At 45.5% G+C, this 175,164-nt stretch carries 143 protein-coding genes, 1 tRNA gene and 2 CRISPR repeat arrays (1 of these 146 cut by a window edge); of the genes, 78 read left to right on the plus strand and 66 right to left on the minus strand.

Features of this window, described 5'->3' with window-relative positions; translation table 11 throughout:
- From Q0R57_RS02195 to Q0R57_RS02225, 7 genes are all read right to left on the minus strand, one after another.
- Positions 1-729 carry the 5' portion of a M48 family metallopeptidase gene (locus Q0R57_RS02195; protein WP_294743477.1) on the minus strand. It extends 156 nt beyond the left edge of the window, so 729 of the gene's 885 nt are visible here — the first part of the coding sequence; the start codon lies at positions 727-729; its stop codon lies off the left edge, out of view.
- Between the two features lie 99 nt (positions 730-828).
- Complete coding sequence (locus Q0R57_RS02200) at positions 829-4,692, minus strand: WG repeat-containing protein (RefSeq protein ID WP_366516823.1); 3,864 nt, start codon at positions 4,690-4,692, stop codon at positions 829-831.
- A gap of 8 nt (positions 4,693-4,700) precedes the next feature.
- A complete protein-coding gene (locus Q0R57_RS02205) occupies positions 4,701-6,053 on the minus strand; it encodes a toll/interleukin-1 receptor domain-containing protein (protein WP_294743481.1) in 1,353 nt (450 codons plus the stop codon).
- Between the two features lie 391 nt (positions 6,054-6,444).
- Positions 6,445-8,040 carry a tetratricopeptide repeat protein gene (locus Q0R57_RS02210; protein WP_294743482.1) on the minus strand — a complete coding sequence of 532 codons (1,596 nt, stop codon included), beginning with the start codon at positions 8,038-8,040 and terminating at the stop codon, positions 6,445-6,447.
- Between the two features lie 77 nt (positions 8,041-8,117).
- On the minus strand, positions 8,118-8,663 hold the full coding sequence (locus tag Q0R57_RS02215; protein WP_294743483.1) for a hypothetical protein: 546 nt from the start codon (positions 8,661-8,663) through the stop codon (positions 8,118-8,120).
- Positions 8,664-8,707: 44 nt separating this feature from the next.
- The gene (locus Q0R57_RS02220; RefSeq protein ID WP_294743484.1) at positions 8,708-9,577 is read right to left on the minus strand and encodes a hypothetical protein; all 870 of its coding nucleotides are present in this window, start codon (positions 9,575-9,577) and stop codon (positions 8,708-8,710) included.
- Between the two features lie 281 nt (positions 9,578-9,858).
- On the minus strand, positions 9,859-9,990 hold the full coding sequence (locus Q0R57_RS02225; RefSeq protein ID WP_294743486.1) for a hypothetical protein: 132 nt from the start codon (positions 9,988-9,990) through the stop codon (positions 9,859-9,861).
- 174 nt (positions 9,991-10,164) lie between these two features.
- Between Q0R57_RS02225 and Q0R57_RS02230 the strand changes: the two genes are divergently transcribed.
- The 3 genes from Q0R57_RS02230 to Q0R57_RS02240 all read left to right on the plus strand — a co-directional run bounded on the left by Q0R57_RS02230 (position 10,165) and on the right by Q0R57_RS02240 (position 13,634).
- A complete protein-coding gene (locus tag Q0R57_RS02230; protein WP_294743488.1) occupies positions 10,165-11,385 on the plus strand; it encodes an AAA family ATPase in 1,221 nt (406 codons plus the stop codon).
- Positions 11,386-11,511: 126 nt separating this feature from the next.
- The gene (locus Q0R57_RS02235) at positions 11,512-12,417 is read left to right on the plus strand and encodes a DUF6371 domain-containing protein (RefSeq protein WP_294743490.1); all 906 of its coding nucleotides are present in this window, start codon (positions 11,512-11,514) and stop codon (positions 12,415-12,417) included.
- 581 nt (positions 12,418-12,998) lie between these two features.
- A complete protein-coding gene (locus tag Q0R57_RS02240) occupies positions 12,999-13,634 on the plus strand; it encodes a DNA-binding protein (protein ID WP_294743492.1) in 636 nt (211 codons plus the stop codon).
- Positions 13,635-13,832: 198 nt separating this feature from the next.
- On the opposite strand, the gene Q0R57_RS02245 is transcribed toward Q0R57_RS02240, so the two are convergent.
- Positions 13,833-14,204, minus strand: coding sequence for a GxxExxY protein (locus Q0R57_RS02245; RefSeq protein WP_294743494.1), 372 nt, complete (start codon positions 14,202-14,204; stop codon positions 13,833-13,835).
- A 251-nt stretch (positions 14,205-14,455) separates the two neighbouring features.
- Here Q0R57_RS02245 and Q0R57_RS02250 point away from each other — a divergent pair, with 251 nt between their 5' ends.
- Positions 14,456-14,890 (plus strand): N-acetylmuramoyl-L-alanine amidase, encoded by a 435-nt coding sequence (locus tag Q0R57_RS02250; RefSeq protein ID WP_294743495.1) that lies wholly within the window; start codon positions 14,456-14,458, stop codon positions 14,888-14,890.
- A gap of 72 nt (positions 14,891-14,962) precedes the next feature.
- On the opposite strand, the gene Q0R57_RS02255 is transcribed toward Q0R57_RS02250, so the two are convergent.
- The 5 genes from Q0R57_RS02255 to Q0R57_RS02275 form a co-directional block, all read right to left on the minus strand.
- Complete coding sequence (locus Q0R57_RS02255; RefSeq protein WP_294743497.1) at positions 14,963-15,964, minus strand: type II toxin-antitoxin system HipA family toxin; 1,002 nt, start codon at positions 15,962-15,964, stop codon at positions 14,963-14,965.
- Complete coding sequence (locus Q0R57_RS02260; protein ID WP_294743499.1) at positions 15,961-16,275, minus strand: HipA N-terminal domain-containing protein; 315 nt, start codon at positions 16,273-16,275, stop codon at positions 15,961-15,963. Before Q0R57_RS02260 ends, Q0R57_RS02255 begins: the two co-directional genes overlap by 4 nt.
- Positions 16,262-16,483: a helix-turn-helix domain-containing protein gene (locus Q0R57_RS02265; RefSeq protein WP_294743502.1), complete on the minus strand. Its 222-nt coding sequence runs from the start codon at positions 16,481-16,483 to the stop codon at positions 16,262-16,264. The genes Q0R57_RS02260 and Q0R57_RS02265 overlap by 14 nt, the downstream gene beginning before the upstream one ends.
- Before the next feature lie 115 nt (positions 16,484-16,598).
- Positions 16,599-17,759, minus strand: coding sequence for an energy transducer TonB (locus tag Q0R57_RS02270; protein ID WP_294743504.1), 1,161 nt, complete (start codon positions 17,757-17,759; stop codon positions 16,599-16,601).
- A gap of 43 nt (positions 17,760-17,802) precedes the next feature.
- The gene (locus tag Q0R57_RS02275) at positions 17,803-18,441 is read right to left on the minus strand and encodes a hypothetical protein (protein ID WP_294743505.1); all 639 of its coding nucleotides are present in this window, start codon (positions 18,439-18,441) and stop codon (positions 17,803-17,805) included.
- 219 nt (positions 18,442-18,660) lie between these two features.
- Between Q0R57_RS02275 and Q0R57_RS02280 the strand changes: the two genes are divergently transcribed.
- Both Q0R57_RS02280 and Q0R57_RS02285 read left to right on the plus strand, forming a co-directional pair.
- A complete protein-coding gene (locus tag Q0R57_RS02280) occupies positions 18,661-19,023 on the plus strand; it encodes a type II toxin-antitoxin system RelE/ParE family toxin (protein ID WP_294743507.1) in 363 nt (120 codons plus the stop codon).
- A 1-nt stretch (position 19,024) separates the two neighbouring features.
- Positions 19,025-19,333: a helix-turn-helix transcriptional regulator gene (locus tag Q0R57_RS02285; protein WP_294743509.1), complete on the plus strand. Its 309-nt coding sequence runs from the start codon at positions 19,025-19,027 to the stop codon at positions 19,331-19,333.
- Between the two features lie 51 nt (positions 19,334-19,384).
- Here Q0R57_RS02285 and Q0R57_RS02290 read toward each other — a convergent pair whose 3' ends face one another.
- From Q0R57_RS02290 to Q0R57_RS02355, 14 genes are all read right to left on the minus strand, one after another.
- The gene (locus Q0R57_RS02290) at positions 19,385-19,750 is read right to left on the minus strand and encodes a hypothetical protein (RefSeq protein WP_294743511.1); all 366 of its coding nucleotides are present in this window, start codon (positions 19,748-19,750) and stop codon (positions 19,385-19,387) included.
- A 17-nt stretch (positions 19,751-19,767) separates the two neighbouring features.
- A complete protein-coding gene (locus tag Q0R57_RS02295; RefSeq protein WP_294743513.1) occupies positions 19,768-20,730 on the minus strand; it encodes a S41 family peptidase in 963 nt (320 codons plus the stop codon).
- Positions 20,731-20,827: 97 nt separating this feature from the next.
- Entirely contained in the window at positions 20,828-21,874 is a 1,047-nt protein-coding gene (locus tag Q0R57_RS02300; protein ID WP_294743516.1) for a hypothetical protein, read from the minus strand.
- 15 nt (positions 21,875-21,889) lie between these two features.
- A complete protein-coding gene (locus Q0R57_RS02305) occupies positions 21,890-22,549 on the minus strand; it encodes an outer membrane beta-barrel protein (protein WP_294743518.1) in 660 nt (219 codons plus the stop codon).
- A 43-nt stretch (positions 22,550-22,592) separates the two neighbouring features.
- On the minus strand, positions 22,593-24,191 hold the full coding sequence (locus Q0R57_RS02310; RefSeq protein ID WP_294743521.1) for a WG repeat-containing protein: 1,599 nt from the start codon (positions 24,189-24,191) through the stop codon (positions 22,593-22,595).
- Position 24,192: 1 nt separating this feature from the next.
- A complete protein-coding gene (locus Q0R57_RS02315) occupies positions 24,193-25,728 on the minus strand; it encodes a serine/threonine-protein kinase (RefSeq protein ID WP_294743522.1) in 1,536 nt (511 codons plus the stop codon).
- A gap of 9 nt (positions 25,729-25,737) precedes the next feature.
- Positions 25,738-27,180: a protein phosphatase 2C domain-containing protein gene (locus tag Q0R57_RS02320; protein ID WP_294743524.1), complete on the minus strand. Its 1,443-nt coding sequence runs from the start codon at positions 27,178-27,180 to the stop codon at positions 25,738-25,740.
- Between the two features lie 9 nt (positions 27,181-27,189).
- The gene (locus Q0R57_RS02325) at positions 27,190-27,843 is read right to left on the minus strand and encodes an FHA domain-containing protein (RefSeq protein ID WP_294743526.1); all 654 of its coding nucleotides are present in this window, start codon (positions 27,841-27,843) and stop codon (positions 27,190-27,192) included.
- 22 nt (positions 27,844-27,865) lie between these two features.
- Positions 27,866-29,113: a hypothetical protein gene (locus tag Q0R57_RS02330; RefSeq protein WP_294743528.1), complete on the minus strand. Its 1,248-nt coding sequence runs from the start codon at positions 29,111-29,113 to the stop codon at positions 27,866-27,868.
- A gap of 12 nt (positions 29,114-29,125) precedes the next feature.
- A complete protein-coding gene (locus Q0R57_RS02335; protein WP_294743531.1) occupies positions 29,126-30,694 on the minus strand; it encodes an FHA domain-containing protein in 1,569 nt (522 codons plus the stop codon).
- Positions 30,695-30,729: 35 nt separating this feature from the next.
- Positions 30,730-31,341 carry an FHA domain-containing protein gene (locus tag Q0R57_RS02340; RefSeq protein ID WP_294743533.1) on the minus strand — a complete coding sequence of 204 codons (612 nt, stop codon included), beginning with the start codon at positions 31,339-31,341 and terminating at the stop codon, positions 30,730-30,732.
- 27 nt (positions 31,342-31,368) lie between these two features.
- Complete coding sequence (locus Q0R57_RS02345; RefSeq protein ID WP_294743535.1) at positions 31,369-32,415, minus strand: protein phosphatase 2C domain-containing protein; 1,047 nt, start codon at positions 32,413-32,415, stop codon at positions 31,369-31,371.
- 1 nt (position 32,416) lies between these two features.
- Positions 32,417-33,355, minus strand: a complete 939-nt coding sequence (locus Q0R57_RS02350) for a serine/threonine-protein kinase (RefSeq protein WP_294743537.1) — start codon at positions 33,353-33,355, stop codon at positions 32,417-32,419.
- Positions 33,356-33,445: 90 nt separating this feature from the next.
- On the minus strand, positions 33,446-34,195 hold the full coding sequence (locus Q0R57_RS02355; protein ID WP_294743540.1) for an FHA domain-containing protein: 750 nt from the start codon (positions 34,193-34,195) through the stop codon (positions 33,446-33,448).
- 290 nt (positions 34,196-34,485) lie between these two features.
- On the opposite strand from Q0R57_RS02355, the gene Q0R57_RS02360 reads away from it, so the two are divergent.
- Together Q0R57_RS02360 and Q0R57_RS02365 are read left to right on the plus strand one after the other, a co-directional pair.
- Complete coding sequence (locus Q0R57_RS02360; protein WP_294743542.1) at positions 34,486-36,405, plus strand: histidine kinase; 1,920 nt, start codon at positions 34,486-34,488, stop codon at positions 36,403-36,405.
- Positions 36,406-36,434: 29 nt separating this feature from the next.
- Positions 36,435-37,193: a response regulator gene (locus tag Q0R57_RS02365; protein WP_294743543.1), complete on the plus strand. Its 759-nt coding sequence runs from the start codon at positions 36,435-36,437 to the stop codon at positions 37,191-37,193.
- Positions 37,194-37,210: 17 nt separating this feature from the next.
- Here Q0R57_RS02365 and Q0R57_RS02370 read toward each other — a convergent pair whose 3' ends face one another.
- The 9 genes from Q0R57_RS02370 to Q0R57_RS02410 all read right to left on the minus strand — a co-directional run bounded on the left by Q0R57_RS02370 (position 37,211) and on the right by Q0R57_RS02410 (position 61,782).
- A complete protein-coding gene (locus Q0R57_RS02370) occupies positions 37,211-38,794 on the minus strand; it encodes an SH3 domain-containing protein (protein ID WP_294743545.1) in 1,584 nt (527 codons plus the stop codon).
- A 74-nt stretch (positions 38,795-38,868) separates the two neighbouring features.
- Positions 38,869-42,378 carry a hypothetical protein gene (locus Q0R57_RS02375; protein ID WP_294743547.1) on the minus strand — a complete coding sequence of 1,170 codons (3,510 nt, stop codon included), beginning with the start codon at positions 42,376-42,378 and terminating at the stop codon, positions 38,869-38,871.
- 195 nt (positions 42,379-42,573) lie between these two features.
- Positions 42,574-44,733 carry a hypothetical protein gene (locus Q0R57_RS02380; RefSeq protein WP_294743548.1) on the minus strand — a complete coding sequence of 720 codons (2,160 nt, stop codon included), beginning with the start codon at positions 44,731-44,733 and terminating at the stop codon, positions 42,574-42,576.
- A 3-nt stretch (positions 44,734-44,736) separates the two neighbouring features.
- Positions 44,737-48,267 carry a tubulin-like doman-containing protein gene (locus tag Q0R57_RS02385; RefSeq protein ID WP_294743550.1) on the minus strand — a complete coding sequence of 1,177 codons (3,531 nt, stop codon included), beginning with the start codon at positions 48,265-48,267 and terminating at the stop codon, positions 44,737-44,739.
- Positions 48,268-48,296: 29 nt separating this feature from the next.
- Positions 48,297-50,519 (minus strand): hypothetical protein, encoded by a 2,223-nt coding sequence (locus tag Q0R57_RS02390; RefSeq protein WP_294743552.1) that lies wholly within the window; start codon positions 50,517-50,519, stop codon positions 48,297-48,299.
- Positions 50,520-50,636: 117 nt separating this feature from the next.
- Positions 50,637-51,305 carry a histidine phosphatase family protein gene (locus Q0R57_RS02395; protein WP_294743553.1) on the minus strand — a complete coding sequence of 223 codons (669 nt, stop codon included), beginning with the start codon at positions 51,303-51,305 and terminating at the stop codon, positions 50,637-50,639.
- A 190-nt stretch (positions 51,306-51,495) separates the two neighbouring features.
- Positions 51,496-52,602: a CRISPR direct-repeat array (repeat unit 36 nt; unit sequence GTTGTCATACCTATCCAAACGATAGGCTTCTACAAC).
- Positions 52,603-53,325: 723 nt separating this feature from the next.
- Positions 53,326-54,454: direct repeats of the CRISPR family, unit length 36 nt; unit sequence GTTGTCATACCTATCCAAACGATAAGCTTCTACAAC.
- 378 nt (positions 54,455-54,832) lie between these two features.
- Complete coding sequence (gene cas13b / locus Q0R57_RS02400) at positions 54,833-58,789, minus strand: type VI-B CRISPR-associated RNA-guided ribonuclease Cas13b (protein WP_294743555.1); 3,957 nt, start codon at positions 58,787-58,789, stop codon at positions 54,833-54,835.
- Positions 58,790-58,810: 21 nt separating this feature from the next.
- Positions 58,811-60,538 (minus strand): hypothetical protein, encoded by a 1,728-nt coding sequence (locus tag Q0R57_RS02405; protein ID WP_294743556.1) that lies wholly within the window; start codon positions 60,536-60,538, stop codon positions 58,811-58,813.
- A gap of 149 nt (positions 60,539-60,687) precedes the next feature.
- Positions 60,688-61,782 (minus strand): hypothetical protein, encoded by a 1,095-nt coding sequence (locus Q0R57_RS02410; protein ID WP_294743558.1) that lies wholly within the window; start codon positions 61,780-61,782, stop codon positions 60,688-60,690.
- A gap of 299 nt (positions 61,783-62,081) precedes the next feature.
- Here Q0R57_RS02410 and Q0R57_RS02415 point away from each other — a divergent pair, with 299 nt between their 5' ends.
- Together Q0R57_RS02415 and Q0R57_RS02420 are read left to right on the plus strand one after the other, a co-directional pair.
- Positions 62,082-65,930, plus strand: a complete 3,849-nt coding sequence (locus tag Q0R57_RS02415) for a hypothetical protein (RefSeq protein WP_294743560.1) — start codon at positions 62,082-62,084, stop codon at positions 65,928-65,930.
- Between the two features lie 42 nt (positions 65,931-65,972).
- Entirely contained in the window at positions 65,973-67,499 is a 1,527-nt protein-coding gene (locus Q0R57_RS02420; RefSeq protein ID WP_294743562.1) for a hypothetical protein, read from the plus strand.
- A 56-nt stretch (positions 67,500-67,555) separates the two neighbouring features.
- On the opposite strand, the gene Q0R57_RS02425 is transcribed toward Q0R57_RS02420, so the two are convergent.
- From Q0R57_RS02425 to Q0R57_RS02435, 3 genes are read right to left on the minus strand one after another with little or no spacing between them, the layout of a single operon-like run.
- Positions 67,556-67,936 (minus strand): hypothetical protein, encoded by a 381-nt coding sequence (locus Q0R57_RS02425; protein WP_294743564.1) that lies wholly within the window; start codon positions 67,934-67,936, stop codon positions 67,556-67,558.
- A 33-nt stretch (positions 67,937-67,969) separates the two neighbouring features.
- Positions 67,970-69,775 carry an AAA family ATPase gene (locus Q0R57_RS02430; protein WP_294743566.1) on the minus strand — a complete coding sequence of 602 codons (1,806 nt, stop codon included), beginning with the start codon at positions 69,773-69,775 and terminating at the stop codon, positions 67,970-67,972.
- A gap of 38 nt (positions 69,776-69,813) precedes the next feature.
- A complete protein-coding gene (locus tag Q0R57_RS02435; RefSeq protein WP_294743568.1) occupies positions 69,814-71,862 on the minus strand; it encodes a HAMP domain-containing sensor histidine kinase in 2,049 nt (682 codons plus the stop codon).
- Between the two features lie 88 nt (positions 71,863-71,950).
- Between Q0R57_RS02435 and Q0R57_RS02440 the strand changes: the two genes are divergently transcribed.
- From Q0R57_RS02440 to aat, 3 genes are all read left to right on the plus strand, one after another.
- Positions 71,951-72,253, plus strand: coding sequence for an ATP-dependent Clp protease adaptor ClpS (locus Q0R57_RS02440; RefSeq protein ID WP_294743570.1), 303 nt, complete (start codon positions 71,951-71,953; stop codon positions 72,251-72,253).
- 142 nt (positions 72,254-72,395) lie between these two features.
- Complete coding sequence (gene clpA, locus Q0R57_RS02445; RefSeq protein ID WP_294743572.1) at positions 72,396-74,681, plus strand: ATP-dependent Clp protease ATP-binding subunit ClpA; 2,286 nt, start codon at positions 72,396-72,398, stop codon at positions 74,679-74,681.
- Between the two features lie 26 nt (positions 74,682-74,707).
- Entirely contained in the window at positions 74,708-75,364 is a 657-nt protein-coding gene (aat, locus tag Q0R57_RS02450) for a leucyl/phenylalanyl-tRNA--protein transferase (protein WP_294743574.1), read from the plus strand.
- A gap of 32 nt (positions 75,365-75,396) precedes the next feature.
- Here the strand turns inward: aat and Q0R57_RS02455 are convergent, their stop codons facing one another.
- The 5 genes from Q0R57_RS02455 to Q0R57_RS02475 form a co-directional block, all read right to left on the minus strand.
- On the minus strand, positions 75,397-76,116 hold the full coding sequence (locus Q0R57_RS02455) for a LytTR family DNA-binding domain-containing protein (RefSeq protein WP_294743576.1): 720 nt from the start codon (positions 76,114-76,116) through the stop codon (positions 75,397-75,399).
- Positions 76,113-77,324 (minus strand): histidine kinase, encoded by a 1,212-nt coding sequence (locus tag Q0R57_RS02460; RefSeq protein ID WP_294743578.1) that lies wholly within the window; start codon positions 77,322-77,324, stop codon positions 76,113-76,115. Before Q0R57_RS02460 ends, Q0R57_RS02455 begins: the two co-directional genes overlap by 4 nt.
- A 43-nt stretch (positions 77,325-77,367) precedes the next feature.
- Positions 77,368-78,855 carry a carbohydrate-binding domain-containing protein gene (locus tag Q0R57_RS02465; protein ID WP_294743579.1) on the minus strand — a complete coding sequence of 496 codons (1,488 nt, stop codon included), beginning with the start codon at positions 78,853-78,855 and terminating at the stop codon, positions 77,368-77,370.
- Entirely contained in the window at positions 78,852-79,223 is a 372-nt protein-coding gene (locus Q0R57_RS02470) for a hypothetical protein (protein ID WP_294743581.1), read from the minus strand. The genes Q0R57_RS02465 and Q0R57_RS02470 overlap by 4 nt, the downstream gene beginning before the upstream one ends.
- A 297-nt stretch (positions 79,224-79,520) precedes the next feature.
- Positions 79,521-81,512, minus strand: coding sequence for a hypothetical protein (locus Q0R57_RS02475; protein WP_294743582.1), 1,992 nt, complete (start codon positions 81,510-81,512; stop codon positions 79,521-79,523).
- Between the two features lie 587 nt (positions 81,513-82,099).
- On the opposite strand from Q0R57_RS02475, the gene Q0R57_RS14720 reads away from it, so the two are divergent.
- The gene (locus Q0R57_RS14720; protein ID WP_366516825.1) at positions 82,100-82,162 is read left to right on the plus strand and encodes a rubredoxin; all 63 of its coding nucleotides are present in this window, start codon (positions 82,100-82,102) and stop codon (positions 82,160-82,162) included.
- A gap of 19 nt (positions 82,163-82,181) precedes the next feature.
- Positions 82,182-83,285 (plus strand): cation diffusion facilitator family transporter, encoded by a 1,104-nt coding sequence (locus Q0R57_RS02485; RefSeq protein WP_294743585.1) that lies wholly within the window; start codon positions 82,182-82,184, stop codon positions 83,283-83,285.
- A 223-nt stretch (positions 83,286-83,508) separates the two neighbouring features.
- Here the strand turns inward: Q0R57_RS02485 and dnaK are convergent, their stop codons facing one another.
- Positions 83,509-85,407 (minus strand): molecular chaperone DnaK, encoded by a 1,899-nt coding sequence (gene dnaK, locus Q0R57_RS02490; protein ID WP_294743587.1) that lies wholly within the window; start codon positions 85,405-85,407, stop codon positions 83,509-83,511.
- A 169-nt stretch (positions 85,408-85,576) separates the two neighbouring features.
- Here dnaK and Q0R57_RS02495 point away from each other — a divergent pair, with 169 nt between their 5' ends.
- The 5 genes from Q0R57_RS02495 (at position 85,577) to Q0R57_RS02515 (ending at position 90,695) form a co-directional block, all read left to right on the plus strand.
- Positions 85,577-86,896 (plus strand): hypothetical protein, encoded by a 1,320-nt coding sequence (locus Q0R57_RS02495; RefSeq protein WP_294743589.1) that lies wholly within the window; start codon positions 85,577-85,579, stop codon positions 86,894-86,896.
- A gap of 46 nt (positions 86,897-86,942) precedes the next feature.
- Positions 86,943-88,181 carry a saccharopine dehydrogenase family protein gene (locus Q0R57_RS02500; protein WP_294743591.1) on the plus strand — a complete coding sequence of 413 codons (1,239 nt, stop codon included), beginning with the start codon at positions 86,943-86,945 and terminating at the stop codon, positions 88,179-88,181.
- A 14-nt stretch (positions 88,182-88,195) separates the two neighbouring features.
- The gene (locus tag Q0R57_RS02505) at positions 88,196-89,053 is read left to right on the plus strand and encodes an AraC family transcriptional regulator (protein WP_294743593.1); all 858 of its coding nucleotides are present in this window, start codon (positions 88,196-88,198) and stop codon (positions 89,051-89,053) included.
- A 19-nt stretch (positions 89,054-89,072) separates the two neighbouring features.
- Positions 89,073-89,645, plus strand: coding sequence for a DUF6621 family protein (locus Q0R57_RS02510; RefSeq protein ID WP_294743595.1), 573 nt, complete (start codon positions 89,073-89,075; stop codon positions 89,643-89,645).
- A gap of 186 nt (positions 89,646-89,831) precedes the next feature.
- Positions 89,832-90,695, plus strand: coding sequence for a mechanosensitive ion channel domain-containing protein (locus Q0R57_RS02515; RefSeq protein ID WP_294743597.1), 864 nt, complete (start codon positions 89,832-89,834; stop codon positions 90,693-90,695).
- Positions 90,696-90,714: 19 nt separating this feature from the next.
- On the opposite strand, the gene recA is transcribed toward Q0R57_RS02515, so the two are convergent.
- Complete coding sequence (gene recA, locus Q0R57_RS02520) at positions 90,715-91,740, minus strand: recombinase RecA (protein ID WP_294743599.1); 1,026 nt, start codon at positions 91,738-91,740, stop codon at positions 90,715-90,717.
- 181 nt (positions 91,741-91,921) lie between these two features.
- Between recA and rhaD the strand changes: the two genes are divergently transcribed.
- Positions 91,922-92,731 carry a rhamnulose-1-phosphate aldolase gene (rhaD, locus tag Q0R57_RS02525; protein WP_294743601.1) on the plus strand — a complete coding sequence of 270 codons (810 nt, stop codon included), beginning with the start codon at positions 91,922-91,924 and terminating at the stop codon, positions 92,729-92,731.
- A 568-nt stretch (positions 92,732-93,299) separates the two neighbouring features.
- Here rhaD and Q0R57_RS02530 read toward each other — a convergent pair.
- Both Q0R57_RS02530 and Q0R57_RS02535 read right to left on the minus strand, forming a co-directional pair.
- Positions 93,300-93,839, minus strand: coding sequence for an RloB family protein (locus tag Q0R57_RS02530; protein WP_294743603.1), 540 nt, complete (start codon positions 93,837-93,839; stop codon positions 93,300-93,302).
- Between the two features lies 1 nt (position 93,840).
- Positions 93,841-95,091, minus strand: coding sequence for an ATP-binding protein (locus Q0R57_RS02535; protein WP_294743605.1), 1,251 nt, complete (start codon positions 95,089-95,091; stop codon positions 93,841-93,843).
- A 1,876-nt stretch (positions 95,092-96,967) separates the two neighbouring features.
- On the opposite strand from Q0R57_RS02535, the gene Q0R57_RS02540 reads away from it, so the two are divergent.
- The 34 genes from Q0R57_RS02540 (at position 96,968) to Q0R57_RS02705 (ending at position 130,225) form a co-directional block, all read left to right on the plus strand.
- A complete protein-coding gene (locus Q0R57_RS02540; protein WP_294743607.1) occupies positions 96,968-97,627 on the plus strand; it encodes a UpxY family transcription antiterminator in 660 nt (219 codons plus the stop codon).
- Positions 97,628-97,782: 155 nt separating this feature from the next.
- A complete protein-coding gene (locus Q0R57_RS02545) occupies positions 97,783-98,136 on the plus strand; it encodes a hypothetical protein (RefSeq protein ID WP_294743608.1) in 354 nt (117 codons plus the stop codon).
- Positions 98,137-98,159: 23 nt separating this feature from the next.
- Positions 98,160-99,368: an NAD-dependent epimerase/dehydratase family protein gene (locus tag Q0R57_RS02550; RefSeq protein ID WP_294743610.1), complete on the plus strand. Its 1,209-nt coding sequence runs from the start codon at positions 98,160-98,162 to the stop codon at positions 99,366-99,368.
- Positions 99,369-99,373: 5 nt separating this feature from the next.
- Positions 99,374-100,534: a UDP-N-acetylglucosamine 2-epimerase (non-hydrolyzing) gene (wecB, locus tag Q0R57_RS02555; protein WP_294743612.1), complete on the plus strand. Its 1,161-nt coding sequence runs from the start codon at positions 99,374-99,376 to the stop codon at positions 100,532-100,534.
- 51 nt (positions 100,535-100,585) lie between these two features.
- Entirely contained in the window at positions 100,586-101,647 is a 1,062-nt protein-coding gene (locus Q0R57_RS02560) for a polysaccharide biosynthesis protein (protein WP_294743615.1), read from the plus strand.
- Positions 101,648-101,847: 200 nt separating this feature from the next.
- The gene (locus tag Q0R57_RS02565; protein ID WP_294743617.1) at positions 101,848-102,612 is read left to right on the plus strand and encodes a hypothetical protein; all 765 of its coding nucleotides are present in this window, start codon (positions 101,848-101,850) and stop codon (positions 102,610-102,612) included.
- A 180-nt stretch (positions 102,613-102,792) separates the two neighbouring features.
- Complete coding sequence (locus Q0R57_RS02570) at positions 102,793-103,920, plus strand: polysaccharide pyruvyl transferase family protein (protein WP_294743619.1); 1,128 nt, start codon at positions 102,793-102,795, stop codon at positions 103,918-103,920.
- Positions 103,921-103,931: 11 nt separating this feature from the next.
- Positions 103,932-105,623: a thiamine pyrophosphate-binding protein gene (locus tag Q0R57_RS02575; RefSeq protein ID WP_294743620.1), complete on the plus strand. Its 1,692-nt coding sequence runs from the start codon at positions 103,932-103,934 to the stop codon at positions 105,621-105,623.
- A 3-nt stretch (positions 105,624-105,626) separates the two neighbouring features.
- Positions 105,627-106,544, plus strand: coding sequence for an NAD-dependent epimerase/dehydratase family protein (locus Q0R57_RS02580; protein ID WP_294743622.1), 918 nt, complete (start codon positions 105,627-105,629; stop codon positions 106,542-106,544).
- Positions 106,525-106,752, plus strand: a complete 228-nt coding sequence (locus tag Q0R57_RS02585; protein WP_294743624.1) for a hypothetical protein — start codon at positions 106,525-106,527, stop codon at positions 106,750-106,752. The genes Q0R57_RS02580 and Q0R57_RS02585 overlap by 20 nt, the downstream gene beginning before the upstream one ends.
- Before the next feature lies 1 nt (position 106,753).
- On the plus strand, positions 106,754-107,833 hold the full coding sequence (locus Q0R57_RS02590; protein WP_294743626.1) for an aminotransferase class V-fold PLP-dependent enzyme: 1,080 nt from the start codon (positions 106,754-106,756) through the stop codon (positions 107,831-107,833).
- 2 nt (positions 107,834-107,835) lie between these two features.
- Positions 107,836-109,173, plus strand: coding sequence for an adenylyltransferase/cytidyltransferase family protein (locus Q0R57_RS02595; RefSeq protein WP_294743628.1), 1,338 nt, complete (start codon positions 107,836-107,838; stop codon positions 109,171-109,173).
- Positions 109,174-109,188: 15 nt separating this feature from the next.
- Positions 109,189-110,046, plus strand: coding sequence for a LicD family protein (locus Q0R57_RS02600; protein WP_294743631.1), 858 nt, complete (start codon positions 109,189-109,191; stop codon positions 110,044-110,046).
- Entirely contained in the window at positions 110,036-111,577 is a 1,542-nt protein-coding gene (locus Q0R57_RS02605; RefSeq protein WP_294743633.1) for a hypothetical protein, read from the plus strand. Before Q0R57_RS02600 ends, Q0R57_RS02605 begins: the two co-directional genes overlap by 11 nt.
- Positions 111,578-112,612, plus strand: coding sequence for a glycosyltransferase family 2 protein (locus Q0R57_RS02610; RefSeq protein WP_294743635.1), 1,035 nt, complete (start codon positions 111,578-111,580; stop codon positions 112,610-112,612).
- 38 nt (positions 112,613-112,650) lie between these two features.
- Positions 112,651-113,874 carry a hypothetical protein gene (locus Q0R57_RS02615; protein WP_294743637.1) on the plus strand — a complete coding sequence of 408 codons (1,224 nt, stop codon included), beginning with the start codon at positions 112,651-112,653 and terminating at the stop codon, positions 113,872-113,874.
- Between the two features lie 32 nt (positions 113,875-113,906).
- Positions 113,907-115,121: a glycosyltransferase gene (locus tag Q0R57_RS02620; protein WP_294743639.1), complete on the plus strand. Its 1,215-nt coding sequence runs from the start codon at positions 113,907-113,909 to the stop codon at positions 115,119-115,121.
- A 13-nt stretch (positions 115,122-115,134) separates the two neighbouring features.
- Complete coding sequence (locus Q0R57_RS02625) at positions 115,135-115,965, plus strand: glycosyltransferase family 2 protein (protein WP_294743641.1); 831 nt, start codon at positions 115,135-115,137, stop codon at positions 115,963-115,965.
- 14 nt (positions 115,966-115,979) lie between these two features.
- Positions 115,980-116,714, plus strand: a complete 735-nt coding sequence (locus Q0R57_RS02630) for a WecB/TagA/CpsF family glycosyltransferase (protein ID WP_294743643.1) — start codon at positions 115,980-115,982, stop codon at positions 116,712-116,714.
- A 1-nt stretch (position 116,715) separates the two neighbouring features.
- On the plus strand, positions 116,716-117,846 hold the full coding sequence (locus Q0R57_RS02635; protein WP_294743645.1) for an ATP-grasp domain-containing protein: 1,131 nt from the start codon (positions 116,716-116,718) through the stop codon (positions 117,844-117,846).
- On the plus strand, positions 117,843-118,418 hold the full coding sequence (locus tag Q0R57_RS02640; protein WP_294743647.1) for an HAD family hydrolase: 576 nt from the start codon (positions 117,843-117,845) through the stop codon (positions 118,416-118,418). The genes Q0R57_RS02635 and Q0R57_RS02640 overlap by 4 nt, the downstream gene beginning before the upstream one ends.
- Positions 118,419-118,423: 5 nt before the next feature.
- Positions 118,424-119,278, plus strand: a complete 855-nt coding sequence (locus Q0R57_RS02645; RefSeq protein WP_294743648.1) for an NAD(P)-dependent oxidoreductase — start codon at positions 118,424-118,426, stop codon at positions 119,276-119,278.
- Positions 119,279-119,295: 17 nt separating this feature from the next.
- The gene (locus Q0R57_RS02650; RefSeq protein WP_294743650.1) at positions 119,296-119,967 is read left to right on the plus strand and encodes a sugar transferase; all 672 of its coding nucleotides are present in this window, start codon (positions 119,296-119,298) and stop codon (positions 119,965-119,967) included.
- Between the two features lie 203 nt (positions 119,968-120,170).
- Positions 120,171-121,274 (plus strand): GDP-mannose 4,6-dehydratase, encoded by a 1,104-nt coding sequence (gmd, locus tag Q0R57_RS02655; protein WP_294743652.1) that lies wholly within the window; start codon positions 120,171-120,173, stop codon positions 121,272-121,274.
- Positions 121,275-121,372: 98 nt separating this feature from the next.
- Positions 121,373-122,578, plus strand: a complete 1,206-nt coding sequence (locus Q0R57_RS02660) for a GDP-L-fucose synthase (protein ID WP_294743654.1) — start codon at positions 121,373-121,375, stop codon at positions 122,576-122,578.
- A gap of 28 nt (positions 122,579-122,606) precedes the next feature.
- Positions 122,607-123,716 carry a nucleotidyltransferase family protein gene (locus tag Q0R57_RS02665; protein WP_294743656.1) on the plus strand — a complete coding sequence of 370 codons (1,110 nt, stop codon included), beginning with the start codon at positions 122,607-122,609 and terminating at the stop codon, positions 123,714-123,716.
- 265 nt (positions 123,717-123,981) lie between these two features.
- Positions 123,982-124,782 (plus strand): hypothetical protein, encoded by an 801-nt coding sequence (locus Q0R57_RS02670; RefSeq protein ID WP_294743657.1) that lies wholly within the window; start codon positions 123,982-123,984, stop codon positions 124,780-124,782.
- Between the two features lie 2 nt (positions 124,783-124,784).
- Positions 124,785-125,297 carry a hypothetical protein gene (locus tag Q0R57_RS02675; RefSeq protein ID WP_294743658.1) on the plus strand — a complete coding sequence of 171 codons (513 nt, stop codon included), beginning with the start codon at positions 124,785-124,787 and terminating at the stop codon, positions 125,295-125,297.
- Positions 125,298-125,407: 110 nt separating this feature from the next.
- On the plus strand, positions 125,408-125,833 hold the full coding sequence (locus Q0R57_RS02680; RefSeq protein WP_294743660.1) for a hypothetical protein: 426 nt from the start codon (positions 125,408-125,410) through the stop codon (positions 125,831-125,833).
- Positions 125,830-126,183, plus strand: a complete 354-nt coding sequence (locus Q0R57_RS02685) for a hypothetical protein (RefSeq protein ID WP_294743661.1) — start codon at positions 125,830-125,832, stop codon at positions 126,181-126,183. The genes Q0R57_RS02680 and Q0R57_RS02685 overlap by 4 nt, the downstream gene beginning before the upstream one ends.
- Positions 126,184-126,380: 197 nt before the next feature.
- Complete coding sequence (locus tag Q0R57_RS02690) at positions 126,381-127,820, plus strand: ATP-binding protein (RefSeq protein WP_294743663.1); 1,440 nt, start codon at positions 126,381-126,383, stop codon at positions 127,818-127,820.
- Positions 127,821-127,868: 48 nt separating this feature from the next.
- Positions 127,869-128,948 carry a hypothetical protein gene (locus tag Q0R57_RS02695; protein ID WP_294743665.1) on the plus strand — a complete coding sequence of 360 codons (1,080 nt, stop codon included), beginning with the start codon at positions 127,869-127,871 and terminating at the stop codon, positions 128,946-128,948.
- 257 nt (positions 128,949-129,205) lie between these two features.
- Positions 129,206-129,913 (plus strand): hypothetical protein, encoded by a 708-nt coding sequence (locus tag Q0R57_RS02700; RefSeq protein WP_294743667.1) that lies wholly within the window; start codon positions 129,206-129,208, stop codon positions 129,911-129,913.
- A gap of 27 nt (positions 129,914-129,940) precedes the next feature.
- Positions 129,941-130,225: a hypothetical protein gene (locus Q0R57_RS02705; RefSeq protein ID WP_294743669.1), complete on the plus strand. Its 285-nt coding sequence runs from the start codon at positions 129,941-129,943 to the stop codon at positions 130,223-130,225.
- 164 nt (positions 130,226-130,389) lie between these two features.
- On the opposite strand, the gene Q0R57_RS02710 is transcribed toward Q0R57_RS02705, so the two are convergent.
- From Q0R57_RS02710 to Q0R57_RS02735, 6 genes are all read right to left on the minus strand, one after another.
- On the minus strand, positions 130,390-130,851 hold the full coding sequence (locus Q0R57_RS02710) for an N-acetylmuramoyl-L-alanine amidase (RefSeq protein ID WP_294743671.1): 462 nt from the start codon (positions 130,849-130,851) through the stop codon (positions 130,390-130,392).
- Positions 130,852-130,985: 134 nt separating this feature from the next.
- Positions 130,986-131,099 carry a smalltalk protein gene (locus Q0R57_RS02715; protein ID WP_294743673.1) on the minus strand — a complete coding sequence of 38 codons (114 nt, stop codon included), beginning with the start codon at positions 131,097-131,099 and terminating at the stop codon, positions 130,986-130,988.
- Positions 131,100-131,447: 348 nt separating this feature from the next.
- Entirely contained in the window at positions 131,448-132,050 is a 603-nt protein-coding gene (locus Q0R57_RS02720) for a hypothetical protein (protein ID WP_294743675.1), read from the minus strand.
- A 247-nt stretch (positions 132,051-132,297) separates the two neighbouring features.
- On the minus strand, positions 132,298-132,525 hold the full coding sequence (locus Q0R57_RS02725) for a hypothetical protein (protein ID WP_294743677.1): 228 nt from the start codon (positions 132,523-132,525) through the stop codon (positions 132,298-132,300).
- A gap of 271 nt (positions 132,526-132,796) precedes the next feature.
- Positions 132,797-133,609 (minus strand): DUF6371 domain-containing protein, encoded by an 813-nt coding sequence (locus tag Q0R57_RS02730; RefSeq protein ID WP_294743679.1) that lies wholly within the window; start codon positions 133,607-133,609, stop codon positions 132,797-132,799.
- A gap of 119 nt (positions 133,610-133,728) precedes the next feature.
- Positions 133,729-135,114: an AAA family ATPase gene (locus Q0R57_RS02735; protein ID WP_294743680.1), complete on the minus strand. Its 1,386-nt coding sequence runs from the start codon at positions 135,112-135,114 to the stop codon at positions 133,729-133,731.
- Positions 135,115-135,735: 621 nt separating this feature from the next.
- Here Q0R57_RS02735 and Q0R57_RS02740 point away from each other — a divergent pair.
- From Q0R57_RS02740 to Q0R57_RS02780, 9 genes are all read left to right on the plus strand, one after another.
- Positions 135,736-135,966: a helicase associated domain-containing protein gene (locus Q0R57_RS02740; protein WP_294743682.1), complete on the plus strand. Its 231-nt coding sequence runs from the start codon at positions 135,736-135,738 to the stop codon at positions 135,964-135,966.
- A gap of 99 nt (positions 135,967-136,065) precedes the next feature.
- Complete coding sequence (locus tag Q0R57_RS02745) at positions 136,066-137,274, plus strand: hypothetical protein (protein WP_294743684.1); 1,209 nt, start codon at positions 136,066-136,068, stop codon at positions 137,272-137,274.
- 304 nt (positions 137,275-137,578) lie between these two features.
- Positions 137,579-138,256 carry a PIG-L family deacetylase gene (locus Q0R57_RS02750; protein ID WP_294743686.1) on the plus strand — a complete coding sequence of 226 codons (678 nt, stop codon included), beginning with the start codon at positions 137,579-137,581 and terminating at the stop codon, positions 138,254-138,256.
- Positions 138,257-138,332: 76 nt separating this feature from the next.
- A complete protein-coding gene (locus Q0R57_RS02755; protein WP_294743688.1) occupies positions 138,333-138,728 on the plus strand; it encodes a WbuC family cupin fold metalloprotein in 396 nt (131 codons plus the stop codon).
- Positions 138,729-139,097: 369 nt separating this feature from the next.
- Complete coding sequence (locus tag Q0R57_RS02760) at positions 139,098-139,271, plus strand: hypothetical protein (protein ID WP_294743690.1); 174 nt, start codon at positions 139,098-139,100, stop codon at positions 139,269-139,271.
- A 176-nt stretch (positions 139,272-139,447) separates the two neighbouring features.
- Positions 139,448-140,464, plus strand: a complete 1,017-nt coding sequence (locus Q0R57_RS02765; RefSeq protein WP_294743692.1) for a transposase — start codon at positions 139,448-139,450, stop codon at positions 140,462-140,464.
- Between the two features lie 539 nt (positions 140,465-141,003).
- A complete protein-coding gene (locus tag Q0R57_RS02770; RefSeq protein ID WP_294743693.1) occupies positions 141,004-141,156 on the plus strand; it encodes a hypothetical protein in 153 nt (50 codons plus the stop codon).
- Positions 141,153-141,401: a hypothetical protein gene (locus Q0R57_RS02775; RefSeq protein WP_294743694.1), complete on the plus strand. Its 249-nt coding sequence runs from the start codon at positions 141,153-141,155 to the stop codon at positions 141,399-141,401. Before Q0R57_RS02770 ends, Q0R57_RS02775 begins: the two co-directional genes overlap by 4 nt.
- Positions 141,388-141,849, plus strand: coding sequence for an Lrp/AsnC family transcriptional regulator (locus Q0R57_RS02780; protein ID WP_294743696.1), 462 nt, complete (start codon positions 141,388-141,390; stop codon positions 141,847-141,849). The genes Q0R57_RS02775 and Q0R57_RS02780 overlap by 14 nt, the downstream gene beginning before the upstream one ends.
- Positions 141,850-141,852: 3 nt before the next feature.
- On the opposite strand, the gene Q0R57_RS02785 is transcribed toward Q0R57_RS02780, so the two are convergent.
- From Q0R57_RS02785 to Q0R57_RS02805, 5 genes are all read right to left on the minus strand, one after another.
- Positions 141,853-143,073 carry an ABC transporter permease gene (locus Q0R57_RS02785; protein ID WP_294743697.1) on the minus strand — a complete coding sequence of 407 codons (1,221 nt, stop codon included), beginning with the start codon at positions 143,071-143,073 and terminating at the stop codon, positions 141,853-141,855.
- Between the two features lie 6 nt (positions 143,074-143,079).
- On the minus strand, positions 143,080-143,829 hold the full coding sequence (locus Q0R57_RS02790) for an ABC transporter ATP-binding protein (protein ID WP_294743699.1): 750 nt from the start codon (positions 143,827-143,829) through the stop codon (positions 143,080-143,082).
- Positions 143,829-145,037 (minus strand): efflux RND transporter periplasmic adaptor subunit, encoded by a 1,209-nt coding sequence (locus Q0R57_RS02795; RefSeq protein ID WP_294743701.1) that lies wholly within the window; start codon positions 145,035-145,037, stop codon positions 143,829-143,831. Before Q0R57_RS02795 ends, Q0R57_RS02790 begins: the two co-directional genes overlap by 1 nt.
- A gap of 56 nt (positions 145,038-145,093) precedes the next feature.
- Complete coding sequence (locus Q0R57_RS02800) at positions 145,094-146,446, minus strand: TolC family protein (protein ID WP_294743703.1); 1,353 nt, start codon at positions 146,444-146,446, stop codon at positions 145,094-145,096.
- Positions 146,447-146,615: 169 nt separating this feature from the next.
- Positions 146,616-148,679, minus strand: a complete 2,064-nt coding sequence (locus Q0R57_RS02805; RefSeq protein WP_294743706.1) for a hypothetical protein — start codon at positions 148,677-148,679, stop codon at positions 146,616-146,618.
- A gap of 244 nt (positions 148,680-148,923) precedes the next feature.
- Here Q0R57_RS02805 and Q0R57_RS02810 point away from each other — a divergent pair, with 244 nt between their 5' ends.
- Complete coding sequence (locus Q0R57_RS02810; RefSeq protein WP_294743708.1) at positions 148,924-150,261, plus strand: MATE family efflux transporter; 1,338 nt, start codon at positions 148,924-148,926, stop codon at positions 150,259-150,261.
- Positions 150,262-150,282: 21 nt separating this feature from the next.
- A complete protein-coding gene (locus Q0R57_RS02815; RefSeq protein ID WP_294743710.1) occupies positions 150,283-150,966 on the plus strand; it encodes a peptidylprolyl isomerase in 684 nt (227 codons plus the stop codon).
- Between the two features lie 366 nt (positions 150,967-151,332).
- Here Q0R57_RS02815 and rsmA read toward each other — a convergent pair whose 3' ends face one another.
- On the minus strand, positions 151,333-152,151 hold the full coding sequence (gene rsmA / locus Q0R57_RS02820) for a 16S rRNA (adenine(1518)-N(6)/adenine(1519)-N(6))-dimethyltransferase RsmA (protein WP_294743712.1): 819 nt from the start codon (positions 152,149-152,151) through the stop codon (positions 151,333-151,335).
- A 176-nt stretch (positions 152,152-152,327) separates the two neighbouring features.
- Between rsmA and Q0R57_RS02825 the strand changes: the two genes are divergently transcribed.
- Together Q0R57_RS02825 and Q0R57_RS02830 are read left to right on the plus strand one after the other, a co-directional pair.
- On the plus strand, positions 152,328-153,806 hold the full coding sequence (locus Q0R57_RS02825) for a M6 family metalloprotease domain-containing protein (RefSeq protein WP_294743714.1): 1,479 nt from the start codon (positions 152,328-152,330) through the stop codon (positions 153,804-153,806).
- Between the two features lie 97 nt (positions 153,807-153,903).
- Positions 153,904-154,908, plus strand: a complete 1,005-nt coding sequence (locus Q0R57_RS02830) for a lysylphosphatidylglycerol synthase transmembrane domain-containing protein (protein WP_294743716.1) — start codon at positions 153,904-153,906, stop codon at positions 154,906-154,908.
- Here the strand turns inward: Q0R57_RS02830 and Q0R57_RS02835 are convergent.
- Positions 154,899-157,997: a GH92 family glycosyl hydrolase gene (locus tag Q0R57_RS02835; RefSeq protein WP_294743718.1), complete on the minus strand. Its 3,099-nt coding sequence runs from the start codon at positions 157,995-157,997 to the stop codon at positions 154,899-154,901. The genes Q0R57_RS02830 and Q0R57_RS02835 overlap by 10 nt on opposite strands.
- A gap of 187 nt (positions 157,998-158,184) precedes the next feature.
- On the opposite strand from Q0R57_RS02835, the gene Q0R57_RS02840 reads away from it, so the two are divergent.
- The 5 genes from Q0R57_RS02840 to Q0R57_RS02860 all read left to right on the plus strand — a co-directional run bounded on the left by Q0R57_RS02840 (position 158,185) and on the right by Q0R57_RS02860 (position 167,941).
- Positions 158,185-159,648: an aminoacyl-histidine dipeptidase gene (locus tag Q0R57_RS02840; protein ID WP_294743719.1), complete on the plus strand. Its 1,464-nt coding sequence runs from the start codon at positions 158,185-158,187 to the stop codon at positions 159,646-159,648.
- A 428-nt stretch (positions 159,649-160,076) separates the two neighbouring features.
- Positions 160,077-161,003, plus strand: coding sequence for a magnesium transporter CorA family protein (locus Q0R57_RS02845; protein ID WP_294743720.1), 927 nt, complete (start codon positions 160,077-160,079; stop codon positions 161,001-161,003).
- Positions 161,004-161,172: 169 nt separating this feature from the next.
- Positions 161,173-163,029, plus strand: a complete 1,857-nt coding sequence (locus tag Q0R57_RS02850) for a DUF349 domain-containing protein (protein ID WP_294743722.1) — start codon at positions 161,173-161,175, stop codon at positions 163,027-163,029.
- A complete protein-coding gene (locus tag Q0R57_RS02855; protein ID WP_294743724.1) occupies positions 163,013-166,591 on the plus strand; it encodes a family 43 glycosylhydrolase in 3,579 nt (1,192 codons plus the stop codon). Before Q0R57_RS02850 ends, Q0R57_RS02855 begins: the two co-directional genes overlap by 17 nt.
- Positions 166,592-166,657: 66 nt before the next feature.
- Positions 166,658-167,941, plus strand: coding sequence for an O-acetylhomoserine aminocarboxypropyltransferase/cysteine synthase family protein (locus Q0R57_RS02860; RefSeq protein ID WP_294743726.1), 1,284 nt, complete (start codon positions 166,658-166,660; stop codon positions 167,939-167,941).
- A gap of 228 nt (positions 167,942-168,169) precedes the next feature.
- Here Q0R57_RS02860 and Q0R57_RS02865 read toward each other — a convergent pair whose 3' ends face one another.
- Positions 168,170-168,928: a M15 family metallopeptidase gene (locus Q0R57_RS02865; protein WP_294743728.1), complete on the minus strand. Its 759-nt coding sequence runs from the start codon at positions 168,926-168,928 to the stop codon at positions 168,170-168,172.
- 151 nt (positions 168,929-169,079) lie between these two features.
- On the opposite strand from Q0R57_RS02865, the gene Q0R57_RS02870 reads away from it, so the two are divergent.
- The 4 genes from Q0R57_RS02870 to Q0R57_RS02885 all read left to right on the plus strand — a co-directional run bounded on the left by Q0R57_RS02870 (position 169,080) and on the right by Q0R57_RS02885 (position 172,618).
- On the plus strand, positions 169,080-170,594 hold the full coding sequence (locus Q0R57_RS02870; protein WP_294743729.1) for an SLC13 family permease: 1,515 nt from the start codon (positions 169,080-169,082) through the stop codon (positions 170,592-170,594).
- Positions 170,594-171,247 carry an HAD family hydrolase gene (locus Q0R57_RS02875; RefSeq protein ID WP_294743731.1) on the plus strand — a complete coding sequence of 218 codons (654 nt, stop codon included), beginning with the start codon at positions 170,594-170,596 and terminating at the stop codon, positions 171,245-171,247. The genes Q0R57_RS02870 and Q0R57_RS02875 overlap by 1 nt, the downstream gene beginning before the upstream one ends.
- 92 nt (positions 171,248-171,339) lie before the next feature.
- Positions 171,340-171,413 (plus strand) — tRNA-His (locus tag Q0R57_RS02880).
- 485 nt (positions 171,414-171,898) lie between these two features.
- Positions 171,899-172,618 (plus strand): phosphatase, encoded by a 720-nt coding sequence (locus Q0R57_RS02885; RefSeq protein ID WP_294743734.1) that lies wholly within the window; start codon positions 171,899-171,901, stop codon positions 172,616-172,618.
- Here the strand turns inward: Q0R57_RS02885 and Q0R57_RS02890 are convergent.
- Genes Q0R57_RS02890 through Q0R57_RS02905 form a run of 4 tightly spaced genes read right to left on the minus strand, consistent with a single transcriptional unit; the run spans position 172,609 to position 174,465 of the window.
- Entirely contained in the window at positions 172,609-172,845 is a 237-nt protein-coding gene (locus tag Q0R57_RS02890; RefSeq protein ID WP_294743736.1) for a hypothetical protein, read from the minus strand. The two genes, Q0R57_RS02885 and Q0R57_RS02890, sit on opposite strands and share 10 nt — an antisense overlap.
- A gap of 4 nt (positions 172,846-172,849) precedes the next feature.
- Entirely contained in the window at positions 172,850-173,662 is an 813-nt protein-coding gene (locus tag Q0R57_RS02895) for an SDR family oxidoreductase (RefSeq protein ID WP_294743737.1), read from the minus strand.
- Positions 173,663-173,692: 30 nt separating this feature from the next.
- A complete protein-coding gene (locus tag Q0R57_RS02900; RefSeq protein WP_294743739.1) occupies positions 173,693-174,106 on the minus strand; it encodes a secondary thiamine-phosphate synthase enzyme YjbQ in 414 nt (137 codons plus the stop codon).
- A 14-nt stretch (positions 174,107-174,120) separates the two neighbouring features.
- Positions 174,121-174,465, minus strand: a complete 345-nt coding sequence (locus tag Q0R57_RS02905) for a helix-turn-helix domain-containing protein (protein ID WP_294743741.1) — start codon at positions 174,463-174,465, stop codon at positions 174,121-174,123.
- A 299-nt stretch (positions 174,466-174,764) separates the two neighbouring features.
- Here Q0R57_RS02905 and Q0R57_RS02910 point away from each other — a divergent pair.
- A partial coding sequence (locus Q0R57_RS02910; RefSeq protein WP_294743743.1) for a cupin domain-containing protein occupies positions 174,765-175,164 on the plus strand: 400 nt, incomplete at its 3' end.

Consider the following 175,164-nt stretch of genomic DNA (forward strand, 5'->3'; position numbering starts at 1 on the left):
ACGTACTCGTACTGCAGAGAATGGATGATCCAGACCTGCGATGACAGATAGCTGAAGTGCTTTGTTCCATAGACCATCATTCTGTATCTTATCATATTCGTCTGCTTGCTTGGCCCATTCATTCAAGTCTATATTTGCCGTGATGCTCTTAGGTCCGCCAGATAGGCGTGCCATGGTGCTGGCTACGATCTCTGGTGAGGTGATGATGCTGGCAGCTCGGTCGGCAGACAACTCGCTCTTTCTGCTCCAATAGCAGAGCGCATATTGGACAGGGATGGCCAAGGTGCCCAAAATGCCGAGGTTGGCAAGACCACTACTCAACCATCGTGCTACTGTGTGATAGAGTACATGACGACAGAGAATATGACCGCATTCATGTGCGATGACCGAGTCCAACTCTTTTTCGTTCATCATTTCTACTAAACCGGAAGTCACGGTGATGTAGATACGTGTGTCACCGGATGTCCAGGCATTGGGCACAGGACTCATCTGTAGGTAAAACTCAGGTTCCGGGATTCCCATCTTTTTGCAAATGGGTGGAAGGTGATGATATAACTCTGGCATCTGTTTCTCAGATAATCTGATGGTAGATGCCATGTTCATGCCATATTGAAGAGTCTCAATGCCTATGGATAGAATCTTCTTGACGATGGCCGCAAAGCCTGGTATACCCTCCATTTGTCGGAGAGCGGCCGCATCTTCAGGGTGTATAAAATCTGACGGTTTCATATTTGTTGTTGGTATAATTCGGCTGTAAAGTTACGAAAAAAACATCATATAAGAAAAAAATCTTAAAAAAATATCCGGGCACTAGTGATTGTACTTATTTCATTTTGCTTTTTGTGCAGTTATTAATTGTTGAAACTCTGAATAATACAAAACACAATCTTCTATTTGGATAGTATTGTCCTCTTGGTCTTGATTAATCCATGAAAAATCTATAGGTAATACGAGACGGAGCTGGCTGTCCATAATCCCATATTTCTTGCCTTTACGCACAATCCTATATCCGTTAACAGGATTGTTGATATATGAATAATCTGGTTCGACGACCCATTCTCCTTTTTTATTAATCAGTCCATGTTTACCTGGGGCTGCAACCATGGGACAATATCCATCATGAAAGACGAAGTCTACCACGTCTCCCGCAGAAGCCTCTTCAAGATGATAATCAAATATGGGTTCTATAGCGTATCTTCCTTCTTTGTTAATAAAGCCAAGTTTGCCGTCCTTCTCAACAGCTGCCAGTCTTTCAGAGAATAACCATGCATGGTCGTATTTTGCTTCAATAGTTCTTGACATGGTGCCATTGTGCATGAAGAAACCGCGTTTTTGTGTATCAAGGGTCCTATAGAAATATATGCTATCACCCTCGTCCATATGCCGATTATACCAATCAACAGGTGGGGTTAGCAGTTTCTTGTCTTTATTAGTAAAGAACCAATACTCAATGTCGTCACCAAATCCTTTCTGCATTTTGATTATTGAATTGTCCAAATAATACCCAAAATCATAATCGGGATAATTCCAATACTCTATTAGGCTTTGTTTTAGTTTCAAATATTCCTGCGACGTCGTATCGTTGTATATACCATAGGCTACGTATTTGCGGAAGTCTTCGCAAATGCCATAACCAACGTGTTTTATATAACCATAATCCTCATAGTTGACATCCTTGTACTTCTCTAATAATTTGAATGCTTCATCATATCGCTTCTGGAAATATAGCGCAGAGAATAGATTGGTGTATAAAATCATTCGTGTAGAATCTAATCTTAATGCGGCAAGTGATGCTTTCTCAGACTCAACAAATTCACGTGAAAATAGTTTGAAGAAAGATAAACCAATATAATAACCACATGAATCATCTATGTTCTTGCACTTAGGATATATCGTGTCGAGAAGCAGTTTGCTGGTTGTCCCGTCGGGGTCCATAGACAGTAGTCCTAAGCTGGCAGAGATGGCAGATTTGTAAGTCGAATATGATATGCTGTCTTTCCCGTTTTTTAATAGTTCCAGATATGCAATTCCATTTTCGTCTATGTGATTCCGTAACTTTAGATAATAATCTTCAGTCTTACTTCCTACCTCTGCTTTCATATATTGTGAATGTGTGTCGCTAATCAAATTAGACACGAAACCTTCGAGTATCCTTTCGTGGATTTCCGAATTGACCTCCGAATTATTTTGAGCCAGGAGATAGCGTATGTATTTTATCTGATGATTATAAGTGCTGGATGACTCCATAGTTGGGGTAATCAAGTCTGTGCAGATATTATCCATATCCAGGTGATCAGAACAGTTCCATTCTTCCTTTTTGCCGTTAATTGTGGTATGGAACGTTATTTCACAATCACTGGAATATGTGAAATAGTCGTTTTCGTAGGAACTGAGCCCACTGCTATTTTCGAAATCCACGTTAGCATATACACTTTTGTCTATACTGTCGAACAGGACCGGTATAACCAAATTGTTACGGTCACGTACGCCGCGATGGCCATCCTTGTCCTTTACTATCATGAATCTGACTGTCTGATAGTTATTGATGACACCATTTTGGGTGCGGACGTAGTCGGGTAGTGAAAACACATTGTAACCCATTGAAAGCAAAGGGATGATAAAAAAGGCTATGCTCCAGAGAATCCCCGTTCTTCTGCATTTCTGTAACAACGTGTCATTGTTTTGTCGACTGTTCACAAAGAAATAGACAGTAGTCAACAATAGTATCCAGCAACTTAGCATCCACCATAAATGACCAAACCAGAATTGTGAAAGAACAATAATAATTAAAAGTACGATTTGTATCAGATAAGTGACTGCAGACTGCCAGTTAAACAATCGAGTTAAACCGTTAAGACTACTTATAATCGTGAAACATGTTATACCAAATAAAGGTATGGCAAATATGGAATAGGTGACATTGAGCGTGAGGCCAATGAGGAAAGCTACAAAGGTGATGAAGATTAATATCTCATATTTTAGGATAGTAATAAGACTTGAATAATCGCGATATACCTTTTGAAGAACTATATAATCAAGTGCCTTCCCGATGCTTCTTTTCTTGTTGAAACGAAGCGAGTTGAAAATATGTAGTAACGGATACAGACACCATATAAGTAATAAGGCATTAGTCAAGTATGCGGTGGAATCCAATGCATCTGTTAATATCAAGGTGAAAAATATGAAGATGTTGCCGATAAAAGCCAAAGCAGAGACCCAAGATGCATTGCGGTCTTTTGTGAAACGATAGGGCAAAATGCAGTATCCAATGAGCAACATCGCTAGAAAAGCAATAGCTGTAAAAATGGTTTCTACTTTATAAAAATGGAGCATCTTGGGTAGAATCTGACTAGTGTAACCATTGAAGGAAATCAGCATAATGCATAATAAAGTCAGTGAAGTGTCGAAAATATAGCCAATGTTTCTGTAAATGCTTGACTTCTTACCAGTCTTGGCTTGGCGTTTGTCTCGATGCTCTTTGGCTATAGAGCACAGTACATCGTGAGTAAACTCCATACGCTCAGTACCCTCTGATGTCTCTATACGAATGAGTCGTTTGTTACTCAAATAATTCAGTTCAGTTCGTTTGATGCCGTTTTCTAGCACGTCTTCCAAAGCCACAGTATTTCGGAATCCGCTACGTGTGAGCAGATGTGCTTCAAGATATTCCATGGTACGAGTCGACACCAACTTCATTGTATTTTCATAGAAAGAAGAAAGGATATTGCTGCCGAACTGTTCAATCAGTTCTAAAGTAATACAATCCTTTTTCAGTTCTGCAGCTTTGTAATAGAGCTCAGAGCAGAAAAGTGATAGGATGGAGGTGTCAATAGAGAGATTCTCAAGAAAAGCTTCATTATCTCTTACCAGTCGTCCAGAAACCTTGCTTATGATGCCGAGAGCAACCTCGCGATTCACGATTTCGGGCATGGGCCGCAAAATTACATCGAGTGCCTGCATGCCATTCATCCTCTTGATGCCTATGCGGTTTTTGCGTAGAGCTGGAACGTCGTAGGCATAATCCTCGAGACGTGCCAAGAAATCCTCACGCATGATGAAAACCAGTCGGAAATCTTTGTCTTCGTTTAGGTCAATATAATTGTCTTGTTTCTCAAGCAATTGCGCCATTACAGTTGGCGGTACGTCATATTGCAACGCATTGATGCTATCGAAGAAATCTTGAATAACATCTGTTTTGTTGTTTTGTGTGAATATTTCTTCGAACTGGTCTATAAAGATGACAGGAGATATGTGGTGGTTAGTCTCCGACCAGAAAACTGAGGTGTGGAAAAACAACCAAAGTTTCTCTGACTCTGGTACGACATCCATTTTCTGCCCATTATCATCAGTTGTCTTGGCATTTAGCCCGTCCACCGTTTCTATCTCACCATTTGCCTTGACAACGGCATCGCTTATGGCTTTGATGATCTGTTCGCTATATGTTTTGTCTCCACCATGAACCAAACGGATGCGTACTGGCAGATAGCCATCTGCTTCCAGAAGAGGGCACATGCCGGCATTGATGAGTGATGTCTTGCCAGCTCCAGATATGCCATAGATGGTAGTTGTCAGATTGTTACAGACAGAATCCTTCAGTCCTGCCATGTCCTTTTCACGTCCGAAAAACCTATAGGCATCTTCATACTCATATGATGCCAGTCCCAACCAAGGATTATTATGATTATTCAACATAGTTTGTCTTATCTGAATGAACGTATCAGTTTTTTCAATTGCATCTCGCAGTCTTCTGCATTGATATTGATAGCATGGGCATCTCTGAAAGGTTTGGGAATCTGCTCGCTGTTAATGTTACTGTCATCAATAACCACCGGAGCAAAATAGGGTAGACCATATCTGAAATCCATCTCTCTGATGGCCATTGCCCATTCCTTGCGGAAAAAACGCCGTCCGGGAATCAGTGTGGTGCTTGAAATGATAGGCATGAAACGTTTGGCTTTTGATATCTTCTCTTCTATGATAGTTTCGTATAGATCGGATGATTTCAACTCCCTTTTATCAAACCATGTCTTTGCACCGAGAGCCTCCAGTTTTTCTGCTACATATGCGGCTTTATCCCTATCTTCATCGGCATAAGAGATAAAGACATCTATTTCATCGTTATCCGCTTTTTGCTCGTTAGATTCTATGGTAGTATCAGGTTTTTGGGCCTGTCTCTTTTCCCATCTGTCCATGAACTCATTTATAAAAATACTGCCATTCTCAAAAATTTCTGTCTGAATGCGCGATAAGAAACGCATTAATTCCTTGTCTTCACCAACTTTTGTCCTTGTTACTACACCCTGCATCTCACTGGTGGCAGAGGATAGCGAAAAATTGCGGATAGAATGCCAGAAGAAACGGAATAGCCAATTTGGATAGTTGCATCCCAGCAGCAAAAGAAACTTACCACTCAAATACTTGCTGATTTTTTCTGGACGTGTCTCTATATTATGCCACATGTGGAGATAGTCCAAGAAGTCATCATCGGTTACTTTGTATGATTTGTTGATGCGACTCTCTTTGCCAAACAGATAATATAAGGTTGGGGTATTGGCAGAGAGTGTTCCATCAATGTCATTGCGGCTGGATTTGTCATAGACCTTGACTACTACATTGCCAAATGTGGCATACAGAGAAGACTCTAGTCCTGGTACATATGATGTGGTAAGGATTAGCGGGAATTTCCCTATGGCTAGAAATTCCTCTATGTTGTTTCGGCAGCGTACCCTTGTCGTACGCAGAATAGAGTCAATCTCAAAGTAAAGGTCAGTCTTTTTGCCAGCATTACGACGGTTTTTAAAATTTTCGACATCAATTGTGTCGGTGATTGTTGTGAAGTCTACTGTCTCATCGTTGATATTGAATTTGCGTGATAATTCTCTTATAAGAAATGTATCAATTCGCATATCAGTTCCGCTCTCTTCATCTTTGATATAGAAAAACTCATCACCAATGATAGGTACCACACGCTCACGGTCAATAGCATCAAGCAGAATGTTCCAATTCCTGTCATTGATGGTCTCAACTGTATTATTTTGTTCTTTTGTATCCATATTTATAGTACTATAATCTATAAAATTTGTCTTTTCGTATTAAGAATAATCATGTCATTCAATAACCAGTTGGTCATTGAATATATCTTTAAAGAACTTCTTCATGTTGTATTTCCTGTTCATATAGGAACGTTTTAGGTTGTTGGCAGCAAAAGTACAAAAAAAATATGAAAATACAATCTTTTTGACAGAAAAATGCCAAAAAGATTGTATTTGTTTGTGAAACTAGTATGTTGGGGTAAGGAATCGCTACCTGTTATTCCGGTATTATTAGTTGAGAAATAACATTACTTCGTAATGAAAATGCAACAATCTGTATCACTAGTGTCCGGTTAAAACATCCGGAATATTAATTAAAGATTTAATTAGCATTCAAAAAAACAACCGGACTCTAGTCTAGTCCATTTTCAAACAAAAGACGTAATAGTTCCTGCAAATTGTCTTCTTCCTCTTCCTTTTCATGAAGCCTTTTTGTGCTAGAATGCAGTACACTTCCGATATGGTTTTTTCTATAAAAAAAGTCATTTGAATACAATCCTGTTCTTATTTCATTAGATTTGTACCAATAATCATATGCTATTGATTCATCCTTTTTCTCCTGATAAATATCTCCAATAAGCGAATAAATATCCATTAAAACGAACTTGCTACTTATATTGTCAATCTTACTAATTATTTCTAGCGCTTTAAGTTCATATTCTAGAGCGTTATAATAATCTTCTGTTAAATAAAAGATTTTACCTATGTTGTAAAATGTTCTTGCCACATGCTCATGCTTCTTGCCATATATTTTTGTATACAAATCCAATGCTTTTTTATAATTCAAGATAGCATCTTGATATATTTCCAATTTCGTAAAAAGATCACCTATAGAATTGTATATGACTGGTATTATTGGATTATCTTTTTCTTTCAAGTCAAGAGCCATCTCCAAAGCAAGATTTAAGCTTCTCATAGCCATGGTATATTTATTAACATAAGTCAATACTTTTCCCAAATTGCAGCATACACTGATACTTATTGGAGAACCCTCGACTGAATAATGCAAAGCTCTATTAAAGTATTCCCATGCTAGCATATAATTAGATGAACGGTAATAATCCCAGATGTATTCCCCCGCAGCATTTTGCCATTCTGCGTTTGTGGAATCCAATTTTGCCCGCAATTCAATGTAATATACTGCAGAGTCAGTCAAATTCATAACAGAAAAAGCTTTAAAGAAGCTGTCGCAACGTCGCGCAACCTCTTCGATGTCTGCTTGGTGAACTGTTTTAGCCTGCTGCAATTGGTTTTCCTGCTCTAGGATGGCTTGCCCCTGTTGTAAGATGTTTTGGACTTGAGTATGAATATCTCCACGGGTGCGCAAAAGTGAGTCTGCATGGGTCAATTCGCCATTCTCAATAAACCATGAGACTTTCTGATAGAATTCATCCAATTGGTCATAGTCAAGTGTAGAGTAACGTTTGGCCATTTCCGCAATCAGTTTCTCATTCTCAGTTTGTCGCTGATAGAGGATACAAAACAAACTGTCCTTCTCTGCCTTTGTAGTTTTCAAAGCCTCTATCTCATCTTCCTTTTGCGTTAATTGTTGTTGTAAGTAGTGACGTATCTTACGTTCTGCTGCCAAAATATCCGAGCGTTGCTGTTCTGGTGTTTCCATTACTAGATAAATTGGATTGGCAGATTGCTGATATAACTTTTTCGTTGCATCCACATCTACTAACTCGTAACCTTTTTTCTGTACAGACTCCACCATGTAGTTTTTTTTAGGCACTATGAACGAGAATGATCCATTAGTATTCCTTACTCCTATACTATTGCCACCTTGTATTTTTACGGTAGATCCAGGTAGTCCTTGACCAGGAATATGCTTGCCATTTAGCATTCGTCCCTTTGTCTTGACATATCCTTTCTGAATTTGTCCGTTTGCTGTCAATCCGTACGAGGCAATCAAAAGAATTATAATTAATCTAATTAATCTCATCATTTAGACTTCTTTATAAATGTAATCAGTAGATAAACTAAAACTGATGCCGCCAAGGACGGGTAACGTACCACTTATGGCTATTGCATCGTTGATTCAATAAGGGAATTAACATCTTCGGGGATTATGTTTCTGAACAGATATGACGTTCCCTCAGGAAGATCCAATGTTCCGGTGTCTTCACCACCGCAATGGTACACGTATGCGTCAAAATACATCTCATCACCTTTGTATAATCGGACATATTCTGTCTTGCCGCCTGTACAACCGGAGACTTCTGTCTCCTCATGTTTGGATATTCCTTTTTCAGCAACAGCCTCTCTAAACTTCTGATACTCCTCTGCGGTGTTGTCGTATTGTCGCTGTAAGAGCACGTCACCATAGCTATCAATGGTGATTGTCTTCTTGCTGCTGGAAATTGAAATGGTGTAACTGCGGTGATACTGTGGTGCCACAGAGGCATCTCCAAACCTGTATTCCATTTTTGTGGTCTGTTCCCAGTCTGCACTACTAATTATTCCTTGTTCCGTTTCGGGTTGCTCGTCATTATTACTTTTACAATGTACAAACAATGATAATACAGCTATCAAAGTCAATACGAGTACAAAAGTCCTTCTGATTTTCATAAGCTTACAATTATTACGTTTGTATCGATGGATTATACGATTATTCAATAGGATTCCCCACACATGAGTAGCTCTCCCATTCGGAGGCAACAGTCTTCATAGGTGGCTTGTTTACGGCCCAGCCACGTGAGGCAGTTGTCGATGCTGTCGAAGGAGTGGATGATGATGCGGGTGGTCTTTCGGGTGAAGTCGAACTGCAGGAACCAGATATAACCCACTAAGTCAATCTGCCCCCGCTCGTAGCAGCGCAGCTCCATGGACATACACTCAAATTCGTCTTCTCGGCCTGGGGCTCCCGGGTATTGGACGCGAATCACGGCATTGCTGCGGAACAGATTGTCCCTTTCCTGTTGGTGCTCTGCTCGACATCTCAGACCGCACAACAGCTCGTGTGACTGACGGGAGCTGATGCCGTAAACATCCACATCATGGGCATACCAGTTTTTATCGGGTGGCGCCTTTTGCCATTCGGTCCAATAGTAGAGGAGGCCTTTTTCGGTAGGGTAGGTCTTGATGGCATAGTCGAACCATGCGAGCCAGAGCTTGCACTTCATGAAAAACTGGTTGGAGACGATCTCTTGTTCTATTCTGTTGATGTCGCCCATGGTGATCCAGGCCAGAGCCACATGCTGATGCTCCTTGTCTGCCACGCGCATCACGAGGTCAAAGATGTCGTCAGTACCTCTTACCTTGTGGCATTGGATGGTGACCATAGACAGCTGCAGTATGGGACTCTTCATTTCAAAGCCCTCCTCGCAGCTCTGCTTTTCCGTCAGGTCCTGCCTAATGCGTTTCTGCAACTCAAACTGAGCCCTCGCCAGGTTCACATCCAGTGGCATGACTTCAAAGCGTGGCGTCCCCTTTTCCTTGAAGAACTCCTCGCGTGACAGATAGGTCTTTCCGTCTATTTCCATAAGCCCATTGTGTTAGGTAATAGTTCCGCTGCAAAAATAGTCATTTTTTCGTTATCTTCCAAGAAAAACTCGAAAAATCACTTCGTCACCATCTGATGTAGTGCCTTTTCGAAACCCTCCTCCAGTACTGGCGGGTCATCGGGGTAGACGCTGTGATAGTCTTGCTCCAGCTGGTCCATCAGTTGCATGACCAGTTTTAGCTTTTCCCACCTGGATCGCTTGCTCAGCAGGGCGAACCTGAATACGTTGTAGAACTGCGGAAGTCTGATGACTTCACCATTTTAGACTCTCGCGCGTGTCTTCTCGCTGACATGATGCTGCTTGAGAACACGTACAGAGACGCCTTTCACATCGGAGCCGACAAAGGCCTGAAGGAACTTCAGTGTCAGCGGTGTTGAAAAGAATCTTTTCATAAGTCAAAACTCTTTAATATTAACAGGTTAAGTGTTAATTAATACTTATTTCGTCCCAACAATGTTGGAACGTTTCGTGTGCAAAGTTACAACTTTTTTCCGAACTTTGCAATGTCCGGGCAAAAGTTTAAAAAAATTTAGCATGTAATGACTAAAAAGTAAAATATTATCTTTATGAAAGAAAAGAATCTCATTGAGGAGGAACTCTGCCAAGCTGGCGAGGCTTCTCCCGTATCGCCATTGGTTGTAAAACTGGACAAGTATCGTATCATGTCCGACACGCAAGTACCGCCCGAGGAGTTCCTCCTGCGACTGTTTGGTAAACCATGTTTTCCACGCCGTGACCTGTCCACTATTACTGGTCTGGAGAAGTGTGGAAAGACGTTTTTTACCTCGATGCTCATGGCCTGCTGTGCCGAGAAAAGTGTGCTCGAACTGGAACGTATCCGCGAGGAGCCGCTGAAAGTGATGTGGTACGACACAGAGCAGAGCAAGCAGTCGACAAAGACCATTCTTGCTGACCGTGTCTTCAAACTGGTTGGGCCTCATGTATCTTCGAATCCTGGTGGCCCTTTGGCAAGCGAGCAAAGCTCGAGCGCCGTGGCACAAGACGCCGACATCGAAAGCAATTTCTTTGTTTTCAACGTCAGAGCCTGCACATACCAGGAGCGTATGGAATTGCTGGTGGCCGGCATCGAGGCATACAAGCCCGACATGGTGATTATTGACAATGTGAGCGACTTGCTGCCCAGCGTGAACGACTCTGAGGCGTCTATTCAGGTGATGGACCAACTGATGCAGATGGCTTCGTTGTACGACTGTAACATCACCGTGGTCATCCACCTGAATCGTTCTGGCGAGAAGCGCAACCTGCGCGGCTGGCTCGGCACCGAGATCCTGCACAAGGCCTTTGAGGTGTACTACTGCGAGCAGATAGAGCATACGGATGTCTTCTTGGTAGAGCAGACGCTCACCCGAAAATATCACATCCAGGAGAAGCTCTATTACCGTATCGATGACAATGGCCTGCCCCGAGTCACCGGCAAGCCCAATTATCAGCCTCGCGACAACAATGGTCAGTTTAAGAGCAGCAAGCCGGATGCCTATCAGATTAAGACTGAGAGGGCTGACACGTTCAACCAGAAGTATATCATCCGTCATGAGGACAATGCCCGTCAGCCATGGGAGTGGAATCTCCGTGCGTTGTTCCAAGATGCGATGACCGGTCTGCCGTCGTTGCCACCCGATGCCCTGCAGAAAGAGGTGATGGCCCTGAGCGGCATCCAGCAGCCCAAGTATTACGAGAAAGTCTACGACCTGGCGGTTGACCAGCGTGTGGTGCAGAGCACGATGGCTCGCAATGGTCGTATTGTGGTCGTCCTTCTCCCTTCTTAACCCCCTCTCTATATAGTCCCCATCCTCTCTCTTAAAAGAGAGATGGGGCTATAGTAAGAGGGGTGTAGAAGGAAGGACGGACACAAAGACCTTATCCGTTCAATTCGAAAATAAATCGTGATGAAAATGAAAATCAAAAATCTATTCGTTCATTCGTTTAAATCCATAGGCCAGTCTTTGAGCTTGGTCGTCAGCACAGTCAACGGCCAGCTCCACATCCACGGCCTCGTTCCCCGGCCTACCGATCCTCGCCCTCTGTGGGCGCAGCGTCTCTCGTCAAAGAGCAGCTTCTGTCGTGCCGTTGTCCGGTCGGGCCTACTGACTCATCGGCAGATGGTTCACGCCGCCTGGCGCTATCGTCTCGGTCGTTCAAAGGACGATGCTGTCATCTACTGGCAGATTGACCAGCTGGGGCAGTTGCACGATGGCAAGCTGATGTGGTATGGCCCTGACTGTCACCGCCTGAAGCATCGTAATGCCACGTGGGTCATGTATCTGCTCAAACAGTACTATGGCGTACCCCAAGATACCTTCCAGCCCACTCATGTCTTCTTTGGCACGCATTTATTATGTCACACGGAAATCACGGAAACCACGGAAAGATATTCGTGTAATTCGCGTAATTCGTGTTCAGAAAGCGCATCCGTTTCATCCGTGCAATCCGTGTTCAAGCATAGTCCCGTGGTTTGTGTTGTTGAGGCCGAGAAGTCTGCCGTGATTCTCTCTGAGCTTTATCCCCAGTACATCTGGCTGGCTGCAGGCGGCATGCATGAAGTCCAGGTTAACAAGTTTCTGCCCCTTCGTTATTTCAAGGTCATCCTTTTTCCTGATACAGACCCTGATGGTACTGCCTTCCGTTGCTGGTACGATGCAGCCCAACAAGTCATGCGCTCTTTCTTTTGGCCCAAGCACAATCCTATCCGTGTCTCTCCCATCCTCGAACTCCATGCCAATCCCGACCAAAAGTCCCGCAAAATCGATCTCGTTGATTATATCTTCGAGGGTCACACAGTCACAAATTCCATAGATTAATATGCAAACCCAATACGATCCACTGAGATTCTACTCAAAATCAGAGCTTGCTAAACTCGCAGGAGTATCATATAGTACCTTCTACCGCTTTCTCAAGTCCCGCCGCCTCGTCCTCGAGTCCATGGGGATCACCCTCTACACCAAGAAACTGCCTCCCCACATCGTCAGATACCTCTCAGAAGAGTACTGCATTGACGTTTAGCTTCCCCAAAAACTGTGTGTCCTTAAAAAAATATTATTTTCTGTGTGAGCAACTTGTCAAATCTTGTCAACGCCCTTTCCAAATATTGTATCTTTGCAAATGAAATCAGGACGTCGTTCCCCTGGGACCTTTGGTCCATCGAGACCATTCGAATGAAGTGTTCAGGCTATCTGAACGACCCGTCGAAATAATCCCTTTGGGGGTATAGAGATTATCCGAACACCTCGTTAAGACTATCTCGACAACCCGTTAAGACTATCCGGATCAGTATAACATAAATCTGCGATTAAGCGAATACAGTCGAAGGCTAGCATTCAGAATGTTGAGCGAAAGCAGGTTCAAACGAAGTTTAATTCTTCAATTCTTTAATTTTTTAATTATGTCTCAAAAATTTATTAAGTCTCAAAACAAGAACAGCTTCAGCCAGGCCTATGGCAAGTACTTCGCACAGGCTGTCTACGACAACCACTTCATCGGTACTGAGGAGCTCTCTGACTTCATCCAGCGCCAGGCCTCAGTGAAGAAGAGCGACATCAAGGCCGTGCTCCAGGAACTGGGCGAAGCCTTCAAGCACTTCTTCGAGATGGGCCAGAAGATCAAGCTCGACGGCATTGGCATCTTCAAGGTAGGCTTCTCAAGTATTGGTGTCACCAGGCTCGAGGACTGTGGCGCCCAGACCATCACCACCCGCCGTGTACTGTTCCAGCCCGAGACCACCCGCGTCGTTGTAGGTCAGCAGAAACTGGACAATGGTACCGTGAAGCAGAAGTACGTCAACGCCATCACCATGCTGAAGGATGTTGTCTTCGAGGAAACCCACGACAACGCCATGAACGTAGAGTCTGACGACTCGGGTAATGGATCCACGAATCCCTCGAATGGCACGAATAGTGGCAGTGGCTCAAACACCGGTGGAAACTCCGGAACCTCTGGAACTGGAGGTGACAACACCGGTGGCAACTCCGGCGGCGGCGACAACCCCGGCGGTGGATCAGGAGATGACGGGTACAATTAAAGTGGAAAGAGGAAGGAGGAAAGTGGAAAGAGGATAGATTCCGGGGTGATGCTATGCCCACCCAGTCAGCTGTCACGCTGAAACAAGTTCAATATACGGGCATGAAAGTAGCCTGATCATCCAGCCCCTTCCCTTTCCCTTAGCCTCTCACTGAGCTCTTTATTTTTATGTCACACAGATATCACAGATAACACAGATTTAATTCGCTATGCGAATGATGCCCTCCCTGATGTTATCTGTTGTGAAGTTCACCAAAAGGCCCATATGTTTATCAAGAAGCCTTAGGTATGTAAGCAGTTGTTTTGCAAACACTGGCTTCATCTCTTCGACTGACTTTAGCTCTACGATAATCGTATTCTCGATGAGCAAATCCAGACGAAGAGCAGTTTTGAGAACGTTCCCTTTGTAGTTAATGGGAACCTCCAGTTGCCTGGCTACTTGTAAGCCACGCTGCTGGAGCTCAAAACATAAGGCTTCTTCATAAACGGACTCCAAGAGTCCTGGGCCTAACGTGTTGTACACGTCAAATATAGCCCCACGTATTTGGTATGTTAGTTCGTTCTCTGTCATGATTCCGAAGGAATAAAAAATCTGTGTAATCTGTGTAATCTGTGTGACCTTTAATTAAACGTATTTCTTTTGATATTATTTTGTGTGAAATGAAAATCAATTGGAACAAAGTCATTAAGGTAGCCAAGTACCTTGTCACTATCGCCAGCACCATTCTCGGCACCCTCGCCGTCCAGGACTGTGCCCCTCTTATTCAGTAATAAAATTTCCGTGATTTCTGTGATTTCTGTGTGAGATTATAACTGTGTGAAATGAGAAGAATAGACCTAATTATTATCCATTGCTCCGCCACCAAAGTCACCCAAGACTTTTCCCCCGAGGACCTCGAGGCATGCCACAAGGGTAGGGGCTATAAGACCACGGGCTACCATTACTACATCACCAAGGACGGCCAACTGCACCAGTGCCGCCCCGAGGAGATGATCGGTGCCCATGCCCGTCGTTATAACGCCCATTCCATCGGCATCTGCTATGAGGGTGGCCTCGATGCCAATGGCGGGTCTGCCGACACCCGAACCCCTGCCCAGAAACGAGCCCTCATCGCCCTGCTTCGTGCTCTGAAGGTCGATTACCCCGATGCCCGCATCCTTGGTCATCGCGACCTTCCCTGGGTCAAGAAGGACTGTCCCTGTTTCGACGCCCGTGCTGAGTATTTAACTCTCACGCCCTTGAAGCTCGAACAGTAGTCCTCCTCCCAAAATCAATGAAACCTCAGTCCGCATTCCGCAGACTGAGGTTTTTTGTTGTGACATAAAGAATCAGAATGTCAACGTAACACGGCGGTAGTTATAGGACTGCCAGTAGTAATGCTTGAGCTTTTCTGACAGGAACGAACGGTTGATGAGTTCCTTGGCTAAGGGCTGTTCGGTGGCGAATTGGTTTAGTTCTCGTTTTACAAGACGAGAAGCCAGGCCTATACGACGACCAAACTCCTCGAAATCAGCTCGATTGACTGTCCGTGTATCAGATAGCTGCATTCCTTCACGGAACAAACCTTTATCGAGAGCAAAGATTCGGGGCTCGTAGAGGTGAAGGCTGGTATTGATGAGGTCGTAGGCAGGTGCCAGATGATACTCGCCATCGCCACGATTGATGAGTGAGAAGTTCTTCAGATGGGCATCATCATTGAGAATCAGGTAGTTGAAAACAACGATGCGGAAGAACTTCAACACCTCGACACTTGGAGCAGTCGTATATCTTGCAATAATCTCTGCACACTCCTCGTAGCTCAGATTGCTGTATTTATAGTCGCTGCCACCATTGGCCCTGGTCAGCCCAGCCAAGGAGGCAAGGTCTTCCTGCTGGTATTTGCTGCCATCAGGAGCAACGTCAAAACGACGTGTGACATAGGCCGCTTCTCCATCTTTGAAGAAACATAGGGCATTGGGGGCAGTCTCGATATGATAGACCTGCGAGGCTATCTGCATGCTCAGGTGTTCGTTGGCAGGGCAGTCCTTACGTTCCAGCAAGGCATACGAAGTCGGTGCTGGTTTCAGAATGTAACGACTCCGATCCTGGATAGATGGTCTTACCAATTGCTGGTCTTTAACAACCAGTCCTGCTTTGGGTTGAACACCTGATAGCGACACGCGTCCTACGTGCTTAGCATATTCCCCATCTTCTGCCTCTTCGTTGTTAGGACTATTAAAAGAGAGCACATGTGACACCTGGACACCATCAAACATCAGTTTGAGGGCCGCTGGCGAGTAGGTCTTAAAACCTTCTGCGAGGGTGGAAGGACAAACATTCAGTTCGTTCATGCGCTGATAGGTTTGATGGTTACTGCACCGATGGTGTCGTTCTGGGCCGTAGCTAAGAGTATGCCAAAGTCGTCGTTTTCATCGATATGCAATAATGTGGACTGCAACTGACGATTGGCGCCTTCTGAGAGGATGTTAAAGAAATAAGGAAAAAGGAAATCCGCCTGATAAGGAGCCTTTCGTACAGGCATAGCCAAGCAGACTGGCTCGCCATCATAGTCATCACGGTAGGCGAAAATATAATGGCGGTCATCTGTCTCTTGCAGCACACCGGCTTCTTTGTCGTGTACAAACACTTTACACTGCCTCATACGTCAATCTTTTGATGTGGAGGTCGATTGTCAGACCAAGGGTTTCGAGGATAGTCAGTAGGGTAGAGAGTTGAGGGTTACCCTCGCCACGCTCAATGGCAACAAGGGTGTTGATGCCCACGCCTGCCAAGTCAGCCAATGTCTGCTGGTTGACCCCCAAGTGCTTACGTCGCTCCTTGATAATAGTTCCAATCTCCTTCTGATTCATATAGCTATTTCACATTATATTGTGATTTCGCTGCAAAGATAGGAAAAAGATTTGAAAGTTCCAAGCAAAATCACAATAAATTGCGATTTTTGGTATTTCATTCTATATCTGTGTATCAGAACGGACCGAAGCCGAAGCCCCAGCGAGGAGCGGGCTGGGTGAGGCTGACATTCACCTTTTTGTTGTTCAGATTGATCTCAACGTAGAGGGTGCATTTCACTCGGACAGCCTGGCCCTCGTGCATGCCGGGCGTCCATTTGGGCATCGAGGCGATGGCCTTGGCAATCTCGGGGTCAAGGGCGGGGTTGACGGACTTGTCCACCTTGGCATGGGTGACAGTGCCGTCGGCCTCGACGATGAAGGAACAGGTGGCCATGCCGCGTACGTTGCTATTGTCGGCAATGGCGGTATATAAGGGGTTCTTCTTGTCAGCAAACCATTTCTTCATGGCCTCCTCGCCATCAATGAAAGCGGGGGCTTGCTCCACCTTGGGAGCGTCATAATATGGTCCACCATCCTTGGCGATAGGGTCGTCGGTGTGGTAACCGAGCACAAGGGTCTGATGACGGCGGTCCACCTGCGACCAGTCCACGAGCTCCTTGAACTTGTCCGTAAAGATCTCGGGATTCTCGTGATACACGAGGTTGTTCTCCTTCCACTCACCATTGTCCTTACAGGCGATGAGGATGCTCTGGCCGTTCATGTTGATGTGTATGGGCAGCTTCTTCGTCTCGTTCTTCATGCGCGTGGCCACAGAGGGGATAAACACATCCGAGAGGGTGAGCATCTTGCCGTGCACCACGTCGTAGACCATGCTGCGCTCACGGTTCTTCTGCACACTCTCCTTGTCCTGCATGGTCAACTGCATATAGCTGACGTGGTAGTTCAGGAATCGCTTCTCGTCACCACCCCTGAACGCCACCTTGATCTCCTCAAACTGTGCCACGGGACGGTCAAAACCCGTCGGGCTGACCACCTCGTCGTACTCCGCCATATGACGTTGCATGGCACTGTCCAGCGAGCTACACTCTTTCTCCTTGCCAAAGAGGACGCGCGTTATCATCTTGTGGAGTGGGGGATACTGACTGTGACAGTTGATGTCGGTGGTGACTTTGAACCACTGTTCGCCACTGCGCGCCATCTTCACGTCTTTCAACTGGAACATCTGTCCTTTGTTAGCTGCCTCTGCTGGCATAGCCGACGCAGGACCCTGGGCCCAGCACATACCACTAAACATGGCCAGGACCAGTAAGGTAATCATTTGTTTTGCTTTCATATTCTTGGTTCTAGGTTTTGGAATTAATAAATCTCGTTCAATGCTACACGACCACGACTTTATATGCTACGATACCTTTGATGGCATTGAGGTACTTGAGGACATACGTCTCGCCAGCCATCAGGCCAACCAGCTTGCCGTCCTGTATGGCTACCGTCACGCCATCGGCAAAGGTGAAGGAGTCACCCTCGTCGCATGCCAGCGTGCCTGACACCTGCAGACTCAGCGTCTCTGGCTGAACCCGGTAGTAGGTAAACGGTCCCATGTTGGTCATGACGCTTAGCACGTTGGCCGTCAGCTCCGTGATATACCAGTTGTAGCGTCGCTGGTATCCAAAGCCGTTCGACGACATGGTGAGCATCGCACCTATCTGCGCCCAAAAGCCGTATGTCATCGTGTCGAAGCCATATGTAAAGAAATAATCGTAGCCCGTATAGGTGTGGTCTTCGTTGATGGTCAGCAGCTCATAATAGCCCTGCACCTGACTGCCCCAGAACCAGCTGCTTTCCAGCTTAGGCTCTGCGGGTACGCTGCTCCCCTCCACAAACGTGATGCTGTCTATCTGGGCGAGGGGCACATCGGCTTGCGTTCCATTCTTATAATGGATGCGCAGATGGTCCTGGGCCTGGCAAACAGAGATGAGGCCCAGCAGACAATAAATGACTATTATCGCTTTCTTCATCTTCAACCGTTTTCTCTTTGGCTGCAAAGATAAAAAATATATCTGAACTTTACAAATAATTGGCAGATTATTTGTAAGAAGACTACACTGCTTTTGGTGAACCGCCTATGCAATTCTTCTTGCATTTTAATATTAATTTCAACTACATCATGAATTTTTCTGCGAAAATATTTGGAGAATGTTCACTAATTAGTTATCTTTGCAGAAAAATTGAGCAAAATGCCGAAGAAAGAATATAAAAGGCAGATGGTGGCTTATAAGGACTACTTCAAGGAGTTCAAAAAGACGCTGTCACTGCGAACATTAAAAAAGATATACCAGATATTCCTCTACATCATGACATTAGATGTCATTCCAGTTACCTATTTGAAATCAATAGCGGGAGTAGCAGGACTATATGAAATCAGAGTTGAAGATGATGGCAATATCTATCGTATCTTCTGCTGTTTCGATGAGGGCAATCTGGTGATTCTGTTTAATGGATTCCAGAAGAAAACCCAAAAGACGCCACAAGGTGAAATAGACAAGGCGAAACGGATTATGAACGAATATTTTGAAAGTAAAAACAAGAAAGGAGAATAATATGACAAAAGAAGAAATGAAGGAACTGAATCTTACACCGATTGAAGATTTCATTACCGAAGATTTTGGTGCAGAAGGAACCCCAGCAAGAATGGAGTTTGATGCTGATGCCGATGCTTTCATATTGGGAGAGCGTCTTAAGGAGGAACGCCAAAGGGCTGGCCTTACACAGGAACAGCTAGCTGATAAGATTGGGACAAAGAAAAGCTATATCTCACGTGTCGAGAACGGACATACAGATATACAGGTCTCTACACTCTTAAAGATATTCCAAGGATTAGGCCGCAGGGTAAGCCTTACCATCTTATAATCAGCAGCAATCAACATCCGCACCTGACTGAGATTATCAGATGTGAATACCTTACCTCTTTTTCATCGCGTCTTCGGCCCACTTCATTCTGAGGAGAGCCTTGTCGCGAGCCTCCTTTGCCCAACGGAGACGGAGCTGGGCCTTCGACATGGCATCATTAGCCCAATTGGTATACAAGCGGGACTGGTTATAGTCCTTCTTCTGGGCATACTTCTCAGCTTGACGGGTATAGTTGTTCGCCTTCTCCGTTAACTGCTGTGCCTCCCGTTCATACTTCTCTGCCTCTTCATTATACCGCTGCGCATCGCGCAGATACTGCTGCGCCTTGTCGTTCTGTGCACATGCTGGCACTGTCAATGGTTGCCACAGACCAAGACAAAGAATCAATAATACGATTGTCTTAATAGTTGCATTCATAGTCTTTAGTTCTTTTTTTATTGAGCAATCTGTTGCAGGGCGACACTCAAGAGCGGCTCGTCAATTTTTCCTATGTCGCCAACAAACGTCTTAGAACCTCCTGGCACCAAGAAGTCTGGGGTGAAGCCTTCATCAGGCGTAGTCTCCATGACACCGTTATAATACCTCATGGTAATAGGATGGAGTTCATAAAAATACTGAGACTCTTTGACAGTGAATGAACCCACGCCTTTTCCAACAGTTTGCTCACCAATAACGATAGTTTTAGTGAACGGTCTTAAACACACGATAAAGGCTTCGCTGGCTGATGCCGTGCGATTTGAGGTTAAGACATATACACGCTGCATGTTTAGAGGATAAATAGGGGTGCCCAATAATCCTTCATAAGAAAGAGGTGGATATTCGTAGTTTTCCGACTCTTTGTCCTGTCCGGTCTTTCTCAACAGCTCAGCAGTTACGACATCATTATATACCTTATGCTGAAAGACGTGTCCATAGGCCTCTTGTGCAATCACACAGTTACAAAGATACCGGCAAACAGAGACGTAGCCGCCAGGATTAAAGCGCAAGTCTACAATCAATTCATCAATCTGTTCTTCCCAAAACCTCTTCATAACAGGCACCAGTTCAACAGCATTGGAAAAATTCAAATAGCATAAATAACCTACTTTCTTGTCGGCAACATGGTATATAGAGTCCAGCAATACGGAACGTTCATCGTCACTACGGGTCATAGAAGTATATGGAGCATCGCCCCCATCGTCAAAAACAATAGAAGTAGGACCAGAGTAATTGGTGTTATGAGTGCAATAGGAAAAGCGATCCTTAGGTGATAATAGGGTTTTGAAAAACTCCGAGGGCTCTAGAGAGTAATCGCATTCCAATGAGTCGGGCAATTCAGAACGCCACAAATAGTAATGATTCATCTGCTGATAAATCCAACGACATTCAGCAGCATTCAACTCTGCACTTTTATCCACATAAGGATGTTCCTCTCCTTGAAAATCATCAGGGGAGGAACATCCAAAAAGGAGTATAGCAGTAACTATCGATAATGAATATCGAAACCGCATCTATTTACAGTTTTTCCAATAAGTCCAGCACTCTCATACTCTTAACAGGAGAACTTGGAACTGAGTATTGTGGACTTGGAGTTGAGACGTTTTTCTTTGCAGGAGCGTTTTGTCTAGCGCTTGATGTGCCATTAATCTTGCCATAATAATATGTTACCCCATTATTATAATCCTCGTCGCACAAATCCAGAATGAATACATATTCATCACCAGCTTTCAACGAATAAATTGTAAGATCAGGAGTAATAGCCTCATCAGTTACGCTACTAGTTGAATAAACATACCTATAGCTAACGTTATTCATGGGGAAAGAGAACGAATACCTATAAGTGGAATTAATACTTGCAAAGCTACTTTCCTGCGGATTAATATAGGTGAGTCGCCAGCTGTATTGATTGTTTTTATTCTCAGGGGTCGTTACATATTGTCCATTACTATTGAAAGCGAGGAAATCACATGTTCTATTCGCCTGGAGTTTGTATTCAGTCACATTTGAGAATTGATGGATATTGAGATACTCTATCAAGATTAATGCACCCGCAGCCTGGGGATTCAACGTAAATGCTTCTGAACCAGAACTGACAGATACATTTTTCGAGGCCACACCGAGTATTTTGTTCTTTCCACCAATATATCCCGCATCTGACAGCTTTAAAGTGTTGATATTGTCTTCACCAGTCATTGTCCAGAACTCAAAACTCGTGGCTTCATTTTTACGTTCAACAACATCTGTAATAGCCAGCAGCGTATAATTGCCTTCTGGTAAATACAAGATAGAATTCATGATACTGGCATAATTTGTCAAGTAATCTGTAGCTTCAGCTGCAAGGAGTCCTTGGTCATTATATGCCAAAACTCTTGTACGCAACTTATAAGAAGTACCAAACGACTCCAATTCACCGGCGACTATCTCATACGTAAAAGGAGCAATAACATTAGAGGGATCTACTTTAACTGCGATGCCCTGAGAAATTTCCACTTCGTCATTGGAACAGGAGGTAGCGAAAACCGCTGCAATGGCAATAGCCATCATTGATATATATTTTCTCATAACCATATTTTTTAATTAGAACTTAAAGATGTTGAATTTATAACCAACGGATAAGCTGATGGCACTGACCTTTGTTTTGAAGTTCTTGGACACATCGCTCGTTCCTAAGTTGTAACGAAGGCTGGCAAACATACCGCTCTTTGTTTCGTAGCTGGCACCTATGCACGCTTTGACATCGAATCCCTTGATGTCGCCCGTTGCTATGCGAGCATTCTCAGCATAGATATAATCAGGCTTTGACGAGAGAGTGCCACAGAAGTTGGGACCTACCTCAATATTGAAGTTAGGAGTCAGATAGAACTTCATCAACACAGGAGCCTCGAAATACGAGAGTTTGATGTCGTCACTACTCGTGCCAATGGTGTGCTGAACATAGCTTGGTTCAATCTGGATGCCAAACAGACCTGTTCCCGGGTCACTGCCTTGTGTACGCTTGCCAAAATGGGCCGCAATCACAGCACCGCCTCCAAAGCCAATGCCACTCTTCAGACCGAGATCAACGTCATCGTACTTGCTCATGGACGAGAAATTGCCTTCAGCCTTGATACCAATAGAAACGACATTCTTACGTTTGTCGAGGCCGAAACCATTACCTCCATCATCATCACCAAACCCTTGTGCGTTTGCTGAAATTGCCATCATCATGATGGCTGCTAAAAAAAATACTTTTTTCATACAACAATTTTTAGATTAATACTATATTTATATTTTAAAAATTTTAATAGAACGGGATGATAGGTATCGTCACCTCCTGACTGGACTTGCCGTCGCTAAGCGTAGCACGCACCTTGGCATAGCGCTCCTTCTTGACATTCGTAGCAGCGGCAAAGGTCGTCTTCGAAGTACTGCGTCCCTTGACATTCACACGCTGTGTGCCGACATTCTTTCCATCGACAACCAATGACACACTGGCAACGCCCGTCTTGTCGCCACTGTTGCTGACCGTCACAGTGACATAGAACGTATTGTTGACACCAGCTCGTTTACTGGGAGCCTCAGGACGTGACAAGGCAAAGGAGGCTATCTTCATCTTCGACTCAGCAGCCGACGGACTATTCTTGGTTTGTGCTGCCGTCACCTTCACCGTTTCGCCTACAGCAACAGGCTTGATGACGTTATAGCTCACCTCTCCCTTATCTTTCCAGATGAGCAGGTTACCGCTCCACAACTCCAACTGATAGCTGACGCTCTCACTCTTCTTGGGCACTGCGGCGGGCAGGAACGAGAAGCTACGATGTGCTCCCTGTGTACTATTTGCCACAACGGCCATCTCACGTCCCTGGTTGTCAATCATACGCAAACGCACAGCAGCATCATCGTATGACTCTGGCAGGTTCAGCTGCAGGAAGCCTTTGTCAACCTCGTTGCCCACAACTTCCATCTTGCTGTTTTCCAACTGATGCGAGAAAGATCCTTCCTGGAACTGCAATACACCATTCTGGCCTTTATACTGCACATTGGCATATTCTCCGCGTACGGGTTCGGCCTTGTCCAACTGGGCAGGAAGCACAATGGCACCATTCTTCTTATAGCCATACAAGCCGTTCTCCTGATAGACCTCATAGCTGTTGTCTACGGAAGCCTGTTGCACTTGTTGTCTGTACAACTGAGACTTGTCGCCCACGGAGTGGTCGTCTTTGTTGATTTTCAGGTCTGCCGGCTTCACCTTGTACTGGCGCAGAATACGGCCCTTCCTGTTGATGACATATCCCTTGGGGGTATAGCTGTCACCACTATAGACCACGGCCTCCTGACCAGAGAACGTGGAGGCAAATACCAGATTACCATAACCAGCTTCCACGGGAAGATAGTCCATGAAGCGGTTGATGTAATAGGCCTTGTCGTTGAGCATCACTGAGGCAAAGCCCTCACTGAAGGGGTATGCCAACTGGAACTGACACGGAATGGCCATATTGCCATCGGTACCCAGATAACCCCAACCACCAGTACCCTTTACAGGCATCTTGCCGTCGCTGAACCACATATAGCGGGTGGCATAGACAGTCTCAGTGGGTACCAGCATCTCATAGTCTCCCTCTGACAGCACACCCTCAATGCGCATCTGGTTGCCGTCCTTGTTCATGACGAGGGCATAGCCATCACGGAAGGGGGAAATGCTATCGTATTTTACAGGAACGATTTCCTGCTCGTTCAGGTTCACCAGTCCACACTTACCGCCTTTCTTGACCTTCAGCAGACTGCCATAGTTCTCTATCTGAGCAGAGGTGGGACGAACAGCCCATTGGACCGTTTGTGCAGACAGCATACCTGTCGACAGCGTTCCCAGCAACAATAATATAGTGCTTCTCTTCAACATATTACTTATATTTTTCTATTTGTCTTTCTATTCGGTTCACATAGTCGGCATCACTATTTTTCTGAGCATACTTCAGGGCCTCCTGGAAATACTTGTCAGCTTGGTCAAGATCGCGTTCAACGGCTTCAGTACGCATCTCACCGCCCAGGAAGTCACAACCCAGCTCATACAGGGCACAATAGTTCTCAGGATCGGCCTTGACGGTCTGCAACAACAGCTCATGAGCCTTCTTGTTGTCTATCTGGATACCAAGGGCTTTCTGCATCATCAGCACGGAGTCGGGAGTGACATCACTGGAGCTGTTGCTTCTGAAATACAGACGACTCAGCAGGAAGACTGCATCGGCATCCTGGTCCTCGGCCATCTGCTCCAACTGTTGCAGACCTTCTTGAGCAGTTTCTGGCGTCTTCATCATATCTGCTACTTTGGCGATACCTGTCAGTGTGGGACCATCATGAACAACCACTTTTTCTTTTATTGTAACGACTTTCGTTTCTGGAGCGCTCAAAATGTAATAGATACCGACGCCAGCCAATAACACCACGGCAGCAGCAACGGCAGCGATAATTTTCTTCGTGTTGTCTGCCTGACCAACAGGCTTGCTGTTCATGGTTTCCAAAGCCACTCGCATCTGAGCCGAGGTCTGATAGCGTAAGATCTGTTTCTTCTCGCATGCAGTAGCAATAATATTTCTCAGCGCCTTGTTCTTAATGACTTTCAATGGCAGCTTGTCCTTCAGCTGGTGCTCCAAGATCTCGTGGCGCGCACCGTCAAAGGGCGTATGCCCCACGATGCACTGATACAGCAGTATGCCCATGGCATAGATATCAGTTGTCTGATCCTGGTGCTGAATGTCTCCCAACACCAGTTCAGGAGCTGCATACTCTGGCTTTCCCATGAACTTTCCGGCTACGGTCAGTCCCTTGTCGTTGGTGGTCAGGGTCTTCATCTGCTTGGCAATACCAAAGTCAATCAGCTTGATATGACCATCTGTGGTAACCATGATATTCGATGGGTCAATGTCGCGGTGGATATATCCTGCATCGTGCAAAGCCATCAATCCTGAAAGAACATTGATGACAATAGTACGTGCGAAATGTTCGGAATCGTTCTTGTAATCAGCCAAGAGTTTCTCTGCAAAGGGGACACTATTACCATCGCGATCAGTCGTTTTTCCTTCCATCAGGTCCGACAAGGACACGCCTGTTAGTAACTCACTAACGACATGGTAATGCATCTTGACATCGCCTAATGGTGTCTTTTCAGCTATCTCGATAAAACCTAACATCTCTACCAGATTGTCGTTGCGCAACTGGATAGATGCTTCTCTGCGTGCTCGCTCAATGGCATGTGGTGGCAAGTCATCAAACATGAATTTGATGGCTACAGGGCGTGTGTGACCATTTCTCTCGTTAATACACAATCCCTTGAATACCTGTCCCATTCCACCAACACCTATAGGCTGGTCGTTAGAGTCAAGCTGGTAGAAGATGCCTCTTCTTTTCTCTGATTCTCCTTGTATTCTAATTATTGACATATATCTTGTTTATTGATGATTCTTTATCTTCTCAACTTTTGGCAGAATCTCTTTTCCTATGACGGTTTGCGTAGGTGAAGCCATGACATAGCGTTTGGGATTCTTGCCTTTAGGCCATATATTCTTTGTGCAGTCAAATGCATCTCCATTGACAATCTTTTCTATTGACTCGATGGTCTGCACCTGCTGCTCAGGCACTTTCGTCTTCAGTTTAGAAAGCAACTGTTTGACATTGTCAGTACATGACTTGCTTTTCTTGATGGCCTCACTCTGTTCCTTCTCGTTAATGTCCTTCAGCGTGTTCAACTGACTGACAAGCTGGTCTATCAGTTGTTCGAGTGTTTGTCCGTCCTGATTAGACTTAGAAGAGTCCTTCGTCGAGGCCGAGTCTTGTTTTTTTGTTATGAGGCCAATCTGCTTCTTTTTAGCATCAATCTCCTCACCGATGATAAGGGGCTGGTCATCCTGATTATCCTCTTCTATGATTTCTCTCCGAGAGGAGCTACCAGCGTTTTTGTCAGTAGGCTGTGGGTTGATGTTGACTTCTTCAGCCAAGATACCCGTCTGCGAGTGGTTTCCCATCTTGATGAGGCAGACAATATTAAAGACAATGCTGATAGCGAGCAGTGCTGATAGGACTGCAATGATTATTTTAACTTGTTTGCTCATCTTTTCTTTTAATATGGAGTTTGTATTGGTTTCTAAGATAACAAGCGTGTGGTTGTCGTGACGACCACCAGACGCAAAGCCTATCCGGTCAATCTCGGCAGACATGTTGGCAACCTTTGATGAGGTATCCACCATGGCGGTCAGTCGCACAAGGAGGTCTTCTTGAGGCATGATGCCCCATACACCATCCGTACAAAGCACGAAACGGTCGCCTTTCTGATAGGGCACCTCGTCAATGTCTGCCACATGATTAGAGGTGTTGCCAAGTCCGCGTGTGATGACATTGGACTGTGGCGACACACGGGCCTGTTCTTCGGTAATCGCCTTGCTGCGTACCAGCTCGCCTACCAGAGAATGGTCCTGTGTGCGGAACTTTACTTTTTTGCCTCTCAACTGATAGCAACGGCTATCGCCTAAATGTGCAATCAGTGCCGACTGCCTGTTGATGAGGATGCCTACCAACGTTGAGCCCATGCCTCTGAGCTCTGGCACTTGCATCATCTTTTCTTCCAAGGCGTCGTTGGCTCTGCTCACAGCCATCTTCAGGGCTGTGGCGGGAGGCATCTGCTCACCGCATTTGCTGAGCGTGGTAAGGAATTCGTATTTGGCAATGTAAGATGCCGTCTTACCCCCAGGGCCACCACCCATACCATCGCATACGACGAGGGCAAACCCCAGTGGGGTTTCCAGAAAACCAAAGTCGTCTTGGTTCTCCGGGCGCCCCCCTTGCATGGAGTTTGCAGCGCCATATACCTGATATGTTGGTGATGCTATCTGGGTCATCGTCATTGTTTAAAGTGCTGACAAGAGTGCAGCATAGAAGATAAATACGCCGAGTATAGACAGAATATTGATAGCAAAAACAATGATACCGGCAATACCCCAGCTGTGTTGGGTGCTCATGAAATCAGCAGCACTGCTCCAGGTCTTGTTCTGCCATGCCCATCGGGTGCCATATACACCAAAGATGATGTTGGGTATCGGGGATAGCCAAAATAAGAACATGGCAATTAAGAATGCCCACCAACAGCCGTTGAAGAATCCCCAGATGGGATACAGGGCAAAAGCACCCCAGTTCCATTTTGAGACATCCACCGTGGCGTTGTTAGCCATCGTGTTAGGCTGATAAGGCTGATATGCGTATGGCTCTTGTTGCATGGGCTGTTGAGGTGGCATCTGTCGGGCGTTCATAGGAAAGAACACATCAATCTGGTTCCAGCTTATCTGATATTTTCCTGCAGCCATAATCGAGTCTCCATGACGAATGGGTACGGCACGATGTTTTACACTGACATTGTTGATCAACGTACCATTACTACTATTGTCGCGATACATCAGCTGATTGCCATCATAATAGATGGTGGCATGATGACTGCTCGCATAGATGCATCTCTCGTCGAGATAGATGTCACAGTCTTTGGAGCGTCCTACGGTAACTTCCCTCATTATCATATGGCCTGTTCTTTAATTATTTAATAATAAAAGGTATAGCCTTCTTGTTCTTGGCATCATACAAGGCGAACACGCCCTGACCGCCTACAATATATTCGGCCTTGGTGGTGTGGTTCACACTCGTCTCGATGGAGACAGGACGAATAGTAGAGTTCACGAGGTCGCGATAGCTGACGCCATAAACAGTCTTCTTCTCTTTCTTGTTCTCAATCTTGTTGACTTTCACCACCTGGTAGGCTTCCACGTTAGCACCATTGGCATTGCGGTATTCCACCGTCACCCTTGTGTTGTTCTGAGGATCCTTTTTGATAACGACTTGCTCGCTCAGACTGTCGAGCACGTTGTTTTCTCCCTTTTCAGAGATGCTAGTGATGAAGACCTCCTGACGGTTAATCAATACGTCACCCTCTTTCAGCAGAACGTCGAACTTAGGATCAAACTTGGGATTCTCTTCCTTGCGCGTCTCAACGATGTCGGACAGTTTGATGCTCTGGATGGCACCCGACTGCTGCTGTACCAGGAAGTAGTTCTCGGTATCGTTGTTGCTGGTATAGTTCTGCTCGATGATGATACCTTTGGTCTCGTTGCCGTTCTTGGTCTTGACGATGTTCAACAGCTCACTCTGTGCAAAGATGTCCTGATTGGGGTTGATGGGACGGAAGGTGTATTTTATCACATCGTTGATCTTGAACGACTGACGTATGCCATTATTCAGATACAGCGTCAATAGAGAGTCTGTCTCCTCGGCATATTCACCCTCGAACTCCATGCCCGACTTCAACTGGAAGATACGGTTGATGCCCGACAAGGCCGTCTTTGAGCGCTTTTCACCCTTGATGGCCATCACATCTTTCCATGCAATCAGATAGACGTCGGGTGTCATTTGCAGATACCTTACTAACTCACCGCGCTCGATAATCTTGACTCTTGACACGGTCTTCGACTTAGAGGTGACGTCGGCCAGATAGAGGGTCCGGTTGTTACCGGCACCCTCGAAGGCCTCATTCTCCTCAGCCCAGTCCACCCAGGCCTTGTCTAACTCATTAACAGAATAGTTCTTCTCATTGCTGATGGTCACGTCTTTACTCTTCAGGCATATCTCTGCGATATCAGAATGGAAGGTCAGATTACCATTGTCGTCCTGCTTCTGAATATATCCGCTCAGCACAGAACCATCTTTCATATAGATTTTCTGTACGATGACGGCTTGAGCACTGCTGGCAAATGCCAATGCAAGTATGATAAATGATGCTATCTTTTTCATAAGTCTTGTTTTTTAATTACGTGCTTTGTTTTTATCGTAGAGCTCCTTCAGATGCTTGATGTTGCAGCCATAAGCCACTTCTGTGCCTCTGAAGCTTCCGAAGACCACGCCAACGAGTCTGTGGTCCTTGTCGATGATAGGCGAGCCACTCTGTCCACCTACGACATTGCTCTGCAGTTGGAACATGTTATCATCAGGTGTCTTGCTCACGTATGTTCTGTGAACGGTAGGCAGGTACTCGGTACCTTTCGCAATCATATTCAAGCCTGTGCCAAACTCAGAGGGGTAGCCAATCGTGGTCAGCTCTTCTTCCTGAGGAATAAGTGACGTTTCATCCAGTCTTGCTTTCTCTATGTCGAAGAAACCGCCATTGACGATGTCATCGGGTGTCTTCTTAGAGTTCAGACGTATCAAGGATACATCCTTCAGCGGATCACCGCTTTCTGCTATCACCTGACAAGAATACAGGTCGGCTATGGTGGTGAAGTTAGTACCAGTCAGTGCCACACCAATATATTCCATAGAACCCGAAATAACGATTTCAGACTTCTGCAGGCGTGAATACCATGCCACTGCGTCAGAGCTGGAAACGACACCTGCTTCAATGGCATTGTTCAACAAGCGTACAAGGTCCGTGTTTCTGTTGTTGAGCAGCTTCTCCATGGTCTGCTTGATGGTCTCCACAGCATCGTCGGTCAGATACTCCCATGGCAAGGCGATATGACGGTTTGTTCCCATCTCACCATCTTTGGAGATGAAGAATGCCGTGCCTCTTGCGCCGAGCGGAGAGATGGTTGAGCCAGGCGTGCCTAAGCTGAGATTGCCTTTGCTGTCAATGCCGAAAGTCCATTTCTCGGGCCAGCTGGCAATCTTCCCCACGAAAGGATCATCCTTGTAGGTCACCTGGATATAATACTGCTCAAACACACAAGCGGTAGCTTTCTCCAGTGCTTTCATGCTGGGCTTGCCACTATTGCCTAAGACACTGTATAATCCGAAGCCCACTCCAACGAGCACCAGGAGAGAGGCTGCTACGCCGAGAATCATCTTCCATGACTCGCTGGGCCACTGGATGGCTGATGCCTTCAAGTTAACAGGTACGCCACCGCAAACCACGGCACTGCTTTTCTTGATGCGCGTGGGAACGTTGGATGCAATCTTATGACCATCGACTGTGGTACCGTTCTTACTATGATCTACGATATAGACCTTGCCATCACGTCCCACCTTGATGGTGGCATGGTAACGACTGACGGTGTTGCCAGATATCTGGATGTCGTTGTTGAAGTGAGAACCAATGCCATAGATAGCCTTGTAGGCAGAGTTGTCCTCGGGCATGGGCACCTGACTCCACTGCAGTTCCACATCGGCAAAGCGTACGGCATCACCACGTCTGATATTGACAGGCTTGCCGGGCTTGATAGGCTGGTTCATGACGAATGTGCCGTTACGGCTACCTTTATCTTCCAACTGGATGTCGCCATTGTTGAGCAAGGTAAGCTCAGCATGCAGGGAGCTGACACCTTCGCTATACAGTACGATGTCGCAGGAAGCATCGCGTCCAATCTTTAAAAGTCTCATAATCTTATAGTTTTAGTTGTTATTAGCATGATGAATTAACCGCGCTGGCGATTTGTCTTAGGTTCTTCTTTCTTAGGCTCTTCGGGCTTCTTGACATCTTCCTTCTTCGGCTCTGCGTCCTTCTTCTTGACAGCAGGCTTCACTACTGTGTTCTTGCGCACTTTGTCAATAGAGTCCTGAACCTGCTTCTTGATGGAATCCTCCTTCTGCTTCTCCATTTCTGCCTTCTTCTCTTGTTCAGCCTTGATCTCAGTGGAGTCGACAGTGGCGATGCCTTCATTGCTTTCTTCTGGTGCAGCCTGTCCAGACCATGCCAGATAACCCCATACGCCGCCGCCAACCAATGCCAGGGCAATAACGCCAATGATACCCCAGCGGATGATGGATGCACTGGTGTTAGGAATCTGATTCCAGTCCAGGCGGGCAACATGGGCAAAAGAGATATTGTCCTTACGGGTTACAGGTACAGGGACATTCGATGAGATGCGAATGCCGTTAACATAGGTTCCGTTGTGGCTCTGGTCCACAATAGTCATTTTTCCTGAAGGTGCTACGTTCAGGATGGCGTGCCGCCTACTGATGACATCAGTATTGTCGTCGATGACAATATTACAGGCGGCATCTCTTCCGATTGAATAGACTTTCATATAGTTTATTGTTTCTTGTTATTATTTCTATTTAACAGCTTGTTTTACGATGTTTACCTTGGCTTGAATGGCTTTCAAGTCTTTTTCCTTCTTGGCAATGGTGTCAGTCAGGCTTTTGATGCTGTCAGTTTTGGCTGTCACCTCTTTCTGAAGCTGTTCCACCTGTTGCGTGAGCTCTTCGGTATCGGGCTTTGAGGCACATTGCACAACGTTGAAAACGATGCTGATGGCAGCCAGTGCTCCCAAGAGCATGAGCATAAGTTTAGTTTGTTTAGACATTTTAGGCTTTAGTTTTGAATTAATACGTGTTTCTATAAGCGCTAAGGTCAGATTATCGTGACCACCGCCTTCTCTGCGCCCCAGTTCATCAACAATGGTTGCGATATTGTCTGTGATAGGGCCTAAGGCCTTACCTTTCTCTGTTGCCAAACGAATCAGCTCTTCTTCGGGCATGGTGCCGTGAATGCCATCAGAGCACAGGAGGAAACGGTCGCCTTTCAGATAAGGCACTTCCTGAATGTCGACTTCCACATCTGGCTTGACACCCAAGGCTCGGGTGATGACGTTAGACTGGGCTGACAGTCGTGCCTGCTCTTCTGTGATGACTTTCTGCCTGACGAGGTCGAACACCATGGAGTGGTCGAAGGTGCGGAACACCTTCTTTCTCCCTCGCAGCTGATAGATGCGGCTGTCGCCTACGTGAGCCACATAGGCAGACTCCTCGGTCAGGAGCAGCACCGTGGCAGTAGAGCCCATGCCTTTCAACTGGGGATTCTCATTGCCAGCCTCTATGATGGCCATGTTGGCACGTCGTATGGCCTTGATGATGACGTTGGCACTCTCTTCGTCTTTGTTGGCTTCATCAATACCTGCAATAATCTCATTGACGGCAATGGTAGATGCTGTTTTTCCACCAGGACCGCCTCCCATACCATCACACACGGTGACTACAAAGCCCCGTTCAGTACTCTTTGAAAGATAGGAGTCTTGATTTTCTCCTCTTCCTCCAATACGCGACTCTGCAAAGGCTATGAAGAAGTCTTTCTCGTTTGAATGCAACTGTTTAAGTTCCATTTTATATTAGAATTACGATTATTATAAAAATGATGATGGCCAAGGCCGCAACGATGCCGACGACCAATACCCAGTACACCTTAAACCATTCGGCCAGCTTTTCAGAGAAGGGAGGGTCGGGGAGAAGGGCTGCCTCGATAGCTGCCTTAAATTGCGCTGCCGTCTGATACCTTTTGGCCTGCTCTTTCTCTGTGGCTTTCCAGATGACGTCCATCAGTTTCTTGGGAATCAAGTCGCTGTAAGGCAGTGGTGTCTTCATCTGACGGGTCAGTGTCTCTGCCTCGACATTGCTGGCCATGGGATTCTTGCCTGTCAGCAACTCATAGAACGTGATGCCCAGCGCGTAGATGTCTGTTGTGGCATTGATCTGTACGCAGGTACCATTCTGTTCGCGCGTAATCTGTTCCGGGGCAGAATACTCTGGTGTGCCGATGAATCCGAATGACGAGAACTTATTGCCGCCATTCATGCGGGCAATACCCAAGTCCATCAGTCTGATGTTCGAGTCGTTCTCCACCATGATGTTCGATGGCTTGATGTCACGATGAATCACCCCACGGGAATGCACATAGTCCAAAGCATCCAAGACGGAATAGATGGCTGCACAGATCTTCTCAACGCGGGTAGGGGAGTTCGCCAACTTCTTCACAAAGACATCGATATTCTCGCCCTGGACGAAATTGCTCAGCATAAATATCGGACCGCTCTCAGGGGCATATTCGCAATAGCCCACCATCTCTACCAAATTCGGATGTCGGAAAGCCAGGGAGGCCTCCTGTTTGGCACGCTCACGTATCATCTTGTTGTTGGCATAGGCGTCTTTCACCCTTTTGATAGCCACGGGAGCACCATTCTTGCATCTGAAGCCACGATAGACATCACCCATGGCTCCGCTGCCAACAGGTGGTTCTTGTGGGTTGTAGCAGTACCACTCGTTCATGACCCATAAATAGATATACGGGTCACCTTTCCTTTGTACTACTGTTCTTCTTATCGGATTTGGCATCGTAAAATCAGCTCGATGTGTTTCTTAGAGACCTACAGTGCCACCCTTGTCTGAGTATGGATTTGAGCCATCCAGACCTACGGTGCCACCAGCGGCAGGATTAAAATCATAAGGATCGAAGCCAGTGCCTGCTCTGGTAGGACGCTGACTACCGGGGAAGAAGGGCTCTGGACCATCGTCGAATACCTCCTCCTCGTCTGCGGTCTCAACGGGGATGAAACCTTCCTGGACTTTCAGTCCCAGTGTGGCTGCATCAATCAGGATCAGGAACAGCTCATAGTTGTCGCCGATGGTGATGATATCGCCATTCTTACATTCCTCGGCAGAGAAACCTAAGCTCTGACCATTCAGCATGGTGCCATTGGTAGAACGGGCATCACTGATAGAGGCAATGACCTTCTCGGGGTTCTTCATCTTTCTTACAACCAGTACAGCATGATCTGTTGATACGGTACCTTCCTTCAGACAGATGTCACAAGAAGGAGCCTTACCTATGGTGTTCTGACCAATGTGCAGAGGCCAGAATTCTCCTGCCGGGGTACGAGAAACCGAGTAGAGGAAGCCTACCACCGGCTTACCTGTAGGATTGGCAGACCGTTGTTGTGGACGGTTGTCTGCAGGCTTCTCAGGTGTGTTAGTGCCCATGCCGGGAATGACGGTGCCACGAGAGGCTGGCTGTGAATTACGAGAATAGAAATTTGAAGATGAACCACCTTGACCGTAGTTGGCATCTGATGGCTCTAAACCTGGGATAACAGTTTTGTTTTGTGACATAATACTTATGTTTTAAATTAATTGTTGCGGTAATTATATGTTATTTTTACACCTTGATGTGCGTTTTAGTTATTTGCAAATTTAGGCATTTATAATTCATTAACCAAATTTTTGTATTGCTTTTTGATGCGTCAGAAAGGCCCTAAAAGAAGCAAAAAGTCTTCTTAATTGGCAAAAACGACCTTTTGTCTAATTGAGGGGCTTTTTGTAGTAAAAATACATCGTTCGATAAAACAAAAGGATGTGATATTTGTCATTTTCTTTAAAAAGAACTACCTTTGCATCGCAAAATGGGACGTATGTTAATTCTGTCAACAGTTAAGCATCATATCACGAAGTTACTTGTCATCGCGATAAGTAGTGTTTGCATGTCTTCATGTGATGACATCAGGCAGCCATCGGCTATGCCATATATGCAGCAGACGATGGACTCGCTGAAGATGTGGTATGCACAAATGGAAGGTGACTCCATGGATGCAGCGAGCAGACGGATAGAAGTCTTTTTAGACCAACATCAAGACGACAACAGCGACCCGATGCGCAGGTTACGGGCAGAATGGCTGAAGGCAAGAGGCGTCTATTATACGGCAATCAAAGGAATGCCGGATAGTGGGTTGATATACACAGAACGGGCCTTGGAAGAGATGCAGGACCTAGAGGGCGTAGATATGTTACGTGTGCTGGCCATGGCCAACAGGGCAGACTTCTATCGACAGTTGGGAGAGCTGGATAGGAGCGCTGACGGATACCTGCAGGCCTTGAAGACTGCTGACTCTACTGGCGTAGGCGACTCTCTGAGAATTCCTCTGATGTTGGGCATCAGCACGGCCTATACCTTTATGGGCGATTATCCCAACAGCCACCGCTGGTGGGAACGCTTAGGCACGATGCTGCCAAACATGAATCGGGGCGACCAGTTCATCTATTATAACAACCTTGGCAACGACCATTTCTTTCAGTCGCACTATGTGGAGGCACGTGACTGCTTCTTGAAAGCTGCCAGTCTGGTTGAAGGCGATAGAGACAAGCAATGGGACTATTATACGGCATTAGGTAATCTGGGCGAGATATACATCTGTCTCCATCAGGCTGATTCAGCCCGACAGATGATTAACCTGGCCGATTCGTTCTTCCATCAGGTCAATTTCTCTCCTCTTATATATTATATGGCAACATCACGTATGGAGCTGAAGATGTTGGAGGGAGATATGCAAGGGGCACAAGCCATTGCTTTGGCCAGTCCCAAGGATGATGTAAGCATACCTGCTGCAAAAGTGCTGAGGTTGAAAGCTCTGGAGCAGTTGATGAAGAACACAGGACGCTGGCAAGAGGCTGTGGCCATTCATGAAGAGTATCATCAATTGAACGACTCCATACAAACGGCACAGTCGGCCATGAGAATGAGTGCCCAGTTGTTGCAATACAGGAACGACAAGCAAATTATGGAGCAACAGCAGGAGATATACCACCAGCAGATGACTGCACGACTGGCATGGGCTCTGTTTGCAGTGGCTATCCTGATTGTTATCGTGCTGGTTGTACTCTATCAGTTGCGACTTCGCAGACATCGCTTGCTGGAGATGACAACACAACAGCAAATCATGACACTCCGTATGGAGAACACCCGCAATCGCATCTCACCTCATTTCATCTATAATGCGCTGAGCCATGAGATGCTTGGACAGATGGAAGGTAAGGCTGTGGACCTGAACGCGTTAACACAATTGCTGCGACGAGGTGTCGATCAGGCCGACATGCTCGATACCACCCTGACTGAAGAGCTGCGTTTCGTGGATTACTATGTCGAGATAGAAGGCAGGCAGATGAGCAAAGCGCTGCATTATGAGAAAAAGATTGACAATGACGTGGATCCGGATAAGGTTAGCGTGCCTGCCATGACCATACAGATCTTTGTGGAGAATGCCATCAAACATGGATTGCAGCGTCAGGGTGGGGAACTCACCATTCATGTCAGCCGACAGGATGACGGCACGCTGATAGAGGTCCTGGATAATGGTCAGGGACTCAAGCAGCATGTTCCTATGGAACATACAGGCATGAAAGTGGTACGCCAAACCGTTCAGCTTCTGAACGAGCACAACCACACAAAGATAACGTTTGGCCTAAGCAACCGTCAGCCATCGGGCTGTAGGGCATGGCTGCTTGTCCCCGATGTCTTTAACTATAAAGTCATGAAACGTGACAATTGATTTTTGGATAACAATAAACAACCTAATATATGATTAATAGACAGAAACTAACGAAAGTTTTTATCATTGATGACAACCAGGAAGCCGTAGAACTATTGCAGCGTCTGCTGGAGAAGAACTATTCCGTGGATATCGTAGGCACTGCCACCGATGCAAAGACAGCAGCAGATGTCGTCATCAGAACCGAACCTGATATCATCTTTTTGGATATTGAACTACCTTCTATGTCTGGTCTGGAGTTTTGCTCACTCATCCGTCAGGATATCAAGCCAGAGACCAAGGTGGTCTTCTATACAGGTCATGATAAATACATGTTGGACGCCATACGCCACCAGGCTTTCGACTACTTGCTGAAGCCACCTACTGAGCAGGACTTAGCTCAGATTATGACGCGCTATTATGAGAATAAGCTGGCGGGCATACCATCCGTGGGCATCTCTTCGGAACAGCTCCCCATCATTCTGGTGGTCAACTCCATGAACGAGCATACCACCCTGCGTATTGGTGATATCGCCTACTTCCGTTATAATCAGGATAGAAAGATATGGGAAGTGGTATGCATGAATGGCACCGTCTATCTGCTGCGTCATAGAACCACTGCAGATGTTATCCTTAACTATTCCACCGACTTTATCCAGATACACAAGCGTTTCATCGTGAACATCAACCAGATCAAGATGATTCAAGAGTCCGTCTGTATCCTGATGGAACCCATGGATGCTGTCAACGAACTCCGTATCAGCAAGAACTACCGTGCACAGCTGATGTCTGCCTTCTATTCGCTATAAGGGCTGTCCATTAATATTCAGGAAAAATACGACAACAGGTCATCGAGAATCTCTTTCTCGAAGAGCCAGTGCTGCATGCCACCCTTGATAGGCTGCGCCTGATTGATGCGCAGGTTAAAGGCATAGATGGGACGTATGCGCCAGGGGTGGTTATAGCGGTTCTGCCAGTCGAAGAGGCAATACTCCCAGTAGCCACCACGCCCGTTCCACCACTCACCCGTGGTATAGCCATTGCTTTCACCATATTTGTTCAACTCTGAGTGACGTCCGTACTGTCCCGCCTGCATATAGACATAATGTGGCGCGAGGGCATAGTTGATGATACGTCCCATGGACACACGACAAACAATCATCATCGGGTTCCTGTCGCTCAGACGATAAGGGTCGTGGGCATACGACCTGGCCACAGCCCTGCTCGCTGCGAAATAGACACCTATGCCGCCCCAGCTGCTCTTACTGGCCGAAAACGTACCACTGGTATAGGTGGAGGTGTTGCGAAGATAGGTGTTACGGTCGGTACTCCTCACGATGGCCTCGGCTGCTGTGAGGTCAGTACCGTGATAGAGCGTAACGGCAGGGATAAACGTATCTACAACCGTCCAAATGATGCCCTCGACCAGTGCTATGCCACCATGCCAGATGGGGTATTTCACCAGTCGGACGGGGAACATATAAATCCACGTCCAGAGGTCTTTGGCACCCTCTTCCTTGGCGGTAGGACGAAGCACCTCAAAGAACAGGGTGTAGATGCTGGTCATGGCGTAGATGAAGATGTTGTAGATGATGGCGTTTACCACACGCAGTGGCGTCAGGACGATATAAAGCACCACCTTCAGTACTTCGAGGGTAGGGCGCAGCCACGTCTTCACACCGTCACCCACCCAACTGGTTCGGAAGATATAACGCCACGGCTCTGACAGCACATACTGCGTCTTGTTGAGCAGATAGACAGGGAGCGACACTAACCAGTAGAGGAACCACATCACGTTGGCATAATCCGCATTCAGCGACTCCATGACACGCTTCAGACCAATGAAGGCTGCAAAACCCGCACCCACCAGGCCGCCCAGTTCGGAATTGTCGAATAGCACACCAAACACGATAGCGCCAATACCTGAGCAGATACCCATGAAGATAAGGAATGCCAGGATGTCTTGCCAGAATGCGAGTGCCACTAGGATGATGATGATAATCACTCCCCATTTGATGAGTGTCCATAGTCCCAGGAAGAGCCCCCCAATACTATCAAACAACCCACTAAACCAGCCGCTGTCAGAACTGGAGTACACCGTTGATGACTCCGGCACCTCCTGTTGCACGGGTGCCACATAAGACATATACCGCATCGACACATAGCCTTTTCGGCCATTGCGATACTCCAGGCACCCCCACTGTGCAGAGCCGTTGGATGTCACGAAGTCCACCTGCACCACCTCGCCTCTCCTCAGCGTTCCCATCTTGGAATACCCCGTTCCAGGACCACTCCTCACATTCAGCGTCTGAGCCGTCACCCTACATTGTGCAGGGTAATCACTTGCGAACACCGCCTGGCAGCATCCGATGATAAAGATGATAATAGTTATTAATAGGCGTCTATACATTTTTTTATTCTGACGGGAACTATGTATTCTCGTTTAACTTCCTCCTTGTCGGTTTACACGACAAGGACCTCAGATTATTTAGCTAATTGTCGGATATAACCATAGGGATCATCTGGACAGTTATTCATGATAAACCTTAGGCCTTCACCATATTCATCGTCACGTTCAAGCCACGAGGCTCTCAATTCCTCGATGTCTTTCATGCCGTTCTTCTCGGAGAGATAGAGGTCGGTCCAGACAGCGAGACCTTCAACCAATTGTTCGTGGCTGCTTCTTATCTTGATGAAGTCAGGATCATTATATTGCCAAATATGTGTCATCTCGTGTGCAATGATGCCATATGTGGTATCTGGCTTATAGCCATTTTCTACATAGAATACATCTGTATCCCTGTTACAAGCCAGTCCGATAAACTTCCTGACATCATATCCGTTGGTGATGTGGAATATCTTCCCATCCACTTTGTGTAGTTCTACGGCAGAAACCAGTTTGGCATTGTGTGGGATACTGTTGAAATCGATGCCCAGATGCGTCTTAAACGCAGTCTTTACCTGGTCGCATAGCATACGGAATGCATCTTCGGTGTCTATGGCATCCTTGGAGCAATCGGGACAGCGCATCCTGCCGTCATCAAGACGTTGCATCTCACTGTTCTTCATCTTCTTGCGACAGAAGTCACAGACTCCGAATGTGTCTTGTCTGTTAGTCCGCTCCGTAACCCCTTCCAATAGCTTCCCGCCTTTCTGACAAAAAAAGTCCCTGATAAAGTTAATGAGCACGTCTACGTCAAAATAAGCAGGCAGTTGTTCACGTCCATATTTCAGGAATGAGAACTTATCTCCAGATGGTCTATGCAGGAACTCATCATATCCCCCTGCAGGTACTGGTTCTCCCTCGGTCAGCCACATGAGATAGTCAAAGATATACCGGAAGAGATAGGCGGCCCCCATGATGTTATCTTTCGCCAAGGCCCCGATGAGTCCTAAATCAACATGTGCATCTTCTATGAAATAGAAAGATAATGCATTCTCATCATCCCTGTCATTGCAGGCAAATTTATTGAAAATCCAAGGCAAATCAGGATCACCCTCTCCAATAGATGAGATGATAAGATACTGGGCATGATGTGGGAAGATTGACTGCATGGCCTCATAGAGCAGAATCTGGAGACTCTTGCGGATATCGTTTTTCCGGTCAAGATATTCTTTTTTCTTTAAGAACCTGAAGGTTACTTTGAGTACACGTCCATTCTTGTACTTGCGTTCCTTCATCAAACTCGCATCAAAATAAGGACAATCGGTATGATAGTGACTGAATTCGTACCATTTGTCAACAACCACAGAGACACTCGTCTCAAATCCCTCAATATCAAGCTGGATCTTCTGTTTTGTAATGGGATGAGCCCATCCTCCATTGGGCTTTATGTTCATGTCCTCTATGACTTGTCGTTGACTGCCTATGGTTACTCGCCGTACTGGCTTATAGAACGAAACATTGAGCGCCTTGGTATTAGTAGCTCGAACCTTCAAAACCCTGTTCACGCTGTCGAAGCTAATGACCTCGTAGGGTTTTCCCGAGAAAGAGTGTGTCTGTCCCTTGTCAAAGTTTTGGAACAACAAGTCTTTGATAATAACAAACAACACATTGTCTGACTCATCCTTGATGGCTATGCGGTCCAGATAGGAAAGGTTGACGCTGTCAGAGAAGTCTAGTTGATAGATAGTTTGATAATGGTATTTGCTGCCATCAAACACAATGGTCTGCCGTGTTCTCAACCTGCCTGCCAAATCATTGGCGAAATAGGTTGTGAACAGCTGTTGGACGATGCTCGAAACAGACTTAATCTCATCCTGGTTGTAATACCCTTGCAGGAGACTGCGTAACTGCTCTTCACTCATTTCCGACTTCTGAAGCATTTCCAATAAGATGACAGCGAGTGTAATCCTGCTCTTGGTGAGGAAGGGCTGCAAGGCAAGGAAGGGATTGTTGACGAAGAAGTCGTGATTGGCATTAAAGTAGTCTCGGAAGAGATAGGGTCTGGACAGGACAATAGAGAAATTCTCTTGCTGACCTAGATGAATCCACTTGGAATAGGCTGCCGGAGCATTGTTGCTCTGGTCGAAAATGACGGAAAGAATCTGATCTTCGTTGATCTTATCCAAAGGTAGCAGATGACAATGAATCTGCTTGTTCATGTCTTCTTCCCATATAGGCATCATTTCACTTCGATAGGACTTGCCCAGTTCCTCTACTCCTTCAATGATATTGGTATAGGCTAAGTCAAAGAAATGTATCGGTGTAACCACCTTGTCTGTCTCACCAAGTTTATGACTCAAGGCAATAGGTATCAATTCACTACCTGCGGATAATGGCTCAGAAGGAAGTGCTTTCAGTATCAGTTTAAACCTGTCAAGATAGTCTTCAAGGTTGTATCCAATGAAGAATTGATGATATCCGTGGGGATATTGTATGAGCGTCTTTTCACTTGTTTCGGCTTTCGTGTCCCAAGTGTTCTTCAATGTGGGTTCAACCTCATTTAGATGTGGTGTGATGAACAGAAGTTGATACTGCTCGTTTTCAGTACGAAGAAGGGAAGAAAACTTACGACATTCATATAAGTTGGAAACGCTCTTGTCGAACAGGTTGACAACGATGACCAAGCCTATCCGTTTCATCCATTCCTTATTCAAACGGCGAGACGACAGCTCAGAAAGTGAAGTTACTGTTATGCTGGTGTTAAGGTCTGCATTGGATGAATACTCATCAAAGACTATTAGGTCGTTCTCCTTATTTAGCTGTTTTTTGAGTTCATCGGCAATCTCCTTCAGATAAGACTTTGACTTATCCTTTGAAAAGTGATTGGGAATGTCCATCACTATCAGTACCAACAGTCCGTTTTCCTTTTCCCAGTCGAACAGAGGGGAAATCTTTGTAAAGGCATCCACCAGATTACAGTTCTCAAGGAATCCATCAGCCCCTTTCGTTGAGGAAGTCCCCATAAAGCCTTTCATCAAGATATCAATCATATCCTGATTGTTTTTACCGGACTCCTTATCCCTGAAGAATTTTCTCTTCCAAGCCATGGAAAAAGCAGGGTATGTCTCTATGTATTGTTTCCAAAGCTTCTCCATGTTACTGCTTGGAAGAGAATCATTCCCTTCTTCTTCTGGAGTCTCTTTCTTTTCTTCTTCAGGCACTTCCGCCTTCAGATAATGGAAATATTCAACTAACGGAATGAGTCCAAATAGTCCAAAAGAGGATATGAGATAGAACTTGATACCTAAATACTCTGTCAAGAAGAAAAAGATACTATAGATGAGGGCTATAATGATAATGATACCCCCTAACATCCAATGATAGAAAGGTCTGCCAACTCTTGCGCGAAGCACTCCTGAAGAGTCAAAGAAATATGGGAAAGGAAGAACCTTGTCACGATCTTCCCTTCGAGAAGAGAACCCTTTGCGATACCATACAATCAGTTTCTTGTGAATAGCCTCTCTGTGAAGATACAAACGGATTCCCTGCCAGATGAAAGCACAGAGCAATACGTAAGCAGCCTCTACGTCATAATCTTTTAAAAGCAAACTGAAAACTGGCCAAGCTGCCACACTGACAAAATGAAAGAGTATGTACATGGCCACCACATATAGTAGAGCGAAACAAGGGACATGCCACCATTGATAGGCTCTCTTTTTCGCATCCTTGCTGTTAACAAACAAAGGTGCAATAAAGATTAGCAGAATGAGTAAGGCAATTGTAGAACGTATCATATACAATGGTTATTCGTTATTGATGTTGGTAACATTCAGACTATTCAAGAAACAGGTGATATTCTCGTATTTCTGTCCTGAAGATAAAGAAACAGTCATTGTCTGGAACTTTCTGCATACATCTTCTGGCAGACATGGCATTTCTTCGATTTGTAAACTCTTTATGCTAGAAACGTCATCCTTTCGCGGGTGTTCGTTAGCGCTTAGACCAGAGTAGTTTATCATATCTGACAGTTTCTCTTCCAGGGAGGAATAATGCTTCTCCCACAACTCAACTTGCATATTGTGGAACTTAAACAGATTCAGTTTACTTATAATCTCCTCAAGATTCTTCCTTTTTATATCGGCATCGTTTTGTTCGCTAACGCGCTTGTTGATATTGCCAAAATACCATTTTTTCTGCTCATTCATCTGGTCGAAGCAGTTGATAATCTTGATAAATATGGTTTTAATGGCATACTTGATGCGATACTGACTGATGATGGCCGCTATGGCACAGATAAGGGCAACAGCGCCAAAACAAACACCAATCCATATGGATCCTGAGGAATCGCCAGTAAAGAAATAGTGGAAGGCATAGCAAAGCGTTAAAATGAGGCAGACCACAATGCATATCCGGTAGGTGATGGATGCAAAGCCCAGCTTGACCATTTCCTTTTTTAGTTCTTCTTTATATTCTGCAAAGTTGGCCATAATCTTTTCCCGTCTTTCCAGATACATCTTCAAATCAGTCAAAAGATTCCCTGACTTGTTTGCTTCTGGGGCGGTGGTTCTTCCTGTTAGGCTTGATTCTATTTCTTTCTTGATGATTTCCAAGTCTGCATAGGATTTATTATCATAATCGCATTTCATCTCTTTTTCCGTGATACGGCCAGGCGATGAATAGCGTGGATGATCGTGCTCATTTTCATAGGCATATATTCTATCTAATATGTTAGATACATTAGTATACCAATGCCAGTCGTCAAAGAAGAACGGAACACGACGCAGGTCATGGAACTCGTCATATAGCCTGATTCGATGCTCATCGACTTCTACGTTATGATCGTGATGCACATTCGTTTCTGTAGACTTGGCGTTGCGCTGTGAAAAGACTTTGTATTTTACGATGTCTGCCGGTGTCATTCTTAATTCTCCACCTTCCTTCAGCTTAGTCAGATAGGAAGTGACCTCTCTCTTAAGCTGAGTCATGGCATCAGTATTCAACGAATGTTCGTTCATACTGCCGTCAACTATCGAAAGCTTGGATATCCATTTCCCTTCCATTGTTCCCAAGAGTTGAAGAAGGGAATTGAAAACCATTTCGTCTTTTTTCCTCTCAGTGAGGGTTCCAGTCCTCATTTTGAAGATGAAGCAATGACTATTACTCAACTTAGAAGAACATATACCTATGAGCTCGCCAACAGTAGAACGGAGCATGCTGTCATAGTTGAACTTGCTGAGATCGCCAATCGTCTTTATTTTAGAACATGCATCAGAGACATTATCATTGAACGGCTTGGCAGTGTTGGCCTTTGCCAACAATTCAGAAATCCTTGCTTTCTGCATGTTCAGTTTTTGCTGAAAAACAGAGTATTGATATCGAATGCTGCTGTCATCAAGACTTATGTCTATGGATGGCGACTTCAAGTTAGTGAGCATCTGGTCTCTTGCCACGTTGACAGATAACATTTCTGATGTAATCCATGTTGAGGACTGCCCAAAACAGCCGTCATAGGCAAGCGAGTGATAGAAACGGGCTGTTTGTGGCTCATCACTATCCCATTCCATGAAGATGAAGGTATAGCGAAAACGAGAAAGCAGTTGTGGTTCGTTTTTAAAAAACTCATCCACCTTTTCTTTGAACTGACTTGCTTTCTGGGCTGGGAAACATAAGTCCTGATCGGCCTGGTGGGCAAAACCGCCCACCAGGTCAATTGTTACAATGATACGAATGTCACCTCCTTGATCTTCAGCCGACAGACGTCGGCTTCCCAGGAGGTTCCTAAGGTTGATAAGTAGTTTCTGTACGTGCCCCTCCTGTTCTTCTTGGTCTAAAGGAAATCTTTCCAACGAGAGACGGTCATAATACAGGTATGGACCATGTCCGCTCACCAAGTCCATGAGCGGATTCGTTTTTTCAAAGACAAGTTTCCCTGTCAGATTCAGCAATACAGAAACGTCTTTCATATTTTATTCTTTCGGGTCAAAACGTCCGAGATCTTTGAACTGCTTAAGCCGGGCCATGGCAAGGTCAATATTACTCCTGTCCACATGCTTGAAGGTATATTCACATACCCTATGGGTATTGCCAGAAGGACCAAACACATCAAGAAGATGCTCTAACAGATCGTCAAAGAAGTAACTCTTCAATTGGGCGCCATCCTGATTCAGGAATTTATATAGCAGGGTGTTCTCCTTGGGTGAAAGAACACAGAACCAGTTGCTGGTTTGTTTCTCTTTGGGGAACAGATTGAACTTGAAATCAACGATGGAACGAACAATTTTAGCTTTCTTCATCTCTTCATACTCCGAAGAGTCATCGGTCTCTTTCTGAAGCCATTGGTCTTTGCCCTCTTCCCATAATCTGTCGGCCCTCTTCAATATCTGATTAACAATCTCTGGATTGGTGGTGAGTACGCTAAAGAGACGGTCTATGGCATATTTCAATGAATTACCTGTTAGAACCATCCTACCATCTATGTCCTTGATGAAATAGGATACATCGCCCACATATTTCCAGTAGTTGTCACCACCTCTTGACTCTGACTTGAAGTTACCTAAGAACAAGCCCCAACACAGAGCCTTGAAGACTTTCTTGATTTCTTCGGCCTGTGTAAAACCAATGTTGGGCATATAAGCAGGCAGGTGCCAGTGCTTGTCCAAATGTGGAGAATAGGTCTTGCTATTCATCTGGTTGACTTTGTCAATGACATCTTTATATGCCACATAATAGGTTCCCTGCGACTCGTCGGTCAAATCGGTCTTCTCCTTGGAAAGGAAGTTCTTGAAATACTTTTCAACCGTAAGTAGTGTCACGGCATTGACACGAATAATCTCGAAAGGACTGAATTGGTCTGAGCAAATACGGGTAGCAGCTTCTTTTGGGTTTGTGTCAACACGGATATCACCAAACAACTCATCGGCCATGGTCTTGGTTATCGTTGCTGAATCCAGACATTCCGGATTCAATCCCCAAGCATTGATGAAGCGTGTGTCTTTGTCAAGATTGTTTGGACCCCATATCTCAGCCCTGTTACGGAAGATGTTGAATTTCCTGATAATATAGTCGTGTCGATCTTTTTCCTCGCAATTATATTCAGCTTCCTTCTTGAGTGCCGCAAGTACATTCATTTCAGAATATTCAGGATTCTTCTCCTTGATAAGATTCTTTTGGAAAGAAATGCAGTCATCTATGATTTTCTGGTTTGCTGCTGCTCTAGCTGCCTTCTTGGTTTTCGCATTCATTCGTTTTGATGCCACACTGCCGGAAGTATCCAGTTCAGTAATCATATTGTCAAAGATGCTACGATAAAGTGATGCCGACAATTCTGGTGGGAAGAATGCAGAGGTGTCACGTCTGCTAATCTCATCGTAGAGGTCTTTCTTGTCACGTTCTGAAGCAAGAACGTATGATACACATGGGTCGTTATTGGCATCGTGCATCTTCAATAGCGATTGCATCGTATTATTTGCTTCATAGATTGCATTGGGCAGACTCATGAAGAAACTCTCCTCTTCTTCGATAAGTAGGTTAATCTGCATCAGCAAACCAGCATAAGTCTCCTCCAACAGTTTCTCCGTAGAGTACTTGGTGATATCCTGGGCCTGTTTTCTGGATTTAGTCTCATAGTTCTCCTTAGCTGCCTTATAGGCATCAGTGCCAAACAGTTTGGAGAATGTCTTGCCTAATAAGCCAGAACTCTTGTCGTTGGCTTCTTTCAGATTTTGACGAGCATCTTCTACACGGTCCTTGGTCTCGGGATTGTCAAATGCAGCTTTATATTTCTCATTAATCTGGGTGCCCAGTTTTTTGTTTTCTGTCTTCTTCTTCTCTAATCCCTGTTTCAGTAATGCCTGGATCTCGTAAAGCAGGTAGCGTACAGCCAGCGGATGCATCTCATGATCTTTTTCCAAAATGTAGGTGTTCAGATGGTTGCCGTCGGCCTGTGGATTCTTTGATACATAGTTTTCGAAGTCGTGGTCAATGGTTAGACACTGTTTGATAGCAAACGACTTGGTGCTGTCAATAAAGCTCATCACTTCATTACGATAATCTTCGAGTTCACGCTCTCTTCTTACTACGAATGACAGGTCATTGTCGAAACCAGTATTCTTGGTAAAATTGGGGTTGGCGGTGTTGCAGAATCCCTGAAGATCCTTCAACTTGTTGTTAGATTCAACAAGTTGTTTGACAAAGCTATCCACGCATGATAGATATACTCTGGCTTTCGACATACCGTCTTCCACGCCTTTTGAATGTATTTTGGTACTTTCCAAAATCTTTCTGAACTCTGTTCCTTCCCTTCCGGCTCCGTTCTTGGCAAGTGCCTCAACCTGTTGCATGAAGTGCTGGCCTCTGTTGGGCTCTGTAGTACGGATTCCCTCATCAATATTCTTCTTGTACTCAGCCAGGCGATCCTCAAAGTCTTTGTCAATGCGCAGCCATGTTCCGCTCAAGTTGTCGACAACGCGCTGATGGGCACAATAATTAATATTGTCGTCAACGGGATATACCAATCTTGATATGCCAAAGGATGCAAAACGGCTTTTTCCTTCGTTTTCAATCATCTGACGGATATCATTGATAGCTTTCTGGCGGTAGTTATCGCCGATAGGGTCAAAAGCGTTGGTGTAGATGAAGTCAATAGCCTGCTCCTCGTATCTCTTCTCGTTAATCAGGTTGCCGCCATCTGCACCAAAATAGTCGGTCAGGAAGCAGAAATCGTATGGGGGATCGGTAGGCAGTCCTTTGTCTTTCTGGCCTAACCGATATTCGAACTTCAGTTCCTCAATCTGACGTGATTTATCACTTTCGCAGAAAGCTGCTAGTTCCTTTACGCAGGCATAGGTGTTGGAACGTACGTTCTCCTTCTGGCCTTCAGAGAAGCCCATGATTCTATCATTGCAGAAAACGTCAGCTAGAAGAAAATAACCCGAAATTTTGGGGGCTGTGGCATTATTCTCTTTCATGGCGTTTTTTACATAATAGGCCGTTTGAAGGAAAGAACCGGCACCAGTACCTCCTGCCAAGCTACAAACAATATGTATCTTGATGTTACTACCTTGGTGACGGCCTGGGTCTGTGCTCAGCAGGTTTTGAATACAATTATTGATGGCTTGCATCTTGTCCTCGCTGATACAGGCCATAGAGGCCAGTCGTGAGGCCATTCTCACCTGTCCGGCGCCATCGCCCAGAGACATGGATAGCATATAGGGACTCTTTGTGTCAAACCAGTCTAACACTGTTGTCTTGGCTTTTATTTGGTCAATATAGCTACCCACGCTGCAACTTCTGTCTGAAGATGTCTTAACAACCGAACCTTCAGGCATCACAGCTAAGCGTTTCTTGATATCACTTTCGTCTGTGTCCAGGCATAGGAAACCTACGTTTCTTCTGTCAATCTCTGTAGGATTACTTGCGTCAAACTTTTTGTAAATCTGCTCGACGATGTTTGAGCCTACACCGCCCAATCCAATAATCAATGTGGTTGAAAATGCCATAGTTATTTATTGTTTTAATGTTAATATATTCATAATGATCTTATCATCAGCCAGATGAGCACCAATGACGAAATTATCGACATGATCATGAGCAGGCCAAGGAATATTTTGTAGCCAGCACCATCATTTTCGCTACCAGAGGTGAATATAATATCACCATCTTTCGTGCCATTGGGACGTGTCACTTCTATGCTTCCCATATCGCCCAAAGTGACAGTCTTTGATTTGCTCATGTCTGTTTCAGGGTCATAGCCACTGATATCCATCGTTTCAAAGTCGCAACACGACTTAGGTATCCTCACCACTTCTGTCGAATCAGAAGCAATGAATGTCATGCTGCCTACGTCTGGCCTATCGATAAACACAGTTGTACGTTCATCACCAGGCAGGAACCAGCGGGAGAACCATGCACCAAAGCCTTCCTTGCGGAGCTTGCGACCACCTTGGTCGTCAATAAGGTCACCATAATAGCCGTAGTATCTAGGGGTTACCATCGCACACTTCTTGAAACGTTTCTTCTTCAACAGCAGCTTCAGGTATATCATAAACAGCAGCAGCGCCACCAGCGTAACGATAACCCAGAAGCAGCGTGACAGCCATGGGCGGTCTTTTTCAATGGTCAGATGTACAGGAGTGATGGTCTTGACATAGTTCTTATCGCCAAAAGCACCCTCCTTTGGTGTTGACACAATTGTTAGATTTAAATCAGTGGGGAACAGACACTCGCACCAATCGCCTCTAGGCTTGATATCCATGAGCAATGTATTTCCCTCAATACGCAGACTGGGCTCTTCGTACATAAAATCATCTTCTATCTCAACGTCTATGTCGAACTTGCTGGGATCCAGTTGCTCCAGTGTCTCGGAGTCTTGTATGATACCCCTAATGGGCTCATTGACCAGCTGCTTGAATGTCATAGTGCCAAAGTCAACACCAGGTAGTTCTTTTATTGGCGGTACTGGAGGTTCACAATTTTCCTTAACAATCGTCATGATAGGAGTGACGCGGCTGAAATAGCCAGGACAGTCACACTCTGCATAATATTGCGTCTCATTGTCTTTCAACTCAATGGTACACTCAAATACACCATCTTTATATTGTGCGGTATAATCCTTATTATTTGCCTTGACGGTAACTTGTGTTTTCTTTAGCAGTTCTTCTGGGAGGTTTGCTTTTGTTTTCTCGTTGAGCACAATGCGTACAAGCGCCGTCTCCTCGTCTTCACAAATGCTGTATGTTTTGCTGTCAATCTGTTTCAATCCACCACCTACACGTGTCAAGCCAAAGGAACCGAAAGAAACATCCTCTACTATAGGATAGATGTTGATATTCTTTGTATTGATATCCTTGTCAAAATTGATGACAATTTCTGTCTTGGCGGGAATGGTCTTATTGGCTTTCAATCGCCATACATTTCCACTCAAATCCTTTTCGTTAATCCATCTCTTTACGGGTTGTGTAGTTGGAGTGCCTTTATGCTGAATGTTGAGTTTTGTAGCACTGAACTCTGCATCTACAATGTTTGGCAAATTGTTGGGTTTTACCTCATCCTGATATACCAAAAGGAATTCTTTGATGGGTAGCTCGGAAGTTACCTTGATAGACTGTGCCCCATTCTTCTTGATGACTAATGGCGTCTTGCTGAATCCAAGAATCTTATTGGCAAAATGACTACAACCATCTTGAATGGTCTTCGTGTCTAAACTTGATTTGGCAATATCAACTACACCTAATTTTTCAACAAAATCAGTAAAATCGGAGTGCTCACTAAGTTGCTCACAGGTCTGCAGGTAACAAATATTGAGACTTCCGCCCTTTACAATATCTTGAAATGTTTTTAAGTCAGAAGCATATTCAGAACCGTATGTTCCCCAGTAACCATCACCAATAATAAATAGCCAGTTCTCCTTGCTTTTAGATGGCTTGTAAACCTTATTGAATCCGATGATATCATCAAATTGTGATATACTGGAACTGCGTGGTCCGAAAGACAGGCTCTGCATAGGACACTGAATGGGAGCCATAGGGTCTTTCTCATTGGATAGTATCTTCTCTGTTCCATATACTATCATGTGTACATCGTCGTCAGCATCACATAGTGCCACAATCATCTGTGTGGTATAGTTCGCTAAAACATATTTGTTGCCTCCCATGCTGCCTGATACATCTAAAGTGATGTAAACTTGTTTAGGCTGCTGGGCATAAAGTGTCAAGGCAAACAACGCCGTTATTAGTAGTAAAATCTTTTTCATATTCCTTTTTGAAATACTTATTTATAGGTCTTTTTCTTATTGGTCTTGACAATCGGGTGTAAAATTAAGAAAAAAAAGTGAAATCAAAAAGAAAAAATCAAAAAACTTACTTTTATCTTACAATTTTATTGGTCGGGAGTACCTTGGTGGTTCCATTGAGTATGCCATATCTGTGACTAAATGGTAGTGACCATCCTCTTGTTTTTCCAGAATTACTAGGTCGCAGTTCTTTGGAGCCAGCATACGCTCAAACTCTTCGACTGTCAGGTGGAAGAAACGCATGATGAACAGGCGGATGGTCAATCCATGTGTCACGAGGACGCAGTTCTCTGGGAAGTCAGTTTTTTCAAAATCTCGATATAGACTTCCTAATAGGTCGTTGATACGGTCATACACATCAGAACCAGCCTCACCTCCAGGTATGCGATAATAGAAGGTTCCATAGTCCCGTCTCTCACGGCATATCTCGTCAAACTCTTTGTTACTACGCAAATATCCCCATTCTTGTTCCCTCAACCTTGGCTCCTCACTATATTCGAACTGTTTCCTGGGAAAGGCATAAGCCAGTCCTTCGAATGTAGAACGTGCCCGCCAAAAGGGTGAGACGTAGAAATACACGGACTCATCCCCCACAAGCTCCTTCAGCCGTTTGCCAGCCTCCTTCGCCTGCAGGTGCCCCTTCTCCGTCAGTTCTATGGTATAGTCAGGTACCCTTCCAAACAGATACCTGTCCACGTTAGCCTGTGACTCTCCGTGCCTGATGAGTATGATTCTTTTTGGTTTCATATATATTCTGCTGCAAATATAATACATTTTTTTGAAACAGTCTGCTTTTTGTTCATTTTTGTGTGTGTTCCAATTCTTCTTTGTCCTTGTGTGTCTTGTCAAAAGCTTGTGATTGTTGGCCTGGTTCTGTTGTACTGATTATTGTTTTATTGTCGGGGGTGTAAAGGTAAATGTCGCAGGAATACTTCATGTTGTCATACCTATCCAAACGATAAGCTTCTACATTTGAGCCTCCCCGCCAATCGGGGAAGCTACTTAAGCCCAAGGGGCATTGTCTTGTGTGTTGTCATACCTATCCAAACGATAGGCTTCTACAACTGAGAGAGTCTTATGGAAGACTCGAAATGACATCGTTGTCATACCTATCCAAACGATAGGCTTCTACAACCATCGTGGATGGACTGGATCACCACTCACAGCATGTTGTCATACCTATCCAAACGATAGGCTTCTACAACCAGAGGGAACGTATAGCCTTTATGGCAATACACAAAGTTGTCATACCTATCCAAACGATAGGCTTCTACAACACGACTGTAACTGTCAAGGTAACGGAGAATGAGTTGTCATACCTATCCAAACGATAGGCTTCTACAACGCCATTAAATTTTACAACTATGGCACAGGAAAAAGTTGTCATACCTATCCAAACGATAGGCTTCTACAACTTACCGAAGGTTGGGACACCGAGAACTCTTGGATGTTGTCATACCTATCCAAACGATAGGCTTCTACAACTGAACGCAAGTGCACAGTTCGTAAATCATGATGAGTTGTCATACCTATCCAAACGATAGGCTTCTACAACTCGGTTGCACGATGACGTTTGAAAACGGTTCTAAAGTTGTCATACCTATCCAAACGATAGGCTTCTACAACGTAACAACTATCGTTTCAACGCTATTCAGTTGTGTTGTCATACCTATACAAACGATAGGCTTCTACAACTGAGCGCATGGGATACAATCCTGCCGCTTACGGAAGTTGTCATACCTATCCAAACGATAGGCTTCTACAACTTGGCCTGTTGTTCTCCGCCATGACAACCGACAGGTTGTCATACCTATCCAAACGATAGGCTTCTACAACAAAACAGCGGAAAAAGCTGGATACCGCCGTCAAGTTGTCATACCTATCCAAACGATAGGCTTCTACAACAAAACAGCGGAAAAAGCTGGATACCGCCGTCAAGTTGTCATACCTATCCAAACGATAGGCTTCTACAACTCTAAGAAGTCACATTAATAAAAAGGTACTCTGCGTTGTCATACCTATCCAAACGATAGGCTTCTACAACAGTCCTGTATATAGGAAATTGAAGAAGTCGTTTGGTCATAGGATGACTTTTCTTTAAACCCTAACGCATTGATTTCGCGAGACTTAACAATCTCACGGACTTGATTATCGCAAATGCCATGCTTTTTCATCGTCAAATGCTGGGTTTTATGTCTTTATTAAATACTTAACTTGCTATTTTTTAGCGGGTTATATGCTGATAAAAGGTTCGCAAATGATTCTGTAGAATTCATAGTTTCGGACTCTTGCGAATTATGCTCTCCTAAAACCAGCATGTCTCCGTATGCAAAGATAGTCATTTCTCGCAAGAATTCCAAGGATTTCACCAAATAATAACCTTTTACGAAGAAACACAGGAATCCACGAAATGGAACAAATTAATCAAATTGCTCAGAATGAGCATCTTATATCAAAATTGTTTTTTCGCAAATGATTTGTGCCAATATGTCAAAGACCACCTATACCTTATTATATTATGAACAGAGCCTCAGATAAAGGTTTTGTTTTGCTGATTCTTTCTGCAAAGGTAACTAAAAACCCGAAATAGTCAAACTTTTTACAGAATAATTTCTGTTTGAATCTTTCAGTCATCAATTCCCTGTATACTCAACGATGAAGGGTATACGGGGATTTTTTGTTATGCCTGTCCATATGTGGACTTTCTACATACGAGTCTCTCCACCAATCAAGTAAAGCGGTTTACCCCCAAAGGCATTGATTGTTAGTTGTCATACTTACCCAAACGATAAGCTTCTACATTTGAGCCTCCCCGTCAATCGGGGAAGTGGCTTAAGCCCAAGGGGCATTGTCTTGTGTGTTGTCATACCTATCCAAACGATAAGCTTCTACATTTGAGCCTCCCCGCCAATCGGGGAAGCGGCTTAAGCCCAAGGGGCATTGTCTTGTGTGTTGTCATACCTATCCAAACGATAAGCTTCTACAACAACCAGATCGAAGAGAGATTGAAGGAAGAACTGAGTTGTCATACCTATCCAAACGATAGGCTTCTACAACGGATTTTGGCAACGACGACGAAGAGGTAGAGGGGTTGTCATACCTATCCAAACGATAGGCTTCTACAACTCCGAAAGTACTCTGTGTGGGTGGTAAGGGGATGTTGTCATACCTATCCAAACGATAAGCTTCTACAACAAAGCACCAAAACATGGTGCAGGGTTTACATAAAGTTGTCATACCTATCCAAACGATAAGCTTCTACAACAATTGAAATCATCAAAAAGGGAGAGCAGTATGGAGTTGTCATACCTATCCAAACGATAAGCTTCTACAACCAAATGTTGCTGCTCTAAAGTGGGATGGTTCTGTGTTGTCATACCTATCCAAACGATAAGCTTCTACAACTCCTCAACTGGTTCAATAAGGTGCAGTTTGTGAAAGTTGTCATACCTATCCAAACGATAAGCTTCTACAACTTGAGATAGGCGTGTTATAAACAATTCAAAACAAAGTTGTCATACCTATCCAAACGATAAGCTTCTACAACACATTGGTGCCAAGTGGTCTTTTTAATTCTTTCATGTTGTCATACCTATCCAAACGATAAGCTTCTACAACGAAAAGATTTGTAGAGAGTTAAAGGACTAACTAAGTTGTCATACCTATCCAAACGATAAGCTTCTACAACTGCTGCAGAGGCAAAAGCTAGGGATTATCACTGGGTTGTCATACCTATCCAAACGATAAGCTTCTACAACGATTTGGTGGGTATGCGATGTGATTGCAGTTAGTTGTCATACCTATCCAAACGATAAGCTTCTACAACGTGAGAGTCTATGACGCCATATAAAAAACAAGATGTTGTCATACCTATCCAAACGATAAGCTTCTACAACAGTCCTGTTTATAGGACTTTGAAGAAGTCATTTGACGATAGGATGATGTTTCTTTAAACCCTAATGCATTGATTTCTCAAGACTTAACTGTCTCACGGAGTTGATTTTCGCAAATACCATGCTTTTTCATCGTCAAATGCTGGGTTTTATGTCTTTATTAAATACTTAACTTGCTATTTTTTAGCGGGTTATATGCTGATAAAAGGTTCGCAAATGATTATACTTGAAAGTGTAACAATAAGTCAATGATCGCGCGTACATTATTATTTATATGCCATCAATACACGTCCCCACCAGATCCCTTCGCCTTTACCGTGTTCCAAGCAAGGTAAAGGCGGGGAATCAGACACAGGTTATTGAGTTGGGCGGGTATAGGGATTACTTTATCTTCTTTTTCAATTCTTCTGTTTGTTTTTCAATTTTATCCTTAATACCATTAGCTACTTCAGGAATCTTCATCTTCTCTTCTTTACCTTCAAAGACAGTTGGTAGGTCAACATCGTATGTGTTGTGTCCAAAAGCATTGCGAGTACTCTGAAGATTTCTCTTCTCATCTTCGTCAAGAATGCCGTCTTTGCCTGCTGCAAGTATCTCTAAGAGGCTTAGGAAATTATTGCGCTTTGGATGTTTCTTCCCTTTTTTGTCTACATAACAGAACCATTCTTCGTTGGCATTGGCATCATCTTCAAGTTCGGGCTTGAGTTTGTATGCCTCGCTCTCGATGATATATACCTGACGGAACACCTCGCTACGATTGGTGTCGTAGTAAGACAACTCGTTTTCTATTTCTGCCCTAAGGAAAAGTTCATCAGGCAGGCGAGACAAAAGGGACTCCAGTCGCTGATGATCACTAGCGAACTTATAGAATTGTCCATAGTTCTTCATCTTCATACCCTCTTGTCTAATGGTTTTCCTGATGATTTCTTTTTCTATTTCTCCTTCCTCATTTTTCTTCTTTTTCTCAATAATGACATTCCAATCAAAGTCAATGGGTTTGTCAAGCAGAGAATCAGTCATGACATATTTAAGACAGAAGTCTTTGGTGAAGTCTTCGTTCTGACTTTTAGCTTTGAGTATTTCACGCGCCATGATGAGCATCAGCATATCTTGTGTCTTGAAGCGTCGAATGGTACGCTCATTGTCGTAGACTTTCTTCAGCTGACGCAGCAACTTGGCTGTAGTGGTTGTCCTCATCGTATTGATTTCCTGTTGAACAGCCTTGTTTACTTCCTCAAAAACATTCAGCTGTCGTTCATGGTTCTTATAACGTCTGTCGTTTTCCTTCTTCAGCTTCTTTTTCAGCTTCAGTTCAAATTTGAATTGTTGCCTCTCTCTCCAATTGCTGATGTCTTTTTCTACATATTTTGCAATGTCTATCAAAGCCTGCTTGCGTAAGCCCCTAATTTCTTCAATAGTGAAGGCGGGAGTCGTTGTCTGGTTCGTATGCGGAATTTGTTGACCATAAAGTTTCTTGAAGATGCGATAGACATGGCGATATGGACTCGGCTCTCCGTCAATAGCTGTGGTATTATAGAAAGACTGAGAATGGTCACGCTCAACATTTTGGAAGTAAATTTTCATAAGAAATGATACGTTATTCGCCAGATTCTTATCTGCAACAGGGCTTTGAGCCATTTCCATTTCTTTGCGCAAGTTAGGATTGTCTATCTCCATTAAGAGATTGAAGATGGATTCCGTGAAGATTCCATTTGGTAATTGAAGTGGTTGTTCCAAATAGCGGGTGGCCAACTTCTTCATGGCATCCTCATCTGCATTCTTCCATCTCGATCTATTGGCATGCAAAAATGGGATGTATAAAGCAGTGCCTTTTGCTTTATGCTTTTTGAGGAATGATATCATATAATCGATATGATTAAGTTCCTCCTCCAAATATATCTCATAGAACTCCTCAACAGAGGAAGGTTCTTCGTCAAGGACATTAAGCAAGAAGGGATGATGCAGGTCGGCATCGTAGTCGTCATCGTTTTCGGGAAGAATATTCGCTTTCAAAAAGATCTCCCTTAACTTTGTACAATTAACTTCAGAATCTCTGCTCCCTCCAAAACTTTGACCAAGCAAAGTAAGGGCGGTCTGCATAGCAACAAAGTTCTGACCGGTAAGTTTCATTCTTGTCTTAGTCTCGTCTGTCAGCCATTCCATAATGTCGCGGGCCAATAACTGACCTAAAGAACCAGTCTGAATGGTAGCCCTCATCTTATCAAATTTGTTCTCCTTGCTGCCAATCTTCTTTTTCTTGTCGATGAAGTTGTTGAGCGCCTTTTGTTTTCTTTCTTTTCGTTCCTCAAGACGACAAAGAGCAGACTGTTCCATGCGGTGGCAGTTGTCAACAGAGATTCCTAAAAGATATTTCTTGAGCTTGTCTGGGATGTCAGTGAGTCGTAGACAATAGGGCTCAGCACTTAACATTTTTGCAAGTTTTTCCCAATTGTCTTTTTCGTCTTTGCCAGCTACGGGTTTCAAGGTTCCCGAACTAACGTCTTGGAAGAACCTACACAGACTGTGATAATACTTCTTTATAATATTCTCAGCCTCAATAATGTCCTTACCTTGTTTTGCCAACAAATACTGATAAAATAGCAAACCAGGAAGTTCGTACAGGCTCAATAATGCTTGTGGAGGCAACAAAGGCTCGCTTTGATTCGTTTGTTTCCCCTCCTGTAAAGGCTTCTTTGTTGGCAAATAAGGAATAAACATTTTCTTGTTGTCCAAATCGCCATAATGTTTCTTGGAATCTCCTGTAGCCTTCCATCCTTCCCATCGCAGTCCGATGGAATGACTCTTTTCGTCAATGGCATACTGAGCATACTGTTCGGTGACATAAGGCGCTTGTCCGGCTTCATCAGGTTTCTTCTTGGTGAGTCCTTCCTCTACATATTTCTTGTCATAGAGATCTGCCCATTTCTCATTCTTCTTGGCCTGGACTTCCTGAATGCGTCCAAATCCATGCAATTCTTTCTGAAGAATACGAAGACGTTCTTCGTTATCAACACTGTAAGTTTTGTCGTGTTGATAGAAAGCAAATCGGTATTTACCCAGATTCAGTTGAAAGCGAATGTCATTAAAGAGACCTTGATAATCAATGTATCTTAAAGCCATTTGTGGGAAACGATCCTCCCAGCGAACAAAAGTGCTGCGAGGTGTGTCCTTTTCTGTAGCCATTTCCTCCTCGTTATCGGTATTTTCTTCTGTGTCTATAGCTTCCTTCCTGTGTTCTTTTTCCCATTGTACAGTGGAGTCATCTTTGAATTCATCTCTGGCCTCTTTACAGAATACCTCATATAGAGGCTTGGGACATTTGCGCAATTCGTTAATCATGTCAAGTGCAAGTGCTGTGTCCGTCATTTCGCTATCCAATTTTGTCTTTGTCATACGGATGCGATTCATGCACATGATTTCTTTCAGATAAAGAAGTTGCTGGTCTGCATGTTCGCCCTCGAACTTAATCTTTTTAGTAAATCCAACTTCCTCCATCAAGTCAAAGGAAACCTTTTTCTCAAGAAATAGGCAGAGGAAGTAGATGATAGCAGTATCTGACATCCCCTTTTCATCATCCATCATGTATGCCTGATATTCAGGGTTACGAACAAATCTTACAGCTTTTTTTTCAAAAACCTTGGTGCTTGGATTGTATTTTATACCTCTTTTCTTTTTTTCGCTAATTTTAGGATTGAAATAAAAGTCAGAAGTCTTCTTGTATTCATTATCACCTGGCTTTATTACTTGAGTATAATCTTCTGGTATGCGCATAGCTGATAACACCTCATTGCTTTCATGGTCGAGTGCTTCGTTTGACTTAAACAACTGGCAGGTATTCTCATAGAGATATTGCAATTTCTTTCCTATAGCCGTTCTTAACTCAAATTGCCTCTTTTCCTCTTCAGGAGTGTTATAAGGATGGTAATGTGTATAGTAATTACGAAGCATTGCCATACAACCAGTGAAATCGGCCATCACTTCGAGAAGCTTATTAAGCTGTACGCTCTTCTTTGTTTCATCTTCCAACTTCATCCTTTTAAAGAATGGGAAATGACGATAAAGCCTTTTCTGCAAGTTAACCTTTTGGATATTGTCAAGCTGGGCAATTGCTTTACGATGATTCTTATTAAAAGCATCGTCAATGTCATTCTCATTGAATAGTTGCATACCTATAGCCTGCATAATGACATTAATAGTAACTGTCATGTTGTGACGAGCCAGATTGGCGTAAGCACCAATGACGTGACGTTTGCACTCAGGTTGTTGGTCATAAGGAATGTTGTAATCAACATCCACCAAATGGAAATGTACATTTGTACGGTTTTGTTTGTTTGCCATAGTCGAATAATAGTTATATAGTTAGTTCTTCTCTTTTTGGAACCATAATAAAAAGTCTTTCCGCATGAGCGTGATAAGCAGGATTGTGACAAATAAACCTATTCCAAGAGAAATCCAAATGGATAACATATCTTTGTCTTCTTCTTGTTTTAATAATTCATAAGCAGCCTGCATTACTTGCGCAATGGTAAGAATCGCGACAATCCAGTTTAGTATATGTTGTCTCCGCTCTGCTTCATCTTGTTCTTCTTTGAGATGTTTGGCATCCTCAGCTTCTTTAGCTTTTATTCGTTCAATTTCGTCTTGATGTCTTTTTGCTTCCTCTTCTTGAAGTTTACGTTGCTTTTCCATAAGTTGCTGCATCCGTCTGTCTGTCGTAAGCTTTAGCAATTCCACCTTCTCATCAATTTCATTGAAAGTCTCAGGAATGTGTAGGTTCCTGCAGCAATGCTGGTAGAACTGGCTGTGATGGGTATAGACAGAAACATCGGTATAATAGCAGTTAACTTTAATCTTACGGATAAGATTAATCAAGTCCCAAAGTCCTTTGTCCGTATTATCATTGATTGCATCGTATTCCGTTAGTTTTCGGTCGATGCTCAAGAGGGTATATCGCTGAATAAGTACTAATAAATAGATTAGCAAATATTGGCGATTGAACATATTCTGCAGGCCGCCGACAAACTCCTTGTTGATGTCTTTTGCTATGCAAACCATAGCAGTCCCTTCTATAGCTGATGAAAAATAAATGTTCTGATATGTCTGCAACAACGAGCCGCTTCGCACCATATCGTCGAAGTTTAATAAATACTTGCTGTTAACGACTCTCGATAAACGAAGTGCAATCGGTATAATATCTTCAGTGGTTAACTCCCTGTCTGGAGATATCGTATCGTCAAGAGAGCAGAACGTGTAAACGTGCATTCTTTCCTTGTTAAAGTATTTTACAGGAGAATCCGGCCTGAAAGTATTAAGTAGAAAATTTGTGAAGAAATTCAGATCCCAGTTAATGCTGGCGTCGTTGATGTTCTGTTTTTCATCGATAAGTTGCTTATAGCCATCTATTGACAGATATTGAGTGACGGTATTCATAATCTCCCCATCTGACAACGACTTTTGAGTTTCAGGAGAAGGACAGACAATTCTGTAATTCATGGTTCGCTTGTCTTTCGTTGTCTTTTCCTTTCCATTTGGCAATTTTTCTCTCTTAATGACAACATTTGCAATCTCATTTCTCTTATGCAGACAATAATTAAATTGCTGCAAGTCCTGAACGCTGCAACCATCTCCTAACTCGACACACAGAGTCATCATGCCAATCTTTGCTGATGGCGAGATAAATAGGTGGGGAGCATAATTCTTATCATTGAGAAATCTAAAAGGTATGGCTTTATGAGAATTCATACCAGGATTCTCCTGTTCAATGATAGCAACTTGTCGCTTTCCAAGTATCCTGTCGAAGAAGAATTCACTTTTACTGCCTTCATCTTTTGTATTCAGCTGATAAATCTTTAGTCTGTTTGTTAAAGGTTTTTCAGCATTCTTATTCGCCCCCTCTTCTTTTTTGAAGAGTTCTATAATGTACGGATACAGAATGTCCTCACTGTACAAATCTTCTTGTATGGGTTGCCAACGGGAAATTTTTTCATGTATTTCATCCCATATTCCATCATAGAAGAACGGCACAATAAAAAATGTATAAGCTTTGGACTTAAACAATTGCGTTTTTTTTGTTTGATTATTTTCCATATTATTCGTAGTTTTTGGTTTACAATTCTTTCTTACTGTTTATTCATAGAGACTGTCAGTTCATACAATAAAAAGCAGTAAAGCAACGCAAAGCAATGCTAATGGGATAGTAACTTTTAGTTTCATATATTTTTTTTTGTGATGAGGAATCATTTTGTCAACCTGTTTCTAATGCTTATACACTTCTCCATCCGTTGACCATTCACAGCATAGAGGTAGACGCTGTGATCTGTCATATTGGAGAGTGATTTAGAGAACTCACGAAGGGTGGAGACCGTCTGCTCGATAGCCTTCAGGGGTGGGGTGGAGGTGCCGTTGAGACTGTTCTCCGTGAAGAGAGCTAAGGGAAGAAGTGTCTGGCGGGCTGTGCCTTTGTCTTCATTGAAAGCAGCCAGTTTATGACCTGCCTCTACCAAGTAGTAATTAGAGATGATAAGGCGGTTGTGGAGCTTATTGTAGATGGCACAATCGGGGGTGACACCCAACACTTCCATCATGATTGGATAGTCACGATGCAACTGTGTCTTGATACGATTCAGTTTAGTGGCAATCTCGTCAAAAGTGTAGGAGGCGTGTTTGCTCTTGTCATCGAAAACGACAGTGACATGATAGTCTCCACCAAGGAATGTCTTCGGTAGCAGTTCGTCTAGAATCTCTCGAATGTTTGCCAAACCATCGCCTGCATTGGGATGACGGAAGGCAAAAAGGTATCGGTCGGTCAACAGTAAGGCATTTGAAGGAAGGGTCTCAACACTATCTAACACTGAGTCCCATCCTCTACCTAATTTCTCTCGCTCGTTTGAGATATGGATGTCGTTAACGTCTATCAATGGCGAGATATCCACGTTATCTCCACTTAAACACATGACACCATACGACTTCTGAATACGCTCTGCCCCAGAAACAGGAATGTTGAGAATGAATAGGGAAGATGGCTGCTGGAGAACAGAAGAAGGGTCGTCGGCAATATGATCAATATAAGATGTCATGCTGCCATCAATGGTGATCTTGTTCTCCTTTTGGAAAGCCTGGAGCCTGGAGTATTTGGATGTATGTGCTGTTGTGAAAACCTTCTTTTGCTGTTGGAGTAACTTATAGACCTTGGAATAGGCAGCATCCAGTTTGGCATTCTCCTGTTTCTTTTCTTCTGAAGTAGGAGGATACAAATGTCGTCGATACGGAGCATCTGCTATCCAATCGACAATTTTGGCCAGTATTGATTCTTCAATGAATATCTTGAACATGTTTCTTAAGTTTTAGGCGGGGCAAATATACAAATAAATCTTGAATGTCGCAATTATTTTTAAATAAATATGTTGATAATCCCGCAATAATCCGTACCTCAAAGCAAGCTACGTAAAATTATAGACCATTTATTTGGAGAGTTGAAAAATGTTTCTTACCTTTGCACTATCTATAAATAGAACTAATAACAAATATGGATGTAATCTATTTTTGTATGTTGCATCGAATTGTTTAGGACTCTTGTCTTGAATATGACAGAAATGGATCCACCTATTATTAATAAACAAAAAGCGTTATCATGGAACAGATAGAAAAAGAACTGCTTTTGGAATCTATAAGTAAAGGAGACTGCGTCTCTTTGGTGATGATGGATGGTAAGCATTATGAAGGAGAAATTCTCCTTATAAATACAGATAAAATAGGCTTACGCACCCTTGATGGGCGAACAGTTATACAAAAAACAGATGATATTGATACCTTTGAACAGATGGGGTCGCAACCAAGTGATGATCAAAATGAACAGAATCTTGATGAATCTGTTCTTGTGGAGGAAGACTTGGGCGCAAATACAAAAATAACACCTGAAACTCCAACCATCTTTCATCCGGAAATTCGTCTTCCAAAGATTGTCGGGAAGTTGAATTTTGATGAAGATAAAAAGGACAAAAGTGTGAAATATGGAAAGTTTCCACCTGATAGTTGTCAGATTAATAAGCTCATAAAAGATAAATTGTCTGATGGCAGGATATTAGGTGGCTTCATTAAAGATGTGGAAGGAGGTGAAGATATCTATTTTGAAATGAAAGATGTTATGGATGAAAATCTTGTCCATGAGATTTTACGACATAAAGATCACCAGTCAAAAAACTTTGCAATTAAACTGAATTATTTTATTGTTGCCAATCCCTCCAAGAGAGAGCAGCGAAAAGCCATTTGTGTCCATAGGCTTCCAATAGCTGACTTCATAGCAAGTTTGGAGGTTAATGATGAGAATGATAACTTGCTATTTGAATATATTAAGAAAAAAATTTCTAAACTTGTAGATGACAATCAGACAGAGGATGCTTTGAAGATTGTAGATATTATATTTGATTATTTTGAGGAGAAAGATTTAGCACTAAACCTCATTAATTATTTAAAAAAGGTGCGCTATGAACTAATGGATGATTCTATTGACAAGGAAAAGTATATTAGTGCTTATTCTGACTATGTCGAAAACTGTATGCTTTTGACTGATATGGTAAATTCCCAAAAGTGTAATTTGCTAAAAGGATTGGCAAGATATTTGGAAGAGAATCAGGGGAAGAAAGAAAAAATATTGGCGTATCTTACTCGTGCACAGGTGCTGAATCCGGGCGATTTTATGGTTAAACAGATGATACAACGAGTTATATCTGCTCAAGATCCTGTTTTCCATGACGTAAGAGATATTATACTTAGTACATCAGCTAGTTTTGATTATTCAGAATTAATTGATATTGACATTAAAACTTATCGGAATGATAGTCGACAAAATGGAAAAAAGATAGCTAAGGATACACTTTTGGAGCTTGCTCGTGATAAGCAGTTCGATTCTAGTGAAGAGAGTTGCGAGTATTATTTGAAGGTGCTATCTAAATTTTATCGTAAAGGACTTATAGAAGGCAATGAAAAGGAATATAGAATAATAAAGGTAGAGTATGCAGTTCAAAAAGCTTATGATTCTTTAAACTACATCGTTAGAGAAAAAGAATCGGAAATGCGCACTTATTTTGATGTGGGCAGAAGTTATATGGCAGCAGCATTGTCAATGGGGATTGATAATGTAGAATCCTTGTGTCGTCTTTTGGGTGAATATATTAAAGCTTTGTTTGTTATCTCAAAATGCGATTACCTCGAAGGTCGTTCTTGGAATGAACTTGTCCTTGAATATGCTTTTGGAGATGATGAGAAAAAGAAACGTCTTATTTTGCAATTTCTAATTGATGTGGGGGCAGCCAACGAAATAGTATGGAATCAACTTCTTGAAATGGAAAATGGAATTGCTGATATTTTTAAGTTGTTCCAAAAAGGTCAGGTAGAAACAACCTATCACCTTATTAATCAAGTAGAGGGCGCAAATAGAAATGTTAAATTACTGGCTAAAAGATTTCTCCATGAAACGTTTGATGCAAGAAGGCTGAGTATACGTAAAGTTTGCGACCTTATCTCTAAACTAGAGATGACGAATTTGGATTCTAGGGAGATAGAAGTCGATCTCCTAAATGAGATATTGAAAGAAAACGATTCTGTCGTTTCGAAGAGCAACAAGGATGAAGTGCTCCAAAAGATGCTGAAGATCATGGGCTATTTGGAGAAATATGATTCATTAACAACGACCGATCATATAAACATTCTTGAGAAATGTATCAATGATATAAAAGATATTATTAACTACTTGGAAAATACTGATAACTCTACTTATGTGGGCAAAGTAGTAATTCTTCCGATTGCTATTAATTGGAGAAAAGTATTTGAAAGTGCATTGGATGATAAGAAAAAAGAACTGCTACCCCGACTGTTAGTGGAACTTAATCCTATTTACTTGACACGTTCTGGCGCTGTAGATAGATGCTTTACAATTCAAATAACGAATAAAGGAGAACGTACAGCAAGCCGTTATCGGATAAAATATACGATAACAGATGAAAATCAGAATAATGAACCAGAATCTAAGGAGATTGTTAGCGATAAACCTCTGATTGCCAGGGCTGGAAATAAAGAAACTCATAAAGTGACACTTCCAACTACCATGATGCAGTCACCTGTGGTAAATCTAAATATTGAAGTACAGGCTTTCTGTGACGATATTGCCATAGATGCTGTCAGATATCGTTTTACTGCAACAGATAGTCCTAATATCAATAATATTATTAATGACGAAACCATTATTTTGTGGAACTTTGGGAAACCGGCTATACCAGATATAGGAAGACAAGTAACAGAGTCAAATATATTTTATGGCAGAAATGAAACAGTTGAGAAATTAGTTAGTCATTACTTGTCAGAAAAAAGAAGCTATACTTATGTCCTATATGGACTGTCCAGAACGGGAAAGACTTCAATTTTAAACAAGTTGAAGCGTGAAATGCTTAGCAAAACAATCCAGAAAGACGGAAAGACCATGCAATTGGCACCTTTGCCTATTTGTCTGGATATTGATTTGGATAAAGACGATTCGTATATTTGGCGTTCTATTATTGAGACGCAAATATGTGAAGAATATGAGAAACTACGTGGAGAATGCAAAAAACGACCAGACTTGTTAGCTTATCCGGTTTTTAACTATAAAAAAGATGTTTATTCGTCATTCGATTTAAAAGATGTTGTGGAAGAACTCAACAAAATAGGAGTTTTCCCGTTTATCTTTATCGATGAATTCTCATTTATCTCCAATATGTTAAAGAAGGGAAATGTAGGAGGTACGTTTGTACATATGTTGAGGCAGCTGGCACTTGATGAAAAGGCTTGTTTTATCTTTGCAGGAACCTACGATATAAAAGACCTGATGAATAATCCCAATAGTGAACTACTGTCAACAGGAGCTTTTACCAATATCAACGAGATGCAAATAGCAGAAATAAAGCGTGAGGATGCAGAAATGCTAATGGATGCTATGAACCAGAAGCTTCAGTTCACCAAGGAAGCAAAGGAACTAATTCATTCCCTAAGTGGTGATATTCCGTATTTTATCCAGATTATTTGCTATTCTTGTGCTGAATATGCCAAGAATAGGTATGACTGGATTGGTATTCCGGAATTGAGTCACGTTGTGAATATTCTGGTTGGCAATGAAGAACGTGTTAATGATTGTACTGTCATACCTCACGGAAGATTTGATAGTAATATGCTTGACAATAATCATCCTTTGGAACGAGATGTCTTGAGATATATCGCTTTATATAGGGCTAAAGAAGATAAAATCATCCCCATGCCTTTAGCTGAAATACAATCTAAATGGAATAAGGAAGTTCCAGCAAGAACTCCAGAAGAATTGAGTTCGACGATACAGAGTTTGTTGGATAAGGGCATAATAAAGGCCAACGGCAATAAAGGTTTTACAATTAAGGTTGATCTCTTCCGCTTGTGGTATAAGGTATCTTGTCTTAAGACAAATACTATTGATTAATTCTCAAAGTAAAGATTATTAATATACTAAAGAATAACAATTATGACTCCCATCTTTTCATCAAGACCTGTAGGCAATTTAGAGGAGCTTTTTGGAAGAGCACAGGAAATGTCAAATGCTTGTAAATATTTACGTATTGGCAGAAATATTTCTGTTACAGCACCACGTCGTTTCGGTAAAACCAGCTTCTTGAAAATGCTTTATAAAAAGTTGGAGAACGACCCGCAATTCTGTCCTGTATATTTAGACTTCACACTCTTCGTGGGTGAAACAACACCGCGTGAAAAAATCTATCAATATATTTTGACAAGAATGATTGCGACCTTGACATTACAGAGACGCTTTACAGAAGATATTACTTTCGATACTGATACTATTGCTCCATCCTCATCAGAGGATGTTGTCAAAAAGTGTTTGATGAGGATGTCAGATAATATGGTCGATTTGTTTGAGAAATTTGTCACATACATTAGAGAAGAAAAAGACATAACTGTATTGCTATTAATAGATGAATACGAAATATTACTGAAACAGGGAATTGGCTTTGAGAATGATAAGGCACCTTTTATGCCCATTAGACGACTATTTGAAAAAGAGTGTCTTCAGTATGTCATTTCTGGTGCAGAGCACTGGGGAAAATTTGAAAGCAAAATCGGATCTAATCAGCTAAATTGGACTACCAACGATATTTCCTTGCCTCCCCTTTGCTATGATGACTATCAAGTACTTCTGGCATATGAGTTGAACAAAATTCAAGATTCCGAATTAAGGCAGTATCTAGACTCATACATGGAAAAAATATTTAATTGGTCGGGGGGCGTTCCTTTTTATGTTAAAACTATTGGAACTCATTTGTATGTTGAACATAGCGAACCAGACTATAAACTCTTGCAATCGTTCTTTGATGAAATACTTAATAGGTATATTCAGCCTCAGGAAAGAAAAATATTAAACCAATTGTCTTTTGCTCCTGCAAGATTTGATTACAATCTGCTTAGCGAAATGGTAAAAAATGGTTATGTCAGAAAATCCAAAGATGGGGAGAATTATGAAATTGCCATAGGCTTTCTTAGAGATTATTTAAACGCCCAGTCCAAGGGTACAGAGGATATAATACCAGCCTCTTATCAGTTGACAAAAAACATAGTAGATACCATGAATAAGATAAATTCTTATAAGCAGGTATTCGCTGAAAGTAAACAGGAATTTATTTTGATTGATGACATGCAACGTCCTGCTGATGACAGAGATGGCGTAATACGCTTTAGTGGTGCAATATATAAAAACTATTGGGAACGAACGAATAAAGGACAGACTCTTCCTCCTCCTTTCAAGAAGGAAAGTAGTGAGCTAGTATATGCAATATTGGCCCTTCGGCACTATTACAATCACAAAGATTATATCCCACATAGCACTACGCAGATGTCTGCTCAGCAGATGTTCGAATTCTTTACTCAAAATAGCCATGAGCCGTATTTGCCTGTCGAGTACTACGCATTCCAAACACAGGTGTTAAAGATGTTGAATCAAGAGTTGGATAATCTCCTCAAGTATTTACAAAAGGATTAGGGCTAATTCGAAAGTTATGTTCCCCACGGAATCTCCGTGGGGAACAGGATATATGATTACTTCATGTTCTCGTAGAACTGCTGCTGGGCACCCTGGAGGATGGCCAGGGCACGGGGGATGATGTCCTTAACCTCGGGAGAGCTGTCGAGGAGGTTCTCGAAGAACACCCATACGTCATCGTGGGGGATGCAGCACTTGATCACCTTGATGCTGAAGTTGGTCTTGTTGCATGCCTCGAGAGCCAGTTCACGGTTGTCTTCCGTTACGTCAAAGATGCCAGGCAGTGCTAACTGGAAGAAATCCTCGTCCTCGTCATTATTGATGAAGATAAAAGACCTCATTTGATACTTGAAGAAAATGTTCCCGTTGTTAGGGTCAACCTCCGGACAGAATCCCTGTTGCTTCAGAAATTCCAATACTCTTTCTGATGTTTTCATAAGTTGAATGTTTTAAGTTATTGATAATGTGAATTATGTAAATCCAATCTTAGGACGTCCCATGTTGCGACGTTCGGTGTTCTCCATCTTTCGCTTAATCTCATCATAGATCTGGAGCGTGTCGGCACGAAGTGAGGGATGGGTATTCTTGACGGAAGTCTCCAAGAGCTCCTCCGTGATGCTCTGGTCTGTGAAGGCAGCAACCATAGCGGCATCATTGACGACATAGGCAATGTCGCTGGCGATATAGCCGTCAGACAGTTCGGACAGCTTATCGGCATCAATGTCTCCCTCGTCGTAGGGTCTTCCCTTGAGGTGCAGCAAGAACATCTCCTTACGTGCTTCCTTGTCGGGTAGGGGAACATACACCTGTTTGTCGATACGGCCAGTACGCAATACGGCAGGGTCAATCTTGTCGGGTCTGTTTGTGGTGCCTACCACAAAGATGCCCCTTTGAGAACAGTTGTTTAATTGTGACAGGAACTCATTGACTTCGCCTGCAGAGTATTGTGCGGCAGGATTGGACCTGTCGGGTACTAAGGCATCGAACTCATCAAAACAGATGACGATGGGAGCATGTTTCTCTGCCTGCTTAAACAGTTGGGCAATCTTCTCTTGCGAGCCATGAACAAACGAGCTGGCAAGGTCTGAGGATTTGACGAGGATGAAGTTAAAGCCTGTCTCCTCAGCGAATTTCTCGGCCACAAACGTCTTACCACAGCCCGGAGGACCATAGAGGAGCATGCCATTGGGCGTGGTCAGCTTGTATTTCTCGACCTTCTCCTTGTTCTTGATGACAAAGATAACCCGCTGTGACAGGTAGGTCTTCAGCTCCTCCATGCCTGCGATGTCCTTAAAGCCATTGCCACCACCACGCTTAATCTCAAACTCAACCTTGTTGGGACTTTCCTGTTCTTGGCTTAAACCACCTTGCTGGTTGTCGTCCTGCCCCTTATTCTCTTTCTTAGGTTTGGGGGCCTCTGGCTGCTTGTCAGAGTCCATGTCTGCCAATATCTGGTCGATGCTCTTATAACGATCAGAATAGTCAACAGCCAGTCCCTTGGCGAGTATTACCTTGATACGGTCATCTACCTCCAACTCGTCGAAGGCGATAGGTTCGGCCTTGCGCTTCTCCTTAAGTAGCATCGCTTTCCTGGGGCGTTTCATGGCTTCTGAGAACTCCATATTCCAGGGCGCTTGACCTGTCAGCATGGCAAACAGTACGACTGTTGCCGAGAAGATGTCACTTTGCTCGTCATATAATCCACCAAAGGTCTCGTTGGCACAATAGAGCACTTCCAGGTCGGAGGTGTCGAAGGGTACCTTTCCTGAACAGCGTTCAGACAGGTGACCGAGGTCGATAATCTCGGGTGTGCCATTGGTGGTAGCGGAAAGCATGATGTTGCGTGGGGTGATGTCATTGTGTAAGAGGCCTTCGGCATGCAGATGCTGGAGACCTTCCAAGATACCACGGAAAATAGTCATTGCCTCGTGGGCCTCTATCTTCCCCTCTCGATGGATTTTCTCAGCCAATAGTTCTCCACTGAAGTAGTTGGTGACATAGTATTGGCATTTACACTCCTCACTCTCAATCGTACCACTGCCAATGTAGCTGATGATATCCTTATGTTTGATTTTCTGACAGTACGCTATCTCGAGCACCTGGCCAGTATCAGGATTTATCAGTTTCTCCGGCATTCGTTTGGTGACGAATACTTTCATGAAGAAAGGATTGTTGTTCTCGTCTTCCACACGGTATGTCTCGGTGTAGAGGTTCTCCTTGATGAGGCTCTGCACCGTGTACATGTCTATTTGTTGACCTCTTGTTAGTATTGCCATATCTGTTTTTAGTTTTATTCGGTAATAGGTTGTGATAATTATCCCAGCGTCATGACAAACCGGGCACCGGAGGTGTAGGAGGTGTCGAGGGTGATGTCACCATGCATGTGGCGGGCAAGGGAACGGGCGATGGAGAGGCCGATGCCGGTGCCATCGGAGTATTCGTCGAGCTGAACGAACTCGGTGAAGATATTCTCGGCCTGGTCGGAAGGGATGCCAATGCCGGTGTCTTCGACGACAAAGAAGGCCTTGCCGTCATTGATACCGATGCTCAGCGTGACGCTGGGACTATCGGCCTTGCGACCCTTGTAGGCCAGGGGATGAGTGAACTTGATGGCATTGTCGAGCAGGAGGGTGAGGGCCTTGACGGCAGACTTCTGGTTGGTGACAATGGTCTGTGATTCGGCCTGGGGTGAGGTCTGCAACTGGAACTGCAGGTGGGTGGCATGCTTGATGTCACTGGCTTCGATAGCCTGTCTGGCGATGTCGAGAGGTGTGACGGTATCGTTGCATGCGATATCGGCATCGCTGTTGACCATGCTGAGGTCGAGCATCTTATCGACCAGCTTGGTGATGCGCTCACTGTTCTCTACAATCTTATGACTGATGGTCTGTAGCTCATCGCCACTGATATCGATATCGGGAGTGGCGAGCACCTGACTGAAGCCTGAAAGGACATTGAGGGGTGTGCGCACCTCGTGGGATATCTGTTGGATGAACTTGGTCTTCATGCGGGCTGACTCCTCTGCACGCTGGTTAGCAAGCTTCAGCTGGCGGTTGGTCTCGCTCAACTCGTGGAAGGCCTTGCGGCGCTGGAGGCTATAGACGAGGAGGAAGATGATGATCAGGACCATGATGACGCCTACGGCCAGCAGACGCTGTCGTGACAGCTCTGCCCGCTGCTCTACAATCTGACGTTCCTTGCCCTCGGTATCATAGACGGTGGCCAACAGGTCGGCATCGATGATCTTCTGGCGTATCAGGGCTGTGTCATAGTATTCGGCCACCTTGGTGGCAATGAGCATGGCTGTGTCGATATGACCTGCCAGCAGGTTGGCCTTGTACTTAGGAATCATATAGTGACCGATATTCTCAAGATCGGCCTTGTAGCCACCCTGCTTCAGGAAATGATCGAGCTGGATATAGTTGTTGGCAGCCTCCTCATAACGTTGAGCCTGCAGGAGGTATTCGTTGCTGTTGATGATGTTGCCCAACAGCTGAGCAGTCTGGGTGGACTGATACTCGGCAAAGGCACGCTCAGCATCCTCGGGACGTCCCTGACCAATGGCCAGCAGCGCCTTGCTATAGTTGATGTCGGCCTTCATCTCATCAACATAGACAGAGTCGCGCTGAGGATGACTGTCAGCTACGGCCAACAGTGAGTCCTGACGTGCAATCCAGGGCTCTGCCTCTTCGTAATGTCCCCGATACATAAGGGCCCTGGCGATGGCGTTCATGGTCTTCTGACACTCACGCAGGTCCAAAGGACCGTTGTTGGTGCTCAGACGCTTATAGACGCCCTGCAACGACTTCTCAAAGTTCTTACGGGCCTCTTCTTCCTGATCCAGATAGAGCTGACTCTCACCAATCATCTGGGCGATGTCGTGATGATCCACAAACGTGTCATATCCCGCTGCCTTCAGCTTGCGGTCAGCATTCTGAGCCTCACGCAGGGCCCGGTCATAACGACGCATATCACAAAGCAGGCGCACATAGTCCTTGGAAGCGTAGATATATGACTCGATGTTAGCCTGGCAGTTGAGTGAGTCGGCAGGGATGGCTGCCAACTGATAATACAGGTGCAGCGCCTTGCGATGCTGTCCCAGCATGTTATAGGCGATGGTGGTGTAGAAGATGGCCCTCACCTTCGGAATCTCACCGATGCGTTCGAAGCTGTCGGTGACAGTTATCAGACGTTGGAACTCTCGGTTGTCACCAATATCTGAGATGATGGAGTCAGCCGTGTTATAGCCCGAATCGCCAGAGGCAGACATGGCTTGACGATGGGTGCAACTGACCATTGCAAACAGTATCAGGACGATGGCGGTCAGTAGTATCTTTTTTAGGTTTTTTGTCGAAATATCCATAGCAATTGTAATAAACAATACTAAAATTGTTGCAAATATAGTAATATTCTCGCAAATATCCGTATCTTTGCAAATAAAAAAATGTGAAATGGCAAAAGAACAGACAGGAATAAAGGAAAGACAGCGCACTGACCTGCGTGAACCGAGACGCTATAAGGTGACCATCTACAACGATGATTTCACCACCATGGAGTTTGTGGTGAAGGTGTTGGTAGAGGTGTTTTTCAAGACGGAGGCCGAGGCAGAGACGCTGATGCTGCAGGTGCACCACTCCGACAAGGCGGTGGTGGGCATCTATAGCTATGATGTGGCCACCTCGAAGGTGCGTAAGGCCACGAGAATGGCCCGTGAGGCGAGCTTTCCGCTACGCCTGACTGTGGAGGAGGAGTGAAAGTTGAAAGGTGAAAGGTGAAAGGTGAAGGCTGCGAGTAAGCGAGAACAGAGCCAAACTTGTTTGAGCTATGTCGAGCGTGAGCAGACTAGACCGAAGTTGAAAGTTGAAAGGTGAAAGTTGAAAATTGAAAGTTGGAGAGATGGCAGAGATAATACAGACACAACGTGCTGCGCAGGCGTTGAACGAGGCCCTGAAATGCTGCAAGGAATACCGGCATGAGTTTATCATGCCCGAACACCTGCTGTGGGTGTTGATAGACGAGTTTAACTTCAACAAGGCCCTGAACATCTTTTATCCGATAGAGGAGTTTGCAGAGCGGCTGGAGAAACAGCTGGAGACGATAGAGACAGTACCTGAAGACCGTGACTATGAGCCTGAGGCCTCGGCACAGATGGGTAAGGTGATTGAGATAGCTTGTCAGCAGGTGTATTACAGCAGTGCTGAGGCTTTGGATATTCCCCATCTGACGATGGGCCTGCTGCAGCTGGAGGACTCGTGGGCCTGCTATCTGCTGAAGGATGCCCTGGGCGACAAAGAGAGCAACTTTATGAGTGAGCTTATCGGCTCCTATGAGTTTGATGACAGACTGGAGGAGGAGACAGGTGAACACAAGACTGATGCCGCCTGGCGCAGACTGGTGACCTGTATGAACGAGCTCTATGAGAAGCATAATCCGTTGATTGGACGTGAACAGGAACTGCAGCGTACCATCCAGGTGCTCTGCAGGCGCGATAAAAACAACCCACTGCATGTGGGAGAGCCTGGCGTGGGTAAGACAGCCCTTGTCTGGGGCTTGGCACGTATGATTGAGGAGGGTAGGGTGCCTGAGCGTATGCAGGGCAGCAAAATCTACCAACTCGACATCGGTACGCTGTTGGCTGGTACGCAATATCGTGGTGACTTCGAGAACCGCATCAAGCAGATTATGGAGGGCATCCAGGAGGAGAGCGACAAAAACATCGTCTATATCGATGAGATACACACCCTGGTGGGTGCCGGTGCCACTGGCGAGGGCTCTATGGATGCCTCGAACATGCTGAAGCCTTATCTCGAGGCTGGTGGCATCCGTTTTATCGGTTCTACGACCTACGAGGAGTATAACCGCCATTTCTCACGTTCCAAGGGCTTGGTGCGTCGTTTCCAGCAGATTGACATCCCTGAGCCTACACCCGAGGAGACCAAGCATATCCTCCAACAGTTGCGTGGACAGTACGAGACCTTCCATGGCGTTACGTACGATGACGATGCCCTCGACTTTGCGGTGGATGCCAGCTATAAATATGTGAATGACCGATTCCTGCCAGACAAGGCGATAGACCTAATCGACGAAGCGGGAGCAATTTTTGAGTGTAGAACTGAGAATGTAGAGTTTGCTACCGCCACACAGAACGACTCAACAGCGGTAGCAAACTCTACACTCTACACTCTACATTCTAAACTTGTGACTAAGTCACACATCGCGGAGGTGCTGTCGAAGACGTGTAAGGTGGATGCGATGGCGATGAATGATGATGACGACAACGCAAAACTTTCAACGCTCAACTTTCAACTTTCAACTCAAATCTACGGTCAGGATGAGGCTATCAGACAGGTGGTGGAGTCGGTACAGATGGCGAAGGCTGGTCTGCTGGATGACAATAAACCCCTGGCCTCGTTGCTTTTTGTAGGTCCTACGGGTGTGGGTAAGACAGAGGTGGCACGTGTGTTGGCCAAGGAGCTGGGCATCCAGCTGTTGCGCTTCGACATGAGTGAATATACCGAGAAACATACCGTGGCTAAGCTCATTGGTTCTCCTGCCGGTTATGTGGGTTATGAGGATGGTGGTCTGTTGACTGATGCCATCCGCAAGACGCCTAACTGCGTGCTGCTGCTCGATGAGATAGAGAAGGCCCATCAGGACATCTATAACATCCTGTTGCAGGTGATGGACTATGCCCGACTGACAGACAACAAGGGACGTAAGGCTGACTTCCGTAATGTCATCCTGATTATGACCTCGAATGCCGGGGCACAGTTTGCCGGACAGGCCAACATCGGTTTCACAGGCAATATGTCGCGTGGTGAGGCCATGTTGAAACAGGTGAAGAAGACCTTCAAGCCTGAGTTCATCAACCGCCTGACAGGTACGGTGGTGTTTAATGATATGGACGAGCAGATGGCTACGCTGATACTGAAGAAGAAACTCGGTGAACTGCAGGAGAAACTCAACGCCAAGCAGGTGACGATGACCCTGACTGACGAGGCCTTCGCCCAGCTGTTGAAGGAGGGCTTTACCCGTGAGTATGGTGCCCGAGAGATGGATCGTGTCATCGGTCAGCGTATCAAGCCCCTGCTGACGCGAGAGATTCTCTTTGGCAAGTTGAAGAACGGCGGAGCCGTTCAGGTGAAAGTTGAAAATGGAGAGTTGAAAATTCTTAACTCTTAATTCTTAACTCTTAACTCTTAATTAACTTGGCAGTATATCAATTAGATAAGAATCTGTGGTTTCCAGACCCTCACCTGGGTGAGGATGATGGACTGGTGGCAGTAGGTGGTGACCTGAGTGTGGACCGCCTGTTGCTGGCCTATAGCAATGGCTTCTTCCCCTGGTACTCCTTTCAGCATCAGGATGAGCCCCTCTGGTACTGTCCCCTGCAGCGTTTTGTCATCTTCCCCCATGAGATTCACATCAGTCACTCCATGCGTCAACTTATCAAGAGTCGTAAGTATGACGTTACCATCAATCGTGACTTCGAGGGCGTGATTCATGGCTGTGCCACTGCCCAGAGTCGAAATCAGGAAGATGGTGCCTGGCTGGGACCAGACATCATCAATGCTTACACGGAGCTACACCGACAGGGCTTTGCCGCCAGTGTGGAGGTGTGGGAAGAGAAACAGTTGGTGGGTGGACTCTATGGTGTGACTATCGGCTCCGCCTTCTTCGGTGAGAGTATGTTCTCGTTGGTGCCCAGTGCCTCGAAGCTCGCCCTCATCTTCCTCGCCAAGTTTTTTGAGGTACATGGTGGCAAACTGATTGACTGTCAGTTTGAGACGCCTCACCTGCGTAGCATGGGAGGACGTTATATCTCGTATGAGGAGTATATGAATCTGCTGCGAGCAGCAGATTGAGGAAAGTGGAAAGAGGAAAGTGGAAAGAGTAGTTATTTTATGAAACGACTCTGCAGGTAGTTCTGGAAAGCCTCTTTATATAGCTCACCCACAGGCAGATTGGTCTGGGCGTCGAGGATGATACGATTCTTGTTGACCTCCTGAATCTTATTGAGATTAACGATATAGGAACGATGAATGCGCATGAAATGGGCAGGCAGTCGTTCCTCCAATTTCTTCATGGCCAACAAGGTGATGATGGGCTTCGCCTCGCCCTCAACCCACACCTTCAGGTACTCGCTCATGCCCTCGATATAACGGATATCGTCCACCGTCACCTTCACCACACGATAGTCGGTCTTGAGATAGAGGGTATCATCTTCGATGGGGTGAAGGGTGAAGGGTGAAGGGTGAAGGGAGGATAGTCTTTCTTGCAACCTGCTCGCAGCACGCTGGAAGTCCTGCAGACCAAAAGGCTTCAGCAGATAATCGACAGCGTTGACCTTGAAGCCCTCGACGGCATATTCCGAATAGGCGGTGGTAAAGACGATAAGGGGTGGTGACACCAGTGACTTCACAAAATCCATGCCATTGAGGTCGGGCATATTGATATCGCAGAAGATGGCATCCACGGTATCGCTCTCCAGGAACTGTCGAGCCTCCAAGGCACTCTGACACTGTGCTGCCAGTTCCAAGAACGGCACCTTGTTGATATAGGCAACAAGCTGTTGCAGAGCCAATGGCTCATCATCGATAGCAAGACAGCGAATCATGACAGCGGAATATTTAGTTCAACAGTATAGATGTCGGCACCATCGTTGATGCGAAGGCTGTAGTCGTGGTCATAGAGCAGGTTCAGGCGTTTTCTGACGTTAGCCAGACCCACGCCACCCTTCTTTCCTGATGTCTCGTCACCAATACGTGGTTTCTCCTCATGGGCTTTCTCGACTTTCGAGTTACGACAGGTGAAGAGCAGGTGATGGTTCTCAACAGCAGCTTTTATCTCGATGAACGACTCTTGCTGATAGCTGACACCATGTTTGAAGGCATTCTCTACAAACGAGATGAGTATCAATGGTGGCAGGGTGTGGTCGGGCGTCTCGGCAGGCAGGTCAAGGATAATCCTGACCTTGTCGGTATAGCGCAACTGCATCAGGTTGACATAGGTGCGGATAAACTCCATCTCCCGGGTCAGGGGCACCCCCTTCTTATCGCCCTCATAGAGCACGAAACGCATCATCTTCGACAGCTCTACAATGGTCTCCTGCGCCTTCTGGGGGTCGATATCCACCAGGGCGTGGATATTGTTGAGGGTGTTCATAAAGAAATGGGGGTTGATCTGATAGCGCAGATACTCCAGCTGCTGTTCCAGGTTCTGATGCTCCAGCTCGGCCAGTCGTTTGCGGTCGTGGCGACTGCGGAAATAGCCCTTGATGCCCAGGTTAGCACCAAACATCAACAGTAGCACCACCGTAGACAGGATGTCGCGTTCGCCCACAAAGGGTGGGGGTGTCTGATGACGGAACTCCCCATGAGGAGGTCTTTCGGAGGGATGCTCCGAGAGATGTCCATCAGATGGATGGTCCGAGGGATGTCTATCGGAGGGTGGGTGATGACGGTCTTCCATCTCCATGCGAGGTGGAGGACGATGACCCTTGGGTTCTCTGAAGTTGGGCTTGTTGCTGCACTGATAAACGATAAACGCTGCCAGGATGACTGCCATGATGGAGAAATACGTCACGCGGCGATGACCATGAATCAGTAGTGGAGCCAAAAAGAAATTATGTATGAGAAAGAGCAACAGAAAGACCGCGAGTTTACGCCATACAAGGAAGATCTCGGACCAGTCGAAGACCACGGAGGCATCACTGACGGTACGCACATAAAGACTCAGCATGGGGGCTGCAAAGAGCAAACCCCATACTGCCAAGTATATCAGTATCTCCTGTCGCGATTGCTGCTTCATCCAGTGCCAGTACATAAAACTTCTACTATTATAACGTGCCAGAATCGAGTTTATTGTATCACCATCTCGGACCATGGCCTCCACCACCACCTTGTTCGGAGTATTCTGACAGCGAGACGCTGGAACCTCCAGTGACGGTGGCTCCTGTATAGCCGTTGCCACCGAAGACCACAGTACCATCGCTCACGGTGACGCCCTGCTTCAGTGTGGGTTGTGAGGCACCAGACACCACCAGACCATTACCACCACTCGATGGAGTCTTGAAGGCGATGGTCTCGCTGCCAACAGTCAGCGCATACCACTTGCTCTTGGTCCATGAAGAGGCCTGGTAGCATGTCTGTGTCAGACTGCTGCCACGTTCCAGTCCGCCAATGGCGATGATGGTACCACCAGTGACGTAGAGTTTGAAGTTCTTCTCTGTATTGGCATCGATGGCCACCTCGGGCTCACGGGCACCAATGGCAAAGATGACGCCTCCCTTGATATAGCAGTTGCCGTTGGCATCGATACCATCGTTGTTGGTGGCACAGGCATAGACGGTGCCTCCACTGATGGTGAGATGGCTGGCAGCATTGATAGCATCGTCCTTGGCATTGACGGTGACGTTTCCACCGCTGATAAACAGCTCGCCCTTGCTCTCAATACCCTCACCACTGGTGTTGTTGACCGTCAGCGTGCCTCCCTCGATATAGATGTTGCCAGAGTCCTCATCCTCATGGTCGGTGGTCTGACCTGTCGAGGTGGTGCCGTCGAGTTCGCACTGGATACCCTCATCACCCACACCTTTGATGGTTACAGTGCCGCTCTGCATGAGGAAATACTCGTTACACGAGATACCGTCTTTCTTGGCAGAGGTGATGTTCAGCGTCAGGTTCTTGATGCGGATATAGTCGCCACTCTTGATGGCGTGCTTGGTCTTGCCTGCCACATTCAGCGTGCCATTGCCCTGCAGTTGTATCTGGCCCTTGCTGTAGATACAGCCAGTGTGCGAGCCATTAGCACCATCGGTAAGGGTGTTCTCGGTGTTCTTCTTCGCACTGATCTGAATGCGCTTGCCATTGGTGATGTTCAGACAGGCACCGCTGGGATTGGTCATCGTGAGACCTTCAAGGGCGATGGTGCACTTATAAGAGCCATCCAGAGAGAACGAGCCGTTGGTGGTGGTTCCTGAGAGGACGTAGGTAATCTCATCACCATCAATGTCGGAGGTGTTGGTCTGTTCAATGCTGACGTGGGCTCCGTTGACGGTAGGAGTCACATATTGGGCCACATTGCCTGCCACAGTGACAGTGGCTGAAGTACCACTGTAGGTGATGTTGACGGTATTGTCCTGTACTGTCGTGTCGTCAACAGTCATCGCATCGATGGCACTGAGTGTCAGCGTCTTGCCCATGATGGTCAGTGTCTGGCCATTGGCAAAGTCCATGTCACCTGTCTGACTGGCAGGAAACTGATAGGTGACACTGCCCATGGTTACATGGAGTGTCTGTCCCACGGCAGCGATGGTCAGCAGGAGGGTAGCGAGGATGACAATTATCTTTTTCATTTCACAATCATTTTATAGGTTTTGTTCTTTGTCTTGACCACATAAACGCCACGTTTCATCTGGTCTTTCCTTACCTTGTTGCCTCGCAGGTCGTAGATCTCGGCTGCCTCATCCAAGGTGGCAGTGGTCACCTCTTCGATAGCAGTGCTCTCGTTGGTGTCAGAGAAATACATCTTGCTGAGGTTGGCAAGGACAAAGGTCTGTGAACCTGCCTTCAGCGTGTTACCGCTGATGGTCATCGTGAGTGAAGAGGCAGGCACAGAGGCCTTGGTGCCATCGGTCATCTCAAAGGTAACAAAGGTGTACTCACCAGCTTGCGTGGTCAGTACACCTGAGAAAATCATTAAACCTAAAACAAAAATCTTCATATTGTAAATTCGTAGTTCGTTATGGTGTTGCAAAGATAATATAAAAGATGATACTAAACGAATTTTTTCAACCAACACCCTGTTTTATTCAGCGAAACGGCGTATCACCTAATACAGACTGCCGGCATTGGTGCCTTGGCCCTTATCGTCCCTATCATTGGCGCCATGTTCGCAGACCTGATCAATACAGGCATGATCTCCATATTCTTGAATCTCATTTAGGATAACGATACAGGAATAAAAATAGGGCTCGCTTTTCAGCGGGCCCTATGTGATGATTATCAGGATGTGATGTGATTACTTCCACCAGAAATCATCCTGGAATTCACCTTGTACGTAGATGGTGAATTTCTTATGCTCGTCAGCAATGTTTGTTCTTTCTGGGACAGGTTCGAACGTATCGTCAACCAGAATCTTACATGCAGCTTCGCCTCGTGTGGCTTTAAGCTCCATCCAGATGCCCTCCTTTAATACCTCAATCTTGATGTTCTTAATCTCTTCAGGAGTTGTGTACTCGCCATCAATCTCAAAGGTAACGGGTTCTACCTCGGGACCAGCACCTGTGTTATACATCTGATAGGTGCCCTGTGCGTTAGGTGTTGTCTGTCCAAACAAACCGTGAACCTCAATACCCATGACCTTCAACGGAAGCACGCCACCAGCACAGATCAGCTTCAGGGTGGTCTTGCCACCTTCTGCCTTCACAACATCGAAGACCACATCGTTGAAGTCGAAGTCACCAGCTTCTGCTGCTGACAGGTCCTCAGCAATCACGCGATAGAGTGGGGCACCGCCCTTGAAGCCTGGACAACAGGGTGTCTCGGGAATATTGATGTCGGGCTTGCCTGGGTTGAAGCCTGCTGCGTAGATATTGTTGGCAATGCTGAACCCATCTGTCTCGTAGATAAACGGATTGTTACCATCGTCGCCCTGGGCGAAATGGGTCTCAGCAGACACGTAGAGGTTGCCGCCATAGGTTACTGCACCATGATTGCTATTGTTTTCAAGATTGGGATCTCTGACAATATCCTTGGCCTGGAACACAGCATATTCGCCTGTGGAAGGACCAAAGATTCCGTATCCGTCCTCACCACCACGTCCTGACTCAAGAATAGCTGTTTCCTCAACTACGAAGACAGCTTCCGGTCCCATGGTGATGACAAATGGCCCTGCTACAGCACCAGAACTTGTTCTTCCTCCATCAAGATACTTCGTCAGCACACCGCCACCACCATCAATCTTAAATGCGCCATTTTCTGATGAGATGTTCATGGCAAAATCATACTCCACCTCCAGGAAACAATTGTTGATAACGTTCTCGCTTCCACCTATGTATGAATAGTTAAGAGTGGTCCAATGTCCGTTGTTAACCCAACCAGAGTTGTTGGAGTTGACCTCGGTAGTACCCGTAACAGTCCATTCGGCATTGTTCTGCACACCACCTGCATTGACCACAACAGCGGCAGAAGTGATGGTGCCGTCATTGACGACACGGCTATTATTGCTTTCCGCATTCACGCTGCCTGCCTCAACAGTGCCTACATTATAGAGGAAACTGGTCGAGTTAACTGCAAATTTTGAACATGTAATTGTACCATGGTTATATACACGGGCACCAGAATTAGCTACTAAACCGTCTTCGCCGTTGGCTATCAGCTGGGCTCCTGAAGCAATGTATATATCAAAAATGGCAGTAGAAGTAACAGTGTTGTCGAATGTAACAGTTGCGCCTTCTAATAGATACAAATCTGTATTCTTGTTTAAAACAAACGATACGCCTCTGAAATCATACGTTCCTGCCTTGATGTAAAGTTTTGCATGTGAATCTTCAGTGCCGCCAGTAATTCCAATAGGCTGGACTGCATCAATATAAACCACTCCTCCATCAGTTATTGCCTCAGGGTGCCAATATTGTGTACCTTTGCTTATCAAATATTCGTCATAAGAAGGTATATTCGTAAGATCAGGATTAAAATTGCTGGCATCACAATCTACTGGGAAAGTAATAGTAGGCCTGATGTCGCCTCTGAACGAGGCATAAGTGCCTACAGAACGGGTAAGGGTTTGGGTACGTGCATTGGCATTCCTGCTGCTGAAGCCCCAGTCAACGTTAGAGTCAACCTTGCCAAACGCTTTCTCAAAAGCAACAGCGTACTTCTCGTTAACGACCTGCTCCACTCGCTCCTCACTGTAATAATAGTCATCATGCTTACTACATGATGAGAGTGTCACAGCCCCTAACATAGTGGTTGAAATCACTACAATACTGAAATAACTCTTCTTATTCATAATGGTATATGTTAGTAATTAATTAATGTCAATTTGTCCTGTTAATAGATGATTTGATTGCAAAAATACAAAAAAAATAATAATTTGAAAGTAATCTCAAGTTAATATAAGTTAATTGTGTAAACAAAAAAATCCGTGTAATCTTTCGACCACACGGATTATTGAATGGGGATTGTCACTAAGAACATCAAATGGAAGTCGTTTATTTCAAAAGATATTTCAAATACACATTATATATAACAAGCATGAATATTGTCATGTATTCACCAAAAGATTGGTCTTTTAATCAAATTTTGGCTTGTTTATGGAGTTTTTTGAGCATATCAGCATTTGTTTCGATTAATTTTTGTAACTTTGCCGTCAAGAACTATCAAACAATAGTATTCACATAAAACAAATCAGATCATGACACAAGAAAAGACTATGGACATCAAAGCAGTAAAATTCCGCAAAGACGGATTCTATTCTCAGCCATTCGCATTTGGTGGCGAGGAAGGACAAGAGAAGTTTGACATGAACATCCGCTATCGTGGCAGTCTGCAGAACTATCTGATAGACACCGGCAACGAAGTCATCTTGGTGGATACCTGCCAGATGACTGGCGCTGCCCACGCTGCAAACAGCCGAAGACGAAGTTCAATAAAGCATGAAACGCATTAACAACTTTTTATGGACAGAAGTCAGGAAATCATCCGTACCAGTTGGATTGGTATTATAGCTAATGTGTTGTTGGCGGGCTTCAAGGCCGCAGTCGGTATTCTGGCCAGTAGTGTGGCCATCGTGATGGATGCTGTCAACAACCTGAGCGATGCACTATCGAGTGTCATCACCATCGTAGGTACGAAACTCTCACAGCGCCCTGCCGACAGGAAGCATCCTTTCGGTTTCGGGCGCATCGAGTATTTCAGCGCCATCATCATCGCCGTCATTGTGCTGTCGGCAGGTTTCACCTCACTTATTGAGTCGGTAAAGAAAATCTTCGACCCTACGGAGCCTTCGTATACGACGACCACACTCGTGGTTATCGTGGTGGCCATCGTAGTAAAGCTCATTCTTGGCCAGTATGTCAAGCGCAAGGGTGAACAGCTGAAGAGTGACGCGCTGATAGCTTCCGGCTCGGATGCGCTGTTTGATGCGGTTATCACGCTGGCAACGCTCGTCTCGGCTGGTGTTATGCTTTTGTGGGGCGTGTCGCTCGATGGCATCTTGGGTGCACTGATTTCCATTGTGATCATCAAGGCTGGTATCGAGATGCTGGCTTCGCCTGTCAACGAGCTGCTGGGTACGAGCATTTCGGCTGATTTTGCCAAACAGATTCAGAAGGAGGTTTCCGACTTCGAAGGCGTTCATGGTGTGTTCGACTTGATACTGCATAACTACGGCCCTGATGTGAAGATCGGTTCACTGCACATCAACGTTTATGACACCATGTCGGCTCACGACATTCATGGTCTAACGCGTAAGATTACCATGCAGATGTACGAGCATCACGGTATTATCATGACGGTGGGAGTCTATGCCGTCGCTACAGGCGAGAACCGTCGTACTGAGTTGCAGTCGAAGGTAATGCAGAGTCTCGCTGCCCACAAGGATATTGTTCAGGTGCATGGTTTCTACTATTCAGAGAAAGACAAATATCTCTCTATCGATATCGTACCTGATATTTCCGTTCATGATGACGCTGCCCTCGTCAGCCAACTTACCAATGAGATACAACCTCTGGTGCCTGACACGCAGGTTGCTGTTGTCGTGGACCATAATTATACAGAATAATCCTGTATCGCTCTGTTCTCGCTTCCCTTCTGGGTCGCCACCGCAGATAAGCACATAGCAAACATGAGGGCATAAAAAACAAATAGCGTGTAACTCATTGAGCTACACGCTATTTCGTTGCGTTTTGTTATGTCTTTACCTATGCGTCTCATTTGACTTCGTCGAGTAAAGGCTGCGCCTCGGCTATGCTCATGCAAGCATGGCATTGCTCTCGGCTTGCACTTTATTTGACCTCCTCGAAGTCGGCATCCTGGATGTCGTCCTGAGCATTGTTGGTCTGCTGCTGTTGCTGCTGCTGACCAGCATCAGCACCGGGCTGGGCACCAGCCTGCTGGTACATCTTCTGAGTAGCGGCGTTCATCACTTGATTCAGATTGTTCATTGCTGTGTCGATAGCAGCGACGTCACCAGCCTTGTGAGCTTCCTTCAGCTGATTGACAGCAGCCTCTACGTTAGCCTTGTCGGCGCCCAGTTTGTCACCATTCTCGTTGAGGAAGGTCTCGGTCTGGAAAATCATCGAGTCGGCCTGGTTCATCTTGTCGATGCGCTCGCGCTCCTTCTTATCGTTCTCAGCATTAGCCTCGGCCTCGGCCTTCATGCGGTTGATCTCGTCCTGTGACAGACCAGATGAAGCCTCGATGCGGATGGCCTGCTCCTTGCCGGTAGCCTTATCCTTGGCACTTACCTTTACGATACCGTTGGCATCGATGTCGAAGGTTACCTCGATCTGAGGCACACCACGACGGGCGGGAGCGATGCCGGTGAGGTTGAACTGACCGAGGCTCTTGTTCTGAGAAGCCATAGGACGCTCGCCCTGCAGCACGTGGATGGTCACCTCTGTCTGATTGTCAGCTGCGGTAGAGAATACCTGACTCTGCTTGCAAGGAATAGTGGTGTTGGCATCGATCAGCTTGGTCATCACACCACCCAGGGTCTCGATACCCAGGGTCAGAGGAGTCACGTCGAGCAGCACGATGTCCTGACCAGTCTCCTGGTTGAGGATGGCACCCTGGATAGCAGCACCTACAGCCACCACCTCATCGGGGTTCACACCCTTTGAAGGCTCCTTGCCGAAGTAGTTCTTCACGAGGGTCTGCACAGCGGGGATACGGCTTGAACCACCTACGAGGATCACCTCGTCGATATCTGATGTAGAGATGCCTGCGTCGCGAACAGCGTTCTGACAGGGCACCAGACAAGCCTGAATCAGGTTGTGGGCCAGCTGCTCGAACTTAGCACGTGTGAGGGTCTTCACCAGGTGCTTGGGCACACCAGCTACAGGCATGATGTAGGGCAGGTTAATCTCTGTGGAAGTGGTGCTTGACAGTTCAATCTTAGCCTTCTCGGCAGCCTCCTTCAGACGCTGCATAGCCATAGGATCGCTCTTCAGATCGGCACCCTCGTCGTTCTTGAACTCCTGTACCAGCCAGTCGATGATTACCTGATCGAAGTCGTCACCACCCAGGTGTGTGTCACCATTGGTAGAGAGCACCTCGAACACACCACCACCGAAGTCGAGGATAGAGATATCGAAGGTACCACCACCGAGGTCGAACACGGCGATCTTCATATCCTTGTTGGTCTTATCGATACCGTAGGCCAGGGCAGCTGCCGTAGGCTCGTTGACGATACGACGTACGTTGAGACCTGCAATCTGACCAGCCTCCTTGGTGGCCTGACGCTGAGAGTCAGAGAAGTAAGCAGGTACGGTGATAACAGCTTCTGTCACCTCCTGACCCAGATAGTCCTCTGCGGTCTTCTTCATCTTCTGGAGCACCATAGCAGAGATCTCCTGTGGGGTGTACTTACGACCATCGATGTCAACACGGGGATAGCCACCCTCGTTAACGACATTGAATGGTACGCGAGAGATTTCCTTCTCGGTCTGCTGCCATGTCTCACCCATGAAACGCTTGATAGAGTAAACGGTGTTCTTCGGGTTGGTGATAGCCTGACGCTTGGCGGGATCGCCAATCTTACGCTCGCCACCCTCGACGAAACCTACTACTGAAGGCGTGGTACGCTTGCCTTCACTGTTTGCAATCACAACGGGCTCGTTGCCTTCGAATACGGCAACACAACTGTTAGTTGTACCCAGGTCAATTCCAATAATCTTTCCCATAATTGTATATTTTTTAATTGTTATTTACGAAATTATATCGCTGAATGAATAGCAAAGCGTGTGCCAAAAGTATAAAATTAATCAAAAAACCATTTTTTGTCGCGTCATTTTGTCATAAGTGAAAAAAAAGATATATCTTTGCAGTCGTATTAATACAAAATCATGTGATATGAAACGAATTCTGATGATGACGGTGATGGCTGTCATGGCCATGACGCTACAGGCTCAGGAGAATAATTACATTGTGAAAACCAAGCAGGCCAAGAAAACGGCCAAGGTGTCAACGCCCGAAGCAGAGGCTGCTGAAGAGCAGGAAGAGGAGCCGAAAGACTTTCTGGAGAAGAATTTCCACTACTACAGTATGTGCGACTGGAAGGAAGGCATGCGCTTCATGGTGATACCTGACAAGAAAGACATGGTGATCAAGACCTTTGGTGACTCGATTACCGGACAGATGGTCAGCAGTTTGAAGCTGCGCCATAAAATTATGGTATATAAAGGTCGTGACGAGAACCATAAAGGTCTGCACGAACGCATCAACTTCACTTGTGAGGATGATGGCAAGACCTATTTCTTCGAGGTGCCCACAGCCTCGTTCGACGACTACTGCCTAGGTAAGCTGGGCGTCTCTACACTGGCCTATCTGGGCGATGTGGACATAGCCCGTCAGCTGTTGAAAGACACTACACTGTTCACGGTGGCAAAAGAGTATTATGTTGACACTGAGTTGGATGGCGATGGCTATGACATTATTACTGATGTGCCCGAGGGTACGGAGGTGAAGGTGGTGGCTATTGGTGTTGGCACGCGCAACTTCCCTGTCAAGATAATCGTGGCAGACAAAGACGGACGTGAGTTCTACCAGAATGTGGCTATCAGTCGTACCAACAGTGGACTGCGTGACGATGAGTATGGCATCAGTAACATGATTATTCATACCTTCAAGGGCGCTTTTGAACTGCCTGCTGACAATATGGCAGCAAGCTCGCTTTATAAGAAATATGTAGGTCAGGAGGTCTTCACGCTGTATTCCACGACGATGGAGAGTGCTCAGGGTAAGACCATGAGTGTGGCACGTCTGTCAACCTTCCGCATTAAGGATATCCGTGCCCAGCGTGGCACTAACTATGTCAAGATGACACTCACAGGCACAGGTTCTGGCAGAGAATATGTGAAACAGGTGACCTTCAAGAGTGAGAGTGTGATAGGCGATATTGCCGGACAGCATGAGGATTATTTCTTCAACCTCTTTGCCACGGGTAATCCTTTGAAGTTGGAAGGTGTGAAGAAAGAGCATATTACTGACATCCAGAAGAGCATGGTACGTGTAGGCTATTCGGAAAACGAGGTCAAACTGGCTCTGGGTGAACCTACTGGCAAGGGTCAGGAAGGCAACTACTATACCTGGACGTATAAGCATCCTGGAAAGCCCTATGCCTGTGTGTACTTCGACAAGAAAACCAAACTGGTGACGAGCATTAAAAAATAAGGTGAAAGGTGAAAAGTGAAAGGTGAAAAGAAAAATAAAAAAAGATATGAGCAGAGTATTAATGATTGGCGCTGGAGGCGTGGCTACGGTAGCAGCCTTCAAGATTGCGCAGAACGCTGACGTGTTTACGGAGTTTATGATTGCCAGTCGCCGCAAGGCAAAGTGCGACAAGATAGTTGAGGATATCCATAAGGCTGGCTATAAGCTGGACATCAAGACCGCTCAGGTCGATGCTGACGATGTGGAGCAGCTGAAGGCTTTGTTTAATGACTACAAGCCCGAGTTGGTTGTCAACCTGGCCCTGCCTTATCAGGACCTGACGATTATGGACGCCTGTCTGGCTTTTGGCTGCAGTTATCTCGACACGGCCAACTATGAGCCCAAGGACGAGGCTCACTTTGAGTACTCATGGCAGTGGGCCTATCGTGAGCGCTTCGAGAAGGCTGGTCTGACAGCTATCCTGGGTTGTGGTTTCGACCCAGGTGTAACCTCTATCTACACAGCCTATGCTGCCAAGCATCACTTCAAGGAGATTCAGTATCTGGATATCGTGGACTGTAATGCTGGCGATCATCACAAGGCTTTCGCCACCAACTTCAACCCGGAGATCAACATCCGCGAGATTACGCAGAAGGGTCTCTACTGGGAAGATGGTAAGTGGGTGGAGACAGAGCCTCTGGAGATTCACAAGGATCTTACCTATCCAGAGATCGGTCCTCGCGACAGCTACCTGTTGCACCACGAGGAGATTGAGTCGCTGGTCATCAACTATCCCACCATCAAGCGTGCACGCTTCTGGATGACCTTCGGTCAGCAGTACCTGAAACACCTCGAGGTGATTCAGAACATTGGCATGAGCCGTATCGACGAGGTAGAGTACGAGGCTCCACTGGCTGATGGCTCTGGCGTAGCCAAGGTAAAAATTGTGCCCCTGCAGTTCCTGAAGGCTGTGCTGCCTAACCCCCAGGACCTGGGCGAGAACTACGAGGGTCAGACCTCTATTGGTTGTCGCATCCGTGGTATTGGCAATGATGGCAAGGAGCACACCTATTATGTCTATAACAACTGCAGCCATCGTGCAGCCTATGAGGAGACAGGCATGCAGGGTGTATCATATACCACTGGCGTACCTGCTATGATAGGTGCCATGATGTTCTGTAAGGGCCTGTGGAAGAAACCTGGCGTGCACAACGTTGAGGAGTTCGATCCCGATCCCTTCATGGAGCAGCTGAACAAGCAGGGACTGCCCTGGCATGAGATTCACGACGGCGACCTGGAACTGTAAGGCCCTCTCCTTCGATGCAGATACCCATAGAGTCCTTGAACCTGCTGATGCTCAACGTTGGGTTGGCACGGCATAATGGCGACTGGAATTGGAAAAACGTCAGTTCGCCTTTCACACGTATTTATTATGTGTCAGAGGGCGAGGCACTGTTGCATCTGTCTCACCATACCGTGACGCTGCGCCCTGGACGACTTTATATCATTCCAGCCCATACGATGCATTCCTATGAGTGTACAGGACTCTTCACCCATTATTATCTGCATGTTTACGAAGGCTTCAAGAGCGAGCTCAACCTCATGGAGTTCTATGACTTCCCCACAGAGGTGGAGGGGTGTGAGAATGACGAGCTCATCTTCCAGACCATGTGTCAGCTGTTGCCTGATGCCCGTTTGCCGGAGAGTAATCCCCAAGCCTACGATAATGCCATCTTGTTCTCGGACTATGTGCAGCGTTATCAGAACATGGAGCTCTGGCTGAAGATGGAACTGCGTGGTGCCATCCTGACCCTGTTTTCGAGATTCATGCGTCGTGCCTCGCTGAAGGTGTGGACGCAGGATGAACGCATGAAGCGGGTGCTGGAGCATATCCATAGTCATATCTACCAGAATATCGATGTCGATGAGCTGGCCAATGTGGCCTGCATCACCAAGCCCTATCTCATCCGCCTTTTCAAGCGTGAGTCAGGTGTGTCGCCAGTGCAGTATATCAATAAGAAGAAGGTGGAGCGTGCCCAGCTGCTGCTGTTCACAACCGACAAGCCTGTCAAGGAGATAGCCTACGAGCTGGGCTTCAGCGACCATTCCTACTTCATCCGCCTGTTCCATAAGTTGTCGGGCATCACGCCTCAGGAATACCGCTTACGGATGAGATGACCAAAGAACCAATAATGCAATGAATGAAAATGTGATAATAGCCGATGCCAGCTTCGTTGATGGTGTGGCTTTCGACCTGATAGTGAACTTCGAACGGATGCTGGAGAGGCGTATCCCACAGGCTGACATGGCCCGTTGGGCGGAGTGTATCGCCTTGGATGGTGGACTGCGCCAGGGTGAGCATCAGACTGTAGTGATACTGACCCATGACAAGAACCTGTCAGAGATGAAGAATTTTGCGCCAGGACGGTTTGACGATCTGAATGGCATGGCCTTCAACGGCAATCTGGGTGAGTTCAGTTTCAGCACACCCAATGGTGAGGGCTTCGTTGACAAGGACGAGCTCTTCCTTGACACCCTGCAGACCGTGCTACAGCAGGACAGCGTGAAGCGTGTGATGGTCATTCCCAGCGACGCGATATATAATAAGGTGCGCGATGTCCTCCGTCAGGCTGATGACAATAAGCGCATCACAGTATTCTCCATGTCGCCCCAGGCTGGTGGACATTTCCAGCAGGAAATCCTTGGCTACTCCCTCATGGCTGCCCTTGGCATTAGGGGAGAGGAAATTGAGGTGAAAGGTGAAAAGTGAAAGGTGAAGGCTGCGAGTAAGCGAGAACAATGACAAACTCGTTTGATCATTGTCGAGCGTGAGCAGACTAGACCGAAGGTCAAAGAGAATAGACCGGAGGTCAAAGAGAATAGCCCCTGAAGGGGTTAAATAACCTAGCGTAGGGGCTTGCCCCTATGATGAATAGAGAATTAAATTATTAAAATAATGAGTAGTATTTTAGACAAGCTTTTTGCAGCAGTGCCCTACGAGCAGTTATGGCAGTGGGGACTGTCGTTCTGTAAGAACCTGGTGGTGGCCATCATCGTTTATTTCCTGGGTCGCTACCTCATCAAACTCCTTATCAAGCTGTTTACGAAGATGTTGCAGCGCAGCAAGGTCGACACCACGCTCTACACCTTCCTCAGCAGCATCATCAACGTGGTGCTATGGTTCGTGCTGGTCATCATCATCGTAGGCATCCTGGGCATCGAGACCTCCTCGTTCATCGCCCTGTTTGCATCAGCAGGTATGGCCGTGGGTATGGCCTTGAGCGGTACGTTGCAGAACTTCGCCGGTGGTGTGATGATCCTGTTGTTCCGTCCCTTCAAGGTGGGTGACTTCATCGAGGCACAGGGTTATGCCGGCATTGTGAAGGAGATTCAAATCTTCAACACCATCATCCGTACAGGCGATGCCCAGATCATCCTCATTCCCAATGGTGCGCTGAGCAGTGGCACCATGAAGAACTCTTCCAAGGAGCTCTATCGTCGTGTGGACCTGGAGTTCCAGTTTGAGTATGGTGCTAACTACGACGAGGTCAAGGCAGCCATCATGGATATCCTGCAGCATCATCCCAAGGTGCTTCAGGCCCCTGTCGATGACTCTCCCATCGTGGCAGCCCCGTGGATAGGCCTTATCCGTCTGGGCGACAGTGGCGTGTCTGTCGTCACCCGTTCATGGTGTAAGGGTCCAGACTACTGGGAGGTCTATTTCAACCTCAACGAAACGGTCTATCAGATGTTGAAGGAGCGTGGCTTCATGTTCCCCTTCAACCGTGTTGACGTGAACATACTCAATAATAAAAGTTGAAAGTTGAAACTTTCACCTTTCAACTCTCCTTGAGTTTCTCCATAATCTTAGCCTCAATCTCCTCGCAGAGCTCGGGATTGTCCTTGAGCAGCGCCTTCACGGCATCACGGCCCTGCCCCAGTTTAGAGTCTCCGTACGAGAACCATGAGCCACTCTTTGTGATGATGCCATACTCCGTGCCCAGATCCACAATCTCACCAATCTTCGAGATACCCTCACCGAAGGTGATCTCAAACTCAGCCTTACGGAAAGGAGGAGCAACCTTGTTCTTCACCACCTTCACGCGCACCTGGTTGCCAATAGGCTGTTCGCCATCCTTCAGTGTGGTCACCTTACGGATGTCCAGACGTACAGAGGCGTAGAACTTCAGGGCGTTACCACCAGTGGTGGTCTCAGGATTGCCAAACATCACACCAATCTTCTCACGCAGCTGGTTGATGAAGATACAGGTGGTGTTGGTCTTGGCAATGGTCGAGGTTACCTTACGCAGGGCCTGACTCATCAGACGTGCATGCAGACCCACTGCCGAGTCGCCCATGTCACCCTCAATCTCCTTCTTCGGTGTCAGGGCAGCCACAGAGTCGATGACGATGATGTCGATAGCAGCAGAGCGGATCAGTTGTTCTGCAATCTCCAGTGCCTGTTCACCATTGTCTGGCTGCGAGATATACAGGTTGTCGATATCCACACCCAACTTCTGTGCATAGAAACGGTCGAAGGCATGCTCTGCATCGATAAAGGCTGCAATACCGCCAGCCTTCTGCGCCTCGGCAATGGCGTGGATGGCCAGCGTGGTCTTACCACTCGATTCTGGACCATATATCTCGATGATACGTCCCTTGGGATAGCCTCCCACGCCCAGTGCAGCGTTCAGACTTATAGAGCCGGTGGGTATCACCTCTACATTTTCGATTTTTTCTTCGCCCATACGCATGATAGAGCCCTTGCCGAAGTCTTTCTCAATCTTCGACATGGCGGCCTGCAGGGCCTTTAGTTTCTCCTGTTGCGGTGTAAGAGCTTCGCTCTCAGCAGCTTTCTTTGCCATAATGATTCTTGATATTTTATGTTTCTGGTTATTTGACCGCAAAGTTACAAAAAAACGAGAATAGCACAAAAGAATTTATCTTATTTTTTTTAAAAATCATAAATCGTGGTATAAAAATCAAATACCTGTGGCTAAACCATGAAAATACAACTATCTTTGCAACGTCAAAAAGCATCAAACTATGAAGAGTATCTTAGACGGACGTCCTGCCCTGAAGGCAGAGATCGAGAAAATAGCAGAGGTAGCTGGTTATCTGTGGCAAAACGGATGGGCCGAGCGTAATGGTGGTAATATCACGGTGAACATCACGGAGTATGCCGATGATGAGATCCGCTGTATGCCTGCCATCAGCGACGTGAAGCAGATTGGCGTCACACTGCCTGCCCTCAAGGGCTGTTATTTCTACTGTAAGGGTACTGGCAAGCGTATGCGCGACCTGGCACGCTGGCCTATGGCCAATGGCTCTGTCATCCGCATCCTCGACGATTGCGCCTCTTATGTCATCATTGCCGACCAGGCTGTGATGCCCACCAGCGAACTGCCCAGTCACCTCACCGTTCATGCCCGTCAGATAGAGACCAACTCTGGTTATAAGGCCACTGTCCATACCCATCCCATCGAGCTGGTGGCCATGAGTCACAACCGTGCCTTCCTCGGCAAGGATGTGCTGACGAAGATCCTGTGGTCAATGATTCCCGAGACCAAGGCCTTCTGTCCGCTGGGCCTGGGCATCGTGCCTTACACCCTCCCTGGCTCCAATGCCTTGGCTGATGCCACGCTGAAGGAACTCGAGGACTACGACGTGGTGATGTGGGAGAAGCATGGCGTCTTTGCTAAGGGCACTGATGTCATGGATGCCTTCGACCAGATCGACGTCCTCTCCAAGTCTGCTAAGATCTACATCAACGCCAAGTGCATGGGCTTCGAGCCCGAAGGCATGAGCGATGAGCAGATGAAGGAGATGTCCAAGGCCTTCAACCTCCCCCGATAGAAAACAACTACTTATTTCATATTATATCTTTAGGTTAGCCGGCGATAAGGAATTCTCCTATCGCCGGTTTTTCATTCTATGTCACTATCCCATTAGAAACATGCAGCCATCATTTCCTTGCCCAACTTACTGTAACCGTCAAACCACGTGACTGCAATAACCTGACAAGGTCATGCGCATTGGTATATGATTTCTGAAATGGTACTCTGTTGATCATTGTATAAAAATAAAACGACCCGCACATTTGAGCATCGTAGAGAGGCTTGGCGGGTTCTAGCGATGCAAAGGTACGAATTATTTCCGAATCTCCCAAGCCTTTTGTTAAAAAATGGAGTTGTTCTCAACTTTTTATTGGTTTTCTTATCTCAGATTGGGAAGAAATTAGTACCTTTGCCACTGGTTATTAGATGTTTGCTACAAGGATGCTTTTAAGCATTTTGCAACATTGAAACGCCAAGCTCACGCAAGTAGTTGTAAATCAATGAATGTCTCATTCGAGGAGGTCAAGTAAGGATTTTAAAATCTTAATTAAAATCCGTGTAGTCTTTCGATTACACGGATTTTTTTACTATCCTTTCAATTCCTCCAATAGTTTAAATACCGTTGTAGAAGGATTTTGGAATGCTGCAAGTTTCTTTGCCCTTTCTACAGCCGACTCTCTATTTTTAGTAAACACAGCCTTCTCTTCTTCAGACAAGACACCCTTTTTGTATCCTTTCGATACCTTCTGATATTTCTGAACACACTTAACAGACGAAATCTCAGATTTTTGCTCCTGATAATGTAACAAGAACCATAGTTCTATACACGGGTTAGAGACTATCAGTTCTGCATTAGGTATCTTTTGCAGTTGTTCCAACATCCCATCAACGTCCAAATCATACATCAAAAAGACTTTATCTTGCTCAGTTCTTACATATTCATTTTGGGAGCGCTCAATATAGTCTTCCGAAATATTCGACTTGCCTTTCTTTACTATGACCTGAATGGGAGCACGATACAATGAACGCAGGAATTTGACATATGCGATCTCCGTTTCACCCTCACAGAAAACAAAGAAGTTGGGCTTCATTTGTTTTCCCTTAGATATACGAACTTTTCTTCCCATCTTAGCCAAGTCGTTTTAAGTTAGTCGACGATTCGTCAATATAGGGGATTGCATCAAAACGACCTTGCAAGTATGCCTTCTCTGCATCCATATTCTCACGGAAATCCTTAAAATCAAAGAGAGAATACAAATCTGAAGACCCATCATCACGCTTATTAACGAAATACACCTGGTCTTTCCTCAACTTTCTCATGTTGAGCAGATTAGTATTATGCGTAGAGAATATGAGCTGAGCCGATTCACTTTGATGGAACAGATTAAGAATATACTCCACCAGATTCACATGTAGTCCCATCGATATTTCATCGATCAGAAGAACTTTGTTGCCCTTGATGATATTCAGAATAGTCAACATCATGTGGAAGAACTCTTGAGTACCACTCGACTCCTCTGAATAAAAATCAAATGGGACTTCCGGATTATTCCTATGGAAAGTCGTAATCTTCAACTGAGGCTTTTGTATATCATCCCTTGAAAGTAACTGATTGCTCAGAGGATCAAAGACAGCAGTTGTCAGCGACCTCAGTTCGTGCTGACTACGAATATCTATAATATCACTATCTGCAGCCTTGAGCACCCTCAAAATCAAGTCCTTGTTCTCATTCAAAAGCGACTCTATGGAATAGCTATTATAGCCAAAATAGTTCAAAATAAAACGCTCATTAAAATAGCGGAACACATCCTTAGCTACATCACGATCCATCTGACTGGCACGAGATACAAAGAGCGTTTTTTTCGATGTATTACCAGCCACGTCCATAGGTCTGCGAATAGCAGAACGGAACTCATAGATATCCTTCTTGTCTGGCCCTTTGCGTTCATCTCGTGAGAACACCAACTTTTTTCGACCAACAGGATAATAATACAGTTCCTCTGTTATAATCTCCGTTTTTGTCAAGGAGAAACTATATTCGTATTCAACCCCCTCTATCAAGAAACGGATATAGAATTTACTTGGCTTACCAACGCCACCAAACTTAAATGGAGTAAAGGCAAAGATTGTGTTCTCGTTATAATTATGCGACTCAAAGATCATTTGAACACAAGCCCTTATCGCTTTGATAATGTTACTCTTTCCTGAAGCATTGGCTCCATAGATAGCAACAGTCTTCAACAACCTTTCGTCATTGCAAACGAAAGTATTACCCAACAGGTCCTTGGATTCTTTAGTCTGAAGACTCGCTGCCTGCATATCCAAAATCACTTCTTCGTTAATAGAGAAAAAGTTACTTAATCGAATTTGTAATACCATCTTGATTTCAATTTTGCAAAATTTCTGCAAATATAGTGATTAAAATAGAATAACACAAGTTTTAATCTTATCTTTTAATCATAATTAACATGAAAGATCAATCAAGGTAACTACTCAGTCCCATGGGCATGAATAGTCTACTTACTGTTGTACGACAGCAAGTATAGCATTAAAGGAGAACCAAAGTACCGCTGCCGAGTTCAATGTCAATCTTGTAACAGCATTCAGTGTCATTGTACGTGAACCCAAGGACGATAACAATGCTAATGTCGGAAAAGATGTCGTAAAAGGCGTCGTAAAAGAACTTACTGATAGACAATAAGTTATACTTGAGCTCCTTTCTTTAGACCCTACTATGACCGCGAGAACCATTTCGGAAAAGATTTCGGAAAAGACTTCGGAAAAGACTTCGGAAAAGTTTACTCAATAAATGTACAGAAAGAGTCCTATAAGATGTCCTGGAAGAATTGGATAGTAGCAGATAAGAATAATTTCATCGGTCATGACCGACAAAATATAAAACGACCCGCACATTTGAGCATCGTAGAGAGGCTTGGCGGGTTCTAGTGTTGCAAAAGTACAAATTATTTCCGAATAACCAAAGTATTTGCTTATTTTTTTGGAAATATCACTTTTATACCTTGAGTTTCCAATAAGAATCTATTATTTCCAGCATTTTATTTGATATATCTATCACCTTTCAGGATGCCGAACGCTGCGGGACTTTTGAATTATTCCTAATTATTCCAATTATTCTCATTCGTTTTAAAAATTTAATCTGTGCCATCTGTGCAATCTGTGTGACATTATCATGGTCAATGGTGAAGGGTGCATGGTGAAGGCTGCGAGTAAGCGAGAACAGAGCCCGCTCGGTTATACCGCTTGCTACCGAAGGGACGCAAGAACTTGTTTGAGCTATGTCGAGCGTGAGCAGACTAGACCGAAGGTCAAGGAGAATAGAAAAAATCTGTGTGATCTGTGAGATCTGTGTGCCCTTATCATGGTGAATGGTGCATGGTGACGGGTGAAGGGAGAATAGTTAATGTTAAAAAAATCTGTGTGATCTGTGATATCTGTGTGACCTTATAATAAAACATGCTCTCTGTGTGCCCTTAAATAATATTCGTGTAATTCGTTTAATTCGTGGTTAGTTAAATATTTCTGTGATTTCCGTGATATCTGTGTGCCTTTAAAAAATCTGTGTTATCTGTGCTATCTGTGTGACTTATATAAAAAACATGCTCTCTGTGTGCCCTTAAATAATATTCGTGTAATTCGTTTAATTCGTGGTTAGTTAAATATTTCTGTGATTTCCGTGATATCTGTGTGCCTTTAAAAAATCTGTGTTATCTGTGCTATCTGTGTGACATAAAATAATCTGTGTGACAAAATTTGGAGGTTTCGATATTTCTTTGTACCTTTGCAACCGATTCCCTGTATGCGCTAATACAGAAGTCACCGTGAACGTGTTCACACGACCAACGTTTAGTGATAGCTCACGCCGATGCCAAGGCAGGTTTAGGCCTCCAAGGCGGTTGTGGTGGGTAGCAGGATATCAGACATATTGAAGGCGTTTACTAACGCTTTGTTCGAGACCATCTGGAATCTGGAAAATTCTCAATCGCTGTCTTGGACTAAGCAACGTAGATGTCCCGGGATTTGGTTATTCGCGTACCTTATTATATATTATAGTAAGGTAAATGGTAATCATATCGGCGTGGGCTCTGACGTTGCCTGTTCAACAGCAATGGGCATTCCAGAGCCTCAGATGGTGGAACGGGCAATAACGGTTCCACGCTTTTTTTATGTCTTCCGCCAGTTTTGGGCGAACATAAAAAGTTCAATCCCTAAAAGCTCTGGTCCAGAGTAATAATGATTGACGTTAAGGACAACCACACTGTCTGGCTACTCGTGTTTTGAACGCGAGCACTCGTTCCTATCGTCTTTCCTCACCGGACCCCTAACGATGCCTGGCACCATTCCCAGAGACGAGATCCACTGGTTTCCCATGTATGTCTCCTATCGCCGTGAGCTCACTGTCAAGCAGGCCCTCGACGACAAGCATATCGAGAACTACATCCCCATGAAGCTCGTCCTCGAGCACAAGGACAAGCAGATTGTCAGGAGCATGGAACCTGTCATCCACAACCTCATCTTTGTCTATTCCTGCATCAACACCCTGTCCCATCTCAAGATGTTCTGTCCCGACTGCGCTCCCCTGCAGTATATGACCTTCAAGGCGCGCACCCTCGAGCAGAGCTCTACGATTATCACCGTTGAGGAGGCCCGTATGCGCCAGTTCATGAAGGCCATGGATGTCCTCGACGAGAAGAACCGTCGTACTTTGGTACCTTACGATGATGCCATCTTCGGCAATGAAGGACGCCGCATCAAGTTCATCCGTGGTGATTTCGAGGGCATCGAGGGCACCATCAAGCGCATCAACAAGAACCGCTCCCTCATCATCGCCCTCAAGCATGTCGGTGTTCTTGTCATCACCATCGATCATGCCACCGACATCGAGTTCCTCGATTAACAGGCATCTTTGATGCCCCAAAAATATTTCTGCTATTTCCTTCATTTCTGCGGGACTTTTTAAAATGATCTGTGTTATCTGTGTGAGATAAATACTTCTGCTCTTTCTGCGGGACAAGAAACCTGCGGGACTCAATATTTGGACTCATACAAATTATGTCACTCATAACGCCACCAATTAAGAATATCTCAGAAGTGACGGAGCCGTTGAAGGAGGAAATCCTGAAGGGTGATGTTCATACAATCGATGAGATGAAGGCCTGGCTGAAGGCCCTGGGCTACAGCGATACGATTAACCAGGCAGCAATCAGTTCTATCCTGCGCGAGTTCGTGATGAGCAAAGTCTCTTGTGATGAAATGAGCAATATGGATATGATTGTTGAGCGGCTTCGTCCTCAGTTGGCAGTCACAAAGGAAGATATTGAACCAGTCATTATCATGGGATTATACCATCATCGTGACCTTATTGGTTCGCCAAGTTCATTTATAAAAGGTGAAAGGCCATTTTAGTTAGGAATTAATAAAACAAGATAATGAAAATATTAGTAACTGGTGCCAAGGGGTTCGTTGGAAAGAACCTTTGTTGGGCATTGAAGAACATACAGGCAGGGAAGGATAAGACGCATCCAGGACTGACTGTAGACGCGGTGTTTGAGTATGATTTGGACTCCACACCGGAAGAATTGGATGCATGGTGCAAGGATTGTGACTTTGTGTTCAATCTGGCAGGTGTGAATCGTCCGAAGGAGCAGAGCGAGTTTATGGAAGGGAACTTTGGGTTCGCTTCTACGTTGCTTGATACACTGAAGAAGTACGGGAACACTTGTCCCGTAATGCTGAGTTCCAGCCAGCAGGCCAGCTTGACAGGTCGCTTTGGCAACTCTGAGTATGGCCGCAGTAAAAAGGCTGGTGAAGATTTGTTCCTCGATTATAGCAAGGAAACTGGCGCTAAGGTGCTGGTGTACCGCTTCCCAAATCTGTTTGGTAAGTGGTGCAGACCGAATTATAACAGTGCGGTAGCTACTTTCTGCAATGCATTCGCTAATGACCTGCCGTATACGGTGAATGATCCCAGCGTGGAGCTGGAGTTGCTGTATATTGATGACTTGGTGGACGAGATGATTGCGGGCTTGCAGGGCAAGGAGCATCATTGTGAGTTTGATGGTCTTGACGTGCTGCCACAGGCAGACGGTAAGTATTGCTATTGCCCGATTACACACCATGTTACTTTGGGCGAGATCGTCGAACTGCTAAAGAGTTTCGCAGAGCAGCCCAAGACATTGATGATTCCAGAGATACCTGCTAATAGCTTTGCAAAGAAGCTGTATAGCACCTATCTGAGTTATCTGCCCTACGAGAAGACCGCATTCTCGCTGAAGATGAATGTGGATGAAAGAGGCTCGTTTACGGAATTGGTACATACCCTCAATGCAGGTCAGGTCTCAATCAATATCAGCAAGCCAGGCATTACAAAGGGTCAGCACTGGCACAATACCAAGTTCGAGCAGTTCATTGTAGTGAAAGGGCATGGCCTTATTCAGCAGCGCAACCTCAATGATCCTGATGGTAAGGTCTTGGAATGGGAAGTAAGTGGTGACAAGATTGAAGCTGTTCACATGCTTCCTGGCTATACACATAATATCATAAATTTGAGCGAAACAGAAGACCTCGTAACAGTCATGTACTGCAACGAAATCTTTAATCCAAACAAACCAGATACATTTTTTGATCCTGTAAAGTAAACGATATGGCACAATTTAAAGATAACGGGAAGTTAAAACTTCTTATCATAGTAGGAACAAGACCAGAAATAATACGTTTAGCGGCTGTCATCAACGAGTGCCGCAAGTACTTTGATACGTTGCTGGCACACACGGGTCAGAACTACGACTACAATTTGAATGGTGTCTTTTTCAAAGACCTCAAATTGGCAGATCCCGATGTGTACATGGAGGCTGTAGGCAATGACCTGGGTGAGACCATGGGTAACATTATTGCCAAGAGCTATCAGCTGATGGTGGAAGTGAAGCCAGATGCTGTATTGGTCCTGGGTGATACCAATAGCTGCTTGTCAGTTATTGGCGCGAAGCGCCTGCATATCCCCATTTTCCACATGGAGGCTGGTAACCGCTGTAAAGATGAGTGTCTGCCAGAGGAGACCAACCGCAGAATCGTTGACATCATTTCTGATGTGAACATGGCTTATAGTGAACATGCCCGTCGCTACTTGGCAGATACAGGTCTGCCCAAGGAACGTACCTATGTGACTGGTAGCCCAATGGCAGAGGTGCTGCACAATAATCTGGCAGAGATTGAGGCAAGTGATATTCACAAGCGTTTGGGCTTGGAGAAGGGTAAGTACATTCTCCTGAGCGCCCATCGCGAAGAGAATATCGATACTGAGAAGAACTTCATGAGCCTCTTTACCGCTATTAACAAGATGGCTGAGAAGTATGATATGCCAATCTTGTATAGCTGCCACCCGCGCAGCCGCAAGAGACTGGAGGCAAGCGGTTTCCAGCTTGATAAGCGCGTCATTCAGCATGAGCCCCTTGGCTTCCATGACTACAACTGCCTTCAGATGAATGCCTTTGCAGTGGTGAGCGACAGCGGCACACTACCAGAAGAGAGTTCGTTCTTTACGAGCGTTGGTCATCCTTTCCCTGCTGTGTGCATTCGCACCAGCACCGAGAGGCCGGAGGCCCTCGACAAAGGATGTTTTGTATTGAGTGGAATTGACACCAAGGGCTTGCTCCAGAGCGTTGATGTGGCTGTAAGCCTTATCAAGGATGGTAATCACGGTATACCTGTTCCCGATTACGTAGATGAGAATGTATCAACGAAGGTGGTACGCATCATCCAGTCATATGTTGGCGTAGTCAACAAGATGGTCTGGCGCAAATTCTAATTCGTGTCATTCGTGATATTTGTGTTCGAATAAATAATCAGATAAACAATTATGAGTGTTTTTGAAAATAAGGTATTGCTCATAACCGGTGGAACCGGTTCGTTTGGAAATGCAGTGTTGAACCGTTTTCTCCGTACAGACATCGGAGAGATTCGTATTTTCTCGCGTGACGAGAAGAAACAGGACGATATGCGTCACGATTTTCAGGCACGTATGCCGGAGGTAGCCAACAAGATCAAGTTCTACATTGGTGATGTGCGCAACAAGAGCACACTGAAGTACGCCATGAAGGGCGTGGACTATGTGTTCCACGCAGCCGCCCTGAAACAGGTGCCCAGTTGTGAGTTCTTCCCCATGGAAGCTGTGAAGACCAATGTGATTGGTACAGATAATACGCTGGATGCTGCTATTGATGCAGGTGTAAAGTGCGTGATTTGCCTTTCAACCGATAAGGCAGCTTATCCTATCAATGCGATGGGTATCACCAAGGCCATTGAGGAGAAGATAGCAGTGGCTAAAAGCCGCTTGAGTGGTGACACTAAGATTTGCTGCACCCGTTATGGTAATGTGATGTGCAGCCGTGGTTCGGTGATTCCTCTTTGGATTGACCAGATCCGTAAGGGTAATCCTATTACGTTGACCGAGCCTAAGATGACTCGCTTCATCATGTCTTTGGAAGAGGCTGTAGATCTCGTACTCTTTGCTTTTGAGAATGGTAAGAATGGTGATATCTTGGTACAGAAGGCACCTGCTTGTACCATCCAGACTCAGGCTGAGGCTGTGCGTGACCTGTTCAAGCACCAGGCACCAGAGGGTACTGAACCTGAGATTAAGGTGATTGGCATTCGTCATGGAGAAAAGCTGTATGAAACTCTTTTGACCAATGAGGAGTGCGCTAAGGCTCAGGATATGGGCAACTTCTATCGTGTACCTGCTGATAATCGTGATTTGAATTACGATAAGTATTTCTCTAAGGGAGATACCAAGCGCGAGGTGCTTACAGAGTTCAATAGCAATAATACAAAACTGTTGACTGTTGAGGAAACTAAGGACAAGATTGCTTCGTTGACCTACATTCAGAACGAGTTAAACGGAATTCCTAATCTGGTATAAACTGACATGAAGGCTGCGATTGAGCGAGAGAAACGCGATGCTCGCATCAGCACTTCCAAGCGTGAGCAGGCTCGAGCGAAGCTCAACTTGGCTCTAGTCATATAACCGAAAAGAGGCTTGCAGCCACATTGCGATTCCCCCAAATGGTGTTTATCACTCTTGCAGAGAGATAAGAAAATTTATCGGCTAGCGCATAAAATATGAGACCAATATTAAAAAATATACTTGTTGCTTTGCTTCTGATAACATTTCTAATTCTGTTACCAGTAATATTGGCACCAGTATTACATTTATCTCATGTAGATGCATATTTCGACTATGGTGGAAAAGAGTCTGACTGGATAACGTTTTGGGGTAATTATCTCGGTGCTGTAATAACAGGCTTGATTTCATTTGTTATCTTGTGGTACACAATTAAGTCGAATAAAGACGAGAATCAAGCCATTATCAATTCAAATCAAAAGGAGAATACTCGAATTATTCAGGAAAATCAGGCAGAGAATACAAGAATACTAGAAGCAAATGCCGATTTAGAGGAAACAAAACGTAAGCAAGAGTATTATCTCCGATTTCGCTCTGAGGTATCCGTTCGACTGTCAAAAATGGATCTTGCAAACTTTATAGGTGTATATGTAGATTTCTCAACACCATACAGAGAAGCTAAGGCCCGCCTTGAATCTTTTCATGGACAACTGACAGAGGATCTTAATTCGTTCATAATATTGTATGATGGTGATTGCAATGAATTAATCCAAGAATATAGAAAGACAGTAGATATTATAACAGAGAAGATACGCGATTTCTTGCTATTATTCAAAGACATGAACGATTCAAGCGATCAGCAAGTAAAATTGGATAAACAGATCGAAATAAAAAAAGAGACAGCAAAACTCAAAGATTTGAAACCAGTAATCAATGACCTTTGGAGTAATGCAAAACTAGAGATTGACAAATTGAAAATATAGTTTTTTGCGGCACAGAGCCAACAGGCCTTACGTGCAGCCTTTGGCTCTTATATGCCGCAACCATATAAAGGGCGGGGAACCCGCTGGTCTCTCATAAAACAAAGGTTCAATATCAGCGGGCCTGCCCAACTTTTATGCATCGAAGGCTTTCTATTGAAATTTAATAAGAAATATTAGAAGATGAAAAATTTAGGTATAGTAAGCTATAATATCAATTGCAATTTTACTAATTATGGCTCGGCCTTACAATCGTGGGCCCTTAGCCAGGCAGTTGATAGAATAGGAAAAGATATAGGAGTGCAGTCTAAACTTATAGACTATTGTCCGAAAGTGCTGGAGGATTGTGATGTGCTTAATCCGTTCAAACGGATGTGGGACACTGACGAGGAATCTCGCCGTATGGTAGAGTTAACAATGCCAGCTATAAAGGAGAACTATAAGAAATTTGAAGATTTCTATACCAATAGATTTCGTCGTACAAAGAAAAAGTATCATGATAGTGACTTCAATGAAATTGTAAATGACGAGGGTATAGATGGCTTTGTATGTGGTAGCGATACAATTTTCTGCTTTACTGAGTTTAAAGGCTTTGTAGAAGGCTATTATGCAAACTTTGACTGTATGAGGGGACGCAGTGTGGCTTATGCAGCAAGTTTTGGTGACCCTCACTTTAACGATGAAAAATATAATACGCTTAATGAAAGACTCAAAAACTTTAAGAGTATAGGTTTGCGAGAGAACTTGATGTTAGACTATGTAAAGAGCCATACAAGCATTCCTGTTCAGAGGGTGGTAGATCCTACATTATTGCTGACATCCCAAGACTATGAAACGATTACCGCTGAAAGAATAGTCCCAGAAAAGTATCTCCTTCTATATTCCCGTCGCTATAATAAGAAAATGGAAGCCTTTGCAGAACAAATGGCAAAGGAAAAGGGATTGAAGATAGTTGAGATAAGTCTTAGAGCCACAAATGCGGAAAAAGGACATATGATGATGTATGAAGCTGGTGTTGAGGAATTCCTTTCACTTATTAAGTATGCAGAATGCATTGTTACCAATTCTTTCCATGGAATCATTATGAGTGTTCAGTTCCGCAAGTTGTTCTATGGATTCTCACGTGAGCAATGCGACAACAAGACACAGGAGCTCACTGAATTGATGGGGCTAAATAATAGAATGCTAGTATCAGGCGATGAAGAATGCCCTAATACTATTGATTATGAAAAGGTTCATGCTTTAATAGACGTTGTCAGGAAAGATTCTATAGCATTTCTAAGAAACGAACTTACGGTTTTATCTAAGTAAAAACAACCCAAATGGAAAGACATTATACAAACGAACGAAACCATCAGATACTGATTTCATTGCTGAAAGCGCATAATATCAGTAAAGTAGTAGCATCGCCAGGTACAACAAATTCGGTTTTCATTGGCAGTATTCAACATGATCCGTATTTCACAATATATTCAAGTGTTGACGAACGCTCTGCTGCATATATGGCCTGTGGCCTGTCATATGAATCAGGAGAGCCGGTAATTATCAGTTGTACGGGAGCTACCGCAGCAAGAAATTATATGTCTGGTGCGACCGAAGCATATTATAGCAAAATGCCAATTCTTATCTTGACTTCATCGCAACCGAACAGAGCAATAGGACACTTAACACCGCAGGTGACTGATAGAACATCTCCACCCAATGATGTCTGTAAAATCAGTATAGAGCTTCCTACGTGTAATGATAAGGCTGACGAGTGCTTCTGTGAGATACAGGCTAATAAAGCTCTGACAGAATTAAGGCGTCATGGAGGAGGCCCTGTTCATCTGAATCTGATTACGACCTACTCATATAATGAGAAAACTGCACTAACAGCAACGTCTTTCCCAGACGCACGTGTTATAAGAAGGATTTCCCAAACAGATGTCTTTCCTGTAATAACAGGAACAAAGAATGCTATTTTTGTTGGTTCCCATAAGAAGTGGACACCAGAATTGACAGAAAGTGTAGATAGGTTCTGTGAGACAAATAATGCGGTGGTTCTGTGTGATCATACTAGTAATTATAAAGGGAAGTATGGTATTCCCTTTGCATTAGTCATAAATCAAGCTTCTTTAAATAGAGCGAACACTCCTGCTTATACGGTAGATATTCTTATTCATATAGGGGAGGTTACAGGTGAAGAAGGTGCACCACGAATGATAAAAAGTAAGGAAACTTGGCGCGTATCAGAAGACGGGGAAATTAGAGATTATTTCAAAAATATGAGCCACGTCTTTGAAATGCCAGAAACACTGTTCTTTACACATTATGCTAATAAAGAAAGTAAAGAGACTTTGTATTATGATGAATGTATAAAAGTCTATAATGATTATGCTTGCCTTCGTAATAAAAGACTGGATGAAATGTCATTCTCAAACACGTGGATAGCTCAACGTATAGCCCCCCAGATTCCAGATGGCTCTACTGTGGTTTTGAGTATTCTTAACACTTTGCGTGTATGGAATTATGCAGAATTTAAACCTGCGGTAAACGTATATTGCCCTCTTGGTGGTTTTGGTATTGATGGAGCATCCTCTCTGACAGTAGGTGCTTCATTGGCAAATGCTAATAAATTGTATTTCGGTATTACTGGAGATTTAGCTTTCTTCTATGACTTGAATTCTTTGGGAAACAGGCACATAGGAAGTAACTTGAGAATTTTACTAGTCAACAATGGATTGGGCTTTGAGTTTAAAAAGTGTTACGCAATGGCTTATCGCTTGCTTGAAGATGAAGTTGAACCATATGTTGCTGCGGCAGGTCACTTTGGAAAACAGTCCAGTGCTTTAGTCCGTCACTATGCAGAGGATCTGGGATTTGAATATTTAGCAGCATCAAATAAAGAAGAATTTGAAAAGGCATATCAGCGTTTCGTATCTCCCGAGATAACAGAAATGCCTATAGTGTTCGAGTGCTTTGTTTCTGCAGAAGAAGAATCTACGGCATTGAATGTTGTACAAAACAGAGATTAGCAGATGAAAAAAATATTGGTTTTTGGCGGAACAGGGGCCATGGGAGTTTATTTAGTTGAAATTCTCTCAAAAACAGGGTTATACGAGATTGATGTTACTTCTCGTTCAAATCGTGAATCCACTCTTCCTTACCTAAAATACATCAAGGGAAATGCGCGTGATAATGATTTCATGAGGTCATTATTGTCTGAACATTATGATGTGATTATTGACTTTATGAACTATAATCTTGATGAATTCGCAGATAGATGTAATTTCCTGCTGTCATCATGTGGGCAGTATGTATGGTTTTCCTCAAGCCGTGTTTATGCAAACTCTATAATACCTATAACAGAAAGCTCTCCCAGGTTACTGGAAGTCTCACAAGATAAAGACTTTCTCGCCACTAATAGATATGCTTTACGAAAGGCAAGGCAAGAAGATTTGATAACCAAGTCCGGGTTTAAAAACTATACGATTATAAGACCTTACATTACTTATAGTAATGAACGGTTACAACTTGGTATCTACGAAAAGGAGCAATGGCTATACCGTATATTGAAAGGGCGTGATTTGGTCATCAATAAAAACATTATTGATAAACAAACGACGCTTACATATGGCTATGATGTGTCCTTGGCTATTTCTAAGTTAGTATATAATCAAGATGCCTTTGGAAAGGTTATTCAGATTGCTTCAAGCGAAAATATGACTTGGAGGGAGATTCTCAAGTTGTATTTGGATATTCTAAAAGAGAAAAAGAATCTTACGCCCAGAATCTATTTGAGTGACCACATGCAGGCTATAGACGAACTATATGAGGGGGGATATAATACTATTTACGACAGAGTATTTAATAGACATTTTGATAGTTCTTATTTGAACAAAATGGCAAATCTGGGGGGGGGCATTTTACAAAGAAATGAGGAGAGGCCTAATTGACTGCCTATCAGATTTTTTGGATAACAACCGCAACTTTTTGAAAATTGATTGGCAATTTGAAGCGTATCAAGATATATTAACGGGTGGAATGGCTTCATCTGATGAATTTAGTTCAGAGGAAGAATATGAAACTTACCTCCGTTTTCGCAATACTCCCATTAATGAAATAGATGGATTGAATAATGAATTAGAAGAAATTTACATGTAATATGATAAACTTTACAGTAGGTCCTGTACAGTCTTCAGATGCTGTCCGGGCAATTGGTGCTGAACAAGTGCCTTATTTTAGAACCGCAGAGTTCTCAGAAATAATGTTTGAGAATGAGCGTTTAGTGAAAAAGTTTGCAAATGCTACCGAAGATAGTAAGGTAGTGTTCATGACATGCTCAGGTAGTGGTGGTATGGAAACTGCTATCATCAACTGTCTTAATAAGAACGATAAGGCACTTGTTATTAATGGTGGTAGCTTTGGTGAGCGTTTTGTGGAATTGTTGACTCTTCACGAAATTCCTTTTACTGAAATCAAATTGGAGCATGGTAAGGCATTGAAGCCAGAACATCTTGCAGCATACGAGGGTAAAGGTTATACTGCTTTCCTGATGCAGAAGCATGAGACATCTACTGGTGTTCACTATGACATTGATATGGTCTCAGATTTCTGCAAGCGCAATAATCTTTTCTTGATTGTTGATACTATAAGCACATTCCTCTGTGATCCATTTGACATGACTGCTACGAATACTGGCATCATGATTACTGGTTCGCAGAAAGCATTGGCTTGTGCTCCTGGTATTGCCGTGATGATACTTGCTCCTTCTGCATTGAAGCGTGTAGAAGAGAATAAGTGTTGTTGTCAGTATCTCGACCTGAAGCTGGCTCTAAAGAATATGGAGCGAGGACAAACGCCTTGGACTCCAGCTGTGGGCATTCTTCGCCAGATTAATGTTCGTCTGAAGGAAATCGAAGCAATGGGAGGTGCTGGTGTTGAGATTGCACGTTGTGCCGACTTGGCTAAGTATTTCCGTGACAAGTTGGTTGAGTATAACCTACCATTTGAGATTGTATCAGAGAGTCTTTCTAATGCTGTTACGCCACTGCATCCCACAACACAATCTGCCTACGAAATCTTCCTGAAGATAAAGGATGAGTATGGAATGTGGATTTGTCCTAATGGTGGTGATATGAAGGATACCATCTTCCGTGTTGGTCATATTGGCTATTTGCAAAAAGAGGATTACGATAAGCTGATTTCTGCATTCTTGGATTTAAGAGATAAGAAATTCATCTGATTATGGTTAAGGTTATCACATACGGTACTTACGACCTGCTACATTATGGTCATATCAGGCTCTTGGAGAGAGCTAAAGCTTTAGGCGACTACCTCATTGTAGGCGTAACTGCTGATAGTTTTGACTTGACTCGTGGAAAGATAAACGTGCAACAGCCCCTAATGGAGCGAATAGAGGCAGTTAAGGCAACAGGGCTTGCAGACGAGATAATAGTCGAAGAGTATGAAGGGCAGAAAATAGATGATATTAAGCGCTATGGTGTTGACATTTTCACTGTAGGTTCAGATTGGAAAGGGCATTTTGACTATTTAAGTGAGTATTGCAAGGTCGTCTACTTGGATAGAACGCAGGGAGTTTCCAGTTCAGAGATAAGAGCCGAAAAACGCGAATTGCGGATTGGGTTAGTAGGAGAGTCTATTGTTCTTAATAAATTTGCGTCAGAATGCCATTATGTTAATGGTGTTACTGTAACTGGGGTATGTACGCATGATGATAGTGATTTTTCCAATGAGCTAAAGGGTCTGCCATTAGTGACAGATTCTATAGATAATCTCTTTGATGTTTGTGATGCAGTTTATATTGCGTCACATCCAGCCAGGCATTATGAAGAGGTCAAAGCCGCACTGCTTGCAGGAAAACATGTGTTATGTGAATCGCCTGTAGCTATTTCTGTAAAGAGCTATCAAGAATTGAAAAAGATATCTGAGGAGCGCCACTTGCAACTAGTAGATTCATTGAAAACAGCTTATTCAACTGCATATAATCGCATGATGCTTTTAATAAAAAGTGGAGTGATAGGGGATGTTAAATCTGTAGATAGTATTTGTACAAGCCTTTCGGATCTGGAAAGAAAAGAAGGAAAGCCAACATCGCATACATGGAATAGCATCTGTGCCTGGGGGCCGACTGCCATGCTGCCGATTTTTCAGTTACTTGGTACCAACTATGTAAGTAAACAGATAACGTCTCATCTTATAGGTGAGCATTTTGATACATTTACGAAAGTTGCCTTTGTTTATCCACATGCAGTAGCATCATTAAAGGTTGGTAAAGGAGTTAAATCTGAAGGCGAATTGATTATTTCTGGAACGAAGGGTTATGTCTATGTGCCAGCACCATGGTGGAAGACTGATTACTTTGAGGTTCGGTATGAAAACCCTGTAAATAACAAACGATATTTTTATCAATTGGATGGTGAAGGTATTAGATACGAAATTGTTACATTTTTAAAAGCAGTGGAAGATAGTAGAACTTGCAATTATATTCAACCAGCTACTACTGATACTATTATAAGATTAATAGAGGCATTCTATACAAAAGAAGACTTTATTTCAATATAAAAAATTACGAATAATATGAATTCAGAAGAGTTTAGGAAGGAAGTTCACACATTTATAGATGCAGAACTTGATAAATTTGAAGAATACCAGACAATTGCTGCAGATATACTAAAAGAATTTGATAGGGTTTGTAGAAAGAACAATTTGTCATATTGGGCTGCATTCGGAACACTACTAGGTATTAAAAGAGATGGAGGTCAAATTCCTTGGGATTATGACATTGATTTATTGGCACCTTTCTCAGAATTAGACAAATTGAGAAATGCCTTGAAAAATGACCTAGGTGCCGATTATTATTATGTTTTTACCGATACAATGCCTAATTATCCAACAAATTGTTTACGAGTGTGCAGAAAAGGATATGACTGGAAGGCAATCCATGTGGATGTGTTTTTTCTTATAGGTGTGCCAGAAGATAAAAAAGAAAGAGATCCTTTTATAAAGAAGTGTATTAAATATAAAAAAATAAGGCACGCAAAGTATATGCAAGATCATTTTCCATCTGAAGGTGTTTCTTTCGTGGATCGATTAATAAAATGGTTGCAAAGAAATAGGTATTTTTATTTTACATCAAAAAAATTGAATGCTATTCAAAGAAAATTGTGCTCACAATATTCTTTAGAAGAATGCCCCAATTGGAATGGCTATGGCGGCCCTATCATATTGCCAAGGGGGATTTTTGAAAAAAGCGAGGCGTCATTCCATAACTTTCCTGTAATAATACCTTCTAAATATGATGAATTTCTTTCATTGTTTTACGATGAATGGAGGTCGTATCAGCCTATAAGTATTCGCTTTAACGAGTTTTATAAAATGAAAAATATAGTTGACTCCCGCCAGTTAAAATATCAAAAAGATAAAAATGACAATTAATAAGGAATCGGTATCAAGAAATAACCAACTTATAGCAAAGAACACTATGTTACTTACTATAAGAATGGTAGTCGTTTTAGCAATAGGGCTTTACACATCGCGTGTAATACTCCAAGTATTAGGGGTAGAGGACTATGGAATATATAATGTGGTAGGCGGCTTCGTGACGATGTTTGCTTTTATAAATACCTCTATGAATAATGGTATACAAAGGTATTATAATTTTGAATTAGGTAAGAATGGTGTAGAAGGTGCTCGTAAAGTCTATCACTGTGCATTAGTTACTCAAATTACTATAGCAATAATAGTAACTATAGCTATTGAAACTTTTGGGCTCTGGTATCTTCACAATAAACTAGTAATACCGCCAGATCGTTTTGATGCTGCGCGGTATATATTCCAGTTTTCGGTAGTTTCAATACTTTTCACAGTGATAAACGTCCCATATAGTGCAGCTATCACAGCACATGAAAAGATGGATTATTATGCAATAGTAAGTATTGTTGATGTTTTCTTGAAATTGATTATAGTACTAGTTTTACCCCTTTTTAATGCGGATTCACTAATTGTTTATGGTTTCTTGATAATAATTATAAGCGCGTTAGATTTTCTATTGTATTATATATACGCAAAGAATCATTTCTTGGAACTAAAAGGACGAATTGTAGTTGATAGGGAGTTATTGAAGAATATGCTTTCTTTTTCCGGTTGGAATTTATTTGGATCATTTGGTGGGGTTATGAAAGAGCAGGGATTAAATTTACTTCTTAATGCTTTTTTTGGTCCAGTCGTTAATGCTGCTCGAGGTATTGCATATCAAGTATTAAATGGCGTGCAGAGTTTTATTGGTAACATAACGACCGCATCACGACCTCAATTGACACAATCTTATGCGCAGGGAAATCTGCGTAGGACTTTTAATATAATGTATAGCATGAGCAAAATGTGTTATATATCAGTTTTTATTTTTGCGTTGCCTGTAATGTTGGAAGCAGAATCATTGCTACATCTTTGGCTGGGAGCCAATGTCCCAGAACACACATCGGCATTTGTTGTTTTGATAGTTGGTGCTTCGCTTATTCACGTTTTTACCCCTCCTACATCTTTCGTAGTGCATGCAACAGGAAAAATGAGAAAGTATCAAACTATAACTACATTGTTTAGTCTGTTTCTCTTACCCGTAGCATATGTTTTTTTGAAGCATGGTTCTTCTGCTGAAATAGTATTTGTTCTTTATTTTATTTTTATGTTATTAGGACAAGGTTTGTGCCTTATAATACTACGTTCAATAGTGGAGTTTTCTATAAGAGAATACATTGAACAGGTTATTTGGCCGTGTTTCTTGCTTAGTATTGCGGCCTGCGCCTTACCAATAGGATTGCATATTATAATGGCCCAGTCATATTTGCGTTTATTTGTTGTGTCTGTAGTCGGTGGCATTTGCGTTATTGTTTCTTCATTCTATCTAGGAATGAATGTGTCTGAAAGATCACTTATCACTGATTTTATTAAAAAGAAGATTTTAAAGTAAATGGGAGTTCTTGTAACAGTTGCTATAGCTTCATATAATAATTCGCCTTATATAGAAAGGTGTCTGGAGTCTGTAATAGGACAGACTTATAATAATATAGAGATTCTGATTGTTGATGATGGCTCCAAAGACGACTCTTTAGGCAAGATTGAGAAATATAGATCGAATAAACGTGTTCATATTGTAACAAAAGAGAATGGCGGTTTGAGTAGCGTTAGGCAGTTGTGTCTGGAGTTGGCGAAAGGTGAGTATATCAGTTTTATTGATGCAGATGATTATCTTAGTCCGGGTTACGTTGAGTCGATGATTCTTAAAATGCAAAAAGATGACTCTGATATCTGTGTGTGTGGAACTCGCTTTGAGACTGCTGATGGGGTATATTTAAAGGACGTGTCATCCTTTTGGGAAAGCAAAGAATCTTCTTTGCCTTATGTGACGACTCCATCGTTCTTGTCTGGTTACAATAGTAAGGATTTTCTAAAGTTGCATTTAAGTGACTCTTGGAATAAAATGTATAAAGTCTCTACTATTCGCCGTTGTAGGGTAAAGTTTAATATGCCTAAAGGTTTGAATGGAAGTGATTCTCTATTTAATATGTTATTGGCTTTACATGAGTTAACTTATTCGATTGTCTCAAATGAAGGTTATATTCATGTGATCTACTCCAGTTCTGCAGTACATCGAAAATGTAAAAATTTGAAAGAATCTTATAGGTTTATAATAGACGCGATGGTAAGTGAAGCAAATAAAATTGGAAAATTTGAATCTTTAAAATATATGATTTCCAGAAACTGGTATCTTTTTCAAGAGGATATCTTTTTCGATGAGTATGACACTGTTGACAAATGGTATAATCTATTTAGTAAATATAAACTACTAAAATCACGTTTAGTTGACTTTTCAACAAATAGAAATTTGGAAAAGTGTAGCTTGTCTATGGCAGTTTCTCGTTCTTCTTGGAGTTTCCTATTCCTATTTAAATATTCTCTTTTAATTCTTCCATTTTATATAGCTTTAATGAAACGAATTCGATAATTTGTACTTTTATATAATAAATATATTCTGGAGATATTATGAAGTCAGGCAATACTGTTACTAGTTTTTTCACTATCATTATTCTTTATTTATATATTTATAATCCTATTCCACGTTGGACTGGTATAGGATTTGGGGCTTTGTTTATGGTTATTTCATTAGTATATGTTTTGTTTTATAAAAAAGAGTTTATAAGGTATTTACGTTATTATAAAACTGCGCTGATACTAAGTTTAATAATGATTCCATATGTTTATTTAGTTATTAATATTAATGGGAAGTCCGATTATCAAGTAGTGGTGGATTTAATAATCTGGGTAATTTTTTCTACTTGCACTCCTTTCTGGTTAATCAAGGTGTTCATTACTAAAGAAAAAAAAATAATTTTTTGGGACAAAATATTATTAGTAGGTTTTATTGCTTCTCTTTTCTCATGTATTGCACTTTTTGTTCCTTCTTTTAACTCATTGCTTAGGGAAATTCAAATAGATATAACAGGAGGTCATTCTGAAGAGCAAATTGGTTTTAGGTTTTATGGCTTGGCAATAAATTTGTCTAGTGCTTATGGTTATGTTCAAGGATTATTAGCTTCTTTATGTCTTTTAAAATTAGATAAAAGTCACAAAAAATACGCTTTATATTTTATAACGTTAACATTATCAGTGATAGTAAACGCCCGTACAGGATTATTTCCTATTGTCATAACACTTGTATACCTCACTATAAGATCAATTGTGAAGCTTAGTTTTATTCAATTATCAAAAATAGTAATAGGTGGTCTATTTGCTTTTTATATAGGAGTTGTATTAATTAGATATTTACCAGGAGTTTATGATTTTGTAATGGATTTTTTTGACCAAATATCTGATATGTCAGAGAAAGGTGGTTTAGAAGATTCTGCATATGTTAGAATGATCCAATATCCATCTACTTTAGAAGGACTACTATTCGGTGAAGGGCATTCTTTATATGGTATCGGTGCAAGAGATTCCTCTGATATTGGTTATGTTAATCAGATCTTCCTTGGTGGGCTTGTATTTGCAGGTCTTTTACTAATATATGAGTTCGTTATTTTTAAGAGTATTTTAAAATGGTCGAGGGACAAAGTATTTTCTACAATTTTCTTCGTGTCAATTTTGGTGTTTAACTATAAAGGTGTTAACTTTTATGCAGGTGCGGCTTATATTAAGTTGTATATGCTTTATTATTTTGTCCTATTGTATAATAAATTGCATATGCGGTCAAATATTTTTCAGGTATAGCTTTTGCAGTGTAAACTTTTTATCTTTGAGACATGAAACCATTATTTGTTAGTAGAGAGTTCTTAGTAGACAAATCTCCAACGGGGGAATGCTTGCGCTCCTTTGTTAATGAATTAAGAAAGAATGCATGGAATCCTAAAGTATATTGTTCCGATATACAGCCACAGAAAAATAATAGGGTGTTAATTAATGAAAAAATTGTTCACGAATCGATATTCCCGAAATATCTTGCAGCAGCCATCCGCAGATTATTAATACCAGATCTGACATGGTTGCCTGGATATGAGTGGTGGTCTTGGGGGAAGAGGTGTAAAAATCAAATACTTCAAGATATAAGAAATGGTGAGCGTTTTGATTACCTTCATACTGTCAGTTTCCCATGTGCATGCCATACTGTTGGATTGAAGATTAAGTGTGAAACGAATCTTCCGTGGATTGCTCAGTTCTATGATCCTTGGGCCGACAACCCATATAGGCCATTTAAAACAGCTTTTTTCAAGAAGATAGATTGGGAGTTAGAGCGTGAAGTGGCTGAAAATGCAGACCTTATTATTCATACAAATGAACCAATTGCACAACTCTGGCGTGAAAGATACGGAGATAGTATAGCCAAAAAGATAGTAGTGTTGCCCCTAACAGCATCCTTACCATCAGTTCCAGTTGTAGAACCAAAACATAAAGATGATGAATTGTTGACAATTTCACATATAGGGAATTTTATGTTAAACAGGACAAGTATACCTTTTATTAAGGCAGTTTTGATGTTATTCAAAGAATATCCTTATGTGAAAACAAAATTGAAAATTAATTATATAGGACAAGTAACGGATAAAGAAAAAGAACTAATCCGAAACTACGGCCTAGCAGACAACTTTAACTTAACAGGTCCAATTCCTCCAGAAGAATGTGAGCCTTTTTATCAGCAGACGGATGTATTTCTTGCCATAGATGGTGTGAATAAAAATAATATCTTCTTCCCTTCTAAAATTCTAAAATATTTCTATTACCAAAAACCAATTTTGGGGATAACTCCAACGGGGTCGGTACTTGATGAAGAGTTGAGAACTGCAGGTCATGCAGTGTTTAATAATGAGGATGTTAATTCTATTAAAGAATATTTATACAAGCTCGTTACAGATTATTCTTCAATAGCCTATGATAGAGATTATTGGAAAAGATTCACCCCCATAACCGTGGTTAATGAGTATTACTCTTTAGTGAACAATAAGTTGTTTAAGTCTAAATAATAAGCAATAATATATGAAGGTTTCCGTATTGATGGCATCTTATAATTCTAATGAAGAATTGTTGAAAGATGTAATAAAGTCTGTAATAAATCAGACTTTTAGGGATTTTGAATTTATTATTGTTGACGATGGTTCAAAGAATCCCGTTGAACCTGTTGTTAGGAAGATAAGTGATGATAATCGTATAGTTGTCTATCGAAAGGAAAATACAGGACTTGGATCTTCTCTTACGTATGGTATATCAAAAGCCCAGGGTGAGTATATAGCACGAATCGATGATGATGATTTGATGGCTCATGACCGTCTTGAAAAACAAGTGGCTTTTCTTGATAATCATCCCGAGGTAAGTTGTGTAGGTTCACACATGAACTTCTATTGCAAAGGTCGTTACATACATTATAGGAAATTTCCTCTAGAACATGACGGAATTTTGAAAAGTATGTTAAATAGAAAATGGTCAATGGCTCATTCGTCTTTGATGTATAGAAAGGATAGTGTAGTGAAAGCTGGATGTTATCGTTTGAAAGGAACAGGTGAAGATTTGGATTTGATTTTACAACTTAGTTTGGTGGGGAAACTTGCTAATATTGATGAATATCTTATATACTATCATATCAGTTTTGGTAGTCTTTCGTCAACTAATAGTCAATTACCAGGCCACGAATTCGCATTGCAAGAGTTTAAAAAGAGTATTGAATACCCTCGATATTCTGCAATAGTTGATAGCTCTTTATCTGCGATAGAAAAGGAAATTAAAGAGAATAAAAAACGTATACTATGGAAACGGTGGGGGGTTATCAAATATCTAAGTATGTTTGGTAAAAAGTTACCTGTTTTATTATAAACATTTGCAAAAACATGAATATATTTAATATAAAACTTGAGTTTGATCACGATGCTTTCCGAAATACAATAGAAAAGTGTGTATCGGAAAAGGGGAAAGGATATGTATGTGTTGTTGATGGTAATGTATTGTCAGTAACATGTAAAGACCCAGAGTACCAGAAGGTGGTGAAAAATGCTCTTGTAAATACCTGCGATAGTAGCTATATAGCCAAAATGGCAGGTGATATTTATGGTCAGAAATTTGAAGCGTATAACGGTCCAAGGGTTTTTGAACATTATATAAAGAAACCGTATAAGCAATTGCTTTTAGGGAATACAGAAGAAACATACCAAAAGATAGTCGAGAAGATGAGAGCAGATGGCGGGAATCCTGAAAATTTGAAATATCAGCCTGTACCATTTGCTAAGGTTGAAGATTTCGATTACGCTGGTATAGCTTCTCAAATCAACGAAATAAAACCAGATTTGATTTGGGTTTCTTTGGGTGCTCCTAAGCAGGAACGTTTCATGAGTTTGATGCTCCCACACTTAAAACAAGGTGTAATGTTTGGTATTGGTGCAGCTTTCAACTACTACGTTGGCTCGATTAATGAACCCAAGATGCAAATAGGAGGTCTAAGGTTTATATGGCTACAACGTATCTTTGAAGAGCCCAAGAAACAAATCAGAAGATGCTGGCATTTCCTGACAGTAATACCTAAGGTGAAGCGTGAGGAAAAGCGAAAATTGAAATCAAAGAAGGCTTAAGATGAACCATATACTGATAACAGATGTACAATATAGGAAAGAGTTTGATAATGTGTCAATTATCAAAAAACTATTTCCTAATGAACATCTAATATTAGGAACAATAAAGAGCGCACTGTTCTGTAAGCTTGCTTACGGACGATGTTCCGTTGAGAAGCTAAGGACTGAAGATGGGAAGGATGCTTTCTTCCATGATTTCAAGATTCTGTTAGAGAAATACGGACAGGATAAGATTATCTATGTTCCAGGGGAAGAACAAACAACAGATTATGTTGCGGAATACTTAGGACGGTATGTACAAGGAAATGTTGTATGCCTTTTACCATCTTATTCTATGTACAAGCTGTTCCGCAACAAACGATCATTGAATCATTATTGTTTAGAATATGGTTTCCCTGCTCCCAAAGAATACAAGGTGGAAGATTTACCTGCCGTAGAATATCCTGTTTTACTTAAACCCGAAATAGGTTCAGGCAGTCATGGCCAATACAGGCTGTACAAGAAAGAAGATTATACCGATGAAATTAAGACTGCATTGAGCAAAGAGCCTTATCTTATTCAGGAGTTGTTGCCTAACGGTAAAGAAGTTCAAGGTGGATTCTTCTTGTGCCATAAAGGAAAGGTAATAGGTGCTTACACACACAAACGTATAAGAACTAGCCCGGAAGAGGGAGGGGTTACGGTACTATCGTGTTTGAATGATAATCCACAATTGATAAACCAAGGAATACAACTATTGGAACATGCCGGTTGGGAAGGCTTAATCATGCTGGAGTATATATATGATGATAGAAGTGGCGAGTATAAACTGATAGAAGCTAATCCTCGTATTTGGGGATCGATTATGCTGTCTGAATATAGTGGCGCAAATCTATTGCAAAACTATATACGCATCTGCCTTGGGCTACCGATAGAGAAAATACAGATGAAAAAGGAAGCTTTTATCAGATGGTTCTTTCCTGTAGACTTACTGAATTGGATAAAGAAGAAAGGGAAGATCAAAGACTTCTGGAACTTCAAAAATACCTGTGTTATTAACTGGACGTATGCACGAAAGGATAGAGCTTTGCTATTTATTCTGATGTCGGTATTCAATATGCATAACCTGAAGAATTTGTTTGGAAGAGCATGAGCAAGATTGTAGTTTACGACTTTGATGGGACGCTCTCGTATGGTGATAGTATGGAGGAGTTGTTTAACTCTGAAATGCAGGGGATAAAGTCTCTATATAGATGCTATTATTATTTCCTGAAAGTATTGTCAAAGCTAAAACTGAGTACCGTCAAAAGTGAAAAGGAGAAGATGATCAAGCTACTTTTCCATTCTGATGAAAGAGCGTTTCGTGAAGCATGCATGGAGCAAGCAAATAATTATAAGTTTTCTCCTATTATGGAGAAGCTAAAAAAGGATGTATCAGAAGGCAATCGTGTAATAGTTTTGTCTGCATCTTCGGAATGCTTCTTGCAAACTGTTTTCAGTGGTTTAGATGTGGAAATACTTGGTACCACATTCAATTGTAAAGGAGGAAAGATAAAGGGCATTAAACAGCATCCGTTCTATCATGAAAAGGTTGATACACTTGTCGGTTATGGGATTCCTGTAGTGGATGAGGCATACTTTGATAGCAAGTGGGATGAGTGCTTAAAACCTATATGCCGTAAGTGGTATAAGGTAAAGCAAGGCGTTATTATCGAAGAAAAATAATTGATATGAATATATTGGTAACTGGATCTGCCGGAATGATTGGCAGTTATGTGGTTAAAGGCCTAATTGAGAAAGGTCATACTGTTATTGGTGTAGATCGAATAGCAAGAGATATAACCCTCCAAGGGCTTACTCAAATTATTCTGGATTTATCATCAAAAGAAGGAATCCTGCAGTTATTTGATGATAAGAAGATTGATCGTGTGATTCATCTGGCTGCTTTGGCACATACTAAGGGAGTGAAAGATGTTTCATGGGAAGCATTCAAGTTGGTGAATGTTGATTGTGCAGAAAACCTCTTTGAGGCTTGCGCAAAGCATAATGTACCTGTACTATTCATCAGTACTGTAGATGCCATTGGAATGGTGAAGGGTTTAATCACACCCGAAACGGAGTTGAATCCTATATCCAACTACGGTAAAAGTAAGGCAATGGCAGAAGGACGATTGAAGGATATTTGTAAGGTGTGGAATATCTATCGTTTCTCACCCGTATATACGCCAGAAGTGAAACGTGATATAGAAAAGCGCTATTATCTGAAATACCCTAATTGGGCTTATAAGATTGGCAAGGGTGGCCAGTTTGAGGTGCTGAATGTCACAGGTGCTGTTGCTGCTATGGTGGATTGGGTGGACAAGAAGGTGGATAATACTATCCATGTGATTAAAGACCCAGAACTACTTGACATCAACGACCTAATTAAGGCAGAAAAAGCTCAGGGTAGAGCAAAGCACGTGCTATGGTTCCCGAAGTGGATGGTACAGTGTGGTTATTACGTGATTAAACTCGTATTTGGTAAGAGTAATAAGACATATTTAGTGTTCAAGGCTTTGTGGCCGTTCCGTACAGTGGATAATTAAAGAGTTTAAGAGTAATTATGTATCAGATAATTAAGAGAATTTTCGATTTCATTTGTGCGTTTATTGCACTTGTGGCTCTGTCGCCAGTATTTCTGTTTACAATTATTGGAATTCTGATTAGTGACTGGGGCCCTATATTCTATAAGGCTAATCGTATTGGTAAGGGGAACAAACCATTCAAGATGTATAAGTTCAGGTCGATGAAAGTACTGAAAGCACCTAAGAAGGGTGCTGAGGCAAGCTTGAGACCTGATGAAGATCGTATATTCCCGTTTGGACATTTCATCCGTAAGGCTAAGATAGATGAACTGCCACAATTGATTAACATCCTGAATGGTAGTATGTCAATTATTGGCCCTCGTCCTGTAGCAGAAGACCAATTTGATATGTTCCGTTATGGCAAGTGGAATGAGGCTGCCAAGGTTCCGGTGGGATTGAGCGGTCCAGCAGCATTGTATGACTATATCTATGGTGACCAGTTCACTGACGAAAAAGAATATATGGAAAAGGTATATCCTACACGTAGAGAATTGGAATATACATACGTACAGAAAGCGGGCATCTTCTATGATTTGAAGATGATTATATATACTGTGATTTGTATCATGTATGCGCTTGTAGGTAAGGAGTGTACATGGATATTGAATGAGCTCAAAGCTGATGCTGCAAGCTCAATTCAAGAGGGATAAAATGGAAACGAAAGAAGTATTTCTGACATTAGTTAGGTTAGGGATAGGTCATAAAGGAGGTAAACTTTCTGGCAAAGTAGATTGGATGGCAATACAAGCCCATGCTGAGAGTCTGATGAGCGGATTCTGGAGCGGAGAAAAAACCATTTGTTGAAACCAGCTTCGATATAGATATGATTATAATTTGAAATAAATAATTTATAATGAAAACAGCACTTATTACTGGTATTACTGGCCAAGATGGAAGCTATCTGGCCGAGTTTTTGTTGGAAAAAGGTTATGATGTTCATGGAACGATTCGTAGAAGTTCTGTGGACTTCAGAGAGCGTATTGCTCACTTGGAAGGCACACCGCATTTTCATCTGCACTATGCGGATTTAGGTGACTCCATGAGTGTATTAGGCGTGATTGGAAAGGTACGTCCTGATGAGATATATAACCTGGCTGCACAGAGCCATGTGCAGGTTTCGTTCGACAGCCCTGAGTTTACGGCTGATGTGGACGCTGTGGGTGTATTGCGCATCTTGGAGGCAGTTCGCCAGTTGGGTATGACTGAGACCTGTCGTATCTATCAGGCTTCTACCTCAGAGCTGTATGGTAAGGTAGAGGAGGTACCACAGAACGAAAATACACCATTCCATCCTTACTCTCCGTATGCTGTGGCTAAGCAGTATGGCTTCTGGATTGTGAAGGAGTATCGTGAGGCTTATAACATGTATTGTTGCTCGGGTATTCTGTTCAACCACGAGTCAGAGCGCAGAGGTGAGACTTTTGTAACTCGCAAGATTACGCTGGCAGCTGCTCGTATTTCTCAGGGCTTGCAGGATTGCCTGTACTTAGGTAATATGGATTCGCTTCGCGACTGGGGATATGCCAAGGATTATGTGGAATGTATGTGGTTAATCCTCCAGAATGATACTCCTGAGGATTTCGTGATTGCAACTGGAGTGCAACACTCTGTACGAGAATTCACAGAACTGGCTTTCAAACATGCAGGTATTGAACTGAAGTTTGAAGGCGAAGGTATCAACGAAAAGGGTATCGTTGTTAAAGGCCCAGAGGCTTTGGTAGGCAAGACTGTAGTTGCCGTAAGTGAGGACTTCTATCGTCCTACGGATGTTGTTAACTTGTGGGGTGACCCAACGAAGGCTAAGGCTAAGTTGAAGTGGAATCCGAACAAGACCAGCTTCGAAGAGCTTGTTCGCATTATGGTAGAATCTGATATCGCCAAGGTTGCTGCTGAAGGTGCTGCCGCTAAGGTTAGAACTAATCTGGCTGAGTATCTTGAAAAGGGTATTGTTAAGTAATCAAGAATTGACCTGCGGTCGAGCCTGCTCACGCTCGGCAATGCTTAAGCAAGCTTAGTGTTGCGCTCGCTCAATCGCAGCCTTTGAGAATTATACGAATGTTAAATAAGAATTCAAAAATCTATGTAGCAGGCCACAACGGACTCGTTGGGTCTGCTATATGGAATAACCTGAAAAGTAGAGGTTATAATAACCTTATTGGTCGTTCTCATAAAGAACTGGACTTGACAGACCAAGTGGCTGTGAAGAAGTTCTTTGATGAGGAGCAACCTGATGCAGTGGTATTGGCTGCTGCCTTTGTGGGCGGTATTATGGCCAACATGCTGTATCGTGCCGACTTCATTATGATGAACATGAAGATACAGTGCAACGTAATCTCTGAGGCCTATGCACATGGCGTGAAAAAACTGCTTTTCTTGGGTAGTACGTGTATCTACCCGAAGAACGCGCCACAGCCCATGAAGGAAGATTGCTTGCTGACATCACCCTTGGAATATACCAATGAGGAATATGCCATAGCCAAGATTGCTGGCTTAAAGATGTGTGAAAGCTATAATCTGCAGTATGGTACGAACTATATTGCAGTGATGCCTACCAATCTTTATGGCCCGAATGATAACTTCCATCTGGAGAACAGCCATGTGATGCCTGCAATGATGCGCAAAGTATATTTGGCAAAACTCATTCACGATGGAGCTTGGGATAAGATCCGTCGTGACTTAACCATCCGTCCAGTTGGAGCAAACATCAAGGAAAACGGAGAGCAAGTGCGCTATGTAATAGATGGTGATAGCGATGAAGCACTCATTCGCAAGATTCTTGCTTGGTATGGAATCGAGGATAATAAGGTTACTCTTTGGGGTACAGGAAAGCCACTACGTGAATTCTTGTGGAGTGAGGATATGGCTGATGCTTCAGTGCATGTTCTGCTGAATGTGGACTTTAAAGACATCATAGGAATAGAGAAATATTCAAGTGTACACTATGGAGTAGCTGCTGATGGGATAGTTGACCGCAATCATTCAACAGGCCGTGGTGGATATATCCCTTCATTAGGCGAAATCCGCAATTGCCACATCAACGTAGGTACTGGTAAGGAGTTAACCATCCGCGAACTGTCAGAATTGGTAGTGAAGGCTGTTGGTTTTGAAGGAACAGTAGAGTTTGATGCATCTAAACCTGATGGTACCATGCGTAAACTCATTGATGTAAGCAAGCTTCATTCTCTTGGTTGGACTCACAAGGTTGAGATTGAGGATGGCGTCCAGAAATTGTTTGATTGGTATCGCCAGTCTTTAGCCTAAAGACTAAAGAAAGAAAACTTTTACTCCATTGAATAATAATCAACAAGCATTCCTGGAATTGGTAAGAGCTGGGCTTTGGGAAAAAGAAGCTCGGCTATTACCGTTTGGAGATGTGGACTATGATGAGATCATGCGTTTGTCAGAAACGCAAAGCGTAGATGGGCTTGTAACAGCAGGTATTGAACATATACAAGCTATAAAGGCTCCGCAGGATGTTGTTCTGCAATTTATAGGGCAGTCGCTACAAATAGAGCAGCAAAACAAGGCTATGAATAAGTTTGTAGCCAAGCTGATTGAGAAATTGCGTAAAGAGGATGTATATACGCTTTTGGTCAAGGGGCAAGGAATAGCTCAATGCTACGAGCGACCTTTATGGAGAGCATCTGGTGATGTGGATTTGCTACTGAATGACACCAATTATGAGAAAGCAAAGAAGGTTCTGATTCCTTTGGCTGATGGTGTAGAACAAGAATACAAATCATTCAAACATATAGGAATGACTTTGAATGGAGAGTATGTGGTAGAGCTACATGGAACCATGCATAGTCGACTGTCTAAACGTATTGATAGAGGCGTTGATGAAGCACAGAACGATGTATTCTTCGGAGGCAGTGTTAGGAGTTGGCAGAATGGCAATACACAGGTGTTCTTACCAAGGGCTGACGAAGATGTGATATTTGTGTTTACTCATATACTTCATCATTTCTATATCGAGGGGATTGGACTTAGGCAGATTTGTGATTGGTGCAGACTACTCTATCGTTATCGCTCAGAGTTGGATTTACGGTTACTGGAAACACGGATTCGGAAGATGGGGCTGATAAGTGAGTGGAAAGCGTTCTATAATCTGGCAAACAGATATCTTGGTATGCCAGATTACGGTGAAGGGTTAATGGTTCATGATTCACGGTATGATAAGAAAGCTGATCGAATTATGGAGTTTGTGCTTGAAACTGGGAACTTTGGGCATAATAGAGAAAGGACGGCTTCTAAATCGTATATGGGTGGTAAGTTGGCTTCGACATTTCGAAAACTGAAAGATTTTGGCCATCATATGAGGATATTCCCTATTGATAGTGTGAAGTTCTTCTGCTATTTCGCGATAGATGGGATAGGAGGGGCAATGAGAGGGGAGTGAGGGTGATGGAAGATGTGAGAATGAAGAAATTATTCTTTATGTACTTCTCAATAACTATTGGCGCTTGCAGTAAAGACGACCCCGCAACAGAGGTAATGCTGAGAGCAAGTTAGCTGAGTAGAATGATTCTAATGAAAATGATTCAACACCTGGAGGTGGTTTTTCTATAATCATCAATACCGATAATAAGAGAGAGATACTTTTATTCACTGTTGAATGGTCGGATAGCTTTTAATTGTTTGGAATCTATTAAAATCGAAGAGAGATGAATGATAATCCAAATCCTGAGGTTTCAAATAAGCAGAAATCAAACTATGGAGTTTTGATTTCATTTGTTTGTGTTGTTATCGTATGCTGTGGATTATATGGCTTTGCCATGTATATCCATAATAATCATATTGTGGAGGGACAAAATCGTATTATTAAAACATATACTCAACAGTTAGAAAAGATTGAAAATTCAAGACCAACAAGCTTTTTTAATGACAATCAAAGAGAAATAAGTTCTTTTCATCAGGATGTGAAGGCGTTGTTGGAACTTGAATTTAATAGAATCCAAAATGAATTTGAGGCGATAGAAATATGGGCAGGTATTCTCACTATTATTTTCTTAATATTCAGCTTTTATTCCTTGTTCAAAACAGAACAGTTGGAAAAACAAGCCAAGGATGAACTATTGAGAATAAAGAAGATTAATGAGGATGGTCTGTTGAAATTGGCTAAGTTCGAGACAGATAGTGAGGCTCAATTAACCTCTTTAAAAACAGAAGCAGAAAGGATAAAAAAAGATGCTGATGACAAAATAACTGCCAAATTGGAAATTGAAAAATCAAACGCAGTTACTGACCTGAGTGATAGGGCAAGAGAATTGCTGGCTGCCTATAAGGGACAGTTGGAAGAACTGATGAAGGCAAGCCAAATCTCAATAGAGAAAGGTTATAACGAATACATCCAGAAACTCCAGAGTGCGATAGATAAAGATACTGATTTGGATGATTATGGAGAAGAAGAGCTCGATGAAGAAGAACTGAGTAAGGAACAAGAAAACGAAGTGGAGGAGGGCTAACTATGGGTAATGTCGTAAGGATTTTTAGATATGCCAGGCAGCATGCGGATAAAGCAGAAATACAGCTGGGTGAGTTGGTAACTCTTAAGAAGAAGTTAACTGACAGGTCTGTTAGAACAGATAGTATATACACCGACGCTTTGGCAAACGGTGATACATATGTACCTATTAGTTTTATGAGAGGCTATAAGGAATATAATCGCTGTAGAACACGAGTTGAGGACATGGAGAACCTCATTGTTATGAATTTGTCTTTGTCTCTCTCTTTTTGTGCTGAACTTGTTTGTTCGATGATACATGATCCCGAGAGTGAAGCCCTTGGATATAAGCTAAGGATTAGAATTCTTGTAGATAAAATAATCAAGATTGCCACAAGTGAAGCTTTGGATAGGGCTTCTTTAGCTTCTCTTTCTCCCGCTATTGCTAAAATAGAGAGCGAGATAGCACTTAATGAGTTTAGTGTGCTGAGATTGATGAAGAACCATCTTATGGATTTTAGGGCTAAAATATCATAGAAATATGATAACTGAGAGTCGTTCCTACTGACTAATAAGACTTGTATATAATAATCAGATGTGAGTATTTTTAATAAAGGTAGATTGGATACAAATAATTGTAATGTATTATGGATGATGTAAAAATCATAGAAGTTAGTAAAGACTCTGGTATGGGAAGGGGGCAGGGAACTGTTCCTACATCAATTCCATATGACCCGTATGCAAATGTACAAAGATTGTTGTCTGAAGATGACATGAGTTCACCAGCAGTTCAGAAACTGTTACTCAATGAGAATGATAGAATGAGTAGGGAAATCGAGAAAATTCGTACTATAGAGGAAAAATATCATTCTCGAGACAAAGAAGCTGCAATTTTAGAAGAAAAACTTAAACAATCAACAGGAGCTGACGTCCTGTATACTTTATGTGAGGCAGGTGGTTCTGCTCTTGTTGGAGTGTCCTCTACTTTCTGGAATAATAATGGTTGGATTCTACTCATTATGGGATGCGTGTTTATTTTAGGTGGAATTCTCTTTAAATTTGTACAAAGATGAAGATTAAGTTTATTTCGTTTGGAGATGCTGGAAACATAAATGATGAGCGTATTGGTTTCAGGGTTGTAGAGTCTTGTGATTTGAGCTTCTTTGCTGTTTATCATACAAAGAAAACAGAGAAAGGTTTTTACAATAGACCCGAGAATGTGTTTTGGTTTTATCCAAAGAATGTGCAAGCTGGAGATGAAATAGTCCTATATACTAAAGACGGAACTGATAGTATTGAAGAAAGAGGGGATCATAAGGTTCATTTTATATACTGGAGATTGAAAGAAGCAATTCTTAAAAAAGGAGATTGTATTGTTCTCTCTGAGATAAATAATTGGACAGTTAATCCATGCGGAGAATGAGATGCCTGGGAACTGAATGGCAGGGGGACAGGAAATGAAGTGCAACTGATGGTTCATGAATTACGGTTAATGGTTCACGGTTAAATCGAAAATGCGAAGATAAGTGCACAAAAATGAGGTAAAAGTGCAGAAATCGACGTTTATATTTGGCCAAATCGAATAAAAGTTGTATCTTTGTGGCCAAATAACAACACATTATGATAGGGCGTAAATTAGAGCAAGAGCTTCTGCAAGAGGCAGTTGAGAAGAATAGAGCACAGTTTATTGCGGTGTACGGACGTCGCAGAGTGGGGAAAACGTTTCTGGTGAATGAGTTTTTCCAGAACAAATATGCCTTCAAGCATACGGCTGTGTCGCCTGTGAACGAGCAGCTGAAGCCCAAGCGCAACCTGCTGAAGATTCAGCTGAAGGAGTTTCACTACTCGTTGCGTTCGTACGGACTGCCGGCTGGTGAGCCCGTTCCAGCGGACTGGTTTGAGGCTTTCCACATGCTGCAGCAACTGCTGGACACGAAGAGCAAGGAGGGTGAGGCGAGAGTGGTGTTCCTGGACGAGCTGCCATGGCTTGACACTCCGAGGGCGAACTTTATGCCGGCCTTCGAGCACTTCTGCAACGACTGGGTGCTGGCAAGGAAGGACGTGAAACTGGTGGTGTGCGGAAGTGCCACATCGTGGATTCTCGACAAGCTTGTGGACGGAAAAGGGGGCATGTACGGTCGTGTTACACTGTCGATACCTGTTGAGCCGTTCACGCTGAAGGAGTGCAGGGAGTTCTTCCGTGAGGGTGGTTATGCGATGGATGAGTACGACATCGTGCAGGCGTATATGGCCTTTGGCGGCATTCCTTACTATCTGGACCAATTCAGGCGGGGGATGAGCGTGCCGCAGAATTTCGATGCTCTGCTATACGGCAGGCAGGCTCCACTGCGGGATGAGTTCGACAGACTGTTCTCGTCGCAGTTCACGCATCCGGGTGAGTTGCAGAAGATAGTGACGCTATTGGCCAGTAAACGGTCGGGCTATACGCGTGACGAGATTGCGCAGAAGTGTGGGTTCACCACGGGCGGAGGCTTGACAAGGATGCTGTCGGCACTGGAGAAGAGCACGTTTGTGACGCCTTACGTGCCATTTGGAGAGAGCAAGGCCAGGTATAGGCTGACTGACCCGTTCTGCATGTTCTATCTGAAGCACGTGAAGGACAATCGCGATGCCACCACCTACTGGCAGTCATCATTCAACTCGCCTGCGATGCTGGCTTGGTCGGGCTTTGCGTTTGAGGATGTGTGTCGAGCGCATATCAGGCAGATCAAGAATGCCCTGGGCATTGGTGACGTGACCACGAGAGAATCGTCGTGGGTGGTGCCAGGTACTGAGACAGAGAGGGGCATGCAGATAGATTTGGTGATAGATCGCGACGACAGGAAGATTTGCCTGTGCGAGATGAAATTTACGCAGGGAAAGTTCTCGGTGGGGCGCGACTATGCAGAAAAGGTGCAGGAGCGCATCCGTCGCACGATGGAATATACCGGGAACACGAAGCCAGTAATCTCGGTGCTGGTGACCACCTATGGCGTTGAGCGCAACGAATATTCGGGCCGCTTCCAGAAGGTGGTAACGCTGGAGGAGCTGTTTGGGTAATATACGGTTAATTGCGCTTAAGGGTTCAAAGTAAATGGGTGAAGTCAGATGAAAGCGAAAGATAAATTGTTCAGATTCTATAAGCAAGGAGAGAGACCTGAGAATCCTGACGATATGGCATACATCTTATGGTCAGAAGATTCGGTATTCAATTTCTCTAACTATAGTTATGCTTATAGACGGGCTGCAGAAGCACTTTATGAGCAATTTGTGAGCCATAATGGTGATTATGCCATGAAAGATCCCATGGGCATTACACTAACGTTTATGTATCGCCATTATCTTGAATTGACAACCAAGTTCCTATATCTGAAGTTTAAACCTTATGTTATAGGGCGTCGTTTGAGTGATGATGAAATTGCTAAATTTATTGAACATACTGGCCATAATCTGAATACGATTTGGATAGAATTAAAACCAGTGTTACAGGAGTTGTCTGAAAAGTTGAAAAGTACTTTTGATATTGATGCTTTTGGCCATTACGTTAGTCAGTTTCAACGTTATGATGATTCTTCAATGAAGATGCGTTATCCTGTTGACAAAGATGGTAAGGCTATTGAAACGAAATCACAACGACTTGACATAAAGATTCTCCATGACTACATGGAGGATTGTATGAATGAGGTGGACAATCTGATTGGCCAATGGGATGATCAAATATATTGGGATGATGACGAAGAACTTGGTAACCTTTTCATGGAGCAATATGATGATGCAAAAGCTGATGTCGAACAGTTCCTTGCTTATGAAGCTAAATATGCTGAAAGCTATAAGAAACAACATGAAGGTAATGGATTGAGATTCCTAAGTCTAAAGGATATTGCTTTTGATCAACTGCCTGAAGAAATGGATGTTGTAAAGTTTCTAAGGTCATTATCGGATAATCACCTGCTAGTCATACACAACCTCTATTATATAGGAAGAAATTCCTTGCGAAAGATAAATGTTTGGAAGAAAGCTTCAGATAGAATGCTGCAATTCAAGAGATGTGCAGGGTATGAATGCCGCAATGAGGTAAACAAGTTCAATAAACCGATGGACCGCAGTGAGCTTATTGAAACTATAATGAGCAAAATACCTGAGAATGTTTATAATGAAGTAAAAGGGTGTATTGAATTATGTGCTTGATGACCGCATTTATCAGATGCTTATGACACAGGATGAACGTTGGATGGTTAAGTACAATGAGGTGGTGGAATTCATAAAAGCCAACCATCGTAATCCGTCACGCCATAGAATAGAGGAGCATGATATGCTTAATTGGCTGAAGGCTAACAGGAAAAAGCTGAATGCTGGGGGGCTGAAGAAAGATAGACTTAGTTCGTTTAAGGTTTTGTTGGCGTTGAGTGAACAATATAAAAGGAAGAATCAATACGCTTGAAATTATGAATATTAAAGACGTTCATCTTTCTGGTGGTTGCCATGTTGTTGTTCTAGGGGCTGGTGCAAGTATTGCAGCGACCATGAGGGATGCAGAGATACATGGGCTGAAATTGCCTTCAATGAAGAATCTTCCCGATGTGGTTGGCTTGAATGGTGTATTGAGTCATTTCCCTAAGGAACTTATTCAAGACAACTTTGAGGCAACATATAGCAATATAGCAGAGCACGACCCGAATAATCCATACCTAAATGTTATGAATGATATGATTTATTCGTACTTTAGTAGTATGGAACTCCCTCATAAGCCTACTTTATATGATTATCTTGTCATGTCATTACGTGATAAAGATGTTATCGCCACCTTCAATTGGGATCCTTTCCTTTTTCAAGCATGGTGGCGTAATTATCTTCATGGTAGTAGCCCAAAACTTGTTTTCTTACATGGAAATGTTGCTGTTGGCTATAACATAGAGCATAACATGATGGGGAGGGCTGGGATGTACACGAGAGAAGGTAATATCTATTTCGAACCAACAAAGCTACTATATCCTGTAAAACATAAGGATTATTCATCAGACCCATTTATACATTTATCATGGGATATTTTGCAAGAACGATTGGATAAAGAGAAATGTAATACGCACAACGTCACAATTTTTGGATATAGTGCTCCAGTTTCTGATGTTGAAGCTATGGGATTGATGAAATAAGCATGGGGTAGAGTAGAAAACAGAAATATGGAGCAATTTGAAATAATTGATGTTAGAAGTGAAGAAGATGTAACATATTCCTGGAGGGATTTCATCCATAAACATCATTATGATTATTGCAGAACGTTCTTTGAGAGTTCTCTGGCACTATATCCCCGCAGGACAGATGAGGCTTACTTTTGCCATTATCTCCCAATGACTCCAGAGGAGGCATTTGTTGAAAGCAATCCTGTTCCACAAGATTTCCAAACATTCGAAGAAATGTGGGAATGGTATCAGCCTTTAATTGAAAAGGAAAAGAGTCGGGAATGAAGAGGAAAAACTCCACGTGTCTCACGACAAATGGAGGTGCTATGATACTAAACGATGTTAGATGGAAGATAGCAGAAGGCTGATGATAACCTATCGTCTCTGGGCCGATGGCCAGATGGTTGATGTATGAAGGTAGATGTCTGATACATAAATAATCGAGAAGATTAGAGATTTACAATCATTGTATTGTGTTCCCGATTCTCCGGTTGGAGGTTAGCATACTCGATGCTGGCGGGATAGCAGGGGCATTTCTTGACTACGTGGGGTAGCTCGCAGTGACCGACGATGCGAGCATCGGGGTAGTCACGGGAGAGATCTTTCAGCAACTCATACAATGAGTGCTTCTGGGCCTCAGTGCGAGTGTCGGCGGGTTGGCCTTGCTCATCGAGGCCTCCCTCGTAGACGATGCCAAGGGAACACCAGTTGTAGCCCTTCACATGGATGCCCTGGACACTCTCAGACAAGAGGGGGATGATGTCGCCATTGCGACGCACGTACCAGTGGTAGGATACCTGGCCATACTTCTGCTTGCCGCAGTTGATTAGCGATTCCACGCTGAAGGGCTTGTTGCAGCGGTTAGCCACGCAGTGCACGACGAGATACTTCACGACTTTTAGAGGTTTCATTTCACACAGATTTTAATGTCACACAGATAATAATTTCACACAGAAATCACGGAAATCACAGAAATGATTTTTTGTGTGTCCCGCAGAGAGCAGGTGTTTCTTAGGTTTCGCGGAAAGCGCAGAAAACGCAGAAATTAAAACCAGTGGGGAGTACAGGACTGAACGGCGAGAGTACCGGCGATGGTGGTAATGACTGTGGCGAGGAACTTAAGTACCTTGGCCACGTTGTTCCAATTTACTTTTATCATAAAGTTTAAATTTTAAATTAATATTATAGTTGTTCGTTTCTCTGGCGCAGAGAAAGAACCAAAGAGACATTCCCCTAACCAAGGCCTTCCCCCGAGGGAAGGATGCAAACAGAGAGTCGCAGAAGCCGACGACTCTCTGTGGGTTTTGGTATCGCGGGACACGCGATGAGTCTTTACGGCTGGCGCAAGAGAAAGTCCAAGGCCTGACCAGCAGGCTGCGTTCAGGAGAGATGTTAGATGGATGATGTAAGAGGGAAGACGTGATTGTTGAACCTCTTCAGGAGTCTCCTCGCAACACCCCGGACTAGTCAGGCCTCAGATATTCCTTGGTTATGAATTAGGCATCGCCTAATTCATATTATCATCATCGTCTCCTGAGTCGCCGCCGGGATTGCCTCCGGGGGTGTCACCTCCAGTTCCTGAGGTTCCGGAGTTTCCACCGGTGTTGGAGCCACTGCCACTATTCGTGCCATTCGAGGGATTCGTGTTCGACTCAGAACCACCATTCTCTGGTGTTCCAGAAGTCTTGGCCTTCGACTCAATGAGGTCCTTGATGTTCATGAAGGCGGCTTTCTTCTTCAGCATCTTAGATGAGAGGTTGTTCACATCGGTGCGGCTGGGGGCAAAGCAGAGGTACAGACCCTGGATGTTGGTGCCGAGGCTGAAGTCGGACTCCTTCTGGGAGCCGGTGCTCTTGACAGAGAGGTAGAAGGTGCCGAGTTCGCCGAACTGGACTTTCTTACCTTCGAGAAGCTGCTCGAGCATACAGTTCTGCAGCTTGTTAGCAACGCCGAGGCAGACATCTTCACCATAGACTGAGTTGTGCTCAGACATGTGCTTGCAGAGCTCCTGATAGGTCATGGTCTTGGTAGAAACCACGCGACCATACCACTTGCCGAAGGCTGCCGTCTTCTCGTTGTTGTTTTGAGTTACTTTTACTAGTACAGGCATTTTTTTAAATTGAGAGTTGAGAATTGAGAGTTGAAAGTTTGCTACCGCGCGACTTGCATTTTCAAACACTCATCAATGATTCTCATTGACAATGCAAAGGTACAACATTGGGGGAGGGCATTGACGAAATTTGACGAACTCTGACGAACATTGACGAAATAAGATGAACTTCGCACACAGATTTTTAAAAGTCCCGCAGAAATAGCGGAAATAGGAGAAATGTTTCGTCGAACACGAATGGTACGGATTACACGAATTTGATGTGTTTCTTTGGAGGTACTGGGTCTTCAGGAGGTAGCGTGATGTTGTAATTGCGACAGACGTACTCTAAAGCTTCACCACGAAGGGTATGGGCCTTGGGAGAACTGCCAAGTTGGGCAAGGTCGTCGCGACAGGTACAAAGATAACGGTAGAATGTGGAATACGATACATCGGCCAAAATGGCCAGTTCTGATTTTTTATACGTTCTATTCATAAAGCTATTGAATTAGGATGGTTTGCACGCAGAATTCGAGGTGAATTCACGCTGAATTCGATGGGTTTGCACGCAGAATTCTATAGGTCACACAGATATCACAGATATTTTAAATTTTTGAAACGAATTAGAATAATTCTTCCAGATGATAAGTTTCTATTTGTTTTGAAGAACTTCTGAAAGCGAGCTTTCGAGATTCTTCCAATAAAATCAAACTCAATCATCTTCAAGAATTGAGTTTTCGTCTCTTTCGAGTTAGATGTTTTCGGAATCATAAGATAATTTCTGTGGTTTCTGTGTGAGTTAAAGATTCTAGTAAAAAGTCGAGAAGGTCGATGTTGCGGGACTTTTGAGCGTCGGAGGCATGATCTTCGAGGGTGCGGTCGACGGAGAGGGTGATGTCGTAGTGCTTACGGACGGAGTCGCAGAGTTCTTCGAAGAAGAGGATATTCGACATGCAGGGGTCAGTGTAAGGATAGATGGTGACTGTGCGACCCTCCAGAGGAGCGAATAGGTCGATGTCTAAATGCGAGACAGTGCAATAGGCCATCCAGATAGAGTCTGGGAATAGCTCGGACAGCACCACGGCAGAAGACTCGCACTCAACGATAGCAATTGGTTTATCTGCGATATCTGCGCAATCTTCGAGACCTAAGAGATGCAGGCCGAAGAGGCAGTGATTCACTTGCCAATATTGCAGGAGGGGCTCACGCTTTTTCAGAAGCTGGGAGATCCAGGTGTCCTGACCGATATGGGCATCGAGGGGCTGAAACATATCGTCAATCATCCAGTACATAGGTTGGCCACTTTTGGTTTTGCCGAGGTGATAACGCTGCGCTGCATGGTGCATCTGTTCGACAGTGAGTTTGCCAGCAGCGATGAAGGGCTGGAAGAAGTTGAAGTCGTCGGCACGACAGGCAGAGATCATCTTCATTGAGGGCATGACGAAGTCCATGGAGTAGCGAGGGTCGTTAGGGTCAAGAGGTGTACACACCAGCTGACCTTCGACCATCTGAACGTCGAGGCCGATTTCACGGCCAAGACTCTTCAGAGATGTTCTCGCTAATAACTCCTTCAATGTCATAAAAATCTGTGCTATCTGTGATATCTGTGTGACTTTTCCGACGGGGCTACTTGGAGCCCCTATATATATACAGAGCCCTTTTTATTATTAAATAAAAAAGGGCGATATATAGGGGGCTGCTAGTAGGGTGGTGCATCATCAGTGTCGGTCTCAGGGAATGGGAGCGATGACTGCACGGGCTCTTTGGCCTTGCGACGCTGCTCCTCCTCGTATGCCAGGATGCGCTGGCGCTGCTCAGCGGAGTTGAGAAAGAAACCCTGCTGATTGTAACCATCCTTGCCAGGGACAATGATATGCTGCTCCTTGGCACAGTCAATCAGGAAGTAATAATACTTGCTGTCATCGATGCCGGCTATACGCATGGCAATTGCCATAAGCTGGTTATAACGCTTGAATGCGCAACCCTCCATAGCGTCGGTGAAGAGCTTGACCAAATCCCACGGAATCTCTTCGGGGGGCAATGGCTCCTCGATATCGTTCTGAAGGATATACTCACGGTTGAGATTGCCCCAGTCAATGTCGTACTTGGGCTTAGGCTTCTCCTCGGGCTTCTTCTTTGAAGCAAAGCGGCCGTTAGGCTCGCGAGGCTGTTCATCGGGTTTCTCGCAGGAGATAGGCAGGGCTGCATCGTCGAGCTGGTAATAGAGATTGTCCTGGCATCGCCTCATGCGCGACATGACATGCTCTACCTTGAAGGTCTCGGTGTTAGGCACGATGGAGCACGCCCAAGCCTCGAAGGCTTTGTTGGCGAGCTCGGTACCAATCCATCCACGCATATTACGGTCGGTGTCGCTCTTGTTCTGATGGAGCACATCTACGATGCAACAGTTATACGTCTGGGCAAGGCCCATTTGATCCTCGACCACCATCGTGGCCTGCGTGCCATCGTTGATGTCGGTAATCAGGTCTTTGATGCCGTCGACAATCACGAGGTCGGGTTCTATCTCGCTGATGGCGACAGTCAACAGTTCGCGTCGTTTCTCCCAGCCAATACCACGGACGTTGAACACAAAAAACTGGTCGTTTAGTTCTGAACACGAATTAACCGAATTGCACGAATGATTCGTTGGATTAGTGAGATTCGTGTTCGAATTTATTTCCGTGGTTTCTGTGATTTCTGTGTGACTTAGAGGAATGATGCGGTGGACAAGAATGTTCTGGGTGGACTGAGCGGACTGCTCAGTGTCGTACCACAGCACACGGATAGGCGTTTCGCGGATGCGCTCTAAGCCGAGCACATTCTTCTTCATGCAACACGCCATGACGATAGAGAGAAAGAGCGTTTTACCGCTCTTCGCCTTACCCGTGTTAGCCACGAGTTCGGAGAGCGGAAAACACTCAGTACCGTTCATCTTGAACAGGAATTCCAATGGTGACAGCTTGGTTTCGGGGGTTACCCTGTGCTGCATCAGTTCTTCGTGGGGCGTCAACTTCTTGTTGGCTGCCGCAGTCTGGCTTAATTTGGCCTGACTGCTCCTAACTAAAGAAAAAGCGTCTTTACTCATATAAATTCGATACTATAATTGATGTCGCCAGTCGACGCAATAAAGGTACGGAGATTTGGCGACGCAGCGAAATAACTATCTTAACCAAGATAGATTTAGTATTTTTTTATTTTTAAACACTTTAAGTAACATGAAAAAGGAGTTTTTAGAACTCAAAACATTGAAGACAGCAATGACAACCCTCTCGGAGGGTTTGTCAATATTGGTGTTGGAGAAAGTGGACTCTCTCTACGCCAATAGCCGTCAGGCGATGTGTTCCCGTTATAGCTTAGGCAACGGGGCATTTAGCAGAGTCTAAAAACGCAATCTTTTGCCGGGTGACCACCTGCAATTGTGGCAACTCCTGATGATTAATCAGGACATCCGCGCAAAGTTAAGGAACAACAAAACAGAGTTACAGCGATGGGAACTGGCACTGCAACATGAGCTGCGCCAGGCTCTTAATGCTGATGTGGAGCCTCCTTAGGTGAGGGGGCCAGTACTCAATGGATGACATTGAGAGTGGGCTCAAGGAAGTACGAAATGCTGGATTCTTGAATTTAAGGCAATGAAGTGTTTCTTAAAAGGAGTTTGGCAATTTTGTAGCTATCTATTCTGGCCACAATGGGGGAGGATTAAGCAATGACGCAGGATGAACGTTGGATAGCAAAATACAATGAAGTGGTTGAATTTATCTATACCTACCACCGTAATCCATCTAAGTACAACCTGGAAGAGCATGATATGCTGAACTGGCTGAAGGCTAATAGGAAGAAGATGAACGCCAACGAACTGAAGCCAGAGAGGGTAGAGGCATTCAGGAAGCTTCTGGAGTTATGTGAGCAGTATAAGCGAAAGAACCAGTATCAATGAAGGGATTATATGTTTCGTAACATTTATAGCAGTATCCTTGGGTTTTATTCTCAATCCGCTTTTAGGATTGGAATAGAGACTAACGTTACATTCAAGCATATGAATGAGAAAGATTACTCTATTCTTGCTCATGAATACATGCATTTTTTGCAGGATATTACTACTTCATATGGTGCTTTCTGTGCTTATTCAATTTCTGAATATATAAAATCCGTTGCAGAAAGTATAAGAGATTCGAAAGACGGTACGATAGAAATACCTTATACACCTGAGCCAGGTGATGACAATGTATTCGCGAATTATTATGTACGATCTCTGACATATGGGGATTATAATGAGATAAAGAGCGTTTCGGAATTAATAGAGATAAAGAATCTCCAAGAGGCTCTTGATTCTAAAGATTTAGATTCGTTTCCTGTAATCGAGCTGTTATTGAAAGATGGTGAAGGCAATCCGAAAACAGTATATTTTGGAGCATGTGCTGTTATGGAGAGTTTGGCGTATATGATGGAACGTTTCATCGCCCCTCTCAGTTTACCTTCTCCTGATTACCCATACGATATTGTTGAGAAGATTGTTGAAATGGTATATCCAGAGTTCGGAAATGAAGTTCTTAATATTATTGCCTTGTGCGATGTCTCTTTACTTACAAGTTCCCCTGGTCATACTCTCGTTTGTTATCTTGTTCAGTTTAAAGAAGACGCGTGGTTGCCCCAAAAACCAGAAGATGTATATGATAAAGTTTTAGCTGGCGGCTTTAAAGTGCAAGGGAGTAAACCATGTACTAGAACGTTCGAAGAGGAAATGAATGAGATGTGTCGGCTGTCAATAGAGTCCGCAAATTCGTATTTTGCTCCAGAACTTGTGAGATATAGAAAATGGATAAAAGAGACGTTTACAAGGGGTTTTGAGCTTCGCTCTAAAAATCCATCATTCATGCTTGATATTGCCAGAGATGGTGACATTAGGAATAACAGAATACTAAAGTATTTGATTGAGGATTATTTTGGAACCCCAATAATAACAAATCCTTGGGGCGAGGCTACGATAAAATCACCAGTCGTACATTTTGATAGTGATTTCTTCTTGTTCCCAGCTATAGGAGAAGTAATGAAACTATTTGAGTCAGGTGATTGCAATTGTTCTCTAAAAGAGTGTTGTGCGAGACTTGGTGGCCCTGGGGATGATATGTGTAATACAGAGCCATGGAGCCATGAGGTGCGAATGGATAGGTTTTGCCCATATAGCCTGTTATGGCATAACTGGAAATTCAAAGGTTGCAAACCAATTAAACACCCTATTTCATAAATGGGGTGGAAAGACGAGCGTAGCTGGTCTTTAGAAATAGCGAAAGGCTCTTTGGGGCACGCCCAAATGTGCCTGAAGCGGAAAAGATAAACAATCCTGCCGGATGTATATCGGGCAGACACCTATATCGGTGGAGGCAATGTGTCTGGAAGGCTCTTTGCATCCAGGGCGAGAGGGTGGGGAAAATATATTAGCCCCCTACAGGGGCGGGTTAAAAACAATGATGATAATCGTAGGGGCAAGCCCCCTACGCTAAAATATTAAGCCCCGTTGGGGCAAATCGATAATAATTAAATATTACAATATGAAGTATCTTATAGTAGTGGCGCACCCAGATGATGAGGTGCTGGGTGCAGGAGCGTCGATTTATAAATGGACGCAACAGGGTGATACAGTAGATGTGTGTATCATGAGTGCAGAAGCAAAGGCGCGTGCTTTCCGTCCAGAAGATAATGAGTTGGAAGATGATACGCACAAGGCACTGGCATACATCGGTGTGAACAAGGAGTATGAGGGCACATTCCCTAATATCGAGATGAACACGGTGCCTCACCTTCAGCTGGTGCAGCACATCGAAGGGGCCATCAAGGAATCTCAGCCAGATGTCATCATCACGCACCATCCTGCGGACACGAACAACGACCACCTGCAGACCTCAATGGCCTGTCAGGAGGCTATCCGCTTGTTCCAGCGCAGGCCTGAGGTGAAACGCGTAAAGGAGTTCTGGTATATGGAGGTGCCTTCGTGTACGGAGTGGAAGATCAATAATGCCATGCAGGACTTCGTGCCCAACTGCTACGTAGAGGTTGGCAAGGACGGTGTGGATGCGAAGATTAAGGCGCTATCGATGTATCGTGGTGTGATGCGTCCTTATCCTCATCCTCGTTCTGCGGAGTATATCTCGGGATTAGCAGCAGTGCGCGGTAGCCAGTGGGGCGTGAACTATGCTGAGGCTTTCGAGGTAGTACTGAGAAATTACTAATCGGTCGATATGAAAGCTTTACTAAAAGCTATCTGGCTTTTTTGTTCATATTTGTTTGTACCACAAAGAAGACATCATGAAGATAACACAAGCGATATTGGATGAGTTGACGGCCAAGGCAAAGGAGAGCCCGCGGTTGAGGATGAACATGGACCTGAGGAACTCTAGTGATGATACATCACAGCGGATGCTGAATGCCATAGAGCCGGGATCGGTGGTGCCTATACATAGGCATAGGATGAGCTCCGAGACAGTGGTATGCCTGCGGGGTAGGTTAGTGGAGGAGTTTTACGATGACCTGGAGAGGATTTGCACGGAGGCGATAGAGCTAAGCCCTAATGGGCCGGTGGTGGCACTGAACATCCCGGCAGGGCAGTGGCACACCATCCGTTCGCTGGAGTCGGGTAGCGTTATCATGGAAATGAAGGACGGGAGGTTTGAACCGACTCAGGACTGCGATATCCTTAGATAGTCAAGGGCACACAGAGATTTAAGGTCTCGCAGATATATTTAAGGTCACACAGAAATCACGGAAATCACGGAAATTTTTTTTGAGGGTCCCGCAGAGAGCAAGTTTTTTCTAAGGTCTCGCAGATATCGCAGAGAACGCAGATATTTTTAATGTCACACAGAAATCACGGAAATCACGGAAATTTTTTTTGAGGGTCCCGCAGAGAGCAAGTTTTTTCTAAGGTCCCGCAGAAATAAAGGAAATTTTATTTAAGGGCACACAGATAGCACAGATAGCACAGATTTTTTTTAAAGTCCCGCTGAAGGTTTAGCTCGACGGCCCGAAGGGGAAAGTCAAAGAAAAGAAATAGCAGAAATAGGAGGTAGGAAGATGGAAGATGTTGTAGCTCGTTTGAAGGAGTTTATAGAGATGGAGGCAAGGTCTGGTTCTATGGATCCTGGGTGCATCACTCCGATGTATGTGTATAGGATGTGGGGAGGGCAGGTGCCTCTCGCAGAAATAGAAAGGGCGTTAGAAGAGGTGAGATCACACGGAGAATTCTAAGGTCACACAGAGATTTAAGGTCTCGCAGATATCGCAGAGAACGCAGATATATTTAAGGTCACACAGAGAATTCTAAGGTCACACAGATATCACAGATATCACAGATTTTTTTAAAGGTCCCGCAGAAATAAAAGAAATAAAAGAAAATTTTTTCAAGATAAAGAAGGAAGGAAGATATGTCAGTAATTAAGCGTGAGAAATCGAAGATTGGGATGTACCATGTGCTGGCACAGGGTGCAGGAAACAATGAGTTGTTCCACGACGATGAGGATTATCAGGTGTTTGTGGAGTATCTGGCAAAGCTGATGAAAGAGGCATGGGCGGAGGATGACGAGCCGGACAGACCATACTTCCATACGTATGCCTACTGCCTGACACCGAAGCAGTTCAGACTCATCGTGAAGGAGGAGAAATACCAGGTGAGCGCGATCATGCAGAGCATCTCGCAGTTGTACTCGCGGTACTATTCGAGTAAGTACAACAGCTATGGGCCATTGTACCGCAGACGGTACTATAGTGAGCCGATAAACGATGATGAGCGACTGGAGGTGGTGATGCGGTATGTGCATCAGGAGCCTGTGAGATTAAATGTCACACAGAAAGAAATGTTTTCCGAGGTCACACAGAAATCACAGAAATCACAGAAAGAAGGTCACACAGATAGCACAGATAGCACGGATTTATTAAGTCCCGCAGAAATAAAAGAAAGAAAGGAAATATCTTTAGGCTCCCAGAAAGAAGGTCACACAGATAGCACAGATAGCACAGATAATTTTGAGGGCTCGCAGATAGCGCAGAAAACGCAGAAAGATAATGCGGAGGAGCTGGATGAGTGGGCATGGAGTAGCTGGCATGAGTATGTGGGGCTGGGGAGTGATCTGCCCATGGTGTGTGAGAAGCCTGACGCTTGTCATGATTTGACGGCGGAACAGTGGCGGGAATTGTTGAGTAAACCACTGCCTGAGGGGACGAAGTGCCTGGAACCGAAAGAGTACCGCGCACCGAAGCCAACGGAGACTCAGGTGCTGAGTATGGTGCGACTGATGACGAGTGCCACGAACTGGAATGAGTTTAATACCTTCCCGAAAGATGAACGCCTGAAAACCATCAAGCAGTTGCTGCAGAATGGGGCTTCTATCCGACAGATGGAGAAACTGACGGGGATTGGACGGGGAATCATACAAAATTTGTAAATTAATGTCACACAGATACCACGGAAATCACAGATATATTAAACATTAACTATTTTCCCGTCACCTTTCACCCTTCACCCTTCACCATGATAAGGTCACACAGAAATCACGGAAATCACAGAAATAGTTTTTGAGGTATTAACAAAAACCGTAAAAACCCCATTAAAGAGATTGTACTCTTGTCAGAGTACTAACGGCATCAGTGCAAATCTTCCTTACAAGCAAGCTTGCAGATAAGATTTCCACTTATCCCGTTACCCTTTCAGGGATTCAATCTCTTTAATGGCAAAAACAATAAAAAACATGCTTTTTCAAAGTTCGCCTTGGCGATAACGAACAGAGATTTTTTAGGTGAGATAGGGAGAGCCGAGGATGCGGATGTGCATCCTCGGCTCTCTACGTATAGCACCGAAAACTTACGATTATTTGCACGAAAATAAAGAAAACTGCAAGAAAAAGTGTAGATTTTGGCATAAAGATTGCAATAATATCAGAAATAATTATTATTTTTGCACCCAGAATCAAATTATATTGTGATTATGAATACTAATGCAAACAAACAGAGTAATGCTGCCATGGCTTTGGAAAAGGCTATGGAGGTAAGGCGTATGTGGATGCAGGCCTTGTCTGGAAAGATCAGCAAGAAGGAGTTGGATGCTAAGGGTATTCGTTTTATGGCTGTAGCAGAATGACGGAACTGTCGCTATCGGCCATAAATGCCACCGCTCCTTATCGCTTGAGAAAATCTGAACTTTTGATAAGTTTGACAAGGACATTCACAAGGATGAACCTTGGGACGTTCATATTTCAGAATAAAGTTTCAACTATTACTGATAAAGAACCAGCGGCAGGAAAAAAATCTGTCGCTGGTTCTTTATTTGGAAAAAATGATGTATCTTTGCAGCGGGAAATAGAAAAAAGATATGGAACAGATTGATGAGACCGACCTGCAGATACTGAGGACACTGCAGAGAAATGCGAAGTTGACAACGAAGGAACTGGCCGATGCGGTGCATCTGACCCCTACGCCCGTATTTGAACGTCAGAAGCGCCTGGAGCGTAAGGGCTATATCAAGAAATACGTGGCGGTGGTGGATGCCGAGAAGGTGGGGCTGGGCCTGCAGGTGTTCTGTAAGGTGAAGATGCAACAGATAAACCACGAGATTGCCGATGCCTTTGCCCGTCGTATCCGCAGGATTGACGAGGTGACAGAGTGCTATAACACCTCGGGCGCGTACGATTATTTGCTAAAGGTACGCGCCCGAGATATGAAACACTATCAGGAGTTTGTGCTCAACAAACTGGGTGAGATAGAGCATGTGGCGTCTATCGAGAGCACCTTCGTGATGAGCGAGCTCAAAAATGACTATGCCGTGAACATCTGATGACTATTCGTGGCGGATGGCCTCAATGGGATCCATACGTGCAGCCTTGACGGCAGGGAAATAGCCGAAGAGGATGCCGAGGGCCACGCAGACCAGGAACGACACGTAGATGCTCCATGCGGGCACGCTGCTGGGCATGCCGAACAGTGGCGTGAGGAAGGCACTGGCACTGCATCCCACGAGGATGCCGAGCAGACCACCGGTGACGCTGATGAGCACTGCCTCGATGAGGAACTGCAGTGAGATGACTGCTCCCGTGGCGCCTACCGCCATGCGGAGACCAATCTCCTTGGTACGCTCGGTGACGCTGACCAGCATGATGTTCATGATGCCGATACCTGCCACCAGCAGTGAGAAGGCTGCTGCCACCACGAGGATGAAGGTCACAGTATCCATGGTGCTCGACATGGTGTCCATCATCTCGGCCTGAGAACGGATGGTGAAGTCATCGACAGCCTCGCCTTTCAACTTGTGGTTGTCGCGCAGCATCTGTGTGAGCTCCTCGATGGCTGCATCTGTGAGCTCCTCGGTGAGTGCCGAGCAGACAATACTGGAGAAGTAGGTCTGGGCAGCGATACGCTTCATGACGGTGGTGTAGGGGGCCACGATGACGTTGTCCTGGTCCATGCCCCACGAGTTATAACCTTTGGACTTTAGCACACCGATGATACGCATGGGGATAGACTTGAAGCGGATGGTCTTGCCGATGGGGTCGATATTGTCGCCAAAGAGCTCCTTGACAACGGTGGCACCCACCACACAAACCTTAGCCGCCTTCTTGATATCCTCCTCGGTGAAGCACTCGCCCTCTTCGATGGTCCACTGACGGATGTCGAAATAATCGACCGACTCGCCATACATCGATGAGGTGGTGTTGTTATTGCCGTAGATGGCCTGACCGGAGGCAGTAACCTCGGGCGACACCTTCGACACAAATTTCTTCTCGCGCTCAATACGCTGGTAGTCAGCCATCTTCAGCGTCTGCATGGCAGAGGGGTCCTGGCGCACGCCACCACGCATATCGGCTCCAGGACGGATGGTGAGAAGGTTGGTACCCATGGTGGAGAGCTCCTGTCGGATGCTTTCCTTGGAGCCCTGCCCGAGACTCATCATGATGATGACTGCCGCCACACCGATGATGATGCCGAGCATGGACAGGAACGAGCGCATCTTGTTGTTGCCCACAGCCTTCAGGCTGACTTTAAAGAGATTTAATATATTCATAAGCCTTTAGTCGTCTTGTGGTATTGGCAGTTGGGCGAGAGCCTCGGCTGCCGATTTGATATTCTCGTTGACGGTATCTTCACGAATCTTGCCGTCGCGCAGGTTGATGTTGCGACTGGCATATTCTGCAATCTCGGGGTTGTGGGTCACGAAGATGATGGTGTGGCCCTTGCGGTAGAGCTCCTGGAAGAGCACCAGCATCTCGAACGAGGTGCGTGTGTCGAGGTTACCAGTAGCCTCGTCGGCCAGTAGCACAGCGGGGTCGTTGACCAGCGCACGGGCGATGGCCACACGCTGCATCTGTCCGCCCGACATCTGGTTGGACTTATGATAGATGCGGTCACCCAGACCTACGTCCTGCAGGGCTTTGATGGCCCTCTCGCGCCTTTCCTTGGCCGACACCGATGAGTTGTACATCAGTGGCAGCTCCACATTCTCGAGTGCCGTGGTCTTGGCCAGCAGGTTATAGTTCTGGAACACGAAGCCAATCTTACGGTTGCGCAGATGGGCGCGCTGCACCTTTGACATCTGACGTACGGAGATGCCGTCGAGCAGATACTCGCCGCTGGTGGGTGTGTCGAGGCAGCCCAGCTGGTTGAGCAGGGTGGACTTGCCGGAGCCAGAGGTACCCTGTATGGTGACGAACTCGCCCTCGTAGATCTTGAACGAGACGCCACGCAGGGCCTTCACCGTTTCGCTGCCTACCTTGAAGTAGCGCTTCACGTTCTGCAGTTCAATAACGACTTTTTTCTCCATTATCTCCTTTGTTGGTTGTTGCCACCCTGTTGCTGACGGTTGTTGTTACGTGGACGGGGCATGAAGGGGTTCTGGGCCTGCTGCTGAGGACCGGCCTGCTCCTCGCCACCACTGATGGTGAAGTCGACCAGCACCTCGGTGCCAGCGCTGATGCCACCAGTGATCTCGGTGAGCATGCCGTTGGTGGTGCCAGTCTCTACGGCATGAGCCTTGAAGACATTACCCTCGAGCGTCCATACCTTAGAGGGAGCCTCGATATCTTCGATGGTCTGACCCTCGGAGAGCAGTGCATCGTTGATGGTGAAACGTAGCGCCTTGGCCGGCACGGTGAGCACGTCGTTCTTCTCGAGTGTGAAGATGGTGACGTTAGCCGTGAGGCCGGGCTTCAGCTTCAGGTCGTTGTTGGGTGCTGAGATGACCACCTCGTAGGTTACCACGTTGCTCTCGGTGGTAGCCTGCTGACGCACCTGTGTGACGCTGCCCTGGAACAGGTCCTCGGGGAAGGCATCGACGGTGAAAGACACACGCTGTCCCTCCTTTACGCCGCCGATGTCAGCCTCGTCGATGTCGGCGATGACACGCATGTCGGTGAGGTCCTGGGCGATGGTAAACAGCTCAGGTGTATTGAATGAGGCTGCAACGGTCTGACCTTCCTCGACTGCCTTAGAGAGCACCACGCCGTCGATAGGACTGGTGATGGTGGCATAGCCCAGGTTGGTCTGTGCCTTCTGCACACTCTCGCGTGAGGTGTTCACCTGTTCCTTGGCCTTGAGGTACGACAGTTTTGCCGTCTCGTATTCGTCAGCACTCACCAGTCCCTTGTCATAGAGCTTCTGGTAGCGGCTGTAGTTGGTCTGTTCGTAGTTGAGCGTGCTCTGTGCCGACGACAGGTTGGCACGTGCTGTGTTGAGCTCGCTGGTCAGGTTGGTCTTGTCAAGCTCGGCGATGACCTGTCCTTTCTTCACCACTGAGTTATAGTCCACGTAGAGCTTCGACACGATGCCGCTGACCTGCGTACCTACGGTGACGCTGGTCACGGGTTCGATGGTTCCTGTGGCGGTGATGGTGGTCTGGATGTTTCCCATCACGGCCTGAGCGGTCTCAAACTCTACCTTCTCCTCCTTCTTGTCGCCCGAGAGCGTCAGATAGGCGATGATACCAATGACAGCAACGGCTGCCACGATGATCCATGTTTTTTTGTTGTTCATATCGTTTGTTGTTTTTTGGGTCTTATGGGGTTTGGGGGTCTAATGGGCCTTATGGGTTATTTTTCGCCGGCATAGAAGCGCAGTAGCTGCTGGTTGAGGATGGTCTGGTACTTAGACTGCAGCTTGTTCTGCTGGGCCGACAGTAGCTTGTCCTTGCCGTTCATCAGTTCGATGATGTTGGTGAGACCCAGGTTGAACTTCTCCTCCAGCAGGTCGTAGCTCATCTGCTCACTCTCCACGGTGGTCAGCGCAGCACGGAAGCGCTGCTGGTTGGTGTTAGCATCCTGCCAGTAGCCCTCGATGGTCTGGTAGAGGGTCTTCTGCTGGTCCAGCAGGTCGAGCTGTGCCTGTTGCTGTTGTATCTTGGCTTTATTGACCGAGGTACGCGTCTGGCGTGCATCGAAGATGGGGATGCTCAGCGTGAGTCCTGCCGAGGTGTTGACGTTGGTCTTCATCTGGCTGCCCCATGAGGTGCTGGTCAGTGAGTTGGTGCTGGTAGTAGCACCTGCCGTCATGTTGAGTGTGGGCAGCCAACCGGCCTTTGCCACCTTGACGTTGATGTCGCTGCTCTCGATGTTGAGGCGTGACTTCTCAATCTCAGGACGTGACTGCAGCGCCTGCTGATAGACAGAGGGCAGGGCAGGGATGTCGGCCAGTGCCTGCTGGTCGGTGGTGTTGGGGATTGCCACATCGAACGCCTCGTCGCTGGTGAGCTCGAGCAGCTGCTTCAGCTGCAGCTTATAGTCGGCCAGCTGTGCCTGTGCATCCACGATGTTGTATTCGTCGGTGGCACGCTGTGCTGTGAGTTGTGCCAGGTCGGCCTTCGACATCTTACCTACTTCGAGCATTTCCTTACCGCGCTCCTCGTTCTTCTGACTTGTCTCCAGGCTGGCCTTGCTCACCTTGATGCTCTCGTCGAGATAGAGAATTTGCACAAACAGCTGGGCGATGCGCTCCTGGATGCTGTTGGCTGTGACGTCGGTCTCCAGCTCTGCCTGACGCTCAGTGAGCTTGTTCAGTTTGATGTTGTTACGGTTCTTATTGCCGTTCCACACCGTCCACTGGGCGTTTAGCGAGTAAGAGCCATTCAGGTAGGTCTTGTCAATTTTGGTGTTCACCATGCCGTTGGTCACCGTGGTAGTTCCAGAGTCCTGCCAGGGACGATAGCCCAGGCTCTGGTTGGCCGAAGCGCTGACAGAGGGCAACAGGGCGCTCTTTGAACCCTTTACATCCTCGGCGGCAGATTGCTGACTGAGTCGTGCCTTCTGCAGCGTGATATTGTTCTGCATGGCATAGTCAATGCAGTCCTGCATGGTCCATTGCTTCTGGGCATACAGGGGCATGCTGGCCATGAGGCAGACGGGCAATACCCATCTGGTCTTCACCTTATTCAAAAATTGTAATCTCATCTTGTTTTCTCTATAATAATAATAAAGTGGTGCAAAAGTACGCATAAAAAATGGAAACTGACATGATAAGTATTCAAAAATAGAAGAATTTAACAAACGGTTTTTTTTCTTCACAAAAAGAGGATGTGCCTTGTGACACACCCTCTTTGTATGCATACTTGATGAATCATCAGTTGATGAGGAAGTACTTGGTCTGTTTGTTGTAGGTAGCCTTCACCGTAGCACGGCCATCGACAATGGGACTCACCTCGACCTTCACAAGATTAGGAGCCTTCTCATAGCTAGTCTGTATCTTGGAATTGGCCTTCAGCGGAGCGTAGAGCTGATAGTGGTTGCACTCGGTATAGCCATTCTGGTTGGTTGACATGATGGGTTGTGCAGGGATGTTCAGCTTCTTGCCATCAACGGTGATGGTCAGCTCAGGAACGAAGATTACAGGCATAGCATCTGTCTTAGTGAAGCCGATGCCGTGAAGGTCGAACAGACCCTGCGGACGCTGGGGCTGCTGAGGACCACGACGTGCACCGCCAAACTGCGGACGACCCTGGGGCTGCTCAGGCTGCTGAATCTCGGGACCATCGGCCACGAGGTAGATGGCGTGCTTGCCAGTGAGACCTTCTACATCGGGTACCAGGACAGAAACTGTCGTTGCCTTGTTGACAGGGACTTTCTCGTCGATGCTGAAGACACCGAGCTCCTGACCCTTCCAAGGATCATCGAGCTTAACGTGAATCTTGAAGGCACCCTTGCCGCTGTTGGTGAGGTTCAGATAGAGATGGGCGTTGTCACCCTTCTTGATGCCCTCGAAAGCCTTACAGCCCTTGGTGTCCTGAGCCAGACCACCGAAGCCGAAGTACTTGAAGCCGATGATGCCACCATTCTGAATGCCTGCGAGGTCCATGGAGTTGTTCCACACGTCGTGGTTGTCCTGCATATACTGATTGGCGTTAGGACCATACATGAAGCAGGCGAGACCTGCACTGTAGTAGTCGTAAGGAGGCAGACCGAAGATCTGGAAGCCCTCGCTGGTCACCTCGGCACCCGTATATTCATTACCGTCGCTGGCCTTGGCAGTCCACACATTATCCTTAGTATAGGGGTCGTAGGCAGTGATCTTCACCACGCCACCCTTTGCCACTGGTTTCTTGTCCCATGTGATCTTCACAGGAGCCACCATGGGCTGACGGGCATTGCCAAAGCCACGGGGAGGACGGTGATAGAACACGTACCACTGGCCATTGATCTCCTGCAGCGAGCCGTGGGTATTGTGAGCGGCATTGGTGGTGATGAGCTTAGAGCCGTCCTCGTTGAGAACCACACCACGTGAGTCAACCAGCACGCCACCAGAGCGCCAGGGGCCCAGAGGAGAGTCGCCAAAGGCATAACGCAGGGCTGAGTTCGTGTTGCCCAGGCCGTACTCCTTGCCAGAATAGCCAGAGAACACCATCACATATTTATTGCCAACCTGACGGATAGACGAAGCTTCGAAGAAGTTGAAGTCCAGCGGGTTCTGTCCCTGATAGAGGGCCTTATACTCGCTGCCTGCCTTGTCAAGCAGACGACCATCGGCACTGCTGGCAGGGATGAACGGGTCGATAGGCTCTGTGCCCTCGCGCTTTGAATACATGGTGTTCTGGTCCAACTCAACAGCTGTAGAGTGCTGGAAGCCGTAGAACACATAGGCGCGATAGCCCTTGTCGTAGTCCTTGTCTTTCTTGTCAGTAATCGTCTCGATGAACACTGAGGGGTCGAAGTCGATGAGTGAGCCCGGCAGACACTGTGTGCCGTCCTCGGTGAGGTTCACCGGCACGAAGGGACCATTGGGACGGTCGCCCTTACATACCATCGGCGTGCGACGCCAGCCACGAGAGTGGGGGTAGAGCCAGTAGGTCTTCTTACCTGTGTTACGGTCAACGGTGCATACCAGGTCGGGAGCGTACATCGTGTCCCACTGTCCGCTGACGAACCATGTGAAGATAGGACCCTCGTCGCGCCACTGGCTGAGGTCTTCAACGGGTGCCGACCACATGCGGATGTCAGGACCACAATAAGCAGAGCCATTCACGTCGTGTGAGCCGATGATGTAAGCTCTTAACTTTCCTGGCTGGTCAGGGTCTTCAAACACGCGGGGCTCGCCGTCGGGCAAGTGTTCCCACAAAGGCAGGTAGGGGTTCTGTGCATTGACTGTGAGTGTGGCAGCCAATGAGAACGCAAGTAAAACAAGTTTCTTCATATTTAATATTTTAAAGGTTTTTGTATTTCGACTGCAAAGGTAGTAAAAATACACGTATTCCGATTTCCAATATGTTTCGTTTCCTTCACATTATGTCCCACTATGGCATGAAAAACTGAAATGAATGTCAAAATTCCGAAAAACGTTTGGCTATATCGAGGAAATAGCTTATCTTTGCTGAGATTTAGTTTCAAGTGTTTTCATGAGCCGCGATTTGCTCTCTTACATAAGGACAGGACGCACGATGAAGCAACGCGAGAAGTTGCAACTCATCGTGCAACTTTCTATTCCCTCTATCCTGGCTCAGATATCAGCCACCATCATGTTCTTCATCGATGCATCGATGGTGGGACACCTGGGTGCCAAGGCCTCGGCAGCTATCGGTGTGGTAGAGACCACGGGATGGCTGATGGGTGGACTGGCCTCAGCGGCGTCGATGGGTTTCTCCGTACAGGTGGCACATTTCATTGGTGCCAACGACTTCACCGCAGCGCGTCGGGTGCTACGCCAGTCGTTGGTGTGCTGTCTGTTATGGAGCTTTATGATGAGTGCTATCTGTCTGGGCATCAGTCCTTTCCTGCCTTATTGGCTGGGTGGAGGTGAGGATATAGCCCACGATGCCTCGGTTTATTTCGCCATCATCGGACTGGCAGGCATCTTCTTCCAGATGGAAGGTCTGGCAGGCTCCATGTTGAAGTGCTCAGGTAACATGAAGATCCCGTCGATGTTGAACATTGGCATGTGTGTGATGGATGTGGCCTTTAATTACATCTTTATATATATGCTCGACCTGGGTGTGATGGGAGCCGCTATTGGCACTGGTCTGGCAGAGCTTATTACGGCCTGCCTGATGCTCTGGTTCCTGCTGGTGCGTAGTGATATGCTCTGTCTGAAGGGACATCCAGGTTCGTTCAAACCTAAGAGTGACACGGTGGGCACGGCCTTTAAGATTGGTGCCCCGATGGGTCTGCAGCACATGCTGATGGGTGGTGCACAGATTGTGAGTACCCTGATTGTGGCGCCATTAGGTACCATCGCCTTGGCATCGCACTCGCTGGCCATCACCGTAGAGAGCCTGTGTTATATGCCGGGCTTCGGCATTGCTGAGGCTGCCACAACGCTGGTGGGGCAGGGTATAGGTGCCGGACAGAAGGTGCTCACTAAGAGTCTGGCGCGTATGTCGGTAGGACTGGGCATCACGGTGATGACGCTGATGGGTGTGCTGATGTGGATCTTTGCTCCCGAGCTGATGATGATCATGTCGCCTGTGGAAGAGGTGGTGGAGCAGGGCACACAGGTGTTGCGTATCGAGGCTTGGGCCGAGCCGATGTTTGCTGCTGCCATCGTCTGCAATGGCGTGTTTATAGGTGCTGGCGACACGCTGAAGCCTGCCTTTATGAGTCTTTCGGCCATGTGGGGCGTACGTCTCACGCTGGCATGGTGGCTCTCAAAGGATTACGGTCTCAAGGGTGTCTGGCTGGCCATGGCCATCGAGCTCACTTTCCGAGGCCTGATGTTCCTCGGCCGTCTGTTCTTCGGTAGATGGAACGAGAAACTCATTGTCAAACCAAAGAATTCATAATTCTTAAATTCTTCATAAAGTATGAACCCACGACAACTTTTTTCTAGTATTCTCTTCCTGTTGTGCCTTCTCGGGATTACGCCTGTCTCGGCCCAGCAGAAGCAAGTGCTGTTGCACACCACTGAGGGTGACATCCGCATAGCCCTCTATGATGACACCCCCATTCATCGTGACAACTTCCTAAAGCTGGTCAGCGAGCACTTTTATGATTCACTGCTGTTTCATCGCGTCATCAAGAGTTTCATGATTCAGACTGGCGACCCTCAGAGCCGTCATGCAGAACCTGGTGCCACGCTGGGTGAGGGCGATGTGGACTATACGCTACAGCCAGAATTCCTTGTGCCCAAGCATTACCACCGTCGTGGTGCTGTGGCTATGGCTCGCGAGGGTGACAAATCTAATCCTGAGCGTCGCTCCAGCGGTTGTCAGTTCTATATCGTCTGGGGCAAGAATTATTCCACCAAGGAGCTCGAGACTATTCAACAGAAGGTGCTCGATGCTACTGATGGTAAGACTACGATGTCGTCGGAGATGTTCTGGGATTATAAGAAAACTGGTGGCTCGCCCCATCTCGATGGGCAGTACACCGTGTTTGGTGAGGTCGTTGAGGGACTCGCTGTTGTGGAGCGCATCCAGAAGGTCTACACCGACGACTATGATCGTCCTGTGGAGGATGTCCGTATCCTTAGCACACAGATTTATTAAGGTCACACAAAAAGAAAGCAGGCCGTGGTTTCACAACCTAGCCTGCATTTTCTTACGATATTAATAACTAAAAACCTTTTTTCTACTTTTGTTACCCTTCAACAAATCTTTTCAGTTTACCTTACTAATACCTACTTACCTAAAACAATCTAACCTAAAAATACTAACTAACCTATTGAACATTTACTAACTCTTTCTATACTTTCTCTTGCCTTTCACAAGGCTCAATCTTTTACCTAATTAACTAACTAACTCTATTGAAGATCGCTTGTTTCTTTTTGACGATGCAAAGTTACGACGAAAATCGATAGGTTGTATCAACTTTCGTCGTATTTTGTATGAAAAAGGCATTATTATTGACGAAAATCAAGGCCTTGTGTTCGCACACAACGCATTTTCTATCAAATTTGTCAATTCTACGAATTCTGCTATCGACAGTTGTTCGGGTCTCAAAGTGGCGAATCTGGAATCCGTAATTGCCTGCAGTTCCTTGGTCGTCATCATCTGGCGCAGTGACACTCTCAACATCTTCCGTCGCTGGTTAAACGCCGTCTTTACCACGCGTTTAAACAGTTCCTCGTCGCATCCCAGTTTCTCCACCTTGTTACGTGTCATGCGAATCACCGCACTCTGCACCTTGGGTGGCGGGTTAAATACGTTGGGCTCTACGGTGAACAAATACTCCACGTCGTACCACGCCTGAATCAACACACTCAGTATGCCATACTGCTTGTTGCCAGGCTGCGAGGCCATGCGTACTGCCACCTCGTGCTGAATCATGCCAGTACAGCAGGGTATCAGGTCGCGGTTGTCCAGCATCTTAAAGAATATCTGCGATGAGATGTCATAGGGGTAGTTGCCTGTCAGCACAAACTGCTGACCGTCAAACACCTCTCTCAGGTCCATCCGCAGGAAGTCGCCCTCTATAATCTGTGATTGTGATTTTTCTGCGCTTTCCTTAAACAGAGTTTGCTTCAGGTACTCCACGCTTTCGCGGTCAATCTCCACCACCTTGAAAGGTCGTGGTTTCTCCACCAGATACTGCGTCATCACGCCCATGCCAGGGCCTACCTCCAGTACTGGAATATTTGGACAGGCATCCACCGTGTCGGCAATGCGCTTCGCTATCGATAGGTCAGTCAGGAAGTGCTGACCCAGGTTTTTCTTTGGTCTTACTTGTTTCATTTGTTTTGTTTGGTGCAAATTTACAAATAAAAAAATAAAGCACCAAATAATTTCCGCATATTATATAAAAAGGCTTAAAACTAAGCACAATAATACAAATGAAAGCTGAATTATCGCTATCTTTGCATCAAATATGTGAGATGTCACAGTTGTCTATCAACTGCTAATTGATAATAATGAGAAATTACAGATTAGTCTTTGTCAGCTTGTTGCTGTCGCTGGTTACGCTGTCAGCTATTGCACAGGAAAACATATCGCTGCAAGGGTGTCGTCGTGGCACACCACGTCCTGTTCATCTTCGCCGTGGAGGCAGTCAGGGCAGAACACCTGGTGGTGACTATTATCATGGTGAGCGTCACCAGCTGACTGTACTTGTGGCGTTCAATGACCGTTCGTTCACAGATGATGAGGTTGCCACGATGGAGAAGTGGGATAAGATTTTCAATGCCGAGAATTATATAGAGGGTTCGTTCAAGGGTTCCGTCCACGATTATTTCCTTGCCCAGAGTTATGGTGAATTCAACATCGTCTTCGATTTGGCGTATGTGCAGGTTAATGGCAATGCCAAGAAGTATGCCAGTACAGAGGAGCATGATGAGAACTCACAGTATCTGATAAGTGACATTGTGGACATACTGAAGACACGCGACATCGACTGGGGGATGTATGACTGGAATGGTGATGGTTATATTAACCAGCTGCTTGTCGTCTATCCTGGTTACGGCCTGCACGAAACCTCTGGCACTGATCTGATATGGCCGCACCAATGGTGGATGAGTGAACATTTGAAGGACCTCCAAGAGGACGTCCATTGTGATCCTATTCCTGTTTCTGCTGGCGATAATAACTATCTGGTTGACTGCTACTGTGCCATTAACGAGTTAGCAAAATATGAAAACTACAGCTCTTTTGGTACCATCTGTCACGAATATACCCATTGCTTCGGATTCCCCGACTTTTATAATGATAGTGGTGCAAAAACTGTGGGAGAATGGGATCTCATGGACTTTGGTAACAACAATTGTAATGGTTTCCTGCCTTGCGGCTATTCTGCCCATGAACGTTGGTTGATGGGGTGGCTAACGCCTGTAGAATTGGAAAAGACAACAACGATAACTGATATGTCTGCATTGGCAGAAGAGGGTAGGGCATTTCTTATCCGTAATGACGGATGTGAGAGTGAGTATTACATCGTGGAGAACCGTCAGCCGATAGGGTGGGACGCCAGTCTTCCTGGCAGTGGCATCCTTGTCTTCCATATTGACTTTGACCCCTCTATATGGATAAGTACAACTACTTTTACCAACTCTTCCAGCCGTAAGCGTTATGAACTTTTCCATGCCAATGCCATGAATAGTGTATATTTTAATGCAGGATGGCCCTATCCTTATCAAGAGAACGATTCGCTGACCAACACGTCAACACCTGCTGCTACTTTGAATCATGAGAATATTGACGGCACAACATTCATGTCAAAGCCGATTACGAATATGGCTGTTACGGGAGGTTTGGCCTCGTTCGATTTCGCTGTAACAAATACTACGGGAATGGACGAATTGACAACGGGTGCTGCTCATCAGTTGCTCTATCGTATTGGTAGGATTGACATCGTACGTGATGCAAAGGGAACTGTCCGAAAGATAATCAGAAAATAGGTTGGATAGTCAAAGTTGAAGGAATTGCAAAGAAAATAATCATTTTTCTTTCTTTCCTTTTGCATTTTGCTCACTTATTTGTACCTTTGCAATCCGAATGAAATATTTGCAGACCATAGCGAAGATACTGTTGCCGCTCATACTGGGCGGTGCCATACTGTATTGGATGTATCGCGGAGAGGACTGGGAACGCATAGAGCACGTGATGATGCACGAGATGAACTGGACGTGGATGCTGCTCAGTTTCCCCTTCGGCATATTGGCACAGATGTGTCGTGGTTGGCGCTGGCGACAGACGCTGGAACCACTGGGCGAGAAGCCTCGTACGTCTGTGGCGATATACTCTATCTTCCTGAGTTATGCTGTATCGCTGGTCATCCCCCGTATTGGTGAGTTTACACGCTGTGGCGTGCTGAAGCGCTGGGACGGCATCTCGTTTCCCAAGGCATTGGGCACGGTGGTGACAGAACGTGCCATCGATACGTTGCTGATGGGAGCTCTCACAGGACTGACGTTGCTGTTTCAGCTGAGTGTGTTCGGTACCTTCTTTGAGCGAACAGGTACGAGCATGGACACCATCCTGCAGAAGTTCTCGCCCACGGGCTATCTAGTGACTGCCATCTGCGGCGTGGCTGCCCTGGTGCTGTTGCACCTGCTGTTACGTCGTCTCTCTATATATAATAAGGTGAAGATGACGCTGCATGGCATCTGGGAGGGCGTGATGTCGCTGAAGAATGTGAAGAACGTACCGCTGTTCCTGTTTTTTTCGGTAGCTATCTGGGTGTGTTATTTCCTGCATTACTACCTCACCTTCTTCTGTTTCGACTTTACCGCCGACTTGGGTCTGGGCTGTGCGCTGGTGACCTTTGTGGTGGGTAGCATAGCGGTGATAGTGCCTACGCCTAATGGCGCAGGCCCCTGGCATTTTGCCGTGAAGACCATGCTGATACTCTATGGTGTGGTAGATGAACGCGCCCTGTGGTTCGTGCTCATCGTACATACCGTTCAGACCATGCTGGTGGTACTGTTAGGCGTATGGGCCTGGCTGCGCCTGATGTTTACTAAAGATTATTCAAAAGCGATGTCTTCCCCTCAGCCATAAGCTTCAGTACCAGTTCGCCAAAGAGCGTGTTTTGCCAGGCGAACCGGTCTTTGTGCCGAAGTCAGAAGGCTGGGTCCCATCTGAAATTCGAGGGTACCACCGCTGACGATGTCCTGATACATGATATAGGAACGGGTGTAGGGCATGCCGTTGAGGCTGGCGCTTTGGATGTAGATGTTCTCGTCGCTGACGTTGCGGGCTCGAATGGTAAAGGTCTTGCCATTGCCTACCTGCATGGTGACCTCGGGGAATAGTGGGGTACCGAAGACATATTTTCCGCCAGCGGGCTCCACCTGATATATACCCATGGCCGAGAGGATATACCAAGCCGACATCTGTCCCACGTCCTCATTACCGCTCAGACCGTCGGGGGCGTTGTGATACAGCTCGCTGAGGGTGCGTCGAATGAGACGGGCACCTTTCCAGGGCTGTCCTACATAATTATAAAGGTAGAGCACATGGTGACTGGGCTCATTGCCGTGGGCATACTGACCTATGAGACCGGAGATGTCGGGTGGTGCCTCCTCGCCCAGGTCGCCCTCGACGATGAATAGCGAGTCTAGTTTGGCGATGAAGCGCTGCTCAGAGCCGAAGAGTGATGCCAGACCGTGTGGGTCGTGAGGTACGAGCCATGTGTATTGCCAGGCATTGCCCTCGGTATAGTCGCGGTTCTTGGGGGAAGAGTGGAATGGGTTGAAGGTGGAGGAGGTTTGAGAGAACGACCAGTTGCCGTGACTGTCCTTTCCGCGCATAAAACCAGTGACGGGGTCGAAATACTGGCGATAGCTCTGTGCCCGCTGGTCGAAATACTGCTGATCGGCAGTCATGCCTAACTGTTCGGCCACACGTGCCACGCACCAGTCTGCCAGTGCATATTCCAAGCCTCGGCCTACGGTCTCGTTGTCGCTGAACAGGTCGCAAGGGATATAGCCATACTCCTTGAGCAGCGCCAGACCGCGCTCGTCGAGCATGGCAGAGGCTTTCATTGCCTCGAAAGCCTGTTGGCGCTGGGTGGTGAGTCCTTTCAAAACCAGGTCAGCCAACACAGGAATGGCAGGATTACCCACCATGCAGTTGGTCTCGCAGCCCATGAGGTGCCACACGGGCAACTTGCCCTGCTGTCGCCAGATGTTGATCATCGTCTTGGCAATATCTTCCTGGCGTTCGGGGTGTATGAGTGTCATCAGAGGATGGGCAGCTCGATAGGTGTCCCACAGCGAGAAGGTGGTGTAGTTCACATAGTCGCCCTGATGTACCTTGCCGTCGGAGCCACGATACTGTCCATCGACATCACAGAACACCGAGGGCGCTGTCATGGTGTGATACAGGGCGGTATAGAAGATGGTGCGCTGGTCAGGTGTGCCGCCAGTTACCTGTATCTTCTGCAACTGCTCGTCCCATTTGCGTTCGGCCTGGGCCACTACACCGTCGAAGTCCCAGCCAGTCTGCTCAGCCCGCAGGTTGGCCCGTGCCCCGTCGATGCTGACGGCAGAGAGTCCCACACGCATCAGCAGCGGTTCGCTGTCGGCTTTGTAGCTAATCATCCAGGGACCTACGTCATTGACATTTATCGTGGTCTTGTCGTCCGATTTGGTGATGGTTGTCGTGTGGCGACTTATCATCTTGACAGGCTTTGAGAACTCAGCCACGAAAAACACCTTCTGGTCGTTGGCCCAACCTTTAGAGAAGCGAAAGCCGCAGATGGTGGTAGCGTCCTGCTGAAATGTTCTGGCAGCAGTGGCTTCGTCCCAGCCGATGCCTTGCTGCAGGTCGAGGCGCAGGTAGCCATTTTTCGTGGTGGCAGGTAGCGTATAGCGGTGCATACCAGTACGTTCGGTAGCCGTGAGTTCCACGCGGACGCCGTTGTTGAGTGTGACATCGTAATAACCAGGTCGCACGTGTTCCTGTTGGTGTGAGAAGGTGACGCTCTGCTGTGAGCCCTCGGTGATGGGCAGGAAGGCAATGTCGCCCAGGTCGGCGCAGCCCGTACCGCTGAGGTGTAGGTGACTGAAGCCGATGATGACCGAGTCGCTATAGTGATAGCCTGAGCACCAGTCCCAGCCGTCCTTGCGGTTGGTGGGTCCTAATTGCACAAAGCCGAAGGGCACGTTGGCTCCTAAAAAAACATGACCGTGACCGCCAGTGCCAATCATCGGGTTGACTGATTGTGAAGGGTGAAGGGTGAAGGGTGACAGGTGAAGGGTGACAGGTGATGGGTGATTGGTGACAGGTGATGGGTCAATGTTCAGACGCACGAATACGGGATAGTGATCGGAGGGCAGGCGTTGCTTGTCGGCCCAGTACGTGTTGGTGAGTATGCCGTAACGGTCCACAGAGAACTGTTTGGAAACGAATACATGGTCAATGCGGCTATTAGTCTTACCCTCCTGATGAAAGGCGTTGAAGGTGCCATTCTCAGCAAAGCGCAGGCGGGTGGCGGTGTAGGCGTCGATGAGTCCCGACAGTGTAAAGATGCGGTAAATCTCGTCGCTCTGGTCCACGTTGAAGTCGCCAGTCAGTACCACCGGTGTCGTGCCGCCTGATAGCTGCTTGATGCGTTCTACCACCAGCTTGGCAGCCTCGCGGCGGGCCTTCACCCCTACGTGGTCCATGTGAAGGTTGAAGAAGTAGAACCGCAGTCCCTCTTCGTTTTTCTCAAACAACCCCCAAGTACAGATGCGGATACAGGCGGCATCCCATCCCAGACTAGGCTTCTCGGGTGTCTCTGAGAGCCAGAAGTGTCCGCTGTCCACAAGCTTCACCTTCTTGTTGTCGAAGAAGATGGCAGCATACTCGCCTTTCTGCTTGCCGTCGTCGCGTCCCACGCCGATATAGTCGTAGCCGTCGAGATGTTTCAGCATGTCGCACAGCTGTGGATGGAGCACCTCCTGTGCACCAAAGATGTCGGGGTGTTCGAAGTTGATTTGACTGCAAACCACGGGGCAACGCTGTGTCCAGCTGTTACCGTTTTTGTTGTCGTCATTGTTCTGATAGCGAATGTTGTAAGACCCTACGTAGAGGGGTTGCGCAAAGGTCTGAATAGTGGCTATCACAGATAGTAGGAAGATGAGTTTTAGGGTTCTGTTCATAACAATATGGTATTTTTTTGTTGCAAAAATAAGAAAAAAACTTGAAAAGTAGATATAATGGTAGTATTATTGTGAAAGTATGAGCGAATATTTAGACTAAATTATGACGAAAAGGCTTGGAGTGTCGATTTTTTTTCGTATCTTTGCCGCGTTAATGACAAAAACCAATATTTAACAGAATAAAACTATGAACGAAATTCAGAAACTTCAGCCCGAGTGCATCTGGAAGAATTTCTATGCACTGACACAGGTACCCCGTCCCAGTGGACATCTCGACAAAATCCAGCAGTTCCTGGTTGACTTCGGAAAGCAGGTTGGCGTATATGCCGTGAAGGATCCTGCCGGTAATATTCATTTCCGCAAGCCCGCCACCCCTGGCTACGAGAATAAGAAAGGTGTCATTCTACAGGCCCACATGGATATGGTGCCACAGAAGACCCCCGAGAGTACTCATAACTTTGAGACCGACCCCATCCAGCCTTGGATTGATGGTGAGTGGGTGAAAGCCAAGGGTACCACTCTGGGTGCCGACAATGGTCTGGGTGTCGCTGCCATCATGGCTATCATGGAGGATAAGACCCTGAAGCACGGACCTATCGATGCCCTTATCACTGCCGATGAGGAGACGGGTATGTATGGTGCCAACGACCTGCCCGAGGGTGAGTTGCAGGGCGATATACTGATGAACCTTGACTCAGAACACTGGGGTAAGTTCGTCATTGGAAGTGCCGGTGGTATCAATGTTTCTGCTACCATCGATTATAAAGAGGTAGATACCGACCCAGAGGATGCTGCCCTGCGTCTGACAGTAAAGAACTTGCGTGGTGGACACTCTGGTCTGGAGATTCACGAAGGTCGTGCCAACGCCAACAAGCTGATGGTGCAGATGGTGCGCGAGGCTATTGAAGAGCTGGATGCCCGTCTGGCTGTATGGCATGGTGGTAATATGCGCAACGCCATCCCCTTCAAGGCAGAGACCATACTGACACTGCCAAAGGAGAATGTTGAGGCACTGAAGGAACTGGCCGAGGACTGGAAGGAAACCTTCAATGATGAGTTCAAGCTCATCGAGCCGCAGGGTGTCGAGATTATCGTAGAGGAGGTGGCAACACCGAAGGTGCAGGTTCCTGTAGAACTGCAGGACAACCTCATCGATGCTATCTACGCCTGTCACGATGGCGTCATCCGCTTTATCCCTGCCTATCCCAATGTGGTGGAGACCAGTTCAAACCTCGCTATTATCGACATCGAAGGTGGTAAGGCTACTATTAAGATTCTGGCCCGTTCAAGTCGTGAGGATATGAAGGACTACGTGGTCAAGATGCTGGAGAGCTGCTTCTCTATGGCAGGCATGAAGGTAGAGACTGCCGGCAGTTATGGCGGCTGGGATCCTAACCCCGACTCAGAGATTCTACACCTCTTATTAAAAGAGTATAAGGAACTGTTTGGCGAGGATGGTATCATTCAGGTAGACCATGCCGGATTGGAGTGCTCTGTCATCTTGGGCAAGTACCCCTGGCTCGATGTCGTCAGCCTCGGTCCTACGATGAAGTCGCCTCACACCACCAATGAGCGTGCCCTTATCGCTACTGTTGCTCCCTTCTGGCAGTTGCTGAAGAAAACGCTCGAGGACATTCCTGAGAAAAAGTAAAAAGAGGAAAGAGAAAAGTGGAAGGAGGAAAGAGAATAGTCAAAAGTGAATAATTAATTTGCTGCTGCCTTGATGCAAAAAAGAAAAAAACAACGGGCGGCAGCAAATTTTTCACTTTTCGTTTTTCACTTTTACCTTTTTTTATTACCTTTGACTGCGTCGCGCTCGGCATCCCGAAGGGTGACGCTTGCTACCAACGGGACGCAAGAAAGTACTTTCGCTTGAAAAAAACTAAAATATATTTTGGTTTTTTGCTCGCTTATTCGTACCTTTGCACCCGAAATAACCAAAAAGTAACAAAATTATGGACGATTACCCGGCGAATAGTAACAATTGTTAGGCTGGGGGATAGCGAGCAAGGCTGCTAATCCCTTTGCCGCGATTAATTAGTAATTAGTAATTAGTAATTATTTTTACGGATTAGCACAATGAAGACCTACTGGAACACCCAAGGGGGACTGAGCCAGCTCACAGAGTGGCAGTCCAATTGTTGGATACAGGTGACGTGTCCGACCGAAGATGACCAGCGCGAACTGGAAAGCAAGTTCGGCATACCCGACTATTTCATCAGTGATATCAGCGATACCGATGAGCGTGCCCGTTATGAGTATGACGATGGATGGATGCTCATCATCCTGCGTATTCCCTATGTCAAGGAGGTACGCTCCCGCACGCCTTATACCACCGTGCCTCTCGGTATTATCCATAAGCGCGATGTGACCATCACCGTTTGTTACTACGAAACGAATATGATGATCGATTTCGTGAGTTATCAGCAGAAGCGCAGCGTGGGTTTCACCGACCATGTGGATATGATTTTCCGTCTGTTCCTTTCCAGTGCGGTGTGGTACCTGAAGCGACTGAAGCAGATTAACTCGCTCATCGATAAGGCTAAGCGTAATCTGGATCAGGATGTGAACAACGAGAGCCTGATAGGTCTGAGTCGCCTGCAGGACTCGCTGACCTACTTCCAGACCTCTATCCGTGGCAATGAGACGCTGCTGTCGAAGTTGAAGTTCAAACTCCAAATCGACGAATTGGATGCCGACCTGATTGAGGACGTCAATATCGAGATGGCACAGGCCCGTGAGACTACCAGCATCTACTCCGACATCTTGGAGTCGACGATGGATACCTACAGCAGCATCATCAACAACAACATGAATACGGTGATGCGTACGCTGACCTCCGTCACCATTATCATGATGTTCCCCACGCTTATCGCCTCACTTTTCGGTATGAACCTGGTCAACGGCATGGAGGAAAGTGGTTATGGATTTATCTGCGCACTCATCATCTCAGTAGGTGTTTCAGGTGCCGCATGGTGGTTCTTTAGGCACAAGAGACTGATATAAAGACTATAGGTCAAAGCTAATAAAGAATAAGGGTAAAACGCCGTTAAACGTTAAATAATGCAAACGTACGGTGTTTTACCTTTTCACTTTTTTAATTTTTAACCCTTTTTTAGTACCTTTGAACCCTCTTTTGTTATATACCAATCGATTCAGTAACTAAAACAGTTAAATGATGGACTCTCAAGAAACAATCCTCGAACAGGGGAAACAAGAAGAAGTAATCCAGGTGCCCGAACAGAATAATACTGCTGCCGAAGAGGTGCAGGAAGCAACGGCTCCTGAAGTGGAAACCGTAGAAACCGCCCAGGAAGAGATGCCTCGCAAGGTCTACGAGACCAAGAAAGAGGTGTTGGACCGCGTGAAGGAATTGGCCCATGGCGATGAAGCTCCGCAGAAGGAGGAGGTGGAATATCTGAAGACCGCCTTCTACAAGCTGCACATTGCCGAGCGCGAAGCCAAGCTGAAGGACTTCATTGATGCTGGTGGTGATCCGGAGACCTACCAGATTACCCCCGATGAAGACGAGGAAGTGTTCAAGGCCGAGATGGGCGTTATCAAGGAACGCCGTCAGCAGCTGTTCCGTGAACAGGAGGCCGAGAAGGAAGAGAACTTCAAGAAAAAGCTGGCAATTATAGAGAAAATCAAGGCGATGGTCACCTCACCCGAGGAGGCCAGCAAGACCTATCAGGAGTTTAAGACCCTGCAGCAGGAGTGGCGTGAGATTAAGGCTGTACCTGCCGACAAGGCCAATGAGTTGTGGCGTAACTATCAGCTCTATGTAGAGCAGTTCTATGACCTGCTGAAACTCAATAGTGAGGCTCGCGAGCTGGACTTCAAGAAGAACCTGGAAGCCAAGACACACCTCTGTGAGGCTGCCGAGAAGCTGGCCGACGAGGAAGATGTTATCAGTGCCTTCCACCAGTTGCAGAAGCTGCATCAGGAGTATCGCGAGATTGGTCCTGTGAGCAAGGAGCTGCGTGAGGAGATCTGGCAGCGCTTCAAGGCTGCTTCTACCGTCATCAACAAGCGTCACCAGCAGCACTTCGAGGATCTGCGTGCCCGTGAGGAAGAGAACCTCACCAAGAAGACCGCCCTCTGCGAGAAGGTTGAGGCCATCAATGCTGCTGAGAATAAAGGCAGTGCCGACTGGGAGCGTCACACCCAGGAGATTATCGATATCCAGGCCGAGTGGAAGACTATTGGTTTCGCTCCACAGAAGATGAACGTGAAGATCTTCGAGCGCTTCCGTGCTGCCTGCGATGATTTCTTTGCCCGCAAGGCCGAATACTTCAAGACCCTGAAGGACAGCTTTAAGGAGAATGCCGAGAAGAAGCGTGCCCTCATCGAGAAGGCTAAGGCGCTGCAGGACAGCACTGAGTGGCGTTCTACCAGCGATAAGCTCATCGCCCTGCAGAAGGAGTGGAAGACCGTCGGTATGGTGCCCAAGAAACTGGGTGACCAACTGTGGGAGGAGTTCCTCGCTGCCTGCAATAAGTTCTTCGAGGCCCGCAATGCTGCCGGTGCTGGACAGCGCAACGAGGAGCGCGACAACCTGGATAAGAAACGTGATGTCATCGCCCGTCTGAAAACTGTGGCTGAAGAGGCTGGTGAGGGCCTTCAGGAGAAGGTCCAGAAACTCGTCGAGGAATACAATGCCATTGGTCATGTGCCATATAAGGAGAAGGATAAGCTCTACGAGGAGTATCATGCTGTGCTCGACAAACTCTATAAGGAACTCAACATCAGCGTAGCTAAGAAGCGCCTCAATAAGTTCAAGGACAACCTCAAGCAGGTGGCAGAACGTGGCGAGGGTGCCTTGGACAACGAACGTGCTCGTCTGATGCGCCAGTACGATGCGCTGAAGCAGGAGATTCAAACTTACGAGAATAATCTGGGCTTCTTGACCGCCAGCAGCAAGAAGGGTAACTCGCTCATCGAGGAGATGAACCGTAAGATCCAGAAGCTGAAGGACGACATGCAGCTCGTCAAAGAGAAAATCAAAGCTATTGATGCTGAAAACCAGTAAGTTATGGGCCTTGTGGCTCATGCTGTCAGTCGGAATGCCAGTGATGGCCGATGAGACCGACAGCCTCAAGGTGATCTTCGATTTCACCACGCTCACCGACCAGAGCGGACAGTATGGCGGAACGTTAAAGAATGGTGCTGTGCTGACTACTGAGGGTGAAGAGCCCGTGTTGTCTTTAGGCAGCAAGAACGGATACTTCCAGTTCGATGCGTCGGTAGGCCAGTTCGTTAAGAGTTTCAGCGACTATACCATCAGTCTCGATGTCTTCGTGCCGCAAGGCACGAACATCGCCGCTGATGGTAATTTTGTATGGTGTTTCTCCAACTCGTCCACCTCTGGCTATCTTTTCTTCGGTGCCAAGGAGTCGCGCTTCTCTATCACGAAGGGCAACTATAGTGGCGAGCAGCGGGTAAACCCCGGCAAGGCGCTGACCAAGGGTCGCTGGGTTAATATCATCTACGTGCAGCAAGGCACCGAGGGCCGTGTTATCCTCGATGGCAAACAGGCCGCCAAGGGTACGGTATCGCTGAAGCCCGAGGCGCTGAGCGGTCAGCTGAAGAACTCCTATCTGGGGCGCAGCTGCTATAGCGGCGATGCCTATCTGAAGGATGCCCTGATGCACCATCTGGTGCTGTGCAACTATGCCGTGAGTGAGGCCGAGATTGCCGACCTGCAAAGTGGCATCTCCGTGTTGAACCGCGAGATAGAGGATGCCGCCATCCGCGACCTCATTAAGAACTTCACCCTGGGCGATGTTAGCGCCCTGATTCACGACATCACGCTGCCCACCAGCTATGCCGACGTGGTGAAGATAGAGTGGGAAAGTAGCGACGAAAACGTGATTACCTCTACGGGTCATATCACCCGTCCTGCCATTGGCAGCGCTATGGCCCACGCCACGCTGACAGCTCATTTCAGCACGTCAACAGTCAGCGACCAGCTCTCCTTCGAGGTGGGTGTGCTGCCCCTGTTTGACGATGCTGAGGCCCTGCAGTACGAACTCGACCACCTCTCCATTGGGGGTAATGTCCATAACCTCTACGACCACCTGACGCTACCTACCGTAGCCGCCGAGGGCGACCCTGTGTTCTGGATCTCCAACGATACGAGCTATCTCAGTAATGATGGACGTGTGGTACGTCTCGGCACCGACGGCAAGCAGCACGTCACGCTGACAGCCACCATCCGCAGGGGTGAGCAGCGTGCCACTCGCGACTTCGATGTCTCGATCCACGCCAACGAGCCCTACACCTCTTATCTCTTTGTCTATTTCCCCTCCAACGATAACGAGAATATCTACTACGCCCTCTCTGGCGACGGTTATAACTACACCCCGCTGAATGGCGGCAAGCGTGTGGTTTCTGCCGACAGCTGTACGGTGAAGGGTGGACTGCGCGACCCCCATATCCTGCGCGGCCCCGATGGCTGGTTCTATATGGCAGTCACTGATATGAAGTGCTCGCAGGGCTGGGACAGCAACCGCGGCTTGGTGCTGATGCGTTCCCGCGACCTCATCCACTGGACTCACGCCACCGTCAATTTCCCCACCCGCTATAAGAGCACCACATGGGCCAAGGTGACGCGTGTCTGGGCACCGCAGACCATCTGGGACCCCGACTACCTGAATACCGATGGCACCCACGGCCGCTTCATGGTCTATTTCTCGTTGCTCACCAGTGACGGTAGCATCCCTTACGATAAGGTGTACTACTGCTACGCCAACGATGACTTTACCGACTTCATCGACGAGCCCCGCTATTTCTTCGACAGCGGTGCTGCCACCATCGATATGGATATTGTGTGGAACGAGAACGACAGTCTCTACCACGCCATCTTCAAGAGCGATGCCACAAACGGCATTGCCAAGTCAACAGCTCGCCGTCTGACACCCGCCGAGGGAGAGCCCGACGGCAGTCAGTGGGGCGAGATTAGTGGCAACCTGCAGCAGACCACCGTAGCCGTTGAGGGCGGTGGACTCTTCAAGTTGATTAATCAGGACAAGTGGATACTGATGTACGACTGCTACTCGTCGGGTTACTATCAGTTCTGCTCCAGCCCCGACCTCCAGACATTTACGTGGGTGAAGAACACCAAGACCAGCGGCGCCTTCACGCCCCGTCACGGCACGGTGATACCCCTGACGCAGGCCGAGGCCGACGCCCTGTTGGCAGCCTATCCTGCCACGGGTCTTCAGCCCACTATCGTCGGCATGACGCATCCCGCCATCCGCCAGTCGCTGGCCTCTATCACCACTACCGTCATCCAGGTTCCCGTAGAGCCAGGCACCGACCTCACCGCCTTCGACCCGCAGTTCCTGCTGTCGCCAGGCGCCACCGTCAGTCCACAGGGTCCTCAGGACTTTTCTCAGGGCCCCGTCACCTTCGTCTGTCAGATTCCTGGTCTCGACACCCAGACCTCTTATAAGGTGACGGCCTACGCCTGTGCCAACCCCATACTGCCCGACTTCCATGCCGACCCCGAGGTGCTCTTCTCTAAGAAGACGGGACGTTTCTACGTCTATCCCACCACCGACGGCTACGAGGGCTGGGGTGGTTATAGCTTCGATGTGTTCTCGTCGCCCGACCTCGTGCACTTCCAAAACGAAGGCACCATCCTCAACCTTGCCGAAGGTGGCGATGCCCCCTGGGCTTCGGGTAATGCCTGGGCGCCCTGCATCGAGGAGAAATGGGTCGATGGCCAGTGGAAATACTACTTCTTCTTCAGTGCCCACAACGCCTCGTTGGGCAAGAAGACCTTAGGTGTGGCGGTGGCCGACTCGCCCACAGGTCCTTTCAAGGCCTCCGAGAAGCCCCTGTTCACCACTACCTCCGAGGGTCAGATGATTGACTCCGACGTCTTCACCGACCCCGTCAGCGGACAGACCTATTTATATTATGGTAATGGTCGTATGCACTACCGCCTGATGTCCGACGATATGATGAGTGTCGATACCAAGGAGTACGACATCACCCCGTCTGGCGGCTCGCTACAGACCTACGCCTACCGTGAGGGCACCTATGTGTTCTATCGCAACGGCCTCTACTATTTCCTGTGGAGTGTCGATGATACCGGTGCCCAGAACTACCATGTGGCCTATGGCACCAGCACGTCGCCAAAGGGTCCCATCAAGGTGGCTCAGAACCCCATCGTCATCATCCAGGATACCAGCAACAAGATCTACGGCACGGGCCATAACTCCGTTGTCAACATCCCAGGCACCGACGACTGGTACATCGTCTATCACCGCATCAACAAGAGCTACCTCAGCAATGGCCCCGGCTATCATCGTGAGGTATGTATCGACAAGCTCACCTTTGCCGACGACGGCACCATCATCCAGGTGAAACCCACCCACGAGGGCATCGCCCCTGTCGATGTCAGTGCCCTGGCTGACAACCTCATTACGGGCCTATTAGAGGAAAGTGGAAAGTGGAAAGAGGAAGGAGGTCAGTTTAAATCTCAAACCTCCAATTCTCTCTTCGACCTTCAGGGCCGTCGTGTGGGAGCCTCTCCTAAGAAGGGCCTCTACATCTCGGGAGGAAAGAAGGTCATTATTAAATGACCCTCGAAACTTTGAAATAACGACATAACGAAATAACGACATAACGAAATAATTGCAATAGAAACAATGGAAAAGAAATTCAGACAAGGTACGCTTTGCGTACAAGCCGGTTATAAGGCCAAGAACGGAGAACCCATCGAGTTGCCCATCATCCAGTCAACTACCTTCAAGTACGACGACTCCGACGAGATGGCTAAGTTGTTCGATCTCGAGAAGGAAGGTTACTTCTACACCCGCCTGCAGAACCCCACCAACGATGCTGTGGCTGCAAAGATTGCCGCCCTCGAAGGTGGAGTAGGGGCCGTGCTTACCTCCAGCGGTCAGGCTGCCAATTTCTATGCCATCTTCAATATCTGTGAGGCTGGCGACCATATCGTTACCTCCAACGAGATCTACGGTGGCACCTACAACCTCTTCGGTGTCACGCTGAAGAAGTTGGGTATCGAGTGCACCTTCGTGTCTCAGGAAGCCAGCGAGGACGAGATCCAGGCCGCCTTCCGTCCCAACACCAAGGCGCTGTTTGGCGAGACCATCTCCAACCCCGGCTGTGCCGTGCTCGACATCGAGAAGTTCGCCCGCATCGCCCATAAGAATGGTGTTCCCCTCATTGTCGACAATACCTTTGCTACACCCGTCAACTGCCGTCCCTTCGAGTGGGGCGCCGACATCGTCACTCACAGCACCACGAAATATATGGACGGTCTGGCCACACAGGTAGGTGGTGTCGTCGTCGATAGCGGTAACTTCGACTGGCTGGACCATGCCGAGAAGTTCCCGGGTCTGTGTACTCCTGACGAGAGTTACCACGGCCTCACCTATGTCAAGGCCTTCGGCAAGATGGGCTATACCACCAAACTCATAGCCCAGCTCATGCGCGACCTCGGCTCTATCCCCGCCCCGCAGAACTCGTTCCTGCTCCACCTTGGCCTGCAGACCCTCCATCTGCGCATGGCTCAGCATTGTAAGAACGCCCAGCGAGTGGCTGAGTTTCTGCACGACAACCCCAAGGTGGCTTGGGTGCACTATTGCGGACTGCCCACCGACCGCGCCTATGCCCTGGGACAGAAATACCTGCCCAACGGCTCGTGTGGCGTCATCGCCTTCGGACTCAAAGGTGATCGTGCCACCGCTATCAAGTGGATGGACTCGCTGCAGATGATTAATATCGTGACCCATGTCGCCGATGCCCGCACCTGCGTGCTCCATCCCGCCAGTCACACTCATCGTCAGCTCTCCGACGAGCAGCTGCTCGAGGCAGGCGTCGCCCCCGACCTCATTCGTCTCTCGGTAGGTATCGAGGACGTGGAAGACATCCTTGACGATATCCGCCAGGCACTCGACCAAATCTAAAGTTTCTAAACATCAAAAGGCACTAACTGACTGACGTCATCTTACACCCGTTCCGATGGCATCTTTGGGTGCTTCTGATGGCATCTACGACTCGTTCCGATGATACTTTACCCCCCTAAAGTATCATCGGAACGACCGCAAAACACCATCGGAACGGATGAAAGGAACGTCTGGAAAGACCCAAAAGTGACTGCCCGAGTGCACATAGGGTCTGCGCACTCTTTTGTTTTATAGTTTCTTCACGGGGAAGGTGAAGTAGGTGTCGGGGAAGGGCTCATCGCGGAGGGTGAAGTGCCACCACTCGCTGTCGAGGGGCTTGAAGCCGTGGCGCAGCATGGCCTGACGCAGAATCATGCGGTTGGCAAACTGCTCTGCGGTGATGCTGCCGCCGGTATATTCGCCCGTCTCGGGATTGCCGCAGTAGTCGGGATGGCTCTCAATGCCGAACCAGTCGAAGGTGCCGCCCATGTCGAGCTCTTTCTCAGTAGTCATGTCGAACAAGGTGAGGTCAACGGTGCTGCCGCGGGTGTGGCCGCTCTTCTCGTAGATATACTCCTGCTCGAAGAGCACGCTCTTGTCGAGGTCGGGATAGAAATAGGGCTTCATGAGGGTGTCGGGGATATCGGCAGCCCAGCGTACGAAGTGGTCCACACCTTTCTGCGGACGGTAGGCATCGTAGATCTTCAGTCGGTAGCCCAGGGCCTTGACGTCGTCGCTGACGGCCTTGAGGCTGTCGGCAGCCACGCGAGAGAGTAGGGCGGTTGGCTCTTCGTAGCCGTCGATGCGGGTGCCCACAAAATTGTAGGTGCCATAGTAGCGTATCTCGAGGATGGCGTCGGGCACGACGTCGGTGAGCGTTACAAACTGGCTGGTGTCTTCCTCGGCACGCACTTGTTGTGCGTTGTTCTTGCTCTCAGAGAAGCAGGAGGTGATGGTGATGCCGCCAATCAGGGCGACGGCGATGGCCCATGCGTTGATTCTTCTCATATCGTTTCTTTTTAGGTTGTTTGACTTTTCTTGTGCAAAGATACAAAAAAGGTAGGAAAGTCCAAATAAAATACGTTTTTCTTTGGTGGTTAATATGGTTTTTACTACCTTTGCATGAGAAATACACTACTAATTTGTAATTTATAATAGTATGGAAGATATCGTATTTTGGGGTTTTAATCTGCACGCATGGATCACCATTGTGACGGTGTTGACGATGTTTAGCGTGCTGCTGTTTACCAAGCTGCGTGCCGACCTGGTGTTTCTCGGTGCCATAGCCATTCTCTTCGTCACGGGCGTGCTGGAGGCGAAAGAGGCCTTCTCGGGCTTCAGCAGTACGTCGGTGGTGGTGATTGGCGTATTGTTTGTGGTGGTGGCAGGACTGACGCATACTGGCGTGCTGCAATGGATTGTGAAGAACCTGCTGGGACAGCCGAAATCGTACAGCCGTGCCGTGGTGCGACTGATGTTGCCAGTGGCGGCGCTGAGCTCGTTTCTGAGTAACACGACGGTGGTGGCGCTGTTTGTGAGCATAGTGAAGATGTGGTCGAAGAAACTGAATATCTCTCCTTCGAAACTGCTGATACCGCTGAGCTACGCCTCGGGCATGGGTGGTGTGTGTACGTTGATAGGCACGCCGCCGAACTTGATTATCTCGGGACTCTATAGCGAACATACGGGCTCAGTGATGAACGTGCTGGCCACGACGATACCGGGCTTGTTCTGCCTGTTTATCGGTGTGCTGAGCATCATCGCCCTGCGCCGTCTGCTGCCAGACCGCAAGGCGCCGGAATCGAACGATGAGGATACGGTGGAATATACGGTGGAGATGATAGTGCCGTCGGACAATAAGTTTATTGGTGAGACGCTGGGCTATGCGGAGCTGTGCAACGTGAAGGGCGGACGACTCATTAAGATGCGCCATTTTGACAATGTGAGCGTGCCCATCAACGAGAACGAGTTTATCATGGGTGGCGACCACATGGTGTTTGCTGGAAATATCAAGGATATACTGGAGCTGCAAGAGAGCCATGGACTGGTGAAGGGCGAGGAAATCGTGAACATTGGTCCGAAAACGCTGATATCGACAACGATCATGATTGTGATGGTGGTGCTGTCGGCGCTGAACGTGATGCCGCTGCTGCAATGTGCCTTCCTGGCAGCCATCGCCATGCTGGTATGTCGCTGCTGCAGTCCCGATCAGGCCATGAAGGCCGTGAACTGGGACATCCTGATGGTGTTTGCAGGCTCGGTGGTGCTGGGTCTGGCCATCCAGAAAACGGGTATTGCCGAGCGGCTGGCCTTCAGCATCCTCGACGTGTGCGGCACGAACCCCATCGTAGTGATGGCGGCTATCTGTTTTGTGGGCACGTTTATCACAGAATTTATCTCGAACACGGCTGCAGGTGCCATGTTCTTCCCCATCATGTATGAGGCAGCAGAGAAACTGGGCTACGAACCCTATCCTTTCCTCATTGCCCTGATGATCAGCGTCAGCAGTAGCTTCGCCACGCCGATAGGCTCGCCCACCCACATGCTTGTGTATGGGCCTGGTGGCTATCGCTTTAGTGACTTTATGCGTATCGGTCTGCTGATGAACATCATCATCCTGGCTGCCAACATCCTGATTGTAACACTGGTTTACCCGCTGACGCCCTTGAACTGATGAAGAAGAAACTCTGTGTGTTTGACCTCGACGGCACGTTGCTCGACACCATTGGCGACCTGAGTCAGGCTGTGGATCATGCCATGATGGTGCGGGGCTTCCCGACGCACACCCGCGAGGAATATAAGCAGATGGTGGGCGACGGTGTGCGCAATCTGGTGATGAGGGCGCTACCCGAATGTCATAGGGACAACCAGCAGATGATAGACGAGGCCTTGGGTGACTTCAAGGCATACTATACCGCCCATATCGACGAATACACACAGCCCTATCCGGGCATGCCGCAGCTGTTGACGGCGCTGCACGGCAAGGGGGTGATGCTGGCGGTAGCGTCGAATAAGTTTCAGGAGGGCACAGAGCGACTCATTCGTAAGTTCTTTTCGGATATTCCCTTCGTGGCGATACTGGGTAACCGTCTTGGCTTTCCCCTGAAGCCCGACCCCGAGATAGTGTGGGAGGTGATGCGAAAGACGGGCATAGGCAGGGACGAGACCCTGATGGTGGGCGACTCACCCACAGACATGAATACGGCGCAGAATGCCGGCATTGAGGGCGTCGCCGTGAGCTGGGGCTACAGACGGATGACGAGCGAGATGGGCTTCACTGTAGTGGATTCCGCAGCGGAAATCATGGAAATATGCGAGGCAAAATAAAAAAAGTAGGAGAAAAGTTTGGTGGTGTCAGGGATTTTGCGTACCTTTGCACCCGCAAAACCGAAAGGCGATGCATTTTGTTCTCATAAATGGTGCCCGTAGTTCAGTTGGTTAGAGCGTCAGATTGTGGTTCTGAATGTCGACGGTTCGAGTCCGTCCGGGCACCCTTCCAAAACTCCTGTGAGTCAATGACTTGCGGGAGATTTTGTATTATGCTGGCATAGGCGTATTACCTCGTTTTTGGGCCAGAAAATGTCTCAAAAACAATGCAAATTCAGAAAATAGCCGCAAAATAGCCGCAAAAATTTCAGCAGGGTATGTAAAAATCTATAATTTCGAAATGTTTACAAAATGATACAACATACTCACTAAAAACATGCCTATACTCTGCGGAATCTATCAAATTTTGGCACTTTCCGCAGAGTATAGGCTATTTTTTTTGTTCTTCAAACTGGCATTTTGAATATCTGCCATATAATTCAAACTGGTATTTTGAAAAACAATTATTTCTTTCAGAATTAAGCATTTACTACAACCGAAATCACATTCTATCGTCGAAAAGTGTGATTTTTTACACATTTTTCTTCGATAAAGTGTGAAATTCAGGGAGAATGTCTTTTGTATATGATAAAATTAGTATCTTTGCACCAAATGAGAAAGGTATTAATTGACGCGCATACGCATACGGTGGCATCGGGACATGCCTACAGTAGCTTGCAGGAAATGGCAAAGGCCGCTGCCGACATGGGATTGGAAGTGCTGGGTATCACAGAGCATGGGCCGAGTGTGCCAGGCACGTGTCCGACCCTGTATTTCAAGAATATGTTCACCGTGCCCCGCCAGATGTACGGCATTCGGCTGCTGATGGGCTGCGAGATCAATATCCTTGATACGAAAGGAAGTCTCGATCTGACTGATGAGCAAATAGGATGGCTTGACCTCGCCATTGCAGGCATTCACGCTGCGTGGTATCAAGGTGGCACGAAGGAGGAGAATACGGAGGGAATGATCCGTGTCATCAAGGATCCCAAGATTCACATAATCAGTCATCCAGGCGATGGCTCAGCTGAAATGGACTTCGAGCAGTTGGTGCTGGCAGCCAAGGAAGCGCATACGCTATTGGAGGTAAACAACCATTCATTGGCTCCACAGCGTAAGAAGACTGTGGCACGAGACAATAATCTGGAGATTCTGCGTTTGTGCAAGAAATACGAGGTTCCCACGATCCTCGGTAGCGATGCACATATCTCATTCCAGATAGCCGACTATGAACGTCTCTATCCGCTGCTGGCAGAGACTGATTTCCCAGACGAACTGGTTATGAACTACTGGCCTGATAAGTTCTTCGATTATCTGGGGATTCAGAGATAGAATGCGAATTTCGAACCTTTTGCTCCGATGCCGTCGTAGTCGGCAGTGATGGAGAACTGGCAGCAGAGGTTGCTGAAGGCATCATCATTGAGGGTGACAGTCAGCTCCAGTTCAATGGCCATCCGTCGTTCGCTGTAACTGAGATTCCAGATACATTCGCCCAGAACGGCATTCACCACCGTTCTAATTTCGTCTTGTGTGCGCCAGATGGAATCGTAGTCAGTCATAATGTCATAAGGCATGTCCACCAGATACTTTAATGACTTGACCAGTTAGCATTCTCGCCTGCTCACTTGCCAGAAACAGAATCGTTTCTGCAATATCTTCCGGCTGAATCAGTTTACCCATAGGAATGACTGGAAGAACAGACAGTTCCAAATCGGTGTCAATCCATCCCGTCTGAGTCGGACCTGGTGCAACACAATTGACGGTAATGCCGTACTTTGCCACCTCCAAGGCTATGCTGCGGGTAAGTGCTTCAAGTGTGGCCTTACTTGCTCCGTAGGCTATCTGCCCCGCAAAAACCTGTGATGCATCGGTTGAAATATTGATGATACGTCCATAATCACCGCGATGAGTAATCATCTCCTTTGTCATCAAGATGCTTCCGCGGACATTGACCGCAAAAGTGTCATCAATCACATTCTGCGTAATTTTCTCTATGGTGTCGATACCGTCCATGTCACCATCAGCCGCATTGTTGACCAGAATATCGACCTTCCCATATCGTTCAAGGACTTTAGAATAGATTTCCTTTACAGTATCTTCATTGGAAATGTCACTTTCCAGAATCATATAGTCGGCTTTCATTTCCTTTAGCCTGCTCTCAACACGATCAGCATTGCCTGAGTTTGCTTCGAAATACCTGTCCACACCGTTCTTGCCAGTCTTCGATTGGTCAAACTGCCTATGGATTCTCTTGTATATCAAGACCACCTTTGCCCCTTCACGAGCAAAAGCAAATGCCGTCGTTGCCCCAATCCCCTGCGGGTTATTCGCTCCTGTAATCAGGGCTACTTTATCCTTAAGTCCGTAGTTAACCATATAATTACCTTCTTTTGTTTTATCGGATTATTACTCTCCTATGATTGTTACTACCAATTCTCTGGAACCTCCGTAGTTGCGAAACTCACAGAAGTAGATGCCTTGCCAAGTGCCGAGGTTCAAGCGGCCATCGGTGATGGGAATGGTAATGCTAACACCGCTCAACGTGGACTTGGCGTGAGCAGGCATATCGTCGGCACCTTCCAGCGTATGCTCATACTCAGGACGATTTTCGGGCACGAGGCGGTTGAAGATGGTTTCCATATCCACGCGAACATCCGGATCGCAGTTCTCGTTGATGCTCAGTCCGCAACTGGTGTGCTTCGTGAAGATGTTCACGATGCCCGTCTTCGGCAGTTTCGGCAACTGGCTCAGAATCTCGCTCGTCACCAAATGGAAGCCGCGACGTTTCGGCTTCAGGGTTATTTCAATTTGCTGTATCATATCAGATTCTTATCTTAATCCGTCACCACATCCTTGAAATGCTGCTTGCCCCAGGCTATCAGAGCGGTGAGGGTTGGCATGAGCGACTTGCCGATGTCGGTCAGGGAATACTCCACTCGGGGAGGAACCTCTGGATAGACCTCACGATGAACAAGGTGACTCTGCTCCAGATTCTTCAGCGTCTGCGAGAGCATCTTCTGGGAACAGTCCGTCATCAGACGGCGGATCTCATTGAAACGCAATATACCCGTCTCGCTGGTGTGAAGCATATAGAGCACCAGCATGGACCACTTGTCGCCGAAACGACTCACTACTTGCCTGATTGGACAAGCCAAATACTCTGCTTTAATATCTGCCATAATTCATGATTTTAGTGCAAAGGTAACCAATAGTTACCGAATTACCAAATTATACTTAGTTAATCTAAGTTAATGTCACCTTCGCAGAAGCCCGATAACATCACAATTCCTACTTTTTGGTAACTATCTCACCAAAAAGTGCCTTCTTGTGGGATTGAAAAACTTGCCGTACCTTTGCGGTGCAATTCGAGATAATTGCACCGCGAGGACAGGCTGCACCTCAGCATAAAGCAAGCTTTCTGCATTCGGTTTGCACTGTCCTTGCACCTAGTAAATAATATTTTAAACGAATAAGAATTATGAAACAGATTGAGACAATTAAGAGTGGAAAGAACTTCAGCGCAGTAAGCGTAGGTAAGATGAGTGAGATTATCGAGCACGTGCTCCCCATGGGACCGAACGTAACCATTCAGGGCAAGGTGTTCGCAGGTCAGGCCGTAGGTGCAACTGGTAGCGAACTGAGTTTCCAGACACTCATTCCTGGTCAGGACAGTGGTTTCCTGCACACCCACAAGACTCACGAGGAACTTTACATTATCCTGAAGGGTGAAGGCCAGTATCAGGTGGACGGTGAGATTTTCCCCGTCAGCGAAGGCACCATTATCCGCGTCGCTCCCGATGGCAAGCGTGCACTGAAGAATACTGGCAGCGAGAACCTGACCATGCTCTGCATCCAGTACAAAGCCAATGCCTTCACTG

This window comes from uncultured Prevotella sp. (assembly GCF_946407605.1).
Lineage (GTDB): Bacteria > Bacteroidota > Bacteroidia > Bacteroidales > Bacteroidaceae > Prevotella.

Bases quoted from the DNA above. Each gene is read 5' to 3' on its own strand.
- Q0R57_RS02200 (WP_366516823.1), bottom strand. From the start codon at position 4,692: ATGTTGAATAATCATAATAATCCTTGGTTGGGACTGGCATCATATGAG.
- Q0R57_RS02205 (WP_294743481.1), bottom strand. From the start codon at position 6,053: ATGGATACAAAAGAACAAAATAATACAGTTGAGACCATCAATGACAGG.
- Q0R57_RS02210 (WP_294743482.1), bottom strand. From the start codon at position 8,040: ATGATGAGATTAATTAGATTAATTATAATTCTTTTGATTGCCTCGTAC.
- Q0R57_RS02215 (WP_294743483.1), bottom strand. From the start codon at position 8,663: ATGAAAATCAGAAGGACTTTTGTACTCGTATTGACTTTGATAGCTGTA.
- Q0R57_RS02220 (WP_294743484.1), bottom strand. From the start codon at position 9,577: ATGGAAATAGACGGAAAGACCTATCTGTCACGCGAGGAGTTCTTCAAG.
- Q0R57_RS02225 (WP_294743486.1), bottom strand. From the start codon at position 9,990: ATGAAAAGATTCTTTTCAACACCGCTGACACTGAAGTTCCTTCAGGCC.
- Q0R57_RS02230 (WP_294743488.1), top strand. From the start codon at position 10,165: ATGAAAGAAAAGAATCTCATTGAGGAGGAACTCTGCCAAGCTGGCGAG.
- Q0R57_RS02235 (WP_294743490.1), top strand. From the start codon at position 11,512: ATGAAAATCAAAAATCTATTCGTTCATTCGTTTAAATCCATAGGCCAG.
- Q0R57_RS02240 (WP_294743492.1), top strand. From the start codon at position 12,999: ATGTCTCAAAAATTTATTAAGTCTCAAAACAAGAACAGCTTCAGCCAG.
- Q0R57_RS02245 (WP_294743494.1), bottom strand. From the start codon at position 14,204: ATGACAGAGAACGAACTAACATACCAAATACGTGGGGCTATATTTGAC.
- Q0R57_RS02250 (WP_294743495.1), top strand. From the start codon at position 14,456: ATGAGAAGAATAGACCTAATTATTATCCATTGCTCCGCCACCAAAGTC.
- Q0R57_RS02255 (WP_294743497.1), bottom strand. From the start codon at position 15,964: ATGAACGAACTGAATGTTTGTCCTTCCACCCTCGCAGAAGGTTTTAAG.
- Q0R57_RS02260 (WP_294743499.1), bottom strand. From the start codon at position 16,275: ATGAGGCAGTGTAAAGTGTTTGTACACGACAAAGAAGCCGGTGTGCTG.
- Q0R57_RS02265 (WP_294743502.1), bottom strand. From the start codon at position 16,483: ATGAATCAGAAGGAGATTGGAACTATTATCAAGGAGCGACGTAAGCAC.
- Q0R57_RS02270 (WP_294743504.1), bottom strand. From the start codon at position 17,759: ATGAAAGCAAAACAAATGATTACCTTACTGGTCCTGGCCATGTTTAGT.
- Q0R57_RS02275 (WP_294743505.1), bottom strand. From the start codon at position 18,441: ATGAAGAAAGCGATAATAGTCATTTATTGTCTGCTGGGCCTCATCTCT.
- Q0R57_RS02280 (WP_294743507.1), top strand. From the start codon at position 18,661: ATGCCGAAGAAAGAATATAAAAGGCAGATGGTGGCTTATAAGGACTAC.
- Q0R57_RS02285 (WP_294743509.1), top strand. From the start codon at position 19,025: ATGACAAAAGAAGAAATGAAGGAACTGAATCTTACACCGATTGAAGAT.
- Q0R57_RS02290 (WP_294743511.1), bottom strand. From the start codon at position 19,750: ATGAATGCAACTATTAAGACAATCGTATTATTGATTCTTTGTCTTGGT.
- Q0R57_RS02300 (WP_294743516.1), bottom strand. From the start codon at position 21,874: ATGAGAAAATATATATCAATGATGGCTATTGCCATTGCAGCGGTTTTC.
- Q0R57_RS02305 (WP_294743518.1), bottom strand. From the start codon at position 22,549: ATGAAAAAAGTATTTTTTTTAGCAGCCATCATGATGATGGCAATTTCA.
- Q0R57_RS02310 (WP_294743521.1), bottom strand. From the start codon at position 24,191: ATGTTGAAGAGAAGCACTATATTATTGTTGCTGGGAACGCTGTCGACA.
- Q0R57_RS02315 (WP_294743522.1), bottom strand. From the start codon at position 25,728: ATGTCAATAATTAGAATACAAGGAGAATCAGAGAAAAGAAGAGGCATC.
- Q0R57_RS02320 (WP_294743524.1), bottom strand. From the start codon at position 27,180: ATGACCCAGATAGCATCACCAACATATCAGGTATATGGCGCTGCAAAC.
- Q0R57_RS02325 (WP_294743526.1), bottom strand. From the start codon at position 27,843: ATGAGGGAAGTTACCGTAGGACGCTCCAAAGACTGTGACATCTATCTC.
- Q0R57_RS02330 (WP_294743528.1), bottom strand. From the start codon at position 29,113: ATGAAAAAGATAGCATCATTTATCATACTTGCATTGGCATTTGCCAGC.
- Q0R57_RS02335 (WP_294743531.1), bottom strand. From the start codon at position 30,694: ATGAGACTTTTAAAGATTGGACGCGATGCTTCCTGCGACATCGTACTG.
- Q0R57_RS02340 (WP_294743533.1), bottom strand. From the start codon at position 31,341: ATGAAAGTCTATTCAATCGGAAGAGATGCCGCCTGTAATATTGTCATC.
- Q0R57_RS02345 (WP_294743535.1), bottom strand. From the start codon at position 32,415: ATGGAACTTAAACAGTTGCATTCAAACGAGAAAGACTTCTTCATAGCC.
- Q0R57_RS02350 (WP_294743537.1), bottom strand. From the start codon at position 33,355: ATGAACGAGTGGTACTGCTACAACCCACAAGAACCACCTGTTGGCAGC.
- Q0R57_RS02355 (WP_294743540.1), bottom strand. From the start codon at position 34,195: ATGTCACAAAACAAAACTGTTATCCCAGGTTTAGAGCCATCAGATGCC.
- Q0R57_RS02360 (WP_294743542.1), top strand. From the start codon at position 34,486: ATGGGACGTATGTTAATTCTGTCAACAGTTAAGCATCATATCACGAAG.
- Q0R57_RS02365 (WP_294743543.1), top strand. From the start codon at position 36,435: ATGATTAATAGACAGAAACTAACGAAAGTTTTTATCATTGATGACAAC.
- Q0R57_RS02370 (WP_294743545.1), bottom strand. From the start codon at position 38,794: ATGTATAGACGCCTATTAATAACTATTATCATCTTTATCATCGGATGC.
- Q0R57_RS02380 (WP_294743548.1), bottom strand. From the start codon at position 44,733: ATGAAAGACGTTTCTGTATTGCTGAATCTGACAGGGAAACTTGTCTTT.
- Q0R57_RS02385 (WP_294743550.1), bottom strand. From the start codon at position 48,267: ATGGCATTTTCAACCACATTGATTATTGGATTGGGCGGTGTAGGCTCA.
- Q0R57_RS02390 (WP_294743552.1), bottom strand. From the start codon at position 50,519: ATGAAAAAGATTTTACTACTAATAACGGCGTTGTTTGCCTTGACACTT.
- Q0R57_RS02395 (WP_294743553.1), bottom strand. From the start codon at position 51,305: ATGAAACCAAAAAGAATCATACTCATCAGGCACGGAGAGTCACAGGCT.
- cas13b (WP_294743555.1), bottom strand. From the start codon at position 58,789: ATGGCAAACAAACAAAACCGTACAAATGTACATTTCCATTTGGTGGAT.
- Q0R57_RS02405 (WP_294743556.1), bottom strand. From the start codon at position 60,538: ATGGAAAATAATCAAACAAAAAAAACGCAATTGTTTAAGTCCAAAGCT.
- Q0R57_RS02410 (WP_294743558.1), bottom strand. From the start codon at position 61,782: ATGTTCAAGATATTCATTGAAGAATCAATACTGGCCAAAATTGTCGAT.
- Q0R57_RS02415 (WP_294743560.1), top strand. From the start codon at position 62,082: ATGGAACAGATAGAAAAAGAACTGCTTTTGGAATCTATAAGTAAAGGA.
- Q0R57_RS02420 (WP_294743562.1), top strand. From the start codon at position 65,973: ATGACTCCCATCTTTTCATCAAGACCTGTAGGCAATTTAGAGGAGCTT.
- Q0R57_RS02425 (WP_294743564.1), bottom strand. From the start codon at position 67,936: ATGAAAACATCAGAAAGAGTATTGGAATTTCTGAAGCAACAGGGATTC.
- Q0R57_RS02430 (WP_294743566.1), bottom strand. From the start codon at position 69,775: ATGGCAATACTAACAAGAGGTCAACAAATAGACATGTACACGGTGCAG.
- Q0R57_RS02435 (WP_294743568.1), bottom strand. From the start codon at position 71,862: ATGGATATTTCGACAAAAAACCTAAAAAAGATACTACTGACCGCCATC.
- Q0R57_RS02440 (WP_294743570.1), top strand. From the start codon at position 71,951: ATGGCAAAAGAACAGACAGGAATAAAGGAAAGACAGCGCACTGACCTG.
- clpA (WP_294743572.1), top strand. From the start codon at position 72,396: ATGGCAGAGATAATACAGACACAACGTGCTGCGCAGGCGTTGAACGAG.
- Q0R57_RS02455 (WP_294743576.1), bottom strand. From the start codon at position 76,116: ATGATTCGCTGTCTTGCTATCGATGATGAGCCATTGGCTCTGCAACAG.
- Q0R57_RS02460 (WP_294743578.1), bottom strand. From the start codon at position 77,324: ATGTACTGGCACTGGATGAAGCAGCAATCGCGACAGGAGATACTGATA.
- Q0R57_RS02465 (WP_294743579.1), bottom strand. From the start codon at position 78,855: ATGAAAAAGATAATTGTCATCCTCGCTACCCTCCTGCTGACCATCGCT.
- Q0R57_RS02470 (WP_294743581.1), bottom strand. From the start codon at position 79,223: ATGAAGATTTTTGTTTTAGGTTTAATGATTTTCTCAGGTGTACTGACC.
- Q0R57_RS02475 (WP_294743582.1), bottom strand. From the start codon at position 81,512: ATGAATAAGAAGAGTTATTTCAGTATTGTAGTGATTTCAACCACTATG.
- Q0R57_RS02485 (WP_294743585.1), top strand. From the start codon at position 82,182: ATGGACAGAAGTCAGGAAATCATCCGTACCAGTTGGATTGGTATTATA.
- dnaK (WP_294743587.1), bottom strand. From the start codon at position 85,407: ATGGGAAAGATTATTGGAATTGACCTGGGTACAACTAACAGTTGTGTT.
- Q0R57_RS02495 (WP_294743589.1), top strand. From the start codon at position 85,577: ATGAAACGAATTCTGATGATGACGGTGATGGCTGTCATGGCCATGACG.
- Q0R57_RS02500 (WP_294743591.1), top strand. From the start codon at position 86,943: ATGAGCAGAGTATTAATGATTGGCGCTGGAGGCGTGGCTACGGTAGCA.
- Q0R57_RS02505 (WP_294743593.1), top strand. From the start codon at position 88,196: ATGCAGATACCCATAGAGTCCTTGAACCTGCTGATGCTCAACGTTGGG.
- Q0R57_RS02510 (WP_294743595.1), top strand. From the start codon at position 89,073: ATGAATGAAAATGTGATAATAGCCGATGCCAGCTTCGTTGATGGTGTG.
- Q0R57_RS02515 (WP_294743597.1), top strand. From the start codon at position 89,832: ATGAGTAGTATTTTAGACAAGCTTTTTGCAGCAGTGCCCTACGAGCAG.
- recA (WP_294743599.1), bottom strand. From the start codon at position 91,740: ATGGCAAAGAAAGCTGCTGAGAGCGAAGCTCTTACACCGCAACAGGAG.
- rhaD (WP_294743601.1), top strand. From the start codon at position 91,922: ATGAAGAGTATCTTAGACGGACGTCCTGCCCTGAAGGCAGAGATCGAG.
- Q0R57_RS02530 (WP_294743603.1), bottom strand. From the start codon at position 93,839: ATGGGAAGAAAAGTTCGTATATCTAAGGGAAAACAAATGAAGCCCAAC.
- Q0R57_RS02535 (WP_294743605.1), bottom strand. From the start codon at position 95,091: ATGGTATTACAAATTCGATTAAGTAACTTTTTCTCTATTAACGAAGAA.
- Q0R57_RS02545 (WP_294743608.1), top strand. From the start codon at position 97,783: ATGTCACTCATAACGCCACCAATTAAGAATATCTCAGAAGTGACGGAG.
- Q0R57_RS02550 (WP_294743610.1), top strand. From the start codon at position 98,160: ATGAAAATATTAGTAACTGGTGCCAAGGGGTTCGTTGGAAAGAACCTT.
- wecB (WP_294743612.1), top strand. From the start codon at position 99,374: ATGGCACAATTTAAAGATAACGGGAAGTTAAAACTTCTTATCATAGTA.
- Q0R57_RS02560 (WP_294743615.1), top strand. From the start codon at position 100,586: ATGAGTGTTTTTGAAAATAAGGTATTGCTCATAACCGGTGGAACCGGT.
- Q0R57_RS02565 (WP_294743617.1), top strand. From the start codon at position 101,848: ATGAGACCAATATTAAAAAATATACTTGTTGCTTTGCTTCTGATAACA.
- Q0R57_RS02570 (WP_294743619.1), top strand. From the start codon at position 102,793: ATGAAAAATTTAGGTATAGTAAGCTATAATATCAATTGCAATTTTACT.
- Q0R57_RS02575 (WP_294743620.1), top strand. From the start codon at position 103,932: ATGGAAAGACATTATACAAACGAACGAAACCATCAGATACTGATTTCA.
- Q0R57_RS02580 (WP_294743622.1), top strand. From the start codon at position 105,627: ATGAAAAAAATATTGGTTTTTGGCGGAACAGGGGCCATGGGAGTTTAT.
- Q0R57_RS02585 (WP_294743624.1), top strand. From the start codon at position 106,525: ATGAGGAGAGGCCTAATTGACTGCCTATCAGATTTTTTGGATAACAAC.
- Q0R57_RS02590 (WP_294743626.1), top strand. From the start codon at position 106,754: ATGATAAACTTTACAGTAGGTCCTGTACAGTCTTCAGATGCTGTCCGG.
- Q0R57_RS02595 (WP_294743628.1), top strand. From the start codon at position 107,836: ATGGTTAAGGTTATCACATACGGTACTTACGACCTGCTACATTATGGT.
- Q0R57_RS02600 (WP_294743631.1), top strand. From the start codon at position 109,189: ATGAATTCAGAAGAGTTTAGGAAGGAAGTTCACACATTTATAGATGCA.
- Q0R57_RS02605 (WP_294743633.1), top strand. From the start codon at position 110,036: ATGACAATTAATAAGGAATCGGTATCAAGAAATAACCAACTTATAGCA.
- Q0R57_RS02610 (WP_294743635.1), top strand. From the start codon at position 111,578: ATGGGAGTTCTTGTAACAGTTGCTATAGCTTCATATAATAATTCGCCT.
- Q0R57_RS02615 (WP_294743637.1), top strand. From the start codon at position 112,651: ATGAAGTCAGGCAATACTGTTACTAGTTTTTTCACTATCATTATTCTT.
- Q0R57_RS02620 (WP_294743639.1), top strand. From the start codon at position 113,907: ATGAAACCATTATTTGTTAGTAGAGAGTTCTTAGTAGACAAATCTCCA.
- Q0R57_RS02625 (WP_294743641.1), top strand. From the start codon at position 115,135: ATGAAGGTTTCCGTATTGATGGCATCTTATAATTCTAATGAAGAATTG.
- Q0R57_RS02630 (WP_294743643.1), top strand. From the start codon at position 115,980: ATGAATATATTTAATATAAAACTTGAGTTTGATCACGATGCTTTCCGA.
- Q0R57_RS02635 (WP_294743645.1), top strand. From the start codon at position 116,716: ATGAACCATATACTGATAACAGATGTACAATATAGGAAAGAGTTTGAT.
- Q0R57_RS02640 (WP_294743647.1), top strand. From the start codon at position 117,843: ATGAGCAAGATTGTAGTTTACGACTTTGATGGGACGCTCTCGTATGGT.
- Q0R57_RS02645 (WP_294743648.1), top strand. From the start codon at position 118,424: ATGAATATATTGGTAACTGGATCTGCCGGAATGATTGGCAGTTATGTG.
- Q0R57_RS02650 (WP_294743650.1), top strand. From the start codon at position 119,296: ATGTATCAGATAATTAAGAGAATTTTCGATTTCATTTGTGCGTTTATT.
- gmd (WP_294743652.1), top strand. From the start codon at position 120,171: ATGAAAACAGCACTTATTACTGGTATTACTGGCCAAGATGGAAGCTAT.
- Q0R57_RS02660 (WP_294743654.1), top strand. From the start codon at position 121,373: ATGTTAAATAAGAATTCAAAAATCTATGTAGCAGGCCACAACGGACTC.
- Q0R57_RS02670 (WP_294743657.1), top strand. From the start codon at position 123,982: ATGAATGATAATCCAAATCCTGAGGTTTCAAATAAGCAGAAATCAAAC.
- Q0R57_RS02675 (WP_294743658.1), top strand. From the start codon at position 124,785: ATGGGTAATGTCGTAAGGATTTTTAGATATGCCAGGCAGCATGCGGAT.
- Q0R57_RS02680 (WP_294743660.1), top strand. From the start codon at position 125,408: ATGGATGATGTAAAAATCATAGAAGTTAGTAAAGACTCTGGTATGGGA.
- Q0R57_RS02685 (WP_294743661.1), top strand. From the start codon at position 125,830: ATGAAGATTAAGTTTATTTCGTTTGGAGATGCTGGAAACATAAATGAT.
- Q0R57_RS02690 (WP_294743663.1), top strand. From the start codon at position 126,381: ATGATAGGGCGTAAATTAGAGCAAGAGCTTCTGCAAGAGGCAGTTGAG.
- Q0R57_RS02695 (WP_294743665.1), top strand. From the start codon at position 127,869: ATGAAAGCGAAAGATAAATTGTTCAGATTCTATAAGCAAGGAGAGAGA.
- Q0R57_RS02700 (WP_294743667.1), top strand. From the start codon at position 129,206: ATGAATATTAAAGACGTTCATCTTTCTGGTGGTTGCCATGTTGTTGTT.
- Q0R57_RS02705 (WP_294743669.1), top strand. From the start codon at position 129,941: ATGGAGCAATTTGAAATAATTGATGTTAGAAGTGAAGAAGATGTAACA.
- Q0R57_RS02710 (WP_294743671.1), bottom strand. From the start codon at position 130,851: ATGAAACCTCTAAAAGTCGTGAAGTATCTCGTCGTGCACTGCGTGGCT.
- Q0R57_RS02715 (WP_294743673.1), bottom strand. From the start codon at position 131,099: ATGATAAAAGTAAATTGGAACAACGTGGCCAAGGTACTTAAGTTCCTC.
- Q0R57_RS02720 (WP_294743675.1), bottom strand. From the start codon at position 132,050: ATGCCTGTACTAGTAAAAGTAACTCAAAACAACAACGAGAAGACGGCA.
- Q0R57_RS02725 (WP_294743677.1), bottom strand. From the start codon at position 132,525: ATGAATAGAACGTATAAAAAATCAGAACTGGCCATTTTGGCCGATGTA.
- Q0R57_RS02730 (WP_294743679.1), bottom strand. From the start codon at position 133,609: ATGACATTGAAGGAGTTATTAGCGAGAACATCTCTGAAGAGTCTTGGC.
- Q0R57_RS02735 (WP_294743680.1), bottom strand. From the start codon at position 135,114: ATGAGTAAAGACGCTTTTTCTTTAGTTAGGAGCAGTCAGGCCAAATTA.
- Q0R57_RS02740 (WP_294743682.1), top strand. From the start codon at position 135,736: ATGACGCAGGATGAACGTTGGATAGCAAAATACAATGAAGTGGTTGAA.
- Q0R57_RS02745 (WP_294743684.1), top strand. From the start codon at position 136,066: ATGAATGAGAAAGATTACTCTATTCTTGCTCATGAATACATGCATTTT.
- Q0R57_RS02750 (WP_294743686.1), top strand. From the start codon at position 137,579: ATGAAGTATCTTATAGTAGTGGCGCACCCAGATGATGAGGTGCTGGGT.
- Q0R57_RS02755 (WP_294743688.1), top strand. From the start codon at position 138,333: ATGAAGATAACACAAGCGATATTGGATGAGTTGACGGCCAAGGCAAAG.
- Q0R57_RS02760 (WP_294743690.1), top strand. From the start codon at position 139,098: ATGGAAGATGTTGTAGCTCGTTTGAAGGAGTTTATAGAGATGGAGGCA.
- Q0R57_RS02765 (WP_294743692.1), top strand. From the start codon at position 139,448: ATGTCAGTAATTAAGCGTGAGAAATCGAAGATTGGGATGTACCATGTG.
- Q0R57_RS02770 (WP_294743693.1), top strand. From the start codon at position 141,004: ATGAATACTAATGCAAACAAACAGAGTAATGCTGCCATGGCTTTGGAA.
- Q0R57_RS02775 (WP_294743694.1), top strand. From the start codon at position 141,153: ATGACGGAACTGTCGCTATCGGCCATAAATGCCACCGCTCCTTATCGC.
- Q0R57_RS02780 (WP_294743696.1), top strand. From the start codon at position 141,388: ATGGAACAGATTGATGAGACCGACCTGCAGATACTGAGGACACTGCAG.
- Q0R57_RS02785 (WP_294743697.1), bottom strand. From the start codon at position 143,073: ATGAATATATTAAATCTCTTTAAAGTCAGCCTGAAGGCTGTGGGCAAC.
- Q0R57_RS02790 (WP_294743699.1), bottom strand. From the start codon at position 143,829: ATGGAGAAAAAAGTCGTTATTGAACTGCAGAACGTGAAGCGCTACTTC.
- Q0R57_RS02795 (WP_294743701.1), bottom strand. From the start codon at position 145,037: ATGAACAACAAAAAAACATGGATCATCGTGGCAGCCGTTGCTGTCATT.
- Q0R57_RS02800 (WP_294743703.1), bottom strand. From the start codon at position 146,446: ATGAGATTACAATTTTTGAATAAGGTGAAGACCAGATGGGTATTGCCC.
- Q0R57_RS02805 (WP_294743706.1), bottom strand. From the start codon at position 148,679: ATGAAGAAACTTGTTTTACTTGCGTTCTCATTGGCTGCCACACTCACA.
- Q0R57_RS02810 (WP_294743708.1), top strand. From the start codon at position 148,924: ATGAAGCAACGCGAGAAGTTGCAACTCATCGTGCAACTTTCTATTCCC.
- Q0R57_RS02815 (WP_294743710.1), top strand. From the start codon at position 150,283: ATGAACCCACGACAACTTTTTTCTAGTATTCTCTTCCTGTTGTGCCTT.
- rsmA (WP_294743712.1), bottom strand. From the start codon at position 152,151: ATGAAACAAGTAAGACCAAAGAAAAACCTGGGTCAGCACTTCCTGACT.
- Q0R57_RS02825 (WP_294743714.1), top strand. From the start codon at position 152,328: ATGAGAAATTACAGATTAGTCTTTGTCAGCTTGTTGCTGTCGCTGGTT.
- Q0R57_RS02830 (WP_294743716.1), top strand. From the start codon at position 153,904: ATGAAATATTTGCAGACCATAGCGAAGATACTGTTGCCGCTCATACTG.
- Q0R57_RS02835 (WP_294743718.1), bottom strand. From the start codon at position 157,997: ATGAACAGAACCCTAAAACTCATCTTCCTACTATCTGTGATAGCCACT.
- Q0R57_RS02840 (WP_294743719.1), top strand. From the start codon at position 158,185: ATGAACGAAATTCAGAAACTTCAGCCCGAGTGCATCTGGAAGAATTTC.
- Q0R57_RS02845 (WP_294743720.1), top strand. From the start codon at position 160,077: ATGAAGACCTACTGGAACACCCAAGGGGGACTGAGCCAGCTCACAGAG.
- Q0R57_RS02850 (WP_294743722.1), top strand. From the start codon at position 161,173: ATGATGGACTCTCAAGAAACAATCCTCGAACAGGGGAAACAAGAAGAA.
- Q0R57_RS02855 (WP_294743724.1), top strand. From the start codon at position 163,013: ATGCTGAAAACCAGTAAGTTATGGGCCTTGTGGCTCATGCTGTCAGTC.
- Q0R57_RS02860 (WP_294743726.1), top strand. From the start codon at position 166,658: ATGGAAAAGAAATTCAGACAAGGTACGCTTTGCGTACAAGCCGGTTAT.
- Q0R57_RS02865 (WP_294743728.1), bottom strand. From the start codon at position 168,928: ATGAGAAGAATCAACGCATGGGCCATCGCCGTCGCCCTGATTGGCGGC.
- Q0R57_RS02870 (WP_294743729.1), top strand. From the start codon at position 169,080: ATGGAAGATATCGTATTTTGGGGTTTTAATCTGCACGCATGGATCACC.
- Q0R57_RS02875 (WP_294743731.1), top strand. From the start codon at position 170,594: ATGAAGAAGAAACTCTGTGTGTTTGACCTCGACGGCACGTTGCTCGAC.
- Q0R57_RS02885 (WP_294743734.1), top strand. From the start codon at position 171,899: ATGAGAAAGGTATTAATTGACGCGCATACGCATACGGTGGCATCGGGA.
- Q0R57_RS02890 (WP_294743736.1), bottom strand. From the start codon at position 172,845: ATGACTGACTACGATTCCATCTGGCGCACACAAGACGAAATTAGAACG.
- Q0R57_RS02895 (WP_294743737.1), bottom strand. From the start codon at position 173,662: ATGGTTAACTACGGACTTAAGGATAAAGTAGCCCTGATTACAGGAGCG.
- Q0R57_RS02900 (WP_294743739.1), bottom strand. From the start codon at position 174,106: ATGATACAGCAAATTGAAATAACCCTGAAGCCGAAACGTCGCGGCTTC.
- Q0R57_RS02905 (WP_294743741.1), bottom strand. From the start codon at position 174,465: ATGGCAGATATTAAAGCAGAGTATTTGGCTTGTCCAATCAGGCAAGTA.